Raw genomic sequence first — 227,975 nt, forward strand, 5'->3', positions numbered from 1 at the left:
AGCTGGGCCGCCACGAGGCCTACGGCGAGACCCGCGCCGCCCGCGGCGAGCTGCACATCGACCACTTCCCGTCGGCCGCCCCGCAGTGGGCGGACCGCTGGACGGCCCTGCGCGCCCGCATCGCCGAGACCGGCCTGCGCAACTCGCTGCTGCTCGCGATCGCGCCGACCGCGACCATCGCGTCCATCGCCGGCGTGTACGAGTGCATCGAGCCGCAGGTGTCCAACCTGTTCAAGCGCGAGACGCTGAGCGGCGAGTTCCTCCAGGTCAACCCGTACCTGGTGCGCGAGCTCAAGGAGCTCGGCGTCTGGGACCAGCAGACCCGCGACTCGCTGCGCGACGCCAACGGCTCGGTGCAGGAGCTGAACTGGCTCCCGGCCGAGGTCCGGTCGCTGTACCGCACCGCCTGGGAGCTGCCCCAGCGCGCGCTGATCGACCTGGCCGCGGCCCGCATGCCGTACCTGGACCAGAGCCAGTCGCTGAACCTGTTCATGGCGGCGCCGACCATCGGCAAGCTCAGCTCGATGTACGCCTACGCGTGGAAGGTCGGTCTCAAGACCACCTACTACCTGCGTTCGCGCCCGGCGACCCGCATCGCCCAGGCCGCCTCCGGTGCCGCCCGCGCCGCCGCGCCCGTGCCGGCCGGCACGATCCCCGTGGGCACCCCCGCCCTCACCCCGGAGCAGGAAGCCGCCATCGCCTGCTCCCTGGAGAACCCCGAGTCCTGCGAGGCCTGCCAGTAATGACTGCCGACGACCGCAAGATGCTGCTCGACCCCGGCTTCGAGCTGACCCTGCGCCCGATGCGCTACCCGTCGTTCTACGACCGGTACCGCGACGCGATCAAGAACACCTGGACCGTCGAGGAGGTGGACCTGCACTCCGACGTCGCGGACCTGGCGAAGCTCAGCGAGGGCGAGCGCCACCTGATCGGCCGCCTGGTCGCCTTCTTCGCCACGGGTGACTCGATCGTCGCCAACAACGTGGTGCTGAGCCTCTACAAGCACATCAACTCCCCGGAGGCGCGGCTGTACCTGAGCCGTCAGCTGTTCGAGGAGGCCGTGCACGTCCAGTTCTACCTGACGCTGCTCGACACCTACCTTCCGGACCCGGAGGACCGCAACGCGGCCTTCGCCGCGGTGGAGAACATCCCCTCCATCCACCAGAAGGCCCAGTTCTGCTTCAAGTACATGAACGCGGTCGACCACATCGAGTCGCTGCAGACCAAGGAGGACCGCCGCGCGTTCCTCCTGAACCTGATCTGCTTCGCGGCGTGCGTCGAGGGTCTGTTCTTCTACGGCGCCTTCGCCTACGTGTACTGGTTCCGGAGCCGGGGTCTGCTGCACGGCCTGGCCACCGGCACCAACTGGGTGTTCCGCGACGAATCCATGCACATGGACTTCGCGATGTCGGTCGTCGACACCGTCCGCGAGGAGGAGCCCGACCTCTTCGACGACGAGATGGCCAAGCAGGTCACCGAGATGCTGGAGGAAGCCGTCGCGGCCGAGCTCCAGTTCGCCCAGGACCTGTGCGGCGACGGTCTCGCCGGCATGAACACCGACTCCATGCGCCAGTACCTGGAGGCCGTGGCCGACCAGCGCCTGGCCCGCCTCGGGATGCCGATCCGCTACGGGTCGACCAACCCGTTCGGCTTCATGGAGCTCCAGAACGTCCAGGAGCTGACCAACTTCTTCGAGCGCCGGGTGTCGGCGTACCAGGTCGCGGTCGAGGGCTCGGTCTCCTTCGACGACGACTTCTAGGTCGATATCGTTCAGCGAACAGCGGAGCCGCCGTCATGGTGGCTCCGCTGTTCGCTACCCGATACTCAGGAGTAGCCCAGGCATGCCCAAGCTCCAACAGCGTGTGATCGACGGCCCGTTCGGGCCGATACAGGTCAGTCACGACCGCTGGCCGTCCGTCGTGGCGCGGGTGCAGGGGTCGGGGATGCCCACCGTCACGGTGGTGCCCGACCGCGACCACGGCGCGATGAACATCAACGGCCACAGCGTGCCGACCACCCGGAAGTCCCGCACCCGCACTGCCGTTGTCGGCGATCGCAGCTACGAACTGAGATCGACCAGCCTGCGCAGGGCGGAGCTGCGGCGCAACGGGGCGCTCATCGCCCACGCGCGCGGCACGTTCCGCTCGTACGCCCCCGGCCGCACCATCCCCGGCCTGGACGCGAAGGTGACGTGGTCCCAGGGCATCGACCCCACCGATGTGGCGGTCGGCCAGGCCATGGTGATCGCCTTCGGCGCCGGCGGCCCGGGTGCGGTCCTGCGGACCATCTTCTTCTGGTACGACAACCTCACCTGAGAACACCAGGGGTGCCCCGCACGGCCACAGCCCGTGCGAGGCACCCCCGGTTGTTTCAGTCGGTCGAAAACTCCCCGCACTTGACCCCCGCGAGGAAGCAAGCCCACGCCTCAATCCCGAACGACAGGACCGGCCCGTCCGGGTCCTTCGAGTCACGAACCGGCACAAGGCCGAGCACACCGTCAGCCACCTCAACGCACTCGCTCTGCGCACCGGAGAACGAGGACTTGTGCCACACAAGTCCCGAGAGCTCGTTCACAATCCTCAGACCTTCTCGCTCGCCATGCGCCCGATGAGCGCGATCGATTCATCACGGGGCAGCGACTCCGCCAACGCGCGGCGGAACAGATTCGCATACTTGAAGACTTCCTCCGGCTCCTCGATGTACAAGGTGCTGAGAAGGCTGTCGACGTACACCACATCCGTCTCCGTCACCTCCGGGAAACTGAGGATGGTGACAGGCCCGAAGAGCGCCGCGTGGATCGCCGACGCCTCTGGCAGGACCTGGACGTTGATATTGGGGCGCTCGGCTGAGGCCGCAAGGAACTCAAGCTGTTCACGCATGACCACCGGACCACCCACCTGATGCTTGAGCACTGACTCGGAGAGCACAGCCCACACACGCAAAGGCACGTCCCTTGCCAGGACCGACCGACGTTCCTGACGAACCTTCGTCAGCGTCTCGACCTGCTCAGCCGTCGCATCCTCTATCTGTGCCCGGACAACAGCCCTGGTGTAGTCCTCGGTTTGCAAGATTCCGGGCACCAGCAAGGTCTGAATGCTGTACATGTCCGATGAGTCGGACTCCAACGCGATGTAGTCCGCATAGAGCGGCGACAGCGTGTCCGAGTAGCGGTCCCACCAGCCACGCAGACGACCTTCGCGCGACAGAGCCTCCAGCCGACTGCGCGTATCCGGATCTGCCACTCCGTACAGGTCGAGCAGCAGCCGAAGGTCCACCAGCCGGATGCCCGACTGAGCGGCCTCGATCCGACTGATCTTGCTCTCCGCGCAGTCGAGTTGCCGCGCCGACTGGGCGATCGTCAGATCAGCGGCTGTCCGCAGCTCCTTGAGCGTTCGGGCCAGCCGCCGCTGCCGAACCGTCGGATTCCGGTTCACGGGCACGCTCGTGACCTCCTCACTTCTGTGATCTGCCCAGTCTGCCCCCCGCTGTCAGCCGACAACAATCTTTGATCACTTCCAAAGTGGGGACTTGCACTTTAGAAGTCCCCAGGAGCATGCTACTCAACGTAGTCCGCCAGTCGACACATCGTGATCATGGCGGGCTTTCACCGGGCATCCCCATGCCTTCTCCAGCGCTCTCACCTGCACACTCCAGAGGTGGCCCTGCCATGCGCGAACAGACCTGCTGGCTCCCCCGGCACCCCAAGTCCCCCCGCAACGCCCGCCAGGAGCTCCGCTCCTTCCTCCTCCCCCACCCCTTCGCCGAACCCCTCCTCCCCACCGGTGAGGTGATCCTCTCCGAGCTGGTCACCAACGCCGTCACCCATGCCCGCACCCCGCGCGGGCGCCTGATCTTCGTCCGGCTCCAGCTCCTCCCCCACGGCACCCTCCGGATCGAGGTGCACGACGCCGACAGCGAGAAGCCCACGCCCCACCCCTCCTCCCTCACCTCCGAGAGCGGTCGAGGCCTGTTGCTCGTCCGGGAGTTGGCCTCCGAGTGGGGCTGCTGCCCGCGCCGGGGCGGCATCGGGAAGTTCATCTGGTGCCACGTCTCCGCCTCGCCCGAGGCGGCCGCCGCGTGAGCGCCGTTCGGGCCGGGATCTCCGGGATCATGCTGCCGACCGTCTTCCCGAGCCTTGACCACGCCCTGCCCGTCCTGTGGGACCACGTCCGCCGGCGCCCGGTCCGCGCTGCCCACCGGGACTTCATCCGCCTGTGCATCGGCCCGGGCGGCGGCGACGGCGTCGCCGAGTGCCTCTCCCGCGGCGGCCGCTGGAGCGTCACCCTCTACATCGGCGACATGACCGACTGGACCGCCCACCCGATCACCATCACCACCCACCACGCCCCCTGAACTCTCCTGTCCCCGCCCGGCGTTCACGCCGGGCGGGGACGCCTCCCAGGGGCAGATTCTGATGAACCATCGGGGGTGTCTCAGGGGCGGGTCGGGGTTGATCCCGATACCGGACGGGCTCGCTCCCGATCAGGATCGGACACATCGCTGAGGCCCGCTCAGACGAGCTGATCCCACGGGGTGCCCCACATGAAGCCGTTCGCCCGTCGTGCCGCCGCCCTCGGTCTGGCCTGTTCCGCCGTCGTCGGCGTCACCGCCGCTTCGGGCGCCCAAGCCTTCGCCGCGAGCGGCACGGGCACGGGCTCCACCGCCGCGACGGCCTTCCCGGCCCTGGACCCCGCCGCGTTGCAGGCCGCCATCGAGACCCGGCCCTCGGACAACTCCTCCGGCGCGGTCGCCCTGGTCGCCGAGCCGGGCCAGGTGTGGAAGGGCTCCACCGTGGACAGCCAGACCGGCCGGAAGATCCCGGAGAACGCGCACTTCCACGCCGGCAGCATCTCCAAGGTGTTCGAGACCACCGTCGTCCTGCAGCTCGCGGCCGAGGGGCGGATCGACCTCGACCAGACCGTCCAGCACTACATGCCGGGCCTGCTGCCCGACACCTTCGCCCCGATCACCGTCCGCCAGCTCGTCAACTACACCAGCGGCCTGCCGAACGTGGACGAGGGCAAGCCCCCGGCGAGCGCCGACGAGACGATCGCCGACCGCTACGACTACCGCACCTTCGACCAGATCATCCAGCAGACCCTGCGCCCCGACGACGGCCGCCCGGCGCCCGGCCCGCACTTCACGCCCGGCACCGAGCAGGAGTACAACTCCCTCGGCTTCCGCATCGCGGGCAAGCTCATCGAGCAGACCACCGGCAACTCCTTCAGGGACGAGGTCACCGCCCGCATCCTGAAGCCCCTGCACCTGAACCAGACCTCGGTGCCGGAGGACGACCCGGAGATGCCCCGCCCCTACCTGCACGGCTACATGACCGACGACAACGGCCGGGCGGTCGACACCAGCGAGCAGGGCGGCGACCCGTCCAACATCATCTCCACCACGGCCGACCTCGACCGATTCCTGACCACGCTGCTCCAGGGCCGCCTGCTGCCCGCCGCGCAGCAGAACGAGCTGTTCACCCTGCCCAAGGACAACGAGGGCAAGCTCGTCCCGTTCGTCGGCGGCAGCTCCTGCAACAAGGTGGCCTGCTTCGGCGCCGGCCTGATGTCCACCCCGCTGCCGAACGGCACCCTGCTCTGGGGCAAGACCGGTCACGACGACGGCTACGCCAACGGCATGTTCGCCACCCGCGACCTGTCCGTCCACGCCGTGTACTCGACCTCCAACCTCGGCCTCGACTTCGGCGCCCCGACTCCCCTCGCCAACCGCCTGCTGACGGCGGTCCTGACCCCCTCGACCTCCCACAGCTGAACTCCCCGCACGTGCTGCCGTCGGCCAGCAGCCGCCCGGGCAGCAGCCGCCGGGACAGCACGAAGGCCGGTGCGGATCGCTCCGCACCGGCCTTCAACTCGCAAGCAAGCCCTACTCGTTCGGCACGGTCGCGTACTTCGCGGTGCCCTCGGCCATCTGCTTCAGGGCGTCCTTGCGGTCCCGCTTCGACAGCTTGTCGATGTAGAGGGTGCCGTACAGGTGGTCGGTCTCGTGCTGGAGGCAGCGGGCGAAGAAGCCGGTGCCCTCGACGCGGATCGGCTTGCCGTCCTTGTCGACGCCGGTCACGGCCGCGTAGTCCGGGCGCGGCAGCTCGGCGTACGCGGTCGGGACGGACAGGCAGCCCTCGTTGCCGTCGTCGAGGACCCGGCGGCGGTCGGCCGGGTACTCCTCCAGCTTCGGGTTGATCACGTGGCCGATGTGGCGCACGCCCTCGTCGTCCGGGCAGTCGTAGACGAAGACCTTGAGGTCGACGCCGATCTGGTTGGCGGCCAGGCCCACGCCCTCGGCGGCGTACATCGACTGGAACATGTCGTCGATCAGCGCGGACAGTTCGCCGTCGAACGCGGTGACGTCCTTGACCTCGCGGTGCAGGACGGGGTTGCCGACCACGGTGATCGGGCGCGCGGTGCCCTTGCTGAGGTCGGGCTCCTCACCGATCACCTTCACGGGGGCCTCGGACGCCGCCCCCTCCACCTCGTGCTCGTGCTCGTGGTCGTGCTGCTCCGCCATGTCTTCCGCTTCCATAGGTCTACGCGTACGTCACCAGGGTACTCAGCACACTTCTTCGAGATCCCGGTAAGCCCGGGTAGCGGGGGCGGCCGCGACCCAGCGGTCCAGCAGCACCCGGACCAGGTGCGCCGGGGCCGCGATCCCGCACTCGCGTTCGACCAGCCAGGACATCCCGGCCGCGCCGCCCTGGCTGAGGTGGCTGAGGTGCCCGGGGTGGGCGGCGTCGCCGTCGTCGTGCGGGTCGTGGTGGGCGACCACGCCGTCGTCCGAGGCCATCCGGCTCTCCGAGCAGGCGCGGCACAGCAGCCGTACCGAGGAGGTCCAGTCCTCGGCCGCGTACCCGGCCTCGGCGACCAGCCGCTCCAGGGCGTCCCGGTCGCCGGCGGTGGCGGCCTGCAGCAGCACAACGTAGGTCGGCACCGGGGAGGGCGCCCACAGCTCGATCTCGTCGAAGACGGGGTAGGCGACGCCGTCGGTGACGCGCTCGCCGTGCGGGGCGCCGTCGTGCAGCACCACCTCGCCCCAGCGGCGGCCGGAGGAGGGCAGCGGGATGGACAGCACCTCGATCCGGGCCGGGTCGAGCCGGCGGCCCCACACCACCTCGGACTCGCCGTCCGGGGAGAGCCGCACCGGGGTGGTGCCGAGGTCCAGGCTGACCGGGCCGTCCCCGCCGGGGCCGCCGGGCAGCTTCAGCCCGTACGCCTGCCAGGCGCGGCGGGCCAGCGGCCAGTCCTGGAGGGCGGTGGCGGTGATGCCGAGGTTCCACCAGTCGGGGGCGCCGTGCTCGCGGTCCAGCAGGGCGACGGCGCGCAGGCCGGCCGAGCGGGCCTGCTCCCAGTCGCGGCGGAACTTGTGCAGCAGGGCGAGGTTGAACCAGGAGTCGGACAGCCAGGGCTCCAGGTCGGCGGCCATCACCAGCAGGGCGCCGGCGTCCTCGTAGCGCCCGTCGCCGATCAGCGTGAAGGCCCGGTCGGTCGTCTGCCGCCAGGTGGCGGACGGCCGGTGCCGTGCCCGGTGGAAGATCCTCACGTTCGTCCCTGCCGTCGTCGTCCGCTCAAGTCCCGTACCGCCGGGCCCGTCCCGTCCTCGACGGAGTCCGGGTCCCGGGGGTCCCGGGTCGGTGTTCCACGCTACGACCGCATCCAACCACGCCCGCCCCCGCCCGCGCTCCCCACCGCCGAGGTTGGGGCCCGCCCCTCCCCAGCCTGCCCGCCGCGGCACGCCTCCTCAACCCCGGGCGGCCGCCGCTCGGCCGCACCCGGTGCCCCGGCGCGCTGGAGTACCGCACCCCGGCCCCGCCCCACACCGGCCTCACCCCGGCCCGGCCCCGGTCGCGGGACGCCCCGACTCAGCCCCGGCCCTGCCCGCCGACCCGGGCGAGCGCGTCCACCACCCGGGCGTCGTAGACCCGCCCGCGCCCCAGCCGCAGCACCTCCAGCGCCTCCAGGCGGCCCACCGCCTCGCCGAGGCCCCGGCCGCGGGCGGCGGTCAGCAGGTCGTCGTGGGCATTGGCGACCCGGATGATCCGGGCCGCGAGCGGCACCGGCCCCTCGCCGCCGGCCGGCCCCGAGCAGGGGTCGGCCAGTCGGGCGACCTGCTCGGCGACCTGCCGGGGCACCCCGGTGCGGCTGATCACCTCGCTGCCGAGCCGGGCGATGCGCTGCTGCTCGGCGCAGGACAGCAGCGCGGTGGCGCCGTCCGGCACCGGCTCGACCAGGGACAGCTGCCCGACGTCGTGCATCAGCGCCGCGTACTCCAGCAGGGCGAGCTCGCGGGTGCCCAGCCCCAGCTCGCGGCCGAGCGCGCACGCCGTGTCCGCGACCCGGCGCGCGTGCCCGTGCGGGGTGTAGCCGGCGACCTCGGTGGCCCGGGCCAGGCTGGCGATGGTCTGCCCGGTGGTGGCCCGCACCGCCGCGGCCCGCCGGAAGGAGATCTGGGCGAGCAGCAGCGGGGTGCAGAACAGCGGCAGTGCCCACAGCCCGACCTCGCCGGCCGCGAGGCTGACCAGCATCCCGGTGGCGACGATCGCCGAGCCGATGCCGAACAGCGAGCGCAGCTCGTCCTCCAGCGCGGCCGGGAACCGCAGTCCCGTGGCGGAGGCGCGCAGCAGCGCGGCCAGGGTCGCGTCGCAGAGCGCGGCCAGCGCGGCGACGGTGGTCAGGAACGCCCCGTAGGCGGGGCCCTCGGGTGAGAAGCGGTCGACCAGGCCGCCGTTGTAGAGCGGCTGGAAGACGGCGGCGGCGAAGCCGACCGAGAGCAGTCGGCGGGCGGCGCTCTCGCGCCGGGCCGGGTCGGCCCAGGGCGGCCGCCGGTACGGGCGCCCCGGCCGGTGCGGGGCGAGGCCGGGCAGCCAGCCCAGGAGCAGGCCGATCCCGGTGACGGCGACCACCTGGAGGATGCCGTGGGCGGTCGGCAACCCGCGCAGCGGCCCGAGCAGGGCGTACGCCAGCGCGCCGGCCGCGCCGATGGGCGCCTGCTCGCGGTCCCCCGGAAGGGTGATCCGGACGCACTCGCCGAGCGCGATCAGCGCGGTGAACGCCAGCGCGACCCGCACCTCTGCGACCCCGCGCACCGCGACCGCGCCGAGCGCGAGCAGCACCAGCGCGGCGGCGGCCGCGTGCATCGCCCGGGCGGTGCTCCCGCGCGCCGCACGGGCGCGGACGGTCCGGCCGAGGACCAGGGCCGCGCGCCCGGGGCCGGTCACGACTGCCCGGCCGCGGGGACGGTCCCGCCCTGGGCGGGGACCCGGCCGGGTGCGGCCCGCACCGGCTCGGGCACCCCGAGCGGGATGTCCGGCACGGCCCGTACGCAGTCCTCGGAGTACTCCACGGGCTGCCAGTCGTGCACGGCCAGCGCGTCGATCAGCGCCCGCACCATCACCGGGTCGAACTGGCTTCCGGAGCAGCGCTCCAGCTCGGTCACCGCCTCGGTGACGGGGCGGCCGCGCCGGTAGGAGCGGGTGGAGGTCATCGAGTCGAAGGCGTCGGCGACGGAGATGATCCGGGCGAACTCGGGGATCTGCTCGCCGGCCAGCCCGCTCGGGTAGCCGCGCCCGTCCATCCGCTCGTGGTGGTGCAGGATCCCGGCGTGGGCCTCGCCGAGGAAGTCGATCCCGCGCACCAGCTCGTACCCGTACACCGGGTGGATCTCCACCGCGCGGCGTTCGTCCTCGCTGAGGGGACCGTTTCTGCGCAGCAGTTCGGTGGCCACGCCGAGCTTGCCGACGTCGTGCAGGATCCCGGCGAAGCGCAGGGTGCGCAACCGCTCGGGCTCCATGCCGAGCTGAGTGGCGATCAGCACCGAGGCCCGGCCGACCCGTTCGCTGTGCCCGCGGGTGTACGCGTCCTTGATCTCCACCGCCTGCACCAGCGACTGCACGGTGGCCTGGTGGGCGTCCCGCTCGCGCTGGCCCTGGGCGAACACCCAGGCCGAGATGGACAGCGGCAGCAGCGCCAGCAGCGCGGCGAACGCCCCGTACGGGCCCTGCCAGAGCACCGCGACCATCAGCCCGCCGGCCGCGTGCACCAGCACCGGCAGCCCGCACACCGCGCAGGCTCCGCGCAGCACCTCGCCGGCCCGCCGGTCCTCGCTGAGCACCACCATGACGCCCACCACCAGCCCGTTGACCAGGCAGAACGTGGCGACGGCGGCGAAGCCGGGCAGCAGTGCGGCCGGGAAGCGGGAGCCGAGCAGCAGTTGCGGGCCGTGCAGCAGGTGGAAGGCGACGGAGGCGGCGAAGGCGCACAGGGCGAGCTGGGAGCCGTTGAACAGCTGGCGTCCGCGGCAGCCGGGGCCGGTCGGGCCGCCGAGCAGCGCGGCCGGGGCGGCGACCAGGGCGGCGGCGGCCGGCGGCAGCATCAGCACCCCGGCGAACAGCACCGGGAAGAAGGCGTTCACGCCGGGGCGGGCCGGGGCCCGTCCGGCGGGGACGGGGCGGCGCAGCAACCGGCGCAGCAGGACCGAGCAGGGGGTCGGCAGGCCCTGGGCGAGCGACTCCCAGCAGCCGTGCAGGAAGCCCAGCAGCCCTACCTTGGGCCAGTCCACCGGGTGGCCGAGCCACTGCGGCACCCCGGGCGCGACGGCCTGGGGCAGCAGCGGCAGCAGGCAGCACAGCGCCGCCACCGGAACGGTCGTCAGGTAGCGGGCCGCCCCCCGCGGCAGGGCCGCGCCTCCACTGTCGGTAGCGATCTCGACCTCCCCGCGTCCGGGCCCCGTGTTGCCTCAGCGCGCCGGGGCAACCGGCGGTGAGCGTCCGTCAGGAGGATAGGCCGCCGCCCGGGCACGGGGACGCATGATCGCGCGATGGCGCAGTTGGCGCACCGCCAACTCACTCGAACGAGTGAGGGCGCACGCGAGCAGAACGGGAGCGGCCCCGGGAGCGCACGCCCCCGGGGCCGTCGAACTCCCGGCCGAACCGTTTCGCCCGCGCCGTTTCGCCCGCGCCGTTTCGCCCGCGTTCACCGGCGGACGGTGCGGGCCTCCCGCCGGACTACTCCGCGGGTGCTCCGGCCTCGACCGGCGCGCCAGGGCGCGCGGCCCGCTCCTCGGAGGCGCCGTCCTGAGCCTCGGATGCGCCGCCCTGCGGCGCGGAGGGCGCCCCGTTCTTCTCCGGCTTGGGCGCCGGGCGGGCCGAGTCGGCGTGCAGCTCGACCGAGGACTCCACGGCGACGACCACCTGCTCACCCGAGCGCTGCCCGGCCCGGATCGAGTCGATCCTGGCCAGGACCTTGCCGCGCAGGTCCGCCGGGGTGTCGTCGCAGCCGCAGGAACGCTTGATCAGCGCCTTGATCGCCTGCTCCAGCCCGTACTGCTTCAGGCACGGCGAGCACTCCTCGAAGTGCACGCGCAGCTTGGCGCAGTCGCCCTCGGCCATCTCGTTGTCGAGGAATTCATAGAGGTGGTCGAGGACCTCGCCACACTCGGTTTCGTGCGGATCGCCGCAGCTCATGAGCCCGAGCCCTTCGCTTCCTGCCCTGCCCCGCTGCCGGCCGGGACCAGCCCGCGCTCACGGGCGTAGTCCTCCAGCATGCCGCGCAGCTGCCGGCGGCCGCGGTGCAGCCGGGACATCACCGTACCGATGGGTGTACCCATGATGTCCGCGATCTCCTTGTACGCAAAGCCTTCTACGTCCGCGAGATAGACGGCGATCCGGAACTCCTCCGGGATGGCCTGGAGCGCGTCCTTCACGTCACTGTCGGGGAGGTGGTCGAGCGCCTGGGTCTCGGCCGAGCGCAGACCGGTCGACATGTGCGACTCGGCCCTGGCCAGCTGCCAGTCCTCGATCTCCTCCGCCGCCGTGCGCTGGGGCTCGCGCTGCTTCTTGCGGTACGAGTTGATGAACGTGTTGGTGAGGATGCGGTACAGCCAGGCCTTGAGGTTCGTGCCCTCACGGAACTGGTGGAAGGACGCGTACGCCTTGGCGAACGCCTCCTGGAGCAGGTCCTCCGCGTCCGCGGGGTTGCGCGTCATGCGCAGCGCCGCAGAGTACATCGGGTCGAGGTACCCCAGGGCGTCGCGCTCGAAGCGCCCCCGCCGGGCCTCCTCGGACTCCTCCGCCGACACCCGGAAGGTGTCCTCACCGATCGCCTCGGCCAGCTCCTCACCGGTGAGCGCCTCGCCCGCAGGCAGGGCCTCGTCCGGGCCACGGCCCGGATCGGCCTCGTGCTCGGTCCCGACGACCGGACCCACCTCCTCGGCATGACGGGCACGGCCCACGGCGGGCCGCCCAGAAATGGAGGATATCGGGCTGACGGGCTTCTCGCCCGCGTCAATCCACTCCGGCCAGGAGGGGGCGAACGCCGCGGTGGCCTCGCGCTCCTCAGGCCGTTCGGGGCACGCGATCGAACCCATCTGCCCTGCCTCTCACCGCTCACTCGTGCTGACGGACACGACAACCACCCCGCCCCCGCCCGCATTCCCGCCCCGGCCCACCATTCACTCGCACGAGTGAGCGAGCGGAAACGCCCTGCTCACAGCCCCACCAGCCCCAGCACCCAGTCCCCCACCGCCGAGCAGATCATCCCCAGCAGCTCGTCCTGCCCCACCGCCGCCCGCTTGGGCACCTCGAAACCGTGGTTCCCGTACGGCAGCCCCACCAGCACGTGCCCCTCCGGCAGCTCCGGGAACTCCTCCGGCCCGCCGAACGGATCCGCCGCGCCCTGCACCACCAGCGTCGGCAACCCCGACTCCAGCAGCTCCTCCGCCCGGCTCCTCTCCGGCTTGCCCGGCGGGTGCAGCGGGAACGCCAGCGCCACCACCCCCACCGCGCCGCTCGCCGCGCCCGTCCGGCACGCCACCCGCGCCCCGGCGCTGCGCCCGCCGACCACCAGCGGCAGCCCCTGCCCGGCCAGCCGCTCCGCGACCGGCCGCCAGCCGAGGTCCAGCGTCCTCGGCGCCGGGCCCAGCTTCTTCCCCGCCACCCGCCAGGGCTGCTCGACCAGCGCCACCGTGATCCCGCGCTCCGGCAGCCGCCCGGCCAGCGCCACCAGGTCCCGCGCCCCGATCCCGCCTCCCGCGCCGTGCCCCAGCGCCAGCACCGCCTTCGCGGCGTCCGCCCGGTGGTAGGTGATCCGGGCGTCCCCGGCCTCCGTGGCGACGAGTTCGGACGTGGTCATCTCAGCGGCTCCCGAAGACGTTCAGAACAGTGTGGTCTCGTACTCGGCCTCGACCCACGGCTCCTTGAGCTCCGGGCCGTTGTTACGGATGCTGCCCACCGCCGGCGACACCGGCGTGGCCAGCAGCGCCCCCGGCGGCGGCGGTACCAGCAGGCGGCGCAGCCCGTCCGGGTCGTCCAGCCCCGGATCCAGCCACTCGCCCCAGGACTCCCGGTGCAGGAACAGCGGCATCCGCCCGTGGATCGGCGCCAGCGCCTCCTCGGCGTCCGTGGTGACGATCGTGAAGGTCACCAGCCAGGCCTGCGGGTCCCCCGGCGGCACCGCCCGGTTGCGCCAGAACTCGTACAGCCCGGCCAGCGCCAGCGGGCCGCCGTCCGCCCGGGAGACGAAGAACGGCTTCTTGCGCGCCTTCCCCCGCTCGCCCGGCACCGTCTGCCACTCGTAGTACCCGTCCACCGGCAGGATGCACCGGCGCGAGGAGAAGGCCTGCCGGTAGGCGGGCTTCTCGTGCACCGTGTCCGACCGCGCGTTGATCATCTTCACCGCCGTCTCGGCGGAGTTCGACCACTGCGGCACCAGCCCCCAGCGCAGCGCCCGCAACTGCCGCACCGGCCGCGCCGCGCCCTTCGCCAGCCGCTCCAGCACCACGAAGGCGCTGTTGGTCGGCGCCACGTTCCAGTTCGGCTCCAGGGACTCCTCCGGATCCCAGAACTCCACGTCGAACAGCTCGACGAGGTCCTCGGGCTTGCTGCTGGCTGCGAACCGACCGCACATGCGGGCCAGCTTGCCATGCCGCCCGCCCTCACCACTTCCTCATCCACGGACCAGAACCGCCGCTCCCGCCCGCCCGTCCCCGCATGGGAGGCTGCCCCGAACGGCCCAACGCAGCGAACGGAGGCGCAGACCCCCCGATGAACCCGAACAACCAGAACCTCGGCGAACTGTGGGACCGGGTCACCGGCACCCAGGCCGCCCCGCCCGGCTGGCTCGTCCTCGCCACCGGCTGCGCCGCCCTGCTCACCGTCCTCGCCCGGCCCCTGTGGCACGTCGCCCGCAACGCCGTCACCATCGCCCACGAGGGCGGCCACGGCCTCGCCGCGCTCGTCACCGGCCGCAAGCTCGCCGGCATCCGGCTGCACTCCGACACCTCCGGCCTCACCCTCTCCTACGGCCGCCCCACCGGCCCCGGCATGGTCCTCACCGCCGCCGCCGGCTACACCGCCCCCGCCCTGCTCGGCCTCGGCTGCGCCGCCCTGCTCGCCGCCGACCGGATCACCCTGCTGCTGTGGCTGGCCATCGCCCTGCTGCTGGCCCTGCTCATCCGCATCCGCAACGCCTTCGGCCTGTTCACCGTCCTGATCGCCGGTGGCGCCTTCTTCCTGGTCTCCTGGTTCGGCAGCGCCCAGGTCCAGGCCGGCTTCGCCTACCTCGGCTGCTGGTTCCTGCTCTTCGGGGCGGTGCGCCCGGTCCTGGAACTCCAGCACCAGCGCCGCATCGGCTGGGCCCGCGACTCCGACGCCGACCAGCTCGCCCGGCTCACCCACGTCCCCGCTCTGGCCTGGGTCACCGTCTTCCTGCTGATCGCCCTCGCCTGCCTCGCCCTCGGCGCCAGCTGGCTGCTCCAGCCCCTCTGATCCGCCCCGGGCACCGACCGTCGGCACCGGGTCAGGAGCGGCCCGGAGGCGAGCGGGCGAGTCCCCGCCCCGAGCCGAAGGGCCGCGCCGGTGCCGAAAGGGAGGAGCGACAAGCGAGGAACGAGCGCCGGAGCGACGAGCGCCGGCACCGGGTCCGGAGCGGCCCGGAGGCGAGCGGGCGAGTCAACAGTCCAGAATCCGGACCGTTCCGGTACGGCCCCTAGACTGGCCCCCATGACCGAGACCCCGTGGCCCGCCCCCGTCGCCACCGCCCCCGTCGACGCCACCGTCACCATCCCCGGCTCCAAGTCGGTCACCAACCGGGCCCTGGTGCTGGCGGCCCTCGCCGACGGGCCCGGCTGGGTGCGCCGCCCGCTGCGCAGCCGCGACTCCCAGCTGATGGCCGACGGCCTGCGCGCCCTCGGGGTCACCATCGAGGAGAAGGTCAACAACGACTCCGGCGGCACCGGCGGCGGCGAGGCCTGGCGGGTCATCCCCGCCCCCGTGCTGCGTGGTCCCGCCAACGTCGACGTGGGCAACGCCGGCACGGTGATGCGCTTCCTGCCCCCGCTCGCCGCCCTCGCCGACGGCCCGGTCCACTTCGACGGCGACCCGCGCAGCCACGAGCGCCCCCAGCACGGTGTGATCAACGCCCTGCGCGCGCTTGGCGCCCGGATCGAGGACGGCGGTCGCGGCAGCTTCCCGCTCACCGTCCACGGCACCGGCGGCCTCGACGGCGGCCCGGTCGAGCTGGACGCCTCGTCCTCGTCCCAGTTCGTCTCCGCCCTGCTGCTCTCCGGCGCCCGCTACAACCACGGCGTGGAGGTCCGGCACGTCGGTGGGCCCGTCCCGTCGCTGCCGCACATCCGGATGACCGTCGAGATGCTGCGCCTGGCAGGCGCCCAGGTCGACGCCCCCGAGGACGGCGGCGAGAAGGACGTCTGGCGGGTCACCCCCGGCGCCCTGCTCGGCCGCGACCTGGTGGTCGAGCCCGACCTGTCCAACGCCGCCCCGTTCTTCGCCGCCGCTCTGGTCACCGGCGGCCGGGTGACCGTGCGCGACTGGCCCAAGCACACCAGCCAGCCCGGCGACCAGCTGCGCGACCTCTACACCCGGATGGGCGGCGCCTGCGAGTTCACCGACGAGGGCCTGCAGTTCACCGGCACCGGCCGGATCCACGGCATCGAGGCCGACCTGCACGACGTCGGCGAGCTCACCCCGGTGATCGCCGCCGTCGCCGCCCTCGCCGACTCCGAGTCCCACCTGTACGGCATCGCCCACCTGCGCATGCACGAGACCGACCGGCTCGCCGCCCTCGCCAAGGAGATCAACGACCTGGGCGGCGACGTCAGCGAGACCGAGGACGGTCTGCGGATCCGCCCGCGCCCGCTGCGCGGCGGCGTCTTCCACACCTACGAGGACCACCGCCTGGCCACCGCCGCCGCGGTGCTCGGCCTCGCCGTGCCCGGCGTCGGGGTGGAGAACGTGGCCACCACCGCCAAGACCCTGCCCGACTTCCCCAAGATGTGGGCGGAGCTGCTCGGCGAAGGCGTCGACGGCGGCGGCGACGGCGGAGCGGCGACGGACGCCTGAGCGGAGACTGGAGCCATGCGCCGCTACGGCAAGGACGCCGACGAGGACGACATCCGCAACCGCCCCGCCCGCCGGGGCTCCCGGCCGCGGACCCGGATCCGGCCCAAGCACGAGGACGCCGAGGGGGCGATGGTGCTGACCGTCGACCGCGGCCGGATCACCTGCCTGGTCGACCCGGGGACCAAGCAGGAGCGCCAGGTCGTCGCCATGAAGGCCCGCGAGCTGGGCCGCAAGGGCGTCGTCGTCGGCGACGTGGTCAACCTGGTCGGCGACCTCTCCGGGGACACCGACACCCTCGCCCGGATCGTCCGGGTCGAGGAGCGCAGCTCCGTGCTGCGGCGCACCGCGGACGACGACGACCCGTACGAGCGGATCGTCGTCGCCAACGCCGACCAGCTGGCCATCGTCACCGCCCTGGCCGACCCGGAGCCCCGCCCCCGGCTGATCGACCGCTGCCTGGTCGCCGCCTACGACGCGGGCATGGAACCGCTGCTGGTGCTCACCAAGTCCGACCTCGCCCCGGCCGAACCGCTGCTGGAGTCGTACGCCCCGCTCGGCATCAACTACGTCGTCACCCGCCGGGACGAACTGGAGACCGTCGGCGCCGAGGCCGTCCGCGAGCACCTGCGCGGACTGTCCACGGTGTTCATCGGCCACTCCGGCGTCGGCAAGACCACCCTGGTCAACGCCCTCGTCCCGGACCGCCGGCGGCAGACCGGCCACGTCAACGCCGTCACCGGCCGCGGCCGGCACACCACCGTCTCCGCCCTCGCCCTGCGACTGCCCCCGCCGCCCGGCGCCAAGCCCGGTTCCCGCAAGGCGCTCGACACCGGCTGGGTGATCGACACGCCCGGCTTCCGTTCCTTCGGCCTCTCCCACATCGACCCGTCCCGGGTCATCCACGCCTTCCCCGACCTGGAGCCCGGCACCGTGGACTGCCCGCGCGCGTGCAGCCACGACGAGCCGGACTGCGCCCTGGACGCCTGGGTCGCCGACGGCCACGCCGAGGCCGCCCGGCTCTACTCGCTGCGCCGCCTGCTGTCCAGCAAGGAGGCCCGCGAGGGCGACTGACGGCTCTGCCGTCCCTCGGGTCGGTGGCCCGTTCGAGGTGTCGGACGGGCTCTCCCTGGCGATCATAGGAAAGTCGGGCCGGGCACGGCCCGTCCGTCGATCGACAGGGAGGGCACGCGATGGCATGGGCCCTGGTGGTCCTGGCCGGCCTGCTGGAGACCGGCTTCGCGATCAACCTCAAGCTCAGCGAGGGGTTCACCAGGCTCTGGCCCACCATCAGCTTCTGCGTGTTCGCGCTCGGCAGCTTCGGGCTGCTCACCCTCTCGCTGAAGAGCCTGCCGGTCGGCCCCGCCTACGCGGTGTGGACGGGCATCGGCGCGGCCGGCACCGCGGTCTACGGCATGGTCTTCCTGGACGAGACCACCTCGGTGCTCAAGCTGGTCTCCATCTCCCTGGTGATCGCCGGCGTGATCGGCCTCCAGCTCAGCGGCACGGCCCACTGAGCCTGCTCGCCCACTGAGACGGGCCCCCGCACTGAGCTAGGGTTTCCGACATGGCCGACTACCACGACGATCTCCGACTCGCCCACGTCCTCGCCGACTCGGCCGACTCGGTCACCCTGGAGCGCTTCCGCGCCCTCGACCTGAAGATCGAGACCAAGCCGGACCTGACGCCGGTCAGCGACGCCGACAAGGCCGCCGAGGAGCTGGTGCGCAGCGTGCTCCAGCGCGCCCGGCCGCGCGACGCCGTCCTCGGCGAGGAGTTCGGCCTGCAGGGCTCCGGCCCTCGCCGCTGGGTGATCGACCCGATCGACGGCACCAAGAACTACATCCGCGGCGTCCCGGTCTGGGCCACCCTGATCGCCCTGCTGGAGGACGGCCCGGACGGCGTCGAGCGCCCGGTGGTCGGCATCGTCTCGGCTCCGGCGCTGCAGCGCCGCTGGTGGGCGGCCGAGGGCCTGGGCGCGTACGCGGGCCGCAGCCTCGCCAAGGCCTCCCGGATCCACGTCTCCGGCGTCTCCCGGATCGAGGACGCCTCCTTCTCGTACTCCTCCCTCACCGGCTGGGAGGACCGCGGCCGCCTCGACCCGTTCCTGGACCTCACCCGCGCCTGCTGGCGCACCCGCGCGTACGGGGACTTCTGGTCCTACATGATGGTCGCCGAGGGCGCCGTGGACATCGCCGCCGAGCCCGAGCTGTCGCTGTGGGACATGGCCGCGCCCTGCATCGTGGTGGAGGAGGCCGGCGGCCGCTTCACCGGCCTGGACGGCATCCCCGGCCCCGGCGGTGCGGACGCGGTCGCCAGCAACGGTCTGCTGCACGAGGAGACCCTGCGGCGCCTCTCCGTCTGAGCCCCCGACGCACATGGTTGCGGGCCCCTCGACCAGTGGGAGCTGGTCGAGGGGCCCGCCGCCCTCCCGGTCCGCCCTACTGCTTGCGCAGCTCCCGGACCGCCGCGTCCAGCCGCTGCCCGTAGTCGGCGTCGGCCTTGCGGAAGTTGTCGATCGCGCGCTCCACGATGTCCTCGCGGTCGGCCGAGACCTTGGCGATGAAGCCCGCCAGGTTGGCGATCAGGCGCTGCTTCTCCTCCTCGGTGTACAGCCGGTACAGGTTGCCGGCCTGCACGAAGTCGTCGTCCTCGGCGTGCGAGGGCGTCGCGTGGTTACCGGTGTACCCGTCGACCGCGGTCGCGGCCCACAGCGGACGGCCGGTCTGCACCGGGCCGCCGAAGCTGTTCGGCTCGTAGTTCTTCTGCCGCCCGTGCCGGCCGTCGTACAGGTAGCCGTCGCGGCTGTTGGTGCGGGCCTCGGTGGCGTGCGGGCGGTTGACCGGCAGGTGGTCGGCGTTGATGCCGACCCGGTAGCGGTGGGCGTCGGCGTAGGCGAACAGGCGGCCCTGGAGCATCTTGTCCGGGGACGGGCCGATGCCGGGCACGAAGTTCGCCGGGGTGAACACCGACTGCTCGACCTCGGCGAAGACGTTGTCGGGGTTGCGGTTGAGCTCCAGCCGGCCGATCTCGATCGGCGGGTAGTCGGCGTGCGGCCAGACCTTGGTCAGGTCGAAGGGGTTGAAGCGGTAGGTGGCCGCGTCGGCCGCCGGCATGATCTGGACCTGCACCGTCCAGCTGGGGAACTCGCCTCGCTCGATCGCCTGGCGCAGCTCGCGCTGGTGGCTGTCCGGGTCCTCGCCGGCGAGCCGGTTGGCCTCGGCCTGGGTGAGGTTGCGGATGCCCTGGTCGGTCTTGAAGTGGTACTTGACCCAGAAGTGCTCGCCGGCCTCGTTCTGCCACTGGTAGGTGTGCGAGCCGAAGCCGTCCATGTGCCGGTAGCTGGCCGGGATGCCGCGGTCGCCGAACAGCCAGGTCACCTGGTGGGTGGCCTCGGGCGACAGGCCCCAGAAGTCCCAGACGTTGTCGGCCTCCTGCGAGCCGGTGTACGGGTCGCGCTTCTGGGTGTGGATGAAGTCCGGGAACTTGACGGCGTCCCTGATGAAGAACACCGGGGTGTTGTTGCCGACGAGGTCGTAGTTGCCCTCCTCGGTGTAGAACTTCAGCGCGAAGCCGCGCGGGTCGCGCACCGCGTCGGCCGCGCCGAGGTTGCCGGCCACGGTGGAGAAGCGCAGGAAGACCTCGGTCTGCTTGCCGACCCGGGACAGGAAGGCCGCGCGGGTCCAGGGGGTCACGTCGGCGGTCACCGTGAAGGTCCCGTACGCGCCGGCGCCGCGGGCGTGCACCACGCGCTCCGGGATCCGCTCGCGGTTGAAGTGCGCGAGCTTCTCGAACAGCAGCTGGTCCTGGATCAGGACCGGGCCGCCGACACCCGCGGTCTCGGTGTTCTGGTTGTCGGCGACGGGGGCGCCGGCCGCCGTGGTGAGGGTCGGGCGCAGCTCGTCCTGCGTGGTCATAACGGGGTGCCTCCGAGGGGTCCGGTCGTGATGACACGATCCTAACTTGGACTTCGTCTAAGTCAACACTGGCACCAATCTCGGAGCGTGACTTATTCTGGTCCCATGAGCGATCTGCTGGAGAGACTGCGCGGACGCGGCTGGCGGCTGACCTCACAGCGCCGGGTGGTGGCCGAGGTCCTCGACGGCGAGCACGTCCACCTCACCGCGGACGAGGTGCACGCCCGCGCCGCCGGCCGCCTGCCCGAGATCAGCCGCGCGACCGTCTACAACACGCTCGGCGAACTGGTCGCCCTCGGCGAGGTGCTGGAGGTCGCCACGGACGGCCGCGCCAAGCGCTACGACCCCAACGCCCACCGCGCCCACCAGCACCTGGTCTGCTCCGGGTGCGGCGCGATCCGCGACGTCCATCCCCACGGCGACCCGCTCGCGGCGCTGCCCGCCGCCGAACGCTTCGGCTTCGCCGTCGCCACCGCCGAGGTCACCTACCGCGGCCTGTGCCCCGACTGCCGGCCCTGACCCCTCGGCCGCCCGGCCGCCGACCACCCGACCGCCGGGCCGTGACCCACCGGCCGCAAGGCTGCCGCCCCCTCGAAGCCGTACCGGGGTACGGGTTCGGCTACGCGCTCAGCTCCGCGTGCAGCGCGCCCAGCAGCCGCCCCGCCCGCTCCGCGACCTCGGCCGGCCCGTAGTCGATCGCCCGCCGGCACCAGTTCTCTGCCTGCACCGGCTCGCCCCGACGCAGCGCCAGCAGCGCCAGGCGCAGCGCCGCCCGCCCGTGCCCGGCGTCGGCGGCCCGGGTGTACCAGAGCATCGCCTCCGCCTCGCTGTCCTGCCGGGCCAGCAGCAGCCCCAGGTTGAACGCGGCGCTGCGGCTGCCCGCCTCGGCGGCCCGCCGGTACCAGCTCTCGGCGATCTCCAGCGCCCCGCGCTCGGCCGCCCTGACACCCATCCGCACCTGCGCCCGCCGGTGCCCGGCGTCGGCCGCCAGCGCGTACCAGTGCTCGGCCTCCGCGTCCGCGTCCCCACGCCGGTCCAGCACCGAGGCCAGCCGGAACGCACCCTCCGCCGAACCGCCCGCCGCCGCCTGCCGGTAGCGCTCCAGGGCGCCCGCCAGGTTGCCGCGCTGCTCCTGGGCGACCGCCAGCTGCAGCGCCGCCTCGCCGTGGCCCTCGGCGGCCGCCCTCGCGTACCACTCCTGGGCCTGCCGCGCCTCGCCGCGTCCGGCGTGCAGCACGCCCAGGTTGAAGGCGCCGTCCACGCTGCCGGCCTCGGCGGCCTTGGAGAACCACGGCTCGGCGCCGGACTCGTCGCCGCGCTGCAGCAGCACCACGGCCAGCGCGTTGCAGGCCTCCGGGTGCCCGGCGTACGCGGCCCGGCGGTACCACTGCTCGGCCTGCTGGTCGCGTCCGGTGCCGGCGCAGAGCAGGCCGAGGTTGAAGGCACCGTTCTGGTCGCCCGCGTCGAGGGCGGTGCGGTACCAGTGCTCGGCCTCCTTGGCCTCGCCGCGGCTCGCGTGCAGCGCGCCGAGCGCGTTGGCGGCGTTGCCGTCGCCGGCCTCCGCGGCCTCCTGCCACCACTCGGCGGCCGCGGCGATGTCGCCGGAGTCGCGCAGCAGGAAGCCGAGCGCGCAGGCCGCGCGCGGCTCGCCGTTCTGCGCGGACTGCCGGTACCAGCGGGCCGCCTCCTCCAGCAGCGACCGGTCCGTGCGGGCGCGCTCCTCCAGCAGCACGCCCAGGCGCAGCGCGGCGCGGGCGTGGCTGCGGGCCGCTGCGGTGCGGTACCAGGCCTCGGCGGTCTCCTTGTCCCCGGCGGCCTCGCGCATCCGGGCCAGCCGGTAGGCGGCCTCCCGGTGCCCGGCATCGGCGGACACCTTGAACCAGCGCTCGGCCCGCACGTCGCGCCGGTGCTCCATCAGGTCGCCGAGCGCGTAGGCGCCCAGCGGGTGGCCGTGGTCGGCGGCGAAGTGCAGCCAGTACTCGGCGGCCTCCTCCTCCCCCTGGTCGCGCAGCTGGAGCCCGAGCGCGTGCGCGGCGGGGGCGCTGCCCGCCACCGCCGCCTGGCGCCACCACTGGCCGGCCTCCGCGCGGTGGCCCTGCTGGTGCAGCAGGACGCCCAGGTTGTTGGCGGCGGCCCGCAGCCCGGCGGCCGCGGCGGCGCGCAGGTAGGGCTCGGCGTCCTCCAGGTCGCCGCGGCGCAGCAGCAGGGTGCCGAGCCGGCCGGCGGCCTCCGGGTCGCCGTCGTCGGCGGCCTGCCGGTGCCGGGCCTCCAGGGCGGCGGACTCCCGGGCGGCCAGCGCGGTCTCGAAGCTGGTCGGGTCCAGCCCGGCCGGGTCCAGCGCGGCGCCGGAGGGCGCTTCCTCACCACCCGCGCCGTACGGGCCGACGGCGGCGGAGAACTGACGGGTGGACACGTGAACGAGGCTGTCGGGCCCGAAACCGCCGGCCGCGGGGCGCTCGGACAGTCCGCTGGTGCGCTGGGCGGGCAGGGCCCCGGGGCGGTTGTCGGGGCTCTCAGCGCTCTCCGCCCAGGCGTCGGTGTCCGCCTCGACGGCCGCACCCGACTTGGTGCCCGACTTGCCGATCAGCCTCATGCCGACTCCCGCTCCCCCAGAGTGTCGCGGCATCGTGCCCCGGCCGACGGCCGGGGGGACTTCTCCCAGGAGAGGCGCCGGACCCGACGGCCCATCAGCGGCCGTGCACCGTCCCCCGTGTGTCCCATCGTCGCATCACCCGCTACCCGCGTACACCTGCCTCGGCCGAATTCGGGCGGGGCAGCCCTGAAGCCGACGGAATTGCTTCGGCGCTTTGTCGATTTCCCGACACTTCCACCCCACAAACCCCGGTGCCGCCCCCGTTGGCGACGGTCGATAGTACCGGAGCGGTTCCCACCGCTTCCGGACGGAAACATCGCGGGAAACGTCAGAGGCCCGGAGGAATGATCCTCCGGGCCTCTGACACTGTGTAGCGGGGACAGGATTTGAACCTGCGACCTCTGGGTTATGAGCCCAGCGAGCTACCGAGCTGCTCCACCCCGCGTCGGTGATAGAACAATAGCACGAAAACGACAGTGGCCCGGAGGAATGATCCTCCGGGCCACTGTCACTGTGTAGCGGGGACAGGATTTGAACCTGCGACCTCTGGGTTATGAGCCCAGCGAGCTACCGAGCTGCTCCACCCCGCGTCGGTGAAAGAACCGTAGCACGGACACGGGGTGGAACCAAAAACGGTCACCGCAGCTCAGCGGGGACTACGGGTGCGGGCTGGGCGCCCCCGACCCGGTCGGCGCGGCCGTCGGCACCGGCGCCGGGCTGCCGCCGCGGGCCGCGTCGGCCGCCTTCAGGGCGTCCCCGAGCGCCTTCTGGGCGTTGCCGTAGGCCACCCAGTCGCCGTTCTTGAACGCGGTCTGGCTGTCGTTGTACGCCTTCTCCGCGTCCGACAGCGCCTTCTGCAGCTCCGGCGAGATCGTCCCGCCCGGCGCCGGGGTGCCCGGACCGGTCGGCGTCGGAGTCGGCGTCCCCGGGGCCGGCGTGGTGCCGCCGCCCGGCGTCGTGCCGCCACCCGGGGCCGTCCCGCCGCCCGGGCTGGACGGTGCCACCGGCGTGGCCGGCGGGGCCTGCCCGGCGAACAGCTTCTTGAGCGCGTCCTCGAGGGTGTTCTCGAACGCCACGTTGTCGTCCCCGTACACCGCGAGGACCTTCTGCAGCGTCGGGTACTTGGCGCCGCGCCCGCGCACGTACACCGGCTCGACGTTCAGCAGCCCGCCGCCGACCGGCAGGGTCAGCAGGTTGCCGTACTCCAGCTCGGTGTCCCCGCCGGTCTTCAGCGCGTAGATCTGCGAGGCCACCTCCTGGCGGGAGTTGAACTTCGACTGCACCAAGCCGGGGCCGGGGGCCCCGCTCTCGCCCGTCATCTTCAGGATGCGGATCTTCCCGTAGTCGTCGCCCGGATCCGCGTTGACGGACATGAAGGCCGCCAGGTTGGGCCGCTGGTTGGGCACGAAGGTGCTGGTCAGCGAGAAGCTCGCGGCGGCGGCGTCCGGTGTGCGCACCGTCACGTAGTACGGCGGCTGGACCTGCTTGGTGTCGCTGGTCGGGTCCACCGGGACCTGCCAGATGTCGCTGCCGTTGAAGAAGGAGTTGGCGTCGGTCACGTGGTACTGGCCGAGCAGGTCGCGCTGCACCTTGAACATGTCCTGCGGGTAGCGCAGGTGCGGCAGCAGCGACGCCGGGATGTCCGCCTTCGGCTCGACCGTGCCCGGGAAGGCCTTCATCCAGGTCTTCAGCACCGGGTCCTTCTCGTCCCACTGGTAGAGCTTCACCTCGCCGGTGTAGGCGTCCACCGTGGCCTTGACCGAGTTGCGGATGTAGTTGACCTGGTTGGCGACGGTCAGCAGCTCACCGCGCTGGTTGGTCAGCGAGTCCTTGGTCGCGGTGCCCAGCGTCGTCTTCGACGAGAACGGGAAGCCGTCGGAGGTGGTGTAGCCGTCCACCACCCACACCACGTGGCCGTCCTGCACCACCGGGTACGGGTCGGCGTCGATCGACAGCCACGGCGCGACCTTCTCCACCCGCTCCTTCGGCGTCCGGTTGTAGATCACCTTGGCGCCGTCGGTGATCGCCCCCGCGTACAGGATCTGCGGCTCGGCGAAGCGCACCGCGTACGCGGCCCGGGTGACCGGGTTGTCCAGCGAGACACCGCTGTCACCGGCGTACGTGTACTCCACGTTCTGGCCGGTCTTGACGTCGGTGTAGTCGATCTCCTTGTTCGAGCCCCCGACGATCGAGTACGTCGTCGTCTTCTCGCCGTAGTAGATCCGCTGCTGGTAGTCGCCCAGCGCACCGGTGGTCGGCAGGCCGGACTCGGTGAACACCGGGCCGCCCTTGTCGTCGACCTGGTTGCCCTTGGCGACCGCCGCGCCGTAGCCGTGGGTGTACTTGAAGTGGTCGTTGATCCAGTTGCGCTGCACCCCGTTGAGGTCCAGCTCGCGCAGGCCGATCACGGTGTCCTGCTTGTCCGCGCCGGTGCCGTAGCGGTCCACCGACAACGTGCTCGGGAACGCGTAGTAGTTGCGCTGCTGCTCCAGCGACTGGAACGTCTGCGAGACGATGTTCGGGTCCAGCAGCCGCACGTCCGCGACGGTCTGCGCGTCCGGCTTCAGCGCGTCACCCGTGGTCGAGCCCTGCGGGCTGTACGGGGTGGTCTTCGCGTCCGCGATCCCGTACGCCTGCCGCGTCGCGTCGATGTTCTTCTGGATGTACGGCGTCTCCTTGGCCTGCTCGTTCGGCTTGACCTGGAACTGCTGCACGATCGCCGGGTACAGGCCGCCGATCAGCACCGCCGACAGCACCATCAGCCCCAGCCCGATCAGGGCCGGCGCCCAGGTGCGGCGGATCGGCGTCAGGAAGAACAGCACCGCGCAGATGATCGCGACGAAGAACAGGATCGTCTTGGCCGGCAGGAACGCGTTGGCGTCCACGTAGCGCAGGCCCGTCCAGCCCGACACCCCCTTGTAGGAGCCGGTCTTCACCGCCAGCGCGTACCGGTCCAACCAGTACGCCACCGCCTTCAGCAGCACGAACACGCCCAGCAGCACCGCCAGGTGCCCCTGCGCGCCCGCGCTCGCCCGACGGCCCGGACCCTGCAGCCGCAGCCCCCCGTACAGGTAGTGCACCAGCGCCGAGGTCAGCAGCGAGACGATCACCGCGCTGAACGCGAAGCCCAGCACGAACTCGTAGAACGGCAGGTCGAAGGCGTAGAACGAGACGTCCATGCCGAACTGGGCGTCCTTCTCGCCGAAGGGCGTCGCGTTCGTCCACATCAGCCAGGTCCGCCACTGGCCCGACGCCGCCGCGCCCGCCACCAGGCCGATCACCAGCGAGACGCCGATCAGCGCCCAGCGCTTGAACGGTGCCAGCCCCGCCCGGTAGCGGTCCAGGCTCTGCTGCTCCACCGACATCGCCGACAGCGGCGGCCGCAGCCGGTGCGCCAGCCAGATGTTGAAGCCGACGATCACCGCCATCAGCAGGCCGAACACCGCGAACAGCCCGATCTTCGTCCACAGCTGGGTGGTGAAGACCGAGGAGTAGTGGACCGACCTGAACCACAGCCAGTCCGTCCAGAACCCGGCGAACATGACGAACAGCAGGAACAGCACCGCGAGTACGCCCAGGGTCAGCAGGGCCACCCGCGCCCGCCGGGAAGGCGGGCCCACCCTCCGCCGGAAACCCGGCCCTGAGCGTTCCGGCATCTGGAATACCACGGTGGCACCTCAGCTGTGTCGTCTGGAATCGGTCGGTCGTCAGAGAAACTTAACCAGGCTTTGGTCGAGTTCCCACCGTTAGCAGACGGTTACTACGCCGCCCCCACCGCCCCCGTCCCCGCGCCCTCCCGCGTTCCCTCCCGCCCTCTCCCCCGGCCGCTCCGGCGAGCGCCCACCGCCCGGCGTGTGAGGATTGAGTCATGTCCGACGCGTCTGATCTGAACAACTCCCCCGACGACGTCTCCAAGCTCCCCGCCGCCACCCCGCTCACCCGGGCCGCGCTGGAGATCGACGAGTACGCCGCCACCCTCGGCTGGGACCTCCCGGCCCGACTGTTCGCCCTGGTGGACAGCGCCGCCCTGCGCAAGGCCGACCCCCGGATCGCCAAGCAGCTCGGCCTCTCCGACGGCGACGAGCCCGGCCTCACCCCGGTCGAGCAGGAAGAGATCCCGGCCGGCACCGAACTCGACAAGTTCCTCGGCACCATCGCCTGGCCCGACGCTGTGGCCGGCTGCGCCCTGGTCGTCGAGCGGCTGATGCTGCCGCCGGGCGCCGAGCAGTCCCGCCCCCGCGGCGCCTCCGACGCCCAGCTCGCCGAGTGGGTCGCCAACCACCCCAAGCGCGAGGAGGTGCGGATCACCGCCGCCGTGCTGCGCGACGGCCGGAAGGAGATCGCCCTGCGGCTGCGTTCCAAGGACGTCGCCCGCGAGGTGCTGACCGGCCCGGACCTGGTGCCCGGCCTGACCGACGCGCTGCTGGCGACCTTCTCCTGAGCCCTCGCCCGGCGGTCTCACCCGACGCCCTTGCCTGACGGGTCTTGCCCGACGGTCTTACTCGGGGCAGGACGGCAGCGCGGAGGTCTGCCCGGAGCGGATCTGCTCCAGCGACTTCAGCGCGCCGTCCAGGGTGTCCGTCTTGATCAGGGTCAGCCCGGACGGCACATTCTTGGTGGCCTCGGCGCAGTTCGAGGACGGGGTGAAGAAGTACTGGGCCCCGGCGTCCCGGGCGGCGATCAGCTTCATCGATATCCCGCCGATCGGGCCGACCTTGCCGTCGTCGTCGATGGTGCCGGTGCCGGCCACGAACTTGCCGCCGGTGAGGTCGCCGCCGGGGGTGAGCTTGTCGACGATGCCGAGCGAGAACATCAGCCCGGCGCTGGGGCCGCCGACGTCCTGCAGGCCGATGTCGATCTGGAACGGGTAGGTGTGCCGGATCCCGGTGCCGATGCCGACCACGGCGAGCTCGGCCCGCTCGGCCGGGGCCTTCGGGTCGAGGTCCTTGGCCCGCACGGTCGGGACGGTGACGTCCGTCTTCGCGCCCGGGGTGGCCGAGCCGTTGCCGGAGGTGTCCTTGACGCGCGGCACCACGGTGAAGACCACCGACTCGCCGGGCTTGTGCTTGGTGACGGCGGCGACCACCTGGTCGACCGAGTCGACGGCGGCGCCGTCCACCGCGACGATCTGGTCCCCCGCGTGCAGCCGGCCCTCGGCCGGGGCGCCCGCGGTGACCGACTTGACGATCAGTTCGTTGCCGACCGGGACGCCCAGCTGCTTGAGCGCGGCGGTGCGGGCGCTGTCCTCGGAGGAGGCGAACTCCTCGGCGTTCTGCTTCTTGGCGTCCGCGTCGGACTGGCCCTTGGGGTAGACGTTGTCGTGCGGCACCACCAGCACGTCGTCGCGCATCCAGCCGATCACCGCGTTGACCAGGCTGGGCTCGTACTTCGCCCCGGTCACCTGCACCGTGGTCATGTTGAGGTGCCCGGAGGCCCGGTACGAGTCGTGACCGGTGATGGTGATCACCGGCTTGCCCCCCTGCTCGCCGAGCGTGTTGTACGTCGGGCCCGGGCTCATCTCCGTGTACGGCACCTTCATCAGCACCGAGACGCAGAGCAGCGCTATGAGCAGCAGGGTGGCAGCGAGCATCGTCGCGGAGCGGCGTGGCATGCCACGACAGTACGGGACGCGGGTGACGCGGCGCCCGCCGGGCTACCGACCGGAGTGCTCCCCCGGCGCGGAGGTGCCGGCCGTGGTGCGTTCCATCGCGGCCATGAAGCGCCGGTGCTCGGCGAGGGAGGCCGGGTCCCCCGTCGCCTTCGGGGCCCGCTGGGCCCAGCTCGCCCAGGCGGCGGCGACCAGGACGGCGACAACCGGAATGATCAACCAGGCGAGCGCACCCATATCAGTACTCCCAGCTCGTCGTGTCTATGAGCAGATTAACCACTCCGGCGGACAACTCGACCGGCGCCGTCCGGGTTACGGGACGGCCGATCGGCTCACTTCCATGGAGTATTCGGCCCACCGCACCGGACCCGTTCGGGTGAGACCGCGGCGCGCCTGACCCGGGGGACGCGCTCCGTGTGCGGCCGGTTCCGCCGCACGCGGTCGGGACCGGCGCCCGGAGGCAGCGCGGCGGAGGCCGCCGGGCGAGGGCCGTCGGGCAAGGGCCGTCGGGTGCGGGGTACCTGGCGCGGGATGCCGGGGTGCGGGATGCCCGGCGCGCAATGCCGGGATGCCGGGGTGCGGGGTGCGGGTGGCGGTCAGCAGCCGCCGGCGCCGACCCACTCCTCCTCGCCGTCGGCGAAGACCTGGTGCTTCCAGATCGGCACCTCGTGCTTGAGGTCGTCGATCAGCCGGCGGGCGGCTGCGAAGGCCTCCCCGCGGTGCGCGCAGGAGACGGCGACGATCACGGCCTTGTCGGTGATCTCCAGCCGGCCCACCCGGTGCACCGCCGCGAGCGCCTTGACCGGGAAGTCGGCGACGACCTTCTCGGCGATCCGGCGCATCTCATCCTCGGCCGTGGGGTGGCAGCTGTACTCCAGCGCGGAGACCGACTTGCCGCCGTCGTGGTCCCGGACCGTTCCGACGAAGACGGTGGTGCCGCCGGCCGCGTCGTCGCCGACCGCCTCGTACACCTCGTCCAGGGAGAGCGGGGCCTCACGGATGGCGAGCAGGCGGATGGGGTCGTGGTTCTCGGACATGACTCCATGATTCCCCATCCGGGTCCGCCCCCGGCAAGGGGCTTCCGCATCACGATTGCGAAATTTCGCATCGTGAGAATCCAGGCGGCCCGTTCGATGCCCGGCCGTTCGTCACCGCTCGTCCGGCCCGCCCGGGAGTCCCTCGGATCAGAAGCGTCGCCGTTTGCGGGCCCGGCGCACCAGCGCCGCCGTACCGACCAGCGCCACCGTCGCCCCGGCCGCCCCCAGACTGGTCGCCGCCTCCTTGCCGCCCAGCCGTCGCCCCGCCACCGCGTGCTTGCCGGACACCTGCGCCAGCAGCTCCGCCAGCACCTGCTCGTTGGTGAACTCCGGCCGCCAGCCCGCCTCGTGCAGCCGGCTGCCGGACACCACCCACGGGTACATGGTGTACGCCAGGTCCCCCGCCGGGGCCGGGGTCAGGCCCAGCCGGTGCAGGCGGGCCGCCGTCCCGAGCGCCAGCGCGGCCGGCAGCTCCATCCGCCGGATCCCCGACAGCCGCTCCACGTCCTCCTGCTCCAGCCAGCCGTCGCAGCCGACCGTCACCTCGCCCTCGACCAGGCCCAGCGCCGCGTACTCCAACGCCGCCGCCAGGTCCTCCACGTGGCAGAACTGCCAGCACGGGCGGGAACCGGCCACCACCAGCAGCCTGGGCGCCTCGAAGTGCCGGGTCAGCACGGTGTCCACCCCGGGACCCACCACCACCGCCGGGCGCAGCACCGTCACCTGCAGGCCGGGGTGGGCCCGCGGCGCCCGCCGGGCCAGGCGCTCGATCTCCAGCAGGTCCCCGACCAGCGAGGCCTCCTCCGTCGCCCGCAGCTCGGAGTCCTCGGCCAGCGGCACCTCGTTGTCGGCCAGCGCGCCGTAGACCATCGCGGAGGTGCAGAGCACCACCCGGTGCACCCCGGCGGCCGCGGCCGCGGTCAGCACCGTCTGGGCGCCGCGCACGTTGTAGGCGCTGCGGGCCCGCGGATCGGACTCCATGCCGAAGTCCATCGCCAGGTGCACCACCACGTCGACCCCGGCCAGCCGCTCGGCGACCGCCGGATCCCGCACGTCCAGCACCCGCCACTGCACGCCCGCGACCTCACCGCGCCGGTCGTCCACCGCCAGCACCCTGCGCACGTGGGGCGAGGCCACCAGCCGGGCCGCGACCCGCTCGCCCAGCACCCCCGCCGCGCCGGTGACGGCCACGGTCAACGGCCGCCCGCCGTAGGCTGGAGGCGGCGACACCGTGGTGTCCGGGTCGTCCTCTCCTGCGGTCAGCCCAGAGCGAACGTCCGAGGGCGGGGAACTCACCGGCCATCCTCCACGGTTAGCTTATGTGCGTACGGACGTGTGTCACGTACGTCCATCCTGCCCGAGGCGAAGGCCCGGCGGTGCACCCGGCGCGGGCCTTGCGTGCGGGAGCCGCCCACGAGTCCCCCGCTCCACCGGACCCCCGGGCGGCAGCACTTCCCGCCACACCCGCATGACGGCCGACCGGATCGAGGACCCCGTGAGCGACCTTCCCTTCGGATTCGGCGTTCCGCCCGAGGAGCCCGAGGACGGCAAGGCCAAGCCCGACGACGCGCAGAAGAAGGAGCAGGGCCAGGAAGGCAGCGGCGGCCCCCAGCCGTTCGGCTTCGGAGCCGGCAACCCCTTCGGCGCGATGTTCGGCATGCCCGGCGCCCCGGGCGGCCCCGGCGGCGCCGGAGCCGACAACCCCTTCGGCGCGATGTTCGGCGGCCTGAACCCCGGTGACCTCGGCGCCGCGTTCCAGCAGCTCGGACAGATGCTCTCCTTCGAGGGCGGCCCGGTGAACTGGGAACTCGCCCAGAACATCGCCCGGCAGACCGTCGTCGCCGAACCCGCCGAGGGCAAGAGCAAGGACCGCTCGGTCGGCGCCGCCGAGCGCGCCGCCGTCGAGGAGGCCGTGCGCCTGGCCGACCTGTGGCTCGACGGCGTCACCGAGTTCCCCTCCGGCGCCGGCACCGCCGTCGCCTGGAGCCGCGCCGAGTGGATCGAGGCCACCCTCCCGGTCTGGAAGGACCTCGTCGACCCCGTCGCCGAGCGCGTCGGCACCGCCATGGGCGGCGTCCTTCCCGAGGAGATGCAGGCCATGGCCGGCCCGCTGATGGGCATGATGCGCTCCATGGGCGGCGCCATGTTCGGCACCCAGATCGGCCAGGCGCTCGGCGCCCTGGCCGGCGAGGTCGTCGGCTCCACCGACGTCGGCCTGCCGCTCGCCCCGGCCGGCAAGGCCGCCCTGCTGCCGCAGAACGTCGCCGAGTTCGGCGAGGGCCTGAACGTGCCCGCCGAGGAGGTCCGGCTCTACCTCGCCCTGCGCGAGGCCGCCCACCAGCGGCTCTTCGCCCACGTGCCGTGGCTGCGGGCCCACCTGCTCGGCGCCGTCGAGGCCTACGCCCGCGGCATCAAGGTCGACACCTCCCGCATGGAGGAACTCGCCGGCCAGCTCGACCCGAGCAACCCGGAGGCCCTCCAGGAGGCCCTCGCCGGAGGCCTGCTCCAGCCCGAGGACACTCCCGAGCAGAAGGCCGCGCTCGCCCGCCTGGAGACCGCCCTCGCGCTGGTCGAGGGCTGGGTCGACGCCGTCGTCCACGCCGCTGCCGAACCCCACCTGCCGCAGGCCGGCGCGCTGCGCGAGACCGTTCGCCGCCGCCGCGCCGCCGGCGGGCCCGCCGAGCAGACCTTCGCCACCCTGGTCGGCCTGGAACTGCGCCCGCGCCGGCTGCGCGACGCCGCCCGGCTGTGGGCACTGCTCGCCGACGCCCGCGGCATCGAGGGCCGCGACGCCCTCTGGCAGCACCCCGACATGCTGCCCACCGCCGCCGACCTGGACGACCCGGACGCCTTCGTGCACCGCGGCAGCGGCGACCTGGAGGGCGGCTTCGACTTCGACGCCCTCGACAAGCTGCTCGGCGAGGCCGCGGCCGGCAAGCCCGACCTCACCAAGGACGAGCGGCCGAAGGGCGATGCGCCGGGGACCGACCAGGACGGCACCGACGGGAAGGGCGAGCCCACCGCATGACGGCCACCGGGACGGGCACGACGTCCACCCTGCACGCGGACGCCGTCCGCACCCTGACCGACTGGCGGCCCGCCGACCAGGACCAGGAACAGCTGCGGCTCGACTACCTCGCGCACCTCGCCGAACAACCCGAGGGCGTGTACCGGTCCTGCCTGCCCGCCCACCTCACGGCGAGCGCGGCCGTCATCGACCCGGCGGCGGGGCGGGTGCTGCTCACCCTGCACCCCAAGGTCGGCATGTGGCTGCAGATGGGCGGGCACTGCGAGCCCGGCGACGCCGACCTCGCCTCCGCCGCGCTGCGCGAGGCCGTCGAGGAGTCCGGCATCCCCGACCTCACCCTGCTGCGGGAGAACGGTGCCCCCGTCCCCGCCAAGCTGGACCGCCACCAGGTCCGCTGCACCGGCAAGGACCGGCCGGAGAACACCCACCTGGACGTCCAGTACATCGCGCTGGCCCCGGCCGGGGCGCAGGCGCTGATCAGCGAGGAGTCGCTGGACCTGCGCTGGTTCGACTTCGACCGGCTGCCGGAACTCACCGACCACTCGGTGCGCGACCTGGTCGCCCGGGCACGGCGGCTGACCGCCTGACCGACTGAGGTGAAGCGCGCCAAGGGGGCGCGGGCCGATGAGCCCGCGCCCCCTTTTCGGTCAGTCTTCCTCAAGCCGCCTCAGCCCCTCGGGCCTCCTCGGCGCCCCAGGCCCCGTCAGCCGCAGGAGGCCGCCGGATCCGGACTCGGCGCGCCGTGCCGGGCACCCGGAATGTGGGGCAGCCGCGCGGCGGACACCACGCCCTCCAGATAGCCGCGGGCCCGCTCAGTTCGGGGATAGGCCTCCAGCAGCGCCCAGAACGCCGGGCCGTGGTCCGGCACCAGCAGGTGCGCCAGCTCGTGCAACAGCACGTAGTCCAGCACGTACTCCGGCATGCCCTGCAACCGGTGGGACAGCCGGATCGTCCCCTCGCTGGGCGTGCACGAGCCCCAGCGCGAATTCTGGTTCGTCACCCAGCGGACCTGGACCGGCTGGGCGCGACCGCCCAGGTAGGCCGCCGACAACTCCCGGGCCCGGCCCATCAGGGCGTCGTCCCCGAGGATCCGCCGGCGCTCCTGCGCGGCGAGTTTCTCCAGCATCTGCGTCACCCAGCGCTGCTCCTCGGCGTGCGACATCCGGGCCGGAATCAGGACGACGGTGCGATCGCCCTCGCGGTAGGCGGAGACGGTACGGCTGCGGCGCGCGCTGCGCCGCACCTCGACCCGGCTGCGGTCGTGCCCCTCCGGGGGCAGCGCACCGGAGGGCGGGAGCTGCGACGCCGCCTGCTGGCTCTCGTGTTGCTTCTCGCGCTGCTTCCCGTCCGGGCGCCCGCGCGTGCTCGGCGCCGCCACCTGCGACCCGGTCGCTGCACGGGCACGCCGACGCGACGCCGATCGATGGGAGTCCCGCTCGGCTGCCATGGCACACGACGTTACCCGGTGCGGCTGACAGAAGTCCGGTGCCGTGGCCGAAAACTTTCATGGAGCGATCGGGAACGAAAGGCCGACAGGGGGTGTCCGGAAACCGACGCCAGAGGGGATGGGCAGTTATCCACAAGGTGCGCGAACAGATGTTGTGATCATAACTCCAGGCCTGTGGATAACTTTCTGCGCGCGGTCTGCGCGATGGGGCATGCTGCGGTCAGCCGTCCGGAAACGATCGGAAGGGAGATCGTCGTGCGCCTCGTGTTGAAGCCCGCTCTGTCCCGCAGCTGGCGGGACTCCGAGACCCTGCAGTTCGGCACCGTCACCCGGTACGCCGGGGTGCTCGGCAACGCCGACAAGACGCTGTGCGAGTTCCTCGAACTCGTCGACGGAACGCGCGACCGACCCGAGCTGCTGTCCGCCGGCGAGCGGATCGGCCTCGGGCGCGAACCCGCCGACACGCTGCTGAGCGAACTGGAGGAGACCGGGCTGCTGGACGACGCGGAAGCGACCGACCGGGCGCTCTCCCACTTCCCCCGGCCCCACCGGGACCTGCTCGGGCCCGACCTCGCCTCGCTGTCCCTGGTCCACTCCGGCCCGGGCGCCGCACCGGCGGTCCTGGCCCGGCGGGCCGAGACCCGGATCGAGGTGCGCGGCGCGGGCCGGGTCGGCGCGGCCGTGGCGGCGGTGCTCGCCGCCGGCGGCACCGGCAGCGTCACGGTGGCTGACAGCGGGCGGGTCCAGCCCGCCGACTGCTCGCCCGCGGGGCTGCCACCCGCAGACGTCGGACGGCTGCGCTCGACGGTCGCCCGGGAGACGGTGCAGCGGGCCACGGGCCGACCACTGGTCCCGGTGCCACGGCGGAAGTCCGACGACCCGCCACCCGACTTCGTGGTCCTCGCGCCCCGGGACGGCAGCGCCGCCTTCGCAGGCGGGACGTACGAGGCCCGGCTGCTGCTCCGCGCCGGGGTGCCCCACCTGTACGTGGGCGTGGTCGAGGAGTTCGGCATCATCGGGCCGCTGGTGATCCCAGGACGGTCGGCCTGCGGGCACTGCCTGGTGCTGCGGCGGGAGGACGAGGACGCGGCCTGGCCGCGGGTCCTGGCCCAGCTGGCCGACAACGGCCCCGGCCGGGCCCGCACACCGGCCTGCGACACCGCCCTGGCGACGGCCGTCGCCGGCCTGGCGGCACTGCACGTCCAGGTGTACCTGGACGGCGGCCGACCGCCGAGCGTGGACGGCTGGTGCGAGATCTCGGCGGGCGACGGGATGCCCCGCCGCCTACGGCTACGAGGACACCCGGACTGCGGCTGTCTGTGGCAGCCGCTGCCACCGGGGTGAGAGGGAGCGAGGAACGAGCAAGGTACCGGGCCCGGGCCCGGCGGCTGCAGGGCTCAGCAGCCGCCGGACCTGAGGCCCCGACCGAAACGGGCGGAACGCCCGGCCAGGTGAGCCCATGGCCAGGTGAGCCCATGGCCAGGTGAGCCCATGGCCCGCGCCCTGCCCGGGGCAGGGCGCGGGCCGGGAGAGGCGGAGCCGCTGTTCCGAAGGAGCGGAGCGAGGGCTGGAGGCGGGTGGGCAGCCGGCGGGTGAGGCGGGAGGAGGAGGGCGAGCGGGGGGGTGGGGGGGAGGGGGGCGGGCCCCCGAAGCGTCAACAATGTGACCAGGGTCACTACTTACGGGCAATGAGTCTCGCCCGGCCCCCCGGTCTCCATTGCACAACCCCGAGCAAGCCACCGGAGGAGCACCCCATGCGCATCGTGATCAGCGAGTTCATCAGCCTCGATGGCGTCGTCCAGGCCCCCGGCGCCCCGCAGGAGGACACCGACGGAGGCTTCGCCCACGGCGGCTGGTCCCACCCGTTCTTCGACCCGGAGACCATCGGCCCGTTCATCAACGAGGCGATGAGCAGCACCGACGCCCTGCTGTTCGGCCGCCGCACCTGGCGCACCATGGCCGCCGCCTGGCCCGAGCGGGCCGGCGACCCGCTCGCCGACCGGATGAACTCGATCAAGAAGTACGTCGTCTCCGACACCCTCGACGAAGCTGACCTCACCTGGACGAACAGCACCCTCGTCCCTGGCACCGCGGCCGTCGATTGGATCCGGGGGCAACGCGCGGCCGACGGCGGGGATCTGCTGATCATGGGCAGCCCGACCCTCGTCCGCTCCCTCCTCGGCGAGGACCTGGTGGACGAACTCCGGCTCATGGTGATGCCCGTACTGCTCGGCGGCGGCAAGTCGCTCTTCCCGGCCGACGGCGTGCGGCGCACCCTGGAGCTGGTCTCCACCACGACCGCCAGGACCGGCGTCCACCTGGCCACTTACCGCCGCGCCACCCAAGCCGACGCCTGACACCCCACGTCACAGGAAGTCGGCCCCGCCGACTTCCTGTGACGACCACCGAAACAGCATCACCCCGCACCGCCGCCCGGCCCACACCAGGCCACCGCCCGCACGACCGAGTCCGCCACCGGCGACTCCCCACCAGACCGAGCCGCCCAGCTCCCCGCAAAGGAAGGCCACCGCCCGTCGTCCCCCGTGAAATACCGGCGGGAGCAGACCAGGAAGCGGGCACAATGGCCTAGTGATGGTGGGCCGTCCGGTGTCGGGGGGCCAGGCGATTGGAGGCCCGGGTGAGCGATCTTCCGCGCAAGGCAGTGACCCGCACGGCACGGCTCGCCGCCCTGCCGCTGGGGATAGCCGGCCGCGCCACGCTCGGACTGGGCAAGCGCATAGGCGGCCGATCCGCCGAGGTGGTGACGGCCGAGCTCCAGCAGGCCACCGCCGACCAGCTGTTCAAGGTCCTGGGCGAGCTCAAGGGCGGGGCGATGAAGTTCGGGCAGGTGTTGTCCGTCTTCGAGGCCGCCCTGCCCGAGGAGGTCGCCGGGCCGTACCGGGCGGCGCTCACCAAGCTGCAGGACGCCGCTCCCCCGATGCCCGCCGCCAAGGTGCACACCGCGCTCGCCCAGCGGCTCGGGAGCAACTGGCGCGAGCTGTTCCTGGAGTTCGACGACCGCCCGGCGGCGGCCGCCTCGATCGGCCAGGTGCACCGGGCGGTCTGGCACGACGGCAGGCAGGTTGCGGTCAAGGTGCAGTACCCGGGCGCGGGCGACGCGCTGCTCGCCGACCTCTCCCAGCTGAGCCGGGTGGCCTGGCTGGTCGGCCCGCTGATCCCCGGGCTGGACATCAAGCCGCTGATCAACGAGCTGCGCGAGCGCGTCTCGGAGGAGCTGGACTACGAGCTGGAGGCCCAGGCCCAGCGTCGGCACGCCGAGGAGTTCGCCGGCGACCCGGACATCGTGGTGCCGGTCGTGGTGGCACAGGCCGACCAGGTGCTGGTAACCGAGTGGATGGACGGCACCCCGCTGGCCGAGGTGATCGCGAACGGCACCCAGGAGGAGCGTGACCGCGCCGGGCAGCTGCTGGCCCGGTTCCTGTTCGCCGGGCCGTCCCGGACCGGTCTGCTGCACGCCGACCCCCACCCGGGCAACTTCCGGCTGCTGAAGGACGACGGCCCGGCCGAGGGATGGCGGCTCGGGGTACTGGACTTCGGCACGGTGGACCGGCTGCCGGGCGGGCTGCCCGCGCCGATCGGGGCCTCGCTGCGGATGGCACTGGCCGGGGACGCCGCGGGCGTGCTGAAGATGCTCCGCGAGGAGGGCTTCGTGAAGCCCTCGATCCAGCTGGACCCGGACGCGGTGCTGGACTATCTGCTGCCGATCATCGAGCCGGCTGCCGTGGACAGTTTCCACTTCACCCGGGCCTGGATGCGCGCCCAGGCGGCCCGGATCGCCGATCCGCGCTCTCCCGCCTACAACCTGGGCAAGCAGCTGAACCTGCCCCCCGCGTACCTGCTGATCCACCGGGTGACGCTGAGCACCATCGGGGTGCTGTGCCAGCTGGGTGCCAAGGCACCGTTCCGCGCCGAGATGCTGGAGTGGCTGCCCGAGTTCTCCGACGAGCCGCCTGCGAAGGCCGCGAACCCGGCCAAGGCGGCCGGGCCCGCGAAGCACACCACGGCGCCGGCCAGGACGACCACCAAGCCCGCCCGTCCCTGAGGGAGCACCCAAGGACGACCGACGACGGCAGCCGACCGCAACGGCCGCAGGCCGCTCCCCTCGAACGGGGGGCGGCCTGCGGCACGACGGGGGTCAGTCGGATCAGCGGCGGTGCGCCTACATCAGCGCGACGGCGAGCGCCTTGCGCGCCCGCATGGAGGCCCGCTCGGCCCGCTGCCGGAGCTTGCGCGCCCGGACGACCCGGCTGACGAGGCGTTGTTCCTCGGCCTCGTGGAGCCTGTCTTGCATATGGGCACGGGCCAGGGATTCATGCAGGAGTTGCATTTCGAGGGTCCTGTTCTGGATCTGAAGTTCAGTGGTCTGCTCGGCGCGGACGGTGGGATCGATGGCGGCGGGGGTCATGTGGTGGTCCTGCTCGTGGTGCGTGCTCGGGAATGGGCGGGTGCTGGCCGCTGTGTCGGCCTTGGCGGCGGCGATCCGTACGGACCGGCGGAGGGCGGTGTCCAGCGGGGGCTGCTCGCCCCGGCGGACGGCCCTGACGTGCTCGGCGGGGTTCACGCCATGACCTCGGTCTTGCGCGGACGCCCACGCGGCCGCTTGCGGGCCACGACGACACCCTGGACGAACAGCTCGCCGCCCCAGACGCCCCACGGCTCGCGACGCTCCAGGGCGCCGGCGAGGCAGGCCTCCTTCACCGGGCAGGTGCCGCAGAGGGACTTCGCGTACTCGACGTCGGCGGGCGTCTCGGCGAAGAAGACCTCGGGGTCGAAGGCGCGGCAAGGGATGGGGAGACCGAGCGCCTCGGCCTGCTCGATCGAGTTGAGCTGCATGAACGGAACCTCCGGAGGGTCGGCCTGGTCGGCCTTGGTGATCTGGCTTGTCGGCGGTACGGACGGGATGGGCGGCGTGATGACCGTGGACACTGTGGGCGTCTTCCTCGTCTTCTCAGTGGTTCCGGCCCAGTGGACTGGTGGTGCTGGGCCGGAGGCCCCGGAGGGCCTGGGGTGGTCTTGCGTACCGGACAAAACAGAAGGGCCGCGGATCCCGGTGTGACGGGTTCCGCGGCCCTGGAGGTGCCGACCTGAGGCTGGCTCAGGTTCGTTCTCTCCAGGGTTCAGGCCCGCGGAAGGCCCGCATCCGGATGGCCTTGGCGCCGATAAAGGCGGCCGTGGCCTGGTTGATCTGCTGCTCGTTCTGCTTCTGGGCGTTTCCGGCACCGATGACCTGCGCATAGCCGCCATGCATGGCGGCGGCTACGGCCGCCTTCGGTGCCTGGGTCGGTCGCTCATCGCGCTCGGGACGCGACGCGTCGACCGACGCCCAGTCACGGGACAGACCGGTCTCGACAGCGGTGCCTTCGACACTCCTGCCGCCCGTGAGGCACAGATCAGTGTGTCCAAGACCACTGACAGCGGAGGCGACGGAGACACCGGTGGCGTCGAGACCCAGACCGGTTCCACCGAGCTCGGCGAGCGCCCGCAGACGGGCGGCACGCAGGGAGGCAGCGACAACGGTCTGGCCAGTCATTTTGGTGATCATGATGTTTCCCACTGTCTTCGCCTCCTCTCGGCGTCTCGCGGAGCCTGGTTCCCCGGGCTCCGAATGTTCGGATGTCTGTCTCGGTGAAGCTGGTGAAGCTGCGGGGCGAGGGAGATCGGCACAGGTGTGACCCCGTGCGACCGCGTCCCCTTGACCGCCCCGGCAGGCTATTGCGCTCCCGGTATGCCGCGCAAACTATTTTTCACGCGAGTTCACGCGGCGCCGTCGACGGCAGGATCCGCGCGACGTTCCGCAGCGGTTGCGAAGTCCCCCGAGCAGTCCCCTGGACCGCGCCCGTGCCGGCTCACGCCGGATCGACCGGACCGTCGTCCTCGACGCCGTCCGGATCCTCCTCGGGCTCCTCCCCCGCGCACAACGAGAGCACGGCGGCCCCGTACTTGTCCAGCTTCATGGCGCCGACCCCCGAGATCAGGGCCAGTTCCTGGCGGCCGGCGGGCACGTCCTCGGCGATCGCCATCAGGGTCGCGTCGGTGAACACCACGTACGCCGGGGCGCCCTGCTTCTTCGCCTGCCGGGCCCGCCACTCGCGCAGCCGCTCGTACAGCGCCTCGTCCATCGTGGACGGGCAGTCCTCGCAGCGGCGCAGCTTGCGTTCGACGGCATCGGTGAGCGGCTTGTCGCAGACCCGGCACTTGACCGGGCCGCGGACCCGCCGGGCGGCCGAGCGCTCGCCGGGCTCGACGCCACCCCGCCCGCCCCGCGCGCCGGTGCGTGCGCCCGGGGCGGAGGAGCCGGGGCGCAGCCCGTCCATGAAGCGGCTGGGCTTGCGGGAGGCGCGGCCGCCCGGGGAGCGGGAGAGGGCCCAGGAGAGGCTGAGGTGCTTGCGGGCGCGGGTGACGCCGACGTAGAGGAGGCGGCGTTCCTCCTCGATCTGTTCGTCGGTCTTGGCGTAGATGATCGGCAGGGTGCCCTCGGTGAGGCCGACGAGGAAGACGGCGTCCCATTCGAGGCCCTTGGCGGCGTGCAGGGAGGCGAGGGTGACGCCTTCGACGGCGGGGGCGTGCTGGGCGGCGGCGCGGGCGTCGAGTTCGGCGACGTAGGCGGCGAGGTCGGTGCCGAGGCCTTCGGCGGTGCGGGTGCGCTCGAACTCCTCGGCGAGGCGGACGAGGGCGGCGAGGGATTCCCAGCGGTCGCGGACGGCACCGGAGCCCGCGGGCGGTTCGGGGGTGAAGCCGCGGCTGGCGAGGACGGCGCGGACCTGGCCGGCGAGGTCGGGAGCGCCGGCGGTGAGCGGGTCGGCGGCGGCGCGGGCGGCGCCGCGCAGCAGGACGCCGGCGTCGCGGACCTCGGGGCGTTCGAAGAACCGTTCTGCGCCCTTGAGCTGGTAAGGGACGCCGAGGTCGGCGAGGGCCTGTTCGTAGACCTCGGACTGGCCGTTGGTGCGGAACAGGACGGCGATCTCGCTGGCGCGCACGCCGGTGGCGAGGAGGTCCTTGATCCGGCGGGCGGTGGTCTCGGCCTCGGTGGGTTCGTCCTCGTACTCGGTGTAGACGGGTTCGGGGCCGGCCTCGCGCTGGGAGACGAGTTCGAGGCGGTGGCGGGCGGCCTCGCCGCGGGCCTGGGCGAGCAGTCCGTTGGCGAGGTGGACGACCTGGGGGGTGGAGCGGTAGTCGCGGACGAGCTTGACGACGGTGGCGTCGGGGTGGCGGCTGCGGAAGTTCAGCAGGTAGTCGGGGGTGGCGCCGGTGAAGGAGTAGATGGTCTGGCTGGCGTCGCCGACGACGCAGAGGCTGGCGCCGCCGCCGGGGCCGGTCCACTGGTCGAGCAGGCGCTGCTGGAGCGGGGAGACGTCCTGGTACTCGTCGACGGTGAAGTGCCGGTACTGGTTGCGGACCTGCTCGGCGATGTCGGGGCGGTCCTCCAGGATGGCGGCGGTGAGGAGCAGGACGTCCTCGAAGTCGATGTTGCCGCGACGGCTCTTGGTCTCCTCGTAGACGCGGTAGACCTGGGCGGTCTCGGCGGGGTCGCGGGGGGCTTCGCGGCCGGACTTGGCGACGGCGGCGGGGTAGTCCTCGGGGGAGGTCTGGGTGACCTTGGCCCATTCGATCTCGGCGGTGAGGTCGCGCAGTTCGGTGCGCTGGACGCGCAGTCCGCAACGGCCGGCGGCCTCCGCGACGAGCTGGACCTTGCGTTCGAGGAGCTGGGGCACCGGGCCGCCGACGGCGCGGGGCCAGAAGTACTGGAGCTGGCGCAGGGCGGCGGCGTGGAAGGTGCGGGCCTGGACGCCGTCGGCGCCGAGCTGGCGCAGTCGGCCGCGCATCTCGCCGGCGGCGCGGGCGGTGAAGGTGACCGCGAGGACCTGTGCGGGCTGGTAGACGCCGCTGCGCACGCCGTAGGCGATGCGGTGGGTGATGGCGCGGGTCTTGCCGGTGCCGGCGCCGGCGAGGACGCAGACGGGGCCGTGCAGGGCGGTGGCGACGGCGCGCTGTTCGGGGTCGAGCCCGGCGAGCACGGCGTCGGGGCCGGTGGCGGCGCCGGGGTCGGCCCAGGGGGAGCCGTGGGGGGCGTCGTACGGGCTGCCGCTCAAGAGGTCTTCCTGCATGCGTTCCATCTTCTCAGCCCGGTGGGACAACGGGGGCGGGGTTGTCCACAGGCCCGGTGTGATCGCAGGATGATCCATCCGCATCCCTCCGCATCGCTCCGCATCGCCGCGTCCCGTTCGGGGTCGCCGCTGTCGGTACGGGCGCCGGAATGCCGGCCGCCCGGTGGACGTTGCGGCTGTGAGACCGTACGAACCCCTCTTCCGAAGGAGCCCCCTCGATGTCCGGCACCGTGACGATGTACAGCACGACCTGGTGTGGGTACTGCAACCGACTCAAGAGCCAGCTGGACCGTGAAGGCATCGGTTACACCGAGATCAACATCGAGGAGGACCCGGCGTCGGCGGCCTTCGTGGAGTCGGTGAACAACGGCAACCAGACGGTGCCGACGGTGCTGGTCCAGCCGGTGGGCGGCGGCGAGCAGGTGGTGATGACGAACCCGAGCCTGATCCAGGTCAAGAAGGCCCTGGCCGCCTGACCGGGCGTCGGGACGGCCGGCCGGGGTCGGCGCGCCTCACGGCGCGTCGGCCCGGGCCGGGTCGACGGGGGTGGCGGGGGCGGGCAGGGTGGTGCGCGCGCTGAGGTCGCCGATGCCGTAGACGAGCCGGCTGCGGTCGGCCGAGTAGCGGGTCTCGATGACCCGGACGGGGCCGCGCCGGTCGTAGGTGACCCGGGTCTGGACCACGAGCGGGACGCCGGGGCCGCCCTGGAACCACTGGGCCTCCTCGGGGCCGGGCATCCGGGCGACGAGGTGGTCGACGGCGCCGATCTCGGTGCGTCCGAGGGCGGCGAGGACGGCTTCGTCCCCGCCCTCGACGGGGTCGGGTTCCATCAGCGGGGTGCCGGCGGCGAGGCCGGCCCGGTAGTGGCTCTCCTCGATGGAGTACGGCTCGCGGTCGAGCAGGCGCAGCTGGCGGCGGACCACGATGGTCTCGCCGGGGCGCAGTCCGAGGCGTTCGGCGATGTCGACGCGGGCCCGGACGATCATCATCTCGAAGTCGGTGCTGAGTTCGCGCCCGGCTTCGGCGGCTTCGCCGAGGTAGACGTCGGAGGGTGCGGCGAGGCAGTCGCGGGGCGCCGGGGGCAGGGTGGGGCCGTAGGCGTGGTGGTCGAGGACGGGGTGTTCGCGCAGGTAGGTGCCCTTGCCCTGGAGGCGGACGAGGCGGCCTTCGTTGACCAGGACGTCGACGGCGAGCCGGACGGTGTTGCGGGCGACGCCGTACTGGCGTTCCAGTTCGCTCTCGACGGGGAGGGCGGCGTCGGTGGTGAACTCGCCTTCGGCGATCCGGCGGCGCAGGTCGGCGGCGAGGCGCTGGTATTTGGGGGATTGGGCGGTGCCCCGGGGGATTGTCACCCGAGTGAATGTAGCGAGCGCGGTGACGCGGTTTCAGCCGTTTCCGGCAATGTCGTCCGCGCGGGTCGGCGGTGGGGGCGTCGGAGGGCCCGGCGGTAGCAGAACTGGCCCGTCCGGCCACGAACAGCTGGTCGTGGCGGGTGCGGGAAGGGATGGAAAAGGAAATCGGGGGCGCGCACCTTGAGTCGCGCGCCCCCGCGGGCCCGGAACTCCCCGCAGTCGCCGGGGAATTCGTACAGGATTACCAGCGCGCCGCCGACGGCAGCGGCTCGCCGTACCAGAGTTCGACCAGGTGGCGGGCGATCGAGATGCCGGAGGGCGGCAGGATCTCGCCGGCCTCCATCCCGGCGCGCAGCTCCTCGCGGGAGAACCAGCGCGCCTCGGCCAGTTCCTCGCCGTCCACGGTGATGTCGGTGCCGCCGGGCAGGGCCTTGCCCATGAAGCCGAGCATCAGGGAGGACGGGAACGGCCAGGGCTGGCTGGCGACGTACCGGACCTCGCCGACCCGCACCCCCGCCTCCTCCTGGACCTCACGGGCCACCGCCTGCTCGATCGACTCCCCCGGCTCGACGAAGCCGGCCAGCGTGGACCAGCGGCCCTCCGGCCACAGGGCCTGGCGGCCGAGCAGGCAGCGGTCCTGCTCGTCGGTGATCACCATGATCACCGCAGGGTCGGTGCGCGGGTAGTGCTCGGCCGCGCAGGAGGTGCAGCGCCGCACGTGCCCGGCGCCGGCCTTCTCGGTCGGGTGGCCGCAGCGCGAGCAGAAGCTGTGCAGCCGGTGCCAGTGCTCCAGGGCGACGGCGTGCACCAGCAGGCCCGCGTCGCGGTCGGACAGCAGCGCGCCGACCTCGCGCAGGCCGGCCGGGCGGGCGTCGCCGTCCAGCCGCCCGGGCAGGCTCTCGCCGGCCAGCGCGAAGTAGGAGACGCCGTCCTCGTCGGTGCCGAGGAAGTAGCGGTCCCCGGTCTGCGGCGCCTCGAAGGAGGGCAGCAGGACGAGTTCGGTGCCCTGCGCGGTGTCGACGACGAAGGCCTCGCCGCCGGCGATCGGCAGGACCCGGGTGGTGGGGTGGCTCCAGGCGGCGGCCAGCCAGGGCTCGTCGAACCGGTGCTCGGCGGCCCGGTCCACCCCCGCCCTGGCCAGGGCCAGGGCCTGCGGGCGCTCGGTCTCAGGCACGGTGCTCACTTCGTTCCATCCCCACGTGGTGAATCATCCGGATGAGTGATCTGACTGCGATGTGCGCGAAGGGGCCCACAACGCGCGGGCCCCACGGCACGCGGGCCGACAGCGCGCGGGCCCACACGAGGCGCGCCCGCAGCGCGCGGGCTCACGCGCCGGGCCGGAAGTTCTCGGCCAGGTCGCCCCACAGGTAGGCGGCGGTCTCGACGCCCTTGGCCAGCAGGTCCAGCTCGACCTTCTCGTTGACCGAGTGCCAGCCGTCCGAGGGCACCGAGATGCCGAGGAACAGCACCGGCGCGCCCAGCACGTCCTGCAGGTCGGCCGCGGGGCCGGAACCGCCCTCGCGGGTGAAGAGGATCTTCTGCCCGAAGGCGCGGCCCATCGCGCGGACGGTGGACTGCAGCGCCGGGTGGTCCAGCGGGGTCAGGCAGGGCCGGGTCGCGCCCGGGAAGACCAGCTCGTACCGGATGCCCTCGGGCACCTGCTCGGCGACCCAGGTCCGGACGGCCTCGCGGACCTTCTCCACCTCCTGCCCGGCGACCAGCCGGAAGGACAGCTTGAGGTGGGCCGAGGACGGCACGATGGTCTTGCCGCCGGGGCCGGTGTAGCCGCCCCAGATGCCGTTGACCTCGGCGGTCGGACGGGCCCAGACCCGCTCCAGGGTGGAGTACCCGGCCTCGCCGCGGGTGCCGTACGACTTGGCGACGCGCAGCCACTGCGCCTCGTCGAAGGGCAGTTCGGCGAACAGCTCGCGCTCGCGCTCGGTCAGTTCCACGATCCCGTCGTAGAAGCCCGGGATCGCGACCCTGCGGTCGTCGTCGTGCAGGGCGGCGGCCAGTTCGGCCGCGACCTGGGCCGGGTTGGGGACGGCGCCGCCGAAGGAGCCGGAGTGGATGTCGGTGTCCGGCCCGTACAGGTCAAGCTGGGCGTCCGCGAGGCCGCGCATGCCGGTGCACACGGTCGGGGTGGTCTCGGACCACATGCCGGTGTCGGAGATGACCACCACGTCGGCGGCCAGCCGCTCGGCCTCGCGCCGGACCAGGTCGGCGAAGTGCGGCGAGCCGGACTCCTCCTCGCCCTCGATCAGCAGCTTGAGGGTGACGGCCGGCGCGGTGCGGCCGGTGGCGGCCAGGTGGGCGCGAACGCCGAGGGTGTGGAAGAAGACCTGGCCCTTGTCGTCGGCCGCGCCGCGCGCGTACAGCCGCTCGCCGACGACGGTCGGGGTGAAGGGGTCGGTGTCCCAGCCGTCCTCCTTGGCGGCGGGCTGCACGTCGTGGTGCCCGTAGACCAGCACGGTCGGCGCGGACGGGTCCCCGGACGGCCACTCGGCGAACACCGCGGGCAGCCCGTCGGTCTCCCACACCTCGGCGACCGGGAAGCCGGTCCCGCGCAGCTTGGCCGCCAGCCACTCGGCGGAGCGGCGCACGTCGCCGGCCCGCTCGGGGTCGGCGGAGACCGAGGGGATGGCCAGCCACTCGGAGAGGTCGGCGAGGAACGCGGCCTGGTGCTGGTCGATGAAGGAGCGGACGGCGCTGTCCGGGGTTCTCGTCATACCGACGACTGTAGTTCGCCCGTGCGGGTGCCCGCCCCGGCCCTCCGGGTGCCGGACGCCGTCGGGGCTGTAACCTCCGTCACCCCCGTCGCCTCCACCGCCCCCGCAACCGCTGCCACCCCCGCCTCCACCGCCCCCGCAACCGCCGTCACCCCCGCCGCGGCCGCGCGGACAGGGGTGACGGGGAGCAGCCGCCGGTCTCAGCCGGTGCGGCGCAGCAGCGAGATCCGCGAGCGGGTGAGCAGCGCGGCCAGCGCCGCCGCGAGCAGCGGCAGCACCACGACGGTGGCGGCGATGGTGGGCCAGGGCAGGACCACGGACGACTTGTCGGCGAGTTCCTCGGGGCTGATGCCGGGGTAGTCGGCGGCGAGGCCCTGGACCTTGCGCAGGGCGACGGCGGGCAGGAGTCCGCAGACGGCGCCGAGCAGGGTGCCCATGGCGGCGATGACCCCGCACTGGAAGCCGGAGAGCGAGCGGCGGATGCGTGGTTCGGCGCCGACCGCGGCGAGCGTGGTGAGGTCGCGTTGGGAGTCGGCGGCGGCCAGTCCGGTGGCGATGCCGGCCGCGCCGAGGGCGACGAGTCCGGCGAAGCCGGCCAGGCCGAGGCCGACGAGTCCGGCCTTGGACTGGTAGCCGCGTTCGACGCTGAGGACGGTGTGGTCGGTGAGCTTGGCGAGGGCGCCGTCGGCCTTCTGCTGGTCGCCGTCGGAGGGGGCCGTGCCGGGCAGCCAGACGGAGCCGGCCGGCCTGGTGGTGAAGCCGAGGCGGGTGGCGGTGTCCGGGCTGATCACGAGCTGGCCGGGGGCCGGCATCGCGGAGGGGGCGAGGACGGCGTCGACGGTGGTCTCGATGTTCTTCGGCTTGGTGCGCGCGCCGTCGGCGCCGGTGGTGATCGGCTCGCTGTACCGCAGGACGACCTTGCCGTTTTCGAAGTAGCGCGGGTCGAAGACCACGGCCTTGCCGGCGGTGAGGGCCTGGCCGGCGGCCGGGTCGGTGACGCCGTAGAGGTTGCGCAGCAGGTTGGCGTCGCCGGCGGTGAGGTCGCCGTACTGGCTGCCGCGGCGTTCGTTGACCTGGCAGCGCGGGTCGGTGCTCATCACGCGCTTGATCTCGCCGGGTTCGACCGGGTCGTCGGTGTCGCGGTCGAAGACCGGGCAGCGTCGTTCCTTGGGCGGCATGACCTGGATGTAGCCGCAGGGGTTGCCGTCCTGGCAGTCGCCCTTGTAGTCGACGTGGGAGACGTCGGCGCGCGGGCCGAGGGCGGTGATGCTGCGTTCCACGGTGTCGCGCATCTGCGGCAGCAGTTTGGTCTCGGTGCCGGTGCCGTAGCCGGTGCCGAGGATGACGGCGCCGGGCGGGCCGGCGGCGACGTACTCGCGGCGGTACTGCTCGTCGTAGCTGGCGAGGTAGACGTTGACGGCGACGGAGCCGGCGACGGCGGCCATCACGGCGGCGACGGCGGGCGCGGTGCGGCCGCGGTGGCGGACGGAGTCGCGCAGGGCGAGCCGGGGGCCGAGCGGGAGCCAGCGGCCGAGCTTGCCGAACAGGCCGACGAGGTACGGGGCGAGGACGACCATGCCGAGTTCGGCGAGGAGTGAGCCGCCGAGGACGGCGAGGGTGCGGCTGGAGAAGCCGCTGGTCGCGCCGACCAGGGCGAGGGCGCTGCCGGCGCCGAGCATCAGCAGGCCGAGCAGGGCGAGTTTGCGGCTCGGTGGCTTGAGCGAGTCGCGGCCGGTGAGGGCGGAGACAACGTCCTGGCGGGAGGCCTGGACGGCGGGCACGATGGCGGCGAGCAGTCCGGTGACGAGGCCGACCAGGAGGACGCCGAGCAGGTCGAGCGGCTGGAGGTTGAAGTGGCCGAAGCGGGCGCCGGAGTACTCCTCCGCGCGGGTGCGCAGCAGGGCGACCAGGGCGACGCCGAGGCCGAGGCCGAGGGCGGCGCCGGTGAGGCCGAGGACGATGCCGCCGCCGAGGACGACCGCGCGGACGTTTGCGCGGTCACCGCCCGCGGCGGCGAGCAGGCCGAGCTGCCGCCGTGAGCGCCGGGCCCCGACGGCGAAGGCGGGGCCCGCGAGGAGGACGATCTCCAGGAGGGCCATGCCGACGACGGTGGCGAGGATGACGACGTAGGTGCGGTCGAGCAGGGCGGTGCCGCTCTCGCCGTGGATCCGGTCCATCTCGACGTAGTAGGGCACGTCGGCGCGGGCCGGCGGGTGGAGGATGACGCTGCGGGAGGCGAGGACGAAGCCGTAGCCGTTGAGTTCGGTGACCTTGGCCCAGTCGAGGGTGGCGCCGGCGGGGAGCTGGACGAGCCAGCGGGTGGCGCCGGCGGTGTCGCGGCCGGAGCTGCCGGAGCCGCCGGGGAGCTTTCCGATCAGGGTGCCGGGGCGGGTGACGAGTTCGGTGCCCTTGAGGTCGCCGGGGTACTCGACGACGGCGGTGATGGTGAAGGGGGTGGACTCCAGGCCGCGGACGGTGGTGCGGTCGCCGATCCGCAGGCCGGAGCGGTTGAGGAACTCGCGGGTGACGGCGGCCTGTTGGTCGTTGGTGGGGGCGCTGCCCTCGATCACGTCGAGCCGGCCGTGCCAGACCGGGTCGGTCAGATCGGCTTCGCTGGTGCGGGTGGTGAGCAGGCCCTCGGTGCTGCTGGCGGCGGTGTCCGGGCCCGGGGAGTCGGTCAGCAGGGTGCTGCCGGGCGGCAGCAGTTCCCTGGCGAGCCGGGCGGGTTCGGTGTCGCGGGAGCGCTGCTGCTCGGGGGTGTAGTGGGGGGCGGCGCCGTCCTTGGTCTCGTACTTGGGGTTGACGGCCAGGTAGGAGTGGTCGCCGGGGTCGGGGGCCTGCTTGACGGAGGCGCCGCGGTCGACCAGCTCCAGTTGGCCGTCGGCCTGTCCCATGGTGCGGACGACACGTTCGGCGGGTTCGAGGGTGGCGCTGCGGAAGAACACGTCGGCGCCGGTGACGCCGAGGACGGGCAGCGCGACCATGGCGACGACGAGGGCGCTGCGGCCCTTGGCGCGCAGGGCGTCGCGGCGGGCGATGCGCAGGGCGAGCCGCCAGGCTCCGGGCTTCACTCGTCCACCTTCCTGCTGTTGGCGGCGGCGCTGACGAGGAGGCTGGCGGCGTCCTGGCTGACGGACTCGTCGACCATGCGGCCGTCGCGCAGGAAGACGACGCGGTCGGCCCAGGCAGCGTGGCGGGCTTCGTGGGTGACCATCATGGCGGCGGCGCCGGCGTCGCAGCGGGCACGCAGGACGGCGAGGACGGCTTCGCCGGTGGTGGAGTCGAGGGCGCCGGTGGGTTCGTCGGCGAGGACGAGTCGGCGCTCGCCGATCAGGGCGCGGGCGATGGCGACGCGCTGCTGCTGGCCGCCGGACATGTCGTCGGGGAAGCGGTCGGCGAGTTCGGGGATGCCGAGTTCCTCCAGGGCGGCGAGGGCCTCACGGCGGGCGGCTCGGGCGGACAGGCCGTCGAGTTCGCGCGGCAGTGAGATGTTCTCGGCGGCGGTGAGGGCCGGTATCAGGTTGTAGTCCTGGAAGACGTAGCCGATGGAGCGGCGCCGGACCTGGGCGAGCTTCTTGCGGCTGAGGGTGCCGAGGGCGACGCCTTCGACCAGGACCTGGCCGGTGGTCGGGGTGTCGAGGCCGCCGGCGAGGGTGAGCAGGGTGGACTTGCCGGAGCCGGACGGGCCCATGACGGCGACGAACTCGCCGGGGTGGACCTTGAGGTCGACGCCGCGCAGGGCCTGGACCTCGGCGGCGCCCTGGCCGTGGACGCGGGTGACGTCCTCCAGGTGCAGTACCGGCGCCTGCCGGGACTGGTCGGTGTGGGACACGGTTCCCCCCTCTGTACTGGGTACGGGCCCGGCGTTCGGGGCGCCGGGCCTGCGGATCGGGTGGCGGGGCCGCCCGGGGCCCGTCTCAGGCGCGGGTGCGGCGGCCGAGTCGGCCGGGCTTCCTGGCGGCGCCGTCGCGGGCGGCCTCTGCGGCGCGGGCCTGCTGGAGTTCGGCCTGTTGGGCGAGCCGGGTCTCGCAGTGGTCGAGCCAACGGATCTCGGCCTCGGTCTGGAAGATCAGCTGGTCGAGGACGAGCAGCCAGGCGAGGTCGTTGCCCTCGGAGGGCACGGTGCCGGGTCCGGTCTCGCCGGCGAGGGCGCGGCCCTTGAGCCGGGTGTAGTCCTGCAGCGCCTTGATGCTGTGCCGGCGCTGGCCCTGGACGACGGCGGAGACGTCCACTCCGGGGACGGTCACGGCCATGGCGAGCTTGATCGCCAGTTCGTCGCGCGGGGGGCTGGTCCGGGGCACCGGGGTGTCGAACCAGGTCCGCAGTTCGGCGCGGCCGGCGTCGGTGACGGCGTAGAACTGGTGGCCCTCGTCGTCCTCCCCGGCGGCTTCGACCAGGCCGTCGCGTTCCAGCCGGGACAGCGTGGTGTAGACCTGTCCGACGTTGAGCGGCCAGGTGGCGCCGGTGCGCGCCTCGAACTCGGTGCGCAGCTGGTAGCCGTAGCGGGGGCCCTGGTCGAGCAGGGCGAGCAGACCGTGGCGGATGGACATACTCAGTATGTATACCCGGTATGCCCTCCGGCCTCAAGCCGCGCCCCCTCGGGTACCGTCGTGCGGTGTGAGCCAGTTGCGCATCGCCACCTTCAACCTGTTGCACGGTCAGCCGCTCGCCCCGGACGGCGCACCGCGGCCCTACCCGGCCGACGCGGCGGCCCCGCTGGCCGAGGCGATCGCCGCGCTGGACGCCGACGTGCTGGCCCTGCAGGAGGTGGACCGACACCAGCCGCGCTCCGGCGGCACCGACCAGGCGTCGGTGGCGGCCGGGGCGATGGGCGCGGGCGACTGGCGCTTCGCCGCCGCGCTGCACGGGCGCCCGGCGCCGGTGGCGGGCTGGGTGCCGGACCCGTCCGGGCCGAACGGCCTGCGGGTGTACGGGCCGGGCGAGGTCGGCGACGGCGCCCCGTCCTCGTACGGGACGGCGCTGCTGACCCGGCTGCCGGTGCGGCACTGGCGGGCGCGGCGCTTCGCCCCGGCGCCGTTCGGGCTGCCGCTGCGGGTGGCCGGGCGGCGCGGGCTGACCCCCGTGCCGGACGAGCCGCGAGCGGCGCTGGCGGCGGTGCTGGAGGGCGAGCGCGGGCCGTTCACCGTGGTGGCCGCGCACCTGTCCTTCGTACCGGGCTGGAACATGGCGCAGCTGACCGGGATCCGGCGCTGGATCGCCGACCTGCCGCAGCCGCACCTGGTGCTGGGGGACTTCAACCTGGTCGGCGCGGTGCCGCGCACGGTGCTCGGCGGGGCGACGGCGCTGGAGCGCACGGCGCCGCGGGTGCGGGTGCGGGAGCTGCGGGCGGCCCGGCGGGCCCGGCCCGCGGTGGTGGTGGAGCCGCGCCGGCGGCGGGTGCGGGAACCGCGGGCCCGGCTCCAGGGCTGGTACGACCTGGCGCGTACGCCGACCTATCCCTCGCACCGGCCGGCGGTGCAGTTCGACCACGTGCTGGCGGTGGGGGTGCCGCGCGCGGCGGTGGGCCCGGCGGCGGCGCCGCGCGCGGCGGTGTCGGACCACCGGCCGCTGCTGGTGCGGGTCTCGCTGTAGCGGGCTACCTGGTCGTCAGGACGCCAGTCTGCTGCGGCAGGTGGGCGATGGCGGGCGGGGTGGGCTCGTACTGCAGGAGCAGCATGGCCGCGTCGTCGCCGAGCTGGCGGCCGACGTGGCGCACCACGTCCTCGTGCAGGCGCTGGAGGACGTCGGCGGGGCGGCCGTCGGCGCAGCGCGGGAAGCGTTCGGCGAGCGGGTAGAAGGCGCCGGAGCGGTCGCGGGCCTCGATCACCCCGTCGGTGAACAGCAGTACCCGGTCGCCGCCGTGCAGCGGGACCCGGTGCACCGGGGGGTGGACGTCGGCCGGGTCGAGGACGCCCAGGGGCGGTACGGTCTCGGTGAGTTCGAGCGGGCGGACCAGTCCGCCGCGCAGCAGCAGCGGCGAGGGGTGGCCGCAGTTGACGAGTTCGGCGGTGCCGTCGGACCGCACCCCGATCAGGACGAGGGTGACGAACTCCTCCTCCACGCCGGGGTGGTCGTTCTCGTGCAGGGCCCGGTCGAGGCTGTCGGCCAGCCAGCCGGCCACCCGGTCGAGGGCGGGCTCCTGGTGGGCGGCCTCGCGGAAGGCGCCGAGGACGGCGGCGGCGGTCTCGACCGCGCCGAGGCCCTTGCCGCGCACGTCGCCGACCACGGCCCGGACGCCGTGCCGGGTGTTGACGACCTCGTACAGGTCACCGCCGATGCGGGCGTGGGCGGCGGCGGCCTCGTAGTGGACGGCGGCGCGCACGCTGCCGACCCGTTCGGGGACGGGCCGCAGCAGCACCCGGCGGGCGATCGCGGCGACCAGCTGGGCGTCGGCCAGGGCTTGTTCCTGGCGCAGTCTCAGGGTGGCGCTGACCCAGCCGATCGTGGCGACCAGCAGGATCGCGATGACGCTGGCGGCGTGCACGGACTCGCCGAGCGCGTCGCTGCGGAAGGCCATCAGGAACGCCGCCGCCTCGGTGCACAGGCCGATGGCGAGCGGGTACCAGGTGCGGCGGCTGACCACGGCGGCCAGCGCGGGTACGGCGGTGAGGGCGGGTTCGACCGTCACCTCGGTGCCGCTGAGGTGGTCGAGGACGACGATCAGCGCCATGCCGATGAGGGGCAGCGCGAGCGCCGTCCTCGGCCAGGTGCCGGTCGCGCCCGGTGCGGGTCCCGGGGTCGGCCCGGTGAACCGCTCTCTGATCCATCCGGTCGCGCTCAACTTCGGTCTCTCCAGCAGAAGACGCCGATGCCCGGGGGCACCTGCGGTGATGACTGAGGGTCAGGGAATGCAGGCCTCGCTGGCGGCCGGAGCACGGGGGTTGACCGGTTACCGACCCCACAATAGGCACGAAACGTGTACGACGCACAGGTTTCGGGCGTCGGCGCGATGACTTGGATGCTCTGTGTGACTCATTAGTCACTGTTCCCGATCAGGAGCCGTTCCAACTCTTTTCGGTCGGGAAGTCCTTCCGGTCGTACGATCCGTCCGCTGCGGACGTACAGGAACGAGGCCGTGACCTGCTCGGGATCGACGCCCGCCTGCTCGGCCCAGGCGAGCCGGTAGACCGCGAGCTGCAGCGGGTCGGCCGTCTCCTCGCGGTGGGTCTTCCAGTCCACCACTTCGTAGCGTGACGCACCACCGGATTCCGTCAGCCCGTCACCGTCCCGGTAGACCGCGTCGATCCGGCCGCGCACCACCCGCCCCGCCAGCACCAGTTGGAAGGGCGCCTCGACCCGGTGGGGCCTGCGCTCGGCGTACGGGGTGCGCAGGAACGCCTCCTTGAGCCGTTCCAGGTCCTGCTCGTCCTCGATGCCGTCGTCGTCGGCGCCGGGCAGCGCGCCGGGCTCGATCAGCAGCAGCGGCTCGATCCGGGACTGCACCCAGGCGTGGAAGCGGGTGCCGCGCCGGGCCGCGGGCTGCGGCGGGCGCGGCATCGGGCGGGCCAGGTCGCGGGCGAAGCCGTCCGGGTCGGCGGCCAGTCGCAGCAGCTGGGTGGCGGACAGCGCGGGCGGCAGCGGCACCTCCCGGGCGGTGCGCCGGGAGCGCTCCAACTCGCCCAGAAGCGCGGTGAGATCGCGGTCCCAGGAGGCGACCTGGCGCTGGTCCTCGGCGGCCATCGGCTCCGGTTCGGGAGCGGGCGCTCCCCCGATCCTGCCGCGCACCACCTCGGCGACCCGGCGGCGGGCGTGCTGGGCGGCCGGGTCCAGCGGCAGCGGCCAGGGGCGTTCGACGGCGGCGGCCAGCGCCGGGTTCACGGCGCCCTTCTCCGGCGGCTCGGCCCAGTGCTCGACCTCGCCGGCGCCGGGCTGCTCGCAGTGCGCGCGCAGCTGCTCCAGGAAGGCGGAGGGGCCGCGGACGGTCTTCTGGCTCGGCCCCCACCAGTGCCCGGAGGCCAGCAGCAGCGAGCGGGGGCGGGTGAACGCGACGTAGCCCAGGCGCAGTTCCTCGGTGCCGGAGTGCTCGGCCAGCTCCTTCTTGAACGCGGCCATCGACTTGCTCGTCCAGCCGCCGCGCACGTCGGGCAGGGTGGCGGCGTCGCCGCGCAGGGCGTGCGGGAGCACCCGCTTGGTGCTGGTCCAGCGTTCGCGTGCGGTGCCGGACGGGAACGCGCCCTTCACCAGGCCGGGGACGGCCACCACGTCCCACTCCAGGCCCTTGGACTTGTGCGCGGTGAGCACCTTCACGGTGTCCTCGCCGCCGGGCAGGCTGCTGTCCAGGCCGCGCTCGTACTCCTGGGCGGCGCGCAGGAAGCCGAGGAAGGCGGCCAGGCCCGGGTCACCGTCCAGGTCGGCGAAGGAGGCGGCGACGTCCAGGAAGGCGTGCAGGGTCTCCCGGCGCCGGGCGGCCAGCGCCTGCGGGGAGGCCGCGAGTTCGACCTCCAGGCCGGTGACGGTCAGCACCCGGTGCAGCACGTCCATCAGCGGGTCGGCGAGCGAGCGGCGCAGTTCGCGCAGTTCGGCGGCGAGCCGGGCGAAGCGCACCCTGGCCTCGGCGGAGAACGGCAGGTCGTCGCTCGGATCCCCCTGCTCACCGGTTGGGGCGGTGAGGAAGGTCTCCACCGCGTCGGCGAGCGACACCACCTCGGTCGGGTCGGCCTCGGCGACGGCCGCGGCCAGCGCCTCCACGCCCTCGGGCCGCTCGGTGCGCACCAGTTCGGCGGCCCGGCGGCCGAGCAGGGCGAGGTCGCGCGGGCCGATCCGCCAGCGCGGGCCGATCAGCAGGCGCACCAGGGCGGCGTTGGCGGTCGGGTCCTGCAGCACCTCGCAGACCGCCACCAGGTCGGCCACCTCGGGCAGTTGCAGCAGGCCGCCGAGGCCCACCACCTCGACCGGCACCTCGCGGGCGACGAGCGCGGCGTGGATGTCCGGGAAGGCGGCGCCGCCCCGGCACAGCACGGCGATCCGACCGGGCGCGGTGCCGGTGCGCACCAGGTGGGCGATCGAGTCGGCGAGCCAGTCGATCTCCTCGGCGTGGGTGGGCAGCAGCGCGGCCCGCACGTAGCCGTCCTGTTCGGCGCCGGGGGCCGGGCGCAGCGCCTCGACGCCCTCGTGCATGGCGCGCAGCGGGGCGGCGAGTTCGTTGGCGAAGGCGAGCAGGCGTCCGCCGCTGCGCCGGTTCTCGCTGAGCGCGTAGCGCTCGGCGGGGCGGCCGTCGGCCTGCGGGAAGTGCCGGGGGAAGTCGTCGAGGTTGGCGACGGAGGCGCCGCGCCAGCCGTAGATGGCCTGGCAGGGGTCGCCGACGGCGGTCACCGGGTGGCCCGTGGCGCCGGCGCCGTCCCGGGAGGCCCCGAAGAGTCCGGCGAGCATGAGCCGCTGGGCGACGGAGGTGTCCTGGTACTCGTCGAGCAGGACGACCTTGAACTGGCCGCGCAGCAGGGCGCCGACCTCGGGGCGCTGCTGGGCGAGGCGGGCGGCGGCGGCTATCTGGTCGCCGAAGTCCATCAGTCCGGCGGCCTGCTTGCGGCGGCGGTAGTCCTCGACCAGGCGCAGCAGTTCCAGTCGGGCGCGGGCGGTGGCGGGGACGGCCCGCAGGTCGTCGTTGCCCAGCTTGACGGTGGCGAGGGTGTCGAGCAGTTCCTCGTCGTACGCGCGCAGGGCGGCGGGCTCGACCAGGTGTTCGGCGAGTTCGCCGTCCAGGGCGGTCAGGTCGGCGACGAGGTTGGCGAAGGTGCCGGTGAGGGCGGGGAAGGGGCCGCGGGCGGTGCGCAGCACCTTGGCGGCGAGCTGGAAGCGGGTGGCGTCGGCGAGCAGCCGCACGTCCGGCTCTATGCCGATGCGCAGGCCGTGTTCCTTGAGCAGGCGGCCGGCGAAGGCGTGGTAGGTGGAGATCTCGGGTTCGCCGAGCGGTTCGGTGTCGTCCCGGTCGGCGACGCCGGCCTGCAGCAGGGCGGTGCGGACGCGTTCGGCGAGTTCGCCGGCGGCCTTGTTGGTGAAGGTGAGGCCGAGCACCTCCTCGGGGCGTACGGCGCCGGAGCCGACCAGCCAGACGACGCGGGCGGCCATCACGGTGGTCTTGCCGGAGCCGGCGCCGGCCACGATCACGGCGGGGGCCAGGGGGGCGCCGATGGCCGCCGTCTGTTCCCGGTTGAACGGGATGCCCAGCAGCTCCTTGAGCTGGTCGGGATGGCTGAGCACGGCGGTCACCCCGCAACCGTAACCGGAGCGGCGGACAAGCCCTCATTCCACCAGCTGTGCCCCGTCGCGCTGGGCGGAGCAGCTGCGGCGGAAGCTGCAGCGGTCGCAGCCGCCGCCGGTCTGCGGGACGAAGCGTTCGGCGAGGACCTTGCCGGCGGCCTCGGCGAGCAGGTTCTCGATCCACGGTTCGCCCTCGGGCGGCTCCTGCCGCTGCACCTTGGGGGCGTCCGGGGCGGCCTTGGCGGCGGCCTCGCGCAGGTGGACGAGTTCGGCGCCGCCGGTGGCCGGAGGGCGTTCGGTGAAGCCGGGCAGTTCGTTGAGGGCGCCGGCCCGGACGGCGAGCTGGTAGACGGCGAGCTGCTTGTGCTCGGGCAGCGACTTGTCGGTGGGGATCTGCTTGCCGGTCTTGAAGTCGACGACGTAGGCGCGTCCGGCGTGGTCCCTCTCGACCCGGTCCATGGAGCCGCGGATGCGCACCGAGACGCCGCCGACGTCGAGGGTGACGTCGAAGCCGTGCTCGGTGGCGACGACGTCCCGGCCGCGTTCCAGGACGTGCCAGTTGAGGAAGCGCTCCAGGGCGGCGCGGGCCTCGGTCTTCTCCTGGTGGGACTTCCAGGGGGCGTCGAAGGCGAGGGCGTCCCAGACGGTGTCGAGGCGGGCCATGAGGACGGCGAGGTCGGCGGGGGTGCGGCCGGAGCCGACCTCGTCGGCGAGGGCGTGCACCACGTTGCCGAAGCCCTGGGCGGCGGTGCCGGCGCCACGGGCCCTGACCTCCTTGTCCAGGAACCACTGCAGCGAGCAGTTCTCCAACTGTTCCAGGCCGCTGCCGGACAGCCGTACGGGCGCGTCGGCGCTGCGCAGCGGTTCGGGGGCGGCGGTGGGGTCGTCCAGGCCCCACCAGCGGTCGGGGTGGGCGGCGGGGACCAGCGGCAGGCCGTCCTCGTCGGTGGCGGCGGCGAGGACGGCGAGGCGTTCGGCGGCGGCGCGGCGCAGTTCGGGCGAGCGGGCGGGGTCGACGGTGACGGCGCGCAGCTCGGCGACCAGGGCGGCGACCGAGAGGGGGCGGCGCGGGCGGTGGGTGACGTCCTCGACGGTGACCGGCGGGGTGCGGCGCACGGTCTTGCCGGTGCGCGGGTCGACGTCCTCGCGGTAGAGCTCGCGCAGGAAGCGGGAGGGTTCGTCGCCGTCGTCGGCGGGGGCCTTGACGGCGGTGACGACCAGCCGTTCCCTGGCGCGGGTGGCGGCGACGTAGAAGAGGCGGCGTTCCTCGCCGAGCAGGGCGGCCGGGGAGAGCGGTTCGGCGAGGCCGTCGCGGCCGATCCGGTCGGCTTCCAGCAGGGAGCCTCGGCGGCGCAGGTCGGGCCAGAGGCCGTCCTGGACGCCGGCGACGACGACCAGGCGCCATTCCAGGCCCTTGGAGCGGTGGGCGGTCATCAGCCGTACCGCCTCGGGGCGGACGGTGCGGACGGTGAGGGTGTCGGCGGCGATGTCCTGGGCTTCGAGTTCGGCGAGCAGGTCGAGGGCGCTGCGGTGACCGGTGACCTGTTCCTCGGCGCGGGCGGCGGTCTCGAACAGGGCGCACAGGGCGTCCAGGTCGCGGTCGGCGTTGCGGCCGGCGGCGCCGCCGCGCAGGGCGGCCCGTTCCAGGCGTTCGCGCCAGCGGCGGCTGCCGTCCCACAGTTCCCAGAGGGCCTCCTCGGCGGTGCAGCCGCCGGCCAGCAGTTCGCGGACCTTGCGGAGCAGGGTGCCGAGGTCGCGGGCGCGGCGGGCGGTCGCCGGGTCGAGGGCGACCAGGCGCTCGGGTTCGGCGAGGGCCTCGCGGATCAGCTCGCCGGCCGGGCGCGGGACGGCGGCGGGGCGGCCGTCGGCGCGCAGGGCGGCGCGTTCCTCCTCGCGCAGGGCGCGGCCGAGGCGGCGCAGGTCGGAGCCGTCGAGGCCGCCGAGCGGGCCGGTCAGCAGGGCGTGTGCCAGGTCGGTGGTGAGCGGCTCGGGGGCGTCCGGGTCGCCCTGCTTGTCGCGGGCGGCCTGCTCGGCGCAGACCCGCAGGGCGAGCAGCAGTTGGGCGGCGGCGGGTTCCTCGCGCAGCGGCAGGTCGTCGCCGTCGATCTCCAGGGGGACGCCGGCCGCGCCGAGGGCCCGGCGCACGCCGGGGATGGAGCGGGCGCCGGCCCGGACGAGGACGGCCATCTCGCCCCAGGGCACGCCGTCCTCCAGGTGGGCGCGGCGCAGCAGGTCGGCGATCGAGTCGAGTTCGGCGCCGGGGGTGGGGTAGGTGTAGACCTCGACCCGGCCGCCCTCGCGGGAGGGCAGCAGGGCGCGGTGCTGGGCGAGTTTGTCGGCGGGCAGCCGGCCCATCGGCATCCGGCGGGCGAGTTCGCGGGAGGCGGCGAGCAGGACGGCGCCGGAGCGGCGGGAGACCCGCAGCACCTTGACGTCGGCGGGGCTGCCGTCGGCCTGCCGGAAGGTCTGGGGGAAGTCGAGGATGCCGTTGATGTCGGCGCCGCGGAAGGCGTAGATCGACTGGTCGGGGTCGCCGACGGCGACCAGGTCGCGTCCGCCGCCGGCGAGCTGGCGCAGCAGCCGGACCTGGGAGGGGTCGGTGTCCTGGTACTCGTCGACGAAGACGACCTGGTAGCGCTCGCGGAGCCGTTCGCCGACCTCGGGGCGTTCGGCGAGCAGGACGGCGCGGTGGACGAGTTCGGCGTAGTCGAGGACGCCGCGCAGGTCGAGCACGTCGAGGTAGTCGGCGAGGAAGTGCGCGGCGGCGGCCCAGTCGGGGCGCTGGACGCCCTGGGCGAAGCGTTCGAGTTCGGCCTCGCCGAGGCCGAGTTCGCGGCTGCGGGCGAGGACGGCGCGGACCTCGTCGGCGAAGCCGCGGGTGGTGAGGCAGGCGCGCAGGTCGAGCGGCCACTGGATGCGCGTGCTGCCCGACTTGGCGTCCTCGGCGCCGCCGGCCAGCAGTTCGCGGACCATGACGTCCTGTTCGGGGCCGGAGAGCAGGCGCAGCGGTTCGGCGTAGTCCTCCGGCTCCTGGTGGGCGCGCAGCAGGGCGTAGCAGAAGGAGTGGAAGGTGGTGGCCTGCGGGGCGGCGGCGGAGCTGCCGAGCCGGCCGGACATCCGGTCGCGCAGTTCCGTGGCGGCCTTGCGGCTGAAGGTGAGGACGAGGATCCGTTCGGGGTCGGTGCCGTCCTGGATGCGCCGGGCGACGGCCTCGACCAGGGTGGTGGTCTTGCCCGTGCCCGGTCCGGCGAGGACGAGCAGCGGGCCGCCGGTGTGCTCGACCACGGCGCGCTGGTAGGCGTCCAGCTCGGGTGGGTCGGGCTGGACGAGCGGGCTGCGCACGAGCCGGTAGGGGGAACTCACGAACAAGGTCCTGGGTGGAGCGGAGGGGCATGGCCGGGGCGGGCCCGTCGGGGCCCGCCCGCATCGAGCCTACGATCCTGCCCCGTCAATCCCGTCCGTGGGCGGCGTTCGGTGAATTCTCCCGGCCGTCCCAGCGGGCCCGCCCGAGGTCGACGCGGGGCGGGTCGGCGAGTTCGCGCAGCGGGGTGCCCTCCTCGCTGTAGTGGGCGAGGGCGCGGTGTTCGTGCCCGGGCAGGAAGCGGCCGTCGGCGCGGATCACCCGCCACCAGGGCACGGAGCCGCCGTACAGGGCCATCACCCGTCCGACCTGGCGGGGCCCGCCCTGGCCGAGGTACTCGGCGACGTCGCCGTAGGTCATCACCCTGCCGGGTGGAATCCGCTCGGTCAGATCGAGCACCAGTTCGGCGAACGGCGGTAGGGCGTCCGGGACGCCGTCGTCTGTTACGTCCGTCACCTGCGGCATTCTTCCTTACAGGGACGCGTGCGCGGCCCCGTACGAACGACCCGCCGCGCCCGATCCGGCCCCTGTCCAGCACGGGGGGCCGGGGCATGCCACCATCTTCGGGGCGGTGAGTGGTGATACGAGGACAAGACCAGATGACCGGGACGGCTGACGTGGGCGTGGACAGGGACTCCGACGAGTCCGGCTCCGCCGTGCCCCCGGCCGCCGGCGACGAGCCCGAGGGACGGTCCGGGAACGGACCGACGCCGGAAGTCTCCCTGATCAAGGACCCTGTGATCAAGACCCCCACGCCGGAGAAGGCCCCCGGGTCGCCACCGCGGCCACCCGCCGCGGCGCCGCCCGCCCCCCGGACCGAGCACCACGACCCGCAGGACGACGCACCGCACCTGGACGTCGACGAGCCGCTGCTCGCCGCCCGCGCGCACCGCCCGTCCGACCTGATCCGCTTCCTGGCCGGGGTCCTCGGGATAGTCGCCGTCTTCGTCCTGGCCGGCATCGCCACCTCGACCACCAGCGGCATCGAGCAGGACATCGCCACCAACGCGCCGCACTTCTCGGCGGTGCTGTCCACCATTACCGGCCTGGTCTCCAGCGTCGCGGTGCTCGCCGTGCCGCTGGCCTTCGCGGTCGAGCGGCTGATCAAGCGCGACGGCCTGCGGGTCGCCGACGGCGTGCTCGCCTCGGTGCTCGCGTACGGCGTCTCGCTGGGCATCGACTGGTGGGTGGCCGAGGGCGCCTCCGAGCACCTGCGCGAGGCGCTGACCCGGCTGCCGCTGGACAGCAACAGCACCCTCACCGACCCGGTGCACGGCTACCTCGCCCCGGTGATCGCCTACATGACCGCCGTCGGCATGTCGAGCAGACCGCGCTGGCGGGTCGCCCTGTGGGTGGTGGTGGTCTTCAGCGGGGTCACCGAGCTGCTCGGTGGCTACACCACCCCGCTGTCGCTGATGCTCACCGTGCTGATCGGCTGGTCCGTCGCGTACGGCACGCTGTACGCGATCGGCTCCCCCAACATCCGGCCCACCGGCCAGCACCTGATGATCGGCCTGCGCAAGGTCGGCTTCACCCCGGACGGCGCCCACCGCGCCCCGGACGCCCCCGGCGGCACCCGGCGCTACCACGTCACCCAGCAGGACGGCCCGCCGCTGGACGTCCACATCATCGACCGCGAGCAGCAGGCCTCCGGCTTCTTCTACCGGGCCTGGCGGCGGCTGCGGCTGCGCTCGGTCGCGGTGCGCCGCAGTCCGCAGTCGCTGCGCCAGGCGCTGGAGCAGGAGGCCCTGATCGCGTACGCGGCGGCCGCCTCGGGCGCCCGCGCGCCGCAGCTGGTGGCCACCTCCGAGCTGGGCCCGGACGCCGCGATCCTGGTGTACGAGAACGTCGAGGGCCGGACCCTCGACGAGCTCGCCGACGAGGAGGTCACCGACCTGGTGATGGCCTCGCTGTGGCGCTCGGTGGCCGCTCTGCACGAGCGCCGGATCGCCCACCGCCGGCTGACCGGCGAGTCGCTGCTGGTGGTGGACGAGAAGGCGGGCTGCCTGGTCAACCTCTCCGGCGGCGACATCGCCGCCACCGACCTGACCCTGCGCATCGACGTCGCCCAGCTGCTGACCACCTTCGCGCTGCGGATCGGCCCCGAGCGGGCCGTCGCCACCGCCAACGCGGTGCTCGGCGCGGACCGGGTCGCCCAGGCGCTGCCGCTGCTCCAGCCGGTCGGGATGAGCCGCTCCACCCGGATCGACCTCGCCAAGCTCACCAAGGAGCGCAAGGCCGCCGCCCGGGCCAGGGCGCTGGAGCAGGTCGCGGCCGGCGAGCGCACCCAGCAGCAGGCCGAGGAGGACATCGCGGCGGCCGGCGAGGACCTGCTCAGCCGCATCCGCGGCCAGATCCTGCAGATCGCCCCCGAGGCGCCGATGGAGCCGGCCAAGCTGGAGCGGCTGAAGCCGAAGAGCCTGATCATGGTGATCGCGCTCACCTTCGCCGCCTACCTGGCGCTGACCACCATCAAGCCGGCCCAGCTCAAGCTGTCCCAGATGAACTGGGCGTGGGCGGCGGCGGCCCTGCTGGCGGCCGCGTTCAGCTACGTCGCCGCCGCGATGAGCCTGACCGGCTTCGTCCCCGAGCGGCTGCCGTTCCGGCGCACCGTCGCGGCCCAGCTGGCCGGCTCCTTCGTGAAGCTGGTCGCCCCCGCCGCGATCGGCGGCATCGCGCTCAACACCCGCTACCTGCAGAAGGCCGGCATCCGCCCCGGCCAGGCGGTCGCCTCGGTCGGCGCCTCCCAGCTGGCGGGCCTGGCCGGGCACCTGCTGCTGCTGTTCAGCTTCGGCCTGATCACCGGCAGCCAGACCAACGGCGACCTCTCCGCCTCCCGGGCGGTGATCATCGGGGTGCTGACCGCCGCAGTGCTCGCCCTGGTGGTGGCCGCGGTCGCACCGCTGCGCCGCTTCGTCCTGGGCCGGCTGCGCTCGCTGTTCTTCGGCGTGGTGCCGCGCATGCTCGACCTGATGCAGACGCCCCGCAAGCTGGTCACCGGCTTCGGCGGCATCCTGCTGCTGACCCTGTCCTTCACCGCCTGCCTGGACTTCTCGGTGCAGGCCTTCGGCGGCACCGTCAGTTTCTCGGCCGTCGCGGTGGTCTTCCTGACCGCCAACGCGGCCGGCTCGGCGATCCCCACCCCGGGCGGCATCGGCCCGGTCGAGGTCGCCCTGATCGGCGCGCTGACCGTCGCGGACGTCTCGCCCGCGGTCGCCACCCCGGCGGTCTTCCTCTACCGGGCACTGACCTTCTGGCTGCCGGTGCTGCCGGGCTGGATCGCCTACAACGTGCTGCAGCGCAAGCACGCGCTCTGAGCCGCGCGGCTTGCGACGAAGGAGGGCCCCACCGCCGAGCGGTGGGGCCCTCCTCCACGTACCGGCGGCGGTCTAGTAGACCGGCTTGTGCGGCTCGATCTGGTTCACCCAGCCGAGCACGCCGCCGCCCAGGTGGACGGCGTTGGCGAAGCCCGCCGCCTTGACCACGGCCAGCACCTCGGCCGAGCGCACGCCCGACTTGCAGTGCAGCACGATCTTCTTGTCCTGCGGCAGCTTCTCCAGGGCGTCACCCATGAGGAACTCGTTCTTCGGGATCAGCACCGCACCCGGGATGTTGACGATCTCGTACTCACCGGGCTCGCGGACGTCGATGAGGTAGATGTCCTCCTCGTCGTCCTGCCACTGCTTGAGCTGCTGGGAGGTGACGGTCGAACCGGCGGCGGCGGCCTGCGCCTCCTCCGACACGACGCCGCAGAAGGCCTCGTAGTCGATCAGCTCGGTGACCGTCGGGTTCTCGCCGCAGACGGCGCAGTTCGGGTCCTTGCGGACCTTCACCTGGCGGTAGTTCATCTCCAGGGCGTCATAGATCATCAGCCGGCCGACCAGCGGGTCACCGATGCCGGCCAGCAGCTTGATCGCCTCGTTCACCTGGATCGAGCCGATGGACGCGCACAGCACGCCCAGCACGCCGCCCTCGGCGCAGGACGGGACCATGCCCGGCGGCGGGGCCTCCGGGTAGAGGCAGCGGTAGCAGGGGCCGTGCTCGGCCCAGAACACGCTGGCCTGGCCGTCGAAGCGGTAGATCGAGCCCCACACGTACGGCTTGCCGAGCAGCACCGCGGCGTCGTTCACCAGGTAGCGGGTGGCGAAGTTGTCGGTGCCGTCCACGATCAGGTCGTAGCCGGAGAAGATCTCCATCACGTTGGAGTTGTCGAGGCGCTCCTCGTGCAGCACCACGTCGACGTAGGGGTTGATCTCCTTGACCGAGTCGCGGGCCGACTCCGCCTTGGAACGGCCGACGTCCGACTGGCCGTGGATCACCTGGCGCTGGAGGTTCGACTCGTCGACCACGTCGAACTCGACGATGCCCAGCGTGCCGACCCCGGCCGCGGCCAGGTACAGCAGCGCGGGCGAGCCGAGGCCGCCGGCGCCGACGCACAGCACCTTGGCGTTCTTCAGCCGCTTCTGCCCGGCCATCCCGACGTCCGGGATGATCAGGTGGCGGGAGTACCTGCGGACCTCGTCAACGGTGAGCTCGTCGGCCGGCTCGACCAGGGGTGGCAACGACACGGGGACTCCGATGGGTGTCTTGTTCAAATGGCCAAAGGGCCAGCCTCGGACGGGGTTGCTGCTCCGCCACGCGGGTGGCTCTCCAGACCAACAGTGTCACGCCCCTCCGGTATTCCGAGACAGCCCGTCCGGTAGGCGAGACGGGCCGCGCCGGATCGTGGAACCGGCCGCCGGGCCGGTCAGGGCGCCCCGGGCCCGCTCTTTCAGGGGCCCGAGCGCCGCCGGCACGGCCTCACACCCGGCAGGCCGTCTCCAGCCAGACGTCCCCGAGCGACTCCTCCAGCGGCACCTGTGTCCGCCAGCCGAGACGGTCCCGGGCGGTGCGCACGTCCGCCTGCCGCCACGGCACCGGCTCGCCCGGGGCGGGCCGGCCCTCCGGCCGCCGCTCCTCCGGCCGGTGCCCCGGCAGGTACTGCCCCGACTGGTGACCGTGGCCCGCCAGGTGGTCGCCGCCCTGACCGCCGACCTGCGCGGGCAGCAGGACCTGCCGGTTCTCCTCCACGATCGCCCCCTCGAAGCCCGACGCCCGGACCAGCAGCTGGGCGGCGTCCCGGGCCCGGACGGCATGCCCGCTGCCCACGTTGATCACCCCGGTCGCGGCCGAGACCGCCGCCGCCTGGATCGCCCGCGCGACGTCCCGCACGTCCACGAAATCCCGGTATCCGGACAGGTCCGGCATCCGCACCTGGTTCTCGTCCCGCTCCAGCGCCCGCCGCAGGCCCTCCGCGAGCCGCCCGAACAGCGAGGCCGTCGGCGCCCCCGGGCCCACCACGTCGAACACCCGCAGCACCGCCGCGTCCAGCCCGGAGGCCAGCACCAGCTCCGTCCCGGCCAGCTTGGACACCCCGTACGGGCCGACCGGCCGCGGCTCGGCCTGCTCGGACACCGGCACCCCGCCGGGCACCGGCCCGTACTCGGCGGCCGAGCCGACGTGCACCAGCCGGGCCGGCTCCCGGCTGCGCCGGATCGCCTCGCAGACCGTCGCGACGGCCAGCGTGTTCGACCGGATCAGGGTGCGCGAGCTGCCGTACGTGGCGCCCGCGCAGTTGATCACCACCTGCGGCGCGACCGCGTCCAGGAAGCGGGCCAGCGCGCCCGGACTCCCGGTGGTCAGGTCGAAGCGGATGTCGGCCGAGTCGCGCCGGCCGAGCACCGTCACCTGCAACTCCTGGTCCATCAGCAGACGATCGGTCACCCGGCGGCCGATGAAGCCGTCGGCGCCCAGCAGCAGCACCCTCATCGGGGGCGTCCTTCCACGAAGCGAGGTCGGGGACGACCTGGCGGACTGAAAAACAGCGAACGAGATCTGACAGGGGTTCGTCGGGCCGGGGTCAACGGTGCGAGCCGGCCCGGCCGAGCACCGCCCAGCCGTGGGCCAGCAGCACCGCCGCGACCGCTCCGCCGCCCAGCAGGACGGCCGACGGCCAGGGGCGGCCCAGGGCCAGCAGCACCGCCGTCGCGGCGGGCCCGGCCGCGGCGCCCAGCGCTGCGGCCGTCGACCGGCCGCAGCGCGCCAGCAGCACGGGCAGCACCAGGAGCAGGCCCAGCACGCCCTGCGCCGCCCACGCCGTGGCGCCGGCCCGCTCGGCGGCCAGGTGCAGCAGCCCGCCGCCGTGGCCGGGCCCGGGGCGCGGCGCGACGACCGCGAGCACGGCCAGCGCGGCGTAGGTCAGCACCCCGAGCACCGCCAGGTGCAGGGCGACCGCGACCGGCAGCACCGGCCGCATCCGGGCCCGGAACTCGGCCAGCGTGCGGGCCGCCCCGAGGTGCCCCCGGCCGACCTGCCGGTACCAGCGGGCCGCCCGCTCGGCCGCACCCGCCGACACCGCGGCGGCCAGCACCAGCGCGGCGGCCAGCGGCCGGTCCGCGTCCGCCGCCGCCAGCGGGAGCAGCAGCAGCGCGGCCAGGCCCAGCCCGTACCCGAACTCGGCCGGGCGCCACCGGGAGCCGGCCGGCCCGACCGGCGCGCGCACCGGGCCGAGCTCCGGGCCGAGCTCCGCCGGGCAGGCCGGGCCGCACGGCGGCGGGCCCGGCTCGGCCGGGGGCGGCGAGGTCAGCGCGGGCAGCAGCACCAGCGGTACGGCGGCGGGCAGCAGCACCGGCCAGCGGGCGCCCAGCGCCGCCACCCCGGCACAGGGCAGCACCGCCAGCGCGGCCGCGGTCAGCGCCGCCCGGCCGGCAGGCCCGCCCCGCCGCTCCCCGGACGGCTCCGGCCCCGGCGGCCGCCGGGGCACCCGGGCGTACAGCTCCTCGGCCAGCGAGAACAGGTCGGCGTGCCGGCAGCGCGCGGCGGCCTCCGGGCCGAGCCCGGCCTCCTCCAGCCCGGCGGCGATCTCCAGCGGGTCGACGGCGCGCTCGCACAGCTCCCGGTGCTGGGCCATCACCTCGCGCACCGGGTCGGCGCTGGGGCTGCCGACCGCCGAGCCGGACATCAGACGGCCTCCGCGAGGACCGACGGCCCGGCGGGTCCCGCCGGCTCGGGCCGCTCCTCGGCGGCGGCCGGGACGACGGCGAGCTGCCCACGCCCGCCGTCGGGCGCCCCCGCGCCCCCGCCGCCGGGCTCCGGATCGGCCGGGTCGGCCCGGTCCGCCGGGCCCGCCGAGGCTTCCCGGTCGTCACGGCCGTCACGGCTGTCCCGGTCGTCCCGGCCGCGCGCGCCGTCGGCGAGCCAGTACTCGGCGGGCCGGGCGAACGGGCGCGGCGCCCGGTTGCCTTCGCCCACGCCGCCGCCCCCGGGGAAGGCGGGGTACTGCGAGACCAGCTCCAGGTAGATCTCCCGGAAGGCGCCGATCACCGGCTCGACGGCGAAGCGTTCCTGCGCCCGCAGCCGTCCCGCCAGGCCGAGCCGGGAGCGCCGCTCCTCGTCGCGCAGCAGGGCCAGGCAGGCCCCGGCCAGGGCGCGCGGGTCGCGGGCGGGCACCAGCAGTCCGGTCGGGCCGACCACCTCGCGGGCCACCCCGACGTCGGTGGAGACCACCGCGCGGCCGCTGAGCATGGCGTCGGCGAGCAGCCGGGGACTGCGCTGGGAGAGTGCGGAGAAGACGACGACGGTGCCGCTCTGCCAGGCCTCGGCGAGTGAGCCGGGCCGCCCGGCGAAGTCCACCGCCACCGCCACCCCGAGCCGCTCGGCGACCGCCGCGCAGTGCGCCAGGTAGCCGGGGGCCGTCTCCTGCCCGTGCACCACCAGGCGCGCCGCGGGCAGTTCGGCGCGGACCCTGGCGAAGGCGTGCAGCACCAGTTCGGTGTCGCGCCCGGGCTCCAGCGCGCCCGCCCAGACCAGGGTCGGCCGCTCGGGCTCCGGTCCGGCCGCCGGGCGGTCCACGGCCGGGGTGCCCTCGTACACCACCCGGGTGCGCGCCGGGTCGGCCCCGCAGCGGCGCTGCCACTGCTGGTCGTGGGCGCTGCCCGGGGTGAGTATCGCGGCCTGCCGGTAGGTCTCCTCGGTGAGCGCCCGGAAGAAGGACAGCAGCAGCGCCCGGACCGGCCAGCGGTACGGCGCCTCGTGACTCGCCCGCTCGCCTCCGGGCGCTCGAACCCGATGCCGACGGTCGTCGCTCCGGCACTCGTCCCTCGCTTGTCGCTCCTCGCTCTCGGCACCGGCGCCCCCATCGGCTCGGGGCGGGAAGCCGAGGTACTGCTCGCGCAGGTGCAGCCCGTGCTCGGTGACGACGAACGGCACCCCGTGCAGGTGCCGGGCGACCAGGGCGGGCAGCGCGGCCGGGCCGCCGCCGACGACGTGGCACAGGTCGGCGCCGCCGAGGCCGCCGGGCCCGGTGCCGTACCAGGGCGCGGAGAGCGGGCGCAGGCACTGTTCCAGCAGGTCGGCGGCGACCAGGACGTCGCGGACCAGCGGCTGTCCGGCCGAGGTGTCCGCGCCGGGCAGCCGCCAGGTCCGTTCCAGCACGCGCCGGGCGTGGGCGGAGCCCAGGAAGGCGGGCAGGGTGCCCTCGTCCTCCCGGGCCAGCGCGGCCAGCCGGTACAGCCCGGCCCCGAAGCCGGCCCGCTCCCCCGGCAGCACCAGGGCCCGCACCAGTTCCTCGTACGCCCGGGCGTACTGGCGTCTGCGCAGTGTCCCGGGGGCCCGGCCGCGCGGGCGGCGGCCCCACAGCGCCAGGTCGTGGGCGCCCTGCCAGGCGGGTGAGAGCCGGGCGGCGGAGCCGAGTCCGGCCGGGCCGGTCAGCAGGTACAGCTCGAAGTCGTGCTCCGGCAGACCCTCGGCCAGCCGGTCGCACCAGGCTCCGGCGCCACGGTCGGGATGCGGACGGGCACCCTCGGTGAGCAGGGCGACGCGCACGGGAGACCTCCTCTGGTTGCTACCCCCTCCGAGGGGCTACCGGAGCCGCGGGGCCGTACGCCGGGACCCGTGCTGTTGCCCGGAACCCACCGAGTGGTCCGGTGTCTGCGGCTCTCCCCCACACCTGTTCGGTCCGGCAGCAGAACGGTAGGACCGGCCTGCGGTCACCCATCGCTCACATGCCTGCGTGCCACCTGAACGAGTGAACCGCCGTGACCTCGCCCACGACCGGGGCGTTAGCGGGCGCTGTGCGCCGGGTCTCCCCGTCCGTCTCAGCGGGCGGTGGCCGCGATCAGCTCGCGCACGGCCCGGGCGACCGCGTCGGGGTGCTCCATCATCGCCACGTGCCCCGACTCCGGCAGCACCAGCAGCCGGGCGTCGGCGAAGGCCGCGCAGGCCCGGCGGGCGGAGCGGTAGGCGACCAGCTTGTCGCGCAGCCCGTACACCAGCAGCACCGGCGCCTGCACCTGCTCGGCCTGGCGCCACAGCGCCTGGTCGCCGCGCTCGGTGTACGCGGAGACGATGCCGCGGGCCGAGCCGACCAGGGCCGTCATGGCGTGCGGCAGGTCCATCCGGCGCCGGTACTCGGCCACCGCCTCGGCCCGGGCGACCGGGCTGAGGCCGGCCGGGTCGCCGTAGACCAGGCGCAGCAGGTCCTCGGTGGCCGCCTCGGCGTCGCGCCGGCCGCCGGGCAGCCGGCGCAGCAGCGCGGGCAGGCCGGGCAGGGCGAGCAGGCCGGTGGACCAGGCGGAGCGCTGCGGGGGCAGTTCGGGCAGGGCGGGCGAGACCAGGGTGAGGGTGCGGACGAGGTCGGGGCGCAGTGCGGCGAGGCGGACGGCGACGGCGCCGCCGAGCGAGTTGCCGAACAGGTGGACGGGTCCGCGGCCGGAGGCCTCCAGGTAGCCGATGACGGCGCGGACGTGGCCGGAGAGGCTGAGGTTGCCGTCGGCGGGCGGGTCGGAGTGGCCGAAGCCGGGCAGGTCGACGGCCTCGCCGTCGACGAGGCCGGAGAGCCGCTCCATCAGGGCGGTCCAGTTGGCGGCGGAGCCACCGAGTCCGTGCACGAAGAGCCCGGGCTGGCGCCCGTCGGTGCGGCCGGCGGCAATCCGGGGCGCCTCGGCGGGCCGGTGCACCGCGAGCACCGCGCCGGGGACCTCGACCGTACGTACCTGCTGCTCAGCGCTGCTCATGGTGGACGATGGTAGTGAGCCCCGGGTGGGCGGCGGCGGGGGGTGGTGCGGCTGTCCCATCCCTCGTCACACCACTGCCGGGGCCGAGGTCAGCGCCGTATTGTGGGCTCCTGACAAGGGGACCGGGCAGCTTTTCTCGCCTTCGCCGAACGCGGGCGCGGTTACCGAAAAGTAGAATCGGCCCTCTTGCCAGCCCCGAACAAGCCCGAAGTGAGGAGCGCCGTGACGGCCATCCAGGAGGCGCAGGAGCGCCCGCGCGGTGCCCGCCTGCCGCGAAGCGCCCGCCGTGAACAACTGCTCGGTGCCGCCCAGGAGGTGTTCGTCGCGCAGGGCTACCACGCGGCCGCCATGGACGACATCGCCGACCGCGCCGGGGTGAGCAAGCCGGTGCTGTACCAGCACTTCCCCGGGAAGCTGGAGCTGTACCTGGCGCTGCTGGACAAGCACTGCGACGCCCTGGTCGAGTCGACCCGCGAGGCGCTGGGCACGACCACCGACAACAAGTTGCGGGTGGCCGCGACGATGGAGGCGTACTTCAACTACGTCTCCAGCGAGTCGGGCGCCTTCCGGCTGGTCTTCGAGTCGGACCTGACGAACGAGCCGGCGGTGCGCGAGCGGGTGGAGCGGGCCTCCGAGGCGAGCGCGACGCTGGTCAGCAAGGTGATCCAGGAGGACACCGACCTGCCGGAGTCGGAGTCGAAGCTGCTGGCCGCCGGGGTCTGCGGCCTGGCCCAGATCACCGCCCGGTACTGGCTGTCGCAGGGGCTGGAGATCCCGCGCGACGAGGCGGTGCGGCTGGTCGCCAGTCTGGCCTGGCGGGGGCTGAAGGGCTTCCCGATGCACCCGGGCGACCTCACGGCGGAGGGTTCCGCTCAGCGCTGACGATCCGCTGACCTTCGCCGGGGCGGTGATCGGGTGCTCTATGGTGAAGCCGTACGGCGCGGTCGCCGCGAACGCTTGTTCCAGGCGCTCCGGTGCCCGCGCGTGGAGGCTGCAACCCCGGAGGGACGGAAGCCGTGGAGGTCAAGATCGGCGTGCAGAACACGCCGCGCGAGATCGTGATCGAGAGCTCGCAGACTGCCGATGAGATCGAGAGCGCGGTCGCGAAGGCACTGGAGGGCTCCTCGAAGCTCTTCTCGCTCACCGACGAGCACGGCCGCCGCGTCATCGTCCCGGCCGAGCGCCTGGCGTACGTGGAGATCGGCGAGCAGGCCGCCCGCAAGGTCGGTTTCGGCACCCTCTGAGGCGCCACCGCTCATCCTTCGGTGCCCCGTTCCCCACCGGGAGCGGGGCACCGTCGTGTGTACGGACGGATCGGCCGGGGTACGGCGACAGGTACGGCGCCGGTGCCGTACGCCCGTCCCCCGGGAGGCCGCCTTGTTGGTCGAATCGATCGCCTTCGCGCTGGTGGGCCTGGTCGTGGCCGCGGCCGCGCTGCTGGGCCTGCCCGGGTACTTCCGGGCCTCCCGCCCGACGGTGGCGGGGACGGCGCTGGCGGCGGCGCTGCTCGGCGGGGCGGTCGCGCACTTCTGCCTGGGCGGGCGCCACCCGGTGGTCGCGGTGGCGTTCGCGGCACTGTCCGCGGGTGTGCTCACCTCGCTGCTGGCCCGGCCGGACCTGGCCGCCGGGCGGGCCCCGGCGCACCGGCACCGCCCGCACCGGGCCGGCGCCCACCGCGCGCCGCGGCGGCACCGGCCGGCCTAGCCAGGGGCCTGCCCGTCAGGACGCGAGGCCGAGGGCGGCCATCCGCCTGGTGTGCGCCTCGGTGATCCGGTTGAACATCTTGCCGACCTCGACCAGGTCGAAGCCCTTCACGTGGACGCCGCCGACCAGCAGGTTGGACAGCGCGTCCCGCTCGGCGACGACCCGCTGGGCCTGGCTGAGCGCCTCGCCCATCAGCCGCCGGCCCCACAGGGCGAGCCGCCCGCCGGCCCGCGGGTCGGCCTCGATGGCCTGGCGGACCTTGTCGACGGCGAACTGGCCGTGGCCGGTGTCGGACATGACGCCGAGGACCAGCTCCCGGGTGTCGTCGTCCAGCCGGACGGCCACCTCACGGTAGAAGTCGGTCGCGATGGCGTCGCCGACGTAGGCCTTGACCAGGCCCTCCAGCCAGTCCGAGGGCGCCGTCATCCGGTGGAAGAGCTCCAGCGGCTCGACGAAGGGGCGCATCGCCTCCTGCGGGTCGGCGCCGATCTCGGCGAGCCGGTCGTGCAGCCGCTGGTAGTGCTGGAACTCGGCGGACGCCATCCGGGCCAGCGCCGCCTTGTCGGCGAGGTCGGGCGCCAGCTTGGCGTCCTCGGCGAGCCGCTCGAAGGCGCTCAGCTCGCCGTACGCGAGCGCGCCGAGCAGATCCAGCACCGCCGCGCGGTAGCCCGGCTCGGCCGAGCACGTGGCCCAGTCGCCGATCGAGTCGGCACCGTCCTGCGTCTCACCATGGGTCTCCATGACCCGCCACCCTAAGGCCTGTCCTCGAACCCCCGCCGCACCGCCCGGGACAACCGGGTGACCTGCGGGATCGGCCGCTCGCGGCCCGCTCGCCGGGAACGATGTCAGACGCGTCACGTGTTCGAGTCGTCGCCTGACTGTATGGTGGTACGGAGCCCCGTCGTGTTCGCACGGTGTCGCCGCCGTCTCGGTGACCCGCACGAGCCCGCTCCCTAGCGGCGCCGTCCCCCTCGGACGTGTCCGCACCGGAGGCACGGGTACTCACGTACGCGGATGCCCGGTCGGAGAGCCGATCGGCTCCGACCATGGCTTGGACTTCAAGCCTTGGCACCGCATCAGTGGCCGAGCGAGGGCCGCCGAGACCACGCCCCCTGGCGGAGGTCCCGCGCAGGTCCCTCACGGGAACCCTCCCCGACGCCGCCGGCGACGCGCCCCGCCATCGGGCCGCGCGCACCGGCCGGCCGCAGGGACCGGCGCGGTTGTGCGTCCGCGCAGCTGTATTCGGGGCCGCCCAGGCCCGTACGCAGCCGCGCGGCTGCCCGCCCGCCGCTCGCTCTCGGCCCCTCCGAAAACGGAAGAGGCAGCACCCTGTCCACCACCGCTGAACCCATCAAGACGACGTTCCGGGATCTGGGGATCCTCCCGGAGACCGCCGAGGCGCTCGAGTCCGTCGGCATCGTCCATCCCTTCCCGATCCAGGAGATGACCCTCCCGGTCGCCCTGACCGGCCACGACGTCATCGGCCAGGCCAAGACCGGCACCGGCAAGACCCTCGGCTTCGGCCTCCCGCTGATCGAGCGGTGCACCGTGCGCGCCGACGTGGACGCCGGCCGGGCCACCGAGGAGCAGCTCTCCGACTTCCCGCAGGCGCTGATCGTCGTCCCGACCCGCGAGCTCTGCACCCAGGTCACCAACGACCTGCAGACCGCCGGCAAGGTCCGCAACGTCCGCGTGCTCGCGGTCTACGGCGGCCGGGCGTACGAGCCGCAGGTCGAGGCGCTCACCAAGGGCGTCGACATCGTGGTCGGCACCCCGGGCCGCCTGCTGGACCTGGCCGGGCAGAAGAAGCTGAACCTGTCCAAGGTCCGCGCGCTGGTCCTGGACGAGGCCGACGAGATGCTCGACCTGGGCTTCCTGCCCGACGTCGAGAAGATCATCACCATGCTGCCGGCCAAGCGGCAGACCCTGCTGTTCTCGGCCACCATGCCGGGCCAGGTCATCAACCTCGCCCGCCGGTACATGAGCCAGCCGACCCACATCCGGGCCGCCGCCCCGGACGACACCGGCACGACCGTCGCCAACATCGAGCAGCACATCTTCCGTGCGCACTCGCTGGACAAGGTCGAGATGGTCTCGCGCATCCTGCAGGCCGACGGCCGCGGGCTGGCGATGATCTTCTGCCGCACCAAGCGCACCGCCGCCGACGTCTCCGACCAGCTGACCCAGCGCGGGTTCGCGGCCGGCGCCGTCCACGGCGACCTCGGCCAGGGCGCGCGCGAGCAGGCGCTGCGCGCCTTCCGCAACGGCAAGGTCGACGTGCTGGTCTGCACCGACGTGGCCGCCCGCGGCATCGACGTCGAGGGCGTCACCCACGTCATCAACTACCAGTGCCCCGAGGACGAGAAGACCTACCTGCACCGGATCGGCCGCACCGGCCGGGCCGGCGCCTCCGGCACCGCCGTCACCCTGGTCGACTGGGACGACATCCCGCGCTGGCAGCTGATCAACAAGGCGCTGGACCTGCCGTTCAACGAGCCGGAGGAGACCTACTCCACCTCGCCGCACCTGTACGAGCTGCTGAAGATCACGCCTGGCACCAAGGGCGTGCTGCCGCGCTCGGAGCGCACCCGGGCCGGTCTCGGCGCCGAGGAGATCGAGGACCTCGGCGAGACCGGCGGACGGGGCGCCCGCCCCGCCCGCGTCGGTGGCCGTGGCGGGCGTGGCGGCTCCGGCAGCCCCGCCGTCGAGGCCCCGGCGGCGGAGGAGAAGCCGCGCCGGACCCGTGAGCGCCGCCGCACCCGCCGTGGCGCGGAGCTCGCCGAGGGCGCCGAGGGGACGGCCGCTGTCGCCGCCGCGGTGACCGAGGCGGCTCCGGCCGTCGAGGGTGCCGAGGGCGACACCGCTCCGCGCCGCCGTCGCCGCCGCTCGCGCGGTGGCGCCGCGGTGAACGAGACCGCCGCGGTGGCGGCCGAGGCCGTGACCGAGGCCGTCGCGGTCGTCGAGGCCGCCGTGGCCGTGGCGGAGCCGGTGGCCGAGGAGAAGCCGCGCCGGACCCGCACCCGCAAGCCGAAGGCCGAGGCCGTCGAGGCGGCCGCGGTCGTCGAGGCTCCCGCCGAGGCCCCGGCCGAGAAGAAGGCCACCCGGACCCGCACCCGCAAGCCGAAGGCGGAGGCCGAGGCCGTCGAGGCGGCCGTCGTGACCGAGGCCCCCGTCGAGGCTCCGGCCGAGGCACCGGCCGAGAAGAAGCCCGCGACGCGCACCCGGACCCGCAAGCCCAAGGCGGAGGCCGTCGAGGCCGCCGCGGCGACCGAGGCCCCGGCCGAGGAGAAGCCGGCCACCCGGACCCGCGCGCGCAAGCCCAAGGCCGTCGCCGAGACCGCCCCGGAGGCCCCGGCCGCCGAGGCCCCGGCCGCCGAGGTGCCGGCTCCGCGCAAGCGCACCCGGACCCGCAAGGCCGTGGCCACCCCGGAGACCACTCCGGAGGGCTGACACACCCCGCCCCGAGGGGGCGGACCGGGTCCCCAGCCCGGTCCGCCCCCTCGGGCTTTTCCGCGCCGCACGACGAGGACGACGCCCCGGGGCTCCCGCCCCCGGCCCGCGCAGCCTGTGCGCACGGCCGGGAAGCCGACACGCCGCGCGGGCGTCCCGGCTGGTGGGGCGGGGTGCCGGGACGGCATACGCTCGGGGAGTCGCTGTCGCGGAAGGGAAGCCGTTGATGAGTACTCCGCCGTTCCTGACCCTGCCCGACTGCGCCCGGGCGGAGCGCGTGGTGACCGCGCGGGGGGAGTTCGCCGCGCTGCGGGCGGAGCCGGACGGGCCGGTGCGCGGGTCGGCGCTGCTGGTGCCCGGGTTCACGGGCAGCAAGGAGGACTTCATCGCGCTGCTGGAACCGCTGGTGGCCGCCGGGTACCGGGTGACGGCCGTGGACCAGCGGGGCCAGTACGAGACCGGCGGACCGGACGACGACGCGGCGTACACCGTCGACGCGCTGGGCGCCGACGTCCGGGCGCTGACCGAGGTGCTGGCGCAGGACGGCCCGCTGCACCTGCTGGGGCACTCCTTCGGCGGCCAGGTGGTCCGGGAGGCGGTGCTCGCGGCGGCCGCGGAGGGCCCGCTGCCCTGGCGATCGCTGACCCTGATGGCCACCGGCCCGGGGCCGATCGACCCGGCCGAGGCGGCCCGCACCAAGCTGCTGCTGGACGTCCTGCCGGTGATGACCCTGGAGGAGATCTGGCAGGTGATGCGGCAGATGGACGAGAGCAGCGGGGAGCCGAAGCCCGTCCTGGAGCCGGCCGTCGCGAAGTTCCTGCACCGCCGCTGGGTGGCCAACGTGCCGCGGGCGCTGGCCGTCACCGGCGGGCACCTGGTGGCCGCGCCGGACCGGGTGGACGAGCTGGCCGCGGTGACCGCCGGGGCGCTGCCGGTGCTGGTGCTGTCCGGGGAGCGGGACTACGCCTGGCCGGTGCCGGAGCAGAGCGGCATGGCGGAGCGGCTGGGCGCCCGCCGGGTGGTGGTCGCGGACGCGGGGCACTCCCCCAACGCCGAGCAGCCGGCCGCAACGGCCCGGGCGCTGGCCGCGTTCTGGGCCTGAGCGGCGCCGCCGAGCGGCAGCCCCACCGAAGTGGTCTCTACCACTTCCGGCGGTTCGACCGGTCTCAACGCAGGACAAAATTCGTTAGTTACGGTAATCTTTGATTCTGTCCGGGAATCATCGCCGGCCCGCACCGGGTACCGATCAGCCGAAACCCGGGCGTTACGGACGGGCAACGGCCCGGTAGCACCGCCACGACACCGTGGTTCACCAGGCATTGGACGCACCAGGCAAGCAGGGGGAGCCCTTGCCGCAGCAGACCGCCGCACATACGACCCGCCCGATCCGGCTCCAGCGCCGGATCCGCAGGACCCCGAAAGGGCTGATACCCACTCAGCCGCAACCGCCCCGCATGCCGGGGCCCGGAAAGGAGACGCCCATGACCAAGCCCATGCGCTTCGAGATCCTCCGACTGGACGACGTCGACGGCTCCGCGACCGACCGCGTGATCGCCGACGCCGAGACCGTTCGGGAGCTCGTCCAGGACGCCGCCCGCACCGGCGAACGCCTGCTCATCCGCCCGTGCCCGACCGTCTGACCCAGCGCGGCGCCTCCGAACGGGAGGCCCCACCCGCCGCCGACGAGCCGGGAGCGTCCGATCCGGACGTACCGATACCCGACTGACGCCCCGTCACCGCGATCGCCGATGACGGGGCGTCAGTGCGTCCGGCCCCGACCCGACTTCCGGCGCCGCCCCGACTTCCGGCACCGCCCCCGCCCCGGCCCCGGGACGTTTGCCGCCACCCGCCACGGGACATCCCCCAACGGGGACCGCCGCCCGTGCCGCACCCCACCCGCGCCGGCCGGGCGTCCAGCACCGACAGTGCCGCCGAGCCGTCCGTACGGGTGATCGTCCTTGACGCGGCGGACCGGAGGGAGGAGCGTTGTCGGCTATGAGGGGCGAGCCAAGCTGCCCGAGGTGCGCCGGTCGGGTCCGCGCCCCCGGTCTTTTTTCGGACACCTGGCAGTGCGACCGGCACGGAGCCGTTCACCCGATGCAGCCCGTGCTGCCCCCGAGCGTGGAAGCCCTGGGCGTCGCCGTCGCCCGCTCGCAGGTCCCCGTCTGGCTGCCCTGGCCGCTCCCCGTCGGCTGGCTCTACACCGGCATCGCCCACGTCGGCGACGACGTCTCCGGCGCCCGGGCCACCGCCGTCGCCTGCTCCGGGCCCGCCCCGCTCGGCGGCTTCGGCGAGCTGGTGCTGGTCGCCGAGGAGCTCGGCGTCGGGCTCGGTGCCCGCTACGCCGGACTCCCGGGGCCGGACCCGGGCGACTCGGTCGGCCTGTACAAACCCGCCGACGCCAAGCTGATGGCCGCCGGGCGGCCCACCCCGATGTTCCACGTCCCGGACGCCCCGGCGGACCGCGCGGTGTTCGTGGGCGAGGCCCGCGGGCTCTGGATCTGGGCGATCGCCTGGCCCGAGCAGTCCGCCCTGGTGATGTACGACGAACTGGTGCTCACCGACCTGCGCGAGGCCGGCGCCGAACTGGACCTGCTGCCCTGCGGGGCGCTCTCCCCCCGGCTGCTGGGCTGACCGCACGACAGCCGGACGGCCTATCCTGGGCGGCACCCCGAGCTTCCAGGAGTCCGCCCCGTGCGCATCGACCTGCACGCCCACAGCAACGCCTCCGACGGCACCGACAGCCCGGCCGAGCTGGTCGGGGCGGCGGTCGTCGCCGGCCTCGACGTGGTCGCGCTGACCGACCACGACACCGTCGCCGGCCACGCCGAGGCCGCCGACGCGGTGCACGCGCTGCCGGACGGCACCCGGCTGACCGTCGTCCCGGGGGCCGAACTGTCGTGCGTGGTGGACGGCATCAGCATGCACCTGCTGGCGTACCTGTTCGACCCCGAGGAGCCGGAGTTCGCGCGCGAGCGGGAGCTGGTGCGCACCGACCGGTTCCGGCGCGGCCGGGCGGTCGTCGAGCGCTGCCGGGAACTCGGGGCGGACATCAGCTGGGAGCAGGTGCAGCGGATCGCCGGGGCCGGCTCGGTCGGGCGCCCGCACATCGCCAGCGCGCTGGTCGAGGCGGGTGTGGTCGGCACCGTCTCGGACGCCTTCACCCCGGACTGGCTGGCCAACGGCGGCCGGGCGGACGTCCGCAAGCACGAGACCGACCCGGTGGCGGCGGTCCGGCTGGTCCGGGCGGCCGGCGGGGTGCCGGTGTTCGCCCACCCCGGCGCGGTCAAGCGCGGCCGGACGGTCCCGGACCAGGTGATCGCCGACCTCGCGGCGGCCGGGCTGGCCGCGCTGGAGGTCGACCACACCGACCACGACGAGGAGACCAGGCGGCGGCTGCGCGGCCTGGCGGGCGACCTCGGCCTGCTGGTCACCGGCTCCAGCGACTACCACGGCGGCCGCAAGACCGTCCGACTCGGCGAGCACACCACCGACCCGGAGGTGTACGAGGCGCTGCTCGCCCAGGCGACCGGGGCGAAGCCGATCACGCGCTGACGGCGCGTGGTGTCGCGCCCCGGCGTACCGGAGCGCGGTCAGGGCGTGTGGGCAGCGCCGTACGCCCTGACGTTGGTGCGGCCGGCCGGGGTCGGGATGTCAGTCGAGCTTGACGCCCCGCCGCTGCGGGTCGCGCAGGTCGGTGCCCTGGTCCAGCCAGCGCTCCTGGAGCGCGGCCGCGCCGTGCACCCGCTTCCAGCCCGCCTCGTTGGGCGTCATCGGCAGCAGCGGCAGGAAGCGCACCGGCTCGGCGGGCTCGGCCAGTTCCAGGTCCTCGACCAGGCCGCCCGGCTCGGCGGCCAGCACCGAGGTGAAGGGGGCGCCGTCCCACAGCGGGGCGCCGAGGTCCAGCGAGCCGCCCGGGGCCACCACCAGGCCCTCGACCTGCGGGGTCGCGGCGAAGGTGGCCAGGCTGCGCAGCACGCCGTCGCGTCCTCCGCGCACCGTCAGTACCAGTTCGGCGCGCGGTCCGCGCAGCTGGTCGGCGACCAGCGCGGTCGGGTCGGCCATGGGAGCGGCGGACATCCCGAGGGTCGCGTAGCGGACCAGTCCCTCGACGTCCGGGCCGAAGCGCAGCACCTCGATCCGGTCGGTGCCGAGGAAGGTGACGGCGGCGCGTCCGCTCGGCTCGCCGAAGGTGGTGATCAGCCGGGCCTCGACGGCGGCCAGCACCGCCTCCTGGGAGAGTTCCGGGGAGCTGCCGCCGTGGGGGTCGCCGAAGGACGGGAAGTCGTGCGCCATGCCGGTGAGCGTAACCCGCGCGGTCCGCGCGTCCGCGCGGGGGCGTACGGGCGGGGCCGGGAAACCCGCGGGCGCCGATGCTCGGTCAGATGTTAGGGTGAGCGACTGGCCACCGGGATCGTTCGTCCCGGGGCGGCGGCGCGAAGGAGGTGGTTGCGGTGGATACCGGCCGACCATGCAGTACCGGCAGCTCTGCCCGGACCCGACTTCCCCGCATCCCCCGCCCCTCCGGCCTCAGCGGCTGATCCAGCCGTAGTTGCCCAGGGCGCGGGCCGGCGGCGGACGGACCGGCCGGGAGAGCACCCCTCATCCCTTTTCACCGGTGTTCCGCGCCGTCGCACCACGGCCCTGCCCCGCGGCCCTACCGCGCCGCCGTGCGACGGCTCCTCTCCCAGGGAGCCTGTCATGTCGATGATCAACAGCCTGCGTGCCGCCGTCCGCACCAACCGCCGCCGGGGCGCCGCCGGGGCGTACGACGCCGTGCCGGAGGGCAGCGGCTCGGCGGTCGTGGACTGCGCGGTGTACCAGCACGGCCGGCGCAACGGGGAGACCTGCAGCCCGCGCGAGGCCGCCCGCCGGGTCAAGGCGGCGCACCAACTCCCGGACAGCAGTGGGTCGTTCAGCTGGATCGGGCTGCACGAACCGACCGGGGCCGAGTTCGAGGGCATCGCCCAGCGCTTCGGCCTGCACCCGCTCGCGGTGGAGGACGCGGTGCACGCGCACCAGCGGCCCAAGGTGGAGCGCTACGACGACGTGCTGTTCGCCGTCTTCAAGACCATCCGCTACGTCGAGCACGACCAACTCACGCCCACCAGTGAGGTGGTGGAGACCGGTGAGCTGATGGTCTTCGCCGGGCGGGACTTCGTGATCACCGTGCGGCACGGCGGCCACGGCTCGCTGCAGGAGCTGCGGCACCGGCTGGAGGCGGACGCGGACGAGGCGGGGCTGCTCGCCAAGGGCCCGGCCGCGGTGCTGCACGCGATCGCCGACCACGTGGTGGACAACTACCTGCTGGTCGCCGAACGGCTGCAGAACGACGTGGACGAGATCGAGTACGGCGTCTTCTCGGCCAAGGGCGCGCGCAGCGCGGACGTCGGTCGGGTGTACCAACTCAAGCGCGAGGTACTGGAGTTCAAGCGCGCGGTGGCGCCGCTGCTGCGTCCGATGCAGCAGCTGTCCGAGCCGCTGCAGCGGCTGGTGGACCCGGACATGCAGAAGTACTTCCGGGACGTCGCCGACCACCTGGCCCGGGTCACCGAGCAGGTGCACGGCTTCGACGAGCTGCTGAACTCGCTGCTGCAGGCGAACCTGGCGCAGGTGTCGGTCGCGCAGAACGAGGACATGCGCAAGATCACCGCCTGGGCGGCGATCTTCGCGGTGCCCACCATGATCACCGGTGTGTACGGCATGAACTTCGACTACATGCCCGAGCTGCACCACGCGTACGGCTACCCGATGGTGCTCGGCGCGATCACGCTGATCTGCATCGGGATGTACCGGGGCTTCCGCCGCAACGGCTGGCTGTAGCGCCCGCGACGCCCGCCCGCCTGCTGCCTACCTGCGCCCGCCGCGGGCGACCAGGACCAGGCCGAGCAGGATCAGCACCACCGCCGGGTAGGCGGCCGCCGGGGGCCACTGGCCGAGCCACAGGGCGGCGATCAGGGCCGCGCCCGGGGTCTCCAGCAGGATCGCGGTGGAGGTGATCGACGGACCGAGGTTGCGCACAACCCGGTTGCTCAGCGAGTGCCCGAGCAGCTGCGCGGTGACCATCAGCAGCACGATCTGCCACCAGGCACCGGCCGACCAGCCGGACAGCCGCGTCCCGGTGACCAGACAGATCGCCAGCAGGCCGACCGCCGTGGTGGCGTAGCAGACCAGGGTGTACGCGGTGGTGCTGACGGTCCTGCGGACCTCGGCGCCCAGCAGCATGTACCCGGCCGCGGCCAAGCCCGCGGCGAGGGCGAGCGCGTCGCCGAGCAGCGCGCGGGGGGACATCGAGAGGTCCACGCCGGTCAGCACCAGCACGCCGGCGAAGGCGACGACGGTGCCGAGCCAGACCATCCGCGGCGCGCGGACGCCGAACAGCCGCATCAGCAGGATCGTCCACAGCGGCGTGGTGGTGACCAGGGCGGTGGCGGAGGCCACCGAGGTCATCCGCAGGCTGGGCATCCAGAGCGCGAAGTGCACCGCGAGCAGTGCCCCGGCGGCGACCGCGAGCAGCAGTGCCCGGCGGCCGATCCCCCGCAGTTCGGCGCGGTGGCGCAGCAGGGCGTACGGGCCGAGGGCGCCGACCGACATGACGTTGCGCCAGAAGGCGATGGCCAGTGCGGGCGCGGCGGTGGCGGAGATCAGCGGGCCGGAGAAGGAGATGCCACCGATCGAGACGGCGAGCAGCAGCAGGTCGAGGGTGGGGAGCGGCTGCGTGGGCCGCGGGTCGGCGGCGGTGGCAGGGGCGGGGGCGGTCGCGGGCCGGGCGGCGGGCACGGCGCTCCTTCGCTGGTCGCGGTGGTGGGGCGGTCATACGGTAAGGCCCGTGGCCCGCCAATGGAACTGTCGCCCGGAGGATAAGACGTCCGGGGACATCCGGCGGACGTCCGACGGGCCGCACGTGGACATCCGGCGGACGTCCGACGGGCCGCACGTGGACATCCGGCGGACGGGCGGAGGCCGGAAACCCGTACGCTGTCCGTCATGGACCGCAACTCCGCCGCCACGACCGCCGACGACTTCCTCGACCAGGCCCTGCTGGAGGAGGCCGCGAAGAAGTCCGGACTGCTGTGGGTACGCGCGGACGGCGAGTCCCAGGCCCGCCCGCTGTGGCACGCCTGGCACGACGGCGCGGTAGTGGTGGTCGGCGACGGCGCCGAGCAGCCGCTGCACGGCCTGACCGCGGGCGCCCGGGCCGTGGTCACGGTGCGCAGCAAGGACAAGGGCGGCCGGCTGACCGGCTGGGACGCCGAGGTCGTCGAGCTGGCGCCCGACGGCGAGGCCTGGCTGGGCGCCGTCGAGGAGCTCAAGGGCAAGCGACTGAACGCGCCCGACACCGACACGATCGCCGAGCGTTGGGCACGCGAGTGCCGGGTGCTGCGGCTGCAGCCGGCCGGCGCGCTGACCGAGCGTCCGGGCGCGATGCCGGACGGCTCGCACGCCGCCCGTCCGATGCCCACCCCGGCCACCACCCGCCGGCCGATCCCGGCCGGGCTGCCCAAACTGCTCCTCAAGCGCCGCTAAAGGTTCACGCCGAGTACGCCCGTGACCGCTAACGTGCCCCACCGGGCCGGGCGTACGCCGCACGGGTAGCCTTGGCCGAACGTGCGCCCCGGCGCATGCCGGACGGAGTCGAGCGAGTCGAGGGAGTTCATGGCAGGGCCAGGCACCCGGGTCTTCATCTCCCACCTCTCCGCCATCGCGGTCTTCGACCCCAACGGCGACCAGGTCGGGCGGGTCCGGGACGTGGTCGTCTCGCTGCGTCTGGGCGGCCGCCCGCCGCTGGTGCTCGGTCTGGTGGTCGAGGTCGTCGCCCGGCGCCGGATCTTCCTGCCGATGACCAGGGTGACCAGCCTGGAGTCCGGTCAGGTGCTCACCACCGGCCTGATCAACCTGCGCCGCTTCGAGCAGCGCCCGGCCGAAACCCTGGTGCTCGCCGAGCTGCTGGACCGCACCGTCACCTGGACCAAGACCGGGGAGGACGTCACCGTGCTGGACGTCGGCATGGTGCAGACCCGGCTGCGCGAGTGGGAGGTCAGCAAGGTCTTCGTCCAGGTCGGCCGGGCCTCCCGGCTGCGCAAGGGCAAGGGCGAGCGGCTCACCCTGGACTGGCAGGACGTCACCGGCTTCTCGCTGCCCGAGCAGGACCAGGGCGCGGCCAACCTGCTCGCCACCTTCGAACAGCTGCGCCCGGCCGACCTCGCCAGCGTGATGCACCACCTGTCCGCCAAGCGCCGCGCCGAGGTGGCCGCCGCGCTGCCCGACGAACGGCTCGCGGACGTCCTGGAGGAGCTGCCCGAGGACGACCAGGTCGAGATCATCGGCAAGCTCCAGGAGGAGCGGGCGGCCGACGTCCTGGAGGCGATGGACCCGGACGACGCCGCAGACCTGCTCTCCGAGCTGCCCGGCGACGAGGCCGAACGGCTGCTCGGGCTGATGGAGCCCGAGGAGGCCGCACCGGTCCGCCGCCTGCTGTCCTACGAGGAGGACACCGCCGGCGGTCTGATGACCACCGAGCCGATCGTCCTGGAGCCGGACGCGACGGTCGCCGAGGCGCTGGCCCGGATCCGGATCCGCGACCACAAGCCCGCGCTGGCCGCCCAGGTGTACGTCTGCCGACCGCCGAACGAGACCCCGACCGGCAAGTACCTGGGCACGGTGCACTTCCAGCGGCTGCTGCGCGAGCCCCCGTACGTCCTGGTCGGCGAGCTGGTGGACGACGACCTGGACGCGCTGCCGCCGGACACCCCGCTGTCGCTGGTCACCAGCTACCTGGCGACGTACAACCTGGTGGCCGCGCCGGTCGTGGACGAGGCGGACCACCTGCTCGGCGCGGTGACCGTCGACGACGTGCTCGACCACCTGCTGCCCGAGGACTGGCGCGACGCCGACTTGCACGCCGGGGACGACGACAGAGAGGAGATGCACGGTGGACGGTGACCGCAACGCACGGCCGAGCGACTCCGCGCGCCGGCGCCTGCAGGGGGAACTGCGGGAACTGCGCCAGCTGCGCGAACTGCGCACCCGTGAGGGCGGCGGCCGGGACCGCCTGGAGACCTCCCCCATCACCGGATCCAACCGCGTCCGGCTCGACCAGCCGCGCACCGCCCGCCCCGGCCTGCTCACCCTGCCCTCCTACGACCCCGAGGCCTTCGGCGTGCTGTCGGAGCGGATCGCCCGCTTCCTCGGCACCGGGCGGTTCATCGTCTGGATGACGGTGGTGATCGTCGTCTGGGTGCTCTGGAACACCATGCTGCCGCCGGCCGCGCGCTTCGACGAGTACCCGTTCATCTTCCTGACCCTGGTGCTGTCGCTGCAGGCCTCGTACGCGGCGCCGCTGATCCTGCTGGCGCAGAACCGGCAGGACAACCGGGACCGGGTCAACATGGAGCAGGACCGGGCCCGCAGCGACCGCAACATCGCCGACACCGAGTACCTCGCCCGCGAGGTCGCCGCCCTGCGGCACGGGCTCGGCGAGGTGGCGACCCGCGACTTCATCCGCTCGGAGCTGCAGTCGCTGCTCAAGGAGATCGACGAACGACGGGACGCCGCCGAGTCCTTGTGACCGGCGGCACGCTACCGGCCGGTTAAGCAGTACGCCCGGCGCCGTACCATCAAGGCATGGCCAACGAGACAGAGGTCGCGGCCGGCGTCACGGAGGACTCCGTACGTCAGGCGCTGGCGACCGTCAACGACCCGGAGATCAACCGTCCGATCACCGAGATCGGCATGGTGAAATCGGTCGAGATCGCCGAGGACGGTGCGGTGCGCGTCGCGGTCTACCTGACCGTCTCCGGCTGTCCGATGCGCGACACCATCGTCACCCGGGTCCGCGAGGCGGTCGGCAAGGTCGCCGGCGTGACCGGCGTCGAGGTCGAACTCGACGTGATGAGCGACGAGCAGCGCAAGGAACTCTCCCAGCTGCTGCGCGGCGGCGCCCCCGAGCGGGAGATCCCGTTCGCCAAGCCGGGCACGCTGACCCGGGTCTACGCCGTCGCCTCCGGCAAGGGCGGTGTCGGCAAGTCCTCGGTGACGGTCAACCTGGCCGCGGCGATGGCCGCGGACGGGCTGAAGGTCGCCGTCGTGGACGCCGACATCTACGGCCACAGCGTGCCCCGCATGCTGGGCGTCGAGGGCCGGCCCACCCAGGTCCAGGACATGATCATGCCGCCGCAGGCGAACGGCGTGAAGGTCATCTCGATCGGGATGTTCACCCCGGGCAACGCCCCGGTGGTCTGGCGCGGCCCGATGCTGCACCGCGCGCTGCAGCAGTTCCTCGCCGACGTGTGGTGGGGCGACCTGGACGTCCTGCTGCTGGACCTGCCGCCCGGTACCGGCGACATCGCGATCTCGGTGGCGCAGCTGGTCCCCAACGCGGAGATCCTGATCGTCACCACCCCGCAGATGGCCGCCGCCGAGGTGGCCGAGCGGGCCGGCACCATCGCGGTGCAGACCCACCAGAAGATCGTCGGCGTGATCGAGAACATGTCCGGCATGCCGTGCCCGCACTGCGACGAGATGATCGACGTGTTCGGCACCGGCGGCGGCCAGACCGTCGCGGAGGCGCTCACCCGCACCGTCGGCGCGACCGTGCCGGTGCTCGGCTCGATCCCGATCGACGTCCGGCTGCGCGAGGGCGGCGACGACGGCCGTCCGGTCGTGCTGGCCGCCCCGGACTCCCCGGCCGGCGCCGCCCTGCGCGCCGTGGCCGGCAAGCTCGGCGGCCGCCAGCGCGGGCTGGCGGGGATGTCGCTCGGACTGACGCCCAAGAACAAGTTCTGACCGGACGCGAACACCGGACGCGCCGGGAGACACGGACTCAGGGGCCGGGTGGTGACCACCCGGCCCCTCGGCGTATCCACGGGCGCTACGGCCGGGTGTATCCACTCAGGTCCGGGACGGTGGAGAAGCCGATGCCGTAGGCGCTGACGCCCCGGCCGAAGGCGCCGAGCAGCACGCCGGGGGCCTCGCCCGCGAGCACCCAGCCGTACTCGGACTCGCGGTAGCGGAAGGGCTGCGGCAGGCCGTTGACCGGCAGGCTCAGGGTGGACCAGCCGGGGCCGGCCAGGTCGTCCGCGAGGTCCCAGGCGAGGGTGCTCTGCTGGTCCAGCCAGTCCTGGCGCAGCGTGCGGTCCAGCTGGCCGGGCCAGGTCGCGGCGAGCAGGCCGGAGCCGGCCAGCCAGGCGGCGGAGGAGGCGGAGGTCGCCTCCAGGGTGCCGGTGTTGTCGGCGCTGCGGCGGCTGCCCCGGCGGGCGACGGTGACCACGACGGCGAACTTCCGCAGGTCGCGCGGCTCGAACTGCCGGGCCGGCTCGTCGCCGTGGCCGAGGGTGCCGTAGTCGACGCCGGCCGCCCCGGCGCGGGCGCCGCCGGCGCCGGCCTGCATCAGGAAGCGGCGGCCGGTCCAGCCTTCGTCCAGGCCGTACCAGGGGAAGTCGGCGGACAGGTAGGGCAGCAGCGGGTCCGCCGGACCGGCCTGCCCGCCGACCACCGGGCCGCCGGCCGTGGCCGTCGCCCCTCCCGCCTGACTCGTCGCGTCCATCCCCGGGCCTCCTCAAACGCACGTGTGCCTGCCGTGGCGCGCTCCCATGGTGGCGTACCTCGGCGTTCCCGGGGGCCGTTCCTGGTCCGCGCGGACGCGGATGTGACGGACGGCTCAGCGGGAACAATCAGCACAATAGCGGCGCACACGCCACCGCCCCGCTCAGCCGGGCGGCCGGGCGGGGCGGTGGCGCCGGGTGGGGACCCGGTGCGCTCAGGTGGCGTCGGGGTCGAACGGGGGCCGCTCGCCGGGCTGCAGGGGGGCGCCGGCGGAGGCGGGCGCCGGGGCGGCCTTGTCGAAACCCACGCTGCCCGCGCGGCCGTTCACCGGCGCGGCGGGCTTGTCGTCCAGGACGGAGCGGATGTCGAGCGAGTCCTTCATGCCCTTCAGGCCCAGCGGGTCCTGCTCGTCGCCCATCAGCTGCTTGCGGACGAAGGTCTTGGGGTTGAGGTCCTCGAACTCGAAGTCCTTGAATTCCGGGCCCAGCTCGCTGCGGATGTCCTCCTTCGCGGTGTCGGCGAAGGAACGGATCTTCCGGATGAAGCCCATGGTGTCCTGGATCAGCTTCGGTAGCTTGTCGGGACCGAAGATGATGATCGCCATCACGATCAGGGTCAGGATCTCCAGCCCACCTACGTCGCTGAACAACCTTTGCTCCCTAGCTCGTCGGACGACGGTTCCTACAGCGTAATGGCCACCGGCGGGTCCCTGGTCCACAGCGGGATGAAGCCGTGGTAAAGACCGGCCGGTGGCCCGGGTAAACGCTGTTCTAGCGGATCTGCTGGCGCAGGGCGGCGATGTTGCCCAGGAAGCGCTCCGGGGACGAGGACGGGTTCGGGTCGCGGTCGGCGGCCACCGGGCGGCCCGGGAAGTCCACCGGGACCTGCGCGGTCATCGGGACCAGACCGGTGCGGCCGCTGGTGCCGCTGCCGCCGACCGGGCTGACCGTGGTGCCGTGCTGCTCCTCGCCCTGGGTGAGCCCGCCGCCGACGCCGCCGAGGGTCACCGCGGCGACCGAGAAGGCGCCCGCGGCGGCGAACACCAGCCGGCGTCCGCGGGCCGCCGAGGGGCGGACGGCGGCCGCGGCGGGCTGCGGCCCGGCGGGGGCCTCGGGACGGGCGGTGCGCCGTCCCATCAGCGGCCGCAGCACCGAGCCGCGGCCGAAGGCACGCGGGTCGACCCCGGGCAGCGGGGCGTCGGCGCCGAGCGCGCCCGCGCCGAAGGAGGCGCCGGCGCCGCGGCCGAAGGTGCCACCGGTGAGCCTGCTGCCGCCGAAGGTGCCGGCGGCGGGGACCCCGCCGCCGGGCAGGTCGTCGTCGTCGCGGCCGCGCCGGGGCGGCCAGTCGGCGTCCGCCGGGGCGTCCTCGGGCAGGCTGCCGACGGCCATCAGCCGGGCCATCAGCGCGGAGGACGGGCCGGGGGTGTCGGCGCGGGTCAGCAGGTGCTTGACGGACCGGCCCTCGTCGGCCTCGGCCTTGCACTGCGGGCAGGTCGCCAGGTGGGCCAGCACCCGCTCGCGGGAGTCGTGGCCGAGTTCGCCGTCCAGGAAGGAGGACAGCCGGTCCCCGAGGTGGTGCTCCTCGACCGCGGGTTCGACGGGCCGTACGGGCACCGCGCGCAGGGCCGTGTCGGCGGGCAGCGGAACGGCGGGCAGCACGGGGTCACCGGGTTCGCCGCCCGCCGGATCCCCGGCGCCGCGGCGGCCCGGCAGGGCCCAGCCCCGCCAGGTCGAGGACCGGTCGGACGCATCCGAACGGTCCGGACCGGACCGGCTGCTTCCGCTCACGATCGCCTCCGTCCGCGCCCGCCCGGTGCGGCCGCGACCTCGGCGACGGCGCCCACCGGCACCGGCTCCTCCGAGCCACCGCGGCGCTCGCGGCCCGGCGCCGAGCCGGGGGCGCGGTGCTTGAGCGCGGCGCGCAGGTGGGAGCGGCCGCGGTGGATGCGGCTGCGGACGGTGCCGAGCTTGACGCCCAGCGTGGCGGCGATCTCCTCGTAGGACAGGCCCTCGATGTCGCAGAGCACCACGGCGGCGCGGAACTCCGGGGCGAGGGTGTCCAGGGCCTGCTGCACGTCGGCGTCGAAGTGGGTGTCGCTGAAGTGCTGGGCCGGACTGGGCTCACGGGAGGCGAGCCGCTCGGCCGCGTCCTCGCCGAGCGCGTCGAAGCGGATGCGCTGGCGGCGGCGGACCATGTCCAGGAACAGGTTGGTGGTGATCCGGTGCAGCCAGCCCTCGAACGTGCCGGGGGTGTAGGTGGACAGCGAACGGAACACCCGGACGAAGACCTCCTGGGTGAGGTCCTCGGCGTCGTGCTGGTTGCCCGTCAGACGGTAGGCGAGGCGGTAGACGCGCGCGCTGTGGGCCTCGACGATCTCCTCCCACGTGGGCGGAGTCCAGGTCTGCGCGTCGGGACCCTCGGCGAAGGTCGCGAGGACAGGGGCCTCGGTGGTACCGGCGGCCGGCGTCTCGGCGGCGGGCTGGTCCAGGTCGGAGTGCGCAGGCTGGTTCATCACGGGCTTCGGCGTACGGGCCGACGAGGTGCCGCGGAAGTGCCGCCGCACAGGGACGTCGCCCTCGGCCACACCTCCTCGGTCGGCTCTTCTGCCCAGCAGGGCCACCACCATATCCACCTCACCCGTCAAGCCCGGATAAAAGTGCCCGGGAGGCCTTGTGCACCCGGTCCTGAGTGACAACGGCCCGCCGCCGTACGCGGTTCCCGCCCGGCCAGTAATCTGTGGCAGGAAATATCGACATCCCTCCGCGCCGGGCCGCCGCCCGGGGCTCCGAAAGAGGCAGCCATCAGCGAGTTCGGGCCCGCGCGCGCGGCCCTCGCCGACACCTACGTGGGCGAGGACGCGGTGCTGACCTACGCCCGGGCGCAGTCCGCGCGCACCGGCATACGGGCCATCGGGCCGAGCGGCGGGGCGTGCCTGCGGCTGCTGGCCGCGGCACTGGACGCCAAGGCGGTGGCCGAGATCGGCACCGGCACCGGGGTGTCCGGGGTCTACCTGCTGCGCGGGATGCGGCCGGACGGCGTGCTCACCACGGTGGACTCGGAGCCGGTGCGCCAGCAACTGGCCCGCGAGGCCTACCAGGCGGCCGGGTTCGCGGCCAACCGCTCACGGTTCATACCGGGCCGGGCCCTGGAGGTGCTCCCCCGGCTCGCCGACGGCCAGTACGACCTGGTGTTCTGCGACGGGGACCCAGCCGAGTCCCGCGAGTACCTGCTGGAGTCGCTGCGGCTGCTGCGGCCCGGCGGCATGGTCTGCTTCGAGGGGGTCTTCCAGGAGGGCCGCCTCGCCGAGCCCGAGCTGCAGGACCCGCAGACCGGCGCCGTGCGGGACCTGGTCCGCGACGTGCGGGAGAGCGACGCGCTGCTGCCCGCGCTGCTGCCGGTCTCGGACGGGCTGCTCTGCGCCGTCAAGCGCTAGGACCTGCCCCGGTTGTCCTGACCGCGGGGAACGCGCGGGCCCGGGCCGACATGACGTCGTGCCCGGGCCCGGCGGTACGTCTCCAGGAGACGACGAGCACCCGCTGCGGTCAGCCGGTGACCTCCATCAGGGCATCGCCCAGGGCTTTGGCCTCGTCAGGCGTGAGCTCCACCACGAGGCGTCCGCCGCCTTCGAGCGGAACGCGCATGATGATGCCCCGCCCCTCTTTGGTGACTTCGAGCGGGCCGTCACCCGTCCGCGGCTTCATGGCCGCCATGCTCGTTCCCCTTCCTGCAACCGCTCAGCTACGCACCGGCAGTCCGTCCACCGCCGGTATCGAACGCATTGATCGGAAGCCATTATCCCGCATGCCACGGCCTGATGACCAACATCACTCTCGGTGCAACCAGGGCCGGACCGGCCGCAACCACCGCAATTGGCGTCATAAGCCCCGGCGTGGCGGCGGTACCGGTACGGCCGGAAGGTGCGATACCTCACACTCCCCACGCCACCCCGTGCTCCGGCATCCTGGCACCACCACCCACGCGACGATCACCAGGGAGCCCTCGCCCATGTCGGATTCCGTGCTGTACGAGCTGGACGGCGGCCTGGCCGTCATCACCATCAACCGACCGGAGGCGATGAACGCCCTCGACGTCGCCACCAAGGTGGCGCTGCGCGACACCGTGATCGAGGCGGCCGGGGACCCGGCGGTGCGCGCGGTGCTGCTGACCGGCGCGGGCGAGCGGGCCTTCTGCGTCGGACAGGACCTCAACGAGCACCTGGCCCTGCTGAAGCGCTTCGAGGAGACCGGCGAGGGCGCGCTGCGCACCGTCGCCGAGCACTACAACCCGCTGACCCGCGCGCTGGCCGGGATGCCCAAGCCGACCGTCGCCGCGGTCGGCGGGGTGGCGGCCGGGGCGGGCGCCTCGCTCGCCTTCGCCTGCGACTTCCGGATCCTCTCCGACCGGGCCGGCTTCAACACCGCCTTCACCGGGATCGGCCTGACCGCCGACTCCGGCGCGTCCTGGACGCTGCCCCGGCTGGTCGGGCACGCCAAGGCCACCGAGCTGCTGATGCTGCCCCGGACGGTCAAGGCCGCCGAGGCGATGGAGCTGGGCCTGGCCACCAAGGTCGTGCCGGCCGAGGAACTCGCCGCCACCGCACGGGTCTTCGCCCGCGAGCTGGCCGAGGGCCCGACGGTGGCCTACGGAGCCGTCAAGGAGTCGCTGGCGTACGGCGCTTCGCACTCACTGGACGAACTGCTCGACAAGGAGGACGAGCTGCAGACCCTGGCCGGGGAGAGCAAGGACCACCGGATCGCGGTGCGCGCCTTCATCGCCAAGGAGAAGCCGAAGTACGTCGGGCGCTGAGAGCCGGCGCCCTACCGGTTCCCGCCGCCTACCGCTTCCCGCCGCCGGTGCGGACGTGGCAGTCCGCCAGGTGGTCGTCGACCAGGCCGCAGGCCTGCATCAGGGCGTAGGCGGTGGTCGGGCCGACGAAGCGGAAGCCCGCCTTCTTCAGCGCCTTCGCCAGCGCCGTCGACTCGGGGGTGACGGCCGGCACCTCGCCCAGCGTGCGGGGGGCCGGTCGGTCCGGGTCGGCGGCGAACTGCCAGATCAGCGCGTCCAGTCCGCCGTCCAGGTCGCGGGCGACCCTGGCGTTGGCGATCGCCGCGTCGATCTTGGCCCGGTTGCGGATGATGCCCGTGTCGGCGAGCAGCCGCTCCCTGTCGGCCTCGCCGAACTCGGCGACCTTGCCGATCTCGAAGCCGGCGAACGCGGCCCGGAAGCCCTCCCGGCGGCGCAGGATGGTCAGCCAGGACAGGCCGGACTGGAAGGCCTCCAGGCAGACCCGCTCGAACAGCGCGTCGTCGCCGTGCACCGGGCGGCCCCACTCGGTGTCGTGGTAGACGCGGTAGTCGTCGGTGGAGTCGCCCCAGCCGCAGCGGCGCAGGCCGTCCGCGCCCAGGACGGCACCGTCGAACGGCTCGGTCACTGGTCCTCCACCGGCTTCCCCGTCACCGGCTTCGCGTCCTCGGGGACCGGCTCCTTGGCGAGCGCGACGGCGGGCTTCTCGACGGCGGGCTCGACCACCTGGGCGAAGGACTCCAGGCCGGGCAGCGGTTCGGCGGCCGGGTCGGGGGCGGTGGTGGCCTCGACCGCGCCGCGCAGGTGGGCGGCGGCCTCCAGCTCGGCGATCCGCGAGTCGCGGTAGGCGAGTTCGGCGCCGAGGCGGTCCAGGACGTCGTCCACCTCGTCCATCCGGTAGCCGCGCACGGCCATCGGCAGGCGCAGGTCGTCGACGTCCGCCTTGTGCAGCGGGCGGTCCTGCGGCAGCCGCACGGCGATGCGGTCCGGCACCGCCTCCGGCATCGAGCCGCCCCCGCCGAGCGCCACCAGCGCGGCGCCGCCGACCACCACGGCCATGGCGACCACGATCACCCAGAACACGAGCTGTCCTCCCGAACTCCCGGTCGGCCTCCTCCGAGGTGCCAGGGAACCGGGCTGATCATGACAGCATGGTCCCTGGTGAGGCCGGGGGCCATCATCGCACCCGTAGGAGCTGTGGAGGAGACATCGGTGGCACTGCGCCTGGGACCGCGGGAATTCGGTGACGACGAGCTGGTGATCATGGCGATCGTGAACCGGACCCCGGACTCGTTCTTCGACAAGGGCTCGACCTTCGCCGACGAGGCCGCGTTCGCCGCCGCCGACCGCGCGATGGCCGAGGGCGCGGCGGTCCTGGACATCGGCGGGGTGAAGGCCGGCCCGGGCGACGAGGTCACGGTCGAGGAGGAGCTGCGGCGCACCGTGCCCTTCGTGGCCGAGTTGCGCAAGCGCCACCCCGAGGCGGTGATCAGCGTGGACACCTGGCGGCACGAGGTCGGCGAGGCGGTCTGCGAGGTGGGCGCGGACCTGCTGAACGACGCCTGGGGCGGGGTGGACCCGAAGCTCGCCGAGGTGGCCGCCCGCCACGACGTCGGACTGGTGTGCACCCACGCGGGCGGCGCCGAGCCGCGCACCCGGCCGCACCGGGTCGGGTACGAGGACGTGATGGCGGACATCCTGCGGGTCACCGTGGGCCTCGCCGAGCGGGCGGTGGAGCTGGGCGTCCGCCGGGACGCGGTGATCATCGACCCCGGGCACGACTTCGGCAAGAACACCCGGCACTCGCTGGAGGCCACCCGGCGGCTGCCGGAGATGACCGCGACCGGCTTCCCGGTGCTGGTCTCGCTCTCCAACAAGGACTTCGTCGGCGAGACCCTGGACCGCCCGGTGAACGAGCGGCTCCTCGGCACCCTGGCCACCACCGCGGTCTCGGCCTGGCTGGGCGCCCAGGTCTACCGGGTGCACCAGGTGGAGGAGACCCGCCAGGTGCTGGACATGGTCGCCTCGATCCGGGGCACCCGCCCCCCGGCGGTCGCCCGCCGGGGGCTGGCGTAGGGCCCCCTCTCGACGGCGCTCGGCTCGCCTCCGTCCCGCGGACGCGGGCTCGAAGACAGGTCCTAGATGTCGCTCACGGGCCGACGGGCTTCGGCGAGGATCTTCAGGACCTCGTCGACCTCGTCGGTGATGTGGAACAGCTCCAGGTCGTGCGGGGCCGCCTTGCCCTGCGCGACCAGGGTGTTCTTCAGCCACTCGTAGAGGCCGCCCCAGTACGCGCTGCCGTAGAGGATCACCGGGAATCGGGTGACCTTCTTCGTCTGCACCAGGGTGAGCGCCTCGAACAGTTCGTCCAGCGTGCCGAGTCCGCCGGGCAGGACGACGAAGCCCTGCGCGTACTTGACGAACATCGTCTTGCGGACGAAGAAGTAACGGAAGTTCAGTCCGAGGTCGACGAACTCGTTGAGGCCCTGTTCGAAGGGCAGCTCGATGCCGAGCCCGACACTGAGGCCGCCGGCCTCCGAGGCGCCGCGGTTGGCGGCCTCCATCGCGCCCGGGCCGCCGCCGGTGATCACCGCGTAGCCGGCCTCGGCGAGGGCCCGGCCGATGGCCGCTCCGGCCTCGTACTCGGGCGAGCCGACCGGGGTCCTGGCCGAGCCGAAGACGCTGACGGCGGGCGGGAGTTCGGCGAGGGCGCCGAAGCCCTCGACGAACTCGGAGGTGATCCGCAGCACCCGCCAGGGATCGGTGTGCAGCCAGTCGGTGGGACCGGTGGTGTCCAGCAGGCGCTGGTCCGTGGTGCTGGTGCCGACCTGGTCCCGGCGCACCAGCACCGGGCCCTTCTGCTTCTCGGGCCAGGCCTTCTTCTTCCGCGGCACGCCGACCTGCTCGGGGCCGTGTCCGTAGTGCTTGTCGTCTCCTGTGCCTGTCATGACGAAACCCTACGCCCGCCCTCCCCCGTTTTCAGGCAACGGGAGAAGGTCGGTTGGGCAACCGGAAGGTGGAGTTCGACCGCCGGTTCGGTCGGCCCCGAACGTTTCGGTTCAGCTGGTCAGCCAGGCGCGCAGCCGGTCCTCCGTCTCGGCGATGGCGGTCAGCGAGCAGTGCTCGTCCCGCTTGTGGGCGAAGTTCGGGTCGCCGGGACCGTAGTTGACCGCCGGGATGCCGAGGGCGCTGAACCGGGCGACGTCGGTCCAGCCGAACTTGGCGCGGGCCTGGCCGCCGGTGGCCGCCAGGAAGGCCTTGGCTGCGGGCTGGGCCAGACCGGGGAGGGCGCCGGGGGCGAAGTCGGTGACGGTCAGCTCGAAGCCGTCGAAGACCTCGCGGACGTGCTTCTCCGCCTCGGCCTCGCTGCGGTCGGGCGCGTAGCGGAAGTTGACGGTGATCACGCACTCGTCCGGGATCACGTTGCCGGCCACGCCGCCGTCGATCCGCACCGCGTTGAGGCCCTCCCGGTACTCCAGGCCGTCGATCTCCACCCGGCGCGGCCGGTAGTCCGCGAGCCGGGTGAGCACCTCGGCGGCGCGGTGGATGGCGTTGTCGCCGAGCCAGCTGCGGGCCGCGTGGGCGCGCACGCCGGTGAGCCGGACCTGCGCCCGCAGGGTGCCCTGGCAGCCGCCCTCGACCATGGCGTCGCTGGGCTCCATCAGCACCGCGAAGTCGGCGGCCAGCCACTCCGGGCGGTCCTTGGCGAGGTGGCCGAGGCCGTTGCGGTGGGCCTCCACCTCCTCGCAGTCGTAGAACACGTAGGTGAGGTCGCGGTTGGGCTCGGGCAGGGTGGCGGCGAGCCGCAGCGCGACGGCCACGCCGGACTTCATGTCCGAGGTGCCGCAGCCGTAGAGCAGGTCGCCCTCGACGTACGACGGCAGGTTGTCGGCGATCGGTACGGTGTCCAGGTGACCGGCCAGTACGACGCGCTCGGCGCGGCCCAGGTTCGTCCGGGCCACCACGTTGTTGCCGTAGCGGTCCACGGTCAGGTGCGGGTAGCCGCGCAGGGCTGCCTCGACGGCGTCGGCGAGCGCCTGCTCGTCGCCGCTCACCGAGGGGAAGTCGACGAGGCGGGCGGTCAGCGTGCCGCCGTCGAGGGTCAGGTCCAGGGGCGTCGGGTTCGGGCTGCTCATGGCGTCAGCCTAGCCTCGCCGCCATGTGCCCTGGGTGGTCGTGCTGTGACACGGAACGCCACCTGATCGGAAACCGGAGTGCGCCGTACACCCGTCCGAGTGGGTACGGTGTCGGATCAAGACGGCGGGCGCGAGAGGGGCGACGGTGGCCAGGAGAAGGCACAGCGAGAAGCTGGGCGAGGAGCCGGGCGACGATGTGGCGCCCCGGCGCCGCGGTCCGGTGCGCGCGCTGCTGCTCGTGCTGGTCGGACTGCTCGGCCTGGCGATGGTCGCGGGTCTGGCGGTGGTCGGGATCTGGTGGTTCGGGTTCCGGCAGGGCGCCTCGGAGGAGTGCTCGGTGAAGACCGCGGCGGGCAGCGGCACGCTCGAGCTGCCGCAGGCCGCCAACGCCGCGACGATCGCCGCAGTGGCGCGCTCGCGCGGGCTGCCGGACCGGGCGACCGCGATCTCGCTGGCGACCGCCATGCAGGAGTCCAAGCTGCGCAACCTCGCGGGCGGTGACCGGGACTCGATCGGCCTGTTCCAGCAGCGGCCCTCGATGGGCTGGGGCACCCCGGAGCAGATCGCAGACCCGGTGTACGCGACCAACAAGTTCCTGGACGGTCTGGTCAAGGTGCCCGGCTACACCCGGATGCCGCTGACCGACGCGGCCCAGGCGGTGCAGAAGAGCGGCTACCCGCAGGCGTACGCCAAGCACGAGACCAAGGCGACGCTGCTCACCTCGGCGCTGGCCGGCCGTGAGCCCGCCTCGTTCAGCTGCGTGGTGCACGACTACGCCAAGCCGGACCCGGCCGACTCGCCGTCGCCGACCGCGGGCGCCTCGGCGACCCCGGTCGCGCTGCCGGACCGCACCCAGGTGCTGTCGGACCGGGTACGCCGGGAGTTCGGCCGGACCGTCACCTCGGCCGCCGGCTACAGCTCGACGATCAAGGGCGCCGAGCACGCCGTCGCGCTGACCCCCGACCCGGCCACCACCGCTCTGACCTCCTCGGCGGACTCCGGGGCCGACGCCGGGGCGAGCGCCGAGCGGACCAGCGGCTGGGAGGTGGCCCACTGGGCGGTCGCCCAGGCGCAGCAGCTGGGCATCGCGACGGTCGCCTACGACGGGAAGATCTGGCGCAAGACCGAGTCCGAGGACGGCTGGCAGACCCAGACCTCGGGGACGTCGACCAAGCTCGTCCAGGTCACCCTGGCGCCGTCCGGCCAGGGCTGACGCACATTCGTTCGGGTTGCCGCCGGACGGGTGATTCCGGTCAACCCCGGTGGACCGACCGCCCGTTCCGGCGAACCCCGGTGGGGAACCGTCACTCCCCTTGTTGGGGCCGGTTCGACGGCGTCCGGCAGGGCCCGGTGAGCTCCCCTGCTGCGGTCATACGATCCGATGTTCGGCCAGGCGCTTTCGCGCCCAGGCCGAAACCTTCTGGCTCCTCAAGCGGTAACAACGTCGTCCGCCAGGTCCCGTCCACGCTCGGATCGTCCACCCGGCGGACGGGACGGACCCAGACCCCTTCGAGGAGCCCCATGTCTCACCCCCTCACGCGCCGGATCGCCCAGGCCGCGCTCGTCGTGGCGGCCGGAGCGACCCCGCTGGTCGCGGCCGGCTCCGCGTCCGCCCTGGGCGGGGACGCCCTGCTTCCCAAGAGCGACCTCGCGGCGCCGCTGGGCCAGCTGACCAACACCGACACCGGTTCCACCCTGCAGCACACCACCCACCAGCTCGGCCAGGCGGCCGGCACCACCGGCGCGGCCACCGTCGCCGCGGGCGTGCCGGCCTCCGCCGACGCCGCGGGCAACATCGTCGCCCACCAGCTCCCCGAGGCGAACGAGAAGGCCGGCTCGCTGACCGCTCCGGTCGACCAGACCGCCGCCACCACCGGCCAGCTCTCCGCCGTCACCCCGAGGGTCGCCTCCACCCTGGCCGGCAAGCTCGGCGAGGCCGTCACCGGCAAGGGCACGGGCACCCGCAGCGCCACCGCCGGCACCAACCCGGTCGGCGGGCTCTCCCAGGCCCTGCCCGGCGCCGACCGGCTCTCCAGCGCCGTCCCCGGCACCAGCACCGTCACCGACGCGCTGCCGACCGGCGCCGTGGAGCGCGCCCTGCCGCTCGGCTCGGTCGAGCACGCGGTGCCCGGCGGCCTGCCCGCCACCGACGTCCTGGGCCTCGCGGAGCACGGCTCGGCCAACCGGCTCGGCGGCGCCGACCTGGGCCCGAACAGCCCGCTGTCCGGCCTGTCCGGCGTGACCAACACGCTCGGCCCGCTCGGCGGCCTGCTGCACGGCATCAACGGCGGCAACCTCAACGGCCTGCCGCTGTAGTCCTCCCGGCAAGCCGAAGGGGGCCGGTGCCGAACAGCACCGGCCCCCTTCGACGTCCCGTCAGCGCGCGGCGGCCAACCGCTCCACGGCCGCGGCGACCCGCTCGTCGGTCGCGGTGAACGCGACCCGGACGAAGCGGTCGCCGGACGGCCCGTAGAAGTCGCCGGGCGCCACCAGGATGCCCAGCGCGGCCAGCTCGGCCACCGTCTCCCAGCACGGGCGGTCCTGGGTCGCCCACAGGTACAGGCTCGCCTCGGAGTGCTCGACCCGGAAGCCGTACGCCTCCAGCGCCGCCCGCAGCGCCGAGCGCCGGGCCGCGTACCGCTCCCGCTGCTCGGCCACGTGGGCGTCGTCCGTCAGCGCCGCGATCGTCGCCGCCTGGACGGGCGCCGGCACGATCATGCCGCCGTGCTTGCGCAGCCCCAGCAGCTCCGCCACCACCACCGGGTCGCCCGCCACGAAGGAGGCACGGTAGCCGGCCAGGTTGGAGCGCTTGGAGAGCGAGTGGACGGCCAACAGGCCCTCGTGGTCGCCCCCGCAGACGTCCGGGTGCAGCACGGAGACCGGCTCGGCCTCCCAGCCCAGCTCGAAGTAGCACTCGTCGCTGACCAGCAGCACCCGGTGCTCCCGGGCCCACTCGACGGCGCGGCGCAGCTCGTCCGTGCCGAGCACCCGGCCGGTCGGGTTGGACGGCGAGTTCACCCAGAGCAGGCGCACTCGGGAGCCGTCCAGCTCGTCCACCGAGTCGTACTCGACCGGCTCGGCGCCGCACAGCCGTGCGCCCACCTCGTAGGTCGGGTAGGCCAGCCGCGGATAGGCGACCTGGTCGCCGGGGCCGAGGCCGAGCTGGGTGGGCAGCGAGGCCACCAGCTCCTTGGAGCCGACCGTCGGCAGGACGGCCCGGGGGCCGATCTCGGCGCCGCAGCGGCGGTGCAGCCAGCCGGCGATCGCCTCGCGCAGCTCCAGCGGGCCCCAGACGGTCGGGTAGCCGGGGGTGTCGGTGTGGGCGGCCAGCGCCTTCTGGATCACCTCGGGGACCGGGTCGACGGGGGTGCCGACGGAGAAGTCGCAGAGGCCACCGGGGTGGGCGAGGGCGGTGGCCTTGTAGGGCTCCAGCTTGTCCCAGGGGAAGACGGGCAGCCGGTCGGAAACGCGGCGCGCCGCCCCCGGGTGGCCCGGGAACGGCGCGCGCGTGCTGTTCGTGCTCACAGCTCAGTAGCCACCGATCGTCAGTGGTCGGCGTTCTGCGGCGGCAGGGCCGCGATGAACGGGTGGTCCCGCTCGATCAGGCCGAGCTTCGAGGCGCCACCGGGCGAACCCAGGTCGTCGAAGAACTCGACGTTCGCCTTGTAGTAGTCCTTCCACTCCTCCGGAGTGTCGTCCTCGTAGAAGATCGCCTCGACCGGGCAGACCGGCTCGCAAGCGCCACAGTCGACACACTCATCCGGGTGGATGTAGAGGGAACGCTGGCCCTCGTAGATGCAGTCAACCGGGCACTCTTCGATGCACGCCTTGTCCTTCACGTCGACACAAGGCTGCGCGATGACGTAGGTCACGCTGTCGTTCCTCCTCGGAAGGGCCTGGCGGCCCGTTCTGTTCTGCTCGCGTGCGCGGTGAGCGCGGCGTCGTCGATGCCCGCCCCTAGTATCGCGGGTCGGGGACCGCAAATGCACAGGAGGTGGCCGGATCATGACCCGAGACTCGCTGGAGAGCCGTCCAGAAGTCCGGATAGATCGCTCTGACGTGGGACTTCGCGTGTCCGTGCGACGCCTCTCGGAGTTCGTGGACGACCGCCCGGTGTTCCGCGATGCGATCGGCGTTCTCACATCATGGGACGATCACGGACTGGTGGTCGAGCCGCGCGCGGGCGGGCCGGTCGCCTTCCCGGAGAAACTGCTGGTCGCGGGCAAGGTCGTGCCGCCGTTCCCGGCCCGGCGGGCGCCGCTGCCCACCGCCACCGCGGTCGAACTGCAGCGGATCGCCGGGCGCGGCTGGCCGGCCGTCGAACAGGAACGGCTCGGCGAGTGGACACTGCGCGCCGCGGCCGGATTCACCCGGCGGGCCAACTCCGTCCAGGCGCTCGGCGACCCGGGACTGCCGCTGCCCCAGGCCCTGGCCGCCGTGCGGGCCTGGTACGCGGAGCGGGCACTGCCCGCGTACGTCGAGGTGATCTCCCCCGGATCGCCCGAGGACCTGCGCGCCGAACTCGACCGGCTGGGCGCCGGCTACGCGCCCACCCTGGTGCTCACCGCGCCGCTGGCCGCGGTCGCCCGGTCCGGCGCAGGGCACGAGAGGGTGCGGCTCTCCCGGACGGCGGACGCCGGCTGGATGTCGCTCTACCGCCGGGTGAGCGCGGACCCGGGCGTGGAGGAGGCCGCCCGGCAGGTCCTGCACGGCGGCCCCTCGGTCTGGTTCGCCACCGTCCCCGGCGCCGAGGGGCAGCCTCCGCTGGCGATCGGGCGCTGCGTCGTCGACGGCCCGTGGGCCTGCTTCGGCGCGGTCGAGGTGCAGCCGTACGCCCGGCGGGCCGGACTGGCGACGGCGGTCATGGCGGTGCTCGCCGCCCGCGCGGCGGAGGAGGGGGCGAGCGGCGCGTACCTGCAGGTCGAGGCGGAGAACGGCGGTGCGATCGCGCTCTATGACGGACTCGGCTTCACGACCAGTCACACTTACCACTACGCGCTTCTTCCCCAGGAGTAGCCGCCCGACCGTTCCGCCCTGGTATGTCCGCTTGTCCGCCCGTCGTACGAAGGCCGCCGCCGTCACCGTGACCGAGCAGAGCAGAGACCGCTTCCGGACCGCCGCCCGCGCCGAGCAGCCCGACCCGGTGCTGCTCTGCCTACTCGCCGCCGCCGAGCACGACCCCGCGCTCGACCCGGGCGATCCGGGCGAACCGCCCGGCGTGGACACCCTGCTGGCCGCCTGCGAGGCCGCCTTCGACCGGCACGCGGCGGCCGTCCGGGCCGCCGTCGCCGAACGCTCGCCCGCCGGACCGGAGGAGACCGCCGCCCTGCTCGCCGCCGTGCTCGGCGGGCGGGAGCGGTTCCACGGACGCCAGTCCGACTACCGCCGGCTGGAGTCCTCGCTGCTGCCCGACGTGCTGAGACGGCGGCGCGGACTGCCGATCACGCTCTCCCTGGTGTGGATGGAGGTCGGGCGGCGCGCCGGGCTCACCGTCCACGGCATCGCGCTGCCCGGGCACTTCATCGTCGCGGTCGGCGGACCGGCCGGCGGCGAGGAGTACGTCCTCGCCGACCCCTTCCACGGCGGACGGCTGCTCGACCCGGCCGACGCCGAACGCCTGGTCGCCGCCGCCGGGCACGACTTCGCCCCCGCCCTGCTCACCCCGGCACAGCCACTGGACATCGTGCTGCGGGTGCTCGGCAACATCCGGGTCTGGGCCTCCGACCGGCCCGAGCACGCCCGTACCCAGCTGTGGGCCACCGAACTCGCCCTGCTGCTCCCCCGCCACCCGGCCCAGCTCCGGCTGGAACGGGCCGAACTCCTGGTGCGGATGGGTGACTTCCTCCGCGGCTCGGCGGAGATGGACTCCTACGCCCAGATCCTGGACGCCTTCGACCCGGACACCGCCGCCAAGGTCCGCCAGGAGGCCCGGGCGGCCCGCCACCGGCTCAACTAGCCGCTAGAGCCAGCCCTTCTCGCGGGCGATCCGGACCGCCTCGGTGCGGTTGCGCGCCTCGGTCTTCTGGATCGCCATCGAGAGGTAGTTGCGGACCGTCCCCTCCGACAGGTGCAGCCGCCTGGCGATGTCCGCGTTCACCGCGCCGTCCGCGGCCGCGCCCAGCACGTCCCGCTCGCGCGCCGTCAGCGGGTTGGCGCCCTCGGCCAGCGCGGCCGCCGCCAGCGCCGGGTCGATCACCCGCTCCCCGCGCAGCACCCGGCGGATCGCCTCGGCCAGCTCGGAGGCGGGCGCGTCCTTCACCAGGAAGGCGTCCGCCCCGGACTCCATCGCCCGGCGCAGGTACCCGGGACGTCCGAAGGTCGTCGCGATCACCACCTTCGTCCCGGGCGCCTGCCGGTGCAGCTCGGCGGCCGCCTCGATGCCCGTCATACCCGGCATCTCGATGTCCAGCACGGCGACCTGCACGTCGTTCGCCAGCACCGCCGCCACCACCTCGTCCCCGCGACCCACCTGCGCGACGACGTCGATGTCCCCCTCCAGCCCGAGCAACGCCGCCAGCGCCTCCCGGACCATCCCCTGGTCCTCGGCGAGCAGCACGCGGATCGAGGGACTGTTCTCTGCGTTACCCATGGCCACGACCTTAGAGGGGGCCGGGCCTGACCCTCCGCCAGGGGCCGGGCGGTCGGCCCGGGGGCGGAATTGGATGGTGCACCGAGTCGGTGGGCGCGAGACTGGCCGGATGCTGACCCTGGAGCCGCTGCGCCCCGACCACGCCGACGCCGTGTTCGCCTTCGAACTGGCCAACCGGGCCTGGTTCGCCCGTACCGTGCCCGACCGCGGCGACGCCTACTTCGCCGGGTTCGCCGAGCGCCACGCCGCGCTGCTCGCCGAACAGGCCGCGGGCGTCTGCCGGTTCCACGTGGTCCTCGATCCGACTGGAACCCTCGTCGGTCGCATCAACCTGATGGACCTCGTGGACGGCAGCGCCGAACTCGGCTACCGGATCGCCGAGTCCGCGGCCGGGCGGGGCGTCGCCAAGGCGGCCGTCGCCCAGGTCCGCCGGCTCGCCGCCCACAGCTACGGTCTGCGCTCCCTGACCGCCGTCACCACGCTCGACAACCCCGCCTCGATGGCTGTCCTCGCCCACAACGGGTTCGCCGTCATCGCCGAGTTCCTGCTGGACGGCCGCCCGGCCGTCCGGTACCACCGTGGCCTGGAAGGCAGTTGAGGGACCGGACGGCTAGGAGACCACCTTGGGCGGCTCGGACGGGGCCGACACCGTGCGCAGCGGTACGCAGGCCCGCAGGCGGAAGCCCTTGCCGCGCTCGCCCGGGCCGGTCTCCAGGCGTCCGCCGACCAGGGCGAGGCGCTCGTCCAGGCCCGAGAGGCCGTTGCCCGGCTGGGACTTGCCCGGTCCGCGCCCGTTGTCGGTGATCTCCAGGACGGCGTAGCGCTCGCCGCTGCCCTCCCATGTCTCGTCCGCCGTCACCGTGCAGACGGTGGCACCCTCGCCGTGCCGGACGATGTTGGTGACGGCCTCGCGCAGCGCCCAGGCCAGTGCGCCCGCCTCCTCGTTGGCCAGCGACGGCCAGGCGTCCACCAGCTCCGGCGCGGCCTCCAGCCGGACCTGCGCGGCGGACAGGGCGGTCCGGGCGGCGGCGAGTTCGACCGGCAGGGTGGGGCGGCGGAAGCCGGTCACGGCCTCCCGCACGTCGATCAGCGACTGCCGGGCGACCTGCTCGATGTCGGCGACCTGGGCCCGCGCCGCCTCGTCCTTGCCGGCGTCCATGAACCGCCCGGCCAGCTCGCTCTTCAGGGTGATCAGCGAGAGCGAGTGCCCGAGCAGGTCGTGCAGGTCGCGGGCGAGCCGCAGCCGCTCCTCGGAGGCGGCCAGGTGGGCCACCGCGGCCCGGGCCTCGCGCAGTTCCTTCATGGTCTCGACCAGCCGCTGCAGGCCGGTCATCGCGACGCCGGAGAGGAAGGCGCTGAGCGCGAAGGTGGAGATGTTGTCGTTCCCGGCGTGGACCAGCAGGCCGGTCGCGGCGGTCAGCGCGGCCATGACGACCAGCGCGCGCAACGCGTGCTTCGGCGGGCTGATGACCGCCAGGCACACCGAGGCGTAGATGAACATGGTCAGGAAGGCGCCGCCGAGCGCGAACGAGGACACCACCGCGAGCACGATCATCGTCCCGACGATCACCCGGCAGGCCCGCGGCTTCATCCCCGCCTGCGAGCGGAAGATCACCAGCAGGACGTAGGAGACCACGAAGACCGCCAGGCAGCCCCAGCCGAGCACCTGGCCGACCAGGCTGTGGCCGCCGTTGATCAGGTCGCCCGCGGGGTAGGCCAGGTAGGTCATCCACAGCAGCATCCAGGCGACCTTGACCAGCAGCTGCCGTCTGGTCTCCACCGGGGAGCCGGGGGAGTTCATGAACGACGCGCGCGCCGCACCCGCCTCCGGCTGCTCGTCGGTGCGGTGGGTCCGGCGCGCGTCACTCATGTGGATCATCATGCCCGGCGGGTGTCGCGCCGGTACAGCGCTGCGGCGGCGGCGGTGAACACCGCGAAGAAGGCGGCCAGCCCGGCGACCGCGACCAGGTCCAGGGAGTGCCCGGGCTGGGTGAAGGTGGCCAGCTTGTTGTACAGGAACACCGGGTTGAACCGGGCGAACTTCTCCAGCGAGCCGCTCACCGGGAACCAGGTGCCGCCGAGCAGCGCCATCGCCATGTACGTGATCATCACGATCGGCTGCACCGCGTCCGGCGCCGCCGCGTAGCCGAGCGCCACTCCGAGCGCGGCGAAGACGAAACTGCCCAGCCACAGCGCGGCCGCCAGCCCGATCCACTGCGGCGCGCTCAGCGAGACGCCCTGGGTGGCACCGACCACGAAGACAACCAGGATCGCCGGCAGCGTGGTCACCGCCGTCGACGCGATCTTGCCGACGGTGTACGCCCGGCCGGGCAGCGCGGTCAGCCGCAGCTGCCGCACCCAGCCGCTCTTGCGCTCCAGCGAGATCCGCTGGGCGCTACCGGAGAGCACCGCGCCGACCGCGCCGAAGGTGGCCATCGACACCATGAAGTAGGTCTTCACGGGCAGTCCGCCGGCCTGGTTGCCGGAGCCGTAGGCGTTGATGAAGAAGACGTACATCAGCGCCGGGTAGACGACGGTGAAGAACAGGTAGCGCCGGTTGCGGAGGGTCCGCAGGATCTCCAGCTTGATCAGGGTGGTCATCGCGCGCTCTCCTCCGCCAGGTCCTGCTTGTCCAGCTCGCCGGTGATGGTCAGGAAGGCCTGCTCCAAACCGACCCCGGTGACCTCCAGGCCGCGCGGGTACAGGCCCGCCCGATAGATCCCGGCCACGCCCGCGTCGGCGTCGGCGGTCCGGATCCGCACCGTCCGCACCCCCGGGACGCGGGCGGTGACGTCCAGCGACTGCACGCCCGGCAGGGCGCGCAGCACGGTCTCGTCGAACGGGACGGCGGCCGAGGAGAGGTCGACGTCATGGATCTCGAAGGCGATCCGGCGGGCCCCGGCCCGCGCCTTGATCTCCGCGGAGCTGCCGTCGGCGATCAGCCGGCCCCGGTGCAGCACCAGGACGCGGTCGGCGATCGAGTCGGCCTCCTCCAGGTAGTGGGTGGCGAACAGGACCGTGCGGCCGGCGTCGGCCTGGGCGCGCATGCTCGCCCAGAACCCCTGCCGGACGCTGACGTCCATGCCGGTGGTGGGCTCGTCCAGCACGATCAGGTCGCTGTCGCCGGCGATCGCCAGGGCGAAGCGGACCCGCTGCTCCTGGCCGCCGGACAGCTTGTCCACCCGGCGTTCGGCGATCTCGGTGATCCCGGCGTCGGTCAGCACCCCCGTGACCGACCGACCGCGCGGGTGCACCTTGCAGGCGAGCTCGACCAGCTCGCGGACCTTGACGTCGGTCATCAGCCCGCCGCTCTGCAGCATCGCGCCGACCCGCCCGTCCGCGATCGCCGCCCGCGGGGTGCCGCCGAACAGCGTGACGCTGCCCTGGTCGGGCTCGCGCAGGCCGAGCAGCAGGTCCAGGCTGGTGGACTTCCCGGCGCCGTTCGGGCCGAGCAGGGCGACGGTCTCGCCCGGCCGGAGCACCAGGTCCAGCCCGTCCACGGCGCGCACCCGCCCGTAGCTCTTGCCGACGCCGCGGAAGGCGGCCACCTCGGAAGCCATCGCCCGGCTCCTCTCCCCTGACGGTTGTCGCGTGCGGTCCTGTCCGCACCACCTCAGAGTCCCGCGCGGGCGGGGGCCGGCGGCAGTGTCGGCCGTCGTGCCTTCGGTATGACGGATGTCATGCCGGCGGCCGGCGCCCCGCTCGGGGGTGCCGGCCGCCGTTCGCGCCGGTCGGGGGCCCTTACAGCCCCAGCGAGCGCTTGACGAAGTCGACCTGGAGCAGCAGCAGGTTCTCCGCGACCTCCTCCTGCGGGGTCATGTGGGTGACACCGGACAGCGGCAGCACGGTGTGCGGGCGCCCGGCGGCCAGCAGGGCCGAGGACAGCCGCAGGGTGTGGGCGGCCACCACGTTGTCGTCCGCGAGGCCGTGGATGATCATCAGCGGGCGCTCCAGCCCGGCCGCGTAGCCGGTCAGCGAGTTGGCCTCGTACACCTCGGGCCGCTCGGCCGGGTGGCCCAGGTAGCGCTCGGTGTAGTGGGTGTCGTACAGCGCCCACTCGGCCACCGGCGCTCCGGCCACCGCCGCGTGGAACACGTCGGGGCGGCGCAGCACGGCGAGGGCCGAGAGGTAGCCGCCGTACGACCAGCCGCGGATGGCTACCCGGCCGAGGTCCAGCGGGAACTCCTCGGCGAGCGCCCGCAGCGCCTCCACCTGGTCGTCCAGGGTGGCCCCGGCGAAGTCGAAGGCGATGGACTTCTCCCAGGCCGGCCCGCGCCCGGGGGTGCCGCGCCCGTCGGCGACGACCACCGCGAAGCCCTGGTCGGCGAACCACTGCGAGTTGAGGTGCGGGTTGTGCGCCTGGACGACGCGCTGGCCGTGCGGGCCGCCGTACGGGTCCATCAGGACGGGCAGCAGGCCGTCGCGCTCGCGGTCGTAGCCGGTGGGCAGGAAGACGGCGGAGGGGATGCGGCGCTCGCCGGCGAAGCGGAACACCGGGCGGGCGGTGATGACCGGGGTCTCGGCGTACGAGGCGACGGTGGCGACGTCGTCGACCACCACGCCCTCCGGCAGGTCACGGGCGACCTGCACCAGGGTGCCGGGCAGGTCGGGCTCGGCGGTGGCCCGGACGGTGATGCCGCCCGCGTGCACCGCGCTGGTGACGGAGGTGAACGGGCGGCCGTTGGCGGACTCCCAGGACAGCTGCTTGCCGTCGTGGCTGATCCGGCCGACGGCGATCCAGCCGGGCTCGGGGTCGGTCTCCCCGGCGCCGCCGGAGGCGCTGAAGAACACCTCCCGCTCGGTGACCGCGACGACCGAGCGGAGGTGCAGGTCGGCCCCGGTGACGGCCTGGTCGCCGACCACCAGTGCCCGCACCCCTCCCTCGTCGGAGATCCGCACCAGCTTGCCGTCCGGGGTCCAGGCCGGTACGCCCGGGAAGGCCTCCAGCCAGGCCTCGTCGCGCTCCTCGAGCAGCACCTCGGTGCCGCCGGTGGCCACGTCCAGGCCGAGCACCCGCTGGGCGCGCTGGTCGCGGGACTGGACCAGCAGCAGCGGCACACCGCCCTTGGACCAGTGCACCCGGGCCAGGTACGGGAAGGCCTCGTGGTCCCAGGACACCTCGGTGCGCCCGCCCTGCAGGTCGATCAGCCAGAGGCCGACCTCGGCGTTGGGGGTACCGGCGGCCGGGTAGGCGACCTCGGCGGGCTCACGGTCCGGGTTGGCCGGGTCGGCGATCCACCAGCGGCGCACGGGGCTGTCGTCGGCGCGCTCGACCAGCAGCCGCTCGCCGTCCGGGGACCACCAGAAGCCGCGGTCGCGGTCGATCTCCTCCTGGGCGATGAACTCGGCCTGCCCCCAGGTGACGTTGGGGCCCTCCGGCTCGGCGAGCGTCCGGTCGCCGGTGCCGTCGGTACGGGTCAGCCGCAGCTCGCCGGCCGTGTTGGCGTAGGCGACGTGGGCGCCGTCCGGGGAGATCCGCGGGTCCAGCAGCGGGCCCTGGGCGGGCAGTTCGCGGGCGTCGCCGGTGAGCAGATCGGCGGTGAACAGCCGGCCGGACAGCGCGAAGGCCGCCTGCCGGCCCTCCGCGTCCAGGGCGTAGCCGACGACGCCGGCCGAGCCCTCCCGGCTGCGCTCGCGGCGGGCCCTCTCGGCCGGGGAGAGGTCCTCCTCGCCGCCGCCGAGCAGGACGGCCGGGTCGGCGGCGATCCGCTCCTCGCCGGTGGCGGTGTCGAGGGTCCAGAGCAGGTTGGCCCGGTCGCTGCCGGAGCGCGAGCGGAGGAAGACGACCCGCGAGCCGTCCGGTGCGACGGAGAAGGAGCGGGGGGCGCCGACCGTGTAGCGCAGGGTCCGCGCGTACTGCCGGGGGAAGGTGTCCGCAGGGGTGTGGGAGGTCATGGCACCAGACCCTACGACGGCTGACTCCGACTGCCGGGTGACTGACGATCACTCGTTCGGAGCATCGTCTCCAGGTACACCCCAAAGGGCCCCAAACCGCCTCCGACCGGCCCGTGCACCCCTCGGACGGCCGAGTGCCCGGCACGCGTGGACTCACTGAATGTAATGCTCCCCTTACCCATCGGGTATGACTGGTCGCGCGAGTGATCGTCGGCCCCGTCCCGGGCCCCGGTCACCCGACCCCGGTTCCCGTACGCTCCCACCGCCGCCCACCCCAGGGGCGGCGCCCGAGAAGGGGTATGCGCCGACATGGCCATGAACGTCTCCGCAGCCGTGCTGATGCTCGTCATCGTGGTGGTGATGGTCCGCCGCGCCGGCCTCAAGCTCTCGCACGCCATCGTCTGCGCGCTGCTGGGCTTCTACCTGGCCTCCAGCTCGATCGCCCCGTCGATCACCCAGGTCACCAGCAACCTCGCCGGGATGATCAACGGTCTGAAGCTCTGAACCCCCCGCGAGCGTGGACGAGGGTCTACCGCCGGACTCCCGCCTGCGGGCGGACGAGGCGAGTTCCGCGGCAGGCCCTAGGCTTCCTCCCATGACCGCGACTACCGGCCGCCGCCTCCTCCTGGTGCACGCCCACCCCGACGACGAGTCGATCGGCAACGGCGCCACCATGGCGCGGTACGCCGCCGAGGGCGCCCGGGTGACGCTGGTGACCTGCACCCTCGGCGAGGGCGGCGAGGTGATCCAGCCGGAGCTGGCCCACCTGACGGCCGATCGGGACGACACCCTCGGCGCGCACCGGATCGGCGAGCTGACCGAGGCGATGCGCGCCCTCGGCGTCACCGACTTCCGCTTCCTCGGCGGCCCGGGGCGCTACCGCGACTCCGGGATGATGGGCGTGCCCGACAACGACGCCCCCGGCTGCTTCTGGCAGGCCGACGTGGACGAGGCGGCGGACCACCTGGTCGCGGTGGTCCGCGAGGTGCGGCCGCAGGTGCTGGTCACGTACGACGAGAACGGCGGCTACGGGCACCCCGACCACATCCAGGCGCACCGGGTCGCGATGCGCGCGTACGAGCTGGCCGCCGACCCGGCGCACCGCCCGGAGCTGGGCGCGCCCTGGCGGATCGCCAAGGTGTACTGGAACCGGATGCCCCGCTCGGTGCTCGACGCCGGGCTCGCCGCGACCGCCGCCGAGGCGGCCTTCCCGGGCACCGCCCAACCCGCCGACGTGCCGGGGGTGGTGGCCGACGAGGTGGTCACCACCGTGCTGGACGGCACGGCGCACGCCGGGCGCAAGGCCGCCGCGATGGCCGCGCACGCCACCCAGATCACCGTGAACGGCTCCTCGTTCGCGCTCTCCAACCACCTCGGCCAGCCGCTGTTCGCCACCGAGTACTACCAGCTGGTGCACGGCCAGGCCGGGCCTGGGCGGCCCGAACGCGACCTGTTCGCGGGCCTCGACACCACCGCCCCGACTCCCAGCGAGGGGAACACCCGATGACCGCGTCCGCCGCCAAGCCGAAGCGCCGTTCGATCGCGGTGACCGCCTTCGGCACCCGTGACCAGCGGCTGGCCGAGCCCCAACCCCCGCGCCTCGCCCGGATCGCGGCGTATGTCCTGTTCTTCCTGCTGGGCGTCGTGGTGTCCGCCTGCGGATCCTTTGTGCAGGCCCTGTGGCCGCCCGTGGGAGTTCTGCTGGCGCTCGCCGCCACCGCCGCGACCTTCTACGCGGGCCTGCGGGTCACCGGCACCCGGCTGGGCGCCGCGGCGCCGGCCGCCGGCTGGTTCCTCGCGATGGTGCTGCTGATGGTGCCCCGGCCGGAGGGCGACAACGTGCTGTGGTCCAACGCCACCTCGCTGGCCTGGCTGTTCGTCGGCTCGATCCTGGGCGTGATCTGCGCCACCCTGCCCACCCGGAGCAGCTGGTTCCCCGGAGTGCCCAACCCCCCTCGCTGACCCCGGTGGGCAGCCGCGTACGGTAGCGCGCACAACGCGCAGTCAGGACCACTCCGCCGTACTCTCATACCGGAGGAACCGGACGTATCAGGATCTGTCCGAAGCCGTTCACCGCTCAGTTCTTCCCAGTATGGTGGTCCCGCAGTACGTCGTACCCGACCGCCGTTTGCCCCAGGCCCGGCGACCACGAACCGCGGTCGCGCCGCACGGCCCGCCCGCGAACCCGGAGCAGAGCAGCATTGAGCAGCCGCGAATCTGACAACGCCAACCCGACGCCCCGGCGCACGGGTCCGGACGCCTACCCGTCGGGCACGCCGCCCTACGGCACCCCGGGCCTCCCCGGCGGCGACCGGGCCGCGGCCGGCACCGACGCCGGGTCGGGCGGCGAGGACGACGGTCCCAGGACCGAGACCACCCTGACCACCCGGGTCCGGATCAACATCCCCGGCTCGCGCCCGATCCCGCCGGTCGTCGTCCGCAGCACCGTCAAGAACGAGACTGCCAAGGGCGACGAAGGACCGGCCGAGCAGGCACCCCCCGGCGAACCGGGCGGCCCCCGGCACCGCTCCGCGCCCGCCTCGCCCGTCCTCGGCGTGATGGAGGGCGGCCGCTCCGCCACCCCGCCGAACCTGCCGCCGGAGTGGCAGATCCCGCCGATCCCGCCGGCCACCTCGGAGTCCGAGTCCACCGGCGCCTGGTTCCGGCCGCGGCAGAAGAAGGCCCCCGCCGCCGAGCCCGCCCCGGCCACGGTGGCGTCCGGCGCACCGAGCGCGCCGGAGGCCCCGGCCGTGCCCGGCGCCGCCGAGGCCCGTCCGCAGGGCGCCCCGAACGGCACCCGCCCGACCCCGGCCACCGACGCGCCCCGCCCCAACGGCCGTCCGGTGCCCGCCCAGGGCAAGGCGCCCAAGCCGGGCGCCGCACCCTCCCCCGCTTCGCCGTACGGCGCCGGGCCCGCGGGCGAGGAACCCGGGGTGTACGAGGCCGCCGCCCCGTTCGCACCGGTTGCCGACCCCTTCGCGCCGGTTGCCGACCCCTTCGCCTCGACCGGCCCCGACACCGGTGGCCGCGGCCCGCGCGGCAACCGCCCGCAGCGGCAGGCGCCGCAGCAGGGCGCACCCCGGGCGAAGAGCGCCCGCCCGAACGGCCCGCAGCAGGGCGGACTGCCGCAGGCCGACCCGCAGGCCGGGTCGAGCCCGGAGGACACCTCGGTGGACGGCTTCGCGCCGATCCGCGAGAACACCCCGCCGGCCGCCATACCCGGCGCACCCCGGAACGGCGCCCCGCGCGGCGCCGACGACCGTCCGCAGCCGGGCCTGTTCGCCTCGGCCCCGACCGGTGCCGACCCGTTCGCCACCCAGCGCCCGGCCGCCCCCGGCCAGGACCCCTACGCCACCCCAGCGGGCCCCGGCGGGCTCTTCCCGGGCGCGCCCCAGCCCGCCCCGCAGCCGACCGCCCCCCGGGGCGCCGCCGGCGGACCCCGGCAGGCCGGCCGCGACCCCGAGGCCACCGAGGTCACCCCGCTGCCCGCCCCGGGCCCCGGCGCCCCGGGCGGCCCCGCCGCCCAGTCCGTCCCCGGCGCTGCCCCCGGTTCCGGCCCCGGGCCCGTGCCCGCGGCCGGCCAGGCCCCCGCGAAGGCCAAGACCGAGTCCGCCGCCCCCGCCAAGGCCAAGGCCAAGCGCGGCGGTGCGAAGAAGCTCGTCAAGCTCGGCGTCTACGCCTTCGGCGGCGTGCTGTTCCTCGGCGCCGCCGCGTACGGCACCGGCCTGATGCTCAACCAGTCCGACGTCCCCAAGGGCACCGTGGTGCTCGGCACGGACATCGGCGGCAACAGCCGCGACCAGGCGATCCACGCGCTGGACGCGTCGGTCGGCAAGGCCGGGCAGCAGCCGCTGAAGCTGAAGATCGGCGACCAGACGGTCGACCTCGATCCGACGGTCGCCGGGCTGACCTTCGACACCACGGCCACCGTGGACGGCCTCGCCGCGCACGACTACAACCCGGTCGACGTGATCAAGTCGATCCAGGGCGGCACCAAGGCCGTCGCCCCGGAGGTCCGGGTCGACCGCGCCAAGCTCAAGGCCGCACTGGACTCGCTGGCGGCCGGCTCGGGCCAGGGCCTCCAGGAGGGCTACGTCAAGTTCGCCGACAACGGCGACCCGGTCGTCGTCCCCGGCAGGGCCGGGCAGGCGGTGGACTCCAACGCCGCCATGGACGTGGTCGAGCAGGCCTACCGCGACCGCGCCGCGGGCAAGCCCGACCAGCCGATCGCGCTCGCCGTCACGGCCGCCCAGCCCAAGGTCTCCACCCAGGCCCTGCAGGCCGCCGCGGACAGCCTCGGCAAGCAGGTGACCAGCGGGAAGATCCACATCGTGGCCGGCACCAAGTCCTGGGACTTCGGCCCGAAGACCGCCGCCAAGGCGCTCACACTGGCCCCGGACACCTCCGGCAAGATCGCGCCCAAGTGGGACCTCGACGTGCTGAGCTCCCAGCTGAACGGCCTGTTCGACAAGGTGAAGGTCAAGAAGAACGGCCAGACCGCGGCGATCGCCCCGCAGGACGTCGCGGACGCCGTCAGCTCGCTGTTCGACAAGACCGGCGACAAGGAACGCACCTACAAGTTCACCGTGGCCTGACGAACCGGGCACGAACGAGGGGGCGGGCCCCGCACCGAACGGATGCGGCGGTCCCGCCCCCTCGACAACTCCACCTCCCGGTCAGCAAGATGTGACGCCACACCATCCGCCACAGTCACCCCGGGAGCCACGCCGATGGGCCGCCGCCTCCAGCACCACCGGACGGCGCTGCTCGCCGGTCTCACCGTCCTGACGCTCTCCCTCGCGCTCTGCTCCTGCTCCTCCGGGCAGGACGGCGCCGCCCCGGACGCGCTGCCGAGCGCCGCCGCCGGGGTGCCCAAGCTCACCTCGGTCGACATCAACGCCCACGACCGCGGACAGCTGCGCCAGGGCGGCACCCTGAACCTGGCGATCGCCCAGTTCTCCCACCAGTGGTCGCCGATCCACACCGACGGCACCGAGTCCTCGACCGTCGCGGTCAGCAAGCCGCTGCTGCCGACCTTCTTCCGCTCGGACGCGGCCGGCACCCAGACCGCCAACCCGGCCTACCTCCAGGAGGCCCACGCCGAGGTCAGGGACGGCCACCAGGTGGTCACCTGGACGCTCAACCCGAAGGCCCACTGGTCCGACGGCACCCCGATCACCTGGCGCGACATCGAGGCCAACTGGCGTGCCATGAACGGCAAGGACCCGGCCTACCGGCCCTCCAGCACCTCCGGTTTCGAGCTGGTCACCTCGGTCGAACGGGGCAAGGACGACTTCCAGGCCGTGATGACCTTCGACCGGCCGTTCTCCGAGTGGCAGTCGATGTTCAACGGCGCGGCCAACGCCCCGCTGCTGCCCGCGAGCAAGGTCTCCACGCCGGACCTGTTCAACACGGCCTACCTGGACGCGATCCCGCTCACCGCCGGCCCGTTCAAGGTCGAGCGGCTGGACCCGGCCGCGCAGACCGTCACCCTGGTCGCCGACCCGACCTGGTGGGGCGACAAGCCGATGCTGGACCGGGTCGTCTTCCACGCCATGCTGCCCGACGCGATGGGCACCGCCTTCGCCAAGGGCCAGATCGACCTCTTCAACAACGGCCCGGACCTGGCCGGCTACCAGGTCATCAAGAACACCAAGGGCGCGGCCGTCCGCCGGGCCGGCGGGCCCGACTTCCGCCAGCTCACCCTGAACGCCCGCAGCCCGCTGCTCAACGACGCGACCGTACGCCAGGCCGTGTTCCAGGCGATCGACCGGGACACCCTGATCCGCGCCGACCTCAACGGACTGGACTGGCCCGCCGTCCCGCTCAACAACCACCTGCTGGTCGCCAACCAGAACGGCTACCGCGACAACTCCCTCGGCCTGTCCCGCTTCGACCCGGCCGAGGCGGCCCGCAAGCTGGACTCGGCCGGCTGGAAGCTCGACGGCGACGTGCGGAAGAAGGACGGCCACGAGCTGAACCTGCGGATGGTCGTCCCGGCCGGGGTCGCCGTGGCCCAGGGCGAGACGGCGTCCGTCTCCAAGATGCTCAAGGATGTCGGCATCAAGGTCACCCCGGTGACCGCCGCCCCCAACGAGTTCTTCGACAAGTACGTCAACCACAACGACTTCGACATCGCCGTCTACGCCCTGCTCGGCACCCCGTTCCCGGCCAGCGGCAGCCGCGCCTCGTACACCCAGAACAGCGCCACCAACCGGGCCGGCGCAGGCAGCCCGGCGGTGGACGCCGCACTCGACCGGGCGGGCTCCGCGACCGACGCCGGCACCGCCTCCGAGGCGATCAACCAGGCCGACGGCGAGCTCTGGAAGGTGGCCGGCGTGCTGCCGCTCTACCAGCGCCCCCAGCTGTACGGCGCCCGCGCCGACCTCGCCAACATCGGCGCCCAGGGCCTGTCCGACATCGTCTGGGAGAACGTCGGCTTCACCAAGTAGGCGCCCGGCCCAGGCCTCAGCCGTGCAGGGTCTCCCGCCAGTAGTGGCAGGCGCTGCGCCGGCCCGGCAGCTCGGCGCCCTCCTCGTCCGCCACCGGCACCAGCGGCGGGAGTTCGGTCAGGCAGACGTCCCGCACCCGGTCGCAGCGGGGGTTGAAGGCGCAGCCCTGCGGGATGCTCAGCAGGTTGGGCGGCAGGCCCTTGATGGCGTGCAGGTCCTGGCCCTTCTGGTCCAGCCGCGGGATGGAGTCCAGCAGGCCTCGGGTGTACGGGTGCGCGGGCCGCGCGTACAGCTCGTGCACCGGCGCGGTCTCGACGATCCGACCCGCGTACATCACCGCGATCTTGTCCGCGACGTCGGCCACCACGCCCAGGTCGTGGGTGATCAGGATCAGCCCCATGTTGAACTCGCTCTGCAGCTCCGCCAGCAGGTCCATCACCTGGGCCTGGACGGTCACGTCCAGGGCGGTGGTGGGCTCGTCCGCGATGATCAGGTCCGGTTCCAGGGCCAGCGCCATGGCGATCATGATGCGCTGGCGCATGCCGCCGGAGAACTGGTGCGGGAAGTCGCCGACGCGCTGCTTGGCCGCCGGGATGCGCACCCGCTCCATCAGCTCCACGGCCTTCGCCCGAGCCTCCGCCCGGGACAACCCCTGGTGCACCCGGAACATCTCGCCGAGCTGGTAGCCCACACTGAGCACCGGGTTGAGGGCGGACAGCGCGTCCTGGAAGATCATCGCGATCCTCCGCCCCCGGACCGTCCGCCGGAGCTTGGGGCTCATGGTCAGCATGTCCTCGCCCCGGAACAGGATCCGCCCGGCGGTGATCTTCCCGGGCGGCATGTCCAGGATGCCCATGACCGCCTGCGCGGTCACCGACTTCCCGGATCCGGACTCGCCCAGCACCGCCAGCGTCTCCCCCGCGGCCACCGAGTAGCTCACCCCGTTGACGGCCTTGGCGACCCCGTCCTGGGTGTGGAACTCGATGTGCAGGTCCTCGACCTCGAGCAGCGGGGTCCCGGGCACCAGGTTCTCCCGACCGCCGCCGGTCACCTCCACCACGTCCATCCGGGCAGCCCTCCTCGGCACAGCGGCGAGCAACGACAGGCGCAGTGCAACTATCAAGGAACAACGGGCACTTGGGGAGGCCACGGGAGATCTCGGTTCCATCACGGCGAAGGGCGCGCCCCCCACTGGGAGGGCGCGCCCCGGGTGCGGAACCGGGCGCTACGGCCGGCTGCCGACGTCCTCCCCGCTCTCGCGCTCGGCCGCGAAGTGGCAGGCGGAGTCGTGGAACGCCGGCCCGCTCAGCCAGCCCGGCGGGGCCAGCAGCGGCACCTCCACCGCGCACCGCTCCTGCGCCTTCCAGCACCGGGTGCGGAACCGGCACCCCGAGGGCGGGTTGGCCGGCGAGGGCACGTCCCCGGTGAGCACGATCCGGTCCCGCGACTCGCGCGCCGTCGGGTCCGGCACCGGCACCGCCGAGAGCAGCGCCTGGGTGTACGGGTGGGTCGCGTGGTCGTAGATCTGCTCGTCGGAGCCGATCTCGACCATCTTGCCCAGGTACATCACCCCCACCCGGTCGGAGATGTGCCGGACGATGGACAGGTCGTGGGCGATGAACATGTACGACAGGTTGAACTCGCCCTGCAGCTGCTCCAGCAGGTTGATCACCTGCGCCTGCACCGACACGTCCAGCGCCGAGACCGGCTCGTCGCAGATGATGATCTCCGGCTTGAGCGCGAGGCCGCGGGCGATGCCGATGCGCTGGCGCTGACCGCCGGAGAACTGGTGCGGGTACCGGTTGATGTACTCCGGGTTGAGCCCGACCACGTCGAGCAGGTCCTGGACGGCCTTGCGGCGGTCGCCCCTGGGCGCCACCTCGGGGTGGATCTCGAAGGGCTCCCCGATGATGTCGCCGACCGTCATGCGCGGGTTCAGCGAGGTGTACGGGTCCTGGAACACCATCTGGATGTTGCGCCGGACGGCCTTGAGCGCGCCCCCGGACAGCCGGGAGATCTCCTCCCCCTTGTAGCGGACGGACCCTCCGGTGGCCGGCTCCAGGTTCATCAGCACCTTGGCCAGCGTGGACTTCCCGCAGCCGGACTCGCCGACGATGCCGAGCGTCTCGCCCTGCATCAGGTCGAAGCTGACCCCGTCCACCGCCTTGACCGCGCCGACCTGCTTCTTGAACAGCACGCCGCGGGTCAGCGGGAAGTGCTTGACCAGGTCCCGGACCTCCAGGATCGGCTCGCCGCGCGGCACCTCCTGGGCGAAGGCGGCCTCCTCAGGCACCGCCGCGCCCGTCGGGCCGGCCCCGTCAGCGGTCATGGAGGGTCTCCTTCCAGAAGAAGCAGGCGCTGCGGCGCCCCTCCAGCGGCGTGCCGTCGTCCTCGGCGACCGGGAACAGCTCCGGCACCTCGGCCCGGCAGACGTCCTGCGCCCGGGGGCAGCGGGGGTTGAAGGCGCAGCCCGGCGGGATGCGCAACAGGTTGGGCGGCAGGCCCTTGATCGCGTAGAGCTCCTGGCCCTTCTGGTCCAGGCGCGGGATGGAGTCCAGCAGGCCCCGGGTGTACGGGTGGGCCGGGCGCGCGTACAGCTCGTGCACCGGCGCGGTCTCGACGATCCGGCCCGCGTACATCACCGCGATCTTGTCGGCCACGTCGGCCACCACGCCCAGGTCGTGGGTGATCAGGATCAGGCCCATGTTGTACTCGGCCTGGAGCTCCGCCAGCAGGTCCATCACCTGGGCCTGGACGGTCACGTCCAGGGCGGTGGTGGGCTCGTCCGCGATGATCAGGTCCGGTTCCAGGGCCAGCGCCATGGCGATCATGATGCGCTGGCGCATGCCGCCGGAGAACTGGTGCGGGTAGTCGTTCACCCGCTGCTTGGCGGCGGGAATGCGCACCCGCTCCATCAGCTCCACGGCCTTCGTCCTGGCCTCCGCCCGGGAGACGCCGTGGTGGGCCCGGAACATCTCGCCGAGCTGGAAGCCGACGCTGAGCACGGGGTTGAGGGCGGACAGCGCGTCCTGGAAGATCATCGCGATCTTCCGGCCGCGGATCCTCCGCCGCTCGTCCTTGCCCATCTTCAGCATGTCCCGGCCGCGGAAGCGGATCTCCCCGCGCGGGATCCGGGCCGGCGGCATGTCCAGGATGCCCATGACCGCCTGCGCGGTCACCGACTTCCCGGATCCGGACTCGCCCAGCACCGCCAGCGTCTCGCCCGCCCGGACGCTGTAGTTGACCCCGTTGACGGCCCGGGCGACGCCGTCCCGGGTGACGAACTCGACGTGCAGGTCCCGTACGTCGAGCAGCGGCCCCTGGTACGGCGTCCCGGCCTCTCGGCCGGTCCTGTCCACAGCGGTGTTCACACTGCGCTCCCCTCGCTCAGCGAAGCTTCGGGTCGAGGGCGTCGCGCACCGCGTCGCCCATCATGATGAAGGCCAGCACGGTGACGGAGAGTGCCGCGGCCGGGAAGAACAGCACGTACGGCGCCGTCCGGATCACCTTCTGGGCCGAGGAGATGTCGATGCCCCAGGAGATGGTCGGGTCCTGCAGACCGATGCCGAGGAAGCTCAGCGTCGCCTCCGTGGCGATGTAGCCGCCGAGGGCGATGGTGGCGACGACGATCACCGGGGCGACCGCGTTCGGCAGGATGTGCCGGAACATCAGCCGGCCCGTCCCGGCGCCGAGGGCCCGACCGGCCACCACGTAGTCCGACTGTTTGACGGTGAGCACCGCACCCCTCATCACGCGGGCGATCTGGGTCCAGCCGAGGACGGCCAACGCCAGCACCACGGTCCACACCGTGCGGGTGGTGAAGGCGTTCAGCAGCACCAGAGCGCCGAGCAGCAGCGGGATGCCGAAGAAGATGTCCACGACCCGGGAGATCACCGCGTCGACGGCCCGGCCGTAGTACCCGGCGACCATGCCGGTCAGCCCACCGAGCACGGTGACCGCGGCGGTCACGAAGATGCCGACGGTGATCGAGGCGCGGGCGCCGTAGACGACCCGGGCGTAGATCGACCGGCCCTGGGCGTCGTAGCCGAACCAGCCCGCGCCGAAGAAGTCCGTCCAGTCCGGCCGCCTGAGGTAGTCGTGAACCAGGTCGGCCTTGCGCGGGTTGGCGTCGGTGAAGGCCCAGGGGAAGACCGCCATCACCACCAGCAGCAGGATCAGCACGACCGAGAGCAGGAAGATCGGCCGCCGGCGCAGGTCCCGCCAGGCGTCGCCCCAGAGGCTGCGGGCCTCCTCCCGCTTCGCGACGTCGGGTTCGACCAGAGTCTCCTGCTCGACCGCCATGCCCTGCTCGCCCGCGTAGTCGAGCCGCGAGATCCCCGGCTTGGGGTGGGGTTCGAACGAGTCCTCGTCGTGGATGTCAGGCATAGCGGATCCTCGGGTCCAGGACCGCGTAGAGCAGGTCGACGAGCAGGCTGGCGACCAGGTAGATGATCACCAGGACGGTCACGATGCCGACCACGGTGGGCCCTTCCTTGGTGTTGATCGCCCGGTACAGGACGTTGCCGATGCCCTGAACGTTGAAGATGCCCTCGGTGACGATCGCGCCACCCATCAGCGCGCCCAGGTCGGTGCCGAGGAAGGTGATGACCGGGATCAGCGAGTTGCGCAGCAGGTGCCGCAGGACGATGGTGCGCCGGGGCAGGCCCTTGGCGACGGCCGTGCGCATGTAGTCGGCCCGCAGGTTCTCGCCGATCGACGTACGGGTCAGCCGGGCCACGTACGCGAGCGAGAGCGATCCCAGCACGACGGCGGGCAGCACGAGTTGGGAGAGGTCGTAGCTGTCCTGGACGGTCGGGGTGACCCAGCCGAGATTGGTGGCGAAGACGGTCTGCGCGATGTACGCCAGCACGAAGACCGGGATCGAGATCACCATCAGGGTCAGCACCAGCACCAGGGTGTCCTGGACGCTGCCGCGCCGCAGGCCGGAGAGCATGCCGAGGGCGAGGCCGAGGATCATCTCGAAGACGAAGGCCAGCAGCGCGAGCCGGATGGTGACCGGGAAGGCGCCGGCCATGATGTCCGAGACCGGCCGGCCGGTGAAGCTGGTGCCGAAGTCGCCCTGGAACAGGTTCCCCATGTAGTGCAGGTACTGCTTCCAGAGCGGCTGGTCCAGGAAGTACTTGTGCTTGATGCTGGCCACCACCGCGGGGTCGGCCGCCTTCTCGCCGAACAGCGCCGTCACCGGGTCGCCCGGCAGCGTGTAGACCATCACGAAGATCAACAGCGTGGTACCGAAGAACACCGGGATCATCTGCAGCACCCGCCGCAGCACGTAACTGCCCATCCGAGCCTCCTTCCAGGGCGTGGCCGACCGTGGGGGCCGGCCGAGAGGACCGGGCCCCGCCCTCCGTGCGGGGAGGGCGGGGCCGGCGTGAGGGGGCTGATGCCCCTCCTGCCCGCCATCGGGCAGGAGGGGCATCAGCCCTTGACCTCGACCTGGGTCCAGGCCGGGTTGCCGAAGGAGTCGAACTTCACGTTCTGCACCTTGGTCGAGTAGCCCGAGTTGGTGCGGTAGTACCAGAGCGGGATGGCCGGCATGCCGCTCGGCAGCACGGCCTCGGCCTGCTGGTAGCCGCTCACCGTGTCGGCGACGCTGGCGGCCTCGTCGGCCTTGGTGGCCGCGTCGTCGAACTGCGCGTTGCTGTAGCCGAAGTCGTTGGAGGCCGCGCCGGTGCGGTACACGTCGGACAGGAAGTTGGCGTTCAGCGGGTAGTCCTGCACCCAGCCGGTACGGAAGGCGCCGTTGAGCTGGTGGCTGGTGATCGCCGCGCGGGCGGCCTTGAAGTCGGGCTTCGGGTCGCCCAGGCAGTCGACGCCGGTGTTCTGCCGGATCGAGTTGCAGACCGCGTCGACCCACTCCTTGTGGCCGCCGTCCGCGTTGTAGGTGATCAGCAGCTTGTTGCCGGGGACGCCGCCGCCGTCCTGGATCAGCTGCTTGGCCCTGGCCGGATCGAACTTGCAGAAGTCGCCGCAGGCGCCGTCCTTGTAGCCTTCGACGCCCTCGGCGACCCAGGCGGTGGCCGGCTTGCGGGAGCCCTGCAGCACGGTCTTGGTGATGACGTCGCGGTCGATCGCCATCGACAGGCCCTGGCGCACCTTGGCCTTGTCCGGCGAGGACCAGTCGCCCTGGTAGAGCGTGAAGCCGATGTTCTGGATCGCGCCCTGCGGGGCGTCGATCGCCCGGTCGCCGAGATCGTTCTTGTAGTTCGCCAGAGCGGACGGCGGCACCTGGTCCATCACGTCCAGGTTGCTGGACTGCAGGTCCGCGTACGCGGCCTCGGACGTGGTGTACATCTTGAAGACGATGCCGCCGTTCTTCGGCTTGTCCACGCCCTGGTAGTCCGGGAAGGTCTTGGTGACCACCTCGGTGTTGTGCGACCAGCTGACGAACTGGTACGGGCCGTTGCCCACCGGCTTCTGCCCGTACCCGGCCGGGTCCTTGAAGAAGCCGTCCGGCAGCGGCGAGAAGGCGATGTAGCCGAGCTTGTACTCGAAGTACGAGACCTTGTGGCTCAGCTTGACCGTGAAGTTCAGGTCGTCGGTGACGGTCAGTCCGGACATCTTGTCGCTGGCGGGCTTCCCGCCGGCCGGGTGGACGTCCTGGTAGCCCTCGATGTCGGAGAACCAGGAGCTGTTGATCTGGTTGTTGGCCGGGTTGGCGCCCCAGTTCCAGGCGTCCACGAAGTTCTTGGCGTGCACCGGGGTGCCGTCGTGGAACTTCCAGCCCTCCTTCAGCGTGACGCTGAAGGTCTGCGAGTCGCTGGTGTCGATCTTGTCCGCGACCTGCATCCGGATCTTGGCGGTGCTGGGGTCGTAGTCCACCAGCCCCTTGAAGAGGTTCTGGATGATGCGACCACCGCCGACCTCGTTCGCGTTGGCGGGCTGCAGCGGGTTCTGCGGCTCACTGCTCTGGTAGCTGAAGGTCTTGCCGGCGTCCGACGAGCCACTGCCGCCTCCTCCACCGCCGCTGCTGCACCCGGTGGCCACCAGGACCACGGACGTCGCAGCGGCGAGGACCAGGCGGGCGCGGGCGGCTACGGGCATGGAGGTCCCTCCTCAGGCGTGTGTGTCGCATCACACCCCATGAGAAGCTCGGCCCGGTGACGGCGCGAGCCGGGTGCACCCGGACGGGTGCGGTAACCCGCCGCCGGGTTGACGCGGCGCCGGATCGCGGATCGCCGGAAACGCCGCAAGGGCCCGTGGCGGGAGCCACGGGCCCTTGCGGGTGTGTACGGGACGTCAGGCCGCGGCCGACTCCCGGACCTCGGGGAAGTGGCAGGCCGACTCGTGCGCGGCCGGGCCCTCCAGCGTGGTCGGGATCGCCAGCAGCGGGACCTCCTCGGAGCAGCGCTCCTGCGCCTTCCAGCAACGGGTGCGGAAGCGGCAGCCGGACGGCGGGTTGGCCGGCGAGGGGATGTCCCCGCTGAGGATGATCCGCTCGCGGGACTCGCGCGCCGTCGGGTCCGGCACCGGCACCGCGGACAGCAGCGCCTGGGTGTACGGGTGGGTCGCGTTGTCGTAGATCTGCTCGTCGGAGCCGATCTCGACCATCTTGCCCAGGTACATCACGCCGACGCGGTCGGAGATGTGCCGGACGATGGACAGGTCGTGCGCGATGAACATGTACGACAGGCCGAACTCACCCTGCAGCTGCTCCAGCAGGTTGATCACCTGCGCCTGGACGGACACGTCCAGGGCGGAGACCGGCTCGTCGCAGATGATGATCTCGGGCTTGAGCGCGAGGCCGCGGGCGATGCCGATGCGCTGACGCTGACCGCCGGAGAACTGGTGCGGGTACCGGTTGATGTACTCCGGGTTCAGACCCACGACGTCCAGCAGGTCCTGGACGGCCTTGCGGCGGTCGCCCTTCGGCGCCACCTCGGGGTGGATCTCGAAGGGCTCCCCGATGATGTCGCCGACCGTCATGCGCGGGTTCAGCGAGGTGTACGGGTCCTGGAACACCATCTGGATGTTGCGGCGGACGGCCTTGAGCGCGCCCCCGGACAGCTGGGAGATGTCCTCGCCCTTGAACAGCACCTGGCCGGAGGTGGCCCGCTCCAGGTTCATCAGCACCTTGGCCAGCGTGGACTTGCCACAGCCGGACTCGCCGACGATGCCGAGGGTCTCGCCCTTCTTCAGCTCGAAGGAGATGCCGTCGACGGCCTTGACGGCGCCGACCTGCTTCTTGAACAGGACGCCCTGGGTCAGCGGGTAGTGCTTGACCAGGTCCTTGACCTCCAGGATGTTCTCAGCCATGGAGGGTCTCCTTCCAGAGGTGGCACGCGCTGCGGCGGCCGGTGAGCTCCTTGCCGTCCTTGTCCGTCACGTGGTGCAGCGCCGGGATCTCCGTGCGGCACAGGTCGGTGGCGACGTCGCAGCGGGGGTTGAACGCGCAGCCGGCCGGAACCTTCAGCAGGTTCGGGGGCAGACCCTTGATCGCGTACAGCTCCTGGCCCTTCTGGTCCAGGCGCGGGATCGAGCGCAGCAGGCCCTTGGTGTACGGGTGCGCGGGGTTCGCGTACAGCTCGTGCACCGGGGCGGTCTCGACGATCCGGCCCGCGTACATGACGGCGATCTTGTCCGCGACGTCGGCGACCACACCGAGGTCGTGGGTGATCAGGATCAGGCCCATGTTGTACTCGGCCTGGAGCTCCGCCAGCAGGTCCATCACCTGGGCCTGGACGGTCACGTCCAGGGCGGTGGTGGGCTCGTCGGCGATGATCAGGTCGGGCTGCAGCGACAGCGCCATGGCGATCATGATGCGCTGGCGCATGCCGCCGGAGAACTGGTGCGGGTAGTCGTTCACCCGCTCCTTGGCGGCGGGGATGCGCACCCGGTCCATCAGCTCGATGGCCTTGGCCTTGGCCTCGGCCTTGGAGACGCCCTGGTGCACCCGGAACATCTCGCCGAGCTGGTAGCCGACGCTGAGCACGGGGTTGAGGGCGGACAGCGCGTCCTGGAAGATCATCGCGATCTTCCGGCCGCGGATCTTCCGCCGCTCCTCGTTGCTCATCTTGAGCATGTCCTGGCCGCGGTACAGGATCTCGCCCTGGGTCACCTTGCCCGGGGGCATGTCCAGGATGCCCATGATGGTCTGGGCCGTCACGGACTTGCCGGAGCCGGACTCGCCGAGCACCGCGAGGGTCTCGCCGGCCGCGACGGAGTAGTTGACGCCGTTCACGGCCTTGGCGACGCCGTCCCGGGTGTGGAACTCCACGTGGAGGTCCTTGACCTCCAGGAGCGGGGTTCCGACTTCGAGTCGGCCGGACTTCTGGCTGTCGTTCTCGATCACGGTGGTCATCGGGTCGTCACCTCTTCTCTCAGCGGAGCTTCGGGTCGAGGGCGTCGCGCACCGCGTCGCCGAGCATGATGAAGGCCAGCACGGTGATGCTCAGCATGCCTGCCGGGAAGAACAGGGCGAAGGGCGCCGTACGGATCAGCTTCTGGGCCGAGTTGATGTCGATGCCCCAGGAGATGGTCGGGTCCTGCAGACCGATGCCGAGGAAGCTCAGCGTCGCCTCCAGGGCGATGTAGCCGCCGAGGGAGATGGTGGCGACCACGATCACCGGGGCGATCGCGTTCGGCAGGATGTGCTTGAACATGATCCGGCCGGTGCCGGCGCCGAGCGCCTTGGCCGCCGTCACGAAGTCGGCCTGCTTGACCGTGATCACCGAACCGCGCATGACACGGGTCATCTGGGTCCAGCCCAGGGTGATCAGGGCGAAGACCACGCTCCAGATGGTGCGCGAGGTGAAGGCGTTGAGGATCACCAGCGAGCCGAGCAGCAGCGGGATGCCGAAGAAGATGTCGGTGACACGGGAGATGATCGTGTCGATCCAGCCGCCGAAGTAACCGGCGAGCATGCCGAAGATGCCACCGAGGATGGTCGTACCGACGGTGACGCAGATGCCGACCACGACCGAGGCGCGGGCGCCGTAGATGACGCGGGCGTAGATGCTGCGGCCCTGACCGTCGTAGCCGAACCAGTCCCCCTCGAAGAAGTGGCTGTAGTTCGGCGGCGTGTGGAAGTGCTCGCGCAGGTCGCCGGCCCGCGGGTCCACCGAGGTGAACAGGCCCGGGGCGACCGCGATGACGATCAGCAGCAGGATGAGCAGCGCGGAGATCACGAAGATCGGCTTGCGGCGCAGGTCGTGCCAGGCGTCGGAGCCGAGGCTGCGGGCCTTCTCGGGCTTGGCGGCCGCCGCGACGGGGGCCTGGGCCGGGGTCTCCTCGGCCGTCTTGGTCAGGTCAGGCATAACGGATCCTCGGGTCCAGGACCGCGTAAAGCAGGTCGACGATCAGGCCGGCGGCCAGGTAGACGATCACGAGGAAGGCCACGAAACCGGAAACGGTCGCGCCTTCCTTCATGTTGATCGCTTGGTAGAGCGCGTGGCCGACACCCTGGACGTTGAAGATGCCCTCGGTGACGATCGCGCCGCCCATCAGGGCGCCGAGGTCGGTGCCGAGGAACGTGACCACCGGGATCAGCGAGTTGCGCAGCAGGTGGGTGCCGATGACCCTGCGGCGCGGCAGGCCCTTGGCCACCGCGGTGCGGACGTAGTCGGCCTTGATGTTCTCGGCGATGGAGGTACGGGTGAGGCGCGCGACGTAGGCCAGCGACAGCGAGCCGAGCACGATGGCCGGCAGCACCAGCTGGGTGATGTCGGTGCTGTCCTGGACGGTCGGCTTAACCCACTTGAGGTTGATGCCGAAGATCGTCTGGAACAGGAAGCCCAGCACCGGGACCGGGATAGAGATCAGCAGCAGGGTGAAGACCAGGGCGCTCTTGTCGAAGACCTTGCCGCGACGCAGACCGGCGAACAGGCCGATGCCGATGCCCAGCACGATCTCGAAGCCGAACGCGAGCAGCGCCAGCTGGACCGTGACCGGCAGCGCCTCGGTGATCTTGTCGAGCACCGGACGTCCGTCCAGGGCCTTGCCGAAGTCGCCGGTGAACAGGCCCCCCATGTAGTCGAGGTACTGCTGGATCAGCGGCTCGTCAAAGTGCTGCTGGTGCCTCAGCGCGGCGAGCTGCACCGGGTCCGGCGCCTTGTCGCCCCACAGTGCTGCCAGCGGGTCACCGGGCAGCAAGTGCACCATGAAAAAGATGAGTGCGGTGGTTCCGAGGAACACCGGGATCATCTGGAGCAGTCGCCTCGCGACAAAGCGCCCCATCGTGCCTCCATGTATGGCTCTGCCGGGCCCGTCAACCCGGCAAGAGATAAGTCGGCGTGCCAACGGCCGGTGCCAGTCCTCGCCCTCGTGGGGATGGGACGGGCACCGGCCGTTGTCACCGGGTCAGGCGGTGCCGACCGATTACTTCTTCTTGACCTCGACGTCGGTGTAGACCGGGTTGCCGAAGGAGTCGAACTTCACGTTCTGGACGTTGTTCGAGTAGCCCGAGTTGGTCTTGTAGTACCAGAGCGGAATGGCCGGCATGTCCTTGGCCAGGACGGCCTCGGCCTGCTGGTACAGGTCGGCGGTCTTCTCGACCGAGGTGGCGGCGTCGGCGTCGTGGGCCAGCTTGTCGAACTCGGGGCTCGAGTAGCCGGCGTCGTTCGCGGCGGCACCGGTGCCGTAGACGTCGCGCAGGAAGTTGGCGTTCAGCGGGTAGTCCTGCACCCAGCCGGTCCGCATCATGCTCGGGACCTGCTTCTTCGTGATGATGTCACGAGAGGTCTTGAAGTCCGGCTTCGGGTCGCCGAGGCACTCGACGCCGGTGGCCTGGCGGATCGAGTTGCAGACCGCGTCCACCCACTCCTTGTGACCACCGTCGGAGTTGTAGATGATGGTGATCTTGTTGCCCGGAACGCCGCCACCCTCCTGGATGAGCTGCTTGGCCTTGGCCGGGTCGTACTTGCAGGCGTCGCCGCAGGTGCCGGCCTTGTAGCCCATGACGCCCGGCGCCACGAACGCGTCGGCGGGCTGACGGCTGTTGTTCAGCACGGTCTTGGTGATGGTGTCGCGGTCGATCGCCATCGACAGGCCCTGGCGGACCTTGGCCTTGGCCGGGTCCTTCCAGTCCGCGTTGTACATCGCGAAGGAGATGTTCTGGATGGCGCCCTGCGCCTGGTCGATCGCGCGCTTGCCCAGGTCGTCCTTGTACTTCGGCAGGTCGGTCGAGTCGACCTGGTCCAGGACGTCCAGCGTGTCGGACATCAGGTCCTTGTACGCGGCCTCGGACGAGGTGTAGTTGCGGAAGACGATTCCGCCGTTCTTCGCCTTGTTGCTGCCGGCGTACTTGTCGTAGGCCTTCAGCGTGATGGCCTTGTTGTGCTCCCACGAGACGAACTGGTAGGGGCCGTTGCCGACCGGCTTCTCGCCGTAGCCCTTCGGGTCCGCGAAGAACCCGGTGGGCAGCGGGTAGAAGGCCGAGTAGCCCAGCTTGTACGTGAAGTACGAGACGGGGGCGGTCAGTTCGATGGTGAAGTGGGTGTCGTCGACGACCTTGAGGCCGGTCATCTCCTTGGCGGTCGGGTCGCCCTTGTCCGGGTGGACGGCGTCGTAGCCGGCGATGTCCGAGAACCAGTCGGAGTTGATCTGGTTGTTGGCCGGGTTGGCGGACCAGTTCCAGGAGTCCACGAAGGACTTGGCGGTGACCGGGGTGCCGTCGTGGAAGGTCCAGCCGGACTTCAGCGTGACGGTGTAGTTCTTGGCGTCGGTGGTCTCGATCTTGTCGGCCACCTGGTTGCGCAGGGCACCGGTCGCGGGGTCGTAGTCGACGAGGCCCATGAAGAGCTGCTTGACGATGCGGCCGCCCTGGTTCTCCATGGCGTTGGCCGGCTGCAGCGGACGCTGCGGCTCACCGCTCTGGAAGCTGAACGTGCCTGCCGGGTCGACCGCGGCGCTGTTCGAGCTCCCGCCGGAGGAGTCGCTGCTGCCACCACTGCTACAAGCAGTCGCGGCGAGCGCGACAGCGACAGCTGCGACAACCCACTTGGCCTGGCTCACACCACGCATCGGTGTGCCTCCTGAATTCGACGTTACGACGAGGAGGGCACCACGGAACGGTTGTCACCGGGCCCGTAATGCCGTCCGCGCTCGTGGTTTCGGCGCGCACCCCTGCGCGTTAACCCTTGACCCGAGCCTGACTGGCTCCACTATCCGTCACGCACGGACACGAAAGTGACCAGTGACGATCTCAATTAGGTCACATGAACAGTCGGTAAGTTTCGAAAACCGGACATATGAGACATAGCCAGACAGGCACCAAACGGACAGTCGTCACGGATGACGAACTGTCACGTTCGCTCAGCGGACACCTGGGTGTGATGAGCGCTATTCCGTTAATAGCGGCTCCGACAACTTGGAGTAGTTGAAAAAGTTCGCCCCCCTCTCCATCGGAAAGGGGGGCGAAGCATTCCGGCCAAAGGCCGGTCAAGCCGTCCGGATCAGGCCTTCTTGGCGCGCGAGGCAGTGCGTCCGCGGTCCTTCTGGTCCAGGACGACCTTACGGATGCGAACCGTCTCCGGGGTCACCTCGATGCACTCGTCCTCGCGGCAGAACTCCAGCGACTGCTCCAGCGAGAGCTTGCGCGGCGGGACGATCGACTCGGCCACGTCGGCGGTCGAGGACCGCATGTTGGTGAGCTTCTTCTCCTTGGTGATGTTCACGTCCATGTCGTCGGAGCGCGAGTTCTCGCCGACGATCATGCCCTCGTACACCTCGGTGCCCGGCTCGCAGAAGAGCACGCCGCGCTCCTGCAGGTTGGTCATCGCGAAGGCGGTGACCACACCGGCCCGGTCGGCGACCAGCGAGCCGTTGTTGCGGGTGGTCAGGGTGCCGAACCACGGCTCGTGGCCCTCGTGGATCGAGTGGGCGATGCCGGTGCCGCGGGTGCTCGTGAGGAACTCGGTGCGGAAGCCGATCAGGCCGCGGGACGGCACGACGAACTCCATCCGGACCCAGCCCGAGCCGTGGTTGGACATGTTGTCCATCCGGCCCTTGCGGACGCCCATGAGCTGGGTGACGGCACCCATGTGCTCCTCCGGCACGTCCACCGTGAGGCGCTCGACCGGCTCGTGGACCTTGCCGTTGACCTCCTTGGTGACCACCTGCGGCTTGCCGACGGTCAGCTCGAAGCCCTCGCGGCGCATGGTCTCGATCAGGATGGCCAGCGCCAGCTCACCGCGGCCCTGCACCTCCCAGGCGTCCGGGCGCTCGGTGTCCAGCACGCGCAGCGAGACGTTACCGATCAGCTCGCGGTCCAGGCGGTCCTTCACCTGGCGGGCGGTGACCTTGCGGTCCACCTTGGCACCGGACTTGGCGTCCGCGCCCTTGCCGCTGCCGCCGCGGCCGACCAGCGGGGAGGTGTTGGTGCCGATGGTCATCGAGATGGCCGGCTCGTCGACCGTGATCAGCGGCAGCGCGACCGGGTTCTCCGGGTCGGCCAGGGTCTCGCCGATCATGATCTCGGAGATGCCCGCGACGGCGCAGATGTCACCGGGGCCCGCCACCTCGGCCGGCTTGCGGGTGAGCGCCTCGGTCATCAGCAGCTCGGAGATGCGGACGTTCTGGATCGAACCGTCGCGCTTGATCCAGGCCACGGTCTGGCCCTTGCGCAGCTCGCCCTGCTCGACGCGCAGCAGCGCGATGCGGCCGAGGAAGTTGTCGGCGTCCAGGTTGGTGACGTGGGCCTGGAGCGGCGCGTCCTCGTCGTAGCTGGGGGCCGGGACGTGCTCCAGCAGGGTGGAGAAGAACGGCTCCAGGTTGGTGCTGTCCGCGGGAACGGTGCCGTTCTCCGGCTTGGTCAGCGAGGCGACGCCGTCACGGGCACAGGCGTAGACGATCGGGAACTCGATCTGGTCCTCGTCCGCGTCCAGGTCCAGGAACAGGTCGTAGGTCTCGTTGATGACCTCGTCGATCCGGGAGTCCGGGCGGTCGGTCTTGTTGATGCACAGGATGACGGGCAGCCGGGCCGAGAGCGCCTTGCGCAGCACGAAGCGGGTCTGCGGCAGCGGGCCCTCGGAGGCGTCGACCAGCAGGACGACCGCGTCCACCATCGACAGACCGCGCTCCACCTCGCCGCCGAAGTCGGCGTGGCCCGGGGTGTCGATGATGTTGATCGTGATCGGCGCGCCACCGTCCTTGGGGTGGTACTTGACCGCGGTGTTCTTCGCGAGAATGGTGATGCCCTTCTCGCGCTCCAGGTCGTTCGAGTCCATCATGCGGTCGTCGAGCTGCTGGTGGGCGGCGAAGGCGCCGGCCTGCTTCAGCATGGCGTCGACCAGGGTGGTCTTGCCGTGGTCGACGTGGGCGACGATGGCGACGTTACGGATGTCGTTGCGCGTGGGCATGCCTAGCGGATTCTCCCGGAATCGTGGGTTACGGCGGGCCCGGCCGCGAGACGCGCACCCGCGGCCCCTTCGGCCGCCGTCACCCGTTCCGCCTGCTACTACCGGTCCACCCGCCGGGCATCTGGACATGCCTCGGCTTTTCCCTATGGTACGGGGAAGCGCCCAAGGGGGCAGAAACGAGCAGGTCGGGCGGGACCAAGATCACAGCTGGGTCACACCCCCTTCCCGTGCCGGCCGCCGTCCGGCGCTCCGTCGCGTGTCGCTCCCCCGCCGCCGCGCTGATCGCGGCCGGCCGCCCGGAGGAGGCCCCCGGCGGCACTCGACCGGGCCCGCGCGCGGTGCCCGGACCGGCCCGGATCGCCGTGGTGGAGCGCGTGTCGGAGCCGGCGCCCTCGCTGGGCTAACGCGTCCAGCCCATGTCCTGGAAGCGCGGCCACCCGAACCCGAACGCCCCGGCCCCGGCGACTCCGGTCCGCACGGCGACCAGCTCCGGCCGCTGGTACAGCGGCACCGAGTGGCCGAGCTGCCAGATCCGTACGTCCGCCTCCTGGAGCAGGTCCAGCCGGGCGGCCGGGTCGAGTTCGGCGGCCGCCCGGTCGAACAGCCGGTCGATCTCCTCGGTGCCGCTGCGGCCGTAGTTGCCGCCGGGGGCGAGCGTGCCGTCGGCGTCCGGCCGGGGCTTGGCGTACGCGGCGCGCTGCTCGGCGGCCGGGCTGGGCCCGGCCGGCCAGGAGAAGAGCGCGAGGTCGTAGTCCCCGACGGCCAGGTGGTCCTGGACGAAGGTGTCGGCGGGCGCGGACTGCGGCTTCACCGCGATGCCGGACTCGGCGAGGTCGGCGGTGAGCGCGTCGGCGGTGCGCCGGGCGGTCGCCGAGCCGGCCGGGAAGAGGAGGGTGAGGGCGAGCTGCTTGCCGCCCTTGGTCCGGGTGCCGCCGTCCGGCCGCTTCCAGCCGGCCCGGTCCAGCAGCTGGGCGGCGTCGCCCGCTCCGGCCGCGCCGCTGTCGTCGCGGTAGCCCTCCTGGTCCCCGGCGAGCAGGTGGCTGCCGAGCGGGGCGCCGGGCAGCCCGAGCGGACCGAGTGCGGCCTCGGCGATCCGCCGCCGGTCGACCGCCCGGCCCACCGCCTGCCGGACCGCCGGGTCGGTGAGCGGGCCGCGGCCGGCGTTGAGGGTGAGCTGGGTGAGCGAGGCGGCGGCCGCCCGGTGCAGGGTGATTCCGGGCAGCGACTCGGCCCGCCGCAGGGCCAGCGCGGCCGCCTCGGGCAGGGCGGCGGGCGGCGCGGCAGCGGCGGTGGCGGTGGTGGGCGGAGCGGCGGGCGGCGCGGCGGCGGCGGTGGCGGTGGGCGGAGCGGGTGGCGCGGCGGCGGGCGTGGAGGCGCCCGCCGAGGCACTGGCCGTGGGTGCGGGCGGCACCCCCCGGTCCACCGCCACGGTGATCGGGGCGACGTCCAGCCGGTTCTGGTCCAGCGCGTCCAGCCGCCGCTCGGGCGGCGTGGCCAGGAAGTCGATCCGGTCGGTCTTCGGCAGGTCCCCCCACCAGAGCGGGTTGGCTTCCAGGGTGATCCGCCCGCCGGCGGCGTCGTACCGGGTGAGGGTGTACGGCCCGGCGCTCAGGTGGCCGGTGCCGGTCAGCATCCGGTTGAAGGCGGTCGGCCCGGCCGTCTCGGCGGCCGGGTAGAGCGGCCCGAACAGCGCGCGCCACTCGCCGTACGGCCGCCGGAAAGTCACCTTGATCTCGTGCGGGTCGGCGCCCTGGGCGATCGTGTCGATGGCGTCGTAGCCCGCCGCCCGGCTGCTCTGGTAGGCCTGGTCCCGCCCGGACAGGGCGGCCTGCTGGGCGGCCAGGTCGGCGGCCGACAGCGGGGTGCCGTCGCTCCACACCGCGCGGGGGTTCAGCCGGTAGGTGACCACCTGGGGCTGCTGCCCGGGTGGGGTGGACTCGGCGCCGGCCAGGTAGTCCGGGTCGGGGACGAGCCGGCCGCGCTCGTCGGGCCGGAACAGCGAGGGGTACAACGCGTGCGCGAGCAGCGTCGAGTCGGCGTTCGCCCCGCGCTGGTAGACGTTCAGCGTGGCCGGGACGCCGTCCAGCGCCCAGCGCAGCAGGCCGCCGTCCTCGACGGCGTCCCGGTCGACGGGCCGGACGTCGCCGGTGCCGGCGGTGGGGGCGGCCGGGGTCGGAACGGGCTCGGGGCCGCGGGCCGGGTCCGGGTCGTCGGAACAGCCGCCGAGGCCGGCGGCGAGCAGCAGCGCGACGGCTGCGGCGGTGAGCTGGCGGACACGCATGGCGGCCATCGAACGCCGCCCACCCGGCTCGGGCCGCGCCGACACGGCGGGCCGCCGGGCCGGTGCACCCGGACGGCCCACGCCCGGCGGACGGACTACAGGCCCAGCTCGAACCAGACGATCTTGCCCTTGGGCGTGCGCCGGCTGCCCCAGCGCTCCGCCAGCAGGCTGACCAGCTGCAGGCCGCGCCCGCCCTCGTCGGTCTCCTGGGCGCGCCGCTGCCGGGGCTGGGCGTAGCCGTCGTCCCAGACCTCGCAGACCATGCTGCGCTCGCGCAGCAGCCGCAGCCGGATCTCGCCCCGCCCGTGCTTGAGCGCGTTCGTGACCAGCTCGCTGACCAGCAGCTCGGTGGTGTCGACCAGTTCCTCCAGGCCGCGCGAGAGCAGCCAGCTGCAGGCCAGCTCGCGGGCCTTGGCGACGGAGGTGGGCTCGGGCGGCAGGAACCAGTTGCCGACGGCGTCCTCCGGGAAGGCGTGCACCTTGGCCATCAGCAGCGCGATGTCGTCCTCGCCGTGGTGCGGGTCGAGCTCGCCGAGGACGTGGTCGCAGAGGTCCTCCAGGCCCTTGCCCCGGTCGGCGAGTGCGGCGCGGAAGGCGCGCAGGCCCTCGTCCAGCTGGTGCTTGCGGCTCTCCACCAGGCCGTCGGTGTAGAGGGCGAGCACGGCGCCGTCCGGGAGGGTCAGCTCGACCTCCTCGAAGGGCTCGCCGCCGACGCCGAGCGGCAGACCGGGCGGCACGTCGAGCATCCGGGCGGGTTCGCCCGGGCTGAGCAGGACGGGCGGCAGGTGGCCGGCGTTGGCGAAGACGCAGCGGCGGGTGACGGCGTCGTAGACGGCGTAGACGCAGGTGGCCAGGTAGACCTCACGGGCCTCCTCGTCGGCCGTCGAGGTGAGCCGGCCGTACGGGGTGGGCGGGCCGACCGGGACGGAGTCGTCGCCGAGGCCGCGGGCGATCTCGTCCAGCGCGCCGAGCACCTCGGCCGGGTCCAGGTCGAGCATCGCCAGGGTCCGTACCGCGGTGCGCAGCTGGCCCATGGCGACGGCGGCGCGCAGCCCGCGGCCCATCACGTCGCCGATGACCAGCGCGGTGCGGTTGCCGGGCAGCGGGATGACGTCGAACCAGTCGCCGCCGACCTCGGTGTTGTTGTTGCTGGGCAGGTAGCGGCAGGCGATCTCCAGGCCGCTGGCGGCCGGGTTGCCCGGGGGCAGCAGGCTGCGCTGGAGGATCAGCGCCCGCTCGTGCTCGCGGCGGTAGAGCCGGGCGTTGTCGATGCAGACGGCGGCGCGGGCGACGAGTTCCTCGGCGATCGCCACGTCGCGGGCGTCGAAGGGCTCGCTGCCGATCGCCCGGGAGAGCTGGACCAGGCCGAGCACCTGATCGCGGGCGACCAGCGGGACGATCAGGGTGGAGCGCAGCAGCGGGTCGCGGCCGGGCTCGGGCACGACGCTGCGGCCGGTGCGCAGCGCCCGGGCGTGCGGGGAGCGGCGGGGGTAACAGAGGGTACCGCCGGCCTCGGCGATCGGCAGGCCGGTGACCGAGCCGAGCACCGAGGAGGCGCCGCCGATCACGCTGGAGACGGCGACCCGGCGCAGTTCGCCGCTGCCGTCGGTGAGCACGGTGTCGCCGGGCCGGCCGGCGCTGGGGACGGTCTCGCCGGAGAGCAGCGCGGTGTACAGGTCGACGGTGGCGAGGTCACAGAACGGCGGGACGATGACGTCGAGGAGTTCCTTGGCGGTGGTCTCCAGGTCGAGGGTGGAGCCGATGTGCGCGCTGGCCTCGTTGAGCAGGGCGAGGTTGCGGCGCACGCCGTCGGCCTCGCGCTCGGCGACGTGCCGGCTGGTGACGTCGGAGACCTGCCCGGCCACGCCCATCGGCTGCCCGGCGGTGCCGTTGAGCCGGTACAGCGAGACGGCCCACAGCCGGTTGCCCTCGCGGGTCGGCACGACGCCGTGGAAACGCAGGTCGAAGACGGGTTCGCCGGTGGCGAGGACCTTGCGCAGGGCGGCGGTGAGCCGGTCGGCCTCGGAGGGCGGGAAGAGGTCGTGCGGGGTCAGCCCCTCGAGGTCGGTGGGGACGAGGCCCATGCCGGAGGCGAAGGCGTCGTTGACCCGCTGGAGCCGCAGCCGGTCGTCGAAGAGCACGAAGCCGGTGGGCGTCTGGCCGAAGACGGCCTCGGAGGCGGCGAGGTCGGTCTCGATCCGGCGCAGTCGGCCGAGGTCGACGGCCAGGCAGGTGGCGCCCGCGGTGGGCAGGGCGCTGTCGGGCATCAGGTAGAGCTCGGCGAGGCCCTCGCCGCCGCCGGCGTCCCGGTAAGGGGTGGTGCCGACCCACTCCTCGCCGGCCAGCGTGCGCTCCAGCCGGGCGCGGCCGCGCTGCCAGAGCTCGCGGGGGACGAAGGTGGTGATCGGGTCGGCGCCGACGGCCTCCACGGCGGGGACGCCGAAGAACTCGGCGGCCCGCTCGCTCCATTGGCTGATCCGCCCGTCGGGGCCGATCGCGAAGGTGGCGACCCGGATGTAGTCGTAGATCGAGCCCGGGTCCCCGGCGCCCCACGGCCCGGCCCCGGCCTCGGGATGGGCGCCGCGGGCCGCCCCCGCGGGCCCGGTGCCCGGCGGGACCGCCGCTACGGGCAGGTCCGGGGAACCGGCCTGCCCGGGTACAGCGGCATGACCGCTGCTGCTCGGCGCGTTCCGCGCCGGAGTGCTGTTCAACGGACCGACCCCTCCAACCCGCGACCGTCCGGATGTCGAGAAGACCGAGTATTCATCATCAAGGGGTGGGTTCACACGCCCTCAACATCACAACATCAGATCGGGCGAAGGTTTTTGTCCTACCGCCCGCGCAACCACAATGCCACGCCCGCGCCCCCTTCCGGAGCGCGCGCTCCCCCGGGACGGCCGATGGCATGTGCAGCACGGTTCCCCTGACGTTCGGACGGCTCTACTCGCGTCACTCCTCGCCGGACTCAGTACCCGGCAGTGCCAGCTCGAACCAGACCACCTTGCCGATCCCCTCCGCCCGGGCGCCCCAGTGCAGCGCCAGCCGGTGGACCAGCTCCAGGCCCCGGCCGCCCTCGTCGGCCTCGGCCGCGTGGCGCTCCCGGGGCGGGTCCGGCAGCGGGTCGGAGATCTCGGCCAGCAGCGTCTCACCGAGCGTCAGCCGGACCCCGATCGGGGCGCTGGCGTACCGGACGGCGTTCGTGACCAGCTCGCTGACCAGCAGCTCGGCGGTGTCGGTGAGGTCCTCGACGCCCCACTCGGCGAGCGTGGCGCGGACCAGCCGGCGGGCCCGGGAGACGGCGGTCGGCTCGGCGGGCAGCGTCCAGCCGGCCGTCGGGATGCCGGCCTGGCCGTGCCCGAGCCGGGCCAGCAGCAGGGCGACGTCGTCCGGCTCGCGGCCCTGCTCCATGGTGTCGAGGACCGCCTCGCAGGCGGCCTGGATCGAGGCGTACGGCTGCTGGAGCACGGTGATCAGCCGGCCGAGGCCGACGTCGAGGTCCTTGTCCCGGGACTCCACCAGGCCGTCGGTGCACAGCGCCAGCAGGCTGCCCTCGGGGATCTTCAGTTCGACGGATTCGAACGGAACTCCGCCCACGCCGAGCGGGGCGCCGGAGGGCAGGTCGAGGATCCGGCCGGCGCCGCCGGGCAGCGGGCCGCCGGTGCGGGTCGGCTCGCCGGTGTCCTCGCCCGGCACCACCAGCACCGGCGGGATGTGCCCGGCCTTGGCCACCGTCAGCTTGGCCGTGCCCGGGTCGAAGACCGCGTAGACGCAGGTGGCGAGCAGCGCCTCGTCCGGGCCCTGGGCGAGGTCGTCGGCCAGCTCGTGGACGTGCCGCAGCAGGACGTCCGGCGGCAGGTCGAGGGCGGCCAGCACCCGGACCGCGGTGCGCAGCCGGCCCATGGTGGCGGCGGCCCGCAGACCGTGGCCCATCACGTCGCCGACCACCAGCGCGGTGCGGTCGCCGGGCAGCGGGATGACGTCGAACCAGTCGCCGCCGACCTCGGTGCCGCTGCTGCCGGGCACGTACCGGTAGGCGACCTCGACGCCCGTCGGCTGCGGGACCTGCTGGGGGAGCAGGGTGCGCTGGAGGGTGAGCGCGGCGGTTCGCTCGCGGGCGTACAGCCGGGCGTTGTCCAGCGAGCTGCCGGCCCGGTCGGCGAGTTCGACGGTGAAGGCGAGGTCGTCCCGGTCGAAGCCCTCGCGGTAGCCGGCCCGGCTGACCAGCAGCAGGCCGATCACGATGCCGCGGGCGCGCAGCGGGACGACCAGCATCGAGTGCACGCCCAGGTCGTGGGCGGCCTGCATCTTGGGGTCTCCCGGGTAGGTGACGTCGTCCAGCTGGTCGGCGCCGGAGAGCAGCTCGGGCACGCCGGTGCGCAGCACCCGGCCGCAGGCGGAGTCCTCGGCGAAGGTGATCCGGGCTCCGCGCCGGAGCATCACCTCGACCTCGGGGCCGTCCTGGACGGAGGCGGTGCCGAGCTGGAGCAGCGAGGTGCGCCGGTCGTGGCCGTGCCGGGGCAGGTCGTCACCGTGGGCGACGGCCTGGAGCAGGATCACCGCGGAGTGGTCGGTGAGCCGGGGGACGACGGAGCCGGCGAGTTCCTGGGCGATCCGGGCGGCGTCCAGCAGGTCGCCGACCCGGGAGCCGAACTCGTTGAGCAGCGAGAGCCGGCGGCGGGCGTGCTCGACCTTGGCCACCGCTCGGTAACGCTCGGTCACGTCCATCACGGTGCCGGAGATGCCGAGCACCCGCCCGGAGCGGTCGGTCATCCGGCTGTAGGAGATCGAGCGGTAGCCGGGCCGGTTGGTGACCGGGGAGGCGAGGGTGACGTCGATGACCGGCTCGCCGGTGGCCAGCACCTGGCGCTGGATCGCGGTGATCTCGTCGGCGGCCCGCTCGGGCAGGGTCTCGCCGGTGGTGCGGCCGACGTGGTCCTCCGGGGCGACGCCGTTCATCTCGGCCAGGGTCCGGTTGACGGCGGTGTAGCGCAGCTCGCCGTCCAGGATGGCGATGCCCAGCGGGGACTGCTCGAACAGCGCGTCGCGCACCGCGAGGTCCCGCTCGACGGCCCGGACTGCGGCCGCCTCGGCCAGGTTGACCTGGAGGAACGGGGTGCCGTCACCGTCCACCAGGAGGGAGATCCGGGCGTCCACGGCGACCGGCAGGCCGTCCCGGTCGCGCAGTTCGGCGTTGCCGGCCCAGCGGCCGTTGCGCAGGGTGTCCCGGATCGCGGTCCGGATCCGGGCGACCTGCTCCTGGTCCGGGATCAGCTCGTCGATCCGGCGGCCGACCAGCAGCTCGCTCGGCCAGCCGAGCAGTTCCTCGGCGGCCGGGCTCCACAGCACCACCCGGCCCGAGGTGTCCAGGATCGCGATGGCGACCCTGAGCATGTCCAGCAGGCTGCCCCCGGGCGGTGCACCGGTGCCCGGCCCGGCGTCGGCCGGCCCACCGGGGAAGGGCCGGCCGGGGCGACTGCGCGGACCGGGGTGGACGCCGGCCGCCGGGACGGCCAGGGTCGGCGCCGGCTGGACGGGCTGCGCGGGCCCGGGGCCGGCCGGGCCGCCGCGCCGGCGGCCGGACGGCGGCTGTGGGGCGGCCGCGGGGGCCGCGCGGCGCAGCCGGGCGCGGGCGGCGGCGCCCCCCGCGGTGCCTGTCCGCCGCGCTCCCCCGCCGCCGTTCCCGGTAGTCGACACCGACGGGGCCTCCGGCTCTGGTCGGGATCGGCGGCGCCGGCTGGGGCGGCTCACCGATGGTGACGAATAGTGCCGAAAAGTGACATACCCAGCAGGACCCAGGCTATCCCGGCCGCCGGGTCGTCTTGTTCGATTGACCTATCCGGCGGCTTGCGCGTCATCCGCCGGCGCGAGCAGTTCGGCGACGTGCGGCAGCACCTCGCGGTCGTGCTCGATCCAGTCCACGGAGTCCAGCTCGGCCGCGCCCAGCCAGCGCAGCTCGTCGTGGTCCGCCAGCGGGCTCGGCTCACCGGCCAGCAGCTCGGCGGCCCAGAACCGCAGCTCCAGCCCCGGGCGCACGGTCCACGCGCCGGGCAGCCGCCGCAGCGCCCGCGCCCGTACGCCCAGCTCCTCCAGCAGTTCGCGCTCCAGCGTCTGCGCCTCGGTCTCCCCCGGCTCGGCCTTGCCGCCGGGGAACTCCCAGCGCCCGGCGACCGGGGCGGGCGCGCTGCGCCGGGCGGCGAGCACCCGGCCGTCGCGGATCAGCGCGCCGCCGACGACGATCCGCAGCGGGGTGGCGTCGGGGGTCCGGCCGGTCTGTTCCATGCCGCGACCCTACGGGGCGGGGTCCGTCGGCTCGGACTCGACCCAGTACAGCTGCTTGTGGCCGCGCGCCTCGAACTCGGCCGCCAGGCGTCGCGCCTCGGCCTCGGCCAGGCCCCTGGCGACCAGGAAGCGGTTGCCGTTGTCGTCCTGCCGCATCACCCGAAAGGTGCCCATGCGGGGGAGCGTACCGGCCCGCCGGGCGACCTCGGCCGGTGTCCCCGCGGTGTCCCCGGCCGGCGTGGGGGTCGGGCCGGGGACACGCCGGTCACCCTACGGGGCGCGCGCTACCGGCAGGTATGGGCGGTGTTAACGCTGGGTAACCGGCGGAGCGGCTCAGGCCCGGAGGTCGGGCACCTGCTCGCCGGTGGACAGACCGAGCGCGCGCCGGATCTCCACGCTGACCGGCACCGTCTTGGCAGTCAGCGCCCGGGCCCGGCGCAGATCGCCCGGCACGTCGTCGCCGGAGGCCGCGGCGTCCCAGGCGGTGGCCGCCTGGGTCTGGGTCGCGGCCAGCTTGTCGACCTTCGGCTGGATGTCGGTCGGCCACTCCGCGGTCGGCTTGCGCAGGGCGGCGGCCTCGGCCCGGGAGGCGGCGGCCATCCGCCGGGCCCAGGAGCGGTACTCGGCCTCGGCGACGGCCACGTCCTTCTTCGGCTCGTCCGCGTACACCGCGCCGAAGCCCCGGACGGCGTCCAGGTAGGCCAGCTGAACGGAGGTCAGGGTGCGGCGGTCGGTGCGGACCGTCCCCAGGTGCTGGTCGTCGCGGTCCTCGAAGGCGCAGGTGACGTACCGTTCGCCGGCCGCCCAGTTGCCCGCGCTCGGGTAGAGGTAGACGTCGTCCATGCCGTCCGGGACGGCCCACTGGTCCAGCGCGTAGTCGTCGAGCACCGTGCGGCACAGCGTGGTGGCGCGCTCGCGGACGACGGTCGCTCCCGGGTACGGGCCGCTGCTGTCCGGGATCCTGGCGGTGCCGGCCACCTCGCCGTGGTGCGGGTCGGAGCAGACCACCCGGCGCACCCAGTAGACCGTCTCGTCGCCGTTCTCGTCCGTCTTCCCGGTCACATCGGGCGAGTTGTAGCAGTCCCCGGCCTTCAGGGCGGACCAGCGGACGGACCCGGCCGGCGGTTTCTGGGCGTATCCGCCGCCGGGCCCGCCCCGCGCGGGGCCGAAGTCCCCCGCGCCCAGGGCGAGCGACAGCAGCAGCGTGCCCGCCACGCCGAGCACCAGTCCGGTCACCGCCATGCCGCGGCCGCGCTGCCCGCGGCGGTTGATCTGGACCAGCGCGACGATCCCGAAGACCAGGGCCACCGGCGAGAGCAGGCTCAGGCCGGCCGCCAGGGAGCCGACGGCGAAGCCGTTGGTGCGCGGCTCCGGCTGGGGGTTGTAGGGGTGGTGGGCGTACGGCGGGTACGGGTGCTGGTTCGAGCGCGGGTCGGGGTTCGGGTAGGGGTCACCGGGCCGGAAGCCGGACTCGGCGGAGGGCGGCACCGAGGCCCAGCCGCCGGCGGGCAGCGGCGGGGGCGGCGGCTGGGGCGGGGCCTGCGAGGGGGCCGGGGCGGCCTGGGCGGGCCGGTCGGCCGGTGGAGCCCAGGGGTCGGCGGGGTTTTGCGGCTCCTCGGCGTCCGGGGTCGCGGCCTCCGGCTCCGCGGTGTCCGGGATCCCGGCCTTCGGCTCCGCGGTGTCCGGGTCCTTGCGGAAGTCCACCCGCGGGTCCGGCCCCGGAGCGGCGGGCAGCTCGGACTCAGGCTTGGACACGTGGACTCCCCCTGCCCGCCGGGGCGGGCCTCGACTCGGCGTTTCGGCTTCGGCGCCGCCGCTCGGGCCGGACGGGCCCGATGCGAACGGTCGCGCGACTTTACCCGATCTTTCCGAACGCCCGCCCGCGCGTCGGCACCCCCGACCGCCCGCTCAGACCCGGGCCAGGACCTCGCCGTGGATCATCGAGAACCACCCGTCCTCGGCGGCGCTCCACTCCCGCCAGCCGTCCGCGATCCGCTCCAGCTCGGCCCGGTCCGCGAAGCCCCGTTCCACGGCCGTCCGGCCGAAGGCCGTACCGGTCACCCGGTCCGCCCACATCCCGCCCCACCACTCGCGCCGCTCGGGCGTCGCGAAGGTCCAGGTGCCGGTGGTCACGGTCACCTCGGTGAGACCGGCCGCGCGGGCCCAGGACAGCAGCCGACGCCCGGCGTCCGGCTCGCCGCCGTTGGCGCGGGCGGTCCGCCGGTACAGCTCCAGCCAGCGGTCCAGCGCGGGCGCCTCCGGGTACCAGGTCATCGAGGCGTAGTCGACGTCCCGGGCCGCGACCACCCCGCCGGGCGTCGTCACCCGGCGCATCTCGCGCAGCGCGGCCACCGGATCGGCCAGGTGCTGCAGCACCTGGTGGGCGTGCACCACGTCGAACTCGCCGTCCCGGTAAGGCAGTCGGTGCACGTCCGCGAGTTCGAACACCACGTTGGACAGGCCGCGCCCGGCGACGTACCCGGCGGCCTGTTCCAGCACCTCGGCGGAGGCGTCGACGGCCACCACCCGGCCGCCGGGGCCGACCAGCTCGGCCAGGTCGGCGGTGATCGTGCCGGGGCCGCAGCCGACGTCCAACAGCGCCTGCCCGGGCCGCAGTTGACCCAGCAGATAGGCGGCGGAGTCGGCCGCGGTACGGGAGCGGTGCGAGCGCAGCACCGCCTCCTGGTGGCCGTGGGTGTAGGCGGCGGGCTGCGATCCGGACATGGGTCTCCCCCAAGAGGCGTGGTCGGTCTTCCGTTTCCGCGACGCCCTCGACGCTACGCCCCGTCCCGTATGGCGAGAAGAACCATCTCACATGGCGGCCACCGGTCGGCCCGTTCGGGCCCGCCCGCCGTACCGTGGAGGCGCCCGACCGAACGGCCCCGACAGAACGGTCCCGCCCATGCCCGGCCCCGGCCAGCGCCCCTTCGTCCTGCTGAGCGCCGCCGTGTCGCTCGACGGCCACCTCGACGACGCCTCCCCCGACCGCCTGCTGCTCTCCAACGCCGCCGACTTCGACCGGGTCGACGAGGAGCGGGCAGCAGCCGACGCGGTCCTGGTCGGCGGCAACACCCTGCGCGCGGACAACCCGCGGCTGCTGGTCAACGACCCCGCACGCCGGGCCGCCCGGCTGGCGGCCGGGCGGCCCGAGTACCCGCTGAAGGTGACCCTCAGCGCGAGCGGCGCGCTCGACGCCGGGCTGCGGTTCTGGCACACCGGCGGCGCGAAGCTCGCCTACACCACGGAGGCCGGGGCGGCCGTGCTGCGGCCCCGGCTCGACGGGCTGTCCGAGGTGGTCGCGCTCGGCGGCTCGGTGGACCTCGGCGCGGTGCTGGACGACCTGGGCGCGCGCGGGGTGCGCCGGCTGATGGTCGAGGGCGGCGGCGGGATACACACCCAGTTCCTCGCCCGCGGCCTGGCGGACGAACTACAGCTGGCCGTCGCCCCGCTGCTGGTCGGCCAGGCCGAGGCGCCGCGGTTCGTCCGCCCGGCCGCTTTCCCGGGCGGGCCGGGCCGGCGGATGCGGCTGCTGGAGGCACGTACGGTGGGCGACGTCGTCCTGCTCAGGTACGCCCCGAAGGAGCCCGCGCCGTGAACCGCCCCACGACCACCGACCTCGACCACCTGCGCCGGGCCGTCGAGCTGTCCCGTCGCTGCCCGCCCTCCGGTACGGCCTTCTCGGTCGGCGCGGTCATCGTCGGCGCCGACGGCCGGGTGCTGGCCGAGGGCTTCAGCCGGGAGACGGACGCGCACGACCATGCCGAGGAGGCGGCCCTGGCCAAGCTCCCGGCGGGCGACCCCCGCCTGCGCGGGGCGACCGTCTACAGCAGCCTGGAGCCGTGCGGCCGGCGCGCCTCGCGGCCGGTGCCGTGCGCCCGGCTGCTCATCGCGGCGGGCGTGCCGCGGGTGGTGGTCGCCTGGCGCGAGCCGGACCTGTTCGTCACGGACTGCCAGGGCACGGCACTGCTGGAGGCGGCCGGGATCGAGGTGGTGGAGCTGGCGGAGCTCGCTGAGGAGGCCCGGGAGGTCAACGCCCATCTGTTCGGATGATCTTTTGTATCATTTAGAAACAAAGGGCTCGTCTTCACCGACGTCCGCCGCCATTCTCGCCCCCCGGAGCCGCCCCGTGCCCGCCACCCCCGTCCGGTTCACCGCCAGCGCCCTCCTCCTCGACATGGACGGCACCCTGGTCAACTCCGACGCCGTGGTCGAGCGCTGCTGGAGCCGCTGGGCCGAGCGCCACGGCCTCGACCCCGTCGCGGCGCTCGCCGTCGTCCACGGCCGCCAGGGCCACGCGACCATGGCCGAACTGCTGCCGAACCGCCCGGTCGAGGTCAACCTCGCCGAGAACCAGCAGATGCTCGCCGAGGAGCGCGCCGACACCGAGGGCGTGGTCGAGGTCCCCGGCGCCGACGCCTTCCTCGCCTCGCTGACCGGCCTGCCGCACGCCCTGGTCACCTCCGCCGACCTGCCGCTCGCCCGGATCCGGATGGACGCCGCCGGCCTCCCGATGCCGCCCGTCCTGGTCACCGCCGAGTCCGTCGGCGCCAGCAAGCCCGATCCCGAGGGCTTCCTCAAGGGCGCCGCCGCCCTCGGCTTCGCCCCCGCCGACTGCCTCGCCTTCGAGGACTCCGGCACCGGCATCGCCGCCGCCCGCGCGGCCGGCATGCGCGTCATCGGCATCGGCCCCCGGGCCGCCGCCCACCACCCCGACGCCCTCGCCCCCACCCTCGAAGCCGTCACCGTCACCACCGCCCCCGACGGCACCCTCACCCTCACCGTCCGGGCCTGACCCGGCAGCGCCGCAGGGGCCGGACTCCGAAAGGAAGTCCGGCCCCTGCGGAGGGAGTTGGGCGGTCCGGTCAGACGTTGAAGCGGAACTCCACCACGTCGCCGTCCTGCATGACGTACTCCTTGCCCTCGATGCGGGCCTTGCCCTTGGCGCGGGCCTCGGCGGTGGAGCCGGCCTCGACCAGGTCGGCGAAGGCGATCACCTCGGCCTTGATGAAGCCCTTCTGGAAGTCGGTGTGGATGACTCCGGCGGCCTCGGGGGCGGTGGCGCCCTTCTTGATGGTCCAGGCGCGGGTCTCCTTGGGGCCTGCCGTGAGGTAGGTCTGCAGGCCCAGGGTGTCGAAGCCGACGCGGGCGAGGGTGGCGAGGCCGGGCTCCTCCTGGCCCATGGACTGGAGGAGTTCGAGGGCCTCGTCGTCGTCGAGCTCGATCAGCTCGGACTCGATCTTGGCGTTGAGGAAGATCGCCTCGGCCGGGGCGACCAGCGCGCGCTGGGCGTCCTTGAACTCCTCGTCGGCCAGCTCGTCCTCGTCCACGTTGAAGACGTAGAGGAAGGGCTTGGCGGTCAGCAGGTGCAGCTCGCGGATCGGGGTGGTGTCGAAGCCCGCCTCGAAGAGGGTCTTGCCGGTCTCCAGGATCGCCTGCGCGGCCTCGGCGGCGGCCAGCACGGAGGCGGTCTCCTTCTTCAGGCGCGCCTCCTTCTGGAGCCGCGGCAGGACCTTCTCGATGGTCTGGAGGTCGGCCAGGATCAGCTCGGTGTGGATGGTCTCGATGTCGTCCTTGGGCGACACCTTGCCGTCCACGTGCACCACGTCCGGGTCGGTGAAGGCGCGCACGACCTGGCAGATCGCGTCCGACTCGCGGATGTTGGCGAGGAACTTGTTGCCCAGGCCCTCGCCCTCGCTGGCGCCGCGCACGATGCCGGCGATGTCCACGAAGTCGACGGTGGCCGGGAGGATGCGCTGCGAGCCGAAGATCTCGGCGAGCTTGGCCAGCCGCTCGTCCGGGACGCCGACGACGCCGACGTTCGGCTCGATGGTGGCGAACGGGTAGTTGGCCGCCAGCACGTCGTTCTTGGTCAGGGCGTTGAACAGGGTCGACTTGCCGACGTTCGGCAGGCCGACGATTCCGATCGTGAGCGACATGAAGCGCAGTCCCGTGGGCTTGGAGGAGTTGGGTCGGCACCGTACGGGCCGACCCCCAAGTCTACGGGCAGCGCTCCGTACGCCTCACGCCTCGGTCGGGGCCGGCAGGGGCTCCAGGAACTCCAGCCGGTTGCCCAACCTGTCGGCGGAGTAGAAGCGGCGGTGGCCGGGGTGGTTGTCGTCCCAGGTCACCTCGTGGCCGTGTGCGGTGAGCCGCTCGGCCAGGGCGTCCAGCGAGCGCACCAGGATGCCCGGGTGCCCCTTGCGGGCCGGGCGGAAGTCCGGGGTCACCCCGAGGTGCACCTCGACACCGCCGCCGCGGAACCAGCAGCCGCCGCGCGCCGCCAGCACCGGCGGCTTCCGGAGTTCGGTCATGCCGAGCACGCCGGACCAGAAGGCCCGGCACTCGTCCTCGGCGCCCGCCGGGATGTCGAGCTGGAAGTGGTCGATGCGTTCGAAGGTGAAGTCGGCACTCATGCCAGTCCCCCGTGCGGTCATCTGATGATCGTTGCCTCGACTCAGTCCCGCAGGCCAGGGCTTTGAGTGACGATCACAGGAGTACGCCATTCGAAGACACGGGACAAGACCTGAACGGTCCATTACACAGTGTGGCGATGATCGGACCGTACGTTGGACGGATGGAGCAGAGCATCCGTACCCAACCGCCAGGGCCCAGACGCCGTCCGCCGAACGGCGCGGCCCCCGCCGCCGTCCCTGGGCCCGGCCGGGCTCCCGACGGCCCCCGGGACCCCGCCACTCCCCCCGCCCGGCTGCGCTCGGTGGCCGACCGGGCCGCCGCGGCGCGCCCGTCCGCCCAGCGCCGGCTGCGGGTCTACGGGCGGCGCCGGACCGGCCGGCCGACCCGGCTGACCGCGATCGGCACCGGCGTGGCCGCGGTGCTGGCCACGCTCGCGGTGGCCGGCCTGGACCGGGGGCTCTTCGGTGACCTCGGCTGGCTGTTCGGCGTCGGCTACCTGGTGGTCTGCTTCCAGCTGGCCGTCCGGGTCCGCTACGCCGACCTGCTGGCCGCCCCGATCAGCGGGCCGATCGGCTTCGCGCTGGCCCTGGTGCTGCTCGCGCCGGTCAGCTCCCCGGGCATCACCGCCCAGCTGGTGGCGCTGGCGACGGGGCTGGCGCTGCGGGCCGGGTGGCTGTTCTCCGGCACCGGGCTGGCTGCGGTGATCGTGCTCGCCCGCTTCGTCGCCCAGCGCCGGATCCACCGCTCCCGCTGAGCGGCCCGGGCGCGGGACCACCCGCGCGGGACCACGGGCGCAGGGTCACCGGCGCGGAGCCACGGGCGCGACGTCACCGGCCCGGGGCCGTCAGCGCGCCGCCCGGGCCGCCGCCATGGCGGCCCCGACGATCCCCGCATCGTTGCGCAGCGCCGCCGGCACCACCCTCGCCTCGCGGTCCCTGAGCAGCGGCAGGAACTTCTCGTGCTTGCGGCTCACCCCGCCGCCGATCACCACCAGCTGCGGCGAGAACAGCATCTCCACCAGGTCCAGGTACTCGTCGACCCGCTCGGCCCACTGCTCCCAGCTGAGGTCGTGCCGCTCCTTGGCGGCCGAGGAGGCCCGGCGCTCGGCGTCCTTGCCGCGCAGTTCCAGGTGGCCCAGCTCGGTGTTGGGCACGAGGGTGCCGTCCACGAACAGCGCGCTGCCGATGCCGGTGCCGAAGGTGAGCACCAGGACCACGCCGGGCTCGCCCCGCCCGGCGCCGTGCACGGTCTCGGCGAGGCCGGCCGCGTCCGCGTCGTTGAGGACGGTCGCCGGCAGGTCCAGCGCCTCGCGGAACAGGCGCGCGGCGTCCAGGCCGATCCAGCCCCTGTCCACGTTGGCCGCGGTCCTGGTGTGCCCGCCGACCACCACTCCGGGGAAGGTCAGCCCGACCGGGCCCCGGTGGTCGAAGTGCCGGACCACCTCGCGTACGGCGGCGACCACGGCCTCGGGCTCGGACGGCTGCGGGGTGAGCACCTTGTACCGCTCCTGGGTGAGCGCGCCCCGGGCGAGGTCCACCGGGGCGCCCTTGATGCCCGAACCGCCGATGTCCACGCCGAATACCGCCGTCATCGCTCGACCCTCCACCCTCCGCCGTCCGGCCGGTGGACCGGATCGTCCACAGCCTGTGCATGAAAGCAGCCCGGGCACAAAACTACGAGAACCCGGGCGGGGGCGCACAGCAGAGGACCCGGCGCCCGCACCGGGCACCGGGTCCTCCACGACGGGTCTAGAGCTTGCCGGCCGCCTCGGCGCGCAGGTCGCGGCGCAGCTCCTTGGGCAGCGAGAAGGTCAGGTGCTCCTCGGCGGTCTTGACCGTCTCGACCGTGTCGTAACCGCGGCTGGCCAGGAACTCCAGCACGCCGTCGACCAGGATCTCCGGCACCGAGGCGCCGCTGGTCAGGCCGACCGTGGTGACGCCCTCCAGCCAGGACTCCTGGATCTCCTCGGCGAAGTCGACCAGGTGGGCCGCCTTGGCGCCGTACTCCAGGCCGACCTCGACCAGGCGGACCGAGTTGGAGGAGTTCTTGGAGCCGACCACGATCAGCAGGTCGGTCTCCGGGGCCAGCTGCTTGACGGCGACCTGGCGGTTCTGGGTCGCGTAGCAGATGTCGTCGCTGGGCGGGCTGACCAGCGCCGGGAAGCGCTTCTTCAGCTCGCCGACGGTGGCCATGGTCTCGTCCACCGAGAGCGTGGTCTGGGACAGCCAGACGATCTTGGACTCGTCCCGTACCTGCACGTTGGCGACGTCCTCGGCCCCGTCCACCAGGTGGATCCGGTCCGGGGCCTCGCCCATGGTGCCGATGACCTCCTCGTGGCCCTCGTGGCCCACCAGCAGGATGTCGTAGCCCTCGTCGGCGAAGCGCACGGCCTCCTTGTGCACCTTGGTGACCAGCGGGCAGGTGGCGTCGACGGTGGCGAGCTTGCCGGCCCGGGCCTCGTCGTGGACCGACGGGGCGACACCGTGCGCGGAGAACACGACGATCGAGCCCTCGGGCACCTCCTCCGTCTCGTCGACGAAGATCGCGCCCTTCTTCTCCAGGGTCTGCACCACGTACTTGTTGTGGACGATCTGCTTGCGGACGTAGATGGGCGCCCCGTACTGCTCCAGGGCCTTCTCCACGGCGATCACGGCGCGGTCGACACCCGCGCAGTAGCCCCGGGGGGCGGCGAGCAGGACACGGCGCTGCGCGGTGTTGGACATGGCTCCATCGTACGGGCGCCCGGGAGGCCCGCCTGCCGCGGCGGGGAGCCGCGCCGACGGTGGGCGACTTTCCGGTCGTCATGGATCACCAATGCTCAAATGTGCTGCCTATGAGCGCTGCGATCGATCAGCCGACACCGAGCGGTCTGCGCCGCACCCTGGGTGTCCGCGATCTGATGGTCTACGGGCTGCTGTTCATCGCCCCGATGGCGCCGGTCGGCGTGTTCGGGGTGCTGGACGCGTCGGCGGGCGCCGCTGAGGCCGGTACGGCGGACGGTGTCGGCGGGCGCCGCTAGCCTCGTACGCATGGCCAACACCAGCTCCCCCGAAGCCCCGCTCCCGGTCGGCAAGGTCTCCGCGCTGATCGGCGGCTGGATCGACCGGCTCGGCGCGGTGTGGGTCGAGGGACAGATCACCCAGCTGAGCCGCCGCCCCGGCGCGGGCGTGGTGTTCCTGACCCTGCGCGACCCGCAGGCCGACGTGTCGCTCACGGTGACCTGCTTCCGGTCGGTGTTCGACCAGGTCGCGGACGTGGTGCAGGAGGGCTCGCGGGTCGTCGTGCACGCCAAGCCGGAGTGGTACGCGGCCCGCGGGCAGCTGTCGATGCGGGCCTCGGAGATCCGGCCGGTGGGCCTGGGCGAGCTGCTGGCCCGGCTGGAGCAGCTGAAGCGCCGGCTCGCCGGCGAGGGCCTGTTCGCGGCCGAGCGCAAGCGGCGGCTGCCGTTCCTGCCGCAGTGCGTCGGGCTGGTCACCGGTCGCGGCTCGGCGGCCGAGCGGGACGTGCTGGAGAACGCCCGGCGGCGCTGGCCGGCCGTGCGCTTCGAGGTGCGCAACGTCCCGGTGCAGGGGATCAGCGCGGTGGAGCGGGTGGGCGCGGCCGTCCGGGAGCTGGACGAGCACCCCGAGGTGGACGTGATCATCGTGGCCCGCGGCGGCGGCAGCGTGGAGGACCTGCTGCCGTTCTCGGACGAGGGCCTGGTGCGGCTGGTCGCGGCCGCCCGTACGCCGGTGGTCAGCGCGATCGGGCACGAGCCGGACCAGCCGTTGCTGGACTTCGTCGCCGACCTGCGTGCCTCCACCCCGACCGATGCCGCCAAACGGGTGGTTCCGGACGTCGGCGAGGAGCTCGCCAAGGTCCGCCAGCTGCGCGACCGCGCACGCCGACACGTGCAGTCCCGGGTCGAGCGCGAGCAGCACGGGCTGGACGGGCTGCGCAGCCGCCCGGCCCTGGCCGCCCCGCACCGGATGCTGGACGGGCGCGGCCAGGAGGTGGAGGGGCTGCTGGAGCGGGCCCGGCGCACCCTGCGGCACCGGCTGGACCACGCCCAGAGCGACCTCGGACACACCCTGGCCCGGGTGGTCGCCCTCTCCCCGGCGGCGACCCTGGAGCGCGGCTACGCGGTGCTGCAGCGGGCCGACGGCACGGTGGTGACGGACCCGGCGCAGGTCACGGCCGGGGAGGGGCTGCACGCCCGGGTGGCGGGCGGCGGCTTCGACGTGGCCGTCGCGTAACCGCGCAGCCGGTGGTCGGGGTCGGTGCAGATACCGAAGACGAAGCCGAACAGGCCGTCCGGGTTGCCCGGTGAGGGCAGCCGTTCCTCCAGGGTGCCGACGGCGCAGGCGGCGAGTCGGCCGGGCCGCTCCGGGTCGTCGACCACGAAGGAGGGCATGGTCAGCTCCTCCGACGGGACGGCCAGGCGCTCGCGCAGGATCCGCTCGGCGGTGGCCTGCCAGGGCCCGGGGCCGGCCAGGGCGGCCATGCTGGGCATCTCCTCGAGCATCACGTTGCGCAGCCGGACGAGTTCGGGCGCGTCGGCGGGGACGGCGGGTCGGACCTCGGTCATGCGGCGGAGGCTTGCGCCGCCGGCCGGCCGGGTGCACCCGGATTTCGGGCCGTACCGGACCCTTCCTGTCGGCGCCAGCCCCTACGCTGGCTCGCATGGCAGAGCAGCAGGAACCGCAGGCCGCGACGGCACCCACCCCGGACGACGCGCTGGGCTACGAGCACGCCCGGGACGCGCTGCTGGAGGTGGTCCGGCAGTTGGAGAACGGCGGAATCTCCCTCGAGGAGTCGCTGGCGCTGTGGGAGCGCGGCGAGCAGCTGGCGAAGGTCTGCCAGCGGTGGCTGGACGGCGCCCGGGCCCGGCTGGATGCCGCACTCTCCGCCGAGGAGGGCGCGGGCCCGGCCGGGGAGTGAGGCGGGTCACACCCCCTTGGGGAATCGTTGAATCTTCACCTATGTTGGAGGGACTGATCGGCCGCGCCGGTCACACCGACGAACCCCCTCCTCCCGCATGAGGTGCAGAAGCATGACCACCGACGCCCTGGTACTCGACGCCGCCGCCCAGGACCTGCTGTTCCGCGAGGCCCGCACCGCGAACACCTTCACCGACGAGCCGGTCACCGAGGAGCAGGTCCAGGCCATCTACGACCTGGTCAAGTACGGCCCGACCGCCTTCAACCAGCAGCCGCTGCGCGTCGTCCTGGTCCGCTCCGCCGAGGGCCGCGAGCGCCTCGTCCAGCACCTGGCGGACGGCAACAAGGCCAAGACCGCCGCCGCCCCGCTCGTCGCCATCCTGGCCGCGGACAACGAGTTCCACGAGGAGCTGCCGACCCAGTTCCCGCACTTCCCGCAGGCCAAGGACGTGTTCTTCGCGGAGCGCGCCGTCCGTGAGCAGTCCGCCAAGCTGAACGGCGCCCTCCAGGCCGCCTACTTCATCATCGGCGTGCGCGCCGCCGGCCTGGCCGCCGGCCCGATGACCGGCTACGACGCCGAGGGCATCAACAAGGAGTTCTTCGGCGACGGCGAGCACTCGGTGCTGGCCGTGGTCAACATCGGCAAGCCGGGCGAGGACGCCTGGTTCCCGCGCTCCCCGCGCCTGGAGTACGACCAGGTCGTCACCACGGTCTGATCGCACCCCGCGACGGGAAAGGGCCCGCACCGGTTCGTCCGGTGCGGGCCCTTCCGTGCGCGGAGGGGGCTACTTGAGCGCCTGGGCCAGCTCGGCCAGTTCCTCGTAGGAGGCGGTGCCGGTGACCAGGGTGGTCGCCGAGCCGTTCCGGGCGGCCAGCGCACGGGCCTTGTCGCCCTGCTCCCGGTCCCAGGTGCGCCCGGCGGCGTCCGAGGTGCCGTCCGGCTGGGCGCCCGCGACCTTGTCGGCGAGCAGCTTGTCGCGGGGGACGTCGGCCTGCTCGACCGCGGCGTACTGGCCGGAGGGCGTCACGAAGCCCAGGTGCCAGGCGTTGCCCTTGCCGCCGCTGAGGTCGGCCGGCGTGTAGCTGACCGAGGTCGCCCGCCACTTGTCGGACAGCCCGTCCGGGGCCAGCAGCGGGTAGGGCGCGGCGCGCTTCGCGGAGGCCGCCGCCACCTTGTACTCGACCACGTGCACCGGGTCGCTGTTCGCGTCGTGCGGGAGGAACAGGTAACCGATCCAGACGACGAAACCGACCGCCAGCATCGACAGGACCATGTCCCGTACGGTCTGCCGACCCCTCATGCCCTTGCTCTCTGCAGCCACCCCCACATGGTGACTCATCCACATCCCGGCAGGGCCACCCGGGGTGTGCACGTACGGGTGAAGGCGGGCGAAAGGCCACTCTTCGCCCCGGGGTGGCGACCCGCGCCACAGACAGTCATCTCGTGGGCAGATACGATCGCATCACCCTCACCACGGCGTTCGACCAGGCAGTAGTCGGGCGCTCACTGGCCGTCGCGTACAGAGAGGTAACGACGATGACCACGCAGTACCCGCACCACCTTCCCAGTGCCCTGGAGGTCGCGCCCGAGGCTCCGGACCGGAACCTCGCGCTCGAACTCGTCCGGGTCACCGAGGCGGCCGCGATGGCAGCCGGCCGGTGGGTCGGCCGGGGCGACAAGAACGGCGCCGACGGTGCCGCCGTCAAGGCGATGCGCACCCTCGTCTCGACCGTCTCGATGAACGGCGTGGTCGTCATCGGCGAGGGCGAGAAGGACGAGGCCCCGATGCTCTACAACGGCGAGCGGGTCGGCGACGGCACCGGCGCCGAGTGCGACGTCGCGGTCGACCCGGTGGACGGCACCACGCTGACCGCCAAGGGCATGAACAACGCGGTGGCCGTGCTGGCCGTGGCCGACCGCGGCACCATGTTCGACCCCAGCGCCGTGTTCTACATGGACAAGCTGGTGGCCGGCCCGGAGGCCGCCGAGTTCGTCGACATCACCGCCCCGGCGGCCGTCAACATCCGCCGGGTCGCCAAGGCCAAGGGCAGCGCGGTCGAGGACGTCACCGTGGTCGTGCTCGACCGTCCCCGCCACGACGGCCTGGTCCGGGAGATCCGCGAGGCGGGCGCCCGGATCAAGTTCATCTCCGACGGTGACGTGGCCGGCGCCATCATGGCCGCCCGCGAGGGCACCGGCGTCGACCTGCTGATGGGCATCGGCGGCACCCCCGAGGGCATCATCGCGGCCTGCGCGATGAAGTGCATGGGCGGCGTGATCCAGGGCCGGCTGTGGCCCAAGGACGACGCCGAGCGGCAGAAGGCCCTCGACGCCGGGCACGACCTGGACCGGGTGCTCACCACCAACGACCTGGTCAGCGGCGAGAACGTGTTCTTCGTCGCCACCGGCATCACCGACGGCGAGCTGCTGCGCGGTGTGCACTACCGCTCGGAGACCGCCACCACCAGCTCGCTGGTGATGCGCTCCAAGAGCGGCACGATCCGCGAGATCAACTCCGTCCACAAGCTGTCGAAGCTGCGGGCCTACAGCGCGATCGACTTCGACCGCGCCAACTGACCCGGGCGCGAACGGCTCACGACGCGGCCCCGGCGGAATCCCCCTCCGCCGGGGCCGCGTCGGCCTGCTCTCCGGCCCGCTTCTCCGGGTTCGCTTCTCCGGCTCGCGGGGCCGTTCCTCCCGGCCGGTCCTCGGCCCGCGGTCAGCCGGCTATCCGGCGCCCCGCCGTGGCCACCCCGGCCGCCTCGCGCAGCTCCGCGTCCCGGCGGCGCCGCCGCGCCAGGACCACCCGCCGCTCGGCGGCCGTCAGCCCGCCCCAGACCCCGTACGGCTCCGGCTGGGCCAGCGCGTGCTCACGACACTCCAGCAGCACCGGGCAGCGGGCGCACACCTGCTTGGCCTGCTCCTCGCGCGACAGCCGGGCCGCCGTCGGCTCCTTCGAGGGCGCGAAGAACAGTCCCGCCTCGTCCCTCCGACAGGCCGCACCGGTGTGCCACGGATTGTCCTCACCCGCGGCCCCACCCGCCGTGCCGCCCGGGGGCTGCGGCTGGGGGCGGACGGCCGGACGGCGCTCCAGCAACTGGGCGGCGGCGACTGGCGAGTTGGTGCGGGACTCGATCGGATGCAGCACGGCCGTACTCCTGACGAGGCTCTCGGACACGGGGGACCCCGCTCCCCCGCCCGGCTGCGAGCCCCCGCTGTCCAACGCCCGGGGCGGCCGCTGGCCGCCTCCGGTGCACAGCCGTACGAGAAGCGATGTGCGGAAGGAACTACCCCGCCCGGCCGCGATTCATGCACACTGCACGCAATCGACTACGGAGTGCACCGGACACAACGCCGAGTGCCCGACCGGGAGTTGATCCACGGCCGGGCACTCGACAGGTCAATTCGGACTATTCCGTACCGAGTTGCTTGCGCACCCACTCCCTGAGCTTCTTGCCCCGGCGCGGCTTGGCGTTGCAACCTCCGAACAGGGCAACGCCCTTGACCCGCACGACCGGAGCGTACGGGTCCGCCACGGTCTGCTCGCGGACGTCGAAGCCGCCGAAGATGCCGACCCCCGAGCCGATCAGGCTCACGTTCTCCGGCACCCGGATCTCCACCCCGCCGAAGATCGCGGTCACCGTGATCTCCACCTCGGGGGACTCGAACACGGCGTCCGTGAGGTCGATGTCCACCCCGCCGAACGCCGTGAAGGCGGACAGGTGCGAGCCGACCCGCCAACGGCCCTTGCGGGCCGCGCCACCGAAGATCGCCACCACGGACGGTGCCTCCTGCCGCGCGGGCGGCAGCGGCCTGGCCGGCGCCGGGGCGGGCTCCTGGGCGCCCAGCGGCGGCTTGTCGAAGGACACCGAGCGGTGGGCGGGCAGATCCCTGGTCAACGGGACCAGGTCGCCGAAGGTCTTGGCGGCGTACGCGGCCTCGATCCGCTCCGCGTGCTCCTCCGCGTCCAGACGCCCCTCCGCGTAGGCGTCCCGCAGCAGTTCCGCGATCCGCTCGCGGTCGGCGTCGGAGACCCGCATCTCCGCGTCCGCCACCGGGGCGGTCGACGGCCGCGGTGCGGCCACGGGCCCGGAGCGGGGCTCGAGTTCGGGCTTGCTCAGGGGCACGGGCACCGGCACCGGCGGCTGCCCCGGGTCGTCCTGCGACGGCGAGTTCTCCACGGGCCAAGCCTAGTCGTTCGCATTCCAGCCCGAGTGAGCCCCGTCACCTGACAACCGGAAGATGTGTCAGTCCCGTGTGCAAGCCTTAGGGAAGCCCGAGAGCAAAGCGGATCACGCGGCTGTGAGGACATGATGGAAACGCGGCAGGAGACCATGGAGGATACCGGGCATGCCCGGTACACCCACCGCCTGCGCGTGTCCGCCACCGCCCGCGCCGCGCTCGAAGCAGAGTGGGGCAGGTGTCGGTGGGTGTGGAACGAGTGTGTGGCCAAGTCCCGGCAGCAGCACATCGCCAACCGCACCCGGCCCGATGGCGCGCCGAAGGTGACTTGTGGGCCGGCGGAGCTGGACAAGATGCTGACCGAGGCCCGCGCCGCCATGGGGTGGATGCGCGAGGGCGCTTCGGTACCGCAGCAGCAGATCATCCGGGACTTCGCAAAGTCCCGTGCGAAGGCGCAGAAGGACACCAGGGACCGGCTGCCGGTGCACCGCCGGGCGGGCATGCCGAAGCCGAAGAAGAAGCGTGAGGCCCTGCCGAGCTTGACCTACACCCGGCGCGGCTTCCGCCTCAAGGACGGCCGCCTGCACCTCGCGGGCGGGATCGTCCTGACGGTGGTGTGGTCGCGGGAACTGCCCGCCGAGCCGTCATCGGTACGTGTATACCAGGACGCCCTGGGCCATTGGTGCGCCTCGTTCGTCGTCCCGTCGACCGTCGAACCGCTGCCCGCTACGGGAGTGGTGATCGGCATCGACTGGGGCGTCAGGGAGATCGCAACCACCACGTCCGACGCACATGACCTCCCGCATTCCGAGCACGGCAAGAAGGCCGCGCAACGGCTCGCGAAGTACCAGCGGCAGATGAAACGCCGCGAACGGCCGAAGGGAAGGGCCCAGTCCAAGGGCTACCGCAAGGCGCGACGGCGGGCCGCGAAACTGCACAAGAAGGTCGCCCGACAGCGCCAGGACACCGCCCGTAAGTGGGCCAAGACCGTCGTCCGGGACCACGACCACATAGCAGTAGAGGACTTCCGACCGAAGTTCCTCGCCAAGACCTCCATGGCCAGGAAGGCCGCTGCCGCTGCCATCGGCGCAACGAAGACGGCCCTGATCGAAATGGGCCGCAAGCACGGCAGGGCCGTGCACCTGGTCCACCCCGCGCACACCACGATGGACTGCGCGCACTGCGGAGCGAGAGCCAGGCACGCACTGCCGCTGGGGATGCGCACCTACAACTGCACCGCGGGCGGAGTCTCCTCCCCGAGGGACAAGAGCTCCGCCCACGTAATGCTCCACCGGGCAGGTCTGAACCCGGCTGGCGTTGAGTGCGTAGGACGTGGTCACCCGCAGGGCGACCACGCAGCACGAGCCACGCATCCCCCAGTCGAAGGCGGACCCCCGCCTTCGACTGGGGGAGCACTCAAGCAAGGCTGACCTGTCCGCATGCCCGCCACGACCGGGTCTTACCCTGGATGGTGCTTCGCCGACGCAGCCGGACCACTGGACACCTAAGGACCGCCCCGATGGCTCCCACGCCAGACTTCGAGTACAGCGACCTGCTCCCCCTGGGCGCTGACCCGACCCCGTACCGCAAGCTCACGTCCGAGGGTGTCTCCACCTTCGAGGCCGGCGGCCGCACCTTCCTCCAGGTCGAGCCCGAGGCGCTGCGCCTGCTCACGGCCGAGGCGATGCACGACATCTCGCACTACCTGCGCCCCGCGCACCTCGCCCAGCTGCGCCGCATCCTGGACGACCCGGAGGCCAGCCCGAACGACCGCTTCGTCGCGCTCGACCTGCTGAAGAACGTCAACATCTCGGCCGGCGGCATCCTGCCGATGTGCCAGGACACCGGCACCGCGATCGTCATGGGCAAGCGCGGCCAGAACGTGCTGACCTCCGGCGCGGACGAGTCCGCCATCGCGCGCGGCGTGTACGACGCGTACACCAAGCTCAACCTGCGCTACTCGCAGATGGCCCCGGTCACCATGTGGGACGAGAAGAACACCGGCAACAACCTGCCCGCCCAGATCGAGCTGTACGCCACCGACGGCGACGCGTACAAGTTCCTGTTCATGGCCAAGGGCGGCGGCTCCGCCAACAAGTCGTACCTGTACCAGGAGACCAAGGCCATCCTGAACGAGGCGAGCATGCTCTCGTTCCTGGAGCAGAAGATCCGCTCGCTCGGCACCGCCGCCTGCCCGCCGTACCACCTGGCCATCGTGATCGGCGGCACCAGCGCCGAGTTCGCGCTCAAGACCGCCAAGTACGCCTCGGCGCACTACCTGGACAACCTGCCGACCTCCGGCAACGCCAGGACCGGCCACGGCTTCCGGGACCTGGAGCTGGAGGCCAAGGTCACCGAGCTGACCCAGAAGATCGGCATCGGCGCCCAGTTCGGCGGCAAGTACTTCTGCCACGACGTGCGCGTGGTCCGACTGCCCCGCCACGGCGCCTCGCTGCCGGTCGCGATGGCCGTCTCCTGCTCCGCCGACCGCCAGGCGCTCGGCAAGATCACCGCCGAGGGCGTGTTCCTGGAGCAGCTGGAGACCGACCCGGCGAAGTACCTGCCGGACACAACCGATGAGCACCTCGACGACGACGTGGTGCGCGTCGACCTCAACCAGCCGATGTCCGCGATCCGCGCCGAGCTGTCCAAGTACCCGGTCAAGACCCGGCTCTCGCTCACCGGCACCCTCGTCGTCGCCCGCGACATCGCCCACGCCAAGATCAAGGAGCGTCTGGACGCCGGCGAGGGCATGCCCAAGTACCTCCAGGACCACCCGGTCTACTACGCCGGCCCGGCCAAGACCCCCGAGGGCTACGCCTCCGGCTCCTTCGGCCCCACCACGGCCGGCCGGATGGACTCCTACGTCGACCAGTTCCAGGCCGCCGGCGGCTCCATGGTCATGCTCGCCAAGGGCAACCGCAGCAAGCAGGTCACCGACGCCTGCGCCGCGCACGGCGGCTTCTACCTCGGCTCCATCGGCGGCCCCGCGGCCCGCCTCGCCCAGGACTGCATCAAGAAGGTCGAGGTGCTGGAGTACGCCGAGCTCGGCATGGAGGCCGTCTGGCGCATCGAGGTCGAGGACTTCCCGGCCTTCATCGTCGTCGACGACAAGGGCAACGACTTCTTCCGCGAGACGACCGAGGGCCCGCTGATCACCAACCTGCGGATCCGCTCCAAGGAGTAGTCGGGAGGAACGCCCCTGTGCGCCCCCGAACCGCCCCGGCCGCCCTGCGGCCGGGGCGGTTCCGTCTGCTCGCTGCAGCTCAGAAGTGGGGACCGTTGATGGCCGAGGCGGCCGGTCCGGCAGGCCTACCGCTGGCCGGCGCCGCCGTCCACCACGACATGGCGGTCCTGCATCTAGACGACTTCGCCACCGTCGCCGGGTCGTCAATGAGCTGCGCGAGCAGGACGTTCGTCGACCGACCGCTGCCTGACGAGCACCGCGACGCTCAGGCGTCGAAGCCGTACTCCAGGACGTAGGAGGCGGCGTCGAGGATCATCTCGTTGAGTTCGACGACCTGGCCCTCGTCGGCGAAGGCGGTGCGGCAGATCAGGATGACCGGGGTGCCGGCGGAGAGTTCGAGGCGGGCGGCCTCCTCGGCGGCGGGCATCCGGGAGCGGACCTCCTCGCGGAAGTGGACGGGCTTGGCGCCGATCTCGGCCAGCCGGGCGTAGGTGCCGCCGGGGCCGGTGTCCTCGCGGGTGATCGCGGTGCCGGCGACCAGGACGGCCGGCAGGTAGGAGGTGGAGAGCAGCACCGGCTTGCCGTCCAGGACGAAGCGGCGGTGCCGCACGCACATCGGGACGCCCGGTTCCACGCCGAGCACCCCGGCCACGTGATCGGGCGCGCCTTGTTCGGTGACGGACACCTGGTCGACCACCAGGCTGCGGTTGTCGATGTCCGCCGACCATATCGACCGGCCGGAGCCCCACTGCCCCTGCGCCAGCCGCTGGATGCCGCGCCGGCGCAGCGGACGGAAGTCCCGGACGAACACCCCGGCGCCCCTGCGCGCCTCCGCGATGCCCTCGCTCTGCAGCACGCCCAGCGCCTGGCGGGCCGTCATCCGGGCCACGCCGTACTCGTCCATGAGGTCGTTCTCGCCGGGGAGCCGGTCGCCCGCGCGGTAGCGGCCGGTGTCGATGGCCGCCTTCAGGGAGTCGGCGATCCGCTGGTACTTGGGCTGCTTGTCGCCACTGCTGCCGGTCATCGCCGCTCCCTCTCCCTCGGACAATCGTAGGCGCGCCCGCGGTCGCCGGTAAGGAGATACGACCGTTGACATCTCTAGAGATATTAGCTTCTCTAGAGATGTCTGCCAGTCGCTGACGGAGCGAAGGAGCAGTGCGGTGACCATCCGACAGCGCAACGCCCCGGCCTACCGGCCCCACGCGGGTGAACTCGTCCTCGACCGCAGGACCGGACGCACCGGCATCTACATGGACACCATCGGCGGCGAGCACTACCTGCGCCCCGAGCACGGCGGTCGCGAGTGGACCGCCGAACCCCATCACGTCTCACCGGCCCCCGAGCCCCGCGATTCGACTGAATGCCTTCAGCCCCGGTAATTGCGGCGAAACCCACGCAAACCATGGCATTCGGGCACCCGTAATCCCCCCGGTGAATCCGGAATTCCGGAACGCTTCGGAGGCGCCGCCGCGCACGTTACGGACCGCCCCGGTCACCATGCGTGCAGCGAGGGCGGGAATCGGCCACCGAGGGACCCGCACACGAATTGGCGCGCACATCACGACAGTGCCCCCGTGCCCGGACGGGGGCAGGGGGCACTGGGCGAAGGGCTGCTTACGGGTGGCCGCCGACGACGCTCTCCGGCTTGAGCGGACCGCCCGGCTCACCGGCCGGCTCGTTTATGTACTCACCCTCGTCACCGAACGAGCCGTTCTCGAACGCGGTCTTGTCGGCGTCGGTCGGCGCGGTGTATCCGGCCGGGTTCGAGGACGCGGTGACCGCGCCCTCGACAGCCTTGCCCGCCTCCACAGCGGCGGCCGGGGCACCGGTCTGCGCCGCGTTCCCGGGCGTCGACGGAACCGGGGTCTCGCTCTGGTCATTGGCCATTGGGCGGCCGCCTTTCGGTCATCAAATGTGTTCAGCCCGACCTCCGTGGCGCGGGCGCGCGGACAGTATCGTAGGGTTGATTAAATGTCCGATAAACATCGTGCGGCTTGCGGTGCCGTCCGGCAGAGTCGGGCGTCCGCCTAAGCTGAAGCACCGCGGCGGACCGCCGAGCGCCCTTTCACGGAATCGACACCACAGGCCATCGGGGGACTTCATGGAGTTTCGGGAGACGCCGCAGGCCCCTGCGCTGCGCTTCCAAGTCCTCGGTCCGGTCCAGGCCTGGCTCGACGGCGAGCCGCTCTCCCTCGGTTCCCCCCAGCAGCAGGCCGTTCTGACCACCCTTCTGCTGCATTCCGGGCGCCCGGTCACCACGCAGGACCTCGTCGACGCGCTCTGGGGCGATCGACCCCCCGCCCAGGCGGTGGCCGCACTCCGCACCTACGTCTCCCGGCTGCGCTCCGTCATCGAGCCTCGGCGCGAGGTCCGACGTCCTGCCGAGCTCCTGGTCTCGGTCGCCGACGGCTACGCCCTGCGCATCCCGGGCGAGGCCCTCGACCTGTCGGTCTTCGAGCGGCTTTCCGCCGAAGCCGCGGCGGCCCGCGCCTCGGGCGACAAGAACGAGGCGCACCGGCTGCTGGCACAGGCGCTGGACCTGTTCAGCGGCCGTCCGCTCACCGGCATCCCCGGCCCGTACGCCGAGGCCCAGCGGCTGCGGCTGGCCGAGCGCCAGGTCGCCGCCTCCGAGGAGCTGTGCGCGGCCGCCCTCGACGTCGGGCTGCACGCCGAGATCGTCGGCGAGCTCAACACCCTGACCGCCGAGCACCCGCTGAGAGAACGCCTGCGCGAGCTGCTGATGCTGGCGCTGTACCGCTGCGGTCGTCAGGCCGAGGCGCTCGGCGTCTACACCGACACCCGCAAGCTGCTCATCGAGGAACTCGGAGTCGAGCCGGGCGTCGGCCTGTCCTCGATGCACAACCGCATCCTGGCGGCCGACCCGACGCTCGCCGTCCCGGCGGCGCCGGTTCACGTCATCCGCGACGACGGCCTGGCCACATCCCCGGCTCCGGCCCAACTCCCGGCTGACGTATCAGACTTCAGCGGACGCTCGGAGCTGGTGGGTGACCTCTCGGCCGTCCTGATGAACGCCACCGGCCAGGCCGTGGTGGTGACCTCGCTGGCCGGCATCGGCGGGGTCGGGAAGACCACGCTCGCGGTGCACGTCGCCCATCGCGTCCGCGCGGAATTCCCGGACGGACAGTTGTACGTCGACCTGCGCGGAGCCGGCGCCTCCCCGGCCGACCCGGCAGTCGTCCTGGGCGACTTCCTGCACGCGCTCGGCGTCACCGAGAACCCCGACTCGCTCGAACAGCGTGCCGCCCTCTACCGGTCCCTGCTGGCCAGCCGCCGGATGCTGATCCTGCTCGACAACGCACGGGACGCCGACCAGATCCGGCCCCTGATCCCCGGGGTCTCCGGCTGCGCGGTGCTCGCCACCAGCCGCTCCCGGCTGGCGGGCATCCCCGGTGCCCAGTTGTTCGACGTCGAGGAACTGACCCCGGACGAGGCACTGGCGCTGTTCTCGGCCATCGTCGGCGATCACCGCGTCGCGAACGAGCCGGAGGCGGCCATGAAGGTCGTCACCGCCTGTGGCTTCCTGCCGCTGGCCGTCCGCATCGCCGCCGCCCGACTGGCCAGCCGCCCCCGCTGGAGCGTCTCCGACCTGGCCAGTCGGTTAGCCGACCAGCGGCGGCGCCTGGACGAACTCCAACTCGGCAACCTCGCCGTGGAGACCACCATCGGGCTCGGCTACGGACAGCTGTCCGTGGACGAGGCCCGCGCCTTTCGGCTGCTCGCCCTGATCGACTCCCCCGACATTCCACTCGCCGCCGCCGCGGCCCTGCTCGGCGTGGACGAGCACACGGCCGAGGACCTCGCCGAGGCGCTGGTCGAGGCGAACATGCTGGAGTGCTTCACCCCGGGGCGCTACCGCTACCACGACCTGCTCCGGCTCTACGCCCAGCGTCAGAACGAGCGGATCGGCGACACCGGGGAGCAGGAAAGGGCGGTGATGCGGCTGCTCGACCTGCTGATCCCGACCGTCCGCAACGCGGCCCAGATCATCGAGCCGGACGACCCACTGCCCGAGCGGCTGACCACCCTCTCCTCCCCCGGGCTCGACCTGCCCACGAGCCACATCGCCCAGGACTGGTTGCGCACCGAGGGCGGCCTCCTGCTCAGCGCCGTGGAGGCCGCCGCCAGCGGTCCCGGCGCCCTTCAGCGTGCTGCCGTCGACCTGCTGAACTACCTGATCAGCATCGACCCGGACCCGACCCGCGGCCCCCGAGCGCTGCGGATCCTGGAGGCCATCGGCCAGGACGCGCAGAACCGTGACGATGCGGCCGCGCTCGCCGGGGTGTACTTCGCCCGCGGCACCCTGCAGTCCGTCACCAGCGACTTCCAGGGGGCCGAGCAGTCGTTCCGCCGGAGTCTGGGCCACCAGGCACCGGACAACCCGACCGTCCTGCTCCTGGCCACGGCCAACATGCTGGGCGTGATGCTGAACGTGGGCAACCGTCCGGCCGAGGCCCTTCTGTTCCTCGAACAGGCCCGGGCCACCAGCCAGGCCGTCGACGCACCTGTCCTCGAAGCGCGGATCGTCAGCAACATGGCCCGGGTGCAGCACCGCCTCGGCATGACCGAGACGGCGATCCGGTCCGCCGATGAGGGTGTTGCCGCCGCACGGGAGTCCAAGAACGACCCGCTGCTGGCTCAGACCCTCTACCAACTGGGCGTCGTACTCCCCGGTGCCGAGGCCGTCCCGCACCTACGGGAGGCCCACCAGCTCTACCAGTCCCAGCGCAACTCACTCTGGGAGGGCTACACGCTGGCCCGTCTCGCCTCCGCCCTGCTCGTCGCCGGGCAGCCCACCGAGGCGGCCGAGGCGGCCGGTGAGTCGCTGGCGATCGCCCAGGAGTTGGACTCCGCCTACTGCCAGGGCCTGGCCAACGCCGCCCTGGGCGAGGCGCTCCTCGCCCTGGCCCAGCCGGCCCGTGGGCTGGCCTGTCTGCAGGAGGCGCACGCGATCTTCACGCGGCTCGGTGTGCCGGAGGCCTCCCCCGTGGCGGACCTCATCTCCCGACAGCACACCGAGCCCTTCTCCTCTCCCCCCGCGCCGTGAGGCCTCCGCTCCCCTGCGGAGCACCTCCCCCGACCCGCGCGTCGGCGCCCCCGCAGCCCCCCGGCTGCGGGAGCGCCCTCAACGCTTCCCCGGCGCTGGTCCCCACTGTGCACCCAGCCGATTGACGTTCGATAAACGTCCGATTGTCAGCTTGCGGACCGGTATAGCCGCAGGTCAGCGCCACTGTCCTGGGCGCGCCGGGCGGCGTGCGGCGCCGCGCGCACCACCCCGCCCGCACCGGAGTGCTTCCGCCTACCCGGCCCACTTCGGCCCAAGTATGACGAGTTGGCTGGAAAGGGACCCCATGGCGCAGTGATCACGCATATTCTCAGATGCCAGTACGCACGCGAGTGCCCCGCCGGCAACGTGTCGGGGTGCAGGCCGTCCGTGCGATGCGGGGAGCGTGACGTACCGCCACCGGCAGCGGCCCAGGAGGCTGCGGAGGAGCCCACCGGAGGCCACGGGTGGAAGGGTGCCTCTCAACGTGACGACCGGACAGATATCCGACCCGTTCCCGGTCGGCGAGGACGCCGGCGACGACGGGCCCGACGTGCGACGACGCCGGGCGGCACGGGCCCTGCAGGCGGTCGCCTTCGACACCATCGGGGCCGGTTACGGTGAGGCGTTTCCCGCCAAGGACGGGCAGCTGGAGTGCGGGCGGCGGCTGCTCGCCGCACTCGAACCGGGTGCCCGGGTGCTGGACGTGGGCTGCGGCACCGGCGAGCCGACCCTCCCCCAGCTGATCGCCGGCGGGCTGCGGGTGACCGCGGTGGACCTCTCGGACGTGATGCTCACACTGGCCCGTCAGTCCCGGAGCACCGGCCCGATTCCGGCCGAGTTCCACCGGATCGACCTGTACGATCTGGCCACCGAGCGCGCGGACCGGGTCTGGGGCGCGCCCTCGCTGGGCCCTGCGGGCCACGGCTCCTTCGCCGCCGTCACGGCGTTCTTCTCCCTGATCCTGCTGCCGCAGGACGAGATCCCGACCGTGCTCGGGCGGCTGCGCGAACTCCTGCGCCCCGGCGGACTGCTGGCCCTCGGTATGGTCGAGGCCGATCTGGATCACGTTCCGCTTCCGTTCCTTGGCACAGAGCTGCGGATCAGTGGGTATCTGAGGGAGGATCTGGAGCGGGTTCTGGTCGCCGCGGGTTTCGCCGTCGAGGAGTGCTCGGGGCATCCGTACGCGCCGGCCAGTACCACGCTGCCGCCGGAGGAACAGCTGTTCCTGTGCTGTCGACGCGTCGGCTGATCGACCGGAGGACCAGACCAGTTCAGCGAGCCCACCCCCCGAGCTCACCCCGAGCCCACCTCCCGCCCACACCGAATCCAGGACAGGCAGCCGTGCGCGACCAGCTCAAGACCGAGGCGGAGCCGCCGTCCGCCGTCCCGGGCCAGCGCCGCCAGCTCCCGGCCCGGGCCGCGGCCCCGGCGAAGCCGCCGACGGCACGGCCGGACCGCGCGGGAGCAGCGGACGGGACGTCGGACAGGGCGTCGGACGGGGTGGCGGACCGGCTCGCCTACCTCGACGCGGCGACCCGGCGAATCAACAGCGCCCTCGACCTGTCCGCGACCCTGCGCAACATCGGCCGGGTGCTGGTCCCGACCCTCGCCGACGCCGCCGTCGTCCACCTGCGCGACCCGCTGCCCAACGTCGAGCGCGAACCCGGCTTCCCGGAGGAGCTGCGGATCCATCACAGCACCGGCACCCGGATCGGCCGCAGCGGCCGCAAGAGCGGCGCGGACGACCGGCACCGTTCCCGGTACGGCTCCCGCTCGACCGCCGACACCGGCCCGGCAGTCCCGGTCACCCGCGGCGGCGCGCTGGCGCACATCCTGCTCAGCCGCCGCCCCGCCGAGTCGGCCGTCCTCGGCACGCCCGCCGCCGAGCGCACCGAGGCGCTGCTGCGCGAGCTGTACGGCACCCGCGGGCTGGCCCGGCTGGCCCCCGGCACCTCGGTCGTGGCCCTGCCGCTGCGCGGCCGCAAGGCCGTCCTCGGTCTGCTGGTGCTGATCCGCCGGCCCCCTGAACGCACCGGCCGCCCGGCCTTCGACGCGGCCGACACCGCGACCGCCGCGCACCTGGCGACCCAGGCCGGGCTGGCCGTGGACACCGCGCTGCGCTACGCCCGCGAGTGGGAGATAGCCAACGAACTCCAGCGCAGCATGCTGCCGTTGCGCCTGCCGCAGTCGCACGGCGTCCGGCTCGCCCAGCGCTACCTGCCCGGCGAGCGCGGCGCGCAGGTCGGCGGCGACTGGTACGACGCGGTGCCGCTGCCCGGCAACCGGGTCGCCCTGATCGTCGGCGACGTGATGGGCCACTCGCTCACCTCGGCCGCCATCATGGGCCAACTGCGCACCAGCGCCCAGACCCTGGCCGCGCTCGACCTGCCGCCGCACGAGGTGCTGTACCACCTGGACGAGCAGGCCCAGCGGCTCGGCCGCGAACAGCACCTGGCCACCTGCGTGTACGCGGTGTACGACCCGATCGCCAACCGGGTGGTGCTGGCCAACGCCGGGCACGTCCCGCCGGTGCTGGTCCGCCCGGACGGCACGGCCGAGTTGGTGGAACTGGACTCCGGGGCGCCGATCGGGGTCGGCGGCGTGGACTTCACCTCCGTCGAGCTGCCCGCGCCACCCGGATCCGCCCTGCTGCTGTTCACCGACGGCCTGGTGGAGACCCGCACCCGCCCGCTCAGCGACGGACTGGAGGTGCTCCGCGCGCGGATCGAGGCGGCCCGCCGGCAGTCCCCCGAGCAGCTGTGCCAGGAGGCGCTGCGGATCCTGCCGCCCGGGGACCGCGGCGACGACATCGCCCTGCTGGGCGCCTGCTTCGACGGCATCCCGGCCGGGGACGTCGCCCACTGGTACCTGCAGCCGCGCAACGAGACGCCCGGCCGGGCGCGCCGGCTGGCCGCGCACACCCTGCGCCGCTGGGGCCTGGACGAGCTGAGCGAGGCGACCGAGCTGATGGTCAGCGAGCTGGTGACCAACGCCGTCCAGCACGCGACCCGGCCGGTCACCCTCAGCCTGGTGCGCACCACCCGGCTGCGCTGCGAGGTCGGTGACGACAGCCCGCTGCTGCCGCGCCCGCGCCGTACCGGTCCGGAGGACGAGCGCGGACGCGGACTGCAGATAGTGGCCCGGTGCGCGGACCGCTGGGGCGCGACCCGGCTGGGCACCGGCAAGGTGGTCTGGTTCGAGCAGCGACTGCCCCCGGCCGCCGTCCGGCCCGTGAAGTAGGCCTCCGGCCGGGAAGCAGCCGCACACCCGGCACCCCGGCCGGGAGACAGCCGTGCGCCCGGCAGGAGGTGCTCCCGCCGGGCGCGTGGGTGACCGGTCCTCAGACCCCGGCGGGCTGCCTCGCCTCCCGCCGCTCCTCCTCCAGCCGGGCGATCAGCTGCTCGCCCTCCATGTCGACCTTCGGCACGACCTTCTCCAGCGGCCCGGGGAACCACCAGGCCGCCCTGCCGAACAGCGCCATCGCGGCCGGCACCAGGGCCATCCGCACCACGAAGGCGTCCACCAGCACGCCCACCGCGAGGGCGAAGCCGATCGGCTGGACGATCGGGTCGTGGCCGAGCACGAAGGCGCCGAACACCGAGATCATGATCAGCGCGGCCGCCGTGACCACCCGGGCGCCGCCCTTCACCCCGCCGACGACCGCCTCGCGCGGCGCCTCCCCGTGGACGTACTGCTCCTTCATCCCGGAGACCAGGAACAGCTCATAGTCCATCGCCAGCCCGAACAGCACGCCGATCAGCAGGATCGGCACGAAGCTGACCACCGGGCCGACCTTGGGCACGTCGATCAGGCCGTCCAGCCAGCCCCACTGGTAGACCGCGACCACCGCGCCGAGCGAGGCCAGGATGCTGAGCAGGAAGCCCAGCACTGCCTTGAGCGGCACCAGCACCGAGCGGAAGGCCAGCGCGAGCAGCACCAGCGCGATGCCGACGATCACCGCGACGAACGGCGGCAGGGCCTGGCCGAGCTTGGTGGAGACGTCGATGTTGGCGGCGGTGGTGCCGGTGACGGCGATGCTCGCGCCGGTCGCGGACTCGATCCCGGCGCGCTGGTCGCGGATCTCGTCGACCAGCGCCCTGGTGGCCTCGTCGTCCGGGCCGGTCTTCGGGATGACCGGCACCAGAGCGGTGCCGCCGGCCCGGTCGACCTTCGGCGGCAGCAGGGTCCGGACGCCGTCCAGTCCCTGGAGCTTGCCCGCCACGCCCTGCACCGCCTGCTCCGGCCGCGGGGCGCCGTGGGCGTCCACGACGACCACCAGCGGCGCGTTGAAGCCCGGGCCGAAACTGTCGCTGACCAGGTCGTACGCCTTGCGGCCGTCGGTGCCGACGGCCTGTGAGCCGCCGCCCGGCAGGCCGAGGTCCAGGCTCGCGGCGGGCACCGCCATGGCGCCGAGCCCGGCCAGGCCGACCAGCAGGACGGGCAGCGGGCGGCGGACCACGAAGCGGGCCCAGCGCTCGCCCGCGGTGACCTTGCCGTGGGTGGCCAGCGCCCGCTTCCAGATCGGCAGCCGGTCGATCGCCCGACCGGTGAAGCCGAGCACCGCGGGCAGCAGGGTGATCGCGACCAGGACGGCCACCACGACGGCGCCGGAGGCGGCCAGGCCCATCACGGTGAGGAACGGGACGCCGGCGACGGCGAGCCCGGCGAGCGCCACCACCACGGTCAGGCCGGCGAAGACGACGGCGCTGCCGGCGGTCGCGGTGGCGCGGGCGGCGGACTCCTCCGGCTCCAGGCCCTCGTCCAGGTGGCGGCGGTAGCGGAACAGGATGAACAGCGCGTAGTCGATGCCGACCGCGAGGCCGACCATCAGCGCCAGCACCGGCGCGGTGGTGATGATCTCGAACGAGCCGGTCAGCACCAGCAGTCCGGCCATCGCCGCCGCGACGCCGACCAGCGCGGTCAGCAGCGGCAGTCCGGCGGCCACCAGGGTGCCGAGGGTGATCACCAGCACCACCCCGGCCACCATCAGGCCGATCGCCTCGGAGCCGCCCTCGATCTGCGCGAACCGGTTGTACGCGTCGCCACCGAAGGCCACGTCCAGTCCGGCCGCGCGGGCCGGTTCGGCGGCGGCCCTGACGGCGTCGCGCTGCTGGTCGGTGACGTCGGCGAGCTTGTGGTCGAAGGAGACCAGCGCGATGGCGACCTTGCCGTCCGGGGACACTGCGCCGGTGGCGTACGGGTCGGGCACCGCGGCCACGCCGGGGACGTGGGCGATCCGGCCGACGGCCTCCCCGATCGCCCGGGTCGCCCCCGGCGAGGCGATGCCGCCGGGGGCCGGGGCGGCGAAGACCACCTGCGCGGAGCCGTGGCCCTGCTCGGGGAAGGTGTCCTTGATCCGGTCCAGGGTGGCCTGCGCCTCGGTGCCCGGGACCTTGAACTCGTCGCTGGTCCTGCCCGCGAAGGCGCCGGCGGCCCCGCCGATCGCGATCAGCAGGGCGATCCAGACGGCCAGCACGGCGCGCCTTCTCCGGAAGCAGTGGCGGCCCAGTCGGTACAGGTACGTGGCCAAGGTCTGACCCCTCGCGTGCGGTCGGCGGACAGGCGGGTGCCTGAGCGAACCTCTCCCACGGTAGACCCAACTTTGTCAGGTGACAAAGTTGGGCGACAAAATCAGTCGACGCAGTTGCCCGACCATGGCGCTACCCTGGCTGGATGGCTCATGTCCCCGCCTCCGAACGCCGACCGCAGCTGGTCCGGGCCGCGATCGACCTGATGACCCGGGAAGGGGTCGCCGCCGCCAGCACCCGCGCGATCGCGGCCGAGCTGGGCGTGGCACAGGCGACGGTGCACTACACCTTCGGCACCAAGAAGGACCTCTACCGCGCCGTGGTCGAGGAGGTCGCCGCCCAGTTCATCGGCCAGGTGCGCGCCGCCTCCCCCGGCGACGGCCCGTTCGGCGAACAGGTCCGCACCCTGGTGCACGCGCTCTGGGAGGCCGCCACCGGCGAGGACGGACGCTGCGTACTGCTGAGCGAGTTCGAGACGCTGGCGATGCGCGATCCGGACGTGCGGGAGATCATGCTCGGGCTCCAGCGCGCGATCGAGGGCACCGCCGGCGAGATGATCGGCGCCCTCGCGGCCGCCCACGGGCTGACCCTGGCCGCCCCCGCGGGCCGGATCGCCGTTCACTTCCTCAGCGGCTTCGACGGCCTGACGGCCCGCCACCTCATCAGGCGCCATCCGGGCGAGCAACCCGACCCGGAGACCCTGACGGCACTGGACGTCCTGGTGGCGACCACGGTCGGGCTCTGCCTCGGCGAGGCCGCAGGCCAGTAGGCCCGGCCCCGGCCACCCTGCCCCCGCGGCCCCCGGCCCTACTGGCCCTCGCCCTCCCCGTCGACGATCCGGACCGGCAGCTCTGCCAGCACCTCGCGCAGCGCCGCCGCGAAGCGCTCGTACTCGGCGCTGCGGGCCGACCCCGGGCGGGTGGCCAGCCCGATCCGCCGGCCGGGCGCGGGTGCGGCGAAGCGGACGGCCGCCAGCCGGTCGGTGCGCCCGGCCTCCACGTCGAGCGCGGTGGCGGGCAGCAGGGTCACCCCGAGGCCCCCGGCGACGAGCTGGACCAGGGTGGACAGGCCGGCCGCCCGGGTGGTGGAGCCGGCCGGGTCGGCGCCGACCTCGCGGCAGATGTCGAGGGCCTGGTCGCGCAGGCAGTGACCCTCCTCCAGCAGCAGCACGTCCAGGTCGAGCAGCACGTCGCGCGGGACGTCGATCCGCCCGGCGAGCGGGTGCCCGGGCGGGGTGACCAGGACGAAGTCCTCGTCGAACAGCGGGATGTCGCGGGTCGGCGAGGCCCCGCCGGCCGGGAGCGCCAGCAGCAGGACGTCCAGGCGCCCGGCGGCCAGGCCCTCGAGCAGCGAGGGGGTGCGCTCCTCGTGGACGTGCAGCTCCAGCGCGGGGAAGCGGTCGCGGACCAGCCGCAGCACGGTGGGCAGCAGGTACGGCGCGACGGTCGGGATCACTCCGAGGTGCAGCGGCCCGGTGAACGGGCGGCGGGCGGCCTCCACCTCCTCGGTGAGGGCCTGCAGCGAGGCGAGCACCCGGCGCGCGTGCTCGTGCACGCGCTCCCCCAGGGGAGTGACAATCACCTTGCGCGTCGTACGCTCGACCAACTGCGCGCCCAGCGACTCCTCCAGAGCCGCGACCGCCCCGGACAGCGCGGGCTGGCTGGTCCCGGTCGCGGCGGCGGCCTCCCGGAAGTGCCGGTGCTCGGCCACCGCGACGAAGGCCCTGAGCTGGGCGACGGTCGGGGTGCGCGGGCTGCGGGATGTGGCGCTCCCCACAGCGGGATCGGGTTTGGCGGCGCCGCCCCTGCGGGGGCCGGGCCGGGACGTGGGCGGTTCGGTACTGATAGCAATCTCCGATCAGACACATCAAGTGTAGCTATTTCCCTGATCAGTCCACGATGTGGAACTGTTGGGCGTGTCCGGAATCCGGACAAAACTGCCCGCAGTCTCATGTTCTGGAGTAGCGAACGTGCTCACGATCGGTGACAAGTTCCCCGAGTTCGACCTCAAGGCCTGTGTCGACCTGGACGCCGCGAGCGCCTTCGCCGACATCGACCACAAGACCTACGAGGGCAAGTGGAAGATCGTCTTCTTCTGGCCGATGGACTTCACCTTCGTCTGCCCCACCGAGATCGCCGCGTTCGGCAAGCTGAACGACGAGTTCGCCGACCGTGACGCCCAGATCCTCGGCGTCTCCGGCGACTCCGAGTTCGTGCACCACGCCTGGCGCAAGGACCACAAGGACCTGCGCGACCTGCCCTTCCCGATGCTGGCCGACATCAAGCACGACCTGATGCGCGCCTGCGGCGTCGAGGGCGAGGACGGCACCGCCCAGCGCGCCGTGTTCATCGTCGACCCGAACAACGAGATCCAGTTCGTCATGGTGACCGCCGGCTCCGTCGGCCGTAACCCCAAGGAGGTCCTGCGGGTGCTGGACGCCCTGCAGACCGACGAGCTGTGCCCGTGCAACTGGAACAAGGGCGAGGACACCCTCGACGCCCAGGCCCTGCTGGCGGGCTGACCCATGGCTCTCGACGACCTGAAGGCCGCCCTCCCGGACTACGCCAAGGACCTCAAGCTCAACCTGGGCTCGGTCATCGGCAACTCCGACCTCCCCGCCCAGCAGCTCTGGGGCACCGTGCTGTCCTGCGCGATGGCCACCCGCAGCCCCGGCCTGCTGCGCGAGCTGGAGCCCGAGGCCAAGGCCAACCTCTCCCCGGAGGCGTACACCGCCGCCAAGGGCGCGGCCGCGATCATGGGGATGAACAACGTCTACTACCGGACGCTGCACCTGCTCTCCGACAAGGAGTACAGCACGATGCGGGCCGGTCTGCGGATGAACATCATCGGCACCCCGGGCGTCGAGAAGGTCGACTTCGAGCTCTGGTGCTTCGCGGTCTCGGCCATCAACGGCTGCGGCCAGTGCCTCGACTCGCACGAGGCCGTCCTGCGCAAGGCCGGCGTCGAGCGCGAGGTCATCCAGGCCTCGCTGAAGATCGCCGCCGTGCTGCAGGCCGTGGCCGGCGTCCTCGACTCCGAGGCCGCCCTCGCCGCCGGCAACGCCTGACGCACCCCGCACGCCCTGACGGGCCCCTCCGCTGGGCGGAGGGGCCCGTCGGCGTTTCCGCACCCGGGCGTGGCCGACTCCGCTACAGTGCGTGGCGATCCGTGCACGACATTCGGTCCGAGGGGGCCCGCGGTGTCCGACCACCCGCAGAACGGCGCGGGCTTCCGTGCCGACCCGGACGAACTCCGGCAGACCGGCGGCACCGCCGTCGAGACGGCCGGCCGGATCCCCGGCGAACTCAAGACACTGCTCGAGGTCTCGCACCAGTCCGCCGCCGGACTGGCCGGACTCCAGTGCGGCACCGCACTCGGCACCTGCACCGACGTCTGGAACACCCTGCTGACGGACCTGCACACCACGCTGGGCCGGCAGGGCCAGGGCCTGATCGACGCGGGCCTCGGCTACGGGAGCACCGACCAGCGGATCAGCACGGCGTTCGGCCCGGACACCCGGACCGTTCCGGCGGGCCCGACCGCACAGCAGAAGCAGAACTTCGTCCTGCACTTCGGCTAGGGAGCGACCGCGTGGACCTCGCCACACTGCGCGACACCGACCTCAGCCACCTGTACGCCGCTGCCGACGCCTACGACAGGCTGCACGGCTCCTTCGGACAGCACATGGACGAGTGGCGCGACGGCGTCGACGGCCGCATCGCGGCAGCCGACTGGTCCGGGCCGTGCGCCGACGCGGCCCGCCCGGCACTGCGCCGCAGCACCGGCGAGCTGAGGGCCGCCCACAGCGAGATCGGGCAGATCGGCAGGAGCATCCGCTCCGGAGCCGACGCGCTGGCCCTCGCCCAGTCCGCACTGCGCACGGCACTGACCGACGCGCAGACCGCCGGTATGTCGGTCGACGCTCACGGCGCCGTCTCCTGGCCGCCCGGCAGCTACGCCGACCAGCACGACCCCGAGTACCGGAAGAGCTGCGAGCGCACCGCCGGAGCGCTCGCCATCCGCATCTCGACCGCACTGACCGAGGCCGGAACCGTCGACCAGGCCCTCGCCGCCCGGCTCCGGCACTACGTCAGGCGTGCCCAGGACGGCACGGGCCTCGACTCCGCCTCCGCCGTCAGGGACCGGCTCGACCCCGCCCTCACCCCGGACGACCTGCTGCTCGGCAGCGTCCCGAAGGCCGACGCACCGCCCGCCGAGGTCAACGCCTGGTGGAACGCACTGCCCGCCGACCGGCAGCAGTGGCTCGTCCACGAGCATCCGGACCTGCTCGGCAACCGCGACGGCGTCCCCGCCGTCGTCCGGAACCAGGCCAACCGGATCCTCCTGCCGGAACTCATCGCCGCGTGCGAGAAGGGCTGGCCGTCGTCCGACCCGCACCACAGCCTGAAGCTGAACGGGTACCGCAGGATCGCCGAGCGGCTGCGCCGGACCGACGGAACCGAGCCCCCGGTCCTCCTGCTCGGCATCGGTGGGGAAGGGCAGGGGCGCGGCATCATCTCCTTCGGGAACCCCGACACCGCCCAGGACGTCACGTCCCTGGTCGGCGGCCTGGGCACCACACTTCAACGCATCGGCGGCGGTGACGCGGACCGGGCGAGGGCCGTGTACGACGCGGCCCGGCGCGCCGACCCGACCCGCAGCACCGCATCCATCGCCTGGCTGGGGTACGACGCGCCGCTCAGCTTCCCGGAAGCCTGCGACGCGAGCCGCGCCCGGGGCGGCGTCGACGCCTACCGCAGGTTCCTCGAAGGACAACGCGTCACGCACCAGGGCGCACCGGCCCATGTCACGGCCGAGGGCCACAGCTTCGGTTCGCTCCTGGTCGGCCTCGCCGCGAAGAGGCCGACCGGCATCGCGGCCGACGACGTCATCCTCGTCGGCAGCCCCGGCACCGGTGCGTTCCACGCCTCCGAGCTCTCGGTGGGGGCCGATCACACCTACGTCGGCGCCGCCTCCTGGGACCACATCTCGCACCTCGGCTGGTACGCCCGCGATCCGGCCGGCTCCGGCTTCGGCGCCCATCGCTTCGCCGTGGACGGCGGGTCCCCGGACTTCACGGCGCACTCGTCCTACTGGGACGACGGCCCCGGTGAACACCGCACCTCGGTCGACAACATCGGACGGATCGTCAGCGGCCACGGCGGCCGGATCACCACAGCGGCCGGACGTCACGACTGACATCCGCCCCGGCACCCCGCCGTACGCCGGGGCGGTCGTCGGGCGGCGGGAGCCGTCCGCGCTTCGCTAGTCCGCTGCCGCCGGCTGGGCGGCCGCCGTGCGTTCGGCGGTTTCGCGGGCGGCTTCGAGGGCGGTGAAGACAGCCTGGCCGGCCTCGTTGCGGCGGCGCAGGTGGCCGACCACGGTGTTGGTGACGGCGATCAGCGGGACGGCGACCACCGCGCCGCCGATGCCGCCGATGATGCCGCCGGCCGCGACGCCGAGGACCACGCCGAGCGGGTGGACCCGGACGGCCCGGCCGAGGATGAGCGGCTGGAGGATGTGGCTCTCCACCTGCATCACCGCGATCAGCACGACCAGCACCATCAGGGCCGTCCACGGCCCCTGGGTGACCAGGGCGATCAGGACCGCGACCGTTCCGGTGACCAGCGCACCGACCAGCGGGACGAAGGCGCCGAGGAAGATGATCACGGCCAGCGGCATGGCCAGCGGCACGCCCAGCAGGTCGATGCCGATGCCGATGCAGACCGCGTCGATGAAGGCCACGCAGACGGTGCCGCGCACGTACGCGGTGAGCGTCGCCCAGGCCTTCGGGCCGGCGCCGGCCATCGCGAAGCGGGAGTGCCGGGGCAGGCCGCGCAGCGCCCAGTTCCAGATCCGCTCCCCGTCGTAGAGGAGGAAGAAGGTGGTGAAGAAGGTCATCAGCAGCGACGTCAGGATCTCGACGGCGATCTGCGCGCCGGTGATCGAGGCCGAGGTGAGCTGATCGGTGTTGGTGGTGATCGCCTTGGTGATCTGGTCGGCGAAGTCCTTGATCTGCTGCTGGGTCAGGTGCAGCGGCCCGGTGATCAGCCAGTCCCGCAGCTGGTTGACACCGTCCTTCACCTGGGCGGTGACGTCCGGCAGATTGGTGGACACCTGCCAGACCACGAACCAGCCGACCAGCCCGATCCCGGCCAGACCGCTGAGGAACACCCCGCCCGCCGCGAGCGAGCGCGGCACCCCGCGCCGGCGCAGCCAGGAGACCGAGGGCTCCAGCAGCGCGCTGATCAGCAGTGAGGCCAGCACCGAGAAGGCGACCAGCCGCAGCATGTCGACGACGTAGAAGATGACGTAGAGGGCGGCACCGAGCAGCAGCAGCCGCCAGGTCGACTCGGCGGCCACCCGCAGGCCCCACGGCACCGCCTCGGCCGGGGTGGCGGGCCGGCCGGGGTGGTACTCCCGGCCGAGTCCGGCGTGTGCGGTGTGTGCGGCGGGGGCGGGCGGCGCGGCGGCCGGGGCCGTCGGGGCCGTCGCCGCGGGCACGGGTGCCGAGGGCTCGGCCACCGCCCCGGCGGCCATCGCCTCGCCCGCCGACGCGGCGACCGACGCGACAACCGGCGCGGGGGCGGGCGCGGGATCGGTGCGCGGGACCGGGACCGGCCCGGGTGCCTCGGTGGGGAGCTCGTGCGGGTCGGCCGCCATCGCGGCACGCCGGCGCCGTTCGATCACGGCGGCCGCGCTCGCCACCACGGCCATGCCCTTGGCCACGGCCTTGAAGGCCTTTCCGCCCCGCGCCATCCTCGCTACCACCGCTTCCCCGCCGGACCCGCCGGGTCCGGCGGTAACGCCGTGGGTCCCGCCACGGCCGTCAGGGATGACGCTACCCGGCGTCAGTCGGGCCGGGCCGCCCGCCGGGGAGGTTCGACGCGATCACTTCCTCCGCCAACCGGGACAAAACGGCAGGTTTCAGGTGGTTTCGTCCAAGCACTGCTGGGGAGGAGTCCGAACGTGACCACCGGGTCGTCCCAGCCGTCCCGGTCGTCCCACTCACGCCGATCCGGCGACGAACAAGCCAACCGCCGGCGGACCGGCCGGTGCGGGAAGCAACCAGGACCCCTTCCCGCGCCCCGCGTCCGCACCCAGGACCGCACCGCCCGTGGGCGCATTGGTCAGCGCAGCCCGGGCGGCGCGGCCCGCCCTTTGCCGGCAGGCCGAGCGACGGGCCGGAAACGCCGCGACCCCCGGCCGCTCGCCGAACGGGACGAGTGGCCGGGGGCCGTACGGAGTGCGGCGCCCCACGGGGGCGCCGCGCCCTCGGACGTTCCTTAGTACCAGCTGTGGGCCTGCCAGAACGACCAGGCACCGCAGGGGCTTCCGTAGCGGCTGTTCATGTAGCTGAGGCCCCACTTGATCTGGGTGGCCGGGTTGGTGCGCCAGTCGGCACCGGCCGAGGCCATCTTGGAGCCGGGCAGCGCCTGGACCAGGCCGTAGGCGCCGGAGCCGCTGTTGGTCGCGGTGTAGTCCCAGCCGCTCTCACGCTTCACGATCTGGCTGAAGCACTGGAACTGGGTGTCGTTGCCGACGATCTGCCGGGCCATGTCCTGGACGGAACCCGGGCTGACCGAGACGGCCGGAGCGCTGTCGTCCACCGCGGCCATCGCCGAACGCGACTTGGAGCGGTTGGCGGCGGCGGCATCGGCGGCGCGCTGGTCGGCGGCGGCCTTGGCGGCCTTGTCGGCGTCGGCCTTGGCCTGGGCGTCGGCCTTCGCCTGGGCGTCCGCGGCGGCCTTCTGGCGCGCGGCCTCCTCGGCGGCCTTCTGCTCGGCGGCGGCCTTGGCGGCGGCGTCGGCGGAGGCCTGCTGGGCGGACGCCTGCTGGCCGATGTTGTCACTGACGGTCTGCGCCTGGGCGCCAGAGGGGACTTCGGCAAGCAGGGTCGCGCCGGCGACGTCGACCGTCTGCGTCGTCTTGCCCTCGCTGCCCGAGGCCATACCCACGACGGCACCGACAGCGGTGACGGCGGTGGCGGAGGCCACAGCAACTCCCCGGACCGAGATCCGAGTCACATGCATTCCTTCCAGCATCGCCCACGCGTGACCGTGCGGACGCAACATGCCCCTTGGCACGGACCTCCGCACGGTGCTCTGGTCACGGGAGGTGCTGGCCCGGCGTCCGGCCGAGGTGAGGCGACCGGGCGTTGGAATCGGGCGGCGTACGGCTCATCGGTCTTCAATTGTGCGTCCACCGACGGGAGTTGGCGGACCTTCCGGGGCCTGACTTCCGGGGTCCGGAAGCCCTGCCGCGCCGTACGCGGGGCCTGACAGAACCCTCACCATGCCGCACCGGGCACTGTCGACGCAATTCCCGCCCGCGTGGCGCATGTCACATTCACCGCGCGGGAGTTCTCCGGACAGAAAGCACTCGATGTGATGAAAGGGACGGGGCCCGCTCCGCCAGGAACGGGCCCCGCGCCACAAGTTGACCCTATTGTCCTACTATGACCCGATCAGGGGCTGTTCACGGGTGGATGTCCTCCAGCATCTCCGTGACCAGCGCCGCGATCGGCGAACGCTCCGACCGGGTGAGCGTGATGTGGGCGAAGAGTGGATGCCCCTTCAGCTTCTCCACCACCGCCACCACGCCGTCGTACCGGCCGACCCGGAGGTTGTCCCGCTGCGCCACGTCGTGGGTGAGCACCACCCGCGAGCCCTGGCCGATCCGGGACAGCACCGTCAGCAGGACGTTGCGCTCCAGGGACTGGGCCTCGTCCACGATCACGAAGGCGTCGTGCAGCGAGCGCCCCCGGATGTGGGTCAGCGGCAGCACCTCCAGCATCCCGCGGGAGATGACCTCCTCGATCACGTCCGGGGTGGTGACCGCCGAGAGGGTGTCGAAGACCGCCTGCGCCCAGGGGCCCATCTTCTCCGCCTCGGAGCCCGGCAGGTAGCCGAGTTCCTGGCCGCCGACCGCGTACAGCGGCCGGAAGACCATCACCTTGCGGTGCTGCCTCCGCTCCAGCACCGCCTCCAGCCCCGCACACAGCGCCAGCGCCGACTTCCCGGTGCCCGCCCGGCCGCCCATCGACACGATGCCGATGTCCGGGTCGAGCAGCAGGTCCAGCGCCACCCGCTGTTCGGCGCTGCGCCCGCGCAGCCCGAACGCCTCGCGCTCGCCGCGCACCAGCCGGACCCGCCCGTCACCGGTCACCCGGCCGAGCGCCCTGCCCCGCTCCGAGGTGAGCACCAGTCCGGTGTGCACCGGCAGCTCGTCCGTCCCGTCGACGTCCACCGCGGCGTCGTGGCCGGCCGCGAACAGCGCGTCCACCTGGTCGGCCGCGACGTGCAGCTCGGACATGCCCGTCCAGCCGGAGGTGATCGCCAGCTCGGCCCGGTACTCCTCGGCGAGCAGGCCCACCGAGCTGGCCTTGATCCGCAGCGGGAGGTCCTTGGAGACGACGGTGACGTCGTATCCCTCGGCCTGGAGGTTGCGGGCGACCGCCAGGATCCGGGTGTCCGCCTCGCCCCCACCGGCCCGGTAACCGACCGGCAGTATCGAGACGTCCGAGTGGTTGAGCTCGACCCGGATCGTCCCGCCCAGCTCGCCGACCGGGATCGGCTCGTCGAGCCGGCCGTGGCGGATGCGGTAGTCGTCGAGCAGGCGCAGCGCCTGGCGGGCGAAGTAGCCCAGCTCCGGGTGGTGCCGCTTGGCCTCCAACTCGGTGACGACCACCACCGGAAGGACGACCTCGTGCTCCTCGAAGCGGGTCATGGCGAGCGGGTCCGCCAGGAGCACGCTGGTGTCGAGAACGTACGTGCGCCGGTCTGGTGTCCGGCGGCTCTTGGAACTGACCACTAGGCCTCCAGAGCGGATGACCCTGCGTCATCCGCGGCAAGCCGGCCCCCGCTGCCCCGGTGGCCTCGGGGCCGGACTGACTGGAGTATTCCCAGGCGGGGAGCGGTGCATTCGCGCCCCCGGCGAACTGACGGATCATTGCCGGTGAACGTTTGGCCTCGCGCGCGGCCCGGGTAGGCCAGGCCTACGGCGGTCATTCCACCGGATGCACCCCCGGAGCCGCACCGGAGCCGCACCGGGCCGCCCGGGAGGAGCGCCCGACAAGGGGTCAGAGGCCCATCCGCCGGTTCCGCTGCTCGAAGGCGCGCAGCGCGCGCAGGAAGTCGACCTTGCGGAAGGCCGGCCAGTACGCCTCGCAGAAGTAGAACTCGCTGTGGGCGCTCTGCCAGAGCAGGAATCCGGACAGCCGCTGCTCGCCCGAGGTGCGGATGATCAGGTCCGGGTCGGGCTGGTTGGCGGTGTAGAGGTGCTCGGAGATGTGCTCGACGGTCAGGATCTCGGCGAGTTCCTCGATCGGGGTGCCGCGCCCGGCGTGCTCCTGGAGCAGCGAGCGGACGGCGTCGGCGATCTCGTGCCGGCCGCCGTAGCCGACCGCGACGTTGACGGTGATCCCGTCGATCCCGGCGGTCTCCTCGGCGGCGCGCTTGAGCACGTCGGCGGTGTGCTGCGGGAGCAGGTCCAGTGCGCCGACCGGGTTGACCTTCCAGCGACGGGCGGCGGCCAGGCCGGTGACGGCGTCCTCGATGATGCCGAGCAGCGGGACCAGCTCGTCGGCCGGGCGGTCCAGGTTGTCGGTGGAGAGCATCCACAGGGTGACGACCTTGACGTGGGTCTCGTCGCACCAGCCGAGGAACTCGCTGATCTTGTCGGCGCCGCGCTGGTGGCCGTACGCGGTGGAGCCGCCGGTGGCCTTGGCCCAGCGGCGGTTGCCGTCCAGGATCACGCCGATGTGGTGCGGGGTGCGCGCGAGGTGGACCTCGACCCGGCGGCCGTAGAGTCCGTACATCCCGCCCAACAGGGTGCGCAGCCCGGGCGTCCGTTCGGCGACATCGCGCAGACCCATGGTTTTCCCGGCCCCTCCGTGCTCGTTCAGGCTGGTGCGTCACCGCCCCGGCGCAGCCTACTCCGGCGCGCAGGCGCACGGTAAAGCCCCAGGTAGCGGTCTGGTCACGGTCCTGTACGAAGTCTGTCGCGACGGGCGTGTCGCGGCCTGCCGGGCGGCGGGCCCGGCGTGGACACGGAACGGTCTCCGAATCCTTAAGGGAGCCGTAAGCCGGTCGCCCGACGCTTGACGGCCGGTAATGGTCTAGTCCAGCTTTTGACCCGGGGCGGCACGAAACCGGTCCGTCCCCTTCGAGTCACCTGCGGACCCCTCCCCCACACGCGGCCGCCGCGCCCCCCACCGCGGCGGCCGCTCCTTCCCCAGGAGCGTCACCCATGGCCCGTACGCTGAACGAGCCCGCGCACAAGCGCCGGCGCAGCCCCCTCCCGGCCCTCGCGGCCGGCGCCACCGCCCTCGCCCTGGCCGGCGGCGGCCTCGCCCTCTTCGCCGGCGGCGCCGGCGCGGCGGTCGGCAACCTGGTCGCCAACGGCGGCTTCGAGAGCGGACTGGGCGGCTGGTCCTGCACCGGCGGCGCGACCGCGGTGTCCTCACCGGTCCACTCCGGCAACGGCGCGCTGCAGGCCACCCCGGGTGCGGGCGACACCGCCGAGTGCTCCCAGACGATCAGCGTGCTGCCCAACACCAGCTACACGCTCAACGCCTGGGTGCAGGGCCCGTACGTCTACCTCGGCGCACGCGGCACCGGCGGCACCGACCCGTCCACCTGGTCGAACCAGACCGGCTGGAACCAGCTGTCCACCGGCTTCACCACCGGGGCGAACGCCACCAGCGTCACCGTCTACCTGCACGGCTGGTACGGGCAGGGCGCCTACCTCGCCGACGACGTCGCGCTGATCGGCCCGGGCGGCACCTCCACCCCGTCGCCGACGGCCACGCCCACCCAGACGCCGACCCCCACCCCGACGCCGACAGCCACCGCCACCGCCACCGCCACCGCGACGCCCACCCAGACGCCGACGGCCACCGCCACGCCGACCACGACCCCGACCACCCCGCCGGCCACCGGCCTGCCCGCCCACGTGGTCACCGGCTACTGGCAGAACTTCGACAACGGCTCGACCCCGCAGCGCCTGAGCGACGTGCAGAACGCGTACGACATCATCGCGGTCTCCTTCGCCGACGCCGTGGCGACCCAGACCGGCGCGATCAGCTTCACCCTGGACCCGGGCCTGTCCAAGGCGCTCGGCGGCTACACCGACGCCCAGTTCCGCGCCGACATCAAGGCCAAGCAGGCGGCCGGCAAGAAGGTCGTCCTCTCCATCGGCGGCCAGAACGGCGCGATCAGCGTCGGCGACGCCACCGCCGGGGCGAACTTCGCCAACAGCGCCTACACGATCATCAAGGACTACGGCTTCGACGGCATCGACGTCGACCTGGAGAACGGCGTCCAGCCCGGGCCGCTCGGCAACGCGCTGCACGCCCTGCAGGCCAAGGCCGGCCCCGGCTTCGTGCTGACCATGGCGCCCGAGACCATCGGGATGTACAACACCTCCGGCGCCTACTTCCAGCTGGCGCTGAACACCAAGGACATCCTGACCGTCGTCAACACCCAGTTCTACAACTCGGGCGGCATGAACGGCTGCGACGGCAAGGTCTACAACCAGGGCACGATCGACTTCATCACCTCGCAGGTCTGCACCCACATCCAGGGCGGCCTGCGGCCCGACCAGGTCGGCATCGGCGTCCCCGCCTCCAGCCGGGCGGCCGGCGGCGGCTACGTCGACCCGTCGGTGGTGACCAACGCGCTCAACTGCCTGGCCACCGGCAACAACTGCGGCAGCTTCGTGCCGCCGGCCAAGTGGCCCACCATCCGGGGCGCGATGACCTGGTCCACCAACTGGGACGCCAACAACGGCAACGCGTTCTCGAACGCGGTCGGCCCGTTCGTCCACAAGATGCCGTAAACGGCCTCCCTTCGGCGCGCCGCTCCTCGAGGGTGGGGCCCGCGCGCCGACGGCGGGGCCCGCCGTACCGGTTCCGGTACGGCGGGCCCCGTTCCGTCACCGGCTCACCGGGTGAGCAGCGCGGTGAGCGCGCCGAGCAGCAGGAACGGGCCCACCGGGACCTCGAGTCCGCGCCAGGAACGCCGGCGGACCAGCAGGGCCGCGGCCCGCAGGGTGCCCCAGAGACCGGCGAGCACCACCGCGGCGAACAGCCCGCCGATCGCGACCCACCAGCCGTACCAGCCGAGCAGCCCGCCCAGGGCGAGCCCGAGGGGGGAGTCGCCGGGGCCCAACGCGCCGATCTGGACGGCGACTTCGAGCAGCGCCCCGACGGCCAGCGCGACCAGCAGACAGCGCAGCAGCACCCCCGGGCGCCCCTCGGCCAGCGCCGCCACCGCCAGCAGCGCGGCCACCCCGGCCAGCAGCGGCACGGTCAGCCGGTAGGGCAGCCGGCGCACCCGCCCGTCCGTGAAGCCGAGCGCCACGCCGAGCGCGCCCGCCCAGACGAGCGCCGCCGTCTGCGGCCCCTCCGCCGCGTACGCCACCGCGACCGCGACCGCCGCCGCCACCGCCTCCACCGTCCCGGCCCCGGCTCCGAGGCGCCCCCGGCAGCCCGGGCAGCGCCCGGTCGGCGGCAGCAGCCGCCCGATCGTGCGGCCGCACAACGGGCAGGCCTCGCACCAGGGTTCGCCCTCGGGCACGGCGAAGCGGGCGATCAGTCCGCGCAGCAGCGGAGCCAGCAGGAGACCGACCAGTACCGCCCCGGACACGACCGCCACCACCGGTCCACCCCCTCGTCGTCGACGCACCGGGGCCCATCTTCCCGTCCGCGGCGGCCGGGCGGTGTGCTGTCCGTCTCCTTCCGTCCGGGAAACCGGCCGCGTTCCTCGCGTACGCGAGCATTCCGAACATCGGGCCACTGGTTCGGAAGGCCGTTCGAAGTCGGCGCCTGCGGATCCAAGGGCCGCTCCCGGGGCCCGCGAGCCGGGTCCCCGGATGGCCGACGCGGGCCCCGGCCTGCCCCTAAAGTAGGCAGGCATGCAGGTCATCCAGTCCAGCAAGCTCGCCAATGTCTGCTACGACATCCGCGGTCCGGTTCTCGACGAGGCGATGCGGCTGGAGGAACAGGGCCACCGCATCCTCAAGCTCAACACCGGCAACCCGGCCACCTTCGGCTTCGAGGCGCCCCCGGAGATCCTCCAGGACATCCTGCGCAACCTGGCGAACGCGCACGGGTACGGCGACTCCAAGGGGCTGCTCTCGGCCCGCCGCGCGGTCGTCATGCACTACGAGGACCGCGGGCTGCACGGGCTCTCCGTCGACGACGTCTTCCTCGGCAACGGCGTCTCCGAGCTGATCCAGCTGGCCATGACCGCACTGCTGGACGACGGCGACGAGGTGCTCGTCCCGGCGCCGGACTACCCGCTGTGGACGGCCTCGGTCTCGCTGGCCGGCGGCACGGCGGTGCACTACCGCTGCGACGAGCAGGCCGAGTGGTACCCGGACCTCGCCGACATCGAGGCCAGGGTCACCGACCGGACCAGGGCCATCGTGGTGATCAACCCGAACAACCCGACCGGCGCGGTATACCCGCGTGAGGTGCTGGAGGGCATCGTCGAGATCGCCCGCCGGCACAAGCTGGTGGTCTACGCGGACGAGATCTACGACAAGATCCTCTACGACGACGCCGAGCACGTCCCGCTGGCCACCCTGGCCCCGGACCTCTTCTGCGTCACCTTCAACGGACTGTCCAAGTCGTACCGGGTCGCGGGCTTCCGCTCCGGCTGGATGGTGCTCTCGGGCGACCGCCAGCCCGCCCGCAGCTACATCGAGGGCCTGACCGTGCTCGCCTCGATGCGGCTGTGCGCCAACATGCCCGCCCAGCACGCGGTGGCCGCCGCGCTCGGCGGACGGCAGTCGATCAAGGACCTGGTGCTGCCCGGCGGCCGGCTGCTCGCCTCGCGCGACGCCGCGCACGAGCTGCTGAACCAGATCCCGGGGGTGAGCTGCGTCAAGCCGAAGGGCGCGCTGTACGCCTTCCCCCGGCTGGACCCGAAGGTCTACAAGATCAGGGACGACGCCCAGATGGTGCTGGACCTGCTGCGCTCCCAGCGCATCCTGCTGGTCCAGGGCACCGGCTTCAACTGGCCCGAACCGGACCACTTCCGGCTGGTCACGCTGCCCCGGCCGGAGGAGATCACCGAAGCGGTGACCCGGATCGGCGACTTCCTCAGCGGCTACACCCAGCCCTGATCCCGCTCCACGGCGGGGAGAACACTACGGCCGGAGTCCCGGCCCGGGTGGTCTCCTTGGTCGGGGAAAGACCACCCGGCGGAACTCCGGCCGTCCCGTCACTCGGTCGGCGCGCGGTTCGTGCCGCGCGCCGACCTCTCGCTCGACTGAGGCTCAGGCTCAGCCGAGTCGCGCGACCAGGCTCCGGTACTCGTCCCACAGCTCCTTCGGGGTGTGGTCGCCGAACAGCTCCAGGTGGGCCGGCACGAGCGCGGCCTCCTGGCGCCAGATGTCGGCGTCCACGGTGAAGAGCAGGGCGAGGTCCTCCTCGGACAGCTTCAGGTCACCCAGGTCGAAGCCGTCGACCTTCGGCAGCACTCCGATCGGGGTCTCGACGCCCTCGGCGGTGCCCTCCAGGCGCTCGACGATCCACTTGAGCACGCGGCTGTTCTCGCCGTAGCCGGGCCAGACGAACTTGCCCTCGGCGTTCTTGCGGAACCAGTTGACGTAGTAGATCTTCGGCAGCTTGGCGGCGTCCGCCTGGGCGCCGACCTTCAGCCAGTGGGCGAAGTAGTCGCCCATGTTGTAGCCGCAGAACGGCAGCATCGCGAACGGGTCGCGGCGCAGCTCGCCGACGGTGCCCTCGGCGGCGGCGGTCTTCTCCGAGGCGATGTTGGCGCCCAGGAAGACGCCGTGCTGCCAGTCGAAGGACTCGGTCACCAGCGGGACGGCGGTGGCGCGGCGGCCGCCGAACAGGATCGCCGAGATCGGCACGCCCGCCGGGTCCTCCCACTCCGGGGCGATGGTCGGGCACTGCGCGGCCGGGACGGCGAAGCGGGCGTTCGGGTGGGCGGCCGGGGTGCCGGACTCCGGGGTCCAGTCGTTGCCGCGCCAGTCGGTGAGGTGCGCCGGGGGCTCCTCGGTGAGACCCTCCCACCACACGTCGCCGTCGTCGGTGAGGGCGACGTTGGTGAAGACGGTGTTGCCCCAGAGGGTGTCGATGGCGTTGGCGTTGGTGTCCACGCCGGTACCGGGAGCGACGCCGAAGAAGCCGGCCTCGGGGTTGATGGCGTACAGGCGGCCGTCCTCGCCGAAGCGCATCCAGGCGATGTCGTCGCCGATGGTCTCGACCTTCCAGCCCGGGATGGTCGGCTGGAGCATGGCCAGGTTGGTCTTGCCGCAGGCCGACGGGAAGGCGGCCGCGACGTACTTGACCTCGCCGGACGGCGGGGTGAGCTTCAGGATCAGCATGTGCTCGGCCAGCCAGCCCTCGTCGCGGGCCATGGTCGAGGCGATGCGCAGCGCGTAGCACTTCTTGCCGAGCAGGGCGTTGCCGCCGTAGCCGGAGCCGAAGGACCAGATCTCCTTGGTCTCCGGGAAGTGCGAGATGTACTTGGTGCTGTTGCACGGCCACGGCACGTCCGCCTGGCCCTCGGCCAGCGGGGCGCCGACGGTGTGCACGGCCTTGACGAACTCCCCGTCCTCGCCGAGCTGGTCGAGCACGGCCTGGCCCATGCGGGTCATCACGCGCATCGACACGGCGACGTAGGCGGAGTCGGTGATCTCGACGCCGTACGCGGCCAGCGGGGAGCCCACGGGGCCCATCGAGAAGGGCACGACGTACATCGTGCGGCCCTTCATCGCGCCGCGGAACAGGCCCTGCTCGCCCTGGAAGAGCTCCCGCATCTCGGCGGGCGCCTTCCAGTTGTTGGTCGGGCCGGCGTCCTTCTCCTGCTCGGAACAGATGAACGTGCGGTCCTCGACGCGCGCCACGTCCGAAGGGTCCGAGGCGGCGTAGTAGGAGTTGGGGCGCTTCTCCTCGTTCAGCTTCTTGAAGGTGCCCTGAGCCACCAGCAGGTCCGCGAGGCGCTGGTACTCCTCGTCGGAACCGTCGCACCACTCGATGCGGTCCGGCTGGGTGAGCTCGGCGATCTCGCTCACCCAAGCGAGCAGCTGCTTGTGGCGGGTGGGCGCGGATGCGCTGAGAGCAGAGATCTCGTACGACACGATCGCTCCGTTTCACGCCGTCTCGTCGAGGAGACGGCGTTGCGGGGGTCTGAGGGTGCTTGCAGCGTAGCTCCGGACCCGAGGCCGGAATGCGGCGTCGAGGCGAAATTGACGCATCTTTTACTACGGAAAGTACGATTACCGGCCAGTAGAAGCTCGCTCACGTCCGGGCCGGAGTGCGCGGGGCCACACTTCAAATACTCCAAAACGTCCAAGAGTGATGATCGCCACTTCCATACGCGCCAGTAACCTACGGTTCCGTAGGTCGCCGGTAGCATGCTGCCCATGACTGCTGCTGTGCTCGCGGAGAGCATTGGGGAGGACCCGGTCGAGCACCGGGAGAGCAAGCCGAAGTGGCGCGGCTGGCTGCACGCCGGGATGTTCCCCGCCACCGTCGCCGCCGGGATCGTGCTGATCTGCCTGGCCGACTCCACTCCGGCCAAGATCGCCTGCGCGATCTACTCGGTCAGCGCCTGGCTGCTGTTCGGGGTCAGCGCGGTGTACCACCGCTTCGACTGGGGCCCGCGCGGGGACGCCGTGCTGCGGCGGCTGGACCACGCGAACATCTTCCTGATCATCGCGGGCACCTACACGCCGTTCACGATCCTGCTGCTCAAGGGCGCCGCCCAGCAGCTGCTGCTCTGGGTCGCCTGGGGCGGGGCGCTCGCCGGAATAGCGTTCCGGGTGTTCTGGGTCGGCGCGCCGCGCTGGCTGTACACACCCGTGTACATCGCGCTGGGCTGGGCCGCCGCGTTCTTCCTGCCGGACTTCCTGCGCACCGGCGGGGTCGCCGTCCTGGTGCTGATGATCGTCGGCGGCGTGCTCTACAGCATCGGCGGCGTGGTGTACGGGCTCAAGCGGCCCAACCCGTCACCGCGCTGGTTCGGCTTCCACGAGGTGTTCCATGCCTTCACCCTCGGCGCCTTCATCGTCCAGTACGTCGGCGTCTCACTGGTGGCGTACAGCGCGGCCGGCTGAACCCGGCGCACTTCGACGGGCGGTCGACCGGTCCACGGACCGGGTGGCCGCCCGTTCGGCCGTCCAGGGCCGCTCGTACGGGGCCCGGCCCTGCGGGCGGCGCGGGGAGGACGGGTGGTCGGCGGTGCCGGACTCCGGCGCGGACGGCAGCTCCGTCAGTTCCGGGGCGGCCTCCGGGCGCACGGCGCGCACCGCGCGGACGGCCAACCCGGCACTCCCCGCAGCCCCGTGCTCCTGGCGGGCGTCCAGCGCCTCCCGGGCCCGGCGGCAGCGATCGCAGTGGGCGGCGTCGGGGATGCCGCGCCGCAGCCGGTGCCCGGCCGGGACCGCCTCCCGGTGCAGCGCGCGCCAACGGCGGCCGACGTAAACCATGACCAACACCGTCTCGATCCCGGCGACCACCAGCACCAGCGGGGCGCCGTTGATCAGATAGGCCGCGACCACGGCCAGCGCGGAACCCACCACCACGGCCGCACCCCACACCTGGGTACTCGCCTGCCTGTCGTCACTGTCGGCCACTTCGGCTCCCCTTTCCCGGCGCCGGGCTCGTGGTCGGCTCCTGCCGCCCCACCCCTTCTCCGCTCTCGGCACGCGTCCGGTCAGCACTGACCGATTGCCACATGGTATCTACCGACAGTCACCCGGCGCCGCCCCGAGGCGGCGAACGACAGATCAACGTTGCGTCAATTCCTCGTGCGGAAGCAGCACTTCCAGGACACGTCACGAAGAGTCATCAGATGGTCACGATGATCCGCGTTGACGGCCACCTCCTTTTGATAGTTACTGTCATTTGACAGCAACTATCACACAAGCCCGTTGGAGGCCGCATGTCCACCGCTCCGCCCACACCCACCACCACCGCTCCCGCCGCCCCCGGCACGGCCGCCGACCCGCGCCGGTGGCTCGCCCTGGTCGCCGTCGCCCTGAGCGTCCTGGTGATCAGCTTCGACATGACGATCCTCAACGTCGCCCTGCCCACCCTGGCCGCACAGCTGCAGGCCGGCACCGGGCAGCAGCAGTGGATCGTCGACGCCTACACGCTGGTCTTCGCCGCCGCGATGCTCCCGGCCGGCCTGCTCGGCGACCGCTACGGCCGCCGCCGCACCCTCACCGCCGGCCTCGCCCTGTTCGGACTCGCCTCCGCCGTCGGGATGCTCACCGACTCCCCCGGCACCCTGATCGCCGCCCGCGCCGCGATGGGTCTGGCCGGGGCGCTCGTGATGCCCATGTCGCTCGCGGTGATACCCGCGATCTTCCCGGCCGCCGAACAGCGCCGGGCCACCGCGATCCTCACCGCCGCCATCGCCGGCGGCGCCCCGCTCGGACCGCTGATCGGAGGCCTGTTGCTCCAGCACTTCTGGTGGGGCTCGGTCTTCGCGGTCAACGTCCCGCTGACCGCGATCGGCATCGTCGCCTGCGTCCTGCTGCTGCCCGAGAGCCGCAACCCCGCCGCGCCCCGGATGGACCTGCCCGGCACCGTCCTCGCCGCCACCGGGCTCGGCGCGCTCACCTACGGCATCATCGAGGGCGCCGACCGCGGCTGGAACGACCCGCTGGTGCTCGCCACCCTGATCGGCTCGGTGCTCCTGCTCACCGCACTGGTGCTGCGCAGCCGCCGCCAGAGCGACCCGATGCTCGACCTCACCCTGCTCGCCGACCCGACCTTCCGCTGGTCCTCGGTCGCCGCCACGCTGATCTCACTCGTCCTGTTCGGCGCCTTCTTCGTCCTACCGCTCTACTTCCAGAGCGTCCTGGGCACCGACGCCCTCGGCTCCGGGCTGCGGCTGATGCCGATGATGCTCGGACTGCTGGCCGCCGCCAGGTTCACCGAACCGCTGGTCACCCGGATCGGCGCCCGCGCGGTGATCACGCTCGGTCTGGCCCTGCTCGGCGCCGCGCTGCTGTTCGGCAGCCGCACCGACGGCTCCGACGGGTACGGGCGGGCCGCGGTCTGGCTCACCGTCCTCGGCGTCGGCATGGGCCTGTCGCTGATCACCGCCCAGTCCTCCGCCCTGATCACCCTGCCGCCCGCCCGGGCCGGGGTCGGCTCCGGACTGCTCCAGACCCTGCGGCAGGTCGGCGGCGCCGTCGGGATCGCCGCCTTCGGCAGCCTGCTCGCCGGGGCCTACCGGGGCGCGCTCGACACCGGCGGACTGTCGGCCGGGGCCGCCCACCGGGCCGGGAAGTCGGTGGTCGCCGCCGACGCCATCGCCCGGGAGACCGGACGGCCGGCGCTCGGCGCGGCAGCGCACACGGCGTACGTGCACGGCATGACGGTCGTGCTGCTGGTCGCCGGGCTGGTCGCGGTCGGCTCGGCGGTACTGGTCGCGGCCCGGATGCCCGCCGCCGAGCCCGCGGGCGCGGCCGAGGCCGGACCCGCCGCCCGGGCAGCCGACGCCGGAGATCCCCGATAATCGGGGACATGACGCCCGAGCAGCCGAACGCGATCCTCCCGGATGCCCCGACCAACCCGGTCCAGGCGCTGCTGGAGGCGCCGCTGTCACTGCGCGAGCGCAAGAAGCTCAAGACCCGGCAGACCGTGCGCCGCGAGGCGTACCGGCTGTTCGTGGAACAGGGCTACGAGAACACCACGGTGGAGCAGATCGCGGCCGCCGCGGAGGTCTCCCCCTCCACGTTCTTCCGGTACTTCGCCACCAAGGAGGACCTCGTCCTCACCGACGAGTACGACCCGGCGATGATCGCCTCCCTGATGGCCCGCCCGGCCGGCGAACCCTTTCTGCGGTCCTGCCGGGAGACCCTCATCGGCCTGATCCGCACCCTGCTCCAGCACGAACGCCAGGAACTGCTGACCCGGATGCGGCTGGTCACCCAGGTCCCCGCGCTGCGCGCCGGACTGTTCCGCACCGGCAACAGCCCGCACGAGCTCTATCTCGACGTCCTCACCCGACGGGCCGGCCTCGACGAACCCACGTACGACATGCGGGTCACCGCCGCCGCCATCGGCGCCGCCACCACCGAGGCCGTGCTCCAGTGGGCCGCGGGCGACGGCCGGGAGGACATCGCCGACCTGGTCGACCGCACCTTCGCGCTGCTGGAGAGCGGGTTCGCCGGGGTGTGAGCGGGTTCTGGTCGGACTGCTCGCTCTGCGCGGAGCGATCGCGGTCCGGGGCCCGGCTCAGCGAGCCGGGCCCCGGTGGGTGTCCGCCGGATCAGCGGATCGCCCGCTTCCGCCGCAGCACCGCGCCCGCACCCACGCCGGCGGCCGCCAGCGCGGTGGCGCCCAGCGCCGCGGCCGCCGTCACGGCCGGGATCGCCGAGTCGTGGTCCGCGGCGGCCTGCGGGGCGGCCTGCGCGGCGGCTCCGGGTCCGGCTTCCGCCGCGGCGTCCAGCCGGTAGCCGCCGCCCCTGCCCTCCCGGTCGTACGTCGAGCCGGGCAGCTTGTCCCCGTACCGCTGGTGCACCAGCTTCTGGTACGCGGCCAGCGACACCCCGCCCGCGCCCACCGAGCGCCGGGCCTCGTCGTCCAGTGGCAGCACCCGGCCGTCGCGCAGCACGTACCAGGCGTTGACCTGCGGTTCCCGGAAGGCCGTACCGCCGCCGTCCGCCGCCTTCGCCGCGTAGTCGCTCTCGTCGCCGCCGGAGGCGATGTTGACGACCCGCCAGGCATCGCCCTGGCGGACCGTCCAGACCGAGGCGGTCTGCCCGTCCGCCGCGACCACCTTGCTCGCCGTGAACTCGACCTTCGCCACCGGGGCACCCGGGGTGCCGGCCACGAACCCGGCGTCCAGGGTGTAGACCGGCACGGTGTCCCCGGCCAGGCGGGGCGCCTCGTCCTGCGCGGCCTTCGCCTCCTCGGCGGCGCCGATCGTCAGCTGCCGGGTCGGTGGCACGCCCTTGCGGGCGAAGAAGTGGCCCACCTTGTCGAGCACCGTCGGGTCCTGGACCGCGCTGTGGGCGCGGGCCAGGTCGGCGGCGGGCACCGGTTCGGGGTCACCCTGGGCGGGGGCGGCGCCCTGGGCGGAGGTGTCGGCATGGCCGGAGGTGTCGGCGTGGGCGGCGAGGTCGGCGTGCGCGGCCTGGGCGGTCACCAGCGCGAGGCCGGCGGCGAGCAGGGCGGTGACGGCGGCCCGACGGGCCTTGCTGAGCTCGGTCATGGTCGTCCTCACGCGCCGATCCGGTACAGGGAGTGGGTCCACGAGAACGTGTCGTTGTTCACGTAGTACCAGTAGTCCGCCCAGTTGTAGCGGTAGTTGGACGGCCACGGGTCGCCCCAGTAGACCCAGTTGTTGCCGGTGTCGTAGCCGTACAGGACGTGCATGTGCCCGCCGCCCGAGCTCCACTGGATGCGCGTCTCGACCGGCCGGTTTGCGTCCACCTCGGACTGCACGGTGCTGTAGCGCAGGTACCCGGTGACGTACGAGCCCGGGTTGATGCCGATCCAGTCCAGCCCGTTCTGCACGTCCGCCAGCGAGGCCTGGCTGTTGGGGCAGCTGGAGTCGATCGAGCGGCCGAACGCGGCGTTGCAGAACTGGTTCTGGCTGTAGCTGTAGCCGAACCAGGTGGCGATGGTGTTGCCGCTCGCCGCCCAGCACCAGTTGGTCTGCTGTTGCTGCTGCATGGTGATGTTGAGCTTCTTGTACGTGCCGGCCAGATCGGCCGTACTGCCGGGCGCTGCCGCCGGACGGACCTGGTGCTGGCCGGCCCGGTCGTGAGCGGTGGTGGGGGCGGCGGTGGCTGCGACCGCGGGGGTGGTCGCCGCGGCGGTGAGCGCCGGACCCAGCACGCCCAGGGCGAGCAGGGCGACCGCGCGGCGCAGCCGTATCCGTGGAACTGGCATGTGGGGATGCCTCCTTGCGCGAATGGAGCGAGGTCCTGCGTGGGGGCGCGGTCCGGATCGCGCCCTGAGCATCGCGCCGTTGTCGGTGGCTGGTCAACGGCCCTGGGCGGGGCCCGATCACGGTGTGAACGGAGCGGCCCGGATGTGAACGGCGCCCGGGAAGCCGCAGCGCGAGACGCCCGGACCGGTGACAAACCGCCGCGCGGATGTGAATATTCACGGTCAAAACCCGGTCTGCGCCGGTCCGCACCGGCCCGCGCAGGTCCGCGCAGGTCCGCGCACGCTCGGAACCAGCCAGGAGGCCGCCATCCACCGAAGCGAACCCCCCGACCTCGCCGCCGCCCTGCGCACCGGCCCCTTCCACCTCGCCCTGCGCACCGCCATCACCGCCCGCGGCCTCGCCCTGCACCGCATCCGCCGCCACCTCGCGCTGCGCGGCGTCAACATCGGTCTCACCAGCCTCAGTTACTGGCAGCAGGGTCGACGCCGCCCGGAACGCCCCGAGTCACTGCGCGCCGTCGCCGCCCTCGAAGACGTCCTCGACCTGCCCGAACACTCCCTCACCCGGCTCCTCGGCCCCCGCCGCGCCACCACCACCGTCGGGCCGCCCGTACGCCCGTACCGCGACCTGATCTCCCCGGCCACCGCCGTCGACCACCTACTCGCCACCCTGGCCAGCCCCCGCGACACCGGCCTGCACACCATCACCCACATCGAACGCGTCCGGATCGGCCCCGACCGCCAAGTCACCCGCCGCGACTCCCAACACGCCCTGCGCGCCCACCGCGACGGCATCGACCGATACCTCGCCCTCTACCAGGGCGACCCGGGCAGCGACATCTCCCTGGTCGGCGTCCGCGCCGAGGAGAACTGCCGCCCCGGCCGCATCCGCCGCGACCACGCCCACCACCTGCTCGCCGCCGAACTCCTCCTCGACCGCCGCCTCCGCGCCGGCGACACCCACCTCCTCGGCTACGGCTTCGACGACGCCCCCTCCCCCGACCCCAGCTGCGAATACGTCCGCGGCTTCAACTCCGGCGCCGGCCAGTACGTCCTCCAGATCACCTTCCACCCCACCGCCCTCCCCGTCCGCTGCCACCGCTTCGCCCTCCACTCCCCCGGCGGAGCCCCCTACGAGACAGAGGAGCTGACCCTCGACGGCCACCGCTGCGTCCACCTGGTGGCAACGGCGGTACGGCCCTGCATCCTGGGGATCCGCTGGGACTGGGAGTGAGGGGGCTGTCAGTGCGACCAGTAGGGGTCGTCGAGGTCAGGGGCGGGCTCGTGCCCGGTCAGCTGTGGGCCGACGGGGGAGGCCCCGTAGTCCCCTGCGGGCTGGTAGCGCACCACGAACGCCTCTGCACTCATGAGCACCTGCTCGGTCGAGACGGTCGGGGAACTGACCACCGACAACGTGAACAGGGTGTCTCCGCGTCCGGAACAGTTCAGGTCCGTGTAGCGCTTCGCCCCGGCCTCCGCGGTGACTTCGGGTCGGCACTCTCCGCCCCAGACCTGCTTCATCCGGTCCAGCAGCACCGGCACCTTCGCCGGAGCCACCTTCGTCCGGACGGAGACCGAGGCCGTAACGCTGGACCGCAGGCTCGGCTCGCCGTCGGCGTGCTCCGGAGCGCGTTCGACGACGTAAACACCCCCGAAGTAGCTCAGCGAGGGGCTGACCGCGCCCATGGCGGTCTGAAGGGTGTCGTCGAGCTGTCCCTTCGCCTCACCCGCACTCCGGATGGAGCCCCGGTCCATCAGTGCCATCGGGCCGTACCCGTTGTAGAACAGCCCGAACCCGGCGGCCAGCACGGCCGCCGCCGCCACGGAACAGCCCAGCGCACGTCGTGGCCGCTTCACCCGCGTCGCCCCTGCAGCTTGACGTCCCCGCTGCCCGTGACGACGGCCGCGATGTTGTCCAGCGAGGGGCCGCCCCGCCCGTTCAGGTACTTGGTGTGCGCGTCGATGGGGTTGCCGCGGCTCCAGTCGTCGACGGTGAAGCGGTTCGCTCCGAAGTGCTTGCTCGACGGATCCCGTCCGTACCAGCGTTCGTCCGGATCGAGGCTGAGCTTCGACGGGGCGTGCGTCACGACATCGTTGTCGGCGGCACCGACCCAGACGTGACCGGGGGCCATCCTGAGGTCGGAGGCCTTGTCCACGCCGACGCCCGGGCTGCCGATGAAGACCACGTCGTCCGGGGCCACGTAGTGCGAGCCCGGCTGGGTGGCGAGCTTGGTGGCCTGGCCGACCAGGTACGAACCGTAGCTGTGCCCGACCGAGGTGACGTGCGGCGGCTGAGTGCCCTCGTGGCTCGCCCGTACCCCGCTCAGGAACTGGGCGTACGCCGGGGCGCCGTCCTTGCCCGCCTTCGTCGACGCGGCCCCGAGGTCCGCCCCCGGCGAGTCGTACCCGAGCCACACGACCGAGGCGACGGAGTGGCCGGCCGGGGCCTTGCCGCTCGCGGCACGGTAGAGGTTCAGCGCGTTCTCCGCCTCGTTGGTACCGTCGTTCGCCCCCGGCCCGAGGCTGTCCATGGTGGTGGTGATCCCCGGCACGTAGGCGGAGATGTCGGTCGCGGTGTCCGGGTTCCCGAACGAGAGGACCGCCCGGCCCTGGCCCTCGTCGCCGAGGCCCAACAGGTAGACCGGCGGGTCGCCCTTGCTGTCGGCGAGGCGGGCGTCGATCGGCCCGTAGAGGACGAGGTTCGCCTTGTCGCTGGAGTCCAGCGGCTGGCCCAGCTTCTGCTTGGCCCTGATGGGCCCCATCACGTCCTCCAGGTGCTTGCGGTTCACCTGGTCCCGGACCTCCGCCGGGATGCCGTCGAGGTTGCCGATCGCCTCCGGGTGGTGACTGATGTACCACTGCTGGCCCTGCGGGCCGAGCCCCTTCCACCAGGAGTTGACTTCGGTGGGGGGCGCGTCCTTGAGGGGCATGCTCCACTGCCACGCCGGGTTGGACGCATTGCCGAACTGGTCCATGTACGCGTCGGCACCGGCCGTCTTCTCGTCCAGGCCCGACTTGTCCTTGGCATGCCCCGCGAACTTGTTGAGCGTGTCGGTCAGGGCGCCGTCGGCCTCGGCCGCGTCGGACAGTGCCTTGGCGATCTGCTTGCTGATCTCGTCGGCGGCCGCCTTCTGCTTGGTCTCCCAGTCGGGAGCCTGGTACGGGTTGGTCGACGCGGGCCAGCTCACGGCGCCGGTGTCGCTGACCCTGAAGCCCTTGCTCTGCGCCTCGGACAGCGCGTTGGTGAGCCTGTCCTGGGCCAGCGTCATGGCGTCGGCGCAGTCGCGCATCTCCTTGCCGATGAGGCCGAGCTCCGTCGTCGCCGCGCTCATCTTGCTGGTCAGGCCGTCCAGCACCGGGAGCGCGGCATCGGCCGTGGGTCCGGTCCACTGGGAGCCGTGGACCCGGTCCGTGGTCCCGCTCTTCCAGTCCGTGGCATGCTGCGACATCGCCTTGGCCAGCGTGTCGTACGCTCCCGCCGCCGTGTAGAGGTCCGCCAACTTGGCGTTCCGCAGGCTTGCGATGTCCATCCCCGGCCCCCCGTGCGCCTTGTGTCCCCCACGACACTCACAGCTACCATAGCGTCCGCAGCCGACACGGAAGCCAGGGGGAAGCCATGGGACAGGATCCCGGATTCACGGTCAAACCAGGCGAGTTGACCGCTGCCGGGAACAACGCGCTGACGGTCGCCGGGAAGGTCCCCGACGAGACCGCGAAGCTGGCGGAGCCCAGCGCCACGGCCGCCGGGAGCCTGGCCGGGTGGCAGAGCGGGGCGGCGCTGACGGGGTGCAGCAGCGCGTGGAAGACCCTGCTGGACGGGCTCTCCACCGACATGAAGACGGCCGGGGCCAACCTGATCACCTGTGCGCAGGGCTACCAGAACGCCGACCACCTGCCGCCGCCCGGCGCGGCGCCGGTCTCCGACCCCTTCGAGACGAAGGTGGTCGGGGTGACCGGCGGCCACCTGACCAGGGATGCCTAACTCTCTGACGGCGCTTGGAAGTCCAGCACCAGGCAGTCCTCCACCGGCCGGTAGCCGATCTGCTGGTAGATGGAGTTGCTGGTCGGGTTGTCGAGGTCGGTGTAGAGCAGCACCTCCTCCGCGCCCAGACCGAGGACGTGGGCGGAGGCGGCGGCGGTCACTGCGCTGGCGTACCCGCGGCCGCGGAGGTCGGCGGGGGTGTAGACGGGGCCGATGCGGGACATCCCGGCGAGCACCGGGCTGCTGCCGGCCAGGGCGACGGGGGTGCCGGCGTCCTCCCAGAGGTGGAGGCCGCCGGACGCGATCCTGTCGTCCACCGCCCGTGCCACGTTGTGGGCTTGGACCTTGACTTCGAGCAGGAACTCCTGCCACCACCGGATCGCCAGTGCCCGGTCAGCAGGGCCGGCGAGCCGGTGGCGGCCGGCCGGCGGGCGCGGCGGGCCGGCCAACTCGCCGAGCCGGTAGAGCCGTTCCTCGACCCGAACGGACTGTCCGGCACCGGTGGCGGCCGTCCAGGCCTCGGCGAAGGCCCGGACCTGTTCCGTTCCCCCGCCGACCCCGGTGACCTCGGTGAACCCGGCCCCGGCCGCTGCCAGCCGGACCGCCAGTTCGACGGCCGCCGCCTGCGGCATGGCGGAGAGCCTGGGGGCGAACGGCGGCGTCTGGAGGAAGGCGCCCCCGACCGGGCCGTCCGGCTCGGCCTGCCACCAGCCGAAGACCGGCGGGCGCTCCCCGAACACGTCGAGCCCGGCCTCGGCGAGCCGGTGGGCGATGGTGATCAGGACGGTGTTCTCGGCGGGGCGGGCGGCCAGGAAGGCGTCCGCCCGACTGCGGAAGTCGTCGAGCGAAGTGCTGAGGGTCCACGTCATGACCCATCCTCGCCCCGCTCGACGCACGCCCGCCAACGGTTATTCGAGTACGACCCCCAGCCGCGCGCCGAGCGCGGCGGGATCGGTGGTCGGCGCCTCGCAGGCGAAGTGCCGGCAGACGTACGCGGCGGGCGCACCGCCGACCAGCGGCCGGTCCGCCAGCAGCGGCACCTCGGCGGCGGCCTCCCCCGGTGCGCCGACCGCGAGCACCGCCCCGGGCGCCGTGCCCAGCAGCGCGGCCCGGCGCAGCGCCGCGGTGGCCGGGTCGTCGGCGGGGCCGACGACCGCGATCTCGCGCGGCCCGTCCTGCAGCGCCTCGGCGACGGCGAGGCCCCAGCCGATGAACCGCGGGGCCCGCCCGGCCAGTGCGCCGACGATGCCGAGGGCGCGTTCGGCGGCCGTGCGGTGCCGGTCGGAGCCGGTGTACGCGGCGTAGCCGAGCAGGGCTCCGGCGGCGGCGGTCCAGCCGGAGGGGGTGGCGTTGTCGGTCGGGTCCTGGGGGCGGCGGATGAGCTCCTCGGCGTCGTCGGCGGTGTCGTAGAGCGCGCCGGAGGCCTCGTCGGTGAAGTGCTTGAGCACGGTGTCGAGCAGGCCGCCCGCCAGCTGGAGCCACTCCGCCTCGCCGGTGACGGCGTACAGCGCGAGGAAGCCCTCGGCGGTGTCCGCGTAGTCCTCCAGGACGCCGGCGTTGGTGCCGGGCCGGCCGTCCCGGGAGGTGCGCAGCAGCCGACCGTCGGGGGTGAGGTGGACGGCGAGCAGCAGGTCGGCGGCGCGTTCGGCGGCCTCGACGAGGTCGGGGCGGTCGAGCAGGGCGCCGGTCTCGGCGAGCGCGGCGATGGCGAGGCCGTTCCAGGCGGCGACCACCTTGTCGTCCCGGGCGGGGGCTGGCCGGGACGCCCGCGCCTCGAACATCCGCCGCCGGATCTCCTCGTACTCGGCGAAGTCCTCCGGGTCGGCCAGGAGTTGGAGTACGGAGGTGCCGTGCTCGAAGGTGCCGTCGGCGGTGACGGTGAACAGCCGGGCGGCGGTGGCCGCGTCGGCGGGGCCGAGCAGGTCGACCAACTGCCCCGGCTCCCAGACGTAGTAGGCGCCCTCGGCGGAGGCGCCGGTCTCCTCGTCCAGGCTGTCGGCGTCCAGGGCGGAGGCGAACGCCCCCTCGGGCGTGCGGAGTTCGCTCAGCAGGAAGTCGGCCGTGGACAGCGCGACCCGACGGGCGAGTTCGGAGCCGGTGGCCCGCCACAGGTGCAGGTAGACCCGCAGCAGCAGGGCGTTGTCGTACAGCATCTTCTCGAAGTGCGGCACCACCCAGTCGGCGTCCACCGCGTACCGGGCGAAGCCGCCGCCGAGCTGGTCGTGGATGCCGCCGCGGGCCATCGCCTCGCCGGTGCGGACGGCCATCTCCAGCGCAGCCTCCGAACCGGTCCGGGCATGGTGGCGCAACAGGAACTCGATGACCATGGCCGGCGGGAACTTGGGTGCCCCGCCGAAGCCGCCGCGGGTCTGGTCGAACTCCCGGCTGAGCGCGACCAGCGCCTGGTGCAGGTCGGCGTCGCCCGGCGGGTGGTGGGCGCCGGCGGAGTAGACGGCGGCCCGCTCGGCCAGGTCGGCCCGGATCCGCCCGGCGACCTCCCCGACCTCCTGCCGGCGGTCCCGCCAGGCCGCGTCCACGCCCTCCAGCACCTGCCGGAAGGACGGCATCCCGTGCCGGGGCTGCGGCGGGAAGTAGGTGCCGAAGTAGAACGGCTCCTTGTCGGGCGTGAGGAAGACCGTCATCGGCCAACCGCCCTGTCCGGTCGCGGCCTGCACGGCCTCCATGTACACCGCGTCGACGTCCGGCCGCTCCTCCCGGTCCACCTTGACCGCGACGAACCGCTCGTTCAGGTACCCTGCGAGCCCCGCGTCCTCGAAGCTCTCGTGCGCCATCACGTGACACCAGTGACAAGCGGCGTACCCGACGCTCAGCAGCACCGGCACCCCCCGCCGCTCGGCCTCCTCGAAGGCCTCCGGCCCCCACGGCCACCAGTCGACCGGATTCTCGGCATGCTGCAGCAGGTACGGCGAGGTCGCGTCCGCGAGACGGTTCGGCATGCCCCCCATCCTCGCGCATCCGTCCCCACGGACGCGTCAGGCCCGGCCCCGCACCTCGCCGAGTCCGCCTGGGCCGGCCCCCGCGAACGGAGGCGGGAGCCGGCCGGGGCGGGTCACTCCTTCGGGGTTTCCGGCTCCTCCGTGAAGTCGACCTTCTTGAACTGCCGGTTCATCGACTTGGCCAGGAACCACGTCGCCACGCCGAGGGCGGCGAAGACGACGAAGCCGAGGAGACCGGGGGTGACCTTGGCGTCGTCGACGGCGAGGTCAGCGGCGAGGTGGATGAGGTTCACGGGGGCACTCATATCTCTATGGTGGCCCGGCTCACGCCGAGCCGGACCGTCGGGGGTGGGTCAGTCGCGCGCGGCGGCCTCGGCCGCCAGGGTGGGGGCGCGCAGTCCGGCGAACAGGTCGTCCTCCGGGAGGTCCACGTCAATCAGGGTACGGGCGAGCTCGTAGTCCTCGGTGGGCCAGACCTCGCGCTGGACCTCCAGCGGGACGCGGAACCACGGGCCGTCCGGGTCGATCTGGGTGGCGTGGGCGATCAGCGCCCGGTCGCGGGTCTCGAACCAGTCGCCGCAGCGGACCCGGGTGGTGATCTCGCGCTCCTCGCGGCCGCTCTTCTCCCAGCCGGCGATCCACTCGCCGTACGGGGAGTCGTGGCCGTGCTCGGTGAGGTACTGGTGCAGCGCGCGGATGCGGCCCATCGGGAAGCCGTGGTTGTAGTAGAGCTTGAGCGGCTGCCAGGGCTCGCCGGCCTCGGGGTAGGCGTCCGGGTCGCCGGCGGCGTCGAAGGCCAGCATGGTGATCTTGTGGGTCATGATGTGGTCCGGGTGCGGGTAGCCGCCGTTCTCGTCGTAGGTCGTGATGACCTGCGGCTTGAACTCGCGGATCAGCCGGACCAGCGGCTCGGCCGCCTGCTTGACGTCCTCCAGGGCGAAGCAGCCCTCGGGCAGCGGGGGCAGCGGGTCGCCCTCCGGCAGGCCGGAGTCGACGAAGCCCAGCCAGGCCTGCTTGACGCCGAGGATCGCCCGCGCCTCGTCCATCTCCTTGCGGCGCACCTCGTGGATGTTCTCCTCGATGTACGGGTCCCCCTGGAGCTTGGGGTTGAGAACCGACCCGCGCTCGCCCCCCGTGCAGGTGGCCACGAGCACGTCCACACCCTGCTCGACGTACATGGCCATGGTGGCCGCGCCCTTGCTGGACTCGTCGTCCGGGTGGGCGTGCACCGCCATCAGTCGCAACTGCTCAGTCAACGCCTTGCGTTCCTTCCACATCATCGGGCGTTCCGCGAAGTCGGGTCTGCCCACCGTACGAACCGCTCACTTCGGGACCGCGTCGCCGCAAGGCCGGCCTGCGGCCGGTCTCCGGCGCGGCCGATCTCCGCCCCCGCCGGACCGGCCGCGGGCGAGCCCCTCCTATAGTGACGGACTGGAGGACCGTCGCATTCCCCTGCACCGCCCGCGCGGCCCCTCCCTAGGAGAGGACGGAGTCCGATGACGGCACAGAGCACCGCCACGCAGTTGCCCGAAGGGCGCTACGGCCGGCGCGGCGACGGCGAGTCGGACCGCCGCCTGAAGGTGGTCGGCGCGGTCTGCGGCGTGCTCGGGCTGGGGCTGATCGCCTGGCTGGGCGGCTCCTACCTGCTGCGCGAGTCCAAGATCAACGGCTCGGTGCCGACCTTCCAGGTGCTCTCCGACTCCGAGGTGCAGCTGCACCTGTCGGTGAGCAAGAGCGACGGTACGGCCGGCACCTGCACGGTCCGCTCGCAGAGCGACGACCACGCGGTGGTCGGGGTGGCCGACTTCCCGGTCCCGGCGGCCGGGTCGAGCTACGACGCCACCGTCACCCTGCGCACCACCGCCCGCGGCACCACGGCCGAGCTGTTGGGCTGCACCCCGGCGAAGTAGCCGGCGAGCGGACGGAACACGCCCGGGCACGCGGACGGACGCGCCCGGCACGCGGGCGGGGACACGCGCGGGACATGCGCCGGACGCGGGCGGAAAGTGGGCCCCGAACGGCCAGGGGACGCATACTCCCCCGACGGAACGGGCATCCGTAGGAAGTCCCGCACCCGGTTGCTGTACACCGTGGCGCAACGCCACCGTCAATGCCACGACAACGCCTCTCCCGCTTGTCGGCAGGACTTGTTAGGCTCGTGGTTTCGCCCCTTCCGCACCGGATGGTACGGGAGCGGGCGTTGCTTTGTAGTTACGACCGATATCACCGACGACCCTGCTGACGACTGACTCCCTCAGCACAGCCCCCAGCACCTACGAGGAGCACCTGTGACCCAGACCAGTGAGAACGTGACCTGGCTCACTCAGGCCGGCTACGACCAGCTCAAGGCCGAGCTGGATCACCTGACCGGGCCCTGGCGCATCGAGATCGCCCAGAAGATCGAGGCGGCGCGCGAGGAGGGTGACCTCAAGGAGAACGCCGGCTACCACGCGGCGAAGGAAGAGCAGGGCAAGTACGAGCTGCGCATCCGCCAGCTGACCCAGCTGCTGGAGCGCGCCAAGGTCGGCGAAGCCCCGGCCGACTCCGGCGTGGTGGCCCCGGGCATGGTCGTGACGGTCGCCTTCGACGGCGACGAGGACGACCTCATGGAGTTCCTGCTCGCCTCGCGCGAGGTGGCGGGCGCCGACGACCTGGACGTCTACTCGCCGCAGTCGCCGCTGGGCCGCGCGATCGACGGCAAGAAGATCGGCGACGAGGCCACCTACGAGCTGCCGAACGGCAAGCCGGCCATGGTGAAGATCGTCAAGGTCGTGCCGCACGCCGGCTGACTCGGCCCGCGAACACCGCCGAGGGCGGTCGCGCAGTCCCGCAGAGGACTCCGCGACCGCCCTCGGGCGTTCCCCGACAGTGACGTTTCACCCCACGGCCGAGCGGTACTTGCGCACCGACAGCCAGGAGAACACCGCCGTGATCACCAGCGACCACAGCACCGACACCAGCGCCGCGTGCTGCATCGGCCAGGTGTTGTCCACCGGCCCGACCTGGTTGCCGAAGAGGTCCCGGCAGGCCTGCACCGTCGCGCTGAACGGGTTCCAGTACGCGACGCCCTGCAGCCAGCCCGGCATCGAGCTGACCGGTACGAAGGCGTTGGACACGAAGGTCAGCGGGAAGAGCCAGATCAGCCCGGCCGAGGTGGCCGCCTCGGGGCTGCGCACCGACAGCCCGATCAGCGCACCGATCCAGGAGAAGGCGTAACCGAGCAGGAGCAGCAGGCCGAAGGCGCCGAGCGCACTGAGCACCCCGTCGTGCACCCGCCAGCCGACCGCCAGCGCGACCAGCGCCAGCACGACCACGGTGAACGCGGTCTGGCACAGGTCCGCGAGGGTGCGCCCGACCAGCACCGCCGAGCGGGCCATCGGCAGCGAGCGGAAGCGGTCCACCAGCCCCTTGGTCATGTCCTCCGCGATGCCGGCCGAGGCGCCGGCGGTGGCGAAGGTGACGGTCTGGGCGAAGATGCCGGCCATCAGGAACTGGATGTACGTGTCGGAGCTGGAGTTCGCCCCGGGGATCTTGATCGCCCCGCCCATGACGTACGAGAACAGCAGCACGAACATGACCGGCTGCATGAGCCCGAACACCACGATCTCGGGGATCCTGGACATCCGGCGGAGATTGCGCTTGGCGACGACCCAGGAGTCGTGAAGGGTCGCGGACAGGCCCCGGCGGGGGGTCGGCACCGCCCCGCCGACGGCGTGCTCGGTGGCCGTTCCGGTGCTCATCTCAGTGCTCCGTTCCGGCCGTGACGGCCTGCTGCTGGTCCGGTCCCCGACCGCCGTCGCCGTCCGTGCCGCCCGCGCCGCCCGCGCCGCCGCCGCTGTTCCCACGGCCCCGGCCACCCCGGCCGCGGCCCTCCGAGCCGGCGGCGCCGCCGTCCTCCTCGACCGCCTCGGCGACGTGGCCGGTGAGGGTGAGGAAGACGTCGTCCAGGGTCGGGCGGCGCAGGCCTATGTCGTCGATCTCGATGCCCCGGCCGTCCAGTTCGCGGATCGCGTCGGCGAGCACCCGGGCGCCGCCGCTGACCGGCACGGTGATCTTCCGGGTGTTCTTCTCCACGGCCGGCTCGCCCAGCGCGTACCGGGACAGCGCCGCGACCGCGTCCGCGACCAGGCCCGGGTCGTGCACCACGACCTCGATCCGCTCGCCGCCGATCTGCGCCTTGAGCCGGTCGGCCGTGCCGCGGGCGATCACCCGGCCGTGGTCGACCACCGCGATGTCGTGGGCGAGCCGGTCGGCCTCCTCCAGGTACTGGGTGGTCAGCAGCAGCGTGGTGCCCTGCTCGACCAGGGTCTCGATGACCTCCCAGAGCGCGAGCCGGTTGCGCGGGTCGAGGCCGGTGGTCGGCTCGTCCAGGAACATCACCGGCGGCCGGACGACCAGCGCGGCGGCGAGGTCAAGGCGCCGGCGCATGCCCCCGGAGTACGTCTTGGCGGTGCGGTCCTTGGCCTCGGTGAGGTTGAACCACTCCAGCAGCTCCAGCGCGCGGGCCTTCGCGTCGCGGGTGCGCATCTGGTACAGCTCGCCGACCATGGTGAGGTTCTCGAAGCCGGTGAGGTACTCGTCGACCGCCGCGTACTGACCGGACAGCCCGATCAGGCTGCGCACCCGGTCCGGGTGTTCGAGGACGTCGACCCCGGCCACCACCGCGCGGCCGGAGTCCGGGCGGAGCAGGGTGGTGAGGACGCGCACGGTGGTGGTCTTGCCGGCCCCGTTCGGGCCGAGCAGCCCGAGCACCGTGCCCTCGGGGACGTCGAGGCTGACGCCGTCCAGGGCTCGTACGTCGCCGAAGGTCTTGACCAGGTTCTCGGCTTGGATGGCTGGCGCCATGGCCTGCCTCATCTCCTCGGTCGAGTATGGGCGATCTGTCCCACTCCGCCCCCCGTTCGGGCGCGCGGGCGACTCGGTTCCCGATAACCGAAACAGAACGCGATGTATCGCGAGTGTGGCAACTCGCGATACATCGCGTCAAGGGGATTAAGGGGAACGGATCGGGAGAGGGGACGGCCGCTCAGCCCGCGACCACGTACCCCGCGTCCCGCAACTCGCCCACCACCAGCGCGCAGTGCTCCGGCCCCTTGGTCTCCAGGTGCAGGTCCACCTCGACCTCGGTCAGCCCCAGCCGCGGGTCGGTCCGCACGTGCGCGACGTCCAGCACGTTGGCGTCCACCCTGGTCAGCACCCCCAGGAGGTCCGCCAGCGAACCCGGCTTGTCCGCCAGCCGCACCCGCAGCGACAGGTAGCGCCCGGCCGCCGCCAGCCCGTGCCGCAGCACCCGCTGCATCAGCTGCGGGTCGATGTTGCCCCCGGAGAGCACCGCCACCACCGGGCCCTCGAAGGAGTCCGGCTGCTCGAGCAGCGCCGCGATCGGGGCCGCCCCGGCCGGCTCGACCACCAGCTTCAGCCGCTCCAGGCCCAGCAGCAGGGCCCGCGCCAGGGCGTCCTCGGAGACCGTGCGGATGCCGTCCGCCAGGGTGTTGACCACCTCGAACGGGATGTCCCCCGGGCGCCCGACCATGATCCCGTCGGCCATGGTGGCGAAGTGCTCCAGCGTCACCGGCCGCCCGGCCGCCAGCGAGGGCGGGTACGCGGCCGCGGCCGCCGCCTGCACCCCGACCACCCGGACGTCCGGTCGCAACGGCTTGACCGCCGCCGCGATCCCGGCCAGCAGCCCGCCACCGCCCACCCCGACCAGGATCGTGCGCACCTCGGGGCACTGCTCCAGGATCTCCAGGCCGACGGTCGCCTGGCCGGTGACCACGTCCCAGTGGTCGAAGGGGTGGATGAACACCGCCCCGGTCGCCTCCGAGTACCGCTGCGCGGCCTGTAGCGCCTCGTCCACGGTGGTGCCGTGCAGCCGCACCTCGGCGCCGTACTCGCGGGTGGCCGCGACCTTGGGCAGCGGCGCCGCGACCGGCATGAACACGGTCGAGCGCACCCCCAGCAGCGAGGCCGCCAGCGCCACCCCCTGGGCGTGGTTCCCGGCGCTCGCCGCCACCACCCCGCCGGCCCGCTGCACCGGCGAGAGTCCCGCGATCCGCACGTACGCCCCGCGCAGCTTGAAGGAGCCGGTGCGCTGGAGGTTCTCGCACTTGAGGTGGACCGGCGCGCCGATCAATCCGGACAGGTGCCGGCTGCCCTCCATCGGGGTGACCCGGGCGACCCCGGCGAGCATCTTCTGGGCGCCGCGGACGTCGTCGAGGGTGATCGGCCAGTTGTGCATGATCCCAGCCTAGGGCGCCCCGCGTGGGGCAGGCCGGATCAGCACGCCCGGCCTGGCCCGCACGGGGCGCCCCCGGGCGCCCCGCACCCCACATCGGGGACGTCGGGCCTGTTCCCGGGCCCGCTCCGCCCGCGTACGCTGCTGGTTCTGAGCTTCTCTCACCGCATGACGATCGTGAGCCGCGATGACGACGCCCTCGCCCCAGGCCACCGACCGAACCGAGCCCGTGCACACCCAACTCCAGTACCAGCTGGCGGTGTTCGCCCGCCGGATGGAACAGGTCCGGACCTCCGGCGGCGTCGGCACGCTGGACCGGGCCGCCTATCTGCTGCTCGACCGCCTGGAGCGGCACGGCCCGGCGAACGTCAAGGCGCTGGCCGAGGCGCTGGGGGTGGACTCCTCCACGGTGACCCGCCAGGTCGCCCCGCTGGTCGCGGCCGGGCTGGTCGGCCGGGTGCAGGACCCGGCCGACCGCCGCGCGGTACGGCTCGCGCTGACCTCCTGCGGCACCGGTCGGCTGGCCGAAGTCCGGGACGGGCGGGCCGAGTTGACCCGCCGCCTGGTGGCCGGCTGGCCGCCCGAGGAGCAGCGGGCGTTCTGCGCCCTGCTGGCCCGCTTCAACCTCGCGATGGAGTCCTACACGGCGGACCAGCAGGGGCAGTAGGGCCAACGCCCTTAGCCGAGCGCCTGCTTGAGGTCGGCCAGCAGGTCGTCGACGGACTCGATGCCCACCGAGACGCGCACCAGGTCGGCCGGCACCTCCAGCGGCGAACCGGCCGCCGAGGCGTGGGTCATCCGGCCCGGGTGCTCGATCAGCGACTCCACGCCGCCCAGCGACTCGCCCAGGGTGAACAGCTGCGCACGGTTGCAGACCTCGACGGCCGCCTCCTCGCCGCCGGCGACCCGGAACGAGACCATGCCGCCGAAGGCCTTCATCTGCTTGGCGGCGATGTCGTGGCCGGGGTGCTCGGGCAGGCCCGGGTAGAGCACCTGGCTGACCTTGGGGTGGCTGCTCAGCAGCTCGGCGACCTTCTCCGCGTTGGAGCTGTGCCGGTCCATCCGGACGCCCAGGGTCTTGATGCCGCGCAGCACCAGCCAGGCGTCGAACGGCCCGGAGACGGCGCCCATCGCGTTCTGGTGGTACGCGACCTCCTCGCCGAGGCCCGCGTCGGCCAGCACCAGCGCACCGCCGACCACGTCCGAGTGGCCGCCCATGTACTTGGTGGTGGAGTGCACGACGGCGTCCGCGCCGAGCGAGATCGGCTGCTGCAGGTACGGGCTGGCGAAGGTGTTGTCGACCACCAGCAGGGCGCCGGCGCCGTGCGCGACCTCGGCGAGCCCGGCCAGGTCGGTGATGCCCAGCAGCGGGTTGGAGGGGGTCTCGACCCACACCGCGCGGGTGTTGGGGCGCAGCGCGGCGCGGACGTCACCCAGCGCCTGGGTGTTCGCGACGGAGAACTCGACGCCCCAGCGGGTCAGCACCTTGGCGAACAGCCGGAAGGTGCCGCCGTAGGCGTCGTTGGGGATCACGATGTGGTCGCCCGGCTTGAGGATGGTGCGCAGCAGGGTGTCCTCGGCCGCCAGGCCGGAGGCGAAGGCGAGGCCGCGGGCGCCGCCCTCCAGCGCCGCGAGGCACTCCTCCAGCGCGGTGCGGGTCGGGTTGGCGCTGCGGCTGTACTCGTAGCCGCCCCGCAGGCCGCCCACCCCGTCCTGCTTGTAGGTGGACACCTGGTAGATGGGTGTGACGACGGCCCCGGTCTGGGGGTCTGCTTCCTGACCCGCGTGGATGGCGAGGGTCTCGAAGCCGTGGGGAAGCTGGTGCTCGGTCATGGCTCCGAGCCTAACGGCCGTACGGCCGAGCGCTCGCCGGAATCGGCGGACGGAATCCGCAGGCCGTCCGGTGCGTTGAACCCTGGGCAACCCTCCCTACCCCCGCTGGAGCAGGCCGTGCTGTTCAACCGCCACAAGACCTCGCTCGTCCCCGCCGACCAGGCACTGCCCGGCCGCCAGGCCCCGGGTTTCGCCCTGACCGAGCCGCACACCGTGCTCGGACACCCGCTCACCGGCCCGTATCCGGAGGGTCTGGAGGTGGTCGACTTCGGGCTGGGCTGCTTCTGGGGCGCGGAGCGCACGTTCTGGCGGCTGCCCGGCGTCTGGACGACGCTGGTCGGTTACCAGGGCGGCCACACGCCCAATCCCACGTACGAGGAGGTGTGCAGCGGGCTGACCGGGCACACCGAGGCGGTCCGGGTGGTGTTCGACCCGGCGGTGATCTCCTACGAGCGGCTGCTGAAGACCTTCTGGGAGGCCCACGACCCGACCCAGGGCAACCGCCAGGGCAACGACGTGGGCACCCAGTACCGATCCGCGCTCTACACCCACTCCCCCGCCCAGGCCGCCGCCGCGACCGCCACCAGGGACGCCTTCCAGCCCGCCCTGACCGCGCTCGGTTACGGCCCGATCACCACCGAGATCGCGCCGGCCGGCCCGTTCTACCCGGCCGAGCCGTACCACCAGCAGTACCTGTCGGACGCCAAGAACCCCAACGGTTACTGCGGTCTGGGCGGGACGGGCGCCTCCTGCCCGATCGGCGTGGCCCGCACCCAGGGCTGACCGCCGCCGCCCCTCGCCGCCCGGCCCGGGAGCGGGCGGAGCCGACCGGGCGCGACCGGAGCCGGAACGGGTCGGCCGCGCCCGGTCACAGCCGCTGCGGCGCCCGCTCGTCGGAGCCGTCGGAGGCGGTGCCGGGGTTCTCCGCCAGCAGTTTGCCCTCGGCGTCGTACACCCCGATCGCGGGGCCGGCCGGCCGCCGGTGCGCGGACGGGTCGCCCGTCGGCATCGGCGGCAGGACCACGTAGTAGCCGGTCCAGCCCTTCATCCCGGCGGTGGTGACGATGGTGGCGACGGTCGGCTTGCCGTCGAAGAACGCGACGATCCGGGAGGGGGTCGGTCCCAGGTAGAAGCTGGCCACGACGGAGCGGTCCCGGTTGCCGCTGGTCTGCGCGTAGACGCTGGGCTTGTCGTGCTCCAGGTTGTCGCTGCGCACGTCCCGGCAGCCGAAGGAGGTGTGCCAGCTGCCGTCGGACTCGCGGGACTCGTCGCAGCGCTGGTTCGCGGTGAACCAGATCCGGGTGTCGTCGGTGACCAGGATCTTCTCCCCGGGGGCGACCTGCCGCACCGGCGAGAGCGGCAGCGCGGTCCGGGTCGAACTCGGGGTCGGTGAGCCGGTCGGGGTCGGTGCGGCCGCCCCCGTCGACCCGGCCGCCCCCGTGGAGGGGGCCGACGCCGCCTCCAGCTCCGCCGCGGCGTTCCCGGCCGCGGCGTTCCCGGCCGGTCGGCCACCGCCCGCCGTCACCGCCGTCGCCCCGCAGATCAGCGCCACGGCCAGGGCCGCCGCCCCGGCCCCCGCCCTGCGCCGGGCGCGCCGCCGCCGGGCACCGGCGATGACCGCAGCCGGCTCCGGCCCGGCCGCGTGCGGGTCCTCGTTCCTGAACAGCTCTCCGAGTCGGTCCTCGAAGCTCATACCGTCACCTCGATGTGCGTCGTGGCACCCGCCGGGCCGCCCGTGCGGTCGGCGAGTTCGGGGTGTGCGCGCAGCTTCGACATCGCCCGGTTGAGCGTGCTCTTCACGGTGCCCCGGGCGATTCCCAGTTCGGCCGCGACGGCGGCCTCGGTGAGGTCCCCGTAGTACCGCAGCACGACGACCGTCCGCTCCCGGCGGGTGAGGGTGCCCAGCGCCTGGTGCAGCAGCGCCCGTTCGGCCTGCCGTTCGGCCAGGTCCTCGGCCAGCGGCCGGTCGGGGGCGTGGTCGGTGGGCAGTTCGCGGTTGCGCAGCCGGCGCCACCAGTCGCGGTGCTGGTTCACCACGATCCGGCGGACGTACGCGATGGGGTCGTCGCCGGTGATCCGGTGCCAGTGCAGGTAGGCGCGTTCCAGCGCCGACTGCACGATGTCCTTGGCCCGCTCCGGATCTCCGGTCAACAGCTCGGCCAGCCGCAGCAGTTGGCGGCCGCTCCCGGCGACGAAAGCGCTGAACTCGGCATCCTGCCGCTGTCTCTGCTCGCGTTTCACACCCACCTGACTCCTCGGGCGGACCGCGAGGTTCGGTCCGCCCGGAGCTTTTCTTCGGATACGGGGGTGCGGGAATGCAGGAATGCGGCTGTGCGGGGGTGCCGGGGATGCGGACCGGTTCCTGCCGGCCCGGACCCGATCAGACCGCGCTGCCGGCCTTCCAGTCGGCCCAGCTCAGGTTCCAGCCGTTCAGGCCGTTGTCCGGGGCGACGGTCTTGTCCCCGGAGTTCACGACCTCGACCACGTCGCCGATCATCGAGGACTTGTAGAACTTGTAGCCGTCCGTGCTGCTGTCCGAGGCGCCCTTGGCGTCCTGCAGGCCGACGCAGCCGTGGCTGGTGTTCTGCCCGCCGAAGATCGACGGCGAGGACCAGTAGTTGCCGTGGATGAAGGTGCCGGAGGTGGTCAGGCGCTGGGCGTGCGGCACGTCGGCGATGTCGTACTCGCTGCCCAGGTTGACGGTCTGCGAGTTCATCCGGGTCTGGGTGAACTGCTCGGAGATGACCATCTTGCCGCCCCAGGTGGTGTGCTCGGGGGCGCCGCCGGAGATCTTGTAGACGGCGCTGACCTGGCCGTCCGTGGTGACGGTGAGCTTCTTGGTGCCGAGGTCGGCGACGCTGGTCTGGGCGCGGCCGATGGTGAAGCTCACGTCCTTGGACTGGGTGCCGTAGACGCCCTTGGCGCCCTCGACGTCCTTGAGCCGCAGCTTCAGGGTGACCTTGGTGCCCTTGGCCCAGTACTCCTGGGGCCGGAAGTCGAGGCGGGTGCTGGAGAACCAGTGGCCGACGATCTCGACACCCGGCTCCGCTATCACGGAGATCGCCGACTGGACGGCCTTCTTGTCGGTGATCGGCTTGCTGAAGTTGATCGAGACCGGCATGCCGACGCCGACCACCGAGCCGTCCTCGGGGGTGAAGTACCCCACGAAGGTGTTGGCCGGGGTCGCCGTGGTGAAGGTGGCGTTGGCGTCCGCCTCCAGCTTGTCCTTGTCGACGCCGCTGGCGGTGACGGAGTACTTGGTGCCGCTGGCCGGGGCCGCCGCGGAGGTCCAGCTGGTGTTGTCGGAGGAGAGCTGGCCGGCCAGCTCCTTGCCGGTGGAGTCGGTGACCTTGACGGCGCTCAGGGTGCCGTTGCTGACGGTGACCTTGACCGGCTCGCTGAAGCTGGCGCCGGTGGTGCCGTCCGCCGGGCTGACGGTGATCACGGCGGCCGAGGTCTTCGGGGCGCTGCCACCGCCCGAGCCCCCGGCGCCGCCGTTGGCACCGCCACCGCCGGAACCGCCGTTGCCGCCGCCGCTGCCGCCGCTGTTGTCGTTGCAGGCCGCGAGCAGCAGGACCGGCGCACCGATCAGGCCCGCGAGCACTCCGCGCCGGCTCCAGCCGCCCCCGGCCACCCGCCCCTGACCGTCCCGTGCCGTCACGTCACGTCTCCCTGCTGATTCGTCCCGGGCAATTACGGATACAGAAACGCAATCCGGCTGCTCACGGTTCCATCCCCGAAGGGTAAGCGATCGTATGAGATGACCCAACTTCCCGCCTAACATGGACAAAACGCCCGGTCCGCGGAAAGCGGACCGGGCGTTCACGGGCGTTCACGGCACGTACGGCCGTTACTCGGCGGACTCCTCCACCGTGTACTCGTCCCACTCCTCGCTCTCGGGGTCGAACTCGGTCTGCGCCGACTCCCAGGTCGCCGAGGCGAGCTCGACGCCCGGGACGTCGCCGAGCAGCGCGACGGGGTCGATGAAGTGGGCGAGCGAACCCGACGGGTCCACCTCGATGGCCTCGACGGACTGGGCCCGCTCCTCGTCGTCCAGGTACTCGTCCCCGGCGACCTGCTGCAGGGCCGCCGCCTTGAGGGCGCCCTCGTCGGTGATCTCCGCGATGAGCTCGATCTTGAGCTTGACGTAGCGCGGGGCGTCGGTCGTTTCAGTGCTGGTCATGCGTGCGAGCGTACGGGAACGGAGGCTCCCCGGCGCGCACACGGAGGCCGGACGCACGGGAGGGCCGGTCCTCGGAACAGGACCGGCCCCACCGTTCCTCCGCCTCGGCTCCCCCACCCGGGAGCCGCGGAGCCGCGCCGTGCGGCGCGGTGATCGCCGCGGGAGTCGCCGCACCCTGTCGACCGGCCGGAGCCGGACAGGGGCGGGACGACGGCGCCTCCCGCGGAGGGCCCCTCCCTCCGGTACCGGTCGGGGAGGGCGGACACGGCGGCCGGGTCAGGACCGTCCGACGTGTCCGGAGCCGACCGCGCCCGCCGGGGAGCCGCTCCCGGTCGGCCGCTGCCGCCTCGCTCGGCGTCTCGCCGTTGACCACCACGATGCCGGAGCCTTGTTAACCACGTGCTGCGGGCAGGTGACGCCGGTGTACCACTTCGCCCGTGGACGAATCCTTCCGATCCGCCCACGGGCCGCGCGGGGTGAGCGGGCCTCAGCGCGCACCGGGCCCGGGAACGGGCCTCAGTGCCCGCCCGCCGTGATCCGGCGTCAGTGCGCGCCGCGGGTGGTCAGGAAGCTCAGCAGGTCCTGGCGGGTGACGATGCCCTGGGGCTTGCCCTCGACCAGCACGACCGCCGCGTCGGCCTTCTCCAGCACGGTCATCAGGTTGGTGACGGTCTCGCCCGAGCCGACCACCGGCAGCGGCTTGGACATCACCTTGTCCAGGGTGTCGGTCAGCTCGATCTCCTTGGCGAAGATGCCCTCGAGCAGCAGCTTCTCCACCACCGAGCCGATCACCTCGCCGGCCATGATGTCCGGGTGGCCGGCGCCCGGGGAGACCACCGGCATCTGCGAGACGCCGTACTCGCGCAGCACCCGGACCGCCTCGGCGACCGTCTCGTTCGGGTGCATGTGGACGAACTGCGGGACGCCGCCCTGCGCCACGGACTCCTTGCGGGCCAGCACCTCGCCGATGTGGGCCTCGTCGGTGGAGGAGGGCAGGAAGCCGTAGTCGGCCATCCAGTCGTCGTTGAAGATCTTGGACAGGTAGCCGCGGCCGCCGTCCGGCAGCAGCACCACGACGACGTCGTCCGGCCCGAGCTTGCGGGCCACCTCCAGCGCGGCCACCACGGCCATGCCGCAGGAGCCGCCGACCAGCAGGCCCTCCTCCTTGGCCAGGCGGCGGGTCATCTGGAACGAGTCCTTGTCGGAGACCGCGACGATCTCGTCCGCGACGTTGCGGTCGTAGGCGGTCGGCCAGAAGTCCTCACCGACGCCCTCGACCAGGTACGGACGGCCGGTGCCGCCCGAGTAGACCGAGCCCTCCGGGTCGGCGCCGACGACCTTGACCTTGCCGCCGGAGACCTCCTTCAGGTAGTTGCCGGTGCCGGAGATGGTGCCGCCGGTGCCGACGCCCGCCACGAAGTGGGTGATCCTCCCGTCGGTCTGCTCCCACAGCTCCGGACCGGTGGAGTGGTAGTGCGAGGCCGGGTTGTCCGGGTTGGAGTACTGGTCCGGCTTCCAGGCGTTCGGGGTCTCGCGGACCAGGCGGTCCGAGACGTTGTAGTAGGAGTCGGGGTGCTCCGGGGCGACGGCGGTCGGGCAGACGACCACCTCGGCGCCGTAGGCGCGCAGGGTGTTGATCTTGTCGGTGGACACCTTGTCGGGACAGACGAAGATGCACTTGTAGCCCTTCTGCTGGGCCACGATCGCCAGACCGACACCGGTGTTGCCGGAGGTCGGCTCCACGATCGTGCCGCCCGGCTTGAGGGCGCCCGAGGCCTCGGCGGCCTCGATCATGCGCATCGCGATGCGGTCCTTCACCGAGCCGCCGGGGTTGAAGTACTCGACCTTCGCCAGCACAGTCGCGCTGATGCCCTCGGTGACCTTGTTCAGCTTGACCAGCGGCGTGTTGCCGACCAGGTCGATGATCGAGTTGTGGTACCGCACGGGGGTCCTCCCGGTCTATGGGCATGCGAGTGCATTCGGTACTGCAAAGCCTAGGGCGTGGGTGGCACCCCGGCGCTCCCCTCCGGCACACCGCCCCCAATGGCCCACCTCCGCCCGTGCCGCCGGTAGTCCCACCCCCGGTCCGGGTAAGAGCGCTGTGCAGGCGTTGCCGTGCCTCGAGGGGACGGCACGAGGACGCGAAGGGGGCGCCGGATGCCAGGCGCACAGGACTCACGGGCCCGGGTGGCCCGCCGGATCGCCACCGCCGCGGCGTACGGCGGCGGGGGCCTCGGCCTGCTCGGCGTGGGCCTGGTGGGCCTGCTGCTGACCGAGAGCAAGCTCGCCATCCAGGCCATCGGCGTCCTGGAGACCGTCCCGCCCAAGGCCGACGGGGTCTACGGCGAGGCCTTCGCCGACCGCTGCGCCGCCCCGCAGGCGCCGCTGGTGCTGGCCGTCCTCGGCGACTCCACGGGCGCCGGGCTCGGGGTGGCCCGGGCCCGCGAGACCCCGGGCGCGCTGCTGGCGGCCGGCCTGGCCTCGGTGGCCGAGCGCCCGGTGCGGTTGGTCAACGTGGCCCGGTCCGGCGGCCGCTCCGCCGACCTCCCCGGCCAGCTGGAGCAGGCCCTGCGACACCGCCCGGACATCGCGGTGATCATGATCGGGGCCAACGACGTGACCCGGCACAGCCCCGCCCAGGTCGCCGTCCGGCAGCTCGGCGAGGCCGTCGCCGCGCTGCGCGCGAACGGCTGCGAGGTGGTGGTCGGCACCTGCCCGGACCTCGGGACGATCAAGCCGGTGCGCCCGCCGCTGCGCTGGGTGGCCCGGCGGCTGAGCCGCCAGCTGGCCGCCGCGCAGACCATCGCGGTGGTGGAGGCGGGCGGCCGCACCGTCTCGCTGGGCTCGCTGCTCGGCCCGGAGTTCGCCGCCCGCCCGGAGATGTTCGCCGCCGACCGCTACCACCCCTCCGCCCAGGGCTACGCCACCGCCGCGATGGCCGTCCTGCCCTCGGTGTGCGCCGCGCTGGGCCTGTGGCCGGAGGAGGAGCGGCCGAGCGCCGCCGTTCCGGGTGAGTCGGTGCTGCCGGTCGCGCTGGCCGCCGCGGCGGCGGCCGGGCGGGCGGGCACCGAGGTGGCGGCCGTGGAGGCGGAAGGCACGGGCCGGCGCTGGGCCCTGCTGCGCCACCGGCTGCGGGTCGGCGCGGAGGCGCCGGCGGAGCCCGGCGCGGACCCCGGGAACACGTCGGCCAGCTCACACGCCGGGGCCGGTGACGGTTGAGCTACCAACCGGTAGCTTTCCTCCCGGACCGCCAAGTCCGCCGTCACTCAGCGAGGAGCCCGCAATGCCCGAAGCCGTCATCGTCAGCGCCGCCCGTTCGCCGATCGGCCGGGCCTTCAAGGGCTCGCTCAAGGACGTCCGCCCGGACGACCTGACGGCCCACATCATCCAGGCCGCCCTGGCCAAGGTCCCGCAGCTCGACCCGCGCCAGATCGACGACCTGATGCTCGGCTGCGGCCTGCCCGGCGGCGAGCAGGGCCACAACCTGGCCCGCATCGTGGCTGTCCAGATGGGCATGGACTACCTGCCCGGCGCCACCATCACCCGCTACTGCTCCTCCTCGCTGCAGACCACGCGGATGGCGCTGCACGCGATCAGGGCCGGCGAGGGCGACGTCTTCGTCTCGGCCGGTGTCGAGACCGTCTCGCGCAGCATCAAGGGCACCTCGGACGGCCTGCCGGGCACCATGAACCCGATCTTCGACGAGGCCCAGGCCCGCACCGCCAAGCGCGCCGAGGAGGGCGGCGGGGAGTGGCACGACCCGCGCGAGGACGGCCTGGTGCCGGACGCCTACATCGCGATGGGCCAGACCGCCGAGAACCTCGCGGCGCTCAAGGGCATCACCCGCGCCGAGCAGGACGAGTTCGGCGTCCGCTCGCAGAACCTCGCCGAGGCCGCCATCAAGGCCGGCTTCTGGGAGCGCGAGATCACCCCGGTCACGCTGCCGGACGGCACCGTGGTCAGCACCGACGACGGCCCGCGCGCCGGCGTGACCCTGGAGGGCGTGTCCGGCCTGAAGCCGGTGTTCCGCCCGGACGGCACCGTCACCGCCGGCAACTGCTGCCCGCTGAACGACGGCGCGGCCGCGCTGGTCATCATGTCCGACACCAAGGCCCGCGAGCTCGGCATCACCCCGCTCGCCCGGGTGGTCTCCACCGGCGTCAGCGGCCTGTCCCCCGAGATCATGGGCTACGGCCCGGTCGAGGCCTCCCGGCAGGCGCTCAAGCGGGCCGGCCTGACCGTCGACGACATCGACCTGGTCGAGATCAACGAGGCCTTCGCGGCCCAGGTGATCCCCTCCTACCGCGACCTGGGCATCGACCTGGACAAGCTGAACGTCAACGGCGGCGCCATCGCGGTCGGCCACCCCTTCGGCATGACCGGCGCCCGGATCACCACCACGCTGATCAACTCCCTGCAGTGGCACGACAAGCAGTTCGGTCTGGAGACCATGTGTGTCGGCGGCGGCCAGGGCATGGCCATGGTCATCGAGCGCCTCAGCTGACCCTCCCGCACTCCCGAAGGGTCTGGACCACCCGTTTGGAGTGACACTGGGTAATTGAGGGCCGGATCACACCGAGAGGTCGATCCGGCCCTCTTCTCTGTCATTTCCGGTCCCGAAATCGACACTGCGGAGCGGATCAACTCCACTGCGTAGAAGGGTGTTACCTAACAATTTGGGGACAAGCGCGAAACTCCCGGACGAATTAGACATTCGCCACTGCGGTAACAGCCCCGCATACGGCAGTGTGGACACGTAACCCCGTTCCGCTCCGCGCTAGGAGTACGTTCCGTGAGCGTCGTCTACACCATCCTGCTGCTGATCCTGATCACCGTGTCGTCCGCCGTGCTGCTCCGCCTGCGCGGGATCTCCCGCCAGTTGGACGCGCAGGCCGCGGCCCCGACCGTGCCCGCACCGGTGGACGAGGCCGCGATACGCCGGGCCGTCGGCGAGGCGCTCGCCGCCGACCGCGAGCGGGAGATCACCGAGGCCCGGGCGTTCTGGGCCGAGCAGGAGGCCCGCGCGGCCGAGGACGCTCCACTGTTCGACTCCCCGTTCACCGGTGCCTTCACCGGCACCGCCGAGTGGCCGGTGTTCTTCCCCCGCCCCACCGGCCCGCAGGATGCCGCCGACAACGCCGGGACGATGGACCCGGAGTTCGGCGAGGCGTTGCGCTCCGCGCTGGAGGACCTGATCGGCGAGGGCGGCACCGGCCCGGCCGAGCCCGGCGGCGAGGGCGGCGCCCCGCTGCGCCCCGGCCACCCGGTCGGCGAGCCCTCCAAGGACGCCCGGGCCCGCCGCGAGGCCGACCTGCTGGCCACCGGCCTGGAGGCCGGACTGCTGGACGCCGAGCCGGTCGTGGAGGACGCCCCGGTCGCCGTGCCCGACCCGCGCCGCCACCCCTCGCACCCCGACTTCGTGCCGAGCCAGTCGCCCTCCCGGGAGTGGACCGACACCCGGCTCGCCGCCCTCGCCGAGGAGGCCGTCGCCCTGGTCGACGTCCGCCCGGGCCCGCTGGGCACCCTGGACGTGTACGCCTTCGCCGACGGCACCACGCTGTGCGTGGCCCCGGGCGACCGGGAGGCCGCCTACCGGCTGATCGACGCGGTCCGTGCCGGTGAGCACGTCCGGCTGCTCGGCGGCTCGCGCTTCTCCGGCTCGTACTCGCTGACCTTCTCCACCGACGACGAAACCGTCTACGTGCTCGCGGACCGGGTGGTCGCCAGCATCTGACGCCACCTCACCCAGCAGCGGGACCGAAGGCCGGCCGGGCCAAGGGGTTAGTTACCCGGCCGGCCTTCGGCGTGTCCGCGCCCGCGCCGTCCCCTACCCGCGCCGGCCCGAACGCGTCGGGGGTCAGGGGCGTCGAGGCTCGGTCAGGCGCAGAGCTCGGCGGTCTCCCGCACCGCGGCCACCGCCCCGGCCAGCACCTCGGCCGCCGCCGCCGGCCCGTCCGGCAGCGCCACCGCGGCGCCCTCCGGCAGGGCCGCCAGCGCGGCCGCCAGGTCGTGCCCCGCGACGGCCAGCTGGTCCCCCGCCGCGAAGGCCCCGGCGTCCGGGAACTCCCGCTCCGGCCCGCCCTCCGCCGCCAGCGCGAGCGCGGCCAGCCGCCGGGCCAGCGCCAGCGCGGCCGCCGCCCGCGAGGGGTGCCCGGGCACCGCGCCCAGCAACTTGCTCTGCGGCAGCGAGCGGAAACGATCCGCCAGTTTGTCGACGGCTTCGACCAGGGGCTGTACGTCATGCATGCACAGGAGCCTAACCACAAACGCCGCCGGGCCCCGGAGCGGTCGGCTCCGGGGCCCGGCGGCAGTGGTACGGCGGGGAGTGGGCGTCAGTCGTCGCCGCGCAGGCTCGCGATGAGGCGCATCATCTCGACGTAGATCCACACCAGCGAGAAGGTGAGCCCGAAGGCGGCGCGCCAGGCCTCCTCCTGCCGGGCACCCCGGGCGATCGCCTCCTCGACCTCACTGAAGTCCAGCGTCAGGTAGAACGCGCCGATGGCGACGCCGAGCAGGCCGATGCCGAAGCCCAGCGGGCCGCCCCAGGTGTTGAGGCCCCCGCCGAACGCCCAGGCGATGCAGTTGATCAGCAGCAGCCCCGAGAAGCCCAGGCCGATCGCCAGGCCGATCCGGCGGTACTTCGAGCCGACCCGGAGCCGACCGCTCTTGTAGACGTAGAGCGTCGCGCCGAAGACCACCGCCGTGCCGACGACCGCCTGGATCGCGATGCCGGACCAGATGGTGTTGAGGACGTGGGTGGTCGCACCCAGCGCGAAGCCCTGGAACGCCGCGTAGGCCAGCACCAGGGCGGGGCTGATCTTCTCCCGGAACTGGACGACCAGACCGACGATCGCGGCGACCAGCGAGGCGCCGATCGCGAAGCCGTAGTTCTCGAACGGCAGGGTCAGCCAGGACACCGCGCCGGCCACGACCACGGTCAGCAGCGTCATGGCGGTGCGGGCGACCACGTCGTCGAGCGTCATCCGCCCGGTGGCCGCGGGGCCGGCCGACGGACCGCCGTACATCTGGTGGAGCTGGTCGTCCGTCAGCGGGCCCTGCCCCTGGGGCTGCGCGTACTGCGTCCCCGCGTAGGGGTTGCCGTACGGGCCCCCGGCCTGACCGCTCGTTCCGAACCCCGCGTAGCCGGGCTCGCGGGTGAACGACCCCTCCCGCGAGAAGACCGGGTTGCTGCTTCTCATTGCTCATTCCCTCCGTGGCGGCACTGCACCGCCCGCGCACCAGGGTAATGGCTTGGCAAAAATTTCGGGATACGCCGCGAGGAGGATCCGGTGAACGACTCCCGGCGGGGACGCCGGTGGCGCCCCCGCGGGTCGTTGCGGTGCCCGGAGCCGGACTCGAACCGGCACGGCCTCGCGGCCAAGCAGTTTTAAGCTGCCCGTGTCTGCGTTCCACCATCCGGGCGTCCTGCGAACCACCCCTGAGAGTAGTCGCCCGGATCACTCTTTCGCATGTTCCCGGCCCGGGAAGTTGTCATGTTTCCTTGCCATCTGACGAACAGTTCGGAATTCGGCCACGAAGCACGGTGATTCCGGCCACCGCCCGGCCACCGCGCCCGACCTCAGGGTTCCCGTCATACCGCAGGAGGAGGGTGCCGCCCCTCCCTACACCCAGCGGCGGTCGGGCCAACCGTCCGGCGGAGCGACGCCGGACCATGATCACGTAACGGAGCATGGGGGTACGAATCCGCGAACCAGCAAGGAGCACCCCCGTGACCACGTCGACCGCAACCGCCGTCCACACCGGCCTGGCGGCCGCCCGCGCCACCGGTCTGAACAAGGTCTACGGGGAGGGGGAGACCCGGGTCGTCGCCCTCGACAACGTCAGCGTGACCTTCCCCCAGGGCGAGTTCACCGCCATCATGGGCCCCTCCGGCTCCGGCAAGTCCACCCTCATGCACTGCATGGCCGGCCTGGACACCGTCTCCTCCGGCTCCACCACCATCGGCGACACCGAACTCGTCGGCCTCAAGGACAAGCAGCTCACCCAGCTGCGCCGCGACCACATCGGCTTCATCTTCCAGGCCTTCAACCTGCTCCCCACCCTGACCGCCCTGGAGAACATCACCCTGCCGATGGACATCGCCGGCCGCAAGGCCGACCAGGCCTGGCTCGACCGCGTCGTCGACACCGTCGGCCTGTCCGGCCGCCTCGGCCACCGCCCCTCCCAGCTCTCCGGCGGCCAGCAGCAGCGCGTCGCCTGCGCCCGCGCCCTCGCCGGAAAGCCCGACATCATCTTCGCCGACGAACCCACCGGCAACCTCGACTCCCGCTCCGGCGCCGAGATCCTCTCCTTCCTGCGCAACTCCGTGCGCGAACTCGGCCAGACCGTCGTCATGGTCACCCACGACCCGGTCGCCGCCTCCTACGCCGACCGCGTCGTCTTCCTCGCCGACGGCCGCATCGTCGACGAACTCCACGCCCCGACCGCCGACACCGTCCTGGACCGCATGCGCCGCTTCGAGGCCAAGGGCCGCACCAGCTGACACCCGGCCCGTACGCCCGACGCCCTCGATTCCCAGGACACCTCATGTATCGCACCGCACTGCGCAACGTGCTGGCCCACAAGGGCCGACTGCTGATGACGGCACTGGCCGTCATGCTCGGCACGGCGTTCGTCGCCGGCACCATGGTCTTCTCCGACACCTTCGGCAAGGCCCTGCGGGACAGCAACTCCAAGAGCTACTCGGACATCGCCGTCCAGGTCGTGGACCGCTCGGCCGGCTCCAGGGCCTCCGCCAGGGAGAAGAGCGAGGGCGGCTCCGCCACGCTCACCGACGAAACCGTCCAGCAGCTGGCCTCGCTGCCGGGCGCGGCCGGCGCCCGCGGCGTGGCCGGCGGCTTCACCGGGGTCGCCGACAAGAAGGGCGACCTGATCGGCCAGGTCTGGTCCGCCAAGGGCGCCAACTTCGCGCCCGGCCAGGACGGCCGGGACCCGCGCTACCCGATGGTCGAGGGCCAGGGCCCGAAGAACGCCAAGGAGATCGCCCTCGACCGCAGGACCGCCGACAAGGCGGGTTACAAGGTCGGCGACACCGTGCGGGTGGCCGCCAACGGGCCGGTGATCGAGGCCAAGCTCACCGGCGTCTTCACCACCGACGACCCGGTGGTGAACACCGGCGGCACGCTCACCCTGTTCGACAAGGCCACCGCCCAGCAGACGCTGCTGGAGCCGGGCCGCTACAGCAGCATCGTGCTCACCGCCAAGCCCGGCACCTCCCAGGACGCGCTGCTCGCCCAGGTCGAGCCCAAGGTGACCGGCCACCAGTTCGACGTCGAGACCGGCACCAAGCTGCAGGCCGACGAGCAGGCGCAGATCACCCAGGGCACCGACAGCATGCGCACCATGCTGCTGGTCTTCGCCTTCATCTCGCTCTTCGTCGGCATCTTCATCATCGCCAACACCTTCACCATGCTGGTCGCCCAGCGCACCAGGGAGCTCGCGCTGCTGCGGGCGATCGGCGCCAGCCGCAAGCAGGTGACCCGCTCGGTGCTGATCGAGGCGCTGGTGATCGGCGTCGTCTCCGCAACGGCCGGTCTGCTGGCGGGCATCGGGATCGGCGCCGGGATGCAGTCCCTGATCGGCTCGCTGAACGAGAACATGCCGAACGGCTCGCTGGTGGTCAAGCCGCTCACCGTCGTGGCGACCCTCGTGGTCGGCGTCCTGGTGACGGTCCTGTCCGCCCTGCTGCCGGCCATGCGCGCCGCCCGGATCGCCCCGGTGGCGGCGATGAGCAGCGGCGACCAGCCGGCCAGTCAGAAGAGCCTGGTGGTCCGCAACACCATCGGCTCGGTGCTCGCCGGCGGCGGCCTGGCACTGATCGGCTACGGCGCCTCCACCGGCAACGACAGCGGCCGGCTGCCGGTCGGCGCGGGTGCCTTCCTGGCCCTGATCGGCGTGTTCGTCCTGCTGCCGCTGCTCTCCCGCCCGGTGGTCGCGCTGGTCGGCCCGCTGCTGCGGGCCCTGGGCGGCACCCCGGGCAAGCTCGCCCAGCAGAACGCGGTGCGCAACCCGCGCCGCACCGCCGCCACCGCCGCCGCACTCACCATCGGGCTGACCCTGGTCACCGGTCTGACGGTGCTCGGCACCTCGATCGGCGACACCATCGACCGGGCCGTCACCAAGTCGATGAAGGCCGACTACATCGTCTCGACCGCCAACGGCATGAACCTGTCCGGCCAGGTGCCCGCCCAGATCGCCAAGGCCCCCGGCGTGGCGGCCTCCTCGCCGATGACCGCCGCCTACTGGAAGCTCGACGGCACCTCGAAGGCGATCAGCGGCCTGGACGCGGCCGCCTTCGAGCAGCTCGCCGAGATCAAGCTGACCAGCGGTTCCGCCGACGCACTCGGCAAGGGCCAGCTGCTGGTGGACCAGGACGTCGCCACCAAGTTCAACGTCGCCACCGGCTCGACGATGACCGCCACCTTCCCGGACGGCTCCACCGGCCCGCTCACCGTCGGCGGCGTGTACGAGAAGGGCGGCATGCTCGGCCCGGTCCTGCTGGCCAACAGCGAGATCGCGAAGCACGACCCGAAGCCGTATGTCGCCGACGTGCTGGTCAGGGGCAAGAACGGCGCCACCCCCGAGCTCAAGCAGGCGCTCAAGGACGCCACCGGCGCCAACCCGGTGATCGAGGTCAAGTCCAAGCAGGACGTCCGGGACGACTTCAGCCAGGTCATCACCTTCGCGCTGAACCTGATGTACGGCCTGCTGGGCATGGCGGTCCTGATCGCCGTCCTCGGCGTGATCAACACGCTGGCCATGTCGGTCTTCGAGCGCAAGCGCGAGATCGGGATGCTGCGGGCGATCGGCCTGGACCGCAGCGGCATCAAGCGGATGGTCCGGCTGGAGTCGGTGGTGATCTCGCTCTTCGGCGCCGGGATCGGCCTGCTGCTCGGCTGCTTCATCGCCTGGGCGATCAACGGGACGCTGAAGTCCAGCCTGGCCGGGCTGACCACCGTCCTGCCGTACGGCCAGCTGGCGGTCTTCCTGGGCCTGGCCGGGCTGGTCGGCCTGGTGGCCGCGATCTGGCCGGCCCGCCGGGCGGCCAAGCTGGACATCCTGGAGAGCATCAAGACGGACTGACGCCCCGGCACCGGCTCCCGCCCCCGGTCGCACCCGCGGCCGGGGGCGGACCTGTGGCCGGGGGCGGACCTGTGGCCGGGGGCGGACCCGTGGTCGGGCGCGGACCTGTGGAGGCCGTCCCGGGACACGGCAAGAGCCCCTGCCGGAGGGTTTCGGCAGGGGCTCTTCTACTGCTGTACTCCGCCCGGTCGCACGGCCGGCTGAGCACCACGGAGGTCGTGGTCCGGCGACACTGCCGGGCGGAGGGCCTCCGACTCATACCCCGGCGCTCCCACACCGGGGTCCAGTCGCTTACTTGCTGGCGAGCTCCTTGTCGGTGGCCGGCTTCGCGGCCTCGACGGGCTTGGTGGGCGGCGTGACCTCCTGGATCGGAAGCTGCGGGTTCTCCATCTGGGAGAGGCCCACCGCCTCGCGCTTCAGGAACATCGCGAGGGTCCAGTCGGTGAAGACCCGGACCTTGCGGTTGAAGGTCGGCACCATCGCGCCGTGGTACAGGCGGTGGAACCACCAGGCCGGACGGCCCTTCAGCTTGTACTTGCCGAAGAGGATCGCCACGCCCTTGTGCAGGCCGAGACCGGCGACCGCACCCAGGTTCTTGTGCTTGTACTCCTTCTGCGGGAAGCCCCGCATGCCGGAGATGACGTTGTCACCGAGGACGACGGCCTGGCGGCAGGCGTGCTGGGCGTTCGGCGGGCACCAGGCGCCCTCGCCGGCGGCGAGGTCCGGGACCTGGGCGTTGTCGCCGGCGGACCAGACGTAGTCGAAGCCCTGGACCTGGAGGGTCGGCGCGGTGTCGACGTGGCCGCGCGGGCCCAGCGGCAGGCCGAAGTTGGCCAGCACCGGGTTCGGCTTCACGCCGGCCGTCCACACGATGGTGGCGGCGTCCATCTCCATGCCGTTCTTCAGCATGACGTGGCCGTCGATGCAGGAGTCCATCGAGGTCTCGATGTAGACCTCGATGTTCCGCTCCTCCAGCTTCTCCTTGGTCCACAGACCGAGGTCCGGGCCCATCTCGGGGAGGATGCGGTTGGCGGCCTCGACCACGACGAAGCGCATGTCGTCGCGGCTGACCGTCTTGTACAGCTTCGACGCGTCGCGCGCCATGTCCTCGATCTCAGCGACCGTCTCGATGCCGGCGAAGCCGCCGCCGATGACGACGAAGGTCAGGGCCTTGCGGCGGACCTCCTCGTCCGAGGTGGACTCGGCCTTGTCGAGCTGGGCCATGACGTGGTTGCGGAGGCCGATGGCCTCCTCGACCGTCTTCATGCCGATGCCGTTCTCCGCCAGACCCGGGATCGGGAAGGTGCGGGAGACCGAGCCGGTCGCGACGACCAGGTACTCGAAGGGCAGCTCGTAGCTGTCGCCGGCCGCCGGCTGGATGGTCGCGACCTTGCGGGCGTGGTCGATGCCGGTGACGGACCCGGTCAGCACCTCCGCCTGCTTGAGGGTCTTGCGCAGCGGCGCGACGAGGTTGCGGGGCGCGACGTTGCCGCCGGCCGCCTCGGGGAGGAAGGGCAGGTACGTCATGTACGACCGCGGGTCCACGACCGTGACGGTCGCTTCGCCGTAGCGCATCTTCTTGAGGATGCGCATCGCGGCATACAGGCCGACGTAACCACCGCCGACAATGAGGATGCGAGGACGCTCCGTGGTGCTCATATCCGAAAGTATCCAGCACCGTCCGGAGCAGCCTTCGTGAGCCCGGTCACAAGCTCGTGGACACCCCGTGCTACACTTCGCGCCCGCAAAAACGCCACCGGCGCGCCGGCGCAGGGGCCCCGGCGGCCCCTCGTGAACGCGCGCCGGAGCACCACCCGGCTGAGCAGCAACGATCCGCACAGGGCCCGGGTTCCCGCTCGTGATTTCGATTTTCAAACCCCAACCGAGGCCTGACCTGCGATCCAGTGGGCCCCGTCGGGGGCGGGCCTTCGGTCCCACAATTCGGACGTAGCGGGCGGCGGGGTGGGGCGAATGACTGGATCGTCATGTGAAGAAATTCACGAACTTTTCCACTCGCGCCCGGGCGCGCCCCGGCCCCGGCACCCGCAACGGGGCGCCGGGGCCGGTTCGGTAAGCCATGCGGACCGTCAGGAGGCCGTACTCCAGGCGATGCCGTCCAAGATGTCGTGCTCGCTCACGACCAGCTCGGCGGCGCCGGTCCGGTCCATGATCTCCAGCAACTCCAGCGCGCCCGCCGCGATCACGTCCACCCGGCCCGGGTGCATCGACGGGATGGCCGCGCGCTCGGCGTGGGTGGCGGACAGCAGATCACGGGCGATCTCCGCGACCCGCTCGCGGCTGAGCCGGGAGTGGTGGATCCGCGCCGATTCGTACCCGGGCAGGTCCTGGGCGATCGCGGACACCGTGGTGACCGTCCCCGCCAGGCCGACCAGGGTGGCCGCGCCGGTCAGCGGGACGACCTCCTCCGCCTTGTCCAGCTCGGCCCGCACGTGCGCCCGGGCCTCGGCGATCTGCTCCTCGGAGGGCAGCTCGGCGCCGCCGAAGTGCCGCTCGGTCAGCCGCACGCAACCGATGTCCACCGAGCGCGCCGCCTGCACGTCCTCCCCGCCGAGCACGAACTCGGTGGAGCCGCCGCCGAGGTCGAAGACCAGGTAGGGGGCGGGGAACTGGCCACCGGTCAGCTCCTTGGTGGCGCCCACGAAGGACAGGTGCGCCTCCTCCTCGCCGCTCACCACCTCCGGCTCGACGCCCAGGATGTCGCGCACGCCCTTGACGTACTCGTCGCTGTTCTCGGCGTCCCGGGAGGCGCTGGTGGCGACGAAGCGGGTGCGCTCCGGGCCGACGCCGAAGCCGGTGATGATCTCCCGGTACTCCCGGCAGGCCGCGAAGGTGCGGGCCAGGGCGTCCGGGTGCAGCCGGCCGGTCCGGTCCACGCCCTGGCCCAGCCGGTTGATGATCATCCGGCGGTCGAGGTCGGTGATCTCGCCGGTCTCCGGGTCGAGGTCGGCCACCAGCAGCCGGATCGAGTTGGTGCCGCAGTCGATCGCGGCCACGCGGGTCATGGTCACTCGGACTCCTGCTCCGCCGCGGACCCCGCGGACTCCTCGGCGGCGCGCTTGGCGGCACGCTCGGCGGTCTTCTGCTGCTTGGCCGCGATCACGGCCTCGTGGTCCTGCTCCTTGGCGCGGTTGCGGGCGACCCGCTCACCGGCCGCCTGGACCTCGGCCGGGGAGACGCACGGGCCCTTGGCCCACCAGTCCTCCAGCATGCCGATCGCCTCGTCGCCGAGCGGGTTGACGCCCTCTCCGGCCGCCAGCGAGTGGCCGACCAGCACGTGCAGGCACTTCACCCGGTCCGGCATGCCGCCGGCGCTCGGGAAGCCCTCCAGCACCTCGATCGCGTCGCGCCGGGCGATGTAGTCCTCGTGCGCCTTCTGGTAGGCGGCGGCCAGCTCCGGGTCCTCGGCGAGCCGGGCGGTCTGCTCCTTCATCACACCCTCCGCCTCCAGGGTGCCGATCAGCGAGGCGGCCTTGGGGCAGGTCAGGTAGTACAGCGTCGGGAACGGGGTGCCGTCCGGCAGGCGGGGGGCCGTCTCCACGACGTCGGGGTTGCCGCAGGGGCAGCGGTGGGCCACGGCGCGCAGGCCGCGCGGCACCCGGCCGAGCTGGGCGGCGATGGCCGCGACGTCGGCGTCGGAGACGGCGGGGTGGTTCTCAGTGGTCATGGGGGGTGGGGTCTCCAACGGGGGACGGGGGGAGCGGACGGGGGGTCGCGGGGGCCAGCGCGGCGGTGTCGGCGGCGTCCACCGAGTCCCAGATGCCGGCGTACCAGGGCTTGGCCGCGTTCGGGCGGCCCGCCGCGTCGGCGGACGGCCCGGTCGCGGTGGCGGAGGCGGACGGCCGGGCGGCCGCACCGGACGGATCCGCCGCGATGTACGGGGTCTCCCCCGGCACCGCGTAGTGCAGCCGGGCACGGGCCTGCGCCTTGACGTACTCCGGATCCTGCCAGCGGGCCTTGTCCCGGCGCAGCTGCTCGACCTGCTGGCGCACGTGGTCGGCCTTCGCCCGCTGGGCGGAGATCTCGGCGCGCTGGGAGATGAACTGCCGCGTCGGGTAGGCCAGGATCGCCACCAGCGAACAGAGCACCAGGACGAGGACGGTCGCCCGGCTCGTGAACCGAGGCCGGGCCGCCAAGCCCGGGATCCTCCAGCCAGCCATCTCCCGTATCCCCTCCTGGTCGCGACGGTGCCCCGCCGTCCAACCCTACGGGGTGTGCGGCGGGGCACCGGTCAGGCGTGCGCTACCGGGGACCTTCGGCCCCGGGGTTTTCAGCCCTCGTGCTTGCTGTGCTCAGTGGTCCGCGGAGCGACCGTGCCGGTTGCTCCGCGGAGCGGCCGTGCTCGTTACTCCGCGGAGCGGAAGCGCGGGAAGGCGCCGCGGCCGGCGTACTCGGCGGCGTCGTCGAGGATCTCCTCGATGCGCAGCAGCTGGTTGTACTTGGCGACGCGCTCGGAGCGGGCCGGGGCGCCGGTCTTGATCTGGCCGCAGTTGGTGGCGACGGCCAGGTCGGCGATGGTGACGTCCTCGGTCTCGCCGGAGCGGTGCGACATCATGCAGCGGTAGCCGTTGCGCTGGGCCAGCTCGACGGCGTCCAGGGTCTCGGTGAGCGAACCGATCTGGTTCACCTTCACCAGCAGCGCGTTGGCGGTGCCGGTCTCGATGCCCTTGGCCAGGCGGGCCGGGTTGGTGACGAACAGGTCGTCGCCGACCAGCTGGACCTTGTCGCCCAGCTTGTCGGTCATGGCCTTCCAGCCGTCCCAGTCCGACTCGTCCAGCGGGTCCTCGATGGAGACCAGCGGGTAGGCGGCGACCAGCTCGGCGTAGTACTCGATGAGCTCGGCGGACGAGAGCGCCTTGCCCTCGAACTGGTAGGCGCCGTCCTTGAAGAACTCGGAGGCGGCGACGTCCAGGGCGAGCGCGACGTCGCGGCCCGGCACGTAGCCGGCCTTCTGGATGGCCTCGGTGATGAGGTCCAGGGCCTCGCGGTTGCTGTCCAGGTTCGGCGCGAAGCCGCCCTCGTCGCCGAGGCCGGTGGACAGGCCGCGCTCCTTCAGCACGCCCTTGAGGGTGTGGTAGACCTCGACGCCCCAGCGGACGGCCTCCGAGAAGGACTCCGCGCCGATCGGGGCGATCATGAACTCCTGGATGTCGACGTTGGAGTCCGCGTGCGAGCCGCCGTTGAGGATGTTCATCATCGGGACGGGCAGGACGTGCGCGTTCGGGCCGCCCAGGTAGCGGAACAGCGGCAGGTCGCTGGCCTCGGAGGCGGCGTGCGCGACGGCCAGCGAGACGCCCAGGATGGCGTTGGCGCCGAGCGAGGACTTGTCCGGGGTGGCGTCCAGGTCGAGCATGGCCTGGTCGATCAGGCGCTGCTCGGTGGCGTCGTAGCCGACCAGCTCCGGGCCGATCTGCTCGATGACGGCCAGGACGGCCTTCTCCACGCCCTTGCCGAAGTAGCGGTTCTTGTCGCCGTCGCGCAGCTCCAGCGCCTCGAAGGCGCCGGTCGAGGCACCCGACGGAACAGCGGCACGACCCGTGCTGCCGTCGTCGAGGCCGACCTCGACCTCGACCGTGGGGTTGCCGCGGGAGTCGAGGATCTCACGGGCTACGACGACATCGATGGACGGCACGAGGCATCTCCTTGCGGAAGCAGGGTCCGGCCGACGGTGGTGCTGTCGGCCGGAGGATTGCGGAGTCGTTACGACCAGAGCCTAACCGCCCGGGCTCCCGGGACCACGTCCACCTCGGCTCCGTCTCAGCGTGTGGCCCCACTACCCACCGGTAGTTCACCTGCTTGTCCCAGCTTGTCCCATCGGGGCGGGCGAAGCCGGACGAAAGCGGATGAATCCTGATGAAGGGGGCCGACCGGTCGGTCGGCCCCCCGTCAGGTCTCAGCCCAGGTGCAGGACCTGGCCGGGCACGATCAGGTTCGGGTCGCCGCCGACGGTGCCGCGGTTGCCGTCGTACAGCGCCTGCCAGCCGCCGGACACGCCCTGGGCGGCGGCGATGCCCGACAGGGTGTCACCGGAGCGGACGGTGTAGTCGTGGCCGGTCTGCGGGGTCGGGGCCGGCTGGGCGGCGCGCGGGGCCGCGTGCTTCGGGGTGTACTGCTGGGCCGGCTGCTCGACGGGCTGCTCGGCCTTCTTCGGCGCGGCGTGCTTCGGCGCGTACTGCTGGACCGGCTTCGGGGCGGCCTTCTGGGCCTGCTGCTTCGGGGCCTGCTGCTTCGGCGCCGCCTGCTGCTTCTGGGCCCTGGTGTCCGAGGAGGTGTCCACGGCCGCCGGGGCGCCGCCCTTGCTCAGACCCGCCTTGACGGAGCAGACCGGCCAGGCGCCCGGGCCCTGCGAGGCGAGCACCTTCTCGGCGACCGAGATCTGCTGCGCCCGGCTGGCCTGGTTGGCCTGCGCCGCGTAGGCGGTGCCGCCGTACGCCTTCCAGGTGCTGGAGGTGAACTGCAGTCCGCCGTAGAAGCCGTTGCCGGTGTTGATGCTCCAGTCGCCGCCGCTCTCGCACTGGGCGACCGAGTCCCAGGCGGAGGCCGGGGCGGCGGAGGCGCCGGTGGCGGTGAGGAGCGGCAGCGCGAGTCCGACGCCGGCCACCCCGGCGACGGCGATGGCCTTCTCGGCCTGGGTGCGACGGCGATGACGGCCAGATCCAACGAGCAGCATGAAGAGGTCCCTCTCCGTACGCCTGCGAGGTGAGCTGTCGGGTTCGGACCGGGAGGTGGCCCGGCCGCCGTAAGCGGAAACGATTCCGCTCGGGCGGCTTCACCCCAAGCCGTGGAGGAACGGCAACAAACCTGGTTCCCCCGCCCCTGCCCAGGGTCTGGTCGGTTTCCCGTGGCGCGGCGGGCAGGATTCGGCGTTCCGCGCACGGGGTCCGCAGCTGCGAACTCCAGGGAGACTAGACAGATCCTCAGACCAATCACAAGCTCATATCGTCGACATCACACCACAATTACGGCCCGTGTTCGATCGCCTACCAACGGCGGAGCTTTGTCCGGTTTGATGGCCGTTCATACGGGCTCTGGAGGCCGAAAAGCGACGTCAGGTCAGTGTGTCGGTGGCTCAGGAAGGACGTGCGGAGAGCGCGGCTCGGGGCTGAATTCGACCGGAAGTTCGCGCAATCCACGCATGATCAGGCCACCTCGCCAGCGCAGGTTCTCCGGGCTCTCGGCCAGTCGCAGATCGGGCAGCCGGGAAAGCAGCGTGGCCA

General features: G+C 72.9%; 200 protein-coding genes, 3 tRNA genes, 3 pseudogenes and 1 riboswitch (2 of these 207 only partly in view). Of the genes and pseudogenes, 83 read left to right on the forward strand and 123 right to left on the reverse strand.

Annotated features, from left to right (window positions below):
* The 3 genes from BOQ63_RS19310 to BOQ63_RS19320 all read left to right on the forward strand — a co-directional run.
* A protein-coding gene (locus BOQ63_RS19310) for a ribonucleoside-diphosphate reductase subunit alpha (RefSeq protein WP_046386042.1) crosses the window boundary here: on the forward strand, window positions 1–743 show its final stretch. The gene continues 1,678 nt to the left of window position 1, outside the view; 743 of the gene's 2,421 nt are visible here — the last part of the coding sequence; its start codon lies beyond the left edge, outside the window; it ends in the stop codon at window positions 741–743.
* Complete coding sequence (locus tag BOQ63_RS19315) at window positions 743–1,759, forward strand: ribonucleotide-diphosphate reductase subunit beta (protein ID WP_030282239.1); 1,017 nt, start codon at window positions 743–745, stop codon at window positions 1,757–1,759. The genes BOQ63_RS19310 and BOQ63_RS19315 overlap by 1 nt, the downstream gene beginning before the upstream one ends.
* Window positions 1,760–1,841: 82 nt before the next feature.
* Entirely contained in the window at window positions 1,842–2,315 is a 474-nt protein-coding gene (locus BOQ63_RS19320; protein ID WP_030282241.1) for a hypothetical protein, read from the forward strand.
* 55 nt (window positions 2,316–2,370) lie between these two features.
* On the opposite strand, the gene BOQ63_RS19325 is transcribed toward BOQ63_RS19320, so the two are convergent.
* Together BOQ63_RS19325 and BOQ63_RS19330 are read right to left on the reverse strand one after the other, a co-directional pair.
* Window positions 2,371–2,574: a DUF397 domain-containing protein gene (locus BOQ63_RS19325; RefSeq protein WP_454130455.1), complete on the reverse strand. Its 204-nt coding sequence runs from the start codon at window positions 2,572–2,574 to the stop codon at window positions 2,371–2,373.
* 5 nt (window positions 2,575–2,579) lie between these two features.
* Entirely contained in the window at window positions 2,580–3,440 is an 861-nt protein-coding gene (locus BOQ63_RS19330) for a helix-turn-helix domain-containing protein (protein ID WP_072654687.1), read from the reverse strand.
* 227 nt (window positions 3,441–3,667) lie between these two features.
* Here BOQ63_RS19330 and BOQ63_RS19335 point away from each other — a divergent pair, with 227 nt between their 5' ends.
* The 3 genes from BOQ63_RS19335 to BOQ63_RS19345 all read left to right on the forward strand — a co-directional run bounded on the left by BOQ63_RS19335 (window position 3,668) and on the right by BOQ63_RS19345 (window position 5,772).
* A complete protein-coding gene (locus BOQ63_RS19335; RefSeq protein ID WP_072654688.1) occupies window positions 3,668–4,081 on the forward strand; it encodes an ATP-binding protein in 414 nt (137 codons plus the stop codon).
* The gene (locus BOQ63_RS19340; RefSeq protein ID WP_030282245.1) at window positions 4,078–4,353 is read left to right on the forward strand and encodes a hypothetical protein; all 276 of its coding nucleotides are present in this window, start codon (window positions 4,078–4,080) and stop codon (window positions 4,351–4,353) included. Before BOQ63_RS19335 ends, BOQ63_RS19340 begins: the two co-directional genes overlap by 4 nt.
* 189 nt (window positions 4,354–4,542) lie before the next feature.
* The gene (locus BOQ63_RS19345; RefSeq protein WP_072654689.1) at window positions 4,543–5,772 is read left to right on the forward strand and encodes a serine hydrolase domain-containing protein; all 1,230 of its coding nucleotides are present in this window, start codon (window positions 4,543–4,545) and stop codon (window positions 5,770–5,772) included.
* 111 nt (window positions 5,773–5,883) lie between these two features.
* Here the strand turns inward: BOQ63_RS19345 and def are convergent, their stop codons facing one another.
* The 8 genes from def to BOQ63_RS19385 all read right to left on the reverse strand — a co-directional run bounded on the left by def (window position 5,884) and on the right by BOQ63_RS19385 (window position 13,910).
* The gene (gene def / locus BOQ63_RS19350) at window positions 5,884–6,459 is read right to left on the reverse strand and encodes a peptide deformylase (protein ID WP_370863282.1); all 576 of its coding nucleotides are present in this window, start codon (window positions 6,457–6,459) and stop codon (window positions 5,884–5,886) included.
* 105 nt (window positions 6,460–6,564) lie between these two features.
* Window positions 6,565–7,551, reverse strand: coding sequence for a tetratricopeptide repeat protein (locus tag BOQ63_RS19355; RefSeq protein ID WP_030282252.1), 987 nt, complete (start codon window positions 7,549–7,551; stop codon window positions 6,565–6,567).
* Window positions 7,552–7,870: 319 nt separating this feature from the next.
* On the reverse strand, window positions 7,871–9,226 hold the full coding sequence (locus tag BOQ63_RS19360; RefSeq protein ID WP_223885978.1) for an HD-GYP domain-containing protein: 1,356 nt from the start codon (window positions 9,224–9,226) through the stop codon (window positions 7,871–7,873).
* Complete coding sequence (locus BOQ63_RS19365) at window positions 9,223–10,644, reverse strand: HD-GYP domain-containing protein (RefSeq protein WP_051746764.1); 1,422 nt, start codon at window positions 10,642–10,644, stop codon at window positions 9,223–9,225. Before BOQ63_RS19365 ends, BOQ63_RS19360 begins: the two co-directional genes overlap by 4 nt.
* Window positions 10,645–11,011: 367 nt before the next feature.
* Complete coding sequence (rsrA, locus tag BOQ63_RS19370; RefSeq protein ID WP_078867227.1) at window positions 11,012–11,470, reverse strand: mycothiol system anti-sigma-R factor; 459 nt, start codon at window positions 11,468–11,470, stop codon at window positions 11,012–11,014.
* Complete coding sequence (locus tag BOQ63_RS19375) at window positions 11,467–12,372, reverse strand: sigma-70 family RNA polymerase sigma factor (RefSeq protein ID WP_072654691.1); 906 nt, start codon at window positions 12,370–12,372, stop codon at window positions 11,467–11,469. Before BOQ63_RS19375 ends, rsrA begins: the two co-directional genes overlap by 4 nt.
* Before the next feature lie 119 nt (window positions 12,373–12,491).
* Window positions 12,492–13,136 (reverse strand): alpha/beta hydrolase family protein, encoded by a 645-nt coding sequence (locus BOQ63_RS19380; RefSeq protein ID WP_030282262.1) that lies wholly within the window; start codon window positions 13,134–13,136, stop codon window positions 12,492–12,494.
* A 21-nt stretch (window positions 13,137–13,157) separates the two neighbouring features.
* Entirely contained in the window at window positions 13,158–13,910 is a 753-nt protein-coding gene (locus BOQ63_RS19385; RefSeq protein ID WP_072654693.1) for an SOS response-associated peptidase, read from the reverse strand.
* A 137-nt stretch (window positions 13,911–14,047) separates the two neighbouring features.
* Between BOQ63_RS19385 and BOQ63_RS19390 the strand changes: the two genes are divergently transcribed.
* From BOQ63_RS19390 to hisN, 5 genes are all read left to right on the forward strand, one after another.
* Window positions 14,048–14,770, forward strand: a complete 723-nt coding sequence (locus tag BOQ63_RS19390; RefSeq protein WP_030282266.1) for a M50 family metallopeptidase — start codon at window positions 14,048–14,050, stop codon at window positions 14,768–14,770.
* A gap of 234 nt (window positions 14,771–15,004) precedes the next feature.
* Window positions 15,005–16,363, forward strand: coding sequence for a 3-phosphoshikimate 1-carboxyvinyltransferase (gene aroA, locus BOQ63_RS19395; RefSeq protein ID WP_050366585.1), 1,359 nt, complete (start codon window positions 15,005–15,007; stop codon window positions 16,361–16,363).
* 15 nt (window positions 16,364–16,378) lie between these two features.
* A complete protein-coding gene (rsgA, locus tag BOQ63_RS19400; RefSeq protein WP_030282270.1) occupies window positions 16,379–17,434 on the forward strand; it encodes a ribosome small subunit-dependent GTPase A in 1,056 nt (351 codons plus the stop codon).
* Between the two features lie 119 nt (window positions 17,435–17,553).
* Entirely contained in the window at window positions 17,554–17,877 is a 324-nt protein-coding gene (locus BOQ63_RS19405) for a DMT family transporter (RefSeq protein WP_030282272.1), read from the forward strand.
* A 50-nt stretch (window positions 17,878–17,927) separates the two neighbouring features.
* Window positions 17,928–18,725 (forward strand): histidinol-phosphatase, encoded by a 798-nt coding sequence (gene hisN, locus BOQ63_RS19410; RefSeq protein WP_030282273.1) that lies wholly within the window; start codon window positions 17,928–17,930, stop codon window positions 18,723–18,725.
* 76 nt (window positions 18,726–18,801) lie between these two features.
* On the opposite strand, the gene BOQ63_RS19415 is transcribed toward hisN, so the two are convergent.
* Window positions 18,802–20,277: a catalase gene (locus tag BOQ63_RS19415; protein ID WP_072654694.1), complete on the reverse strand. Its 1,476-nt coding sequence runs from the start codon at window positions 20,275–20,277 to the stop codon at window positions 18,802–18,804.
* Between the two features lie 105 nt (window positions 20,278–20,382).
* Here BOQ63_RS19415 and BOQ63_RS19420 point away from each other — a divergent pair, with 105 nt between their 5' ends.
* Window positions 20,383–20,796, forward strand: coding sequence for a Fur family transcriptional regulator (locus BOQ63_RS19420; protein WP_030282277.1), 414 nt, complete (start codon window positions 20,383–20,385; stop codon window positions 20,794–20,796).
* Between the two features lie 100 nt (window positions 20,797–20,896).
* Here the strand turns inward: BOQ63_RS19420 and BOQ63_RS19425 are convergent, their stop codons facing one another.
* From BOQ63_RS19425 to BOQ63_RS19440, 4 genes are all read right to left on the reverse strand, one after another.
* The gene (locus BOQ63_RS19425; RefSeq protein ID WP_223885979.1) at window positions 20,897–22,870 is read right to left on the reverse strand and encodes a tetratricopeptide repeat protein; all 1,974 of its coding nucleotides are present in this window, start codon (window positions 22,868–22,870) and stop codon (window positions 20,897–20,899) included.
* 371 nt (window positions 22,871–23,241) lie between these two features.
* A tRNA-Met gene (locus tag BOQ63_RS19430) sits at window positions 23,242–23,315 on the reverse strand.
* 71 nt (window positions 23,316–23,386) lie between these two features.
* A tRNA-Met gene (locus BOQ63_RS19435) sits at window positions 23,387–23,460 on the reverse strand.
* A 66-nt stretch (window positions 23,461–23,526) separates the two neighbouring features.
* The gene (locus BOQ63_RS19440) at window positions 23,527–26,526 is read right to left on the reverse strand and encodes a UPF0182 family membrane protein (RefSeq protein ID WP_150475995.1); all 3,000 of its coding nucleotides are present in this window, start codon (window positions 26,524–26,526) and stop codon (window positions 23,527–23,529) included.
* Window positions 26,527–26,738: 212 nt separating this feature from the next.
* Here BOQ63_RS19440 and BOQ63_RS19445 point away from each other — a divergent pair, with 212 nt between their 5' ends.
* On the forward strand, window positions 26,739–27,311 hold the full coding sequence (locus BOQ63_RS19445; protein ID WP_030282282.1) for a PPA1309 family protein: 573 nt from the start codon (window positions 26,739–26,741) through the stop codon (window positions 27,309–27,311).
* Between the two features lie 57 nt (window positions 27,312–27,368).
* On the opposite strand, the gene BOQ63_RS19450 is transcribed toward BOQ63_RS19445, so the two are convergent.
* The 4 genes from BOQ63_RS19450 to BOQ63_RS19465 all read right to left on the reverse strand — a co-directional run bounded on the left by BOQ63_RS19450 (window position 27,369) and on the right by BOQ63_RS19465 (window position 30,811).
* The gene (locus BOQ63_RS19450) at window positions 27,369–28,481 is read right to left on the reverse strand and encodes a YlbL family protein (RefSeq protein ID WP_030282284.1); all 1,113 of its coding nucleotides are present in this window, start codon (window positions 28,479–28,481) and stop codon (window positions 27,369–27,371) included.
* 42 nt (window positions 28,482–28,523) lie between these two features.
* On the reverse strand, window positions 28,524–28,697 hold the full coding sequence (locus tag BOQ63_RS19455; RefSeq protein ID WP_305953118.1) for a hypothetical protein: 174 nt from the start codon (window positions 28,695–28,697) through the stop codon (window positions 28,524–28,526).
* A gap of 377 nt (window positions 28,698–29,074) precedes the next feature.
* The gene (locus BOQ63_RS19460; RefSeq protein WP_223885980.1) at window positions 29,075–29,515 is read right to left on the reverse strand and encodes a molybdenum cofactor biosynthesis protein MoaE; all 441 of its coding nucleotides are present in this window, start codon (window positions 29,513–29,515) and stop codon (window positions 29,075–29,077) included.
* A gap of 147 nt (window positions 29,516–29,662) precedes the next feature.
* The gene (locus BOQ63_RS19465) at window positions 29,663–30,811 is read right to left on the reverse strand and encodes an NAD-dependent epimerase/dehydratase family protein (protein WP_072654697.1); all 1,149 of its coding nucleotides are present in this window, start codon (window positions 30,809–30,811) and stop codon (window positions 29,663–29,665) included.
* 199 nt (window positions 30,812–31,010) lie between these two features.
* Here BOQ63_RS19465 and BOQ63_RS19470 point away from each other — a divergent pair, with 199 nt between their 5' ends.
* A complete protein-coding gene (locus BOQ63_RS19470) occupies window positions 31,011–32,543 on the forward strand; it encodes a zinc-dependent metalloprotease (protein ID WP_030282293.1) in 1,533 nt (510 codons plus the stop codon).
* Window positions 32,540–33,130 carry an NUDIX hydrolase gene (locus BOQ63_RS19475; protein WP_030282295.1) on the forward strand — a complete coding sequence of 197 codons (591 nt, stop codon included), beginning with the start codon at window positions 32,540–32,542 and terminating at the stop codon, window positions 33,128–33,130. Before BOQ63_RS19470 ends, BOQ63_RS19475 begins: the two co-directional genes overlap by 4 nt.
* Before the next feature lie 116 nt (window positions 33,131–33,246).
* Here BOQ63_RS19475 and BOQ63_RS19480 read toward each other — a convergent pair whose 3' ends face one another.
* Window positions 33,247–33,822, reverse strand: a complete 576-nt coding sequence (locus BOQ63_RS19480) for a M48 metallopeptidase family protein (RefSeq protein WP_046386869.1) — start codon at window positions 33,820–33,822, stop codon at window positions 33,247–33,249.
* Between the two features lie 423 nt (window positions 33,823–34,245).
* Between BOQ63_RS19480 and BOQ63_RS19485 the strand changes: the two genes are divergently transcribed.
* From BOQ63_RS19485 to BOQ63_RS19495, 3 genes are all read left to right on the forward strand, one after another.
* Window positions 34,246–35,334 (forward strand): TOMM precursor leader peptide-binding protein, encoded by a 1,089-nt coding sequence (locus BOQ63_RS19485; RefSeq protein WP_050366587.1) that lies wholly within the window; start codon window positions 34,246–34,248, stop codon window positions 35,332–35,334.
* A gap of 410 nt (window positions 35,335–35,744) precedes the next feature.
* The gene (locus BOQ63_RS19490) at window positions 35,745–36,347 is read left to right on the forward strand and encodes a dihydrofolate reductase family protein (RefSeq protein WP_030287513.1); all 603 of its coding nucleotides are present in this window, start codon (window positions 35,745–35,747) and stop codon (window positions 36,345–36,347) included.
* 281 nt (window positions 36,348–36,628) lie between these two features.
* A complete protein-coding gene (locus BOQ63_RS19495; RefSeq protein WP_046386915.1) occupies window positions 36,629–38,053 on the forward strand; it encodes an ABC1 kinase family protein in 1,425 nt (474 codons plus the stop codon).
* A gap of 117 nt (window positions 38,054–38,170) precedes the next feature.
* Here BOQ63_RS19495 and BOQ63_RS19500 read toward each other — a convergent pair whose 3' ends face one another.
* The 4 genes from BOQ63_RS19500 to BOQ63_RS19515 form a co-directional block, all read right to left on the reverse strand.
* On the reverse strand, window positions 38,171–38,491 hold the full coding sequence (locus BOQ63_RS19500; protein ID WP_046386918.1) for a putative WhiB-interacting protein: 321 nt from the start codon (window positions 38,489–38,491) through the stop codon (window positions 38,171–38,173).
* 77 nt (window positions 38,492–38,568) lie between these two features.
* On the reverse strand, window positions 38,569–38,937 hold the full coding sequence (locus BOQ63_RS19505) for a WhiB family transcriptional regulator (protein WP_370863281.1): 369 nt from the start codon (window positions 38,935–38,937) through the stop codon (window positions 38,569–38,571).
* A gap of 169 nt (window positions 38,938–39,106) precedes the next feature.
* Window positions 39,107–39,565, reverse strand: a complete 459-nt coding sequence (locus BOQ63_RS19510; protein ID WP_050366588.1) for a hypothetical protein — start codon at window positions 39,563–39,565, stop codon at window positions 39,107–39,109.
* A gap of 292 nt (window positions 39,566–39,857) precedes the next feature.
* Window positions 39,858–42,125: an ATP-dependent DNA helicase UvrD2 gene (locus BOQ63_RS19515; protein WP_078656323.1), complete on the reverse strand. Its 2,268-nt coding sequence runs from the start codon at window positions 42,123–42,125 to the stop codon at window positions 39,858–39,860.
* Window positions 42,126–42,334: 209 nt separating this feature from the next.
* On the opposite strand from BOQ63_RS19515, the gene BOQ63_RS19520 reads away from it, so the two are divergent.
* Window positions 42,335–42,592, forward strand: a complete 258-nt coding sequence (locus BOQ63_RS19520; RefSeq protein WP_030287501.1) for a mycoredoxin — start codon at window positions 42,335–42,337, stop codon at window positions 42,590–42,592.
* A gap of 36 nt (window positions 42,593–42,628) precedes the next feature.
* On the opposite strand, the gene BOQ63_RS19525 is transcribed toward BOQ63_RS19520, so the two are convergent.
* The 6 genes from BOQ63_RS19525 to BOQ63_RS19550 all read right to left on the reverse strand — a co-directional run bounded on the left by BOQ63_RS19525 (window position 42,629) and on the right by BOQ63_RS19550 (window position 50,747).
* The gene (locus BOQ63_RS19525; RefSeq protein ID WP_030287500.1) at window positions 42,629–43,468 is read right to left on the reverse strand and encodes a GntR family transcriptional regulator; all 840 of its coding nucleotides are present in this window, start codon (window positions 43,466–43,468) and stop codon (window positions 42,629–42,631) included.
* A 241-nt stretch (window positions 43,469–43,709) separates the two neighbouring features.
* Window positions 43,710–44,651, reverse strand: a complete 942-nt coding sequence (gene nudC / locus BOQ63_RS19530) for an NAD(+) diphosphatase (protein WP_030287498.1) — start codon at window positions 44,649–44,651, stop codon at window positions 43,710–43,712.
* Window positions 44,652–44,793: 142 nt separating this feature from the next.
* A complete protein-coding gene (locus tag BOQ63_RS19535; protein ID WP_030554411.1) occupies window positions 44,794–46,197 on the reverse strand; it encodes a dipeptidase in 1,404 nt (467 codons plus the stop codon).
* 200 nt (window positions 46,198–46,397) lie between these two features.
* Window positions 46,398–49,268: an FtsX-like permease family protein gene (locus BOQ63_RS19540; RefSeq protein WP_072654700.1), complete on the reverse strand. Its 2,871-nt coding sequence runs from the start codon at window positions 49,266–49,268 to the stop codon at window positions 46,398–46,400.
* Window positions 49,265–50,029: an ABC transporter ATP-binding protein gene (locus tag BOQ63_RS19545; RefSeq protein ID WP_030287491.1), complete on the reverse strand. Its 765-nt coding sequence runs from the start codon at window positions 50,027–50,029 to the stop codon at window positions 49,265–49,267. Before BOQ63_RS19545 ends, BOQ63_RS19540 begins: the two co-directional genes overlap by 4 nt.
* 85 nt (window positions 50,030–50,114) lie before the next feature.
* On the reverse strand, window positions 50,115–50,747 hold the full coding sequence (locus BOQ63_RS19550) for a PadR family transcriptional regulator (protein WP_030287488.1): 633 nt from the start codon (window positions 50,745–50,747) through the stop codon (window positions 50,115–50,117).
* A gap of 67 nt (window positions 50,748–50,814) precedes the next feature.
* Between BOQ63_RS19550 and BOQ63_RS19555 the strand changes: the two genes are divergently transcribed.
* Window positions 50,815–51,789, forward strand: coding sequence for an endonuclease/exonuclease/phosphatase family protein (locus BOQ63_RS19555; protein WP_063736195.1), 975 nt, complete (start codon window positions 50,815–50,817; stop codon window positions 51,787–51,789).
* Window positions 51,790–51,793: 4 nt separating this feature from the next.
* On the opposite strand, the gene BOQ63_RS19560 is transcribed toward BOQ63_RS19555, so the two are convergent.
* From BOQ63_RS19560 to BOQ63_RS19575, 4 genes are all read right to left on the reverse strand, one after another.
* Window positions 51,794–52,978 (reverse strand): PP2C family protein-serine/threonine phosphatase, encoded by a 1,185-nt coding sequence (locus tag BOQ63_RS19560; RefSeq protein WP_050366590.1) that lies wholly within the window; start codon window positions 52,976–52,978, stop codon window positions 51,794–51,796.
* A 194-nt stretch (window positions 52,979–53,172) separates the two neighbouring features.
* Window positions 53,173–56,403: an ATP-dependent helicase gene (locus BOQ63_RS19565; RefSeq protein WP_030287480.1), complete on the reverse strand. Its 3,231-nt coding sequence runs from the start codon at window positions 56,401–56,403 to the stop codon at window positions 53,173–53,175.
* Window positions 56,404–56,436: 33 nt separating this feature from the next.
* On the reverse strand, window positions 56,437–59,757 hold the full coding sequence (locus BOQ63_RS19570; protein WP_150475997.1) for an ATP-dependent helicase: 3,321 nt from the start codon (window positions 59,755–59,757) through the stop codon (window positions 56,437–56,439).
* Window positions 59,758–59,842: 85 nt separating this feature from the next.
* A complete protein-coding gene (locus BOQ63_RS19575) occupies window positions 59,843–60,220 on the reverse strand; it encodes an MGMT family protein (RefSeq protein WP_030554400.1) in 378 nt (125 codons plus the stop codon).
* A 134-nt stretch (window positions 60,221–60,354) separates the two neighbouring features.
* On the opposite strand from BOQ63_RS19575, the gene BOQ63_RS19580 reads away from it, so the two are divergent.
* Complete coding sequence (locus tag BOQ63_RS19580) at window positions 60,355–63,072, forward strand: lysylphosphatidylglycerol synthase transmembrane domain-containing protein (RefSeq protein WP_072654704.1); 2,718 nt, start codon at window positions 60,355–60,357, stop codon at window positions 63,070–63,072.
* A 72-nt stretch (window positions 63,073–63,144) separates the two neighbouring features.
* Here BOQ63_RS19580 and moeZ read toward each other — a convergent pair whose 3' ends face one another.
* The 5 genes from moeZ to BOQ63_RS19605 form a co-directional block, all read right to left on the reverse strand.
* The gene (moeZ, locus tag BOQ63_RS19585) at window positions 63,145–64,323 is read right to left on the reverse strand and encodes an adenylyltransferase/sulfurtransferase MoeZ (RefSeq protein ID WP_030287472.1); all 1,179 of its coding nucleotides are present in this window, start codon (window positions 64,321–64,323) and stop codon (window positions 63,145–63,147) included.
* A gap of 232 nt (window positions 64,324–64,555) precedes the next feature.
* Complete coding sequence (locus BOQ63_RS19590; RefSeq protein WP_030287470.1) at window positions 64,556–65,563, reverse strand: NAD-dependent epimerase/dehydratase family protein; 1,008 nt, start codon at window positions 65,561–65,563, stop codon at window positions 64,556–64,558.
* Between the two features lie 91 nt (window positions 65,564–65,654).
* Window positions 65,655–66,755 carry a hypothetical protein gene (locus BOQ63_RS19595; RefSeq protein WP_191093577.1) on the reverse strand — a complete coding sequence of 367 codons (1,101 nt, stop codon included), beginning with the start codon at window positions 66,753–66,755 and terminating at the stop codon, window positions 65,655–65,657.
* Window positions 66,755–68,617, reverse strand: coding sequence for a DUF3492 domain-containing protein (locus BOQ63_RS19600; protein WP_150476001.1), 1,863 nt, complete (start codon window positions 68,615–68,617; stop codon window positions 66,755–66,757). Before BOQ63_RS19600 ends, BOQ63_RS19595 begins: the two co-directional genes overlap by 1 nt.
* A 272-nt stretch (window positions 68,618–68,889) precedes the next feature.
* Complete coding sequence (locus BOQ63_RS19605; RefSeq protein ID WP_033347674.1) at window positions 68,890–69,807, reverse strand: alpha/beta fold hydrolase; 918 nt, start codon at window positions 69,805–69,807, stop codon at window positions 68,890–68,892.
* Window positions 69,808–70,029: 222 nt separating this feature from the next.
* Here BOQ63_RS19605 and BOQ63_RS19610 point away from each other — a divergent pair, with 222 nt between their 5' ends.
* From BOQ63_RS19610 to BOQ63_RS19620, 3 genes are all read left to right on the forward strand, one after another.
* On the forward strand, window positions 70,030–70,689 hold the full coding sequence (locus tag BOQ63_RS19610) for a TetR/AcrR family transcriptional regulator (protein ID WP_046386135.1): 660 nt from the start codon (window positions 70,030–70,032) through the stop codon (window positions 70,687–70,689).
* A 134-nt stretch (window positions 70,690–70,823) separates the two neighbouring features.
* A complete protein-coding gene (locus BOQ63_RS19615) occupies window positions 70,824–71,051 on the forward strand; it encodes a DUF3107 domain-containing protein (RefSeq protein ID WP_030287462.1) in 228 nt (75 codons plus the stop codon).
* Between the two features lie 133 nt (window positions 71,052–71,184).
* On the forward strand, window positions 71,185–71,511 hold the full coding sequence (locus tag BOQ63_RS19620; RefSeq protein ID WP_063776500.1) for a hypothetical protein: 327 nt from the start codon (window positions 71,185–71,187) through the stop codon (window positions 71,509–71,511).
* Window positions 71,512–71,526: 15 nt separating this feature from the next.
* On the opposite strand, the gene BOQ63_RS19625 is transcribed toward BOQ63_RS19620, so the two are convergent.
* Window positions 71,527–72,252, reverse strand: a complete 726-nt coding sequence (locus BOQ63_RS19625) for a ferritin-like fold-containing protein (protein WP_030287457.1) — start codon at window positions 72,250–72,252, stop codon at window positions 71,527–71,529.
* Window positions 72,253–72,954: 702 nt separating this feature from the next.
* Between BOQ63_RS19625 and BOQ63_RS19630 the strand changes: the two genes are divergently transcribed.
* The 5 genes from BOQ63_RS19630 to BOQ63_RS19650 all read left to right on the forward strand — a co-directional run bounded on the left by BOQ63_RS19630 (window position 72,955) and on the right by BOQ63_RS19650 (window position 78,516).
* On the forward strand, window positions 72,955–74,961 hold the full coding sequence (locus BOQ63_RS19630) for a DEAD/DEAH box helicase (protein WP_150476002.1): 2,007 nt from the start codon (window positions 72,955–72,957) through the stop codon (window positions 74,959–74,961).
* Window positions 74,962–75,187: 226 nt separating this feature from the next.
* A complete protein-coding gene (locus BOQ63_RS19635; protein WP_030287453.1) occupies window positions 75,188–76,063 on the forward strand; it encodes an alpha/beta fold hydrolase in 876 nt (291 codons plus the stop codon).
* 391 nt (window positions 76,064–76,454) lie between these two features.
* Complete coding sequence (locus BOQ63_RS19640) at window positions 76,455–76,601, forward strand: DUF8834 family protein (protein WP_094742985.1); 147 nt, start codon at window positions 76,455–76,457, stop codon at window positions 76,599–76,601.
* 355 nt (window positions 76,602–76,956) lie between these two features.
* A complete protein-coding gene (locus BOQ63_RS19645) occupies window positions 76,957–77,595 on the forward strand; it encodes a DUF6758 family protein (RefSeq protein WP_063736192.1) in 639 nt (212 codons plus the stop codon).
* Between the two features lie 60 nt (window positions 77,596–77,655).
* A complete protein-coding gene (locus tag BOQ63_RS19650) occupies window positions 77,656–78,516 on the forward strand; it encodes a PHP domain-containing protein (protein WP_030287448.1) in 861 nt (286 codons plus the stop codon).
* Between the two features lie 99 nt (window positions 78,517–78,615).
* Here BOQ63_RS19650 and BOQ63_RS19655 read toward each other — a convergent pair whose 3' ends face one another.
* Entirely contained in the window at window positions 78,616–79,257 is a 642-nt protein-coding gene (locus BOQ63_RS19655; protein WP_079183676.1) for a suppressor of fused domain protein, read from the reverse strand.
* A 405-nt stretch (window positions 79,258–79,662) separates the two neighbouring features.
* On the opposite strand from BOQ63_RS19655, the gene corA reads away from it, so the two are divergent.
* The gene (gene corA, locus BOQ63_RS19660; RefSeq protein ID WP_030287444.1) at window positions 79,663–80,784 is read left to right on the forward strand and encodes a magnesium/cobalt transporter CorA; all 1,122 of its coding nucleotides are present in this window, start codon (window positions 79,663–79,665) and stop codon (window positions 80,782–80,784) included.
* Between the two features lie 27 nt (window positions 80,785–80,811).
* Here corA and BOQ63_RS19665 read toward each other — a convergent pair whose 3' ends face one another.
* Entirely contained in the window at window positions 80,812–81,741 is a 930-nt protein-coding gene (locus BOQ63_RS19665; RefSeq protein ID WP_037830525.1) for a DMT family transporter, read from the reverse strand.
* 207 nt (window positions 81,742–81,948) lie between these two features.
* Between BOQ63_RS19665 and BOQ63_RS19670 the strand changes: the two genes are divergently transcribed.
* From BOQ63_RS19670 to BOQ63_RS19685, 4 genes are all read left to right on the forward strand, one after another.
* Window positions 81,949–82,488, forward strand: a complete 540-nt coding sequence (locus tag BOQ63_RS19670; RefSeq protein ID WP_072654706.1) for a pyridoxamine 5'-phosphate oxidase family protein — start codon at window positions 81,949–81,951, stop codon at window positions 82,486–82,488.
* Between the two features lie 129 nt (window positions 82,489–82,617).
* Window positions 82,618–83,904, forward strand: coding sequence for a magnesium transporter MgtE N-terminal domain-containing protein (locus BOQ63_RS19675; RefSeq protein ID WP_030287437.1), 1,287 nt, complete (start codon window positions 82,618–82,620; stop codon window positions 83,902–83,904).
* A gap of 109 nt (window positions 83,905–84,013) precedes the next feature.
* Complete coding sequence (locus BOQ63_RS19680; protein ID WP_046386574.1) at window positions 84,014–84,529, forward strand: DUF1003 domain-containing protein; 516 nt, start codon at window positions 84,014–84,016, stop codon at window positions 84,527–84,529.
* Between the two features lie 56 nt (window positions 84,530–84,585).
* Window positions 84,586–85,746 (forward strand): Mrp/NBP35 family ATP-binding protein, encoded by a 1,161-nt coding sequence (locus BOQ63_RS19685; protein ID WP_030287433.1) that lies wholly within the window; start codon window positions 84,586–84,588, stop codon window positions 85,744–85,746.
* An 85-nt stretch (window positions 85,747–85,831) separates the two neighbouring features.
* On the opposite strand, the gene BOQ63_RS19690 is transcribed toward BOQ63_RS19685, so the two are convergent.
* From BOQ63_RS19690 to sigE, 4 genes are all read right to left on the reverse strand, one after another.
* Window positions 85,832–86,506: a hypothetical protein gene (locus BOQ63_RS19690; RefSeq protein ID WP_030287431.1), complete on the reverse strand. Its 675-nt coding sequence runs from the start codon at window positions 86,504–86,506 to the stop codon at window positions 85,832–85,834.
* A 213-nt stretch (window positions 86,507–86,719) separates the two neighbouring features.
* Entirely contained in the window at window positions 86,720–87,154 is a 435-nt protein-coding gene (locus BOQ63_RS19695) for a sec-independent translocase (RefSeq protein WP_030287429.1), read from the reverse strand.
* A 121-nt stretch (window positions 87,155–87,275) separates the two neighbouring features.
* Window positions 87,276–88,292, reverse strand: a complete 1,017-nt coding sequence (locus BOQ63_RS19700; protein ID WP_051835561.1) for an anti-sigma factor family protein — start codon at window positions 88,290–88,292, stop codon at window positions 87,276–87,278.
* Window positions 88,289–89,131, reverse strand: a complete 843-nt coding sequence (gene sigE, locus BOQ63_RS19705) for an RNA polymerase sigma factor SigE (protein WP_223886262.1) — start codon at window positions 89,129–89,131, stop codon at window positions 88,289–88,291. Before sigE ends, BOQ63_RS19700 begins: the two co-directional genes overlap by 4 nt.
* Window positions 89,132–89,305: 174 nt before the next feature.
* On the opposite strand from sigE, the gene BOQ63_RS19710 reads away from it, so the two are divergent.
* On the forward strand, window positions 89,306–89,938 hold the full coding sequence (locus BOQ63_RS19710) for an O-methyltransferase (protein WP_030287423.1): 633 nt from the start codon (window positions 89,306–89,308) through the stop codon (window positions 89,936–89,938).
* A gap of 109 nt (window positions 89,939–90,047) precedes the next feature.
* Here BOQ63_RS19710 and BOQ63_RS19715 read toward each other — a convergent pair whose 3' ends face one another.
* Window positions 90,048–90,215 carry a DUF3117 domain-containing protein gene (locus tag BOQ63_RS19715; protein ID WP_070043274.1) on the reverse strand — a complete coding sequence of 56 codons (168 nt, stop codon included), beginning with the start codon at window positions 90,213–90,215 and terminating at the stop codon, window positions 90,048–90,050.
* A gap of 295 nt (window positions 90,216–90,510) precedes the next feature.
* On the opposite strand from BOQ63_RS19715, the gene BOQ63_RS19720 reads away from it, so the two are divergent.
* The gene (locus BOQ63_RS19720; RefSeq protein ID WP_072654708.1) at window positions 90,511–91,311 is read left to right on the forward strand and encodes an enoyl-CoA hydratase-related protein; all 801 of its coding nucleotides are present in this window, start codon (window positions 90,511–90,513) and stop codon (window positions 91,309–91,311) included.
* Between the two features lie 28 nt (window positions 91,312–91,339).
* Here BOQ63_RS19720 and BOQ63_RS19725 read toward each other — a convergent pair whose 3' ends face one another.
* The gene (locus BOQ63_RS19725; RefSeq protein ID WP_030287419.1) at window positions 91,340–91,936 is read right to left on the reverse strand and encodes a DNA-3-methyladenine glycosylase I; all 597 of its coding nucleotides are present in this window, start codon (window positions 91,934–91,936) and stop codon (window positions 91,340–91,342) included.
* Entirely contained in the window at window positions 91,933–92,391 is a 459-nt protein-coding gene (locus BOQ63_RS19730; RefSeq protein WP_063737820.1) for a DivIVA domain-containing protein, read from the reverse strand. Before BOQ63_RS19730 ends, BOQ63_RS19725 begins: the two co-directional genes overlap by 4 nt.
* A gap of 180 nt (window positions 92,392–92,571) precedes the next feature.
* Between BOQ63_RS19730 and folP the strand changes: the two genes are divergently transcribed.
* Window positions 92,572–93,384, forward strand: a complete 813-nt coding sequence (gene folP / locus BOQ63_RS19735) for a dihydropteroate synthase (protein ID WP_046386881.1) — start codon at window positions 92,572–92,574, stop codon at window positions 93,382–93,384.
* A gap of 62 nt (window positions 93,385–93,446) precedes the next feature.
* Here the strand turns inward: folP and BOQ63_RS19740 are convergent, their stop codons facing one another.
* Together BOQ63_RS19740 and dapE are read right to left on the reverse strand one after the other, a co-directional pair.
* Window positions 93,447–94,256: an LOG family protein gene (locus tag BOQ63_RS19740; protein ID WP_046386880.1), complete on the reverse strand. Its 810-nt coding sequence runs from the start codon at window positions 94,254–94,256 to the stop codon at window positions 93,447–93,449.
* Window positions 94,257–94,367: 111 nt separating this feature from the next.
* Window positions 94,368–95,444, reverse strand: coding sequence for a succinyl-diaminopimelate desuccinylase (gene dapE / locus BOQ63_RS19745; RefSeq protein WP_030287411.1), 1,077 nt, complete (start codon window positions 95,442–95,444; stop codon window positions 94,368–94,370).
* Between the two features lie 145 nt (window positions 95,445–95,589).
* Between dapE and BOQ63_RS19750 the strand changes: the two genes are divergently transcribed.
* Entirely contained in the window at window positions 95,590–96,657 is a 1,068-nt protein-coding gene (locus tag BOQ63_RS19750; RefSeq protein ID WP_167344909.1) for a VldE C-terminal domain-containing protein, read from the forward strand.
* A gap of 308 nt (window positions 96,658–96,965) precedes the next feature.
* A complete protein-coding gene (locus BOQ63_RS19755) occupies window positions 96,966–97,760 on the forward strand; it encodes a hypothetical protein (RefSeq protein WP_223886337.1) in 795 nt (264 codons plus the stop codon).
* A gap of 60 nt (window positions 97,761–97,820) precedes the next feature.
* On the opposite strand, the gene dapC is transcribed toward BOQ63_RS19755, so the two are convergent.
* Complete coding sequence (gene dapC / locus BOQ63_RS19760; RefSeq protein WP_046386879.1) at window positions 97,821–98,969, reverse strand: succinyldiaminopimelate transaminase; 1,149 nt, start codon at window positions 98,967–98,969, stop codon at window positions 97,821–97,823.
* A 20-nt stretch (window positions 98,970–98,989) separates the two neighbouring features.
* Window positions 98,990–99,316, reverse strand: a complete 327-nt coding sequence (fdxA, locus tag BOQ63_RS19765) for a ferredoxin (protein ID WP_030287402.1) — start codon at window positions 99,314–99,316, stop codon at window positions 98,990–98,992.
* Between the two features lie 133 nt (window positions 99,317–99,449).
* On the opposite strand from fdxA, the gene BOQ63_RS19770 reads away from it, so the two are divergent.
* Window positions 99,450–100,460 (forward strand): GNAT family N-acetyltransferase, encoded by a 1,011-nt coding sequence (locus BOQ63_RS19770; RefSeq protein WP_030554376.1) that lies wholly within the window; start codon window positions 99,450–99,452, stop codon window positions 100,458–100,460.
* A 31-nt stretch (window positions 100,461–100,491) separates the two neighbouring features.
* Window positions 100,492–101,400 (forward strand): transglutaminase family protein, encoded by a 909-nt coding sequence (locus tag BOQ63_RS19775; RefSeq protein ID WP_370863231.1) that lies wholly within the window; start codon window positions 100,492–100,494, stop codon window positions 101,398–101,400.
* A gap of 3 nt (window positions 101,401–101,403) precedes the next feature.
* Here BOQ63_RS19775 and BOQ63_RS19780 read toward each other — a convergent pair whose 3' ends face one another.
* On the reverse strand, window positions 101,404–102,033 hold the full coding sequence (locus tag BOQ63_RS19780) for a response regulator transcription factor (RefSeq protein ID WP_030287396.1): 630 nt from the start codon (window positions 102,031–102,033) through the stop codon (window positions 101,404–101,406).
* A 109-nt stretch (window positions 102,034–102,142) separates the two neighbouring features.
* Here BOQ63_RS19780 and BOQ63_RS19785 point away from each other — a divergent pair, with 109 nt between their 5' ends.
* Window positions 102,143–102,631, forward strand: a complete 489-nt coding sequence (locus tag BOQ63_RS19785) for a GNAT family N-acetyltransferase (protein WP_030287394.1) — start codon at window positions 102,143–102,145, stop codon at window positions 102,629–102,631.
* A gap of 12 nt (window positions 102,632–102,643) precedes the next feature.
* On the opposite strand, the gene BOQ63_RS19790 is transcribed toward BOQ63_RS19785, so the two are convergent.
* The 4 genes from BOQ63_RS19790 to BOQ63_RS19805 all read right to left on the reverse strand — a co-directional run bounded on the left by BOQ63_RS19790 (window position 102,644) and on the right by BOQ63_RS19805 (window position 107,928).
* Window positions 102,644–103,903 carry a sensor histidine kinase gene (locus BOQ63_RS19790; protein ID WP_107048801.1) on the reverse strand — a complete coding sequence of 420 codons (1,260 nt, stop codon included), beginning with the start codon at window positions 103,901–103,903 and terminating at the stop codon, window positions 102,644–102,646.
* 8 nt (window positions 103,904–103,911) lie between these two features.
* Complete coding sequence (locus BOQ63_RS19795; RefSeq protein ID WP_030287390.1) at window positions 103,912–104,634, reverse strand: ABC transporter permease; 723 nt, start codon at window positions 104,632–104,634, stop codon at window positions 103,912–103,914.
* On the reverse strand, window positions 104,631–105,593 hold the full coding sequence (locus tag BOQ63_RS19800; RefSeq protein WP_030554374.1) for an ABC transporter ATP-binding protein: 963 nt from the start codon (window positions 105,591–105,593) through the stop codon (window positions 104,631–104,633). The genes BOQ63_RS19795 and BOQ63_RS19800 overlap by 4 nt, the downstream gene beginning before the upstream one ends.
* A 181-nt stretch (window positions 105,594–105,774) precedes the next feature.
* Complete coding sequence (locus tag BOQ63_RS19805; RefSeq protein WP_072654709.1) at window positions 105,775–107,928, reverse strand: S9 family peptidase; 2,154 nt, start codon at window positions 107,926–107,928, stop codon at window positions 105,775–105,777.
* Window positions 107,929–108,237: 309 nt separating this feature from the next.
* On the opposite strand from BOQ63_RS19805, the gene BOQ63_RS19810 reads away from it, so the two are divergent.
* The 5 genes and pseudogenes from BOQ63_RS19810 to BOQ63_RS19830 all read left to right on the forward strand — a co-directional run.
* The gene (locus BOQ63_RS19810) at window positions 108,238–108,432 is read left to right on the forward strand and encodes a DUF2304 family protein (RefSeq protein WP_030287384.1); all 195 of its coding nucleotides are present in this window, start codon (window positions 108,238–108,240) and stop codon (window positions 108,430–108,432) included.
* Window positions 108,433–108,523: 91 nt separating this feature from the next.
* Complete coding sequence (mshB, locus tag BOQ63_RS19815) at window positions 108,524–109,435, forward strand: N-acetyl-1-D-myo-inositol-2-amino-2-deoxy-alpha-D-glucopyranoside deacetylase (protein ID WP_030287381.1); 912 nt, start codon at window positions 108,524–108,526, stop codon at window positions 109,433–109,435.
* Entirely contained in the window at window positions 109,432–109,890 is a 459-nt protein-coding gene (locus BOQ63_RS19820; RefSeq protein ID WP_223885982.1) for a DUF6113 family protein, read from the forward strand. The genes mshB and BOQ63_RS19820 overlap by 4 nt, the downstream gene beginning before the upstream one ends.
* A gap of 239 nt (window positions 109,891–110,129) precedes the next feature.
* Entirely contained in the window at window positions 110,130–112,523 is a 2,394-nt protein-coding gene (locus BOQ63_RS19825; protein WP_030554370.1) for a peptidoglycan binding domain-containing protein, read from the forward strand.
* A 135-nt stretch (window positions 112,524–112,658) separates the two neighbouring features.
* Window positions 112,659–114,077 (forward strand): annotated as a pseudogene (locus tag BOQ63_RS19830) (ABC transporter family substrate-binding protein); the annotation flags it as partial.
* Between the two features lie 319 nt (window positions 114,078–114,396).
* Here the strand turns inward: BOQ63_RS19830 and BOQ63_RS19835 are convergent.
* The 12 genes from BOQ63_RS19835 to typA all read right to left on the reverse strand — a co-directional run bounded on the left by BOQ63_RS19835 (window position 114,397) and on the right by typA (window position 129,697).
* Window positions 114,397–115,446, reverse strand: a complete 1,050-nt coding sequence (locus BOQ63_RS19835; protein WP_046385781.1) for an ABC transporter ATP-binding protein — start codon at window positions 115,444–115,446, stop codon at window positions 114,397–114,399.
* Window positions 115,447–115,605: 159 nt separating this feature from the next.
* The gene (locus BOQ63_RS19840) at window positions 115,606–116,709 is read right to left on the reverse strand and encodes an ABC transporter ATP-binding protein (protein ID WP_223885983.1); all 1,104 of its coding nucleotides are present in this window, start codon (window positions 116,707–116,709) and stop codon (window positions 115,606–115,608) included.
* A complete protein-coding gene (locus tag BOQ63_RS19845) occupies window positions 116,699–117,751 on the reverse strand; it encodes an ABC transporter ATP-binding protein (RefSeq protein ID WP_072654713.1) in 1,053 nt (350 codons plus the stop codon). Before BOQ63_RS19845 ends, BOQ63_RS19840 begins: the two co-directional genes overlap by 11 nt.
* Window positions 117,752–117,767: 16 nt before the next feature.
* On the reverse strand, window positions 117,768–118,682 hold the full coding sequence (locus BOQ63_RS19850) for an ABC transporter permease (protein ID WP_030287368.1): 915 nt from the start codon (window positions 118,680–118,682) through the stop codon (window positions 117,768–117,770).
* 76 nt (window positions 118,683–118,758) lie between these two features.
* Window positions 118,759–119,685 (reverse strand): ABC transporter permease, encoded by a 927-nt coding sequence (locus tag BOQ63_RS19855; RefSeq protein WP_030287367.1) that lies wholly within the window; start codon window positions 119,683–119,685, stop codon window positions 118,759–118,761.
* Window positions 119,686–119,819: 134 nt separating this feature from the next.
* Complete coding sequence (locus tag BOQ63_RS19860; protein WP_072654714.1) at window positions 119,820–121,445, reverse strand: peptide ABC transporter substrate-binding protein; 1,626 nt, start codon at window positions 121,443–121,445, stop codon at window positions 119,820–119,822.
* 195 nt (window positions 121,446–121,640) lie between these two features.
* Entirely contained in the window at window positions 121,641–122,657 is a 1,017-nt protein-coding gene (locus BOQ63_RS19865; protein WP_150476004.1) for an ABC transporter ATP-binding protein, read from the reverse strand.
* Window positions 122,650–123,702, reverse strand: a complete 1,053-nt coding sequence (locus BOQ63_RS19870; protein ID WP_046387019.1) for an ABC transporter ATP-binding protein — start codon at window positions 123,700–123,702, stop codon at window positions 122,650–122,652. Before BOQ63_RS19870 ends, BOQ63_RS19865 begins: the two co-directional genes overlap by 8 nt.
* Before the next feature lie 19 nt (window positions 123,703–123,721).
* Window positions 123,722–124,657 carry an ABC transporter permease gene (locus BOQ63_RS19875; RefSeq protein WP_030287363.1) on the reverse strand — a complete coding sequence of 312 codons (936 nt, stop codon included), beginning with the start codon at window positions 124,655–124,657 and terminating at the stop codon, window positions 123,722–123,724.
* Window positions 124,650–125,576, reverse strand: a complete 927-nt coding sequence (locus BOQ63_RS19880) for an ABC transporter permease (protein WP_030287362.1) — start codon at window positions 125,574–125,576, stop codon at window positions 124,650–124,652. The genes BOQ63_RS19875 and BOQ63_RS19880 overlap by 8 nt, the downstream gene beginning before the upstream one ends.
* A gap of 141 nt (window positions 125,577–125,717) precedes the next feature.
* Window positions 125,718–127,361 carry a peptide ABC transporter substrate-binding protein gene (locus BOQ63_RS19885; protein WP_030287361.1) on the reverse strand — a complete coding sequence of 548 codons (1,644 nt, stop codon included), beginning with the start codon at window positions 127,359–127,361 and terminating at the stop codon, window positions 125,718–125,720.
* A gap of 431 nt (window positions 127,362–127,792) precedes the next feature.
* Window positions 127,793–129,697, reverse strand: coding sequence for a translational GTPase TypA (gene typA, locus BOQ63_RS19890; RefSeq protein ID WP_030287360.1), 1,905 nt, complete (start codon window positions 129,695–129,697; stop codon window positions 127,793–127,795).
* A gap of 227 nt (window positions 129,698–129,924) precedes the next feature.
* On the opposite strand from typA, the gene BOQ63_RS19895 reads away from it, so the two are divergent.
* Entirely contained in the window at window positions 129,925–130,101 is a 177-nt protein-coding gene (locus tag BOQ63_RS19895; RefSeq protein ID WP_157881902.1) for a hypothetical protein, read from the forward strand.
* Here the strand turns inward: BOQ63_RS19895 and BOQ63_RS19900 are convergent.
* From BOQ63_RS19900 to BOQ63_RS19930, 7 genes are all read right to left on the reverse strand, one after another.
* Window positions 130,098–131,978 carry an ABC transporter family substrate-binding protein gene (locus tag BOQ63_RS19900; protein WP_150476006.1) on the reverse strand — a complete coding sequence of 627 codons (1,881 nt, stop codon included), beginning with the start codon at window positions 131,976–131,978 and terminating at the stop codon, window positions 130,098–130,100. The genes BOQ63_RS19895 and BOQ63_RS19900 overlap by 4 nt on opposite strands.
* Window positions 131,979–132,073: 95 nt before the next feature.
* Window positions 132,074–134,689, reverse strand: a complete 2,616-nt coding sequence (locus BOQ63_RS19905) for a SpoIIE family protein phosphatase (RefSeq protein ID WP_078656316.1) — start codon at window positions 134,687–134,689, stop codon at window positions 132,074–132,076.
* Between the two features lie 238 nt (window positions 134,690–134,927).
* The gene (locus tag BOQ63_RS19910; protein WP_223885984.1) at window positions 134,928–137,672 is read right to left on the reverse strand and encodes a SpoIIE family protein phosphatase; all 2,745 of its coding nucleotides are present in this window, start codon (window positions 137,670–137,672) and stop codon (window positions 134,928–134,930) included.
* 138 nt (window positions 137,673–137,810) lie between these two features.
* Window positions 137,811–138,257, reverse strand: coding sequence for an NUDIX domain-containing protein (locus tag BOQ63_RS19915; RefSeq protein WP_046386552.1), 447 nt, complete (start codon window positions 138,255–138,257; stop codon window positions 137,811–137,813).
* Between the two features lie 9 nt (window positions 138,258–138,266).
* Window positions 138,267–138,431: a hypothetical protein gene (locus tag BOQ63_RS19920; RefSeq protein ID WP_167344908.1), complete on the reverse strand. Its 165-nt coding sequence runs from the start codon at window positions 138,429–138,431 to the stop codon at window positions 138,267–138,269.
* A gap of 159 nt (window positions 138,432–138,590) precedes the next feature.
* The gene (locus BOQ63_RS19925) at window positions 138,591–140,012 is read right to left on the reverse strand and encodes a DUF4190 domain-containing protein (RefSeq protein WP_051747038.1); all 1,422 of its coding nucleotides are present in this window, start codon (window positions 140,010–140,012) and stop codon (window positions 138,591–138,593) included.
* Between the two features lie 153 nt (window positions 140,013–140,165).
* Complete coding sequence (locus BOQ63_RS19930; protein WP_030286732.1) at window positions 140,166–140,981, reverse strand: methyltransferase domain-containing protein; 816 nt, start codon at window positions 140,979–140,981, stop codon at window positions 140,166–140,168.
* A 178-nt stretch (window positions 140,982–141,159) separates the two neighbouring features.
* On the opposite strand from BOQ63_RS19930, the pseudogene BOQ63_RS19935 reads away from it, so the two are divergent.
* Both BOQ63_RS19935 and BOQ63_RS19940 read left to right on the forward strand, forming a co-directional pair.
* A pseudogene (locus BOQ63_RS19935) lies at window positions 141,160–142,307 on the forward strand (dihydrofolate reductase family protein).
* Window positions 142,308–142,383: 76 nt separating this feature from the next.
* Window positions 142,384–143,049, forward strand: a complete 666-nt coding sequence (locus BOQ63_RS19940) for an HAD-IA family hydrolase (RefSeq protein ID WP_223885985.1) — start codon at window positions 142,384–142,386, stop codon at window positions 143,047–143,049.
* Window positions 143,050–143,119: 70 nt separating this feature from the next.
* On the opposite strand, the gene ychF is transcribed toward BOQ63_RS19940, so the two are convergent.
* Both ychF and BOQ63_RS19950 read right to left on the reverse strand, forming a co-directional pair.
* Complete coding sequence (gene ychF, locus BOQ63_RS19945) at window positions 143,120–144,193, reverse strand: redox-regulated ATPase YchF (protein ID WP_030286697.1); 1,074 nt, start codon at window positions 144,191–144,193, stop codon at window positions 143,120–143,122.
* Between the two features lie 84 nt (window positions 144,194–144,277).
* On the reverse strand, window positions 144,278–144,670 hold the full coding sequence (locus tag BOQ63_RS19950) for a VOC family protein (protein WP_030286695.1): 393 nt from the start codon (window positions 144,668–144,670) through the stop codon (window positions 144,278–144,280).
* A 161-nt stretch (window positions 144,671–144,831) separates the two neighbouring features.
* Between BOQ63_RS19950 and BOQ63_RS19955 the strand changes: the two genes are divergently transcribed.
* Window positions 144,832–145,425, forward strand: coding sequence for a DUF6542 domain-containing protein (locus BOQ63_RS19955; RefSeq protein WP_143174748.1), 594 nt, complete (start codon window positions 144,832–144,834; stop codon window positions 145,423–145,425).
* A gap of 90 nt (window positions 145,426–145,515) precedes the next feature.
* On the opposite strand, the gene ppgK is transcribed toward BOQ63_RS19955, so the two are convergent.
* On the reverse strand, window positions 145,516–146,262 hold the full coding sequence (ppgK, locus tag BOQ63_RS19960) for a polyphosphate--glucose phosphotransferase (RefSeq protein WP_030286690.1): 747 nt from the start codon (window positions 146,260–146,262) through the stop codon (window positions 145,516–145,518).
* A 157-nt stretch (window positions 146,263–146,419) separates the two neighbouring features.
* Window positions 146,420–147,394: a 4-hydroxy-3-methylbut-2-enyl diphosphate reductase gene (locus BOQ63_RS19965; RefSeq protein ID WP_030286688.1), complete on the reverse strand. Its 975-nt coding sequence runs from the start codon at window positions 147,392–147,394 to the stop codon at window positions 146,420–146,422.
* A gap of 110 nt (window positions 147,395–147,504) precedes the next feature.
* On the opposite strand from BOQ63_RS19965, the pseudogene BOQ63_RS19970 reads away from it, so the two are divergent.
* Window positions 147,505–147,657: pseudogene (locus BOQ63_RS19970) on the forward strand (amino acid permease); the annotation flags it as partial.
* 43 nt (window positions 147,658–147,700) lie between these two features.
* Window positions 147,701–148,906, forward strand: a complete 1,206-nt coding sequence (xseA, locus tag BOQ63_RS19975; RefSeq protein WP_030554334.1) for an exodeoxyribonuclease VII large subunit — start codon at window positions 147,701–147,703, stop codon at window positions 148,904–148,906.
* Here the strand turns inward: xseA and BOQ63_RS19980 are convergent.
* Window positions 148,789–149,238, reverse strand: coding sequence for a GNAT family N-acetyltransferase (locus BOQ63_RS19980; protein ID WP_143174749.1), 450 nt, complete (start codon window positions 149,236–149,238; stop codon window positions 148,789–148,791). The genes xseA and BOQ63_RS19980 overlap by 118 nt on opposite strands.
* A 95-nt stretch (window positions 149,239–149,333) precedes the next feature.
* On the opposite strand from BOQ63_RS19980, the gene BOQ63_RS19985 reads away from it, so the two are divergent.
* Together BOQ63_RS19985 and BOQ63_RS19990 are read left to right on the forward strand one after the other, a co-directional pair.
* Window positions 149,334–149,591, forward strand: coding sequence for an exodeoxyribonuclease VII small subunit (locus BOQ63_RS19985; protein ID WP_072654722.1), 258 nt, complete (start codon window positions 149,334–149,336; stop codon window positions 149,589–149,591).
* 112 nt (window positions 149,592–149,703) lie between these two features.
* Window positions 149,704–150,306: a malonic semialdehyde reductase gene (locus BOQ63_RS19990; RefSeq protein ID WP_030286677.1), complete on the forward strand. Its 603-nt coding sequence runs from the start codon at window positions 149,704–149,706 to the stop codon at window positions 150,304–150,306.
* Window positions 150,307–150,375: 69 nt separating this feature from the next.
* Here BOQ63_RS19990 and BOQ63_RS19995 read toward each other — a convergent pair whose 3' ends face one another.
* The gene (locus BOQ63_RS19995; RefSeq protein ID WP_223885986.1) at window positions 150,376–150,912 is read right to left on the reverse strand and encodes a DUF4245 domain-containing protein; all 537 of its coding nucleotides are present in this window, start codon (window positions 150,910–150,912) and stop codon (window positions 150,376–150,378) included.
* 215 nt (window positions 150,913–151,127) lie between these two features.
* On the opposite strand from BOQ63_RS19995, the gene glpX reads away from it, so the two are divergent.
* Window positions 151,128–152,168, forward strand: coding sequence for a class II fructose-bisphosphatase (gene glpX / locus BOQ63_RS20000; protein WP_030286673.1), 1,041 nt, complete (start codon window positions 151,128–151,130; stop codon window positions 152,166–152,168).
* A gap of 142 nt (window positions 152,169–152,310) precedes the next feature.
* Here the strand turns inward: glpX and BOQ63_RS20005 are convergent, their stop codons facing one another.
* Both BOQ63_RS20005 and BOQ63_RS20010 read right to left on the reverse strand, forming a co-directional pair.
* Window positions 152,311–152,685 carry a WhiB family transcriptional regulator gene (locus BOQ63_RS20005; protein ID WP_370863296.1) on the reverse strand — a complete coding sequence of 125 codons (375 nt, stop codon included), beginning with the start codon at window positions 152,683–152,685 and terminating at the stop codon, window positions 152,311–152,313.
* Between the two features lie 316 nt (window positions 152,686–153,001).
* Window positions 153,002–153,772 (reverse strand): DUF1707 SHOCT-like domain-containing protein, encoded by a 771-nt coding sequence (locus BOQ63_RS20010; RefSeq protein ID WP_223885987.1) that lies wholly within the window; start codon window positions 153,770–153,772, stop codon window positions 153,002–153,004.
* Between the two features lie 153 nt (window positions 153,773–153,925).
* On the opposite strand from BOQ63_RS20010, the gene BOQ63_RS20015 reads away from it, so the two are divergent.
* On the forward strand, window positions 153,926–155,203 hold the full coding sequence (locus BOQ63_RS20015) for an RNA-guided endonuclease InsQ/TnpB family protein (RefSeq protein ID WP_454130186.1): 1,278 nt from the start codon (window positions 153,926–153,928) through the stop codon (window positions 155,201–155,203).
* A gap of 89 nt (window positions 155,204–155,292) precedes the next feature.
* Window positions 155,293–156,960 carry a fumarate hydratase gene (locus BOQ63_RS20020; RefSeq protein WP_033347644.1) on the forward strand — a complete coding sequence of 556 codons (1,668 nt, stop codon included), beginning with the start codon at window positions 155,293–155,295 and terminating at the stop codon, window positions 156,958–156,960.
* A gap of 265 nt (window positions 156,961–157,225) precedes the next feature.
* Here the strand turns inward: BOQ63_RS20020 and BOQ63_RS20025 are convergent, their stop codons facing one another.
* Complete coding sequence (locus tag BOQ63_RS20025; protein ID WP_030554326.1) at window positions 157,226–157,984, reverse strand: GntR family transcriptional regulator; 759 nt, start codon at window positions 157,982–157,984, stop codon at window positions 157,226–157,228.
* Between the two features lie 136 nt (window positions 157,985–158,120).
* Here BOQ63_RS20025 and BOQ63_RS20030 point away from each other — a divergent pair, with 136 nt between their 5' ends.
* Complete coding sequence (locus BOQ63_RS20030) at window positions 158,121–158,339, forward strand: hypothetical protein (protein WP_046385588.1); 219 nt, start codon at window positions 158,121–158,123, stop codon at window positions 158,337–158,339.
* Window positions 158,340–158,574: 235 nt separating this feature from the next.
* Here BOQ63_RS20030 and BOQ63_RS20035 read toward each other — a convergent pair whose 3' ends face one another.
* Window positions 158,575–158,847: a hypothetical protein gene (locus BOQ63_RS20035; protein WP_030286659.1), complete on the reverse strand. Its 273-nt coding sequence runs from the start codon at window positions 158,845–158,847 to the stop codon at window positions 158,575–158,577.
* A gap of 214 nt (window positions 158,848–159,061) precedes the next feature.
* Between BOQ63_RS20035 and BOQ63_RS20040 the strand changes: the two genes are divergently transcribed.
* The 3 genes from BOQ63_RS20040 to BOQ63_RS20050 all read left to right on the forward strand — a co-directional run bounded on the left by BOQ63_RS20040 (window position 159,062) and on the right by BOQ63_RS20050 (window position 165,265).
* Window positions 159,062–162,025, forward strand: coding sequence for an AfsR/SARP family transcriptional regulator (locus tag BOQ63_RS20040; protein WP_046385587.1), 2,964 nt, complete (start codon window positions 159,062–159,064; stop codon window positions 162,023–162,025).
* Between the two features lie 484 nt (window positions 162,026–162,509).
* Window positions 162,510–163,274: a class I SAM-dependent methyltransferase gene (locus BOQ63_RS20045; RefSeq protein ID WP_223885988.1), complete on the forward strand. Its 765-nt coding sequence runs from the start codon at window positions 162,510–162,512 to the stop codon at window positions 163,272–163,274.
* A 92-nt stretch (window positions 163,275–163,366) separates the two neighbouring features.
* A complete protein-coding gene (locus tag BOQ63_RS20050) occupies window positions 163,367–165,265 on the forward strand; it encodes an ATP-binding SpoIIE family protein phosphatase (RefSeq protein ID WP_051747035.1) in 1,899 nt (632 codons plus the stop codon).
* Window positions 165,266–165,365: 100 nt separating this feature from the next.
* Here the strand turns inward: BOQ63_RS20050 and BOQ63_RS20055 are convergent, their stop codons facing one another.
* A complete protein-coding gene (locus BOQ63_RS20055; protein ID WP_030286651.1) occupies window positions 165,366–167,555 on the reverse strand; it encodes an MMPL family transporter in 2,190 nt (729 codons plus the stop codon).
* Between the two features lie 143 nt (window positions 167,556–167,698).
* On the opposite strand from BOQ63_RS20055, the gene BOQ63_RS20060 reads away from it, so the two are divergent.
* Entirely contained in the window at window positions 167,699–168,322 is a 624-nt protein-coding gene (locus BOQ63_RS20060; RefSeq protein ID WP_072654723.1) for a TetR/AcrR family transcriptional regulator, read from the forward strand.
* Between the two features lie 38 nt (window positions 168,323–168,360).
* On the opposite strand, the gene BOQ63_RS20065 is transcribed toward BOQ63_RS20060, so the two are convergent.
* Window positions 168,361–169,329, reverse strand: a complete 969-nt coding sequence (locus BOQ63_RS20065) for a LysR substrate-binding domain-containing protein (protein WP_033347639.1) — start codon at window positions 169,327–169,329, stop codon at window positions 168,361–168,363.
* Window positions 169,330–169,522: 193 nt separating this feature from the next.
* On the opposite strand from BOQ63_RS20065, the gene BOQ63_RS20070 reads away from it, so the two are divergent.
* The 4 genes from BOQ63_RS20070 to BOQ63_RS20085 all read left to right on the forward strand — a co-directional run bounded on the left by BOQ63_RS20070 (window position 169,523) and on the right by BOQ63_RS20085 (window position 172,752).
* Window positions 169,523–170,074: a peroxiredoxin gene (locus BOQ63_RS20070; protein WP_030286645.1), complete on the forward strand. Its 552-nt coding sequence runs from the start codon at window positions 169,523–169,525 to the stop codon at window positions 170,072–170,074.
* Window positions 170,075–170,077: 3 nt separating this feature from the next.
* Window positions 170,078–170,620, forward strand: a complete 543-nt coding sequence (locus tag BOQ63_RS20075; protein WP_030286643.1) for an alkyl hydroperoxide reductase — start codon at window positions 170,078–170,080, stop codon at window positions 170,618–170,620.
* A 132-nt stretch (window positions 170,621–170,752) separates the two neighbouring features.
* The gene (locus BOQ63_RS20080; RefSeq protein ID WP_072654724.1) at window positions 170,753–171,133 is read left to right on the forward strand and encodes a hypothetical protein; all 381 of its coding nucleotides are present in this window, start codon (window positions 170,753–170,755) and stop codon (window positions 171,131–171,133) included.
* Between the two features lie 11 nt (window positions 171,134–171,144).
* Entirely contained in the window at window positions 171,145–172,752 is a 1,608-nt protein-coding gene (locus BOQ63_RS20085) for an alpha/beta hydrolase (RefSeq protein WP_050366600.1), read from the forward strand.
* Window positions 172,753–172,818: 66 nt separating this feature from the next.
* Here the strand turns inward: BOQ63_RS20085 and BOQ63_RS20090 are convergent, their stop codons facing one another.
* From BOQ63_RS20090 to BOQ63_RS20105, 4 genes are all read right to left on the reverse strand, one after another.
* Entirely contained in the window at window positions 172,819–174,312 is a 1,494-nt protein-coding gene (locus BOQ63_RS20090) for an AI-2E family transporter (protein ID WP_051747033.1), read from the reverse strand.
* Between the two features lie 527 nt (window positions 174,313–174,839).
* On the reverse strand, window positions 174,840–175,580 hold the full coding sequence (locus BOQ63_RS20095) for an aggregation-promoting factor C-terminal-like domain-containing protein (protein WP_030286635.1): 741 nt from the start codon (window positions 175,578–175,580) through the stop codon (window positions 174,840–174,842).
* A 451-nt stretch (window positions 175,581–176,031) separates the two neighbouring features.
* The gene (gene phoH2, locus BOQ63_RS20100; RefSeq protein WP_030286633.1) at window positions 176,032–177,366 is read right to left on the reverse strand and encodes an RNA 5'-3' helicase PhoH2; all 1,335 of its coding nucleotides are present in this window, start codon (window positions 177,364–177,366) and stop codon (window positions 176,032–176,034) included.
* A gap of 268 nt (window positions 177,367–177,634) precedes the next feature.
* A complete protein-coding gene (locus BOQ63_RS20105; RefSeq protein WP_191093578.1) occupies window positions 177,635–178,429 on the reverse strand; it encodes an isoprenyl transferase in 795 nt (264 codons plus the stop codon).
* A gap of 374 nt (window positions 178,430–178,803) precedes the next feature.
* Between BOQ63_RS20105 and BOQ63_RS20110 the strand changes: the two genes are divergently transcribed.
* Window positions 178,804–180,393, forward strand: a complete 1,590-nt coding sequence (locus BOQ63_RS20110; protein ID WP_030286630.1) for a chitinase — start codon at window positions 178,804–178,806, stop codon at window positions 180,391–180,393.
* Between the two features lie 104 nt (window positions 180,394–180,497).
* Here BOQ63_RS20110 and BOQ63_RS20115 read toward each other — a convergent pair whose 3' ends face one another.
* On the reverse strand, window positions 180,498–181,211 hold the full coding sequence (locus BOQ63_RS20115) for a prepilin peptidase (protein WP_150476008.1): 714 nt from the start codon (window positions 181,209–181,211) through the stop codon (window positions 180,498–180,500).
* Window positions 181,212–181,470: 259 nt separating this feature from the next.
* Between BOQ63_RS20115 and BOQ63_RS20120 the strand changes: the two genes are divergently transcribed.
* On the forward strand, window positions 181,471–182,685 hold the full coding sequence (locus BOQ63_RS20120; protein ID WP_030286628.1) for a pyridoxal phosphate-dependent aminotransferase: 1,215 nt from the start codon (window positions 181,471–181,473) through the stop codon (window positions 182,683–182,685).
* Between the two features lie 159 nt (window positions 182,686–182,844).
* Here the strand turns inward: BOQ63_RS20120 and BOQ63_RS20125 are convergent, their stop codons facing one another.
* On the reverse strand, window positions 182,845–184,671 hold the full coding sequence (locus tag BOQ63_RS20125; RefSeq protein ID WP_030286627.1) for a phosphoenolpyruvate carboxykinase (GTP): 1,827 nt from the start codon (window positions 184,669–184,671) through the stop codon (window positions 182,845–182,847).
* Window positions 184,672–184,956: 285 nt separating this feature from the next.
* Here BOQ63_RS20125 and trhA point away from each other — a divergent pair, with 285 nt between their 5' ends.
* A complete protein-coding gene (gene trhA, locus BOQ63_RS20130; RefSeq protein WP_030554299.1) occupies window positions 184,957–185,649 on the forward strand; it encodes a PAQR family membrane homeostasis protein TrhA in 693 nt (230 codons plus the stop codon).
* On the opposite strand, the gene BOQ63_RS20135 is transcribed toward trhA, so the two are convergent.
* Window positions 185,620–186,168 (reverse strand): hypothetical protein, encoded by a 549-nt coding sequence (locus BOQ63_RS20135; protein ID WP_150476009.1) that lies wholly within the window; start codon window positions 186,166–186,168, stop codon window positions 185,620–185,622. The genes trhA and BOQ63_RS20135 overlap by 30 nt on opposite strands.
* Before the next feature lie 308 nt (window positions 186,169–186,476).
* On the opposite strand from BOQ63_RS20135, the gene BOQ63_RS20140 reads away from it, so the two are divergent.
* Together BOQ63_RS20140 and BOQ63_RS20145 are read left to right on the forward strand one after the other, a co-directional pair.
* Window positions 186,477–188,063 (forward strand): MFS transporter, encoded by a 1,587-nt coding sequence (locus BOQ63_RS20140; RefSeq protein ID WP_030554295.1) that lies wholly within the window; start codon window positions 186,477–186,479, stop codon window positions 188,061–188,063.
* Window positions 188,064–188,071: 8 nt separating this feature from the next.
* A complete protein-coding gene (locus BOQ63_RS20145) occupies window positions 188,072–188,728 on the forward strand; it encodes a TetR family transcriptional regulator (RefSeq protein ID WP_072654729.1) in 657 nt (218 codons plus the stop codon).
* 91 nt (window positions 188,729–188,819) lie between these two features.
* Here BOQ63_RS20145 and BOQ63_RS20150 read toward each other — a convergent pair whose 3' ends face one another.
* Window positions 188,820–189,764 (reverse strand): hypothetical protein, encoded by a 945-nt coding sequence (locus BOQ63_RS20150; RefSeq protein WP_046386361.1) that lies wholly within the window; start codon window positions 189,762–189,764, stop codon window positions 188,820–188,822.
* A gap of 8 nt (window positions 189,765–189,772) precedes the next feature.
* The gene (locus tag BOQ63_RS20155; RefSeq protein WP_030286620.1) at window positions 189,773–190,447 is read right to left on the reverse strand and encodes a papain-like cysteine protease family protein; all 675 of its coding nucleotides are present in this window, start codon (window positions 190,445–190,447) and stop codon (window positions 189,773–189,775) included.
* Window positions 190,448–190,754: 307 nt separating this feature from the next.
* Here BOQ63_RS20155 and BOQ63_RS20160 point away from each other — a divergent pair, with 307 nt between their 5' ends.
* Window positions 190,755–191,681: a hypothetical protein gene (locus BOQ63_RS20160; RefSeq protein ID WP_030286618.1), complete on the forward strand. Its 927-nt coding sequence runs from the start codon at window positions 190,755–190,757 to the stop codon at window positions 191,679–191,681.
* A gap of 8 nt (window positions 191,682–191,689) precedes the next feature.
* Here the strand turns inward: BOQ63_RS20160 and BOQ63_RS20165 are convergent, their stop codons facing one another.
* Together BOQ63_RS20165 and BOQ63_RS20170 are read right to left on the reverse strand one after the other, a co-directional pair.
* Complete coding sequence (locus tag BOQ63_RS20165; RefSeq protein WP_150476011.1) at window positions 191,690–192,304, reverse strand: hypothetical protein; 615 nt, start codon at window positions 192,302–192,304, stop codon at window positions 191,690–191,692.
* On the reverse strand, window positions 192,301–193,977 hold the full coding sequence (locus BOQ63_RS20170) for an alpha/beta hydrolase (protein ID WP_072654731.1): 1,677 nt from the start codon (window positions 193,975–193,977) through the stop codon (window positions 192,301–192,303). Before BOQ63_RS20170 ends, BOQ63_RS20165 begins: the two co-directional genes overlap by 4 nt.
* Before the next feature lie 125 nt (window positions 193,978–194,102).
* On the opposite strand from BOQ63_RS20170, the gene BOQ63_RS20175 reads away from it, so the two are divergent.
* Window positions 194,103–194,429, forward strand: a complete 327-nt coding sequence (locus BOQ63_RS20175) for a hypothetical protein (protein WP_030286611.1) — start codon at window positions 194,103–194,105, stop codon at window positions 194,427–194,429.
* On the opposite strand, the gene BOQ63_RS20180 is transcribed toward BOQ63_RS20175, so the two are convergent.
* The 4 genes from BOQ63_RS20180 to mca all read right to left on the reverse strand — a co-directional run bounded on the left by BOQ63_RS20180 (window position 194,426) and on the right by mca (window position 198,642).
* Window positions 194,426–195,298, reverse strand: a complete 873-nt coding sequence (locus tag BOQ63_RS20180) for a GNAT family N-acetyltransferase (protein WP_072654732.1) — start codon at window positions 195,296–195,298, stop codon at window positions 194,426–194,428. The two genes, BOQ63_RS20175 and BOQ63_RS20180, sit on opposite strands and share 4 nt — an antisense overlap.
* A gap of 39 nt (window positions 195,299–195,337) precedes the next feature.
* Window positions 195,338–197,386, reverse strand: a complete 2,049-nt coding sequence (locus BOQ63_RS20185; protein ID WP_030286607.1) for a thioredoxin domain-containing protein — start codon at window positions 197,384–197,386, stop codon at window positions 195,338–195,340.
* A gap of 113 nt (window positions 197,387–197,499) precedes the next feature.
* Window positions 197,500–197,691 carry a hypothetical protein gene (locus tag BOQ63_RS20190; RefSeq protein ID WP_030286605.1) on the reverse strand — a complete coding sequence of 64 codons (192 nt, stop codon included), beginning with the start codon at window positions 197,689–197,691 and terminating at the stop codon, window positions 197,500–197,502.
* A gap of 48 nt (window positions 197,692–197,739) precedes the next feature.
* Window positions 197,740–198,642, reverse strand: coding sequence for a mycothiol conjugate amidase Mca (mca, locus tag BOQ63_RS20195; RefSeq protein ID WP_072656306.1), 903 nt, complete (start codon window positions 198,640–198,642; stop codon window positions 197,740–197,742).
* Between the two features lie 240 nt (window positions 198,643–198,882).
* Here mca and BOQ63_RS20200 point away from each other — a divergent pair, with 240 nt between their 5' ends.
* Window positions 198,883–199,296: a DUF4307 domain-containing protein gene (locus BOQ63_RS20200; RefSeq protein WP_030286602.1), complete on the forward strand. Its 414-nt coding sequence runs from the start codon at window positions 198,883–198,885 to the stop codon at window positions 199,294–199,296.
* 378 nt (window positions 199,297–199,674) lie between these two features.
* Entirely contained in the window at window positions 199,675–200,175 is a 501-nt protein-coding gene (greA, locus tag BOQ63_RS20205) for a transcription elongation factor GreA (protein ID WP_030286600.1), read from the forward strand.
* Between the two features lie 87 nt (window positions 200,176–200,262).
* Here greA and BOQ63_RS20210 read toward each other — a convergent pair whose 3' ends face one another.
* The 3 genes from BOQ63_RS20210 to ilvA form a co-directional block, all read right to left on the reverse strand.
* Window positions 200,263–201,126, reverse strand: a complete 864-nt coding sequence (locus tag BOQ63_RS20210) for an ABC transporter permease (RefSeq protein WP_030286597.1) — start codon at window positions 201,124–201,126, stop codon at window positions 200,263–200,265.
* Between the two features lies 1 nt (window position 201,127).
* Window positions 201,128–202,231, reverse strand: a complete 1,104-nt coding sequence (locus tag BOQ63_RS20215; protein ID WP_072654733.1) for an ATP-binding cassette domain-containing protein — start codon at window positions 202,229–202,231, stop codon at window positions 201,128–201,130.
* Between the two features lie 181 nt (window positions 202,232–202,412).
* Window positions 202,413–203,624 (reverse strand): threonine ammonia-lyase, encoded by a 1,212-nt coding sequence (gene ilvA, locus BOQ63_RS20220; RefSeq protein ID WP_030554279.1) that lies wholly within the window; start codon window positions 203,622–203,624, stop codon window positions 202,413–202,415.
* A gap of 184 nt (window positions 203,625–203,808) precedes the next feature.
* Between ilvA and BOQ63_RS20225 the strand changes: the two genes are divergently transcribed.
* Entirely contained in the window at window positions 203,809–204,288 is a 480-nt protein-coding gene (locus BOQ63_RS20225; protein WP_033347623.1) for a MarR family winged helix-turn-helix transcriptional regulator, read from the forward strand.
* An 11-nt stretch (window positions 204,289–204,299) separates the two neighbouring features.
* Here the strand turns inward: BOQ63_RS20225 and BOQ63_RS20230 are convergent, their stop codons facing one another.
* Window positions 204,300–205,454: a cystathionine gamma-synthase gene (locus tag BOQ63_RS20230; RefSeq protein WP_030554277.1), complete on the reverse strand. Its 1,155-nt coding sequence runs from the start codon at window positions 205,452–205,454 to the stop codon at window positions 204,300–204,302.
* A 117-nt stretch (window positions 205,455–205,571) separates the two neighbouring features.
* Between BOQ63_RS20230 and msrA the strand changes: the two genes are divergently transcribed.
* A complete protein-coding gene (msrA, locus tag BOQ63_RS20235) occupies window positions 205,572–206,237 on the forward strand; it encodes a peptide-methionine (S)-S-oxide reductase MsrA (protein WP_072654734.1) in 666 nt (221 codons plus the stop codon).
* An 85-nt stretch (window positions 206,238–206,322) separates the two neighbouring features.
* Here msrA and BOQ63_RS20240 read toward each other — a convergent pair whose 3' ends face one another.
* The 5 genes from BOQ63_RS20240 to BOQ63_RS20260 all read right to left on the reverse strand — a co-directional run bounded on the left by BOQ63_RS20240 (window position 206,323) and on the right by BOQ63_RS20260 (window position 211,581).
* Entirely contained in the window at window positions 206,323–207,147 is an 825-nt protein-coding gene (locus BOQ63_RS20240) for a hypothetical protein (protein WP_030554274.1), read from the reverse strand.
* The gene (locus BOQ63_RS20245; protein ID WP_043387839.1) at window positions 207,144–207,695 is read right to left on the reverse strand and encodes a SigE family RNA polymerase sigma factor; all 552 of its coding nucleotides are present in this window, start codon (window positions 207,693–207,695) and stop codon (window positions 207,144–207,146) included. The genes BOQ63_RS20240 and BOQ63_RS20245 overlap by 4 nt, the downstream gene beginning before the upstream one ends.
* Before the next feature lie 139 nt (window positions 207,696–207,834).
* Window positions 207,835–209,115 (reverse strand): L,D-transpeptidase, encoded by a 1,281-nt coding sequence (locus BOQ63_RS20250; protein WP_046385487.1) that lies wholly within the window; start codon window positions 209,113–209,115, stop codon window positions 207,835–207,837.
* A 189-nt stretch (window positions 209,116–209,304) separates the two neighbouring features.
* Window positions 209,305–209,637, reverse strand: coding sequence for a hypothetical protein (locus BOQ63_RS20255; RefSeq protein WP_030286581.1), 333 nt, complete (start codon window positions 209,635–209,637; stop codon window positions 209,305–209,307).
* Window positions 209,638–210,180: 543 nt separating this feature from the next.
* A complete protein-coding gene (locus tag BOQ63_RS20260) occupies window positions 210,181–211,581 on the reverse strand; it encodes a cystathionine beta-synthase (protein WP_030286579.1) in 1,401 nt (466 codons plus the stop codon).
* A gap of 213 nt (window positions 211,582–211,794) precedes the next feature.
* Between BOQ63_RS20260 and BOQ63_RS20265 the strand changes: the two genes are divergently transcribed.
* The 3 genes from BOQ63_RS20265 (at window position 211,795) to BOQ63_RS20275 (ending at window position 215,371) form a co-directional block, all read left to right on the forward strand.
* Window positions 211,795–212,856 (forward strand): SGNH/GDSL hydrolase family protein, encoded by a 1,062-nt coding sequence (locus BOQ63_RS20265; RefSeq protein ID WP_150476012.1) that lies wholly within the window; start codon window positions 211,795–211,797, stop codon window positions 212,854–212,856.
* Window positions 212,857–212,920: 64 nt separating this feature from the next.
* Window positions 212,921–214,141, forward strand: coding sequence for an acetyl-CoA C-acetyltransferase (locus tag BOQ63_RS20270; RefSeq protein ID WP_072654737.1), 1,221 nt, complete (start codon window positions 212,921–212,923; stop codon window positions 214,139–214,141).
* Between the two features lie 288 nt (window positions 214,142–214,429).
* A complete protein-coding gene (locus tag BOQ63_RS20275; protein ID WP_072654738.1) occupies window positions 214,430–215,371 on the forward strand; it encodes a hypothetical protein in 942 nt (313 codons plus the stop codon).
* A 143-nt stretch (window positions 215,372–215,514) separates the two neighbouring features.
* On the opposite strand, the gene BOQ63_RS20280 is transcribed toward BOQ63_RS20275, so the two are convergent.
* The 3 genes from BOQ63_RS20280 to BOQ63_RS20290 all read right to left on the reverse strand — a co-directional run bounded on the left by BOQ63_RS20280 (window position 215,515) and on the right by BOQ63_RS20290 (window position 217,059).
* Window positions 215,515–215,883 (reverse strand): hypothetical protein, encoded by a 369-nt coding sequence (locus BOQ63_RS20280; protein WP_030286571.1) that lies wholly within the window; start codon window positions 215,881–215,883, stop codon window positions 215,515–215,517.
* Window positions 215,884–215,969: 86 nt separating this feature from the next.
* Complete coding sequence (locus tag BOQ63_RS20285) at window positions 215,970–216,836, reverse strand: Bax inhibitor-1/YccA family protein (protein ID WP_030286569.1); 867 nt, start codon at window positions 216,834–216,836, stop codon at window positions 215,970–215,972.
* Window positions 216,837–216,977: 141 nt separating this feature from the next.
* Window positions 216,978–217,059 (reverse strand) — tRNA-Leu (locus BOQ63_RS20290).
* Window positions 217,060–217,327: 268 nt separating this feature from the next.
* Between BOQ63_RS20290 and BOQ63_RS20295 the strand changes: the two genes are divergently transcribed.
* Together BOQ63_RS20295 and BOQ63_RS20300 are read left to right on the forward strand one after the other, a co-directional pair.
* Window positions 217,328–218,140 carry an ABC transporter ATP-binding protein gene (locus BOQ63_RS20295; RefSeq protein ID WP_050366604.1) on the forward strand — a complete coding sequence of 271 codons (813 nt, stop codon included), beginning with the start codon at window positions 217,328–217,330 and terminating at the stop codon, window positions 218,138–218,140.
* Window positions 218,141–218,184: 44 nt separating this feature from the next.
* Entirely contained in the window at window positions 218,185–220,740 is a 2,556-nt protein-coding gene (locus BOQ63_RS20300) for an ABC transporter permease (protein ID WP_030290820.1), read from the forward strand.
* Between the two features lie 291 nt (window positions 220,741–221,031).
* Here BOQ63_RS20300 and BOQ63_RS20305 read toward each other — a convergent pair whose 3' ends face one another.
* From BOQ63_RS20305 to BOQ63_RS20335, 7 genes are all read right to left on the reverse strand, one after another.
* Entirely contained in the window at window positions 221,032–222,399 is a 1,368-nt protein-coding gene (locus BOQ63_RS20305) for an NAD(P)/FAD-dependent oxidoreductase (protein WP_072654739.1), read from the reverse strand.
* Between the two features lie 428 nt (window positions 222,400–222,827).
* Window positions 222,828–223,763 carry a Ppx/GppA phosphatase family protein gene (locus BOQ63_RS20310; protein ID WP_030290815.1) on the reverse strand — a complete coding sequence of 312 codons (936 nt, stop codon included), beginning with the start codon at window positions 223,761–223,763 and terminating at the stop codon, window positions 222,828–222,830.
* 2 nt (window positions 223,764–223,765) lie between these two features.
* Entirely contained in the window at window positions 223,766–224,443 is a 678-nt protein-coding gene (locus tag BOQ63_RS20315; RefSeq protein WP_078656355.1) for a DUF501 domain-containing protein, read from the reverse strand.
* Complete coding sequence (locus BOQ63_RS20320; RefSeq protein ID WP_050366605.1) at window positions 224,415–224,894, reverse strand: FtsB family cell division protein; 480 nt, start codon at window positions 224,892–224,894, stop codon at window positions 224,415–224,417. The genes BOQ63_RS20315 and BOQ63_RS20320 overlap by 29 nt, the downstream gene beginning before the upstream one ends.
* 209 nt (window positions 224,895–225,103) lie before the next feature.
* Window positions 225,104–226,390 carry a phosphopyruvate hydratase gene (gene eno / locus BOQ63_RS20325; RefSeq protein ID WP_030290807.1) on the reverse strand — a complete coding sequence of 429 codons (1,287 nt, stop codon included), beginning with the start codon at window positions 226,388–226,390 and terminating at the stop codon, window positions 225,104–225,106.
* Between the two features lie 261 nt (window positions 226,391–226,651).
* Entirely contained in the window at window positions 226,652–227,428 is a 777-nt protein-coding gene (locus tag BOQ63_RS20330; RefSeq protein ID WP_030290805.1) for a LysM peptidoglycan-binding domain-containing protein, read from the reverse strand.
* A gap of 5 nt (window positions 227,429–227,433) precedes the next feature.
* A riboswitch (cyclic di-AMP (ydaO/yuaA leader) is annotated at window positions 227,434–227,601 on the reverse strand.
* A gap of 210 nt (window positions 227,602–227,811) precedes the next feature.
* Window positions 227,812–227,975: the final stretch of a cytochrome P450 family protein gene (locus BOQ63_RS20335; protein ID WP_030290803.1), read on the reverse strand. It continues 1,138 nt past the right edge of the window; the window shows 164 of its 1,302 coding nt (coding positions 1,139–1,302); the start codon falls outside the window, past its right edge; it ends in the stop codon at window positions 227,812–227,814.

This window comes from Streptomyces viridifaciens (assembly GCF_001888885.2).
Classification (GTDB): Bacteria; Actinomycetota; Actinomycetes; order Streptomycetales; family Streptomycetaceae; genus Kitasatospora; species Kitasatospora aureofaciens.

Excerpts from the sequence above, each read along its gene's own strand:
- BOQ63_RS19315 (WP_030282239.1), top strand. The coding sequence starts at position 743 with ATGACTGCCGACGACCGCAAGATGCTGCTCGACCCCGGCTTCGAGCTG.
- BOQ63_RS19320 (WP_030282241.1), top strand. The coding sequence starts at position 1,842 with ATGCCCAAGCTCCAACAGCGTGTGATCGACGGCCCGTTCGGGCCGATA.
- BOQ63_RS19335 (WP_072654688.1), top strand. The coding sequence starts at position 3,668 with ATGCGCGAACAGACCTGCTGGCTCCCCCGGCACCCCAAGTCCCCCCGC.
- BOQ63_RS19345 (WP_072654689.1), top strand. The coding sequence starts at position 4,543 with ATGAAGCCGTTCGCCCGTCGTGCCGCCGCCCTCGGTCTGGCCTGTTCC.
- rsrA (WP_078867227.1), bottom strand. The coding sequence starts at position 11,470 with ATGAGCTGCGGCGATCCGCACGAAACCGAGTGTGGCGAGGTCCTCGAC.
- BOQ63_RS19375 (WP_072654691.1), bottom strand. The coding sequence starts at position 12,372 with ATGGGTTCGATCGCGTGCCCCGAACGGCCTGAGGAGCGCGAGGCCACC.
- BOQ63_RS19380 (WP_030282262.1), bottom strand. The coding sequence starts at position 13,136 with ATGACCACGTCCGAACTCGTCGCCACGGAGGCCGGGGACGCCCGGATC.
- BOQ63_RS19385 (WP_072654693.1), bottom strand. The coding sequence starts at position 13,910 with ATGTGCGGTCGGTTCGCAGCCAGCAGCAAGCCCGAGGACCTCGTCGAG.
- BOQ63_RS19390 (WP_030282266.1), top strand. The coding sequence starts at position 14,048 with ATGAACCCGAACAACCAGAACCTCGGCGAACTGTGGGACCGGGTCACC.
- aroA (WP_050366585.1), top strand. The coding sequence starts at position 15,005 with ATGACCGAGACCCCGTGGCCCGCCCCCGTCGCCACCGCCCCCGTCGAC.
- rsgA (WP_030282270.1), top strand. The coding sequence starts at position 16,379 with ATGCGCCGCTACGGCAAGGACGCCGACGAGGACGACATCCGCAACCGC.
- BOQ63_RS19405 (WP_030282272.1), top strand. The coding sequence starts at position 17,554 with ATGGCATGGGCCCTGGTGGTCCTGGCCGGCCTGCTGGAGACCGGCTTC.
- hisN (WP_030282273.1), top strand. The coding sequence starts at position 17,928 with ATGGCCGACTACCACGACGATCTCCGACTCGCCCACGTCCTCGCCGAC.
- BOQ63_RS19415 (WP_072654694.1), bottom strand. The coding sequence starts at position 20,277 with ATGACCACGCAGGACGAGCTGCGCCCGACCCTCACCACGGCGGCCGGC.
- BOQ63_RS19420 (WP_030282277.1), top strand. The coding sequence starts at position 20,383 with ATGAGCGATCTGCTGGAGAGACTGCGCGGACGCGGCTGGCGGCTGACC.
- BOQ63_RS19425 (WP_223885979.1), bottom strand. The coding sequence starts at position 22,870 with ATGAGGCTGATCGGCAAGTCGGGCACCAAGTCGGGTGCGGCCGTCGAG.
- BOQ63_RS19440 (WP_150475995.1), bottom strand. The coding sequence starts at position 26,526 with ATGCCGGAACGCTCAGGGCCGGGTTTCCGGCGGAGGGTGGGCCCGCCT.
- BOQ63_RS19445 (WP_030282282.1), top strand. The coding sequence starts at position 26,739 with ATGTCCGACGCGTCTGATCTGAACAACTCCCCCGACGACGTCTCCAAG.
- BOQ63_RS19450 (WP_030282284.1), bottom strand. The coding sequence starts at position 28,481 with ATGCCACGCCGCTCCGCGACGATGCTCGCTGCCACCCTGCTGCTCATA.
- BOQ63_RS19460 (WP_223885980.1), bottom strand. The coding sequence starts at position 29,515 with ATGTCCGAGAACCACGACCCCATCCGCCTGCTCGCCATCCGTGAGGCC.
- BOQ63_RS19475 (WP_030282295.1), top strand. The coding sequence starts at position 32,540 with ATGACGGCCACCGGGACGGGCACGACGTCCACCCTGCACGCGGACGCC.
- BOQ63_RS19490 (WP_030287513.1), top strand. The coding sequence starts at position 35,745 with ATGCGCATCGTGATCAGCGAGTTCATCAGCCTCGATGGCGTCGTCCAG.
- BOQ63_RS19515 (WP_078656323.1), bottom strand. The coding sequence starts at position 42,125 with ATGGAACGCATGCAGGAAGACCTCTTGAGCGGCAGCCCGTACGACGCC.
- BOQ63_RS19520 (WP_030287501.1), top strand. The coding sequence starts at position 42,335 with ATGTCCGGCACCGTGACGATGTACAGCACGACCTGGTGTGGGTACTGC.
- BOQ63_RS19535 (WP_030554411.1), bottom strand. The coding sequence starts at position 46,197 with ATGACGAGAACCCCGGACAGCGCCGTCCGCTCCTTCATCGACCAGCAC.
- BOQ63_RS19550 (WP_030287488.1), bottom strand. The coding sequence starts at position 50,747 with ATGTCCATCCGCCACGGTCTGCTCGCCCTGCTCGACCAGGGCCCCCGC.
- BOQ63_RS19575 (WP_030554400.1), bottom strand. The coding sequence starts at position 60,220 with ATGCCGCAGGTGACGGACGTAACAGACGACGGCGTCCCGGACGCCCTA.
- BOQ63_RS19580 (WP_072654704.1), top strand. The coding sequence starts at position 60,355 with ATGACCGGGACGGCTGACGTGGGCGTGGACAGGGACTCCGACGAGTCC.
- BOQ63_RS19590 (WP_030287470.1), bottom strand. The coding sequence starts at position 65,563 with ATGAGGGTGCTGCTGCTGGGCGCCGACGGCTTCATCGGCCGCCGGGTG.
- BOQ63_RS19595 (WP_191093577.1), bottom strand. The coding sequence starts at position 66,755 with ATGTCCGGCTCGGCGGTCGGCAGCCCCAGCGCCGACCCGGTGCGCGAG.
- BOQ63_RS19605 (WP_033347674.1), bottom strand. The coding sequence starts at position 69,807 with ATGAGCAGCGCTGAGCAGCAGGTACGTACGGTCGAGGTCCCCGGCGCG.
- BOQ63_RS19625 (WP_030287457.1), bottom strand. The coding sequence starts at position 72,252 with ATGGAGACCCATGGTGAGACGCAGGACGGTGCCGACTCGATCGGCGAC.
- BOQ63_RS19630 (WP_150476002.1), top strand. The coding sequence starts at position 72,955 with ATGACCCTCCCGGTCGCCCTGACCGGCCACGACGTCATCGGCCAGGCC.
- BOQ63_RS19635 (WP_030287453.1), top strand. The coding sequence starts at position 75,188 with ATGAGTACTCCGCCGTTCCTGACCCTGCCCGACTGCGCCCGGGCGGAG.
- BOQ63_RS19640 (WP_094742985.1), top strand. The coding sequence starts at position 76,455 with ATGCGCTTCGAGATCCTCCGACTGGACGACGTCGACGGCTCCGCGACC.
- BOQ63_RS19645 (WP_063736192.1), top strand. The coding sequence starts at position 76,957 with ATGAGGGGCGAGCCAAGCTGCCCGAGGTGCGCCGGTCGGGTCCGCGCC.
- BOQ63_RS19655 (WP_079183676.1), bottom strand. The coding sequence starts at position 79,257 with ATGGCGCACGACTTCCCGTCCTTCGGCGACCCCCACGGCGGCAGCTCC.
- corA (WP_030287444.1), top strand. The coding sequence starts at position 79,663 with ATGTCGATGATCAACAGCCTGCGTGCCGCCGTCCGCACCAACCGCCGC.
- BOQ63_RS19670 (WP_072654706.1), top strand. The coding sequence starts at position 81,949 with ATGGACCGCAACTCCGCCGCCACGACCGCCGACGACTTCCTCGACCAG.
- BOQ63_RS19675 (WP_030287437.1), top strand. The coding sequence starts at position 82,618 with ATGGCAGGGCCAGGCACCCGGGTCTTCATCTCCCACCTCTCCGCCATC.
- BOQ63_RS19685 (WP_030287433.1), top strand. The coding sequence starts at position 84,586 with ATGGCCAACGAGACAGAGGTCGCGGCCGGCGTCACGGAGGACTCCGTA.
- BOQ63_RS19690 (WP_030287431.1), bottom strand. The coding sequence starts at position 86,506 with ATGGACGCGACGAGTCAGGCGGGAGGGGCGACGGCCACGGCCGGCGGC.
- sigE (WP_223886262.1), bottom strand. The coding sequence starts at position 89,131 with ATGGTGGTGGCCCTGCTGGGCAGAAGAGCCGACCGAGGAGGTGTGGCC.
- BOQ63_RS19715 (WP_070043274.1), bottom strand. The coding sequence starts at position 90,215 with ATGGCGGCCATGAAGCCGCGGACGGGTGACGGCCCGCTCGAAGTCACC.
- BOQ63_RS19720 (WP_072654708.1), top strand. The coding sequence starts at position 90,511 with ATGTCGGATTCCGTGCTGTACGAGCTGGACGGCGGCCTGGCCGTCATC.
- folP (WP_046386881.1), top strand. The coding sequence starts at position 92,572 with ATGGCGATCGTGAACCGGACCCCGGACTCGTTCTTCGACAAGGGCTCG.
- BOQ63_RS19740 (WP_046386880.1), bottom strand. The coding sequence starts at position 94,256 with ATGACAGGCACAGGAGACGACAAGCACTACGGACACGGCCCCGAGCAG.
- dapE (WP_030287411.1), bottom strand. The coding sequence starts at position 95,444 with ATGAGCAGCCCGAACCCGACGCCCCTGGACCTGACCCTCGACGGCGGC.
- BOQ63_RS19755 (WP_223886337.1), top strand. The coding sequence starts at position 96,966 with ATGTCTCACCCCCTCACGCGCCGGATCGCCCAGGCCGCGCTCGTCGTG.
- BOQ63_RS19770 (WP_030554376.1), top strand. The coding sequence starts at position 99,450 with ATGACCCGAGACTCGCTGGAGAGCCGTCCAGAAGTCCGGATAGATCGC.
- BOQ63_RS19780 (WP_030287396.1), bottom strand. The coding sequence starts at position 102,033 with ATGGGTAACGCAGAGAACAGTCCCTCGATCCGCGTGCTGCTCGCCGAG.
- BOQ63_RS19785 (WP_030287394.1), top strand. The coding sequence starts at position 102,143 with ATGCTGACCCTGGAGCCGCTGCGCCCCGACCACGCCGACGCCGTGTTC.
- BOQ63_RS19790 (WP_107048801.1), bottom strand. The coding sequence starts at position 103,903 with ATGAGTGACGCGCGCCGGACCCACCGCACCGACGAGCAGCCGGAGGCG.
- BOQ63_RS19795 (WP_030287390.1), bottom strand. The coding sequence starts at position 104,634 with ATGACCACCCTGATCAAGCTGGAGATCCTGCGGACCCTCCGCAACCGG.
- BOQ63_RS19800 (WP_030554374.1), bottom strand. The coding sequence starts at position 105,593 with ATGGCTTCCGAGGTGGCCGCCTTCCGCGGCGTCGGCAAGAGCTACGGG.
- BOQ63_RS19805 (WP_072654709.1), bottom strand. The coding sequence starts at position 107,928 with ATGACCTCCCACACCCCTGCGGACACCTTCCCCCGGCAGTACGCGCGG.
- BOQ63_RS19810 (WP_030287384.1), top strand. The coding sequence starts at position 108,238 with ATGGCCATGAACGTCTCCGCAGCCGTGCTGATGCTCGTCATCGTGGTG.
- mshB (WP_030287381.1), top strand. The coding sequence starts at position 108,524 with ATGACCGCGACTACCGGCCGCCGCCTCCTCCTGGTGCACGCCCACCCC.
- BOQ63_RS19820 (WP_223885982.1), top strand. The coding sequence starts at position 109,432 with ATGACCGCGTCCGCCGCCAAGCCGAAGCGCCGTTCGATCGCGGTGACC.
- BOQ63_RS19835 (WP_046385781.1), bottom strand. The coding sequence starts at position 115,446 with ATGGACGTGGTGGAGGTGACCGGCGGCGGTCGGGAGAACCTGGTGCCC.
- BOQ63_RS19840 (WP_223885983.1), bottom strand. The coding sequence starts at position 116,709 with ATGACCGCTGACGGGGCCGGCCCGACGGGCGCGGCGGTGCCTGAGGAG.
- BOQ63_RS19850 (WP_030287368.1), bottom strand. The coding sequence starts at position 118,682 with ATGGCGGTCGAGCAGGAGACTCTGGTCGAACCCGACGTCGCGAAGCGG.
- BOQ63_RS19855 (WP_030287367.1), bottom strand. The coding sequence starts at position 119,685 with ATGGGCAGTTACGTGCTGCGGCGGGTGCTGCAGATGATCCCGGTGTTC.
- BOQ63_RS19860 (WP_072654714.1), bottom strand. The coding sequence starts at position 121,445 with ATGCCCGTAGCCGCCCGCGCCCGCCTGGTCCTCGCCGCTGCGACGTCC.
- BOQ63_RS19865 (WP_150476004.1), bottom strand. The coding sequence starts at position 122,657 with ATGGCTGAGAACATCCTGGAGGTCAAGGACCTGGTCAAGCACTACCCG.
- BOQ63_RS19870 (WP_046387019.1), bottom strand. The coding sequence starts at position 123,702 with ATGACCACCGTGATCGAGAACGACAGCCAGAAGTCCGGCCGACTCGAA.
- BOQ63_RS19875 (WP_030287363.1), bottom strand. The coding sequence starts at position 124,657 with ATGCCTGACCTGACCAAGACGGCCGAGGAGACCCCGGCCCAGGCCCCC.
- BOQ63_RS19880 (WP_030287362.1), bottom strand. The coding sequence starts at position 125,576 with ATGGGGCGCTTTGTCGCGAGGCGACTGCTCCAGATGATCCCGGTGTTC.
- BOQ63_RS19885 (WP_030287361.1), bottom strand. The coding sequence starts at position 127,361 with ATGCGTGGTGTGAGCCAGGCCAAGTGGGTTGTCGCAGCTGTCGCTGTC.
- typA (WP_030287360.1), bottom strand. The coding sequence starts at position 129,697 with ATGCCCACGCGCAACGACATCCGTAACGTCGCCATCGTCGCCCACGTC.
- BOQ63_RS19900 (WP_150476006.1), bottom strand. The coding sequence starts at position 131,978 with ATGCGTGTCCGCCAGCTCACCGCCGCAGCCGTCGCGCTGCTGCTCGCC.
- BOQ63_RS19915 (WP_046386552.1), bottom strand. The coding sequence starts at position 138,257 with ATGGAACAGACCGGCCGGACCCCCGACGCCACCCCGCTGCGGATCGTC.
- BOQ63_RS19920 (WP_167344908.1), bottom strand. The coding sequence starts at position 138,431 with ATGGGCACCTTTCGGGTGATGCGGCAGGACGACAACGGCAACCGCTTC.
- BOQ63_RS19930 (WP_030286732.1), bottom strand. The coding sequence starts at position 140,981 with ATGTCCGGATCGCAGCCCGCCGCCTACACCCACGGCCACCAGGAGGCG.
- ychF (WP_030286697.1), bottom strand. The coding sequence starts at position 144,193 with ATGTCGCTCACGATCGGAATCGTCGGCCTGCCGAACGTCGGCAAGTCG.
- BOQ63_RS19950 (WP_030286695.1), bottom strand. The coding sequence starts at position 144,670 with ATGAGTGCCGACTTCACCTTCGAACGCATCGACCACTTCCAGCTCGAC.
- BOQ63_RS19955 (WP_143174748.1), top strand. The coding sequence starts at position 144,832 with ATGGAGCAGAGCATCCGTACCCAACCGCCAGGGCCCAGACGCCGTCCG.
- ppgK (WP_030286690.1), bottom strand. The coding sequence starts at position 146,262 with ATGACGGCGGTATTCGGCGTGGACATCGGCGGTTCGGGCATCAAGGGC.
- BOQ63_RS19965 (WP_030286688.1), bottom strand. The coding sequence starts at position 147,394 with ATGTCCAACACCGCGCAGCGCCGTGTCCTGCTCGCCGCCCCCCGGGGC.
- xseA (WP_030554334.1), top strand. The coding sequence starts at position 147,701 with ATGGCCAACACCAGCTCCCCCGAAGCCCCGCTCCCGGTCGGCAAGGTC.
- BOQ63_RS19980 (WP_143174749.1), bottom strand. The coding sequence starts at position 149,238 with ATGACCGAGGTCCGACCCGCCGTCCCCGCCGACGCGCCCGAACTCGTC.
- BOQ63_RS19985 (WP_072654722.1), top strand. The coding sequence starts at position 149,334 with ATGGCAGAGCAGCAGGAACCGCAGGCCGCGACGGCACCCACCCCGGAC.
- BOQ63_RS19990 (WP_030286677.1), top strand. The coding sequence starts at position 149,704 with ATGACCACCGACGCCCTGGTACTCGACGCCGCCGCCCAGGACCTGCTG.
- glpX (WP_030286673.1), top strand. The coding sequence starts at position 151,128 with ATGACCACGCAGTACCCGCACCACCTTCCCAGTGCCCTGGAGGTCGCG.
- BOQ63_RS20015 (WP_454130186.1), top strand. The coding sequence starts at position 153,926 with ATGGAGGATACCGGGCATGCCCGGTACACCCACCGCCTGCGCGTGTCC.
- BOQ63_RS20020 (WP_033347644.1), top strand. The coding sequence starts at position 155,293 with ATGGCTCCCACGCCAGACTTCGAGTACAGCGACCTGCTCCCCCTGGGC.
- BOQ63_RS20025 (WP_030554326.1), bottom strand. The coding sequence starts at position 157,984 with ATGACCGGCAGCAGTGGCGACAAGCAGCCCAAGTACCAGCGGATCGCC.
- BOQ63_RS20035 (WP_030286659.1), bottom strand. The coding sequence starts at position 158,847 with ATGGCCAATGACCAGAGCGAGACCCCGGTTCCGTCGACGCCCGGGAAC.
- BOQ63_RS20040 (WP_046385587.1), top strand. The coding sequence starts at position 159,062 with ATGGAGTTTCGGGAGACGCCGCAGGCCCCTGCGCTGCGCTTCCAAGTC.
- BOQ63_RS20060 (WP_072654723.1), top strand. The coding sequence starts at position 167,699 with ATGGCTCATGTCCCCGCCTCCGAACGCCGACCGCAGCTGGTCCGGGCC.
- BOQ63_RS20075 (WP_030286643.1), top strand. The coding sequence starts at position 170,078 with ATGGCTCTCGACGACCTGAAGGCCGCCCTCCCGGACTACGCCAAGGAC.
- BOQ63_RS20090 (WP_051747033.1), bottom strand. The coding sequence starts at position 174,312 with ATGGCGCGGGGCGGAAAGGCCTTCAAGGCCGTGGCCAAGGGCATGGCC.
- BOQ63_RS20105 (WP_191093578.1), bottom strand. The coding sequence starts at position 178,429 with ATGGGTCTGCGCGATGTCGCCGAACGGACGCCCGGGCTGCGCACCCTG.
- BOQ63_RS20110 (WP_030286630.1), top strand. The coding sequence starts at position 178,804 with ATGGCCCGTACGCTGAACGAGCCCGCGCACAAGCGCCGGCGCAGCCCC.
- BOQ63_RS20120 (WP_030286628.1), top strand. The coding sequence starts at position 181,471 with ATGCAGGTCATCCAGTCCAGCAAGCTCGCCAATGTCTGCTACGACATC.
- trhA (WP_030554299.1), top strand. The coding sequence starts at position 184,957 with ATGACTGCTGCTGTGCTCGCGGAGAGCATTGGGGAGGACCCGGTCGAG.
- BOQ63_RS20140 (WP_030554295.1), top strand. The coding sequence starts at position 186,477 with ATGTCCACCGCTCCGCCCACACCCACCACCACCGCTCCCGCCGCCCCC.
- BOQ63_RS20145 (WP_072654729.1), top strand. The coding sequence starts at position 188,072 with ATGACGCCCGAGCAGCCGAACGCGATCCTCCCGGATGCCCCGACCAAC.
- BOQ63_RS20150 (WP_046386361.1), bottom strand. The coding sequence starts at position 189,764 with ATGACCGAGCTCAGCAAGGCCCGTCGGGCCGCCGTCACCGCCCTGCTC.
- BOQ63_RS20155 (WP_030286620.1), bottom strand. The coding sequence starts at position 190,447 with ATGCCAGTTCCACGGATACGGCTGCGCCGCGCGGTCGCCCTGCTCGCC.
- BOQ63_RS20170 (WP_072654731.1), bottom strand. The coding sequence starts at position 193,977 with ATGGACATCGCAAGCCTGCGGAACGCCAAGTTGGCGGACCTCTACACG.
- BOQ63_RS20180 (WP_072654732.1), bottom strand. The coding sequence starts at position 195,298 with ATGACGTGGACCCTCAGCACTTCGCTCGACGACTTCCGCAGTCGGGCG.
- BOQ63_RS20185 (WP_030286607.1), bottom strand. The coding sequence starts at position 197,386 with ATGCCGAACCGTCTCGCGGACGCGACCTCGCCGTACCTGCTGCAGCAT.
- BOQ63_RS20190 (WP_030286605.1), bottom strand. The coding sequence starts at position 197,691 with ATGAGTGCCCCCGTGAACCTCATCCACCTCGCCGCTGACCTCGCCGTC.
- BOQ63_RS20200 (WP_030286602.1), top strand. The coding sequence starts at position 198,883 with ATGACGGCACAGAGCACCGCCACGCAGTTGCCCGAAGGGCGCTACGGC.
- BOQ63_RS20210 (WP_030286597.1), bottom strand. The coding sequence starts at position 201,126 with ATGAGCACCGGAACGGCCACCGAGCACGCCGTCGGCGGGGCGGTGCCG.
- BOQ63_RS20215 (WP_072654733.1), bottom strand. The coding sequence starts at position 202,231 with ATGGCGCCAGCCATCCAAGCCGAGAACCTGGTCAAGACCTTCGGCGAC.
- ilvA (WP_030554279.1), bottom strand. The coding sequence starts at position 203,624 with ATGCACAACTGGCCGATCACCCTCGACGACGTCCGCGGCGCCCAGAAG.
- BOQ63_RS20225 (WP_033347623.1), top strand. The coding sequence starts at position 203,809 with ATGACGACGCCCTCGCCCCAGGCCACCGACCGAACCGAGCCCGTGCAC.
- BOQ63_RS20230 (WP_030554277.1), bottom strand. The coding sequence starts at position 205,454 with ATGACCGAGCACCAGCTTCCCCACGGCTTCGAGACCCTCGCCATCCAC.
- BOQ63_RS20240 (WP_030554274.1), bottom strand. The coding sequence starts at position 207,147 with ATGAGCTTCGAGGACCGACTCGGAGAGCTGTTCAGGAACGAGGACCCG.
- BOQ63_RS20255 (WP_030286581.1), bottom strand. The coding sequence starts at position 209,637 with ATGACCAGCACTGAAACGACCGACGCCCCGCGCTACGTCAAGCTCAAG.
- BOQ63_RS20265 (WP_150476012.1), top strand. The coding sequence starts at position 211,795 with ATGCCAGGCGCACAGGACTCACGGGCCCGGGTGGCCCGCCGGATCGCC.
- BOQ63_RS20270 (WP_072654737.1), top strand. The coding sequence starts at position 212,921 with ATGCCCGAAGCCGTCATCGTCAGCGCCGCCCGTTCGCCGATCGGCCGG.
- BOQ63_RS20280 (WP_030286571.1), bottom strand. The coding sequence starts at position 215,883 with ATGCATGACGTACAGCCCCTGGTCGAAGCCGTCGACAAACTGGCGGAT.
- BOQ63_RS20285 (WP_030286569.1), bottom strand. The coding sequence starts at position 216,836 with ATGAGAAGCAGCAACCCGGTCTTCTCGCGGGAGGGGTCGTTCACCCGC.
- BOQ63_RS20295 (WP_050366604.1), top strand. The coding sequence starts at position 217,328 with ATGGGGGTACGAATCCGCGAACCAGCAAGGAGCACCCCCGTGACCACG.
- BOQ63_RS20300 (WP_030290820.1), top strand. The coding sequence starts at position 218,185 with ATGTATCGCACCGCACTGCGCAACGTGCTGGCCCACAAGGGCCGACTG.
- BOQ63_RS20305 (WP_072654739.1), bottom strand. The coding sequence starts at position 222,399 with ATGAGCACCACGGAGCGTCCTCGCATCCTCATTGTCGGCGGTGGTTAC.
- BOQ63_RS20310 (WP_030290815.1), bottom strand. The coding sequence starts at position 223,763 with ATGACCCGCGTGGCCGCGATCGACTGCGGCACCAACTCGATCCGGCTG.
- BOQ63_RS20330 (WP_030290805.1), bottom strand. The coding sequence starts at position 227,428 with ATGCTGCTCGTTGGATCTGGCCGTCATCGCCGTCGCACCCAGGCCGAG.